Genomic DNA, 230,686 nt, shown 5'->3' with positions numbered 1-230,686 from the left:
AGTTTGATCTCAACCCTTACGACATAGTCTATGTGACGGCTGCACCTGTTAGTCGTTGGAATCGTGTGATTGCTCAGCTCGTTCCAACCATTTCCGGCTTTAATGAACTAACTGAAGGTGTACTACGAGTACGCACTTGGCCGTAAAACAACGTGCCGCAAGAAAATTATCTCTTGCGGCACGTAATCGATAGCTACTCAGCTCAATTGCGCAATATATAGAAGCCAGCAATTCAGTTGAGATCATAAGCATACAACTTAAAGTAGGGTAAGCATTTGTTTTCTAATATTCTTGTCGTCTGTGTCGGTAATATTTGCCGCTCTCCAACAGGAGAGCGGCTTTTGCAGTCTTTACTACCAAACAAACATGTCGCATCAGCAGGAATCGCAGTAGATAAGAGCCATCTAACGGGAAAAGCTGCTGACGAGATGGCAACCACTATCGCGAACGAACATGGCGTAAGCTTAGATGGACACGAAGCACGACAATTAACACCTGAGCTTTGCGCTCAATACGATCTGATATTGGTTATGGAAAAAGGTCATTTAGAAGCCTTAACCAAAATCGCTCCTGAGGCACGAGGTAAAACGATGCTGTTTGGACAGTGGATAAATGAAAAAAACATCCCTGATCCATACAGACAAAGTAGAGAAGCTTTCGAACATGCATATACGCTTATAGAAAAAGCAGCAAAAGCGTGGTCTCAAAAACTATAAGCCGCAAGGCTAAATAAACGCCAATGGCAAGGTATTTAAGAAGTTAAAGTAATGACAACACAAACTATTAAGCAATCACGTCAAGCCGACGATGAGATCGATTTGGGAAAGTTATTTGGGATCATTCTCGATGCCAAATGGCTCATTCTATGTACCGTAGTCCTATTTTCAATTATAGGCGTCGGCGTTGCCATTCTATCAACACCTATCTATAAAGCTGACGCTCTTATCCAAATCGAAAGTAAGAGTTCAGGTGGTATTTCAGCGATGGTTGGTGATATGGGAGAGCTGTTTTCAGCAGAATCATCAGCGACAACAGAAATAGAGATCATCAAATCTCGTATGATCTTGGGCGGTACTGTTGATAAGTTCAACTTAACGACTGTCGTTTCTCCAAACTACATGCCAATTATTGGTAAAGGCCTCGCTCGACTACAAGGTGAGCAAATCAGTCTGAGCGTTTCACGATTTAATGCTCCTTCTTACGCAGTTGGCGTTCCTTTAACTCTTGAAGTTATTGATTCTGAAAAACAGACGTTCAGGCTCTTAGAAGATGACAATAACGTCATTTTAGAAGGTAAAGTTGGTGAACTGCTTGAGAAGAATGGATACCAGTTTTTGGCGACTGAACTTGTGGCTCAAACTGGTGACTCATTCACGGTCAGCAAAATCAGTAAATTAGATGCAATTAATAAACTTCAAGAAAACTTATCGATTAACGAACGTGGTAAGCAAACCGGGATTATATCTTTAAGCTTCTCTGGTGAAGACCGCGCTAAGATTCAAGATATCTTGAACGACATTAGCCAAAACTACTTCTTACAAAACGTTCAACGAAATTCTGCAGAGGCAGAGCAAAGCCTCGAGTTCTTGAAAGGTCACCTCCCAGACATCAAAACAAAACTGACCGCTTCTGAAGACGTTTTAAATCGGTTCCGTCAAGAAAATGAATCTATCGACTTAGGCCTTGAAGCTCAGTCAACGCTGAAAGTAATGGTTGAGTTAGAAGCACAGCTAAATGAGCTTACATTCAAAGAAAGTGAGATCAGCCAACGCTTCACACAGGATCACCCAGCTTATAAGTCGCTACTTGATAAACGTGAAACACTACTAAAAGAGAAAGAACGTCTTAATAAACAAGTTCAAAAGTTACCGAAAACACAGCGTGAAGTTCTACGTATGACACGCGATGTAGAAGTAAACCAACAAATCTACATCCAACTATTGAACAAGGTTCAAGAGCTCAACATTATTAAAGCCGGAACAGTTGGCAACGTTCGAATCTTAGATAACGCTCAATCTTTCTCTAAGCCAATCAAGCCGAAAAAAGCGCTTATCGTTGTGCTAGCAACACTGCTTGGCGGTATGGCAGGCGTGGCTTTCGTATTAATTCGTGCAGCATTCCACCGTGGTGTGGAAACACCAGATCAAATAGAACAGATTGGCATGCCAGTTTACGCAAGCGTTCCAAAATCTATTCAACAACTGGAATTTGCAAACAAGCTTAAGCGCAACAAAGGCAGCAACAATGAGCTAGTCCTTCTAGCGGAAGCTAACCCAGCCGATCTTTCCATTGAGGCTCTACGTAGTCTTCGCACTAGCTTGCACTTTGCAATGATGGAAGCGAAGAATAACGTTCTTATGATTTCAGGTCCTGCACCATCTATCGGCAAAACATTTGTATCGACCAACTTTGCGGCCGTCGCTGCGAAAACCGGTCAGAAAGTGCTGCTTATTGATGCGGATATGCGTAAAGGTTATTTGCAGCAATGCTTCGGTCTACGTTGGGACAACGGTCTTTCTGATTACTTGAGCGGTAAGACATCCCTTAGCAACATCATTAAATCTACATCCATTGATAATTTAGATGTTGTGACTCGCGGCCAAGTACCACCAAATCCGTCAGAACTTCTTATGCACCCTCGCTTCAAGAGCTTTGTTGACGAGATGTCTGCACAATACGATCTAGTCATCATCGATACGCCGCCTGTACTCGCAGTTACCGACCCAAGCATTGTTGGCGCGCTTGCAGGAACAACTCTGATGGTCGCTCGTTTTGATCAAACGACTTTGAAGGAGATTGAAGTCGCGCAAGGTCGCTTCGAGCAATCAGGCGTTGAAGTTAAAGGTGTGATTCTCAATGCAGTTGAGAAAAAAGCATCTAACTCATACGGCTATGGATACGGCTACTATAACTACGCGTACAAAAGCGAATCATAAATTGAATTTAGATCGCTAATTAAATCAAATATTACAAAGCCCTGCTAGAAACAGCAGGGCTTTTTCTATTGCACTCTTAATTGCTTGTACGTAATCAGACTAAGCAAGACAAAGAATATTGGGTCACTCCAACCAAAACCGACAAATACTCCGATAATGCCGGCATAGGTAGTAATCACTGCCCCTAACCCATTAGTAATAAATAGTGCTTTAAACAGCTGTTTCGCAGTCTTACCAGATTCCACATCTCGTAGCATCAAACTCACCGCAGCGATTCCACCTAAAAAGATCGATGTATGTTGCGATAAAAACAGCGCGTATTGGTCGTTAATTTGTACGCCATACATCGGCCACATCATGGTTGGTACAAAAAACAACGCAAAAGCGAATACCGTATATATGACGCCATGAACGGTTAGAAAAGTGCGGTTGGTCATCATCTCCTTATCCTCCAATAGGCCCTTGATTGATCGTCGTTAACGGCAGATTGATATCGAAGATTTGACCTCGTACTTCGACTACGCCCATTTTTCGTAAGCGTGCGGCATGCATTTCGAGATAAGCTTGCGCCGTGGCTTCATCCTCAAAAAGATAGATACCACCACCGAGTTTGTCTTTTTCGTTTTCCGTCCAGATTTTCCAAATCATGCCCGGCTCTTGGTTAATCGACTTAGCTAAGTCGACCAGAGCATTCGACATCTCGTCACCAAACGGACCATGAAATTCAAAATCAACTTGCAATAATTTCGCCATCTTGAGTCTCCTCTTCTTATTGACTCGTTTTCGATGACAAGATTATTACCTTTATAAAACTGACAAAAAAGTTCATAATTTTGCCATTAACTGTCTAAAAAATTGACTCATGAGACTAAAAACGACCTTAGAACAATGGCAAACGCTACAAGCGATTGATCAAGAAGGCAGTATTCAATCCGCAGCTTTACTGCTCAACAAGAGCCATACCACATTGATCTACTCGGTGAGGAAGTTAGAAGACCAACTTGGTATTCAACTTATCGAAGTACGAGGGCGCAAAGCGGGTTTGACAGAGCACGGCAAAACCATACTGCGTCGTGCACAATCCATGCTTGAACAAGCGCGGGAACTAGAAGTCATCAGCGAGCAGTTAAAAAGTGGGGTGGAATCTCAAATCACGGTCGCAATAGATCATCTTTGTGACCCTTGTTGGCTTTATGCACCACTCAGTCAATTTTTGGAGGACAACAACACGACCTCCGTTCAAGTGGTTGAAACGTCACTGAGCAAAACAACCGAAATGGTCGTAAATGAGCTCGCTGACATCGCAATCATCAACTTACCGATAACCAACTACCCTGCCGAAGCATTTGGCGTAACAACCATGCTGCCTGTAATCGCAGCACACCATCCACTCGCTAAAAAGCCGCATGTTTCCATCGACGATTTTGCAACCACCAGCCAAATTGTCATCCGTGACTTAGGTGATTCAGACAAAACGAAAAGAGATGTGGGTTGGTTACGCGCACGTCAGCGTATTACCGTCGATAACTTCGACCACGCTTTTCACGCCGTAGAGCAAGGCGCTGGATTTTGTCGGCTACCAGCGCACTTAGTCGCAGCCCGCAAGAGCGATAAAATTAAAGTATTGGAGATCGAACACTCCCATCAATATCAAGTTGCGCTGCACCTCACTTTACCCAAAGGAGCCAAAAGTGGTCCTGCTACTCAAGCGCTTTATCGTACTTTACTCAAAAGTGTAGAAACTCGAGCCTAGCGACAGTGGTATTGAGTTGAATCGCTAGTGTTATCGCCTATTGATTCTCCCTAAACATAGAGAAACGGCCATTTTGTGACGCTACACTCTCACAAAAGGTTGCACGAAGGATAGCGACCACCTACTATCACTCTGCTCATGCCTAAAGCACCCAACACTCGCGGAAAGAACTCGGTTCACGGCAATATCCTCACCTGCTTGGTTTAGCAGGCACAATCTGTTTTTACCTTCTTTTTAGCTTCTATTTAGGCGAGTGTGGAAGAAATAAGAAAGGTGAAATATGAACTCTACAAATAGCTTCTCGATCAATATCAATCAGCAAAAATCCATTGCTAAAAAAAGGCTCAAAGCTATCCGCCTACACGATGACGCTACGTTGGAGTTAGTTAAGCGATTTCACTCCAAGCCAGAATCTTTGGCTCCCAATACAATTCAATTGGCTGACGTTCAACATGCACTCGCAAGAGAACTGGGCTTATCCAGTTGGAGTAAACTAAAAGCTCATGTCGAAGAGCTAGAAGCGCACAAACTAGCCATCAAACAACAACAACCGCCCCTAGATGCGAAAGTAAAAACGCTACACGTTCGTTGCGGTCACGATATACAACAACAGCTTAAAGCCAGTGGATTTGAAGGGACATTTTTAGCCCTGATCGATCCGCTTTGTATTGGCCCCATACCAACAACACCGCAGAACTTCCTTGCCATTCGTGCCCAATATGTCGTAGAGACTCTGCTGCCCGTGATGAAGCGTGAAGACTCGGTTCAAGATATAGTCACATTGGAACAATCAAACCTCGATTTGTTGCAAAGCGATGTATTTGAACGAATCGTCTTTTGGGTCGAACATGACAGCTATGATCAATTAATGCTAATTCGTGCTCTAACACAGTTAGAGAATGTAGAGAATAAAGTGATAGAGATCATTGAGTTGAACCAGTTCCCGGGCACTGAGCGATTCATCGGCTTTGGGCAGTTGCCTGAAGAAGCTATTCGTTCTTGTTGGCGATACCGTAAACCTGTGACAGCAAAATTATTCAGTCAGGCTAAACGGTGTTGGCACGCTATTACATCACCGACACCTATTTCCATAGTTAATTTGATTCAGCAGCATAACCTGGATTGCTTGCCCAATATATTCAACGTGCTTAAACGCCATTTGCAAGAGTTACCTAATTCACAAACTGGATTGAGCTTGACACAACACCTCGCACTAAAGGTCTTGAGCTCGCAAAATCGTTCAATTCCCATCAAAGATTGGTTTGAGCAATATCAACAACTAGAACCTCTTCCTTACCTAGGAGACGTGATGTTTTACGCGTTACTCCTCCCTCTAGCACAGTGTCAAACACCTTTGATCACGATTGAGTCACGTGAAAGGCACTGGTGGGAACAAAGCGTCCGTATCACTGAGGCTGGCAAGCAGTGTTTGGAAGGCTTAATACGAGCGAAACAATGCTATTGGGTTGGAGGGATTAAAAATACCAGTCAAAGTTATTGGAGCTGGGATCACCTCCAACTAACTACACTTGCCAACCATCATTGAGTTGACAAATATGAAAGCATAAAGGGTTCGTTGGCTCTGATGAACACTCAATACTAAATTATCCCTAAAGAGGCGACCGCTAGCCTGAATATAACTTAAATAGTTATGCAGAAATGCATTCACTCAAAGAGAGTATGCACTCTATCTCTTATTAAAATTTATTGTAAATCCTCTTTGTTATCGGTTGTATATTCGATAAAAGTGTTAAAATACAAACTTTTCATCCGGCCAATTCGTTAATATTTGGTTAAAATCCCATTTTTATTAGTGATAAAGTTCACATCTATTAACCATTTAGAGGATTATTCTTTCGTATTTTCTCACTCCGCTGCTAATCTGCTCGCCGCTTTGAAGTGAACTCAAGGTGCATAACTATAAGGAGTGTTCTCATGAATACCAAGAAACCGATGTCGCTTACCAGCCGCGTAATTTTAGGTATGGTTGCGGGTATCTTGACAGGATTTGCAATTCGCACACTTTTTGCCGACAACGGATTTGTCGACGCATACATTGTTAATGGATTATTCGAAGTTGGTGGACAGATCTTCGTTGCCAGCTTAAAAATGCTTGTTGTACCGCTAGTATTTGTTTCGTTAGTTTGTGGTACTAGCTCTCTCAAAGACCTCTCTACACTGGGTCGCATGGGCGGTAAAACCCTCGCTTTCTACGTTACGACAACGGCTATCGCGATTACGCTTGCTCTAACTATGGGTACTCTATTCCAGCCAGGTGCAGGGGCAGATCTAACGGCAGCAAGTTCATTCAAATCAGCTGAAGCGCCATCTTTAGGTCAGGTTATCATCGATATGTTCCCGACCAACCCAATCAGCGCAATGGCAGAAGGTAAAACTCTGCAAGTTATCGTGTTCGCCGTGCTATTCGGTATCGCGATCAGTGCAGCGGGTAAGCCAGGCGAACGCATCGCAGCATTCTTCTCTGATCTGAATGAAGTGATCATGAAACTGGTCGCGATTTTGATGAACTTGGCGCCTTATGGGGTGTTCTTCTTAATGGCGAAGCTATTTACTGGTCTTGGTCTGGGCGCGATCGTCAATCTGGCAGAGTACTTCTTAGTACTGGCTGGTACGCTTGTCCTACACGGTCTAGTTACTTACAGCTTAATGTTAAAAGGTTTCACAGGTCTAAACCCAATTACGTTCCTACGTAAGATGGAAGACGCGATCATGTTTGCTTTTTCTACAGCATCATCGAACGCGACGATTCCAGTGACAATGGAAACAGCAAAGCACCGCATGGGTGTTGAGAACCGTGTATCATCGTTCACAGTACCACTTGGTGCAACCGTGAACATGGACGGTACGGCGATCATGCAGGGCGTAGCAACTGCGTTTATTGCTCAAGCTTTCAATATTGATTTAACTATGGGCGATTACCTAATGGTTATCATGACGGCAACTCTGGCGTCTATCGGTACCGCAGGTGTTCCTGGTGTGGGTCTTGTCATGCTTGCTATGGTATTGAACCAAGTTGGTCTGCCGCTTGAAGGTATCGCGCTCATCATGGGTGTTGACCGTCTTCTTGATATGATTCGTACCGCGGTAAATATCACTGGTGACAGTGCTGTAACCGTCATCGTTGCAAAATCAGAGGGTGCATTGGATGAGGCTCGCTTCAACGACCCAATGGCAGGCGTAGCCGAAGAAGAAGTGCATCTTAAACGCGCTGACGCCTAAATCGTTCTACGATTAAATTATCCTGTCTAAGCGAAAACCACCTAATTGTAAGGTGGTTTTTTCGTTTCCAATCAAACGTCAAAAGGGTTAAGTTACAATTATAATTGCTCCTAGACTTCTCTTAGTTACGAATCAGCAAGTAGCTAGACTAAGATAATAACTCTTCTGAATAGTTAGGATTCCTCATCCATTATTATCAATTTGAAAGTGATATAACAGACATTTTCATAATAGCGAGATGCAAATTCCATTATTAAATTAAAGCTCAAAACCAAATGGTGATAGATAGTAGTCTGATAATTAAGTTTGCACTAAGATACACATCATAAACTCATGTTTAAAAGTAGTATTTTTTTATTCACTTTCTCATTTTCAATACTTACATTAGGTTTTAACGAAAGTATGTTCGGTTTTTTTAATAAATTTAAATATACATTAAGCCCAGAGATAAAGGGCACTTTAGTTGTTGATAAAACGCCTCTAGAAAATGTCACCGTCTACTTGGAAGCTAGTTTTTTAAAGAATACTTACAAGAGAAGTTCAACCACCAATGAGTTAGGTGAATTTAATTTCAAACCTGTCATACATTCTCAAAGATTCAAAGAATCAGCTTTAAATCAAACATATTCATATATAGGTATATATACCTATATAAATGAAGAAAAGAAATATATTTGGGAGTCCCAGTTAAACTACGTTTCACCACCTATATTTATAGAAGACAACCTAAATAACCTTTACTGTGAAATTGAAAACAAAGAATTCCGGTACTTTTTCAAGAATATCAACCTAGATAATGCTCGAGATCTAATGGTTATTAGCAACTGCAATTTAAATGGATTTTTATATAAAACAGAGTTTACGGAGGATACGTAATGCCGTCTTTAACACCAAAACTTGCATCAGAGATCGCGAACATACCGTATGGAGTATACCAGGGACAAGGGAGACTAGCCTTTATGGGACAAGACGGTTTTGAAAAACACTTTGTATTTTCGCAGCAAGATGTTTTTAGTGGCCGAACTGGAGGTATAACAGGATTAGATCGTATCCCATTGTTTAGAAAAGTGATACCTGGTGTAATGAGAACATCTGAAGCGTTTGCGGTAATTGGAGTTGGAAAAGGAAAATATAAGGGAGATTTAGTAATTTCCATTAGAGGGACACAAAATGCCAATGATTGGGTAACTAACCTAAATGTAGGCCTCAAAGGCGCTCCAAATGGCTCTATTGCTCACTCTGGGTTTATTAATTCATTTTCAAGCATCAAACCTAGTATTAAACAGTATTTACAGCAATGCCAACGTTTACCTAGACGTGTTCACTGTGTTGGGCATAGTTTAGGAGGGGCTCTGGCTTCATTATGTTCTGATTGGCTTAGAGAAGAGTATTCATTAAGAGTGAATTTATATACTTTTGGCGCACCTAGAGTAGGTTTAGAACAATATTCCCGTAAATCTAGTAAAAGTAACGACAAAGTATACCGCTGTACTCATGGCGCAGATCCTGTACCTAAAGTACCTGTCTGGCCATTTATTCATGCACCACACAATGGAGATGAGTACCGCTTAGACGCTAGTACTGGCTTTAATATAAGTGCTCATAGTATGTCTAGCGAAACAAATTTAGGGTATTTAGACAATGCTAACTCCGAAACGTGGGGAGCGATAAAAGTCAGGTCTAACAAATACTTGTATACACCTACTAGATTTAAGTTTGAGCACAGAAACCAAGCATCATTTACAGAGTATTGGTCAGAAAGAATTCAATCAGCCTTAATAACCTTATTAAAAGATACTGGCTTGTTTGCAGCAATAGCAGCCCAAGCCACAGTATCTACTGGAATGACATTTTATGATATACTCGCCAGAAATATAGAAAAAGTAGCTAAAGCTTCTAAAGTAAGAGAATCACAAGTCAAAGGGCTGTTAGGCCATATGCTGGTGTTTATTGGAAAACCAGTAACAGCAATTGAAGATATGTCTGCAAAGTTTATTAGAAACGTTTTTCTTATGGTATTTGGAAAACTTTATCGAGCAGCACAAATGGCTATTAGTGCTGTAAAATAAACTTTCAACTTAATCAGACATCGAATTCAGTTTTTCTCTGGCTTGTGCTTCGTGTTCTTTAGTGATGGCATTACCGACTGAGTTCGCGGCTAAGGTAAGTGCCGCCATATCATCGGTAAAACCGACGCCAGCTAGTACGTCTGGCACCATATCTGTTGGTAGGACGAAGTAAGCCAGCGCGCCACCTAGTATAGCCTTGTGGCGAACGGCGGTGTTGGAATCTGTCATCGCGAGCCATGATTTAATGCCCATTACGGCAATTTCTTCACCCGCTTTCTTAACCGACCCTTTCATTTTTCGCCAGAATGTTTTCTCATCTGGCGCTTGCATCGTTTGATCTTTGGCGTCTTTCGGCGCCGATTTTACAGACATTGTTGTGGTCATCGTTGCCTCCGAAATTTATGACTATGTCCAACATATTAATAAATCGAACCTGAACGCAAGATTAATAACAAGAAATGATAGTAAAGTGAAACACAGATAGAAAAATCCCCAAACCGAAGTCCGGGGATTATTGCCTTGGAAACAAAAAGTCTTGCAAACCAAAAGGTTGAAGCCAAAAGCTTTGGGAACCAAGCTTTAAAAGCAGAATGCCCTATTGAGCAATCTTCTCCAATACACGCATCAGCATTTTGATACGTGGTTCGATAGACTCAAGCAACAAGTACTCTTGGTCACTGTGGAAACCTGCACCGATAGGTCCTAGACCATCCAAAGTTGGAACGCCAAGAATTGCCGTATTGTTTGCATCAGAGCCGCCACCCACTTCTTTCCAGTTGATGTCAATAGACAGTTCACTTGCTGCTTCTTCAACTAATGCCATCAAGCTTTCAGTTTGCGTGCTTGGCACCATAGAGGGTTTGTAAGCTTCACGAACCAACTCGATGCTAACGCCATCAACGAATGGTGTTTCCAGCATGCCGTTTAGCTTGCTATCGACATCATCGTATTCTTCATTACTCCAGAAACGCACATCCACGATCGCTTCAGCGTGCTCAGGGACGATGTTTGCGCCGTTACCGCCAGACACAATACCCACGTTTAATGTGGTGCCAGATTCGAAGTTCGTCATGGCATTGATTGCGAGAATCCAGTTCGCCATCTCGGTAATTGCACTGCGGCCATTTTCTGGCTCGTTGCCAGCGTGGGCTGCAATGCCATTAAACGTGATTTTGTAACGCGCCATGCCTTTGCGCGCTTTGACTAAACCTCCGTCTGCGCGTGCTGCTTCTGCCACCAATACGTTTTTCGCGTTTTTTGCAACAGATTGAATCCAGTCGACCGAATCTAACGATCCAGTTTCTTCGTCTGGGTTCATGCAGATACAAATCGACAGTTTATCCAACACCGCTTGGTCGAGGTTACGCATCGCGTACACAATATTCAGCAAGCCAGATTTCATATCCGAGACACCCGGACCGTACGCTTTGTCAGCGTCTTGAGACATAGGACGTAATCCAGCGGTGCCGACAGGGAACACTGTATCCATGTGACCAATCAGCATCACGTCAACTTGCTCAGCCTCAGGCTTGTTTCGAACTTCAAGACCGATGCCCGCTCTGCCACAGTCGATGCGTTTTACGCTCCAACCTGACATCGCTTGGTACTTCTCTTCAAATTGAGAAGCGATAAACTCAATGCCATCAGTCGTGTACGTGCCACAATCGACATTGATGAGAGGACGAAGTTCTTCGAGATATTCATTGAGAGAAAACTGCATGATTGCCCCCTAAACAAACAAGTTCATGACTAGCATTGCGCCAAATGCGTTCAATACGGAAATCGCAATCATAATTGGGATATAACGACCTTCAGTACCGATAGGTCCCATAATTCGACCCATGTACTGAACCTGAGAGCCCATTAGATAAATTGCAGGCGCAAGAATCGCAATGTGCGTGCCGTTCAGGATACCTTGGTCAAACAGTGTAATCACTACGCCAACCGCGCCGCCCATCGACATCCAAGCCCCGATCAATACCGCTGCTGCTTCACCCGGAAGACCAAACACTGCCATGATTGGAGAAAACACAGTGCCCATCAGATCCAGCGCACCAGTGATTTGCAGCGCTTTGATGATAACGAACGCCATTAATACGTTAGGCACCGTAGAGGTAGTCGCAATTACCCAACCTTTCTTAGCACCTTCAACGAAAATATCCGTCACCATTGGTTTTTTCGCTTTAACGTCACCCATTATGCCGTCTCCTCTTTTAGGTTATCTGATTTGTTTTGGTCTTGCTTGTCTTCTTTACCTTCCGTCATGTTTAGGTAGATACGGAACAGGTTCGCACCAATGATCTTAAACGCGAACATCACCACAACCGCCAAACCAATAGAAGAAGTTACTGCTAGAGAGCCGTCAGCCATCGTCAACGTGAACAATACCGCACCCGATGAGAAGAAGTTCACGATGGTTGCACCCGCAGTGAACTGGAACATGGTAAATACGTCCGTTTCACGCTTAGTTAGGTGACCTTCATCTTTTAGTTGACGCGTCATAGCCGCACCTGCATCGGTACTTTGTAGAGAAGCAATTAAAGCCAGACCAGAGTTACCAGGGATGCCCATTAGAGGACGTAGTAGAGGAGTAAGAAGCTTACGAGCGGCTTCAAGTGCACCGTAGTGCTCAAGTACGTTGATCATACCTAAGGCGAACATAACAGTTGGAATCAAAGTAAGTGCGAAAATGAAACCGTCACGAGCACCGCTACCACCAGTACCGCGAAGCGACGTTGTTGCAACTTGCACACCGTCAGCCGTTTCGGTGACACCATACGCCACCTTGCCGAAAGAGCCATTGAGCGTTGTAAAGTCGAATACACCGTACCATTCGCTAGATTGCATCAGGCCAGAAAAGAACACAACCGCAAACGCCAGAGCAACGTAGCACCCCAGTGTAACTTTACGCTCAGTTTGAACAGGAATTTTCATAACATTACCTACACATGTGGAACTTAACACATATGTTCACCTGAATAATGTGCTAGAGAGATGATCAAAATCAATCCGCCTGCCGAACATTATCGCGACTCAGTTATGAAGTTTTGTTTTATGATTTCAATCACAATTGAAAGATAATAAAAATTTGTGCTAACAATTAGGTATATTAATCTATGTCGATAGCTCACGACTTCTTCATCAACTCAAAAAATGATTCTGACGAATATTGCTTTCTACAACATTCATGACGTACTTCATACTTTGGCATTGAGGCAATATCGATTAACTCGAAAGTAACATTCAGCCACGAAATTTAGGTTAGGATGGTCCGGTCATATGTAAACGGCATAAACCAGAATTAACAGGACTATACGACCCATTGTTACGCTCACAATATAAAATAGCCAAATGGACACTCGCCCTCGTGCTTTGGGTGGTGATGATATGCTTAAGCCAAAATTCTGGTTTCTCGAAAAGCTGCCCAAAGGCTCACCAAATACAGAGTCAGCAAGATGAAAGCGTGAATTTATCACCATCTTGCGACCTTTCAGAAAAGTTGGTTCAAGCGTACCAACATCAGTTTGATCATATTCTTATTCCATTTTTTCTGTTTGCTTTGATTGTGGCGCTGCCGATGACAACCACAGCAATTCGCTATCTGGAATACACAGAACCGATACCGGAAAAGTATCGGGTTCACCTAAAGCTTTGCGTGTTTAGAGAATAAAGCCAGCAAGGCGAGAGACCTTTCTGCCTGACTTTTGTACATATTTTATTCACTTCACATAACAAACAACGAAATTTAAAAGTTTTAGGAAATATTATGACATTCACTCGTACACTTTTGGCGTTAACGATGGCTATCGTATCTGCCGTATCTTTCGCATCAGAAAAGACCGCAGAACAAAAGCTAGAGGAAGTTACTCAGATACTAAAAGAAAACCCTCAAATTCTTGATTCATTGCACCAAAACCTTCAAGAGTACATTGCGTATCAACAGTCATTTGGCGACACCTTGAAGGAGGTTCGTCAATATCTAAGTGATGGCAAACATTCCTCTTTTGGTGCTGAAAACCCTGAGTTAACCATTATTAACGTAACAGACTACAGCTGCCCTTTTTGTAAACGTTTAGAAGGAGAGCTGGTCAAAGTTGGTAAGGAATATCCGCAGGTAAAAGTGCTTAACCTCAATGTCTCTTTTAAAGAACAATACGAGAAAAACGGCTACAACTCGGCAAGTTACGCATTAAATGTTTGGCAAAACCAGCGAGATAAGTACGAACAAGTGCATGAGTTATTGGTGAAAAAACCGGGCGCACATGACGCACGTTCCTTAAATCAAATCGCGAAAAAAACGGGGACAGAAGCGCAGCTTGTCGACGACAAAGAGACCAAGGCGTTGCTTGATAAAAACTATCAGTATTTCACGCAACTTGGTTTACGCGGCACGCCTGCGTTGATCATTAATGATCAAGTCATTCCTGGCTATGTGCCGTTTGACGAGCTAGAAAAAGTCATCGACCAAGAACTGGCGAACTAAAACAACAAAGCCCTTCCCTGATAACTCAAGGAAGGGCTTTTTCTATCTAGGCTTAAAACGAAGTTCTAACTACTTTTCGCGACCCACAAACGCCACAATGACTTTGTCATTGCCAAGCGAGCGAGAGAACACGTACGCGCCTTCTTGTTCAATTACTTGATGCTGACCCGCACCAATCGCTGGGTGCGCTTTACGGAACTGACCAAGAGTTTGCCAGTGTTTGAGCAGCGCTTTCTTCTCATCCGATAGCTTCCACACCATGTCAGAACGTGTGCCTTGGTGGAAATCATCCGCGTAAGGACCAATGTTACGGCCAACTTCATCACCATAATAAACCTGAACAGCACCAGGACTCAGAAGCAGTGCATTCGCGGCGTTACGCTGCATACCGTAATCTTTGAAGCGAGAGAAGAACAGCTCGGTATCGTGAGAAGACATGTAACTGACTGGGTTGAAGTCTTTCTCGTTCGCGATAGTGTCCGCATAGCTTTGGTAAGTGTCTGCCATTTGGCTAAAGCAAGCCGCGCCTTTGTCTAGCTTCTTCTGCATATCGAAGTTGATCAACGCGTCAAAACCATCATCGAAATAAGGGCTGCGATACGCGGTGTGTCCCCAGACTTCGCCCATCATCCAGAACAGCTGACCTGACTTACCGTTCTCTTTACGCCACTGCTCAAGGCTGCTTGATGCCTCTTCTTTCAAGCGTTTCCACACATCGCCTTCAACGTGCTTCACCGTGTCGACACGGTACCCATCAATACCAAAGCGTTTCACCCAATCAGTTTGCCACTCAATTAGGTAGTCCGAGACGGTGTAATTATCACGCGCCTCAACGCGAGTGCCAGGGTTATCCAATAGCCATTGAGCTGGCTTCACGGCTTTGTCTGATTCAGTGATAAAGTCAGGCAAACCCGCCAATGACATGGTGATATCACTGCTGCCCGGAGCTGGGTATCCCGGTAGACCTGTTCTTACCCAGTCACCGCCCCACCATTTCGCCCAGTTTGGACTCTGGTAATCAATATTCTGGTGATAGCTATGCCAATTTTCACCCGCTTTTGGTTGCCAGTCACCCCACTTATTCGGTAAATCAGCGTTTGGTTTTAACACCTCAATACCGTCAAATTGCAAATCGGCTAACGTTGAGTAACCGGTGTGGTTGATTACTGCGTCCATCAAGACTTTAAGGCCACGTTTGTGTGCCTCTTCCACCAGCTTTTTCAGATCAGCTTCGTTACCGAAGTTCTCATCAATCTTGGTAAAGTCACGCGTCCAGTAACCGTGGTAAGCGTAGAATGGGAATGAGCCGCTATCGCCGCCACCCACAAAACCGTGTACTTGCTCAACGATTGGCGATAACCAAATCGCATCGGTACCTAGGCTATTGATGTAATCTAGCTTTTCGATCACGCCTTTTAGGTCACCGCCGTGGAAGGTGCCGATCTCTTCTTTGCCGTCTTTCTTACGCCCATAGCTGTTGTCATTGCTGGTATCGGCGTTGTTGAAACGGTCAACCATCACGAAGTAAATGTTGGCATTGCGGTAATCAAACGGCACTGCTTCTTTGGTTTTCTTCACTGGCTCTAGTAGCACCAAACCGCCGGAATCTTTGCTCGGCGTCAGCGATACTTGCTGATCTTTTACTTCGACCATCTGCCCAGAGTAAGCATCACGCAACTTGGTGCCATCGGGGAAACTGTCACCCAGCGCAATGGTGACTTCGCCGCCTTGATAAACCTCACATTGCACTTGTGGGATTGGGCGTTTGAATTCTGTCTTGGTGGCTTTCTTAGGTTCACGCTTGAAGCGCAATGTTTTCGCTTCCGCATCAAAAGCAAAAGAGTAATCGCCAGTAAAGCGGATTTTTAATGGCAGTTCTGTTGGCTTTCCACAGTTCAGCGCGATAGGTTTGTTGAATTTGACCTTTTGACCGTCAGGCGCGACACAGTCGCCTTCAACACCCGTGATTTTGAGCGTATAGCCATCTTTGGTTAATGGCACAACCAAAGGCTGCTCTGCACTTAACGGAAAGTCACGGCTGTTGGTCGTGGTAGAAATGGTGATGTTTGGCTCGGCGATGGCACTTGCCGATGCAAGCAATAAGGTAGTCGTAATCAGATTCAGTTTCATCGTTCAGTCCATTGGTTGCGCATAGGCGCAGTATTCGTGTTGTATTTTTATTCACACTAATAGTAAATGGATGAAAAACTGAGCACATCATTCTGAAAGGCTACGCCCTAAAGCTTGTGACGCTTCACATTTTATTGATATAGGGGCGTAGTTCTATTTAAGTGCAATAGATTGAGGGAGTTAAAGTTGCACGCTGCCAAGATTGCTCATTTGATTCATCGCCCATCTTGTGCGGCGAGCAGTGTACTCACTTTGTGGGTAGACTTTGATTCGATATGGGTTTGGCAACACCACGGCTAAACGCGCTGCTTGCCACTTCGAGAGTTGCTTTGCACTGACACCAAAGTAATTCTGCGCCGCTGCTTCGGCTCCGTAAATACCGGGACCAAATTCAACCACATTTAGATGCACTTCTAGAATACGCTCTTTACTCCACATCAGCTCCATCAGTAAGGCAAAGTAAAGCTCGTAAGCCTTGCGAACGTATGAGTGAGACGGAAACAAAAACACATTTTTCGCGGCTTGTTGGGTAATGGTGCTCGCGCCTCTCGACGGACCATTATCACCAGCCTCGGAAATCACGTCGAATAGCGACTCGAAATCGACACCATAATGATGAGGGAATTTTTGGTCTTCGGTCGCAATCACCGCTAACTGCATATTTTTTGAGATACGCGACAAGGATACCCATTCGTGTTGGCTGCTGTCTGGATAGTTCTTTGGTGGCGCAACAATGCGGCTTAACTTCCATCCCCATATTGGTGGATCGACATATTTCATCATACCAACCAAAAGAACTGGGGCGATCAGTAATATCAACACCATTTTAAACAGAAATGACTTAAGCCTTTTCAACATGTGTGGTTCCCCAATGCATTAGCGATTGATGATAAACAAACCAGCGAGCTTGCCTGATTCAATCAGGAACAACAAGTTTTCGAGGTAAAAAATAGGTCAAAAAAAGCCCGATTTACATTGTAAAACGGGCTTAGAATTTGATTAGACTGAATTATTTATTCAGCTTGTAGAACACGGTTGAAAGTGGTGGTAAACGAAGCTCAAGTGATTGAGGCAGTGATTCACTTTCGACTTTTTCCGTTTTCACACTGGTTAGCACTTTAAAATCGCTGCCGCCGTATTTGCTGTCGTCCGTGTTCAGCAGTAGTTCGTATTGACCTACATTTGGAACGCCTAAACGAAAACGCTCGTGTGGTACGGGCGTAAAGTTGGTGATGATGAGAATACGCTCACCTTCTTGACTGATACGCTCGTGCGCTAGGATACTCGCATCCGCTTCGTCTTGTAGACGCCACTCAAAACCAGCAGGAACACAATCTTGATCGTGCATCGCCGCTTCATTTCGGTACAAGTGGTTCAAATCTCGCATCAGCTTTTGGACACCTTGATGACGCTCATATTCCAGCAAGAACCATTGCAACTGATCATCGTGGTTCCACTCCGCCGTTTGGCCGATTTCCGCGCCCATGAAGTTCAGCTTTTTGCCCGGTTGACCATACATGTAACCGTAGTATGCACGTAGGTTTGCAGTTTGCTGCCATTCATCACCCGGCATCTTGTTATGGATAGATCCTTTGCCGTACACCACCTCATCGTGAGAGAGAGACAAGACGTAGTTTTCGCTGTGCGCATAAACCAGCGGGAAGGTGATGGTATTGTGGTGGTATTTGCGGTGAACAGGATCTTCTTTGATGTATGAAAGACTGTCGTGCATCCACCCCATATTCCACTTGAAGCCAAAACCTAAACCACCCATAAAGGTTGGCGCAGACACCCCCGGAAACGCCGTTGACTCTTCCGCAATCGTCATCGCATTCGGGAAGTGCTTGTACACTTCTTCGTTCATCCATTTTAAGGTTGCGATTGCGTCGTAGTTTTCGTTGCCACCATCAACGTTCGGGACCCACTGATCGTGGCTACGTGAATAATCGAGATAGAGCATCGATGCGACTGCGTCCACGCGAATGCCATCAATATGGAATTGTTCAAACCAGTACAGCGCATTCGATACAAGGAAGCGACGCACATGTTCACGGCCTAAATCATAGATGTATGAGTTCCAATCTTGGTGCCAACCGCGACGTGGGTCCGGGTCGTGGAACAGCGGTGTGCCGTCAAAGTTTGCTAAACCGTGGTCATCCAATGGGAAATGCGCCGGAACCCAATCCAGCACCACACCGATACCAGCTTGGTGACACGCATCCACGAAGAATTTGAAATCATCCGGAGAGCCGTAACGGCTAGTTGGCGCAAATAAGCCAACGGGTTGATAGCCCCATGAACCATAGAATGGATGCTCAGACACAGGCATCAGCTCAACGTGGGTGTAGCCCATATCCACAAGGTATGGCACCAACTGCTCCGCGAGTTCGCGGTAGTTGAGGAAATCACCGTTCTCGTCGCGCTTCCATGATCCAGCATGCAGCTCATAAAACGATAACGCTTCATCACGCTTTTGTGTCACTGCGCGGTTTTGCCATTTCGCATCTTGCCATTGGTAACGCTTGTGATCGTAGGTAATGGATGCGAACGATGGGTATTGCTCAGAATAGAAACCCCAAGGGTCTTGTTTGTGTGGCAGCCCTTCCCCATTTGGCCCTTTGAGCTCAAATTTGTATTGTACCCCCTCTTCCAAACCAGGAATGAATAGGCCCCAGATACCGTAGTCTAGGCGTTGCATTGGATGACGACGGCCATCCCATTGGTTGAAGCAACCCACAAGGCTAACAGCAGATGCATGTGGTGCATAAACAAGGAAACGCACACCAGAGATGTTTTCACCGCCACGTTCTAGCGTGACAAAGTGTGCGCCCATGTAGTGATACATGTCTTTTGGCGTATGCAGATGCTCGTACTCTTGGTAGATATTGTGGTACTGGTACGGGTCATCAATAATTTGTTCAACACCATTCCAATCGACCGCTAAACGGTAGTGGGTCAGGTGTAAATCGCGTTGCTCTTTTAAGATGAAACCGCTGTCGCCATCACGCTCAAGCGCCACGCGAGGTTCACCATTAACAAGCAGTTCAACCTTGTTTGCGCCCGGCATCCAAACTCTCAGCGAAGCTTCGTCGTCAATGAATGGACCCAGCGCCGCAAATGGATCTGAGTAAGCCGCCTCAGCAAGCAGTTCGTATGCGCGTTCGTGTTGTTTCTTTATTTTCTTGGTTTTGGTGGTTTTCAAATCTTTCTCCCTAGAGCCAACATCCTTTTCAAGACCAGAGATCTGAATCAAACATCGGTTTCTCCACAGCCAACGTTGTGAACTCACAAAAAGACTCCGCTTCTCACATTCGTTGCGTAAACGGCGTCAAAATACAAAAATGCCCGCTATTGTCGCGGGCATAATAACGGTACTTCATCCTAACGGATTGTGTTTTAGGAATGAGTGACCTAGACGGAACTTTCGTACCTCTGAGCTAACAAAATTGGTAATCAGCTCGTCCATCTACGCCACTCTAGGCATCTTACTTACTCGCCTGTGCACGAACTTCAGTAAGGCGTTTAGAAATACGATTCACATCTTCACGGCTGAAGATTTCATCTAGGTTCATCGACAATTTACGACGCCAGTTTGGATACTCATCCACCGTACCAGGAATATTGACCGGTTGATCCATTTCTAGCCAGTCTTCAAGCTGAACGCTAAGCAGTGCAGAGTCACCCGCGGCTACGTGCAGTTGCAGCGCTTCACTTAGGTATGAATCCATTGGCACGTACTGAGCATCATGACCAATGCCTTCTGGCAGATAGCCATGCCAGCGAACGCTGTCTAGAATGCCTTGTTTGCACTTCAAGCGGTCAGCGAATAGGCCTTCCAACTGCTGTTCATCAGGGTACAGACCAATCTCACGCCCCATCTTCAAGTCATCACAGTGCCAGAAACCGCGTAGTGTTGGCATATCGTGCGTACACAATGCCGCCATAGACTGCTCTGCGTAATGCTTCGGAGAAATAAAACCACCGTCGTCTTTTGATGTTTCGAAGAAGAAGACTTTGTACGAATGCACACCCGCATCACGAAGGATATCAACGATTTCATCAGGTACAGTACCCAAGTCTTCACCGATTACAGAACACTGATGACGGTGAGATTCCAACGCTAGGATTGCTAGCATGTCTTCAACTGGGTAGTACAGGTATGCGCCTTCTGTCGCTTTCTCGCCTTTTGGAATCCACCAAAGGCGAAGCAGGCCAAGTACGTGGTCGATACGCAATGCACCACAATGCTTCATGTTAGCACGTAGCAATTTGATGTAAGCGTCGTAGCCAGTCGCTTCTAAAACCTGAGGGTTAAGCGGAGGCAGACCCCAGTTTTGGCCTAGTGGACCAAGTACATCCGGCGGCGCACCGATGCTTGCATCCAATACTAGCGCGCCTTCGTCTGCCCATGTTTCGCTGCCTGAATCTGCAACACCCACCGCAAGGTCGCGGTACAAACCCACAGCCATGCCTTTTTCTTCGGCTAGCGCTTGCGCTTCTTTGATTTGATCGTCTGCGATCCATTGCAGGTACATGTACAAGTGAACACGATCTTGGTTGTCCTTAATGTACTTCTGAGTACCAGCTGCGTCGAATGTGCGGTATTTCTCAGGGAATACAGGCCAACCCCACATGTTTGCATCTTCTGCATGTAAATCAGCATGAAGTGCATCGAATGCAGCTTGGTGTAGCAAGCTGTCTCCGCCTTTTTCAACAAAGTCCAAGAAGGCACGAGCGCGATCAGTGTTCTTGTCTAAATGGCGAGCTTTAAACTCACTGAATAGCAGCGGAAGAACGCTCATTTTTAGTTGCGAAACTTCGGTGTAATTCACCCAATGAGAGTCTCGCGCTTTTTGTAAACGTTGTTGGAACTCTGCACTACCCACTCGCTGTTGTGCTTCTGCACTTAGCGCGAATTCAGGTACAGAGCTTACGTCGATGTACATAATGTTCAACCAACGACGAGAAGACGGGCTGTATGGGCTTGCCCCTTCTGGATTCGCAGGGAACAGCGAGTGAATCGGGTTCAAGCCAATGAAGTCACCGCCACGAGAGGCAATATCACTCACCAGTTGTTTTAGGTCGCCAAAATCACCGATGCCCCAGTTATGCTGAGTACGCAGTGCGTAAAGCTGGATACTAGGACCCCATAGCTTTTTGTGTTGGTTTAGATCGTCTTGTTTGAAACACGCTTTCGGCGTAATGATCAATGACATCTCGTAAGGTGTTTTACGACGCTTACGACTGATGATCAGTTTGTGATAACCCCAAGCCAAGTTCTTTGGCAATGCAAACACTAGAGGGCCACCCTCAGCACGCTCATCACGAACAATTTGGGACTGAAGATAGCCTTCAAGTACCTCTCCTTGTTCTGTTTCTAAACGCCAGCTGAATTCACTCTCACGAGCACTCGTACCTAGGTTTAGTTCCACTTCGACTGGTTCGCCGTCGCGTAAAACAAGAACAGGGGCTAGTACGTCTTTTTTATGTTTCTTTTCAGCAGAAGCCAGTAGTTTTTCATCACTGCTAGTATCGTAGCCAAGCGAAGCGAGCAAGCGGCGTAGCGTCTCCTCAGACACTTTAGCCTCATCTCCCCAAGCACTGACATAGCTATCAGCCAATCTCGCCATTTCCGCGACTTTCTTTAATGCTGTTTGTTCTTTCATCGCTTTCTCCGAAGGTAATACCAACACCTTCCATGTAGGGTTTTATTGTTATCAATAACTTCTTTTGGAAAATGACCAAAGGTAGCACTTGGCTACCTTGGTCTTAACTAGGTTCTATTAGCGTTTCACCGCTTCAAGTTTCCAGATATTGTTCACGTAGTCGCGGATTGAGCGGTCTGACGTGAACTTGCCAACAAGGGCGGTATTAAGAATGGCCTTCTTCGCCCAGCCAGCTTGATCTTTATATTGTTCGCTCATGTCTTCGTGTGCTTTCACATAAGAGGCGAAATCCGCGAGACATAAGTATGGGTCACCACCGTCTAGCAGGCTGTCATACGTTGCACGCAGTAAGCCTGGTTGGCCTGGTGTGAACTCTTCACCCAATAGCAAGTCCATTGACGCTTTGAGTAAGTGATCCGCATTGTAGTAATCAAATGGGTTATAACCTTGAGCTTTCAGCGCTTTCACACCTTCAACATCTAGACCGAAGATATAGATGTTCTCATCGCCTACTTCCTCACGAATCTCAACGTTTGCACCATCCATTGTACCGATAGTTAGCGCACCGTTTAGCGCCATCTTCATGTTACCTGTACCTGATGCTTCTTTACCCGCTAGCGAGATTTGTTGAGAAACGTCAGCCGCAGGGATAATGATTTCAGCCATGCTCACGCGGTAGTCAGGGATGAATACCACTTTCAGCTTGTTACCGATGCGAGGATCGTTGTTCACCTTGTCTGCAATCTTGTTGATTGCGAAGATGATTTCTTTCGCTAGGTGGTAACCCGGTGCTGCTTTTGCTGCGAAGAACACAACGCGTGGCGTACACTCAAAACCTGGTTCATTAAGAATACGGTGGTACAGAGACAGTACGTGTAGCAAGTCTAGATGCTGACGTTTGTACTCGTGCAGACGCTTGATTTGAACATCGAAGATTGCATTAGTATCGAGCTCGATACCCATGTTCTCTTTCACCCAAGTTGCTAGGCGTTCTTTGTTCTCTTTCTTCACTGCCATGAATTCTTTTTGGAATGTCGCGTCAGTAGCGTACTTCGCAATACCTTCAAGTTGCTCTAGTTTCGCTGGCCATTCTGGGCCGACTTTCTCAGTGATAAGCTGAGACAGACCTGGGTTACAGAACTTCAACCAGCGACGTGGCGTAATACCGTTCGTTACGTTGTGTAGACGTGTCGGGTACATTTCGTGGAACTCTGGGAATAGGTCTTTCTTAACCAATTCAGAGTGAAGTGCTGCTACACCGTTTACTGCGTAAGAGCCGATTACACATAGGTTTGCCATGCGAACCATGCGGTGGAAACCTTCTTCGATGATAGAAAGCTTCTGTTGCTTCGCGACATCACCCGGCCACATTGCACGTACGTCTTGTAGGAAGCGGTGGTTGATCTCGTAAATGATCTCCATGTGACGTGGTAGCAGGTGCTGGATTAGCGACTCTGGCCATGTCTCTAGTGCTTCTGGAAGTAGCGTGTGGTTGGTGTACGCAAATGTCTTAGAGCTGATTTCCCAAGCCGCTTCCCAAGCTAAACCTTTTTCATCCATCAGGATGCGCATTAGTTCAGGAATCGCAATCGTTGGGTGCGTATCGTTAAGCTGGATAGTCTCTTGCTTAGGTAGATCCGCTAGCGAGTAGCCCGCAGCTTCGTGGCGACGTAGGATGTCACGTACAGACGCTGCTGAGTGGAAGTACTGCTGCATTAGACGCAGTGTTTTACCTTTCTCGTGGTTGTCGTTCGGGTAAAGCACTTTAGTGATGTTACCTGCGTCGATCAGTGCGTGCTGAGCTTCGAAGTAATCACCATTGTTAAAGCTTGCTAGTGAGAATGGTGCAATCGCCTGACATTCCCAAAGACGTAGCGGGTAAACCGTGTCTGATTCGTAACCCACAATTGGAAGATCCCAAGGCATTGCTCTTACTGTCATGCCTGGTACCCATTTGCGAACTTCTTTACCGTTCTCGTTAATCACTTCAACGTGACCGTAGAAACCGATCTCTTGCGCAAGTTCTGGACGCGCAATTTCCCAAGGGTAGCCTTCTACACCGCGCCAAGCGTCAGGTGCTTCTTGCTGGCGACCATCTTTGAATGACTGTTTAAATAGACCGTATTCGTAATGTAAACCATAGCCGACAGTTGGGAATTCTTGTGCCGCACATGAATCCATGAAACACGCAGCAAGACGACCAAGGCCACCGTTACCCAATGATGGGTCGCGCTCTTCTTCTAGCAGATCAGTTAGGTTGTAACCCAGTTCAGCCATTGCTTCTGTTACTTGTTCGTACAGACCCATGCTGATTAGGTTGTTACCAGTCAAACGACCGATAAGGAATTCTAGCGAAAGGTAGTTAACGCTCTTCGCACTTTTAATGCGTGGGTCTTCTTCTGTCGCAAGCAAATCTAGAGTAGTAAATTCAGCCAGAGCATGCCCCATTGCTAGGTACCATGCGCGGCTGTCTGCGTTTTCAATCGTATGAGCGTAAGTTACAGATAGGTGTTTCTTTACGCTTTCTTGGAACGACTTCTTGTCAAATTGTTTTTGTTGAGTAGGTTTCATTACGAAATTCTCACGTCTTTTGGTAATTCATCTGCCATACATCGTGCATTTACCTCTGTGAATAAACATCCTCCTAATTCTCATCCTTTGAAGGAGGAGGGCTGAGGGCGTAGAGGGGGTACCATTGCTAGGTTAGTGATCCAAATCTCAACAAAGTGAACTTTGCTCCAGTTCTTAGTGATTTTGATCACAATGGAATGTGCGAAAGGTTAAAACCCGTTCATGACGCTTTTTATAGTCCACTCATCTGATGATGTGAAAATTGTAATATCGGTCACATTAACTCGGTCAGCGTAGAAGAAATTTTCGTAATCTATGTGCAACGCGATCTTAACGCCAACGAAACAAATGATATTTAAGTGACGACAATCACAAATAAAGGGCGTAGTTGATGGTAAATCCATCAACCCTTGAGAATTAGGAAGTGGATCAAAGTAACGAACATTTCTGATGTCGTAACATCCCACTCAGCTCACAGGATTGTACGCTTTTTATACAAACTAGAATTAGGCGATGTGAGTTATTTCTAGTTTTCGCTAGCTTTTATATCTAAGTGACCGTATGGAATGGTTTTTCAGACGGACGCAAGCCCCAACAGTAGCGACATTATCCGGCATTCAAACAGTGTTTTTGATGCTGATGACATCATTCAGTAAGACGGCTTTCAAGGGGGCTTTACTAGAATGATCACGTTGCTGTCATTTGGGTATACACAAATAAGGACATAACTACTAATGTGGATTCCATCTAAGCTTACTCGACCAGGACGCCTGCACAATGCCATCGTGCGCCCACGAGTGTTGGACTTACTACAGCAAGCGCCTTACTACAAATTGGTTTTATTCCGATCCCCAGCAGGTTACGGAAAAACAACAATGGCAGCGCAGTGGCTATCCGATAAGCCAAACGTCGGTTGGTACAGCATTGATGACAGCGATAACGACGGCTTTCGCTTTGTAAACTATCTGCTTCAAGCATTAAACAAAGCCACCAACTTCAGTTGCGCTAACGCACAAAAACTGGCGGAAAAACGTCAGATCTCGTCTTTACGCTCCCTATTTAGCGAAGTATTCGCTGAAATGGCTGACTTTCATCAAGAGTGCTACGTGGTGCTTGATGACTACCATTTAATCACGAATGATGAAATCCATGAATCCATGCGTTTCTTCTTAAAGCACATGCCAGACAACCTCACCGTTGTGGTAACCAGTCGTGCAGCGCCGCCTCTGGGCACTGCAAACTTACGTGTTCGTGATTTAATGATCGAAATCGGCAACGAGATGTTGGCGTTTGATACCGAAGAAACCACTCGCTTCTTTAACCAGCGTATCGCCGATGGTATTGATGAAGACATGGCGAACAGCCTAAGAACCTATGTTGAAGGTTGGCCATCGGCGATGCAGTTGATCGCATTACAAGCCCAACATCAAAACCGCACATTGGCACAAACTGTAGAGTCGGTATCGCAGTTCAATCACGCGCACTTGTGGGATTACTTGGTCGAAGAAGTGTTTGACTTACTCGATCACGAAACTCGTCACTTTTTAATGCAAGTATCCGTGCTTGACCACTTCAATGATGAGCTAGTGTTTGCCCTTACCCAACGCGAAGATGCACTGGGAATGATTGAATCGCTTAACCGTTACGGCTTATTCATTTATCCGCTCGAAGGGGAACAGAACTGGTTCCGGTTCCATAACTTATTTGGCGAGTTTTTATCTCATGAGCGCCAAGCTCGTATTCCTCAGCAAGAAAAAGATCTCCACCGCAATGCTGCTATCGCTTGGTTACAACAAAAAGCACCACACCAAGCGATTCATCATGCACAAAAATCGAATGATAAGGACTTAGTGGTAGAGATCCTAAACGAATTCGGCTGGAAGATGTTTAACCAAGGCGAACTCAGCACACTGGAAAGCTCAATTAACAAGTTGGACGATGATCTGTTGTTCAGCCACCCAAAACTTACGATGCTCCGAGCATGGTTGGCTCAAAGTCAGCATCGTTATAACCAAGTGGGCCACCTGCTTGAAGAAGCGGAAGAGGAACACAAAAAGCGTAACATTGCGTTAGATATTCATTATCAAGGTCAAGCAAACGCGTTGCTTGCTCAAGTGGCTATCAACAGTAACCAGCCAGAAAAAGCTCTCGAATTAGCGGAGTTAGCGCTTAGCCAACTTGATAACACAATTTACCGTAGCCGAATTGTGGCGACTTCGGTTGTTGGTGAAGTTAACCACGTGCTAGGTAAACTAGACCGTGCTTTGCCAATGATGCAACAAACTGAAAAGCTAGCTCGTCAGTATCAGGTATACCACCAAGCGTTATGGGCAATATTGCAGCAAAGCGAGATTTTAATTGCACAAGGTTACGTGCAAGCTGCCTTTGAACTACAAGATTCCGCATTTCGTCTGATTGAAGATCAGCAGCTTCAGCATGTTCCTCTTCATGAATTTTTGCTGCGTATTCGCGCGCAAGTACTTTGGTGCTGGAACCGACTTGATGAAGCGGAAGAATGCGCGTACAAAGGTCTGCAAATTCTCGAAAACCATTCACCAAGCAAGCACTTACATAGCTATTCGATGTTGGCGCGTATTGCGATTGGACGCGGTGAATTAGACAAAGCCGGTAAATTCATTGAGCACATCCAACACTTGATGAAACAGTCGACTTATCACGTAGATTGGACTGCAAACGCTTCACTATCGTTGATTCTATTTTGGCAAGCGCGCGGGAATACCGATGCAATGCAAGAATGGCTCAACACTGCGGTTCGTCCTGAATCGGCATGCAACCACTTTTCTCAATTGCAATGGCGTAACATTGCTCGCGCCCACATTAACTTAGGCCAATATACCGACGCTCGTACTGCGTTAGATTTTCTCCAAGGTGAAGCTCGTCGCACTAACCTAATCACAGATACTAATCGCAACTTAGTGGTTGAAGCGGTCCTTTCTGCTCGCCAAAAAGATGAGGAGCAAGCCAAGGCTCTGTTAAAAGAAGCATTAGTAATGACGAACCAAACTGGCATGGTCGGAAACTTCCTGATTGATGGTGCAACCATTGGCGGTCTGCTGGAGAAGTTGAGCCTCCGCCATGAACTGGGCGATCTTGAGCGTCACCGTGCTCAACAGTTAATGAAGGACATTTCATCGAATCAACGTAGCCGGTCGATTCACTTTGATGAAGACTTTATTGAAAAGTTGGTGAATCACCCTAATGTGCCAGAGCTAGTACGTACTAGCCCATTAACACAACGCGAATGGCAGGTTCTGGGGCTGATTTATTCAGGCTTTAGTAACGAGCAAATCGCACAAGAGCTGGATGTGGCAGGTACGACAATTAAAACCCACATTCGCAACCTGTACCAAAAGCTTAATATTGCTAATCGTAAAGAAGCCATTGTGACAGCTGAAAATTTGCTACAGTTAATGGGATACTGAACTGCTAGATAAACGGGTTAAAACGTAAAGTAAAACACAAGGGTTGGCGTAACACGTCAGCCCTTTTTTATGACTGACAGAAAGAGAAGTGCAATTTGCAAAGCACGTAAGTAACGTTGTTCATATAAAAAAATAGCCAACCGCAATAATCGCGATTGGCTTATATTTAGTGTGAACAAATTGTATTCACTAACAACGTCAGTTGGCTAGGTGACCCTCGGCTTAAGAAGGGTCGAGCAGTATTATGCATTAATCATGCCAAAATGCAAAGACTTATTTTTGGGCACAAGATCTCATATAAGCTGGATTTACTCACGCGCAAATTATCAAAATGCAATTTTATAATGCAAATTGCAATTGCATAATGCAACCAAGATTGATAATTGATAGTAGAGTTAATCATCTCAAAAATGTAAACCAAGCATTAAAAGCTCGTTACGGCGGCATTGTCTCTTGGCGGGTAATAAAGATAGGCAACAGATTGGATATAAAACCAAGTAGTTACAGCACTATTTCATACTTTTTTCATCGCAATGTTTGTATACTCTCTGCCATCGAAACGACTTAGCATTAGAGCAATGAACTACTTAATTACTTTCTTCAAGGGAATCGCCATGGGTGCAGCAGATGTTGTACCTGGTGTATCTGGCGGCACCATCGCGTTTATCACTGGTATTTACGATACGCTGCTTGAAAGCATTCGACGCATTAACCCCTCACTTTTCTCTATCTGGCGAAAAGAAGGGGTTAAAGCCGCGTTTAATCACATCAACGGATTCTTCCTTATCGCTCTGTTTGCCGGCATTTTCACCAGTATCGCAACGCTAGCAAAGTTGATTACTTGGCTTCTTGACACACACCCGATCCCACTTTGGTCATTTTTCTTTGGTCTGATTTTGGTCTCTGTGTATCACATTATTCGTCAGGTTGAGCAACGCGATCTTGTCCGCTTTGTCATTCTGCTCGTTGGTGTCGGGTTTGCTTATAGTATTACTGTGCTCAAACCTTTACACATGGAACCAACGGCCATTAACACCTTATTCGCTGGAGCTATCGCGATTTGTGCGATGATCTTGCCGGGTATCTCTGGCAGTTTTATTTTGCTGCTGATTGGCATGTATGCTCCTGTATTAGCCGCAGTGAAAGGTTTTCAAGTCGATACATTAGCGCTATTTTTGTCTGGCTGCGTGATCGGTTTACTGTCCTTCTCTCACTTATTGTCGTGGTTACTACGCAAGTTCCGTGATTTCACCCTGATGTTTTTGACTGGATTAATGATTGGTACGTTGCCAAAGATTTGGCCATGGAAAGAAACCATCACTTGGCGCACCAATTCGAAGGGCGAACAAGTGCCATTGCTACAGCACAACCTATCACCATTTGAATTTGAACACGTGACATCACAACCTTCTCAGTTAGTACTTGCTGTCGTGATGATGCTTGCAGCCATTGCTCTGGTTTTGGGTCTAGAGAAATTCGCAGATTCAGATAAATAAACTTGGTATCAAACACATACTGAACCAAATAAAAACGGAGCCAATTGGCTCCGTTTTTATCTACTGGCTAAGGGCAAAACATCTCAATTGAAAACTCTGCTGTATTTGATGCAATAAAGTCCGTCGCGTTACTAAGAAGCTGGTCACCGAGGTATAACGCACAATTTACCGAGGTCACGAGTTGGCGAGCGGCGCATCTGTGCTACGATGCTCGTAATGTTAAGTGATAAATGCTGAACCTTAATGAAACTGTTACAAATCGCCGCTGTTTCAGCCGCATTAGTTGCGGGATTTTATGCCCCGACTCTAATAAAAAGCTTTTCTTCTTCCACTCAAAGCATGTCAATAGATGAATACTGCTTTCTCTCTACAACCTCTTGCGTCCAAGAAAATGTTACGATGACGCTAAACTCAGAAACTGCTCAACCCTTGGTTCCTACCACTCTAAATGTTGAGTGGCATACAAGCGATGCTAAGCAACTCATCCTAAGTCTTTCAGGAAGAGAAATGGAGATGGGTGAGCCTAAGTTTTTGCTGAAGCAAATCGCTCCTGGCCAATATCAAGGTGACATCATTCTCCCGGTTTGCACGGAGGATGCAATGACTTGGGTTGGTGAACTCAGTGATGGAGAGAATACCGTTTACCCTGCTATAAAAATGCAAAGATAAGGAATCGTTATGAGCCGCAATTGGTCCCTATTTCTCGTAGCTGCTTTCGCACTCGGGTTTGGCGTAAAGAGCTATTTAGATAATCAGAAAACGAAGCCAGAGCAAGTGGATAGTTCCGCCTCTCAACAAACGGTATTGTTTGGGGAAAATAACCAAGCCGTCAATATCTTCGATGTGAATGACCCTCGCATCCGAGTCGTCTATTTTGGCTTTACTCGCTGCCCAGACGTTTGCCCAACTTCTCTTGCAATGCTGGCAGGAGCACTGAATCAAATTGACGACGCGCAAAAAGCGCAACTACGCCCGATGTTCATTTCTTTGGACCCAGAGCGTGATGAGGCCGATGCATCAGCAAAATATGCCCATTACTTCCATCCAATGATTGAAGGCCTATCGGCACCACTTGATGTAACGACACCTTTGGCACACAACTATGGTGTCATTTTCCGCAAGACAGAATTGGAAGGCTCGGAACTAAAGTACACGCTGGATCATAGCTCTTACTTCTACTTCTTGAAGCCGGATGGCACGTTAATCACTAAAGTACCGCATACGCTCTCGCCGGCACCGATTGTTGAAGCCATTTCAAAACTAACGACCGAAGGCTCTTCAAATGACGGTTAAGTCAGCGCTGAAGCAATTTTTCAATTTCCTAACTCATACCAACCCCAATGTCGAACAAGACGTCGATACGATCATTGACGCCATTGGGGGCATAGAGAACCTGCTAGAAACTGGTGCATGTGCGACTCGGCTGCGTCTTACCCTCAGAGCGACGTCCGTCATCGATAAGAACGCACTCAAAAATCATGGCGCGCATGGAGTCGTGATATTGGATGATCGTCATGTCCAAATCATATACGGCTTAAAAGCCAACACGTATTCGCAGATTATGGAAGAGCGTATCACAAAACAAAGTTAATATTTTTGCAGTATAGCTACCCTCTTTAAAAAAGGGCGGCTATACTCTTTTGGCTTAATTAACTCACTTATTTATTAACCAACGAAGAGGACACAAGATGATTGTATTGAATAACACTAACTGGGCATCGCAAGGGTAACCCTAACAGCACCAACTCTGTGGCATAACCACAACTTCCCCTTCTCTGCCCGGTCTTCACCGGGGTCAACTCTATCCGAATTAGACCCTAATGCGATTTGTATTAAGGCGCTTTGTTGCGTCTGGGATAATTCAATAATGAATCAAACACATACTTTTTGTGACACATTAGTTTCAACTTCAAACCCTCTAAAACAATTGGGTTGGAAACCATTTTTTCAGCAACAACTGACATTAGACGATTACGACAACACTATCTTTGCTCGTGTAATTGCGCATCACCGAAGTGGTTATTTATTGGCAACAGAAACTGGGCAAGTTCATCTTAATGCCCACCATTCTTTACCCAATATGACCGTCGGAGACTGGGTAATCTTAAATGAAGATCAGCAATTTGTTCGCTTACTGGATCGCTTGAGCCTCTTTAGCCGCAAAGCCGCTGGCAGCAAAGTGGCAGAGCAACTTATCGCAGCCAATGTGGATACAGTGTTTATCGTCTGTTCCCTTAACGACGACTTCAATTTAAGTCGTATTGAACGCTATCTTGCCTTGGCTCATGAAGCCGAAGTCGAACCCGTCATCGTGCTTTCCAAAGCCGATTTGTGTGACAATACTGATGAACTAAAAAGCCAAGTACAGAAGCTCGACCCTCTATTAGCTATAGAGACAGTCAACGGCTTAGAAATAGAGAGTGCTTCTAAACTCATGACCTGGTGCAAAGAAGGACAAACCCTCGCTTTTATCGGTTCTTCAGGCGTTGGCAAATCAACTCTTGTTAATGCATTACTCGGGCAACAAGAACAGGCAACTGGGCATATTCGTGAAGACGATAGCAAAGGTCGACATACAACTACATCGCGCTCTATCCATCTATTACCTGATGGCGGCATCTTGATTGATACTCCGGGAATGCGCGAGCTTCAACTAGCAGATTGTGAATCGGGGGTCAGTGAGGCGTTTTCTGACATTGAGGCTCTCGCTCAACGTTGTCGCTTTGGTGATTGCCAGCATCAAACTGAGCCGGGTTGCGCAATTCAAACTGCGATTGAAAATGGCAAACTGGAAGTTCGTCGTTTCAATAACTATCAAAAACTATTGCGAGAACAAGCCTTTAACGGTGCGACTTTGGCAGAGCAACGAGCACAAAGTCGACAATTCGGTAAACTTGCTCGCAATGCCATGAATGATAAGCGCAGGCGCCAACAAAGTTATTAATTTGTTGCGTTTGAGTTGTCAATAAAATCAAAGGAGACGAAAGTCTCCTTTTTAACAACTTTATTAAAAACCATTACTCATAACTAATGATAATTTTCAACATAAAAATCTTATTTAAATAACATTGAGCAAACATTTAATCCAAAAACAAACTAAAACTAGACACAAAATATTACCAAGCTAAGATATGTGATATTCAGCAAGAAAATGGCTGAATTTATAACAACAGGATAATTGATAATCATGTGTCTTAGTGACCAGAAGCAATGCTCACCCCTTGCAATACAAGGGCATTATCGCCGTGTAATGATGGACTATTGCCCTGCCACTCTGGCATAAAATTGCAGGAATGATGTATGCAACACAACAGCCTCGTTGCCCGATATGCTCGTGGTAACCTCGTCGTCCAGATCCTTGTCGGTATCGTCTTTGGTATTTTGCTCGCGACAATTTCTCCAAGCCATGCCGAAAGCGCGGGATTAATTGGTAGCCTTTTTGTCGGTGCGCTTAAAGCGATCGCGCCAATTCTTGTGTTTATTTTGGTTGCCGCTTCAATTGCAAACCAAAAGAAAAACCAACACACTTACATGCGCCCAATCGTTGTACTGTACCTGATGGGTACATTCTTCGCGGCGCTATCAGCAGTGGTTCTAAGCTTCCTTTTCCCGACCAATTTAACGCTTGTCACCGGCGCTGAAGGTGCAACGCCTCCTCAAGGTATTGCTGAAATTCTACGCACATTGTTGTTTAAACTGGTCGACAACCCAGTAAATGCACTAGTAGAAGCAAACTACATCGGCATTCTTGCTTGGGGTGTGGGTCTGGGTCTTGCACTACACCACGCATCGGCAACAACGAAGGCCGTATTTGAAGATCTAAGCCACAGCGTGTCTCACATTGTGCGCTTTATCATTCGTCTTGCACCATTTGGTATCTTTGGCTTGGTTGCTTCAACGTTTGCGACAACAGGCTTTAGCGCGCTAGCAAGCTACGCACACCTTCTGGCGGTTCTTCTTGGCGCAATGATGATCATCGCACTCGTTGTAAACCCAGCGATCGTGTTCGTTAAAACCAAACAAAACCCTTACCCACTTGTATTCCGTTGTCTACGTGAAAGTGGTGTAACAGCGTTCTTCACTCGTTCAAGTGCAGCGAATATTCCAGTAAACATGGCACTATGTGAGAAGCTAAAACTGGACGAGGATACATACTCAGTATCTATCCCTCTAGGTGCGACCATCAACATGGCTGGTGCTGCAATCACTATCACAACACTAACGCTTGCAGCTGTGCACACTATGGGTATCGAAGTTGATCTACTGACTGCGCTACTGCTCAGTATTGTGGCTGCGGTTTCTGCATGTGGCGCATCAGGTGTTGCAGGTGGCTCTCTACTACTTATCCCACTTGCGTGTGGCCTGTTTGGTATCTCAAACGACGTAGCAATGCAGGTTGTAGCGGTTGGCTTCATCATCGGTGTGATTCAAGACTCTGCAGAAACTGCACTAAACAGCTCAACAGACGTTGTCTTTACGGCAGCAGTTTGTAAATCAGAGCAGCAAAAAGCTCAGTAAGACTGACAGAACAAATAGAAAGGGGAGCCGATGATGGCTCCCCTTTTTTGTTTAATTGCGCTCAATTATGCGGTGACCAGAGCCACTTCTTCAATCGGGAAGTGTTTGCTTGGCTCAACAAACTCTTGCTGCGCCGCAATAGTTTGCAGCTCCCATTCGCCTGCATGGTACGTTGCACTCAACACCCCGTAACACGCGTCGTGACAATGTTGGAAAGCTTGTTTAGGAGACCAGCCTTTTAAGAGTCCCGCGGTAAAGATAGCTGAAATAAGATCGCCCACGCCAACAGGTTGTTTAGCAAACTCAAATTGAGGACGCTTCGCAAGGTAAATGCCTTCTTGCGTAGCCAATAGCATGTTGAAGCTGCCATTTTCTAGGCAGTAAAGGTGCTTAACTAGCACCACTTTTGGACCTTTCTCTAGCGCACGTTGGCATGCGGTGATCGCATCGTCTAATGAGTGGATTTCCATCTCAGCAAATTGACTTAGCTCGAATTGGTTCGGAACGATCACGTCCGCCATTGGCATCAAACGCGTTAGAAGATTTTCAGCAATGCCCGGAGCCACAATGCAGCCTTTGTCTGGCGCGCCCATCACAGGGTCGCAAACGTAAAGTGCGTTCGGGTTCGCTTGCTTCACTTTCGTCACGGTATCTTCAACAGCAAGGCACTGCTCTGCGCTACCTTGGTAGCCCGTCAATACCGCTTGGCACTTTTCCAGCGCGCCGATGTTACCAAGTCCACGAACTAACTCGCTGATGTCTTCAGCCGCAAACGCTCGCCCAGTCCAGCCTTCTTGATACTGCGTGTGGTTAGAAAATTGAACGGTATGAATCGGCCATACTTCGGAACCCATGCGTTGCATTGGGAAAACAGCACTGCTGTTACCAGCATGACCAAAAGAAACATGAGATTGTATAGAGAGGATACCTTGCATAGTACCTTACCTCTTATTGTAGTTATCGATAGTTCAAAGACAGCGGCAAGCGCCAGTTTTGCGAAACCAGTAGTGTATCCGACAAACCAAGATTCTCTAACTCAATTCTCCTCAATATCTTCAGAGTAAGTTGGAGCGCTGGTTTTCAACACCATCTTCTTAATTTCCATTTTGTCTTTATTCAGTGCGATTTCTAGGGTATCTCCTTCCCTTATCCCGAGCTGAGCCAGGATTACGCTTGGAATGACTACGGCGGTGTCGTCACCGATTTTAACAGGTTGACTTATCATCTTTCGTCCTCCAAATGTCGAAAATGAGTTTTCACGTCATTGGATGTCTAGCCTCAAATACATTAAGCTGACTTGGATTTGGCGTAACATTTTAAAGACAAAAGAAAAGCCTCAATCTTGAGGCTTCTGGATAAGATAGGTTATGGCTGAAGGAAGTTTTGAGTGAAATCGAGCGCCTCTTTAGAGAGTTTTTTTTCGTTAGGCGATGTGCTTGCCTGACCTTCTGCTGTTACCGTTGTCATGTTAGGCTGAAAATCTAGTGTTGATGTCTCCTCCCAAGCTTCGGAGGCGTCTTTATTCTCATCATTCAACACCGCATTGAGCTCCTCTTCCGCAGGAAAATACGCTTCGCGTTTGTACACTTTGTTAAGGGCTCGAATAATAGAGTGCTTTCTCACCATTCCTGAGGCCAGCTTTCTTTGCAACGGCTTCGCTATGGACTGCAATCCAACGACAACATCAACACCAATATTGGTCGCCACTTCATCACGCAACGTACGCGCAGGTTGGTAGCCCATATTGGCAGCAAGAAACAGCCAAACGTAAGCAATTGCATTACCCGTTTTACCTTTATCCTTCCACGCTTCGCCAGCATGATACATCGCTTTAGCACTGCCACCTTCCGCGGCCCGTTCTAGCCAGTAGCAACCTTTAACCATGCTTTTTTCTGTACCAATGCCATTTAGGTAACATAAGCCGACTTGGATCTTGCCATCTGCACTGTCTTTTTCCGCCGCTTTCATAAACCAGTAAAGCGCATCTGCACTGCGTCCTGCACTATTGTCTGGTGAAAGCTGCCATTCCCCCATATAAATCATGGCATCAATGCAGCCTTCTTCGGCGGCAGTTTCAATCAGTTGGTTACCTTTTGGGATATTTTTTTCAGTTCCTCGGCCAAAGACCAAGGCCTTGCCCGTCGAAAATTTCGCTTCGGTATCTCCTTCCATTCCCGCAATTGCGGTACGCCAGAAGTTTGCCTGCTCTTTTAAAATCACATCTTCGCGCATGCGTTCACTTAAGCGAACAATGCCGTACATCCCCGTCACATTGTCCAGTTTAGCGGCTTTATCATACCAATACAGCGCTTGACGAATGTTGTCCTTTTCGGCTTCTTTCGCTAGAAATAAAATGGTGGGGATATGCCCGGTTTCTGCTTTGAACTCTCGCTCTTTACGCTCTTGCTCTCGCGCTTTATGCATCGCCTTTCGATAAGCGGCTTCGCGAGCTTTCCTCTCTGCCTCGAGTCTCTGTTTCCGCATCGACAACGAGATCATCCACACAAATATCAGGACGAGTGAAAGGCCAGTTGCCGCAATGGCAATGCCCATACTACTCATAAATAGCCTCTTTTGGTTTCAGGGCCCAATTCAACTCCCTTTCAGGGAAATCTTATGATTACGCGCCGACGTAACGCCGACTACCTTCATTATATAACGACCACTTAGCGAAAATCTGAAGCTTGCGAAGACTTAATGGCGGTATTTTATTCAACATCACTGCAACTTATTTTTATAAGAAAAATATAGCCCTCATTTTTATAGAACTTAATCACGGTTTTGGGGCTGAGACATTCTCATCCCCTATCATCCCCCCTTACTCATCCCATAAAAATTTACATTTTAATGATGTGCAGAATCTCTCACTATGCGCCTGTTTTATTATTTAATTTGTGAACAAAATCGACTGTGACAGAAAATTTGCACCTGTAAAAAACTTAACAGCCTGCTCTCACATTTTGCTGATGATTCAGTGTATTAGCATCTAATTGAACATTTCCTTTTTTGGCATCTGCCTTTCTAGCGTGTGCAAAACCTTCTTGATGATTGAGTCAGCGAAGGCAGCGCGCAGCTCAATATCAATTCAATAACAATGGATTTGTAAACGTGGACAATAAGACATTTAAATTATCAACAATTGCCAAAACCGTACTGCCTTTGATTTCCGTCGCGGTAATCAGCGGTTGTGGTAGTGATAGCACGAACGAAGATACGACGAACCCTGGCTCAGGCTTGTACCCTGCGGGAGAGAACGAAGTCGTCATTTATTACAAACGCGATGTGGCGTCCGCTTCAACAGCAAGCGACTACGAAGGTTGGGGCTTGCACCTATGGAACGGTGAGGGCTGTACCAGCACAGATTTAGACGCAATGGGCATTCCGGGAACAGGAACGGATTGGTCTGCGCCACACCCATTCGATGGCATCAACGACACCTACGGTGCTTACTACGTACTGAAAATAAACCCTGATGCCTCTGACCCACACGAATGCATGAACTTCATTCTGCACAAAGGTGATGAGAAAGCATTCGGCAGTGCAAACTCAAAAGTGGAGCTGACGAAAATCGGCGAATCGAAAGGTTTGTTTGGCTTCCACGGCAGCAGTGAACTTTACTACGAGCCAATAGAAGAGCGCCCTGTTGATATTGATGGTCAAAAAGCGCATTGGCTAGATGCCAACACCATCGCGTGGGAAGCGGCGGCCAATGCGGATTCCATGAAGCTGTTCTACAGCCTCAGCAACGACATTAAAATGGATGAAGATAAGCAAATCTCTGGCGGTACAGCGGTTGAGCTGACAAAAGCTGGTGAGTTGTCTGATGGTCTGAAATCACGCTTCCGTCACCTTGCTAGCCTTCAAGCTGCGGGTATCGATGTCGATGACGCGACCTTGCGTACGATCCTGAAGTCACAAATCGTTATGGTGGCTTACAACGCAAATGGTGACGTCATTTCTGCAACTGAAGTGCAAAAACCGGGCGTTTTGGATGCGGTGTTTGCCGATTCCAAGGCAGGTAACGCGATCGGTCAAGAACTCGGTGCGATTGTGGAAGGCGGTGCCGCAACCTTCAAACTATGGGCACCAACTGCCCAAGATGTTGATCTGATAATCTACGATGAAAACTTAGCAGAAGAAGCGACCGTTGCCATGACGGAAGACCCAGCAACAGGTATCTGGGTTTCTGAGGCACAAAGCAACGTTGTCAACAAATACTATCGCTACCAAGTTAAGGTATACCACCCAACAACTGGCGTCGTTGAAACGCGTTTGGTAACAGACCCATATTCAATGAGCTTGTCTAAGAACTCACGATACTCGCAAGTGGTTGATTTAGATGATCCAAGCTTAATGCCTCAAGATTGGAAAAACTACGCACGCCCAACAGTTAAAAAAGACGAAGACCACGTCCTTTACGAGTCACACATTCGTGATTTCAGCTTTAACGACAGCAAAGGCACACCAAGTCTTGATGGCAAATATCTGGCGCTTACAGAACCTGAGCGTGAGTCTGTATCTCACTTACAAGCTTTAAAAGATGCTGGCCTAACAACGCTACATATCTTGCCAGCATTTGATATTGCAACCGTGGATGAAGACGCTGACAAGCGAGTCGATATCACCGACACCGTGGGTAAACTTTGTGGCATCAAGCCAGAAGCCTCCATTTGTGAGACCGAAGATGACGGCAAAGTAATTGAAGAGGTATTAAATAGCTACGACCCAACAACGGGCAAAGCACAAGCGTTGATGAACGATCTTCGCATGCTAGACAGCTTCAACTGGGGTTACGACCCTTACCACTACACCGTGCCGGAAGGCAGTTATGCGACCGATCCTAACGGGTCTAAGCGTATTCTTGAGTTCCGCGAAATGGTTCAAGCGACGCATAAAATGGATCTGAAACTGGTCATGGACGTCGTGTACAACCACACAAATGCATCTGGTGTGAACGAAAAATCAGTACTGGATAAGATTGTCCCTGGGTACTACCACCGTCTAAACGTCAACACTGGCGGAGTCGAAAACTCAACCTGTTGTGATAACACCGCAACCGAGAACTTGATGATGGGTAAACTAATGGTTGACTCATTGATGGTATGGGCGGATGACTATAAAGTCGATGGTTTCCGTTTTGACCTTATGGGCCACCAGCCGAAAGATGTGATGGTTTACGCACTTGAAAAAGTCCGTGAAATTGACCCGAATACCTTGTTCTACGGCGAAGGTTGGGACTTTGGTGAAGTCGCGCAAAACGCTCGCTTCGATCAGGCGACACAAGTCAACATGGCGGGGACAGAAATCGGTACTTTCTCTGATCGTCTGCGTGACGCAGTTCGTGGCGGAAGCCCGTTTGATGGCGGTGTAGATTCTGAAGGTAAGCACCCACTTCGCTTTAACCAAGGCTTTGGTAACGCCGCTTATCCTAACGAAGAAACCAAAACTGACGCAGAGTCGGTGAATGGTCGTTTACACAACCAAGATCTGGTTCGTCTAGGTATGGCTGGTAACTTGGCTGATTACATCCTTCTTGATTACAAAGGCGAAACCAAACTGGGTAAGAACGTTGATTACAATGGTGCGCCTGCAGGCTACACAAAAGTGCCATCAGAGAACATCTCTTACGTGTCTAAGCACGACAACCAAACATTGTGGGATAACAACGCCTACAAGATTGCGACAGGCACTTCATCTGCCGAGCGTGCACGTATGCAGTCTGTGTCCCTATCAACGGTGATGCTTGGTCAAGGCATTCCATTCATCCACATGGGTTCTGAGCTATTGCGCTCTAAATCCATGCAGCGCGACTCGTACGATTCTGGTGACTGGTTCAACCGTGTATTCTTCGACGGAAGCGACAATAACTGGAACGTTGGTCTACCACGTGAAGACAAAGACGGTGCAAACTGGGAGCTGATCAAAACCATCGTTGGTGACAGCACGGCGAAACCAGATTCAACCGACATCGAGCTGACTAAGCAACAATTCCTAGAGCTACTAAAAATCCGTAGCACAAGCGAACTGTTCCGCCTAGATACCGCGCAAGAAGTGATGAACCGTGTGGACTTCCGCAACGTAGGGAAAGACCAAGTGGAAGGCTTGATTGTGATGTCTATCGACGATGGTACATCAGCAGGTGCCGATTTAGATTCGAACTACGATGCTGTTGTGGCCGTTGTGAACTCAACATCAACTGAGAAGTCTTTCAAAGTTGCTGGCGCAACTGGTTTCGAGTTACATGAAGTTCAACAAAACTCTGCGGATGACATCGTGAAAGGTGCAAGCTTCACCAATGAAACGTTCACAGTACCAGCACTGACAACAGCGGTATTCGTGCAGCCACAAGACGGCGCACAAGGTGCTGGCCTGCCAGTAAACACGGATAACAAAGACGTATCGAGCATTCCTCCTTACGGCGAAACCGTTGTTTACGTGAAAGGCACGATGAACGAGTGGTCTGATAGCAGTGATTGGGCGATGACCTTTATTGGCAACGGCATGTACTCTGTAACTGGCGTTCTTGAAGCAGGTGAGCACGAGTTCAAATTCGCGGACTCTGGTTGGGCAAATCCAAACATCGGTTGTGATGCTGCGAATATAGCTTCTGGTTCACTAGACTTAGGTTCAGAAGGTAACTGTAAGCTGTCTGTTGCTGAAACAGGTAAGTACAACTTCACTCTGAACGCGCTGCATGTTCAAGATGAAAGCGTAGAAAAACCGGTCGTGTCAGTGACCAAGTCAGCAGATGCACCAACATTCGGTGAAACAGCACTTTACTTACGTGGCACTATCACTACATGGGATGCTCCAGCACAAGACTCAACAGCGAAGTTCAGCTATGTTGCAAATGACGTTTATTCGCTAGACATTGACCTAGCGGCGGGCAACTACGAGATGAAAGTTGCGAGCGCAGACTGGGCAGCAGACACCAACTTCGGTGGCGAAGGCAGTGTTGAGCTTGGTAAAGCGCTAACGATGGAAGTCGGTGGCGGTAGTGCAAACCTGAAAATTGCGATTGCAGAAGCAGGAAATTACAACTTCCACTTCAACGCGGCTGACAAGTCGGCGCCAATCGTGACGGTAACGAAAAACTAGTTTCATTTAAAAACATCCGTAATGAAAAAGGGGAAGCATCACGCTTCCCCTTTGTTTTGTTGGCGTCACTAAATGGTGGATACCAAAATCAAAAAGGTGTTAGTTTCCCCAAATCTGTTCAACAAACTCAGGATGATCAATGAATGGATTACGATTGCCCTGAAAATCAAACACTTGTTGATTGCGGTTTCGTTCTTTTTCACTAACGGGATCATTTTTGTGCCAACGTTTCAGCATGTTTAACATCCAAGGTTCAAAAACCGTTGAACTTGAACCATCAAGGACAGCATCCGCATTGCTTGAATTGCCTTCCCAGTTACCTACAATATTTTCATAGCGGGTTGCCATGTAGAAATAGGCACGAGCAAAATCGCCTTTAAACTCATCAATCGGCTCAAACACCGTACCGGAGTAGCCCAGACTAGTGCTTGCTTGGCCAAGTTTAGAGCCATTACTAGACACGTAGGTCGCGGTGCCCACTTCACCAAATGGCCAATTACTGCGCTTCGCGTTTACATAACCATCAGTTGCAAACAAGTGATGACCGTCTGAGTTCATCGGCTCAACCTTACCGCCAAACCAGCTTTTCGGAAAAGAGTGCTCACGGTTGTAGCAATCCCCTTCCGTTTTGTATTGGCCACATTGGTCTGTGACTTTGGTAAAGCTTACCGTATCGCTAGCAGATGGCTTTTCAGAGTACATATCGAGAATAGAGCCATCATTTTCATAATAACGATCAATATCGGCATCTTTTACCAAGGTCCAGACCGCAGAATAGCCTCGGCTGGAGTGATTATTGATAATGTTAAACAACGCTGTTTTTAGAGCGTATCCCGTCTTACCAGATGCCGCTTGATAGTAACCATCAACCACTGGTGGGGTCGTCGTTGTGTCACCTAAGTTAAAATCGGTGGTTTCACTTTTCGAGAATTCAGCGCCAGAAGCAAGAGTCTTATCTCCCACCTTCAACGCGTAAGACCCCGAACCATTGCCACAGCAAATGCCGTCGCCATAGCTGTCTTGAATCGTAAATTGGTAGTTACCATCGGCCAAACACATGGTCTTATCTACAGAGGTTGACGACTCATACCCCTGACCAGAGAAAAGCACTTGCGCTTGGCTATTTTTCAACTCCCAGCTAGTTTCTGAGCCATAGTTGTCCGTCGTGAGTGTAAGAACCACCTCATGATCACTACAATTTTCTACAGGAGGTTGTGTACTCGTCTCAGTCGGTTGAAAATTATCGACGTAGACAACTTCTGAGCCATCAAAACTGGCTTCATCGTAAAAACGCAAACCGACGTTGATGGTCTTGTTCGAGCTCGCTGTGTAGTTGTGCGCGAGCTCTTGCCACTGGTTTATCTGTTGTGGGTTCGAGTAATTGTGATAACCATCAACCACCAGACGTGCTTTTACATTTCCTTCGGTATGATAAACCGAGACAGAAAACGGATAGGTTTTCCCTTGCTCCACATTAATGGTTTGCAAAAAGTCGGTGTTGCTTTGGGTACCTGTATTCACGACGACCTGGGCAGCCAGACCACCCGATTTGATTTGCTCGCTGCTTGGCGACACTGTAATGCCAGCGTTAATCTCTGACCACTGCGTAGGTACATTGCCATTCCACTGTTCAAAGTCACCGTTGATAATTTGGCTATATGCAAACGGCGAGCTAACAGCAGCAAGGAGACAGAGGGAGTTCGTTATGGATTTCATTATACTTTTCCATTAGTTATATAAATCCCAAACACGATAAACATATTAGTGGGGCATAAGTAATCCTTCAGTCACATTTTTACGTTGCACAAGTGTTAATTTACTTTTTAATGTGCAGCTTATCTCACAAATATCCATCTGCTGAAAACAAACGCCAATACAAAAAGCGAAGCAACTTGTTGGCTACATCGTCGCAAAACCATTAAGGGAAAAGTAAAACAGACAGAAAAAAGCCAAGTGTGCGCCTATGGGGGTCAGCAACAACACTTGGCTTGTTTATAAGAAAGCTTGTGGTCAGCTCAACTGGTGAGCATCAATTCTGAATAATTCCTTAAGGTTTTACCGCAAAGAATCGTCCTTGTAGTGGCGACATCAGAATCTGATATTGACCATTACTCGGAGTAATTTTTTCATTCGTGAGCAAATCCACCAACTCACCAGTACCAACACTCTCCTGAGTAAGAGTGACGCTTCTAGCGCTCTCTAAGGTATTTAGCGCAAACAAGACTTTGTCCGAACCAGATTGTTTCAAATCCACATAACTGCCGTTACTCGCAACTAAATTCGTGCGTGACCCCTGATAAAGTGCAGGATGCGCATCGCGCATTGTCATCAGCGATGTCACATAAGATTTGAGATCGGCTTGGTTTGCATCAAGCGTCGCCGTCACGCCTTCAATTTTCGCACTGCTGCGCGCAACGTGATCATCGCACAAACCTTGAATGGCGCAGGTGCTGTTGTCTTCTTTTACGGCAAAACCATCCACTTGATCCCCGATTTCATCACCGTAGTACAACGTGATTGGCCCTGTGTACGCCGCTTGGAAAGCAAACGCGGCTTTATGGCGTAACCAATATTCTGCATCATTCACATCCGCCAAGTTTCCACGCTGTAACAAGTCACCAAAGCGCACTAAATCATGGTTGCCGATCATCAAATTCGGCTGCGCATGTGTTGGATATTGATTGTGTGTGCTGTAGCCGTTGTCTAACCAATCCGCACCGCGACCACCCACGCCACTCTCATTCACGGCCAAAGTTTCAACGATGCGATAGCGCATAGGAAAATCAAATGCAGAGCACAGTGCTGGATCGCTGTTCGATCCATACGCCTCATTCGCGATCTCAGACTCCCCTTTCCAAATCTCTGCCACCATATAGCCCAACGGATTCACTTGTTCGCCTTTGCTATTGGTGTACGTCACACTTTGTGAGGCTTCATCGACGGCTTTACGAAGTTGTGTCCAAGCGTCTGTCGGAACTTGATAGGCTTGATCTAAACGCCAGCCGTCAATCTTCAGTTCTTTGATCCAATACGTTGCCACTTCTTTGTAGAAATCGAGACTGGCCGGGTAATCAACGGGATTGCTCGATCCCGATGGCAACAAACCGGAGGGAGATGGTTTGATCAAACCATCTTTGTGATGACCAAATACACCATCAAAAAACACGTATAAGCCGCGTTTGTGTGCTTCCTCGACCAAGGTTCTCGCCGTTTCTAAATCACCAAAACGTGGATCAATGGTGAAGTAATCCGTTGCAAAGTAGCCCGTGGCATCCAGACGATCGGCCCAGTGTTCTTGGCCCGCTATCGCTTCCGATTCAAAAACTGGCGTCAACCAAATCGCGTTCATCCCTAAATCTTGGATGTAATCGAGTGAATCAATCACTCCTTGCAAATCGCCGTTATGATGGCTGGTGCCATAACCTGTACCGTGACCAATGCTCGCATCACCATCCACAAAACTCTCTACCATGATTTGATAAGTACGAAGTTGGTTACTTTGCGCCATGACATTGGCTTGGCAAGCATAACTGGTATCCGGTAGCGGAGTGCTGCTATTAGTGTCGCCACCACCAGAAGAATTACACGCAGATAAAGCACCAATCACACTTAACGCAAGCAACGATCGAGACAGGCGATGGTTACGTAGGATATTACGCATTTTATTCTCCCTAACTTACTCAAATAAACTACGGAAATTTGAGTAATAAAATTAACCCCGACATGTGTTTCATGCAGGGGTTAATAAATAAAAATAGATTTTAAATAACTGAATGGAATATTATTGGCACTTATTTACCATGACATGAACAGGTTTGCCTTTTCCTTCAAACTGAAGACTCCATACATATTTACCATCTTCTTTAATATCAACCGAAGTGTCCGTACCGTAACCACCAAATGTTAATGGTGTTAATTCACCAACGTTCATTCTATTACCTTTTGCGGTAAATTGTGGGAACCACAACTCGGTCGCGTACTGCATTTTGTAGGAGCCTACTTTTTCTTGAACCACGGCTTGGTAGAAATTATTCCCTTTGTAGGTGTATTGACGCTGAGGCACGTGTTTCCAATCGGAATCCGCAAAAGTACCCACCACAAATAGTGGTTTAGAAATAGGTCCTTTCGCTGTGCTATCTGGGTTGTCACACGCTTTCATGAAAGCAACCACTTCGTCTTGAGACATATTAACAACAGGCTCTGCGGCCGCTTCTGGTTCTGCAGTCGATTGACAACCCACTAAGGCAACAAGTAGAGCAGCAGCAAGAGAGGTCTTCATCATGTTCATTTCACGTAATTCCTTTTTAGTATATCCAAAGCAAAATAAACTCAACGGTTAAAAGAAATATTAATCGTTATTAAAATGGAAATATCAAACGCCAAATAAATATTTTCGGATTGCGAATTTAAATCACTTCGAGAAGTTTGTTTATTTCCTAAGTACAAAAAATAAATTAGGAACTGCCATTAATTATTGATCCAACCTATATAAAAAACAAAGTAATAAAAATAATTATGTGAATAAGGTAACTCTATGTAGGGGTATTTTTATTGGTTTATTTTCTATGAAAAAGGTCAGCATTTCGCTGACCTTTTTTATCTGATTATTTTCTATTTACGGCTTTCACAAACACTTGTTGTGCACCTTCGATACCCAGCTCTTTTGCTTCATCAAGCAAAGTGAGCGCTTTCGGAATATCATTCGCTGCGACTGCCGCTTCAATGGAGCTGTAGTAGTAGCTAGTAAGGTCCGTACCTTGGGGAATGTTGTCGTTTTTCGCAACAATCTTAGTATTCACAATATCATTCGCGGATACCGAAAAGCGGAACTGACCGAGTGGGCTATGTTTCGCTAGAGGGTCTGCAATATCTGGCGGCTGAGTGTGACGCGCCATGGCGAAGGCTTTTGCAGGGTGTAAAACTTGTGTACTTCCTTTTAGATCGGCGGAAGTCGTGTAAACCAACACATGCAGATCGTTACCTGTCATGTCTGGAATCACATTGAGATCAAGTACGAATTTATCGTTGTCCAACAGTTTTGCTGGTTCATACTTAAACTTTGAAAAATCTGCTTGGTAAATGGTTTCTCCTGCCGAGTTCATCACTGCGACATTAGGAGCATAAAATTGAAGTTCTTTACTTACGAATGTCTCTAATTTGATATCGAGACTGCCACGGTTACCTGGAAGAGCAAACGCTGCAATAGCGCCAGCACTGTTACCATCCAACAACATTTGGCTTTTATCAGTCAAAGCGAATTCAGTAACCACAGGCACGTTAAGCGGTACCCATTGAATATCACCCGATTGCGTGATCACTTGTTGCTGACCTTTTGGACTCATCTCTACTTGTTCTACAGACGCACAACCAGTAGCCAACATGCCCAGCAGTACGGGAGCAAGCCATTTTTTCATTACTGTCTACCTCGACTCTTTATTGTTTTTTAAATAAATACAGCCAGATAAGTTCTGGCTGTATCATTCTAGGACAATTTAGGACTTAGTGGTTAGATGATTACCACCAAGCTTCAGCTTGTACACCGAACTGGAACGTATCGTCTGAACGACCGTTGTCAAATGTGTTTGAGTTGTCTTCTTTGTCAGCCGTTAGGTAAGAAGCGTAAACACGGATTTCAGGACGAGCCCAGAAGCTAGAGCCAGCAGACCATGCTTGAGCAACAGTTAGCTTACCGTATTTGTTTTCTTCGCCGTCGTTATCGTCGATAGCGTAACCAGCTTCGAAAATAGTTTTGTGGTTGTCATCCCATTTGTACATTGGACGAACAACAACAGACATTGTTTCCCACTTGTCTTGGCCAGCCCACATGTCTTCACCAACACCGTACACTAACTGGTGACCCATTTCCCAGCTGTCGCCCATGCCGATTACACCCCAGTTGATTAGGCGGTAACCAGATGCACCGTTGTCAGCTTCTGCGCCGTACCAGCTACCGTCGCCGTAGAATGCCATTGTTTTTGAGTAACCTTCAGTACCGTACTGAAGCACTGTTTTGTTGAAACCAGCGTCTAGACCTTGAGTCAATTCTGCTGTGAACATTACGCCGTTTTTCGCATCTTTAGTGCCGTTTGGCGCAGCGTCAGTTTCGTTAAGAATTGCGTAGTTCAAGCCCATTTCTAGAGAGCCGTTGTCCCATAGAGGAAGACCTGCGTAACGTACGTCTAGAGTGTTTACGTTTGTTGCGCCGCCATCGTTGCCTGGGTCTGCGATATCGCCGCGGTCGTTACGAACCCAAGCGAAAGAAACTTTACCAGGACCAGCTTCGATACCTTCAACACCAGCGCCCGCGCCAGAGATGTTCCAGTAGTAGAAGTCAGAGATATGAATGTCGTGACGTTGGTAGTAGCGTTTACCTGCCCAAAGCGTTGCTTCAGGAGCAAAGTTTAGTAGGCCTTTAGCTTGAACGTTGAACTGACGTAGTGCGAATTGTGCATCGTCTACACATTTCACTTCGCCGTTATCCAAACCACAGTTAGCAGAAGTGCTTTCCCAGTCGTTTGAACCGTTAGAAGTCATTGCAACCATAGAGTCTACGTAGAACGTTTTGCCGTTGTTGTTGTAAACTTCTTTACCTAGTTGAATCTCGCCGTAGATATCGCTTTCATTACCTAGACGACCGATCTTGTTCTTTTCGAATGTTAATTGTTGACCACCGTCAGCGTTCACGCCAACGCCAGCACGCATGTAACCGTGGAAATCCACTGCGAATGCAGAACCAGCAGCTAAAGTTGCAGCTACAGCAGCAGCAATTGCACTTACTTTTTTCATTCTTAACTCCATTAAGGGTATTTATAATTCTGTCTTCCCTGCTCACTCTTTTAGGTGAATATAGGCAGTAAAAACACACCTAAAGAAAGAGAGGTAAGATGGGAACGAATCCCCGTTTGTTTCAACAGTTGTGAGATTACCCGAGGCGTACAAGGATGACTTCCTCCGCCCTAAACTAATTTAAGGGGGATGAGAAGGGAGTAGAAAATTTACCGAATGGTGTTTTTTCGAGTCAGATCACCAATCTAGGGAGGAATTAGTAAGTTTGTTCGGTTTTGAGCCGCTACAAAGTGATAGCCATTTCATATTTTTGACTCTAAGCCGTCACATAAAGTAATTAAATTACACGAATATTTTTATATTTAGGGTGGTTGACCTTAGTAAGACAAAGTTTTTAACTTATAGTTTCCTAAAGGTAGCAATAAATATTAAATAAAGTATCTCCGATGACACGACTTCTCTCTCGCCCCTACCCCCTGGGCGCAACATTGAATAAAGAAGGCTGTAACTTCTCTATTCATGCTCCGGGCGTAAAAGACATTCAACTGGCATTGTTTGCAAACGATGGCAGCTACGAGCTTCACGGTTTACCGAATGAATACGCTGGCATACGTCATACTTTTATTCCAGATATTAAGCCGGGGCAAAAATACGGTTACCTTGTCTCCCACAAGGACGAGCCACTGTTAATTTCTGATCCGTACGCAAAATCAATAGATAAAGCCCTCCACTATCACCCTCCCTACTCTCCAGCCAAAAGTTTCGATATGCCGAAGTGCGTCGTTATCGAAGATGATTTTGACTGGCAAAACACGGATCACCCGCGTATACCCAGAGAAGAGATGGTATTGTTTGAGACGCACGTCAAAGGGCTTACCCAACGCCACCCAGAGGTTGAGGACAAGCTGAAGGGGCGCTATTTAGGTCTTGCATCACCTGAAATGCTGGCCTTTTACAAACAGCAAAACATCAACACGCTGCAATTGCTACCTGTCGCAGCATGCATGCATGAGCCTCATCTACTAGAGATGGAAAAGGTCAATTATTGGGGATACAACCCTTATCTCTTTATGGTGCCCGATCCGCGCTACGCAGAACAAGACGCCGTTACGGAATTAAAAACAACAATTCGCGAATTGCATAAAAACGGCATTGAGGTGATTCTCGACGTGGTTTACAACCACACTGCTGAAGGTGGTGAAGGGCCTACAATTTTCAACCTGAAAGCCCTCGACTCCTGTTTTTACATCAAACATGGCAACCACTTCGCCAATTACACTGGCTGCGGAAATACAGTGGATCTCACCTACCAACCAGCCTTAAACCTTGTGATGGATACATTGCGCTACTGGGTTAGCGAATTTAAAGTCGATGGCTTCCGTTTTGACTTGGCTGCAACGTTAGGTCGACAGGGCGATGATTACAACCCAGAAGCCGCTTTCTTTAAAGCCGTTGCGCAAGACCCAATTTTGCGTGAAACCAAATTGATTGCCGAACCTTGGGATATTGGTCCAAATGGCTACCAAGTGGGTAACTTTCCATTTGGTTGGAACGAATGTAATGACAAACTGCGTGATATTTCCCGCAGTTTTTGGCGCGGTGATCAAGGCTATTTAAAAGAGTTTGCCACTCGATTAATGGGCTCTCGTGACATTTATAGTGCAGCGAACTGGCCATACAAACTCACCGTAAATTACATCACGTATCACGATGGCTTCACACTGCAAGATTTAGTGTCTTACAAGCACAAACATAACGAAGCCAATGGCGAAGAAAATCGCGACGGTCACGGTGACAATCGTTCAGAAAACTACGGTGTTGAAGGCGAGACCGAAAATCTGATGATCATCGCCACGCGTGAGAAGCAAAAACGCAACCTTATTGCTAGCTTGCTGTTTGCCTTCGGTATCCCACACATTCTCACTGCTGATGTTCTGTCTCACACCCAAGGCGGTAACAATAATGCCTATTGCCAAGACAACGAAACCAGTTGGCTGAACTGGGAAGAGACAGAACGTAAGCAACATTTCAAAGCATGGATGTCACAAATGGTCGCCAACCGAAATCAATACATGGTGCCATTTATCCGAGCTTTCAGTGGCGAAAACCGCAATAACAACCGTATTTTCTGGCGCCGTACAGACGGTCGCTTAATGGAGCACGATGATTGGAACCGTTTAAGCTCTGTCGCACTTCACCTTGGTATCGGTAAAGAAGGGCAAGAGCTGGTCTACCTCATCAACCAAACTAACGCCACAGCGCGCTTTAAGCTCCCCAATGAGCGAAAGCAAGAATGGGTGACGATCTGTGATACAAACGTACGTAATCTCAACCCAGGACATGCTGAAGGCGAAGTCTTGCTGTCACCCACCTCGATGGTGATTTTGCACTATCAACCAAACCAAAGCACACCAAAAGGTGAGCAAACGCATAGCTAAGTTATAAACGCTCCAAAAAAGGAAAGCCGATGCATCTCAGTGCTTCGGCTTTTTTGTTGGTTAGATGTACCTAACTCATTATTCGCAAGGCGGCGCTAGGTGAATCAAAGCTAACCCACCCAGTGACGTCTCACGGTATTTCTTGTTCATGTCTTTGCCCGTTTGGTACATGGTTTCAATTACCTTATCCAACGAGATCAAACATTTACTGTTACGCTTTAATGCCATGCGAGATGCATTGATCGCTTTCATTGCGCCCATTGCATTACGCTCAATACACGGTACTTGCACTAAGCCACCTATTGGGTCACAGGTCATGCCTAGTGAGTGCTCCATGGCAATCTCAGCCGCAATACAAATTTGCTCATTGCTGCCACCACGTAGCGCGGTCAAGCCAGCTGCCGCCATAGAGGAAGATACACCGACTTCGCCCTGACAACCCACTTCGGCACCCGAGATAGACGCATTGGTTTTGTACAAGATGCCAATCGCACCGGAGACAGCAAGAAAGTCTTTAAGCTGTTTAGTATCAAGCTCTTTGATGAAGCGATGGTAGTACATCAATACTGCCGGAATCACACCCGCCGCACCATTAGTTGGTGATGTTACCACTTGTCCACCAGCCGCGTTTTCTTCACTCACAGCAAAAGCAAACAGGTTAATCCAATCCATGATTTCCATTGGATCGTTTTCAATCGCTGCATTTGCTTCAAGCTTCTTCAGCAAGTTAGGCGCACGGCGGGTCACGTTCAAGCCGCCATCCAAGATACCTTCTGTCTCGAAACCGCGCTCCATGCAACGCGTCATCACACGCCAGATCTGTTCTGCGCGTTGATTGATGGCTTCCATATCCTGAAACGCTTGTTCGTTTTTCAGAATCATGCCGCCGAGGCTCATGCCGTTCTTCTCTGCTTGTGCCAACATTTCGTCTGCACTGGAGAATGGAAACTCAACTTCTACAGGAGCAGTCGCACTGCCATTTTGCAGTTCATCTGCCGTTGCGATGAAACCACCACCGATAGAGTAGTAAGTTTCAAACCCAACCTGATTGCCGTGCGCATCTAAGGCAGTGATCGTCATACCATTCTCATGCAGAGGAAGGTTCTCTTCATGGAACAACATGTCCGTTTTGTAGTTGAATTCGATTTCATGACGGCCATCGACAGACATCATGCCCTCTTCAATCGCCTTGCGCATCGCTTTGTTCGCAGAAGCGATTTTGATGGTATCTGGTTTATTACCCAACAGACCCAAAATCGTTGCACGGTCAGTATGGTGACCAATCCCCGTTAACGAAAGTGAGCCGTATAAATCGACTTGAATACGAACCACTTTAGCCAAGTTCGATTCAATCAAACGAGTGAAATGGTAACCCGCGATCATTGGACCATTGGTGTGAGAGCTAGAAGGGCCCACACCAATCTTGTAAATATCAAAGATGGATAGCATAAACTTACCTATTACGACAATGCAGCATAAAGCCAATCAGGGAGAACCATACAAGCAGCGATGGTCGCCACAGCGAACACCAACAGCCCGTAATGGCTTGCGGTTGGCTTTGCAAAAAGATGTTTTTGATTATTGATAAAGATTTGTTGCTCGGCGGTCACAGCGCCCCAACGACGGCTCACTAACACACCAAACAACAGGAAGACGAACGTACCAATTGGCGCGAACCACGGCCAAGCCACGTCGAGATATATCGCAGTAAACACCGCAATCACACTCATGATACTGCCAACGATCACGCCTTTCTCATTGGCTTTCACCCAGAATAAACCAAGCACGAATGAACCCAAACGAATACCAACAAAGATAGAAGTCAGACTAGCGATGGTTTTGAGTACCGATTCATTCGATACAGCCAGAAGAGCTGGCACTACCACCATACCCGCCGCAAGCAAACTCATTTTTCTTGCGACTTTTTCGTAGTGCTCATCATCGGCACTTTTGCGAACGAAACGCTTGTAGATATCGAACGTTGCGACGGTCGCCATTGAGTTGTAGGTCGAATCCAAGGTCGACATTGCGGCCGCCGCCAACGCGGAAATGATCAAACCAACGACGATTGGGTTAGTGTGGTTGAAGACGAAATCCAAAATCACTTCGTTGCTGTTTTCAAACGATTGATCTTGATAGAAAACACTTAGAAGAACACCGAGTACCGCGAAGAACAAGTACACGAAAAACGCACCGTAACCACACAACAGCATCGACTTCTGCGCCGTCTTTTCACATCTCGTCGCTAACGTGCGTTGGATAATCAATTGGTTGGTGCCGTACACACTCAAATGCAAAAAGCTCACGGCAACCACGCCAGCCCAGAGTGTGGTATCTACGCCTAAATCAAAGTCTAAGTTGATGATATTCAGGTGATCACGAGAAAGGTAATCTGCCGCATTAATCTCTGTCATTAGAATGGCAAAGATGGCGATGCTGCCCGCCACCAATACTGCAGATTGCAACATATCGGTCCAGATCACCGTGGAAATCCCGCCCGCATAGGTATAGCAAGCGGTGAAAATACTGATGTAGATAATGGCTTCAGAAATACTGATAGGCAGAACTTGCACTAAGATCAGCGCCACGGCATACAAAATCACACCCGCAGAGATACATTGAACCACAATGAACACAATCGAGTTGATGGTTCTTGCATACACCCCAAAGCGGTGCTCAAGGTATTCATAAATCGAAGTCAGACCCAGCTTATAGAAGACAGGCACAAAGAAAATGACAGTGAAAAAAATAACGATGGGATAGTTAAGGTGAATACTCATCGCTTCCATGCCAGAGCTATAAACCCAACCAGGCATCCCTACAAACGTCATCGCACTAATAATGTAAGTCGCAAGTATCGAAACACCCGCCGTAAACCAGCCAAATTGCTTTCCACCCGTAGAAAAGTCGCCACCATTGCTGTAGCGCTTGTTCACTAAATAGCTGATTAATATGGTGATTAACACGTATAACGCAATCACCACAAAACTTGAGTACGTAACCATTTCAGGGTTTCCATAATTCTGGGTGCTAATTATTTGTGCTTGGATATTACTTTAAAAAAGCATATCTAAACGATAATCCCGCCATAACTGTGACTATAGTCACCAATATAGACGGTTATATATTCAAAAATGCCAAAAAGACCGATTTAATGAGACTCCCATCACTAAAAATCACTAATTGGGTACGCATTCATTTTAAAATTGATATTGATCACGGATCTAATGACCTTAAAAAAACTATGATTCACCACGACACGAAATCGAAGATGATCCCAATAAGATCGTGTTCTTTAAGTTTGAATAGCAACAAATCCTAAGTGAAATAGAGGTTTATCGGTCATGAATGCCAAAAGACACATGAGCGAAGTTCCTATGATTCAAAGGGTAGCTGCCTATCTAGCGATACTGGTTGGTTACTTTTTCTATTGTTATAACTTTGTAATTATTGACTACGTACGCCCATACATCGTTGAAGCGTATGATGGTATTAGCCTGTCAGACACTGCCCAGTTCTATACATGGCAGTCGGTTGGTGCACTTATCGGTGCATTGAGCTGTGCTTGGTTCGCAACAAAATTTGGTAAGAAATCCACTCTTATTACCATCACAGCCCTAAACGGTGGCGCAACGATCATCAATATGATGTTCACCGACTACACAACATGGGCAGCAATGCGTTTCATCATTGGTTTGTCACTGGGTGGTTACTTCACCGTGGCAGTAAGCTTGATGATCGGCCTATTTACGCCAACGGTACGTGGTAAGTTGACGGCATTCGCGTTTTCTATGTTCTCTGTAGCACTGATGGTAATGGGTGCGTATGCAGCATTTATTGCAAGTATTGATGCACCATGGGAAAGCCTAATGCTTGTCGGTGGTATCCCACCATTGGCAGCGGCTGTTGTCATGATCTTTGTACTACCTAGCGACAGCAAAGTGATCGCTTACGGTGAAGAAGAGCAAGCAAAAGCAGAAGAATCAGATGCACCAGCGAAAAAAGGCTCTTGGGGCGAAATGCTAAGCAAGCCTTACCGTAAGATCACTCTAACGTGTCTATTACTGGCTGGCCTTAACTTCTACGGTTTCCAATTCTTTGGTGGCTTCGTAACCACATACCTACGTGATGTACGTATGTTCGACGGTGCAACCATCGGTCTCATCTTCTCTATCTCAGCATTTGGTTCACTGTTTGGTGCGTGGTTCTGGGGTTGGGTAGCTGACAAATTCGGTCGTAAGGTGAACGCATTTGGCTTCATCCTAGCGGGCATCATGGTTTCAATCTTCTTTGTTGCACCTGGCGACATGGTGATTGGCGGCCTAAACATGCTGGCTCTACTTGGTTTGATTTACAACTTCGGTCTGTCTTCTTCAGCGGTATGGGGTGGTTACTTCTCAGAACTGTTCCCAGCACACCTACGTAGCTACGGCGCAGCGCTATTCCACGGCGGTCGTATCCTCGGTATGTGGGCACCAATGGTACTTATCTTCATCCAAGAGCGTACCGACCTACAAACCGCAATGTGGGGTTCACCAATCGTATGGATCCTTGCTGGTCTTCTATGGCTATCACTGCCAGAGACACTAAAAGGCGGCGTGTTCGATAAGAGCAAAAAAGCCGAAGCAGCAAAAGCGTAACTGAATTTCAAAAACTCCGGCTGGCTCCCCGGCCGGATGAAAAAACTTAGTTTCGAGTCCTGTTCCCAAAGCCGACTCGACAGCAAATAAGAGAGTTTATTATGTCTAAATATCAAGAAGCAAAACGCGTTGTACGTGAATACTTCAGCGCAATGGAAAACGCAACTCACGAGAACGTGGCAGAAGTACTAAAAGCACATACTTCAAAAGATTACCTATGGCGTGGTGTTTACCCATTCCGTGAGCAACAAGGCGCTCAAGCAGCGGCTGACGTTTTCTGGGCTCCTTTGATGAAATCAATGACTCGCATGCAGCGTCGTCAAGACATCTTCATCGGTGGTGAGAACGAAGTAACATCAGGTGAAATCTGGGTAATGAGCATGGGTCACTTCATGGGTCTATTCGACGCTGAATACCTAGGCATGCGCCCAACTGGCAAAATCATGAACATCCGTTACGCAGAGTTTAACTGTGTTGAAAACGGCAAGATCACTAAGACTGGCCTATTCCTAGACCTTCTAGGTGCGATGGACCAAGCGGGTTGTTACCCACTACCACCATCAACAGGTAAGCACTTCGTATACCCTGGTCCTCGTAACCACGACGGTCTACTGTTCGAAGACGCAGCACCAGAAGAAGGCGTAGCAACACTAGCACTAGTGAACAAGATGGTTGATGACCTATCTGCACTAAACGACAGCGGTGCTATGGGTTGCCCACCAGAAGTTCTTGAGAAGAGCTGGTCTAAAGACATGATCTGGTACGGTCCATGTGGTATCGGTGCGTCTTACACAATCCCTCGTTACCAACAGCAGCACCAATTGCCGTTCCGTAACAACCTGAAAGACAAGAAGTTTAACGGCCACGTATGTCGTTTCGCAGAAGGTAACTTCTCTTGTTTCTTCGGCTGGCCAAACCTATCTAACACGCCAATCGGTGGTTTCCTAGGTATGACAGGCGGTGAAGTACGTGCAGACATGCAAGTGGTTGACGTTTACTACCGTGACGGCGACAAGCTATCTGAGAACTGGGTACTGATCGACCTTCCTTACTGGCTAAAACAGCAAGGTCTAGACGTGTTCGAGCGTACTCAACAGATCCTAAACCCTTCTCTATAAGAAGTCCTAGGGGCGGATTGTCAACCCGCCTTTATGTTGCCTGAATCCCCTCTCGGTTCAGGCGACATGCTCCCAACTCGTGCCTCAAGGATGGGGCACAACCTCAAGATAGAACCCTTATTCAAAACGGGCATGAACGCACGGTGGCTTTCTGCGCCCTGAATAATGAGATTGATGATGAAAAAGTCGACCCTTTCTGCAGTGATTTTAGCAGCGCTTACTTCTAGCTCAGCCTTTGCTGCACACACTTTTGTTAATGACGCTGGCGACAGCCTAACCATCGATGGCCGTTTCGATCTTCGCTACCAAGACCGTGGCGGTGATGACAACGGCGAATGGAACAGCGGCAGCTCACGTTTCGGTTTGAAAGGCCAAATGGGTCTGGATAACGGCTGGACTGGTTTCGGTCACGCGGAATGGGGCTACAACTCTGGCGCGAACGGCGACAACATTTACGACCGCTTGCTATACGCAGGTGTTGATCACGAAAAATACGGCAAGATTGCTGCAGGTACTAAGCAGTGGTCTACCTTCTACGACGTAGCATGGTACACCGATTTAGGTCGTGTATTCGGTACTCGCGGCTCAGGTGTTTACAACCTAGCTGACTGGGGTATCGCATCCGGTGCAGGTCGTGCAGAAAACTCAATCACGTACCGTAATTCAATCAATGAACAAGTGAGCTACGGCTTTACTTACCAAACCACGCGTGAAGATGTTGCTCTAGCAAGCAATGCGACAGCCTCATTGAAAAACGGCATGGGTGCGTCGATCACTTACAAACCGGTTGATGGCGTAACACTGGGTGCGGCTTACCATCAAAATGAAGTTGCGGATCTAGACGCAAGCGTGGTTGGCGTAGAAAACGGCGACAACATGCGCATCATGCTATTGGGCGCAAACTACAGCAACGGTGGCTTCTACGCGGGTGCGACTTTCCACGTTGGCGAAAACTGGGAAGCAGTGAGCCAAGGCGGTACGGACGTAATGTTCGATACCCTAGGTGGCGAAATCTACACTTACTACCACTTCGATAACGGCCTACGCCCAACGTTGAACTACAACTACATGGAAGATCGCGGTGACGAGACACAAGGCTACGAGCGTAACTTGCTGATTCCTGGTCTTGAATACCACTTCCAGAAGAACAAATTCCTAGTTTGGACTGAATACCAGTTCGACCTAGGTAAAGATCAGTACGATGGCAGCAAATTCGAAAACCGTGATGATCAATTCGCGGCAGGTATTCGCTACTACTTCTGATAATACTCATCGCTCACCACCTATACCCAAGTAACCTTAAGGTGGTGAGTGATGAAGTTCTTATCAACACTAAGCAAAGTTATCTTGAAGCCAAGTAGTCATCACTTCACTAATAATTAAAGGCTGCTCAAGCGTAGATAGATGCCCACACTCAGGGATAACATGAAGCGTGACGTTTGGGATGCATCGCTCCATGAGCAGATGATTGTCTAGCGGACAAAGCTTATCTTCTTTACCTGTTATCACCAACGTAGGAGCTTGAATGTCCGCCAATAAAGGTCGAGCATCCGGGCGAGTTGCTAACGCTTTAGCATGTGCTTCAAATGCCTCCAAACCTACATTGACCGCCATGCCTTCTATACGCTCAGTTAACGCTTTGTCTTGCAAACGGCTTGGATGAATCAGCACAGGCATCAGAGTGTCAGGCGTAATGCGTTCAAACTCACCATTTAATGCCTGACTAACCAGTGCATCACGCTTTTGTGTCACCTCTGGCTTTTCATCTGCTGCATTGGTATCCATGAGGATCAAGCCTTTGACTCTGTTTGGCGCTTGACGGTACACCTCAAAGGCAAGAATCCCACCCATTGATAAGCCACCCAAGACAAACTCCTGCGGTGCGTCTTGCAACACTTTCTGCGCCAGCTGTTCCATTGACGGCAATGAGGCCAGCGTCGGGCATGAAGGCTCAACCCAACTTGGCAACACTCGGTTGACTTCCTCAAACAATGTGCCATCACAAAGTAGTCCGGGTAGCCAAACTAACGAGGTGGGTTGCGTCATTTTATTCTCCTGCCAGCGGCTTTGGTTGATCAGACCCAAGAATGCAATACGTCAAACTATTACCACGCAAGTTCGTCAGTGAATAAGACGCACCTTCTGGAACATTCAGCACATCACCGCGCGTTAAAACAACACTCGCTTGTTCGCCTTGATGCGTGAGGACCACTTCAGTATCGCCATCAAAGTTGATAAGCACTTGTTTTTCTTCTCGGCAGTGTTGAGGAATCGAGCCACCTTCAGAAAGCTCATAAGCCATGATGCTCACTTCATCTTCACTCTTTACTTGGAAGTCATAACTCGCCAAAGGATGACCCGTTAAGGCGTATTGTTTCACGTTGCTTCCGCCGAAATCGCCTTTGATTTCACGATAATCTTTTTGCAGAGCGACAAATGGCATCATCTCTTCTGCGGTGTAGGTATCGAAGGTCGCGAGCTCTTCTTCGGTAAGCAGCGGCATCAATTCTGATTCTTGTGGCACCGGGTCGCCATTAATGGTGTCCACGAGTGTGCCATCGGCTTTGAGGTATAAACCATAACCTTGACTGTCTTTAATAACGTTTGGATGCCAAATAACGCCGCCACCTGAATCGTCGCCGCCAAGTACCGAGAACATAAAGCCGTAATCGCGGCCAACCACTTCAAATCCACGGAAGAGATTGGTTGGAATCGAGATGACGTCACCGTGAGACAACACCGCCTCATGCTCTCCATCGTTCCCCCAATAAAAACGGAACTGACCTTTGAACACCAAGAAAAGCTCAGCGGTGCGATGAGAATGTAACGAATTTTTGATGCCCGGCGGTTGGCCTGCGGCACCAATATTAAAGCCCGCCGTATCGCGAATATGAACATGCTGACGACTGCTCTCTGCCACCCCTGCACCGATAATACAAAAGTTATCTTTGAGATCACTGCCTGGCGTGCGCGCATCAATAAACGCACTCGTACCCGGAATCAGTTCCATGTAGCGGACCAGGTTATTATTCATTTTAGATTGTAGAGTCATTGTAAATCCTTGTTGTCCTTGTTTGGACCTAGCCTTTGAATTGTTAGTTACAAACCTAAAGTTAGTTACAGACCGAAAGTGTGTTACAGACCTAAAGGTCGCCCACCATCAACCGCGATGGTATTGCCTGTCGAGAAGGTCAGAAGATCTGCCGCGGCGTACACGGCTTGAGCGACTTCTTCATCATTGGCTAAACGCTTAAGCGGTGTGGATTGTTCTTGTTGATTACGCCATGCGTCATCCAAGCCTTTGACAAACTCAGTGTCGACAAGCCCTGGAGCAACAGCCAGAACTCGAACCTCGGGAGACAGAGCGCGAGCTAAAGAACGGGTCATGTTCTCCGCGGCAGATTTACTTGCACAGTAAGCAATGTTGCTCCCCATCGCAGTCTGTGCCGCGATAGAAGTAATGTTCACCACACAACCATTGGCTTGCTTAAGCCAAGGCTCAAACGCTCGAACCATGGCAAAAGGCGCACGGACGTTCACTTGGAAAATTTGGTCAAACAGCTGGTCATCTAAACTTTGCAAATCAGAGTGCGCGACGAATTTCGTCATCCCCGCACAGTTGACCAACAAATCCAGCTTGTCGCTTATTTCACTGACTTGATGTTTAAGCTGTTCAATCGCACTAGAATCTGCCACGTTCAATTTGAATGCTAGATGCTCGTTACGTGGCAGCGAGGAAAGCACATCCTCGGCCGCTTTCTGATTACTGTTGTAAGTCAGAATTACGCGATATCCCGATTCAGCTAGCTTGCGACAAATGGCGGCACCCAGTCCGCCACTGCCGCCTGTGACTAAGGCAAGTTTCGACATATTACGCCTCTTCCACTTTGCCTTTGTAACGGCGCACACGAATATCCGCTTGCTCTTTGTGGCCAGCAAAACCTTCGAGTGCACACAAGCGAGAGCAGTACTCACCGACTTTTAGCGACGCAGCTTCCGTTACACGCTGGTAAGTACAGGTCTTGATGAACTTACCTACCCACAGGCCACCGGTGTATCGCGCCGCTTTCTTCGTTGGCAGTGTATGGTTGGTACCAATACATTTATCGCCGTAAGAAACGTTGGTTTCACGACCTAGGAACAAGGCACCGTAGTTGGTCATGTTATCTAGGAAGTATTTAGGATCTTCCGTCATCACTTGCACGTGTTCAGAAGCGATATCGTCTGCCACTTCCACCATTTCTTCGTAGCTATCACACACAATCACTTGTCCGTAATCTGCCCACGCTTTACCCGCAACTTCAGCCGTAGGGAGAATGGTTAACTGACGTTCGATCTCTTTAATGGTTTCTTGCGCAAATGTTTCGCTATTGGTCAACAATACAGCGGGAGAGTTGTAACCATGCTCAGCCTGACCAAGCAAGTCTGCCGCTGCCAATTCCGGGTCACAGCCTTTCTCATCAGCAATGACCAAGGTTTCCGTTGGCCCTGCAAACAAATCGATACCAACGCGACCAAACAACTGACGTTTTGCCTCTGCTACAAATGCGTTACCCGGCCCTACAATCATATCGACTGGCGCAATAGTCTCCGTGCCCAATGCCATAGCTCCTACCGCTTGAACACCACCGAAGCAGTAGATTTCATCCGCACCCGCCATTGCCATCGCAGCGACAATCGCGACGTTCGGCTGGCCGTTAAACGGAGGCGCACAAGCAATAACACGTTTTACGCCCGCGACTTTCGCCGTCAGTACACTCATGTGAGCGGATGCAACCAATGGGTATTTTCCACCAGGGATGTAACAACCCACGCTGTTTACTGGAATATTTTTATGCCCCAGTACCACACCAGGCATGGTTTCTACTTCGACGTCTTTCATTGAGTCACGTTGAATTTGAGCAAAGTTTCGAACTTGTTGCTGAGCGAACTCGATATCATGACGAGTCGATTCATCAAGCGCATCCACACAGGCTTGGATTTGCTCTTCTGACAGGCGGAATTGCTCCGGCGACCAGTTATCAAACTTTTCAGACAACTCACGTACAGCGCTATCACCTTTCGATTCAATATCAGCAAGAATGTTTTCAACAATCTGACGCACTTTTGCGTCGTTTGATGCTGATGCTTCTTCAGTGATTCCGTTTTTTAAAATGCGTGCCATTGGGTTTCTCCTTGAACATTGAGGCTGACGAACGGTTATTTTTATGCCTTTGGATACGAATGCAAAATAAGATTAAACACTTAATTAACATTTGACAAGTTAAGTCAACAAACCAAAAAAACCACCCTTAAGCCTTTGTATTGATTAATTTAAACAAATAAAAGTAAGTAATAAGGACCTTGATCGAGTTTAATTTTTAATCAAAAATGAGTTTTAGATCACATCATTTTTACTCATCATTTACATTTCACCGTGTTAGTTTTTGCATACCTTTGCAAAGGAGAGAATTATGAGCAATTTTAAGCAACGTCTGACTAAAGAAACGCTATTAGGTACATTTGTTAAAACCCCTCATCCTCACATTATCGAGGTATTGGCACTGGCAGAGTTGCCTTTTGTGGTACTGGATGCAGAGCACGCACCTTTCGATCGTTCCTCGCTTGATCTGTGCATCATGGCGGCTAGAGCGAATGACCTCGCGTGCGTGGTACGAGTACAAGACAGCGCTCCTTCAACCATTTTGAACGCGCTTGACTGTGGCGCGGCGGGTGTACAAATTCCCCATGTTTGTACTGCTGAGCAAGCGACGCAACTGGCGAAAATCTGCCATTACAGCGAAGGTGGCCGAGGGTATGCTGGTTCCAGTCGAGCAGCGCAATACGCCACTAAACCCATGGTTGAACACTTAAAAGACAGCCGTGCGAATACGATTGTCATTGCACAAATTGAAGACCCTCAAGGGGTTGAAAATGTTGAAGCGATTGCCAATGTTGAAGGAATTGATGCGCTCTTCATTGGCCAAGTTGATCTCACTGTCGCTTATGGTGCTGATAGCGTTCATGATGAGAAAGTCGCACAAGCAAGTATGCGAGTAATCGAAGCGGCCAGAGCCGCCAATAAACCTGTTGGCATGTTTGTCGCGACGGCTCAACAAGCTCGGGAATGGCGTGAACTCGGCGTTAGCTTCTTTTGTGTTGGCTCTGAACACAAAATGATCATTGATGGCTTCAAGCAAGAGAGAAATGTGATGAATTCTTGAGTTTTCTCTGATATTTACGCCTTATCAATGTAATGCTCTAGACACAGAAATCCCCTAGCCCATACACTCAGCACGTATGAGAAGGTTCAATGGCCTTAAATAAGGAGTATCACCATTAAAGCGAAAGTAACTTCGATCGACGTCGCGAAGATGCTCGGCGTCTCTCAATCGACGGTATCTAGAGCATTCAGCCCGACTGCGAGTATTAGCGAGAAGAAACGCAAAATGGTGATGGATGCCGCAGCTAAGCTCGGATACACACCGAATGCCATCGCCCGAGGTCTGATTTCGAATCGTTCAGGCTTAGTGGCGATTGCGTTAGATAGCGAATCAAACCCAATGTACGACATGCAATCTCGTGCTTTGGCTGTCGAAATTCAAAAGCGTGGCGGACAAGTTGTGCTTTGCCCTATCGACAAAGACGACCTCGATCTCGCCATTTCACGCGCCATTGAATACCAAGTGGACGGACTCGTTATCGCCACCAGCCGTTTAACCTCACGCGCGTTTGCCCAATGCGAAAAGTTTGGCGTTCACTTAAGCTTGATCAACCGCTACGCCGAAGGCATTAATGCCAACAGCTCTGGTATTGATAACCGCTTGGCGGGCCAACAAGCAGCCGAGTATTTAACGCAGAAAGGCGCAAAACAGTGTGCTTATATCAGTGGCGATGCTGGCTCCATGACCAGTGAAGAGCGTTGGCTGGGTTTCTCTTCAAAATTGCAAGAACTCGGCTCCCCGTCACCAACCTTTATCCAAGCCAAGTACAGCTTTGAAGCAGGCTTAGAAGCGGCGAAAGCGATCTTGTCGCACACTAGCAAACCCGATGCAATTTTTTGTGCAAACGACATCCTCGCCATGGGTGTGATGGATGGCTTGCGACAAGCCGGAGCAAAGATCCCCCAAGACTTCTCTGTGATGGGTGTAGATAACATTCCGATGTCTGCATGGCCGAGCTATGATTTGACCACCATTGCTCAACCAGTCGACAAAATTGTTAAACGAGCGGTTGAAGATTTGATGAATCGAATCAACGGCAACCTGGATGCAACTGGCGAATACCTTTTCGAGCAAGGCACCTTAATCGAACGTAGTAGCACCATTTAATAAATCCATTTTTATTCATTCTTCATAAACAAAATGCCTTGCTTTCGAGTAAGGCATTTTCTGTGATCACGATTAAATTTTCACCAATCGTTATTTAATTCCTCATCAATTCATCAATCTTGTTATTGACTTGTTACTTTAATGTTTTATTTTGGATTCGTATGCAAAATGGATATGAATTGCTCAACTAATTTATAAAAACATAAAAAGTTGTGTGACTTGCCGACGAATGCCAATGGCAGGTCATACCAGAAACAAGGAAGAACGATGAAGAAAGTAATCCTTATTTCACTTACCGCACTGGGGCTTGCATTTAGCAGTATGAATACGTTTGCAACCAGTGTTATTCGTCTTGCTCATGACAGTCAAGAAACCTCTCCCGTACACAAAGCAATGCTCTATTTCGAACAAGAAGTGGAAGCTCGCTCAAACGGTGAGATAGAAGTTGAAATCTATCCGGCGAGACAACTAGGCGATGTGCGTGAGACGACTGAACTCGTACAGCAAGGCAACTTACAAATGACGTTTGGTGCGTCAGTTTTACTCTCTCCCTACGTCCCAGAGTTTAACGTGCTCGACGTGTTCTACCTTTTTGATAGCGAAGAGCAAGCACACAAAGCGCTCGACAGTGAGAAGATCGGACAACCATTGTTGAATGCTATGGAATCAAAAGGCTTTCATGGACTTGGCTTTATGGAGGTCGGCTTTCGTAGCGTGACCAACAACAAACAGCCAATTGATAGTATTGAGGACCTGAAAGGGCTAAAGATTCGCTCGGCATCTAACCCCACTCAAATAAGCGCGTGGAAATCTATTGGTACTGCGCCAACACCTCTGTCTTGGGGAGAAATTTTCACCTCGTTACAACAAGGCCTGATTAACGCTCAAGAAAGTGCTATCTACTCTATTTATGCCGAACGTTTTTACGAGGCACAAAAGTACCTCTCTTTAACTAACCATATATACACCAACTACGTGTTGTTCATGAACAAATCGTTTTGGGATTCACTGCCGGCCGCACAACAAGCGCTGATCAGTGAAGTAAGCAAAGAAACCATCGCAAAACAGCGTGAGCTCGCCGCTAAGCAAAACCAAGAAGTAATCAAAGAGCTCGAAGCAAAAGGCATGACGGTTAACATCGTCCCAGACGAGGTACGCAGCATCATGAAAGAAAAAATGAATGCAGCCGTGTACCAAGATCTGCGTAGCAAGACAGGTGAAGACTTGTTTGACAACGTGATTGCCGAGATAGAACGCTTATAACTCCCACTCTTTTGCACGATCTGGCAACAGGTCGTGCTTTCTCGTTTTGGAGGTGAACATGAAGTGGTTTCGCTTACTAGACAAATACCTAGAACCTACCCTTATCGTTATCGCGATCTCGACGATGACAACTTTACTGTGCTTGCAAATCACACTACGCCTATTTGACGCAACGATCGCGTGGGCTGAAGAGCTGGCTCGTTATTTATTCGTATGGGCGATGTACCTGAGCATCAGCTACTGTATCCGAGATGATCGACACATCCGCATTCGTGTGTTCATCGATAAACTTCCGGGCAATTGGACGCAATTCAGTTTGATTGTCTCTGATCTTATCTACCTTGCCTTTAGTGCCACTGTCGCCTGGTTTGGATTTAAGGTTATAAACCGCAGCCTGCAACTCGGTCAGATTGCACCCGCAATGGAAATTCCTATTGCGTGTTTGTATGCCTCTGTTTTAGTTTGCGCACTATTAAGCTGCGCGCGCCTAGTGACAAGCATTTATCAACGTGTGAACGCGTGCTCCACCAACAATGAACGAGTTCGCTTTTCTCGCCAACGCTATCGCCATATCAAAGCAAAGTATCGTACTTCTAACCGACTATTGGAGTTTAACGCATGACGTCTGCACTTTTGTTTGGCAGCTTTGGTCTGCTTCTGCTCATTGGCGTTCCGGTCGGTATTGCTCTGGCGGCAGCCAGTATGGTCGCGATATTAAGCCTGCCATTCCTTAACATCGAGTTTTTAGTACAAGGCTTGGTGACAGGGCTCGACTCCTTCCCTCTCCTCGCCGTCGTTCTTTTTACCTTAGCAGGTAACCTTATGAGCCAAGGAGGGATCTCAAAACGATTATTGCATGTGGCGGAGGTCTTCTTTGGCCACTTTACTGGCGGGCTTGGTATCGTGGCCATTGTGGCGTGTATGTTCTTCGCATCCATCTCTGGTACAGGGTCTGCCACTGTTGCCGCTATCGGCCTGACGATGATTCCTTCGATGGTGAAGAAAGGCTACGACCGCAGCTTTGCAGGTGCTTTAATCGCGTCCTCCGGCGGAATTGGCGTCATTATTCCACCCTCTGTGGTGATGATCGTCTACGCGATCACTGCTGAAGTCTCCGTCACTAAGATGTTCATGGCGGGAATCATTCCTGGCTTGGTCGTCGGTATGGTATTGATCGGCTATTGTCTAATTGTGTCAAAAATGCGGGGCTACACAGGTAACGAGCGCAAAGCGACCTGGGCAGAGCGTCTTGATGCGTTAAAAGAAGCCAGTTGGGCAATGCTACTACCCGTGATCATTCTCGGCGGTATCTATTCTGGTATCTTCACACCTACCGAATCAGCCGCCATTGGTGTGCTCTATGGCTTATTCTTTGGCATGTTTGTTTATAAAGAGCTCAAACCAGCGCAAGTGGTGAAAATCATTCTAGAGTCGTCACTGTTAGTTGGCGCTGTGCTCGTCATTGTGGGTGCGTCCGTGACGTTTGGCCGCATATTGACCCTAGAACGTCTGCCGACTGAAATTGCTCAGTTCATTCTATCGATTACCGAAAACAAACTTCTGATACTGCTTTGCATCAATGTCCTGTTGTTGCTCGTCGGTACCTTTATGGAAACGCTGGCAGCGATTGTTATTCTCACACCAATTCTGTTACCCATTACGTCAGCACTCGGCATGGACCCCGTTCATTTTGGGATCGTGATGATCGTGAACTTGGCCATTGGCTTTGTTACGCCTCCTCTGGGTGCCAACCTGTTTATGGCAAGTCAGGTAGGCAAAGTACCGATAGAGTCGCTCTCTAAAGCCATTATGGGCTGGATTGGAGCAATGATAGTGGCCTTGATGTTGATTACCTTTATCCCTGCCATCTCGCTATCGTTGCCTGCGCTTTTATCCTGATCGTTGCACTCATAGAGCGCTTATGACTGTTATAGCCACTAGATAAACACCTTTCTAGTGGCTTATTCGTTATCTACTTCCGATTTAATAAAAAAGCCTTTAAGCATTCGTATGCAAAAGGAAAATTTGAAAGATATAAGGATAATTGACACCAAAATAGCTGAATATTAGCGATAAAGTCTATTTGGGTGCCTTGATCTGCATGATTATCAGTTTTGGCTTAATCATTTGTTTCCATTCAAACAGATCAAAATAAATTAAGCGATTAAAAAACAATAAGATATTAGGAAATTCATACAAAAAACTTTGACCTCCTTTCTTATTAACACGTCTCGATAAGAGATAGCTTCCATCTCACCTGTACTTTTTTAGTTTGTTTTCTGCTCAATTGTTAAAAACCTGATCATCAGCACGCTATTTAAACAATCGAAAAACAATCCATTGACAAAATGGCAACATGATATATTTTGAATACGTAATCAAGACATAATTCAAACATAATTATTCAATTACGGAGGTGATTTATGGCCATGGTTGGCTTCGATGAAAAGTGGCGTGATTTTCCCGACTACATTCTTGGTATCACAAAAGAGATTTGGGAAGACCGAGGTTTAAACACCTTAGAACACTACTACTCTCCCGACATTGTTGTGCGTACTCCACTCTCTATCGTTCAAGGAAACGAAGGGGTGATCAGTGCAACAATGGCGACACTGGCCGAGTTTCCCGATCGCACGCTATATGGCGAAGACGTCATTTGGTCAGGCACCCCGGAACAAGGCATGCTTTCTTCTCATCGAATCATCTCTACTGCAACACACAGTGGCAACGGCTTCTACGGGCAAGCCTCGAACCGCAAACTTCGTTTCCGTATTATCGCAGATTGCCACGCTATCAATAACCAAATCAATGACGAATGGTTGGTTCGCGATCAAGCCGATATCGCGAAGCAACTGGGCATGACGTCAGAAGAGTTTGCACGCCAACAAATCGAATTTGAAGGTGGCGTGGAATCAAGCCCATTTCCGTTCACACCTGAAGTCGACATTCCTGGACCTTATTTGGGCGTAGGCAACGACAACGAATATGGTCAGCGATACGAAGCAATTCTCAGAAGCCTTATGAATGCCGAGTTCTCAATAGTACCGAAAGAGTACGACCGCGCTTGCATCGGCGAATACACTAGCGGTCAAACTGCCTTATCACACTCGGAAGTCGATCATTTTTGGATGGCACTTCGTGCGTCTTTCCCAAATGCTCAATTTACCGTTCACCATCGTATTGGCCGGGATGACGACATGATGTCACCACGCGCTGCAATTCGATGGTCTTTGCACGGTAAGCATGAGGGATATGGGATGTTTGGTAAGCCTTCAGGAAAAGAGGTTTACATCATGGGGATCAGCCACGCTGAGTTTGGCCCTTGGGGTCTTCGTCGCGAATTCACTTTGTTTGACGAGACCGCAATCTGGAAGCAAATCCTGCTACAGCAAGGCTAACGGCTGACTAAACACTATTTATTAAAATCACAGACAGTAAGGAAGCAACATGTCACTCAACATCATCGAACAGTTCTACCAGAACTACTTCAAAGCCGCAGACATCGAGCAAAAACAGGCCGCTCTGCAAACTTTGAACCCTGACGTAAAATGGTGCGTGGCGCACCCTGTGAACGATCTTAATGGCCCAGATGCAACCCACGAATCTTTCCTCTCACCACTTGTTAATGCTTTGCCTGACGCCGAGCGCCGACCAATAATTGTTATGCACGGCGAATACGAAGGCCGCACTTGGTACAACTCTACCGGCTACTTTATCGGTACATTTGAACAACCACTATTTGGCATCCCAGCAACAGGGAAAACACTCTACTTGCGTTACACCGAAATGGTGTGTGTGGAGAACGACCAAATCACCGAATCATACATGATTCCAGACTTCATCGATGCGATGAATCAAGCAGGCTGCAACCCTCTTCGTAAAAGCTTAGGTCACGATGGCTTGGTTCCTTCTCCTGCAACTTCTAACGGTATTCAACAATCTATTGTGTCTTTGGAAGAAAGTGAAAAGAGCGCCCAGCTGGTTGAAGATATGCTGTCTTGCTTGGGTCGTTTTGATGGCAAAGATCTTTTCTCGATGGATTTAGAAAACTACTGGCACAATGACTTCATGTGGTACGGCCCTGCTGGTATTGGTACTACACGCGGTATCAAAGGTTTCCGTAACCACCATCAAGCGCCATTTGTGTTTGCCTTCCCTGACCGAAGTGTCGATATTGAGGTCAATTTTTTGGCCAAAAATGACTACGTATCCACAGGTGGTTGGCCACATATGCATGGTACTCACACTGGTCACAGTGGCTGGCTCGGTCTTGCCCCAACCGGAAAACACATCGAACTTCGCGTTATGGACATTTGGCGACGCGAAGGCGATTTACTGAAAGAAAACTGGGTAGCGATCGACATCGTTCATATCCTGCTACAACTTGGCTATGACGTGTTTGCACAAATGAAAGAACAGTTAGAAGGACCTAATTATGCATGAGTTTGGCGCACTTAACTGGAGCATCCTTGGGGGATACATCGCCCTCACGCTAGTACTGGGTGCAGTAATCGGAAAGCGAGTCACTTCGGCTAGCCAATTCGCCTTGGGTGATAAGAGCATCCCTTGGTGGGCGATCGGTATTTCTGTCGTTTGTACTTACGTGAGTGCGATGTCGTTCCTTGGCGGGCCAGCTTGGTCTTACAAAGAAGGCCTGTCGGTTATCGCGATTCACCTCAATTATCCGCTGGTGATCTTCTTCATCGTGGCTGTGTTTATGCCGTTTTTCTACAACAACGGTTTAACCTCCATCTACGAGTATCAAGAACGACGCTTCGGTAAGGCTTCACGACTGACTTTGTCGTTTATCTTCCTTATCAAACAAGCATTGAGCTCGGCAGCCGTACTCTATGCGACAGCAATGATTTTGGAGTTCATTACTGGTATCGACGTGATGTACTGCATCATGATCGTCACTGCAATTGCCCTTATCTACACCGTAATGGGCGGTATAGCGGCTGTCATTTGGACCGATGTTATTCAAGCAGTAATCTTATTTATTGGCGCATTCATCATCATCGAAGCCGTGTGGAATGGCATGCCTGCCCCGATGACGGAGGTCATGGCAGAACTCAAAGCGAAAGGAATGACAGATGCCCTACAAACAAGTTTTGACCTAAGCCAAGTAACGACGGTATGGGCCGGCGTTATCGCAATGACGATGTTCCACACCACCGTGTATGGTGGTAACCAGATGATGGTACAACGTTGTATGGCCGCGAAAAACATGGGCGATGCGAAAAAGGCAATGTTGATGATGGGCTATGTGGCCTTCTTTATTTACTTTGTCTTTATCCTACTTGGTGTCCTATTCAACGCTTATTACGACGGTAAAGAGTTTGAAAACGGCAACACCATCATTCTTCATTATGCGAGTGAATATGGAATGCCGGGCTTGATGGGCATCATTGCCGCTGCGATTCTGGCGGCAAGTATGTCGAGTCTCGATTCCGCATTTAACTCAATGGCGACCGTTTCTGTGGCTGACTTTTACAAACGCTTCTACAAGCAAAACGAGTCGGAAGAGCATTACTTGAAGGTATCGCGTTTCTTCACGGTGGCGTGGGCGATTTTGGTCATCATTCCAGCGATCATGTTTGCCACCAGCACAGGCTCGGTACTGGAAGTGCTGAGTAAGGCAGGCTCTTACTTTGTCGGTGCAAGCTTCTGTATGTTTGTCCTTGGGTTCTACTCAAAACACATTACGGAAAAAGGCTTGTTGATTGGCGTTGCTGCTAGCTTCTTGGTGATTTGGTATGTAGCCGTTGCGACCGATATTGCGTGGCCTTGGTATTGCGTGATTGGCGTCCTTGTGAATGCCGTTGTCGCTTACATTGCTAGCCTTCTCCTGACGGGTAAACAAGATGAAATGCATCTTTACACAGTGAAAGGCCAGCAAGCGGAATATGCTCGTCTAAATAAACCAATCAAGCAAGATGGGTGGTATGTCGTTCCCGGTAAAATCGACGCCCCGTGTTATGGCCTACTTGTTATGTTTGTGTTCTCTCTCGTGATGCTTTGGGGGATCAACGCGTTTACCGACAACGCTCCTATGCTGATTAACTTTATGCGTGGCTGCTCTATTCTTGTCGCTACCGCTTGCATCGGATACATGGGGTATTCACTCCTCTCCCCGAAACGTAAAGTTGCAGTCAAACAAGCAAATTAATGTTCTTTACGTAGATACTGTACGTCCAACAAACGGACAGTATCTACGCACTAAATCTAGTGCTAGCTCAAAGCAAACCAAATGGGTTAACCCACATTTTGCTTTTTAACACTCCAAAGCCATTATTCTACTTAGGATACCCCGTCAGAACATTTATGAATACGTACCTATTTATGCTAGTCTTATGACCTCAATTACTGGCAACTAAGTTTTATTCATGAAATCAATTAAACACGTAGTCACATCAAAAGATGTGGCAAAGATGGCAGGCGTCTCTCAATCTACTGTATCGCGCGTGTTTGTTCCGGGTAGCTCAGTATCCGAAAAGACCAAGCAAAAAGTCTTTGAAGCGGCTAAAGCCCTTAACTACCGCCCTAACGCCTTTGCACGTAGCCTGACCACAAACGAATCGAAATTGATAGGTTTGGTGTTTCCTGATGCGGATTACCCTATCCATATGAAAACACTGCAATTAATTTCCAGTGAGTTACAGAAAAAAGGTTATTCTGCCGTATTGATTCCATGGCAAGTGGATGAAGAAGAGGGCCACTCAATCCCAAATATCTTCCAGTATCGCGTCGATGGTGTCATTGCTGCTTCCGCAACCTTCAATAAGTCCCTTTATGAAGAATGTGAAGAGTTTAATATCCCAATTGTTCAATACGCACGAGTTGTTGAAGGTACTAGGAGTAGCTACGTTATCAGTGACAACTACGAAGCAGGCCAACAAGCTGCGCAACTTCTGCACAAAAGTGGCGTGAAGAACGCGGTTTATTTGACGGGAGAAGTGCCAACCTTTACGAATGACGAACGTCAAAGCGGCTTCTGCTCTGAATTTGAAGACCTAACCGGCAAGACGCCACGCATCATTGAAGCCAGCTATGACTACGCGAGCTCACTTGATAAAGTCCGTGCCATACTGGCAGACAAAAATCGGCCTGAAGCGGTGTTCTGTGCAACCGATAACCTTGCGATGGCGGTCATGGATATCGCTCGTATAGAATGCGGGTTGAGCATTCCTCAGGACTTACAAGTCATTGGCTTTGATAATATTCCTCAGACAGAATGGTTAAGCTATCAATTAACCACATTCCGCCAGGATTTCCGTCGCCTCGCTCGCGAATGCGTGAAGATCATTGTTGATCAAATTAATACAAAAAACGGAAGCCTAGTAAAAATGATGGTGCCAGTGAAGTTAATCGAGCGACAGACAACAAAAGCTTAAATAGCTATAGCCAGCCATTCGGTTGGCTTTTTTATGTGCCTCTGACTCCCAAACGGCTCATTTAGTGTTGTAAGCATTAATGAACCCATGTATATTTATGAGCTATTACACTATATGAACCAAAAGAAAAGAGGCTCATAATCCTTATGACCACGTATCTTTACACTCGTTATTCGCCAAAAAATCGAGCTTACCAAGAGCACCTTAATACTCTAAAAGCTTTTGCGCCCGAAGCTCAGCATTTTGAGGATAAGGTTCGTGGTTGCATGCCTCCAACCGAGAGAGAGGCATTCTTACACCTGCTCGATTCCGTCAGAGCTGGGGATACGATTGTGCTCTGGTGGCTGACCGCATTTGGTCGCGACTTTAGTCAAGCATTGAACACAATAAAAATGCTACTCGATAAAGGGGTAACATTGAAAACCGTATGTGAATCAATAACTTTTGAGCCAGGTTCTGTTCAAACTCAAACACTACTCACAGTGTTATCTGGATATGGGAAAGTGCAGACTGAACATCGCCTGTTTGCCGCAGAGCAAGGGCGACAGGCCATTAAAGAGCAGCCAGAATTATGGAAACAGAAGTTTCGCGGCCGCCCCGCAAACAAAACCAAACACCAACAGATCGCAACGTTACTGCTAGAAGGCTACACATTGCAAAACGTAGCAGAGCAATGCGAAGTCAGTCTATCCACTGTGAAGCGGGTCAAAGCAAAGCTAAATGGAGTGGATGACGAAGGCGGCTTAAGCTCACGACGCCAAAAAGGTTGTTTGAATGGAGACCAGTCATGAGTCGCCCAATCAACTTTCATACTATAATACTAGCCTGTCTTATTATTAGCGTTGGCCAGTTGAGCATGGGACTAGTCATGCCCTCTTTGCCATGGATAGCAAAAGACTTTTCCATCTCCCTCGACCAAGCTCAACTACTTGTGAGTATTTATTTGCTCGGCTTTGGCCCCTCTCAATTTATCTACGGGCCAGTGTCAGATGCTTTAGGACGAAAAAGAGTATTACTTACCGGTTTACTCATCGCGATGTCTGGTCTGCTGATGATTATTTTCTTCAGTGACACATTTACAGGGATGGTGATGGGGCGCTTTTTACAAGGGTTAGGTACAGGATGCTGCGCGGTACTCGCGAGGGCGTCGACTCGAGATAGATTTAGCGGGGATGAACTCCCAGTGGCAATGTCTTACATCGCTATGGCGGCTTCAATCACGCCACTTATTGCACCTGTGATTGGCGGCTTTATCAACTTCCACTTCGGTTGGAGTATGGTGTTTATTTCTCTGTTAGGCTATGTCTCGCTGGCCTGGGTAATCATCGCCTTTAAGTTCACAGAAACCATCACAAAACGTTCTGTCATTCCGTCACCCCGAAAAATGTTACTCCAATACAAGAGCTTACTTACGTCTCGTTACTTTATGAGTTTCGCCAGTATCAGTTGGTTAAACTTCAGCTTAATGATTACGACAGTCTCTGTGATGCCATTTATCATGCAAGATCAAATTGGCATGACCTCCGCTCAATACGCGATGTGGGCGCTCATTCCCGCTTTGGGTATGTTATGTGGTACCACGATTTGTAACCGAGTAAGGCCAATTATTGGCAATAAAAAAATGCTGCTTTGCACCCCATTTCTTCACCTTACTGCCGCAATATGGCTATTTTTCTGTCCCGTTGAGCCTCTATTTCTGATGCTAGGACAGCTATTAATGATCTTGGGTAATGGTATTGCCCTACCTTGTGCACAAGCGATGGTAATGCAACCTTATAAAAAGCAAGCAGGTGCCGCAGCGGCAATGTCTGGTGGTGGACAAATGGTCGTCTCCTCATTGGTCAGCTTAACTCTGGTACAGCTTGGATTGAGTCAAGCATGGCATCTAGCGATCGTTATCGTAATATTTGCATCGCTTACCTTCACCAACATTCAACGTGGCTTCAGTGCAGAGCAACCTTCAGAACGATAACAAAAAACATACGATTGTCCTTATAGTTACGACAAATCGTATAAACTTAAATTTAGGAAAAGTTGGCGGATACTAACATGATGTTGCATTTAAGAATTGGCGCCTTAACACTCGCCACATTGATATCCGCTGGTACTGATGCGAGCGCCAACGAGAACTGGCAGTTCGAGAGTGACAAGAATGGAATCACAATTTACTCCCGAGAACATAGTGACGGTTTAGTTGAGATCCGTGCCCGGATGTTCACACCCACCAGCTATGGTGCATTTTTAACGCTACTGGAAGACAGTGACAATATCCCGAACTGGATTGACAATGCCAGTCATAGCCGGGTTTTAAATCAAATATCGGCCACCGAGAACATCGTTTACACCCAGTTTAAAGCGCCATGGCCTGCCAAAAATCGGGATATGGTCACCTACTCAAAGTACTGGGTCGATGAGCTGGGATTCACGATAGAAATCAAAAGCGCACCTGACTCATATCTTGCTGAACAAAATGGTTATGTTCGAATTCGCTCGGTTGATGCGACTTGGGAGTTACAAAAACTCACAAACGATACAACACTCGTGGAATACAAGGCGTTTGCTGATCCCGGAGGTCTATTGCCAAACTGGCTGATCAACAAACTTTCAAAAGAAAGTGCATGGGCGACATTTAGTAACTTAAGAAAAGAGTTACCTGAATATCAGCAATACTCTCATCCTCAAATAGATGAGTAAGCGTCGCTCTTCCCACTCGCTTTTTAATGCGGTACATAATAACAAAAGGCGGCATATGCCGCCTTTTTCTACTCAATGTGTTACTGTTGTGCAACCGTTACAGGTTTAGTTGCACCACGGTAATCAAACTCAAAACCAATACCTTGGTCTGTCACGTCCATCGTCATACCACCAACAAGCTCGCCTTGTAAGCTTTTGACAACATCATCCGGAACCGGCTCCCCAGTGATTGACGACGCACTCTCTAACACTTCCAAAATACGCTCTGAATCAAAATCAAAGCTGAACAAGCCATTTGGAGAAAGTGATTGCGCCATCACTTCTTTGCTTGCTTCCGCAGCACTATCACCACTGTAAAGGGTGAAATGGTTTTCGTTTAGACGAGCAAACACGTCCACCTTCATGCCAGTATGCATTTCTAATAGGTCACTGACATTAACAGGTTGGTTATCCGGTTGAATTTGCAATTGAGCAAGTTCAGGAACGAACATTTGCGCAGTTTGAATAAGCATCATTGGATCATTGGCAGAAAGAGACAACATACCATCTAGCTGGCTAAATACTTCACCATGCTGAGCATTAGTATCTACTTTGATATCAAACATTTGTAGGCTTAAGCCTTTGAGGCCGTTAACCATGCCTGACCCCATGCTTACAGCAGCTGCTGGATTCTGGCCGCCCATCTCTTGCTGCATTTGTGTCAATAAAGAGCATTGATATTGAGGCTGGGTCAAGTCAGCCCAAATCTGACCAATCGATGGCGCTAGCGTATTAATGTCTAAACCAAGCGCCATACTAAAGAAACTCTTATCACTTTTAGACTCTGCCAATACACCACGAATCGACTTGAGCGCATCTAGAATCACTTTATTGTTGGACTCAACAACAAAAGAACCTTTAATGAACGCCTGATCGCCTTTCATCTTGTATTCTGCAAACGCGACGGACTGAGGCCAGTTTTCTGCAACTTGAGTAAGCTCAGTATGGCAGGCTGGTGAACGCATTTCCTCAATAGTTGGTTCAGGATCTATTGCATCCAACGTGCTAATTTGACGAGCAAACATATTGCCATCTTTCGTCGTCAAACCTTTAATCACTTCGCGATGATCAAAGTAACCAAAAGAGTTGTTGTTTTCACCGTATTTGGCTTGCAACGCCTCAAGACGTCCACTCTCAGCAATATTTTGACTTGGTGCTTCAAGCCCTAATGCCATTTTAATCGGGTTTTGAACGCCCAGTTGCGGAACATCAACCGTTAACGTAAGCACGTTATCAACCACGGCTACAACCAAGCCAATACCGTCCTGCGGGTCAATTGAATCAGTCATCTCGTAACGACGATACTCGACTTCACCAAGCTTAACCAACTCATGCTTAGCGCCGCTCATCTGCTCTTCATGATCCAGTGTTTTCCATAACGCGGCAGGGTCTTCAATATCCACTTTGTACACCGGTACCATACCAATTGTGTACAACACAGGATTAATGTTTTCCCCGGTGCCCAAATAAGCTTTTAATGTTTCTGGCGACGCAGCACTCTCTAGGTATCCATCGAATAAGTTAACTGCAAACTGCTGTTGTGGAGACAGTGGTTCATCGGCAAAAAGTTCTGCAATCGAGCCTTGGTTCGCCGTACCGAATGCGTTCATGTATTTATAATGGTTAAAAGGTTCTGTCTGATACGTCACCATAAGTGAATCTGCAGGAACTTGCGTTAACAGTGAGCCTGCATCACTTGCGGTAGTATTGTTTTGGTACAGGTAGCCAGCGCCCCCTGCAGCTGCGACCACTGCTGTAGCCAATAGTAGTTTTTTCACGACCAACTCCGTTGTCATAGTTATGTGTTCCTAACCGAAATGTAACGCTTAGGTTTAAAGCCAATGAATAGTGCTTTATATCAACCGCTATCATAAACAAGTTATCGATGTAATGAATGTCGGTTTGATAAATTATCCAACATTTATAAGGCAAACCGTGAAGTAAGTTGAATTGCGTGCGGATGCTATTGGCAATATTCACAATCCAATTTCTCGGATAACCGCCTTAAAAATCATAATATTCAGTTAAATGAAGCGATTTGGAGTAATTACGACCAAAATCAGCAGAATATTAAATCTTTATTGAGTCTTTTATCTAATATCTGAAAACGCCTCACGACCTGACACTTCTTTCCAATTTGCCTCTGGCAGTCCCTACTCGTTTTCCTTACATTCCTACTAACTCAGTGACGAGACGTATACCAAATACGAGCAATAGAAGACGATGAAAGACCAGTTGACGATCTCTATATCAACTATCAATGGCTCAAGACATTGGTACTTCAGTAAAAGGATGCAACGCAACATAAAAACGTTTTTCGTTTTTTTTGTTGTTGCTCTGGCCGCGACCGTAATCTTAATTCATCACTTGTACACTCGCGTTGATAATGCAGCGTTAAAACAAGCTGAATTGACAGAACATTCACGCACCATGGGTGAAGAGCTCAGCACACTGAAAACACTTAAATCAGAGCTAGAAAATGACCTTTCAGAACGGGAAGAACGGGTACAACTTGTTTCGGAACGTTTGGGTGAATTAGAGAAAGTGCTTGGGGTTGGAGAACATACCTCGACAAATAACTTGGATGCTAGGCTCGATGCGGCGGCGATAACCTCAAACGTTCGCATGGTGTTATTAAACCAAATACCAAGTGGCTCTCCAGTCGGCAAGGTACGGCTATCTTCCGGATTCGGTAAGCGTATCCATCCGGTGACAAAAGTTGCCAAGATGCATCGTGGGCTCGATTTTGCCGTAAATATCGGCACCAAAATTTATGCCCCTGCCGATGGGGTAGTGGAAGTCACCCGCCGCAGTAATAAAGGCTCTGGTAACTTCCTCAGGCTGCAACATTCTTTCGGTTTTTCGAGTTCTTATTCGCACTTGAAAGCGTTCAAAGTAAAAAGTGGTCAGTTCGTCAAAAAAGGGCAGCTGATTGCAATTTCCGGCAACAGTGGGCTCTCTTCTGGCCCTCACCTGCATTACGAGGTGCGATTTGTTGGGCGAGCACTGAATCCGAAACCATTTGTCGATTGGAGCCTTAATGATTTCGAAGACATTTTTACTAAGGAGCGAAGAATACGATGGGAATCTTTAATCAAAACAGTGGAACAACGAGTAGCTCAGCAGCTTCAACTCTCATCGCCAAAGGCTGTTCTCTTAGCGGAGAACTCAAAGTAGAAAACGATGTCCAGATTGATGGCATCGTCGATGGTCAAATTAACGTGGAAGGCACTCTCGTTGTCGCAGAAAGTGGGCGAGTAAACGGTGAAATCTATGCTAAACAACTGATCATTAATGGCATGATGGACGGAAACTGCCACGCAGAGCACATTCAAGTACTTGCCAAGGGACGCGTAAGCGGTAGGATCTGGAGCAATAACCTCAGCATTGAACCTGGTGGCAAATTCTTTGGTGAAGCAGCCGAATTACCTGAAAAGGAAGTGGTAACGTTAAAGGGTAAGGCTCAAGACAGTGCGATCACAAAAGAAAACAACACCAACAATGAAAAGCGACTTGCGCGTAAATCAGCATAAAACGCTTTGATTAAAGTGCTTAAAAAAGACGGCTTTCACGCCGTCTTTTTTATTACTATTGCCACGATTTTCGTCAGAAACTACGTGATTATTCGGCCGGATTTAAAACCATCACCGAGCGTTTTGCTTGTGGACCAAAAGCTGATTTTGCATGCGCTTTCACTTCATCTAACGTCACACTTTTAGCCACTTTCTCAACGTCAAGTAACACATCGACGCCGTAATCATGCACCAAATAACGAGTATATGCCCATGATCTCTGTGCTGGGTTGTCATCCAATCCTTGCATCGCGACTGCCAGTTGTTTCGCGGCCGTATCCACTTCTTTTTGGGTAATATTTGACGCTAAATCATCAAACACTTTGCCCAGTTTACTCTCTAAAAGTGCCACGTCTTCGGGCTCAACTTGAGACTCCAAGAGCCAATCAGAGATGGGTTCGCGATCTTGTGTCATGGTGTAAATGCTCGGGCTGTAATCAAGGCTAGACTCTTCTCGCACAATATCCAAAACACGTGCATTACTAATACGTTGCAAAATATCTTCGATAACCGTGTCTCTTGCCGTACGTTGGTAATCGCTCGTATTAGTCAAACGCATTACATACAACGATGAAGGTTCATGCCCATCCGCAACCACAGTTCGCTCCGGCACTTCCGGGTTAAACGCAACGTGATAATCAATCGAACGACTCGGTTTCATTTCGATAGAGGCCACATACTTACGCAAAAGTGGTGTAATTTCTTCCGGCTCTACGTTTGCAACAATAACCATCTTAAAGCCATCATTGGTTTTGAAAAGTTGCTCATGCACCGCTAGTATCTGCTCGGAAGTCACTTGTTCAACATCATCACTGGACACTATACGATGACGACTCCCCGGCAAATAAGAATTGCCGTTTGCTTTTTGAATCAGTTTTCCCATCGGTGATTCAAAAAAAGCGCCGCTCTGCTGTTTAAACTCTTGCTTCGCTGCCGCCATCTGGCGCTCGTCGACTTTAATCTCCGTCGCTAGGTTGTATAGTCCATTCAAAGCATCGGTTAGGTGCGTATTTGGCGCCGTAATTTGCGCTCCGTGACTGGTCGCATCAAGCATCGCGCCAAGCGCAATGTTGTTTTTGCGTAAGTAGCTATCTAGCTCTGAACCAGAAAATGCCCCTAACCCACTGCGTATTGCCGTTGTTGCTGCGATTTCATAAGCGGCATACAACGTCGGATCAACAGCGGCTTTACCACCTTGGCTCGCATAGTAAATATACGCTCGACCACCCGCTTTAGTATCTTTTTGGAACCACACTTCGACACCGTTTGATAGCGTATAGACTTGAAAACCACCCGCTTCCTGACGCATGCTCGTGATGCTGCCTTCCTGGGTAGGCTTTAAGAATCCATCCACTTTGTCATACATCTCTAGCGGTTTTTCGCCAGTTTGAAGATAGGCACTGTTTAGAGCGGCAAATACACCGTTGAACTGCTCTGACGTTTCGCTTTTCCCCAAACCAATAAAAAAGCTTGGCTGCTGAGATAATAAAGCCGTCAATTGTGTGTTAATGCTCTCTAAATTCTCGTTGTTGATGAATTCTGCCAAACTCTGGGCATAATTCTCTTTTGATTGGCTGACACTGTCTTGTCCAATTTGAAAAACACGTGCTTCTGCGTAACTGTTTGGCTTACGCTGACTCCAATCTGAATCAATATTTGCAAGTTCACCTTGCCAATTTGACATAACGCTATCTAACTCGGATTGAGTCGCACCATAATCTCTCAACGACGCTAAGGTACGAATGAAAGTCTGGTGCATTTGTTCGCGGCGATCTGGTGCAAACGAAATCCCTGCCGACATCATACGCTGATAGTTAGAGTAATAGGGCTCAGCATAAGCGTATTGAAAAGGTTCAGCGGCATCACTGAGTACACGGATCAAACGCTGTTGAATGAGTTGTGTTGCGACTTCATCACGCCACACTTCATGTTGTTGCTCAATCGTCGTGCCGCCACTTAGACCACGCTCAATCACTAAATGAAGACTTGGTGATTCCATCGTGTTACTTGGCAAGATTCTGTTTTCGTTGTTCACTCGAATATCACGGCGCTTCTCTATTACCGTATCCGAGGTACTTTCCCAGTTCGAGAACTTGCTTTTGATAATCTTGGACAGTGAATCTACGTCGATATTACCAGTCACAATCAACTCGGCATTTTGTGGCTGGTACCATTTGTCGTAAAACGCCTTTAACTTACTTGAGGAAGCATTTTGAATCGCTTCGCGAGTACCAATTGGGTCATGCTCACCATATATAGTGCCTTCAATCGAGGCTTGGTAAGCATGCATAGAAAAGGACTTATCATCCGGATTAGCACGTCGCCATTCACCGAGAATCACCCCTTTTTCTTTCTCTACTTGCTCAGGAGCAAACTCAAGCCCGTTACCGATATCTCTCATCCACTTCAGGGCATCTTCTAGCTTCGTATTATTCGCAAGGTCAAGTTGGTAAGACGTTTGCTGATAACTGGTAAAAGCGTTGATATCAGCGCCAAAGCTACCACCAGATTGCTCGAAAAGTTTGACAACGTCGTTACCGGTAAAATGCTCACTACCATTAAACGCCATATGCTCAACAAAGTGAGCGTAACCCTTTTGAGAGGATGTTTCTTGGAATGAGCCGATATTCATCACCAAACGGACCGAGACTTCTTGGTCTTCTGTTGGATAAAGATGGTATTTCATACCGTTCGATAACTGGTCCACGTGCCAGTTGGCGTCAGGTTGAATCGGCGTCGACTGTTGTATCAGAGCACACCCTGACACTAATAACGCGGGGACTAACAATATACTGCGCATAACGATTGCCCATAACAATGATTAAGCTAATCAATATATATCCGGTGCTATAACCTTCACATTTTTAATGGATTATCAAATACGCAAATGTGATAAAGATCACCATTTATTGAAATGAATTCTCATTTACAAAAATCGACAAATCCTTACTTTACAAATACATAAATAATATCGTCCCAAATCCTTTTGCTTATTTGATGTAAAACTCAAATTCGCGACATGGAGTCAGTATTTATTTTGAGCAATAAAATATAATTATTGAACAGATTCGAATCTGACTTTCTGCTGCATATTCAACAGCGCAGAGAGCACTGATGAGAATAAAAACACAACAACTATTATTCAAAGATCTATTATTCGCTTTATGTTCAAAAATCTATCATTAAAAAACAAACTGGCAATCTCTGCCAGTGCCGCCATCATTCTAGGGGGAGTGCTGGTAGAGGGGCTGTCTTTTCGAGATTCATTAAATAGGCTCGATGTCGAAGTCGCACAGCGACTAGAAAGCACTAGCGCATCTTACAATCAATACGTAAAGGACTGGCTACTCTCTAAAGAGCGCGCACTGACTTCACTCTCTTCTGATTCAGAGAAACGTTCTCTGGTTACACATTTGAAACAAGTCCGAGACTCTGGCGCGTTCGATAACGTTTTCCTCGCTTACCCGGACGGGTCACAAGACAACGCTAATGGGGTGGTTTTGCCACCAGGTAATAACGATCCTCGCAAGTGGGGCTGGTACACCAACGCCATTGCCAATCCATCGAAAGTCTTTATGGATAATCCGACCGTTGCTGCTGCAACTGGTGCGAATGTGGTGTCGCTCGGTAAAGCCCTGCAATTGCATGGTCAAACCGTCGTTCTGGGTGCTGACGTAGAGATCGGTGATATCCTGAACAGCCTCAACCAAGTGATCCTACCGGGTGAAGGTTATATGTTTATTGCCAATGAACAGGGCAATATTTTCACTCATAACAACGGTAAACTGCTGAATCAACCGGTTAGCAAGCTAGGCCTCAACAACAACGACATTACGTCAGCCGCACGTTCAGGTACAGAACGTCGCGTCTCTATTAACGGCATCGAATATGTGATTTACGCGCGCCACATAGAGGGTACCAAACTCACAACGGTCACAGTGTTAGATCAAAACTCGTTGGTTGCCCCACTTTACGATGCAGTTTGGGATCAAATCATCGCAACCACTATCGTCGTCGTTATCTGTGTGGCTTTGTTTAACCTGCTATGTAACATCTTGTTCCGTCCGCTCTACAATGTTTCGAATGCGCTTGCGCAAATCGCCAACGGTAGCGGCGATCTGACTCAACGCATCAAAGTAGAAAACCGTGACGAAGTTGGTGAACTGGCTGAAAACTTCAACCAGTTTGTTGAAAGTTTACAGCAGCTTATTGGTCATATTCGTCACCAAGCGGAAGAACTAAGCCAGCAATCAGAACTGAGCACGACTCGCGCGAATCAGTCGGTTTCTGATCTGAACCATCAGCAACAAGAAATCACTATGGTGGCGACCGCTGTGACCGAAATGGCATCGGCAACGCAAGAGATTGCCGCACATGCAGAGCAGACGGCTAAAGCCGCTCAAGACTCTTCAGCAAGCACACAAAATGGTCATGAGTTGGTGATCAACTCCAAATCGTCCATCAATAATTTGTCTTCTGAAGTCAACCAAGCGAGCGTTGTCATCGGTGAGCTCAACCAGCACGCGCAAGACATCTCAACCGTGCTATCAACGATTCGAGACATCGCAGAGCAAACCAACTTACTGGCTCTGAATGCGGCGATTGAAGCGGCGCGTGCAGGAGAGCAAGGTCGCGGTTTTGCCGTTGTTGCAGACGAGGTTCGCGTGCTATCACAACGCACACACACCTCAACCGAAGAGATTCGCTCGACGATCGAGACCTTGCAGCAAACCACACAACGCGCAGTGACCATCATGGATACAAGCTCTCAGCTCGCGCAAGGTTCGGTGGAAGATGCAGATCGCGCAGCACTGGCTCTGGATGAAATCAACGCGGCCGTTGCGCTGATCAGCGATATGGCAACGCAAATCGCGACCGCCGCCGAAGAGCAAACGCACGTAACCAATGAAATCACGCAAAATGTCACGTCCATTAAAGATGTGACCGATCACTTGGTAGTTGGTGCCGAAGAATCGATGAATCAATCTGCTGAGCTGAAATCGCAAGCTGAGGATCTCAACTCGAAAGTGGCGACGTTTAAACTGGCTTAAACGCCACATTAAGGACGCTCTTAAAAACAACAAACCCCGCTAGCAACTTTGTTACTAGCGGGGTTTGTTTTTATGGATCGACGTTTTTATTGCAGATAGCTTTCCAAAGACGTAAACCTACACCGCCACACACATCGGCGTGCCTGAGATTGGGTCATTAAATACTCTCGCTTGTAAATCAAACACCGATGACAACATGCCTTCTGTCATTACCTCTTGCGGTGTTCCCTGCGTGACTAACTGACCTTTTTCCAACACCACCAAATGATCGCAGTAACGGCACGCTTGGTTTAGATCGTGCAGCACTACGACCACTGTTTTGCCTTTGTCGTTCATCTGCCTCATGAGTTTCATCAGCTCAACTTGGTGAGAGAGATCCAAGTAAGTGGTTGGCTCATCAAGCATCACTACGTCGGTATCTTGCGCCATTACCATCGCAATCCACGCTCTTTGCCTTTGACCGCCAGACAACGATTCAACTGGCTTGTCAGCAAACTCAATCACGCCAGTATCTTGCATTGCTTGCTCGACCAAGGCTTTGTCTTGTTGACTTAACCTGCCCCAATGAGAGAGATAAGGCGAGCGGCCATATTCGACCAGTTTTCTGACGGTAATACCTTCAGGACTGACAAGAATCTGCGGCAGCAAAGACAACGAACGCGCCAAGCGTTTATCACCGTAGCTGCTTAGTGGTTTGTCGTTATACAACACTTGGCCAGAAGCAGGTTTATTGATGCGTACCAAGGTTTTTAATAGTGTCGATTTACCGCAACCATTTGGACCAACTAGTGCGGTAATTTTACCTTGAGGAATCGACAAAGAGAGATCTGGAATGATGGTCTGTTTGCCGTACGCGACGGATAAGTTCTGCGTTCGTAACATGCTTACCAACCTCTGTAACGATACAAAAGAAAAATGAAATATGGTGCGCCAATAACAGATGTTAGCACTCCCGCTGGTAGCTCAATTGGCGGCTGTAAGCCTCTCGCTAAACCATCGGCGCAAATCACCAACAAAGCGCCAAGGGTTGCAGCGGCTGGAATCAACAACTTGTGGTTGTGGCCAAACAGCAAACGCGCAAGATGCGGCGCAAGCAGGCCAACAAAGCTGATCGTGCCTGCCACAGACACACTGATGCTCGCCAATAGCACGGCAGCAATCAGCGCAAGAATTTGGATCTGTCTTGGTTTCGTGCCAAGTGTAGTGGCGCTTTCTTCTCCCAGCCCCATCACATCTAACCGCCAAGCCAGCCAAAACGCCAATGGCAGTAGCAGCAATAAAGCACTCCAAATAAACGGCACTTGTTGCCAGTTTCGTCCCCACAAACTGCCGGTTAGCCATACCATCGCCGTGTTGATTTCGATAGGGTGCACAATCAGAAGAAAATCGATACCGCTGGCTAAAAATGCGCTGACAGCAACACCAATCAGCGCCAAACGTGCTGGTGTTGGTTTCGACCAGTAAGCCAGCACAGCAATAAAGCCAGCAGCAAGCAAGCCTCCCGCCATGGCGACCATCGGCAACATTGCCACTGGCGCATTCGGATACAGCACCAAACAAGCGGTAGCCGCCAGTCCTGCTCCGGCGCTTATCCCCATTAAATCTGGTGAGGCAAGTGGATTACGGATGACGCCTTGAACTAAAACGCCTGACAGCCCCAACCCAGCGCCCACGCCAATGGCGAGCAACATTCTCGGTAATCGATATTGGTGAATCACAAAGTCCGAGTCAGAGAAAGAAAACAGCAATGCAAAAACCTGTTGAGCCGACATGTTCGCCGCGCCAACAAACAGCGTGAGAGAAGACACAATCAGCAACAATCCAACTAATGCAAACAGTTTGGTTTGATTCATCATGATGATTTCCTCATTGCAATCGCGATAAAGCAAGGTGTGCCCAACAGCGCGGTAATCACGCCCACTGGCGTTTCAGCCGGAAAAGCAATCGCTCGTGATAAAGCATCTGACCACGTCACTAATGCCGCGCCACACAAGGCGGAAACCGGAATGAGAATGTGATAGTTGTGACCAACAATCGGGCGTACCAAGTGCGGCACTAACAACCCGACAAAGCCAATTGGTCCAGCAATCGCTACGCTAGTTCCTGCCAACAGCACAACCGATAAACCACTGATAAATCGCGTAAGGCGAATGTTACCACCTAGCCCAACAGCAACTTCGTCCCCCAACGCGAGTAAATTTAAGTTTCGCGCTAAGCCCATGGCGAGCACCAAACCTAAAGTCGCAAAAGGCCACAGTTGCTGCCACTGCTCAGAATCTACCGCGGAGAGTGAACCCGTTAACCAATGCAACACGCTGTAAGCCATGTCATCCGCCAAAATTACCGACGCACGAGTTAACCCTATCAGCAGTGCACTGATGGCAATGCCCGCTAGCACTAAACGCAATGGGTGAGAACGCGCGGAGAAAAAACCGCCCAACAACATGACCGCACCACCACTTAGTAGCGCGCCGAGTACTGCGTTGATGATTGGGTTCAATTGACTAAAGAATGGTACGCCGATAGACGCCAAGGCCATAAAACAAGCCGCACCAGCATTAATGCCGAGAATGGATGGCGACGCCAAAGGGTTACGAGTTAATCCTTGCATCAGCACTCCAGATACCGCAAGCGAAGCGCCAATTAGTAACCCAGCATAGGTACGAGGCGCACGCAGCGTCTCGAGGATTTGATGCAGCATATTACCCTCATCAAACGCAAACCAATAGCTTGTCAGATCATTAACGCTCAAAGAAAAGTTGGACCAGCCAATCATTGAGGCTGCATAGCCTGAGAGCGTACACAACGCCATAGCACAGACAAACAAGCTCGCTTTCCAATGCGATTTGCTAACCGAAGACGCGCTTTCCGAGCTTATCGCCGCACTCATGAGCGCTCCAATAACGCTTCAAGATTGCGGGCAATTTCTTCCGCAGCCAACATGCCGCGATTTAACGACCACAGTTCAGGAGAGACCTCAACAAGTTGCTGTTTTTTCGCAGCTGTTAGCAGCTTAAATAATGGGTTTTTGCGCCACTCATCCACAATATTTGGTTGAGAGTAAAGTCCAACTAACAACCAATCAGGGTTGGTTTTTAGTAAAAGTTCGAAACTGGTTGGGATATACGCTTTTTGCTCAGATGGAGCCAGCGGGCTTTGGATGCCCAGCGTACTCAAAACGCCCCCAGCGTAAGAAACCGGGCTATGCAGCCACATCCCTTTGTCAGAAACCACACCAAACTGAATGGTTTCTTGTGTTGCAAAATGCTGTTTGAACTCCGCCATTGTCTGTTTGTGCTGCTCAATTCGTTGTGTCATTTTCGCTTGTTTGCCAATTGCCACGCCGATTTTGTGTGCGGATTCGAGATTTTCTTGATATGTCTCACCACGGCTTTTTAACAGCAAAGTTGGCGCAATTCGCTGCAAATCCTGATAAATCGCGCGATGACGTTCTGCATCAGCAATGATCAAATCAGGCTTGAGCACCGCAATCGCCTCTAAACTCGGTTGTGAACGCATGCCGACCGATCGCCAAGGTTCAATCTTAGCGCGAACAGCAGGGATAACTCGTGTGGCATCGTTGTCATCGGCGACGCCTACCGGTGAGACATCGACTGCCGCTAATGCATCGACAAACGAAAACTCTAAAACCACAATACGTTGAGGTATCGCTTCTAGCTCAAACGTGCCTTGCTCATCTTGCACGCTGCGCGCCTGAGAAAATGCGCTAAATGACATCAAAGCTGAGCTCAGTAGCATCAGCAAAACGGTTGAAAAGTGTTTGATCGTAAATTGTTTTTTATTTTTCATCTTGCTTTTTTCCAGTGCTAAGAGTTTTCCATTACCTAAGATCGGCAAAGTCGCCAAGGTAAATTGGCGACTTTTCTTTTCAAACTCGGTGAACGAAACGCTTAAAACTGATAGTTCAGATCCAGTGTGTAAGAGCGTCCCGGAGCTGGGTACCGACCAACTGGGCTTGTATCAATCCCGCGGAAGTAATACTCCTCGTCAAACAAGTTGTTCACCGCAACATTCATGCGTAACTTGCCTTTGTCGTCTTTGTATAAATCCGTCCCCAAGTTGAAATTCCACACCATGTAAGATGGTACTTTACCCGTTGCGCCAGTTGCATCTTCGGCACTGGTGTTGGCGTTATCGGTATACGAATCACTAAAGTAGAAGCCCGATAGCGTGGTGTCCATGCCGTAAAATGCGTAGGTTGCATCCCAACCAAGCTGATGCTTAGAGGTGTAAGGCAGTTGATTACCTTTATTCGTGCCTTCTTCTTCAAGCGTAGCGTCTAGATAGTTGTAGCTTGCGCCTAAACTCAGTGCAGGTAGTGCTTCAGGCACGTAACGAGCAGAAAGCTCTATGCCTTGGTGAAGTGTTTTTCCGATGTTATCGAAGGTCTGCGTTGAGCTTTGCCATTGCAATTGATCTTCAAAGTCGATGCGATAAAGTGCAGCGTTAAAGCTGGTCGCATCTTGGGTGTAACGCGCGCCGACTTCGTAGTTCCAAGCCAGTTCGCTACCTTCTTCACCCAAACCTCGGATGTAGGCAATTTGTGGCGCACGAAGTGATTTTTGCGCGTTCGCATACGTCACCCACTGTTCAGTTAAGTTGTATGCCACCGTCAAACCTGGCAACCATTCCGTCACGGTGTTGTCTGCCGTTTGTTTTTTACCACGATCGGTAAATGTCATTCGAACCGACTCAACACGCAACCCAGGCGTTACCTTCAATGTATCATTGAACAAACCAATTTCGTTGCTAACGTATCCAGCAAACGCGTCCGTATCTAAATGCCAATCACGCGGAACGCTGGTTGCACCACCAGCGATTGGAGTCTGAGTGAGTTTGTAGTCAATGTCTTCGTTAACATAACGGGTACCCACGATCCAGTTTTGAGTAACGGATTTACCTTCGCCAAAGTACATCGCCATTTTTGGCTCTATACCATACACGGTAAATTCACGTGGAGAGGTACGAACGTCCGTCGCTGGCAGAGCCGGATCCGCCCAATGGCCACCCGCGCTGTTAAAGCCCCACTTGAAAAGACGCTCTGACTTATGGCCAAACGTTAGCACTTCTAGCTCAGCACTGTCGGCAAATGGCAAATCGTGGATGTACTTAACACTCCAGCGTGTCGACTTACCTTCATAATCATCGTAAGGACGTTTCGATTGGTGACGATCTTGCTCGTAATCTTGTGGCGAAAGTGCACCAGGCATTTGCGTTTCAGCATCGTAACGTTGCAGGAATGCTTGAATCTCTTGAGTGTCACTCAATAGCCACTGTGCTTTAGCTTGAAAGTTCTTCACGTCCGTATCGGAATGTTCACGGAAGCTTTCACCTTTTAGGAAGTTACCTTCCAACTGCAGTGCAAATGTGTCGCTTAACCAGCCGCCCGTGCGTAGGTAAAAATCATTCAACGGCGCATCACCGCCATCAAACACGGTAAGGCGGTTACTGATTTCAGTTTGCCACGTGTGTGGAATCGGTTTGGTCACTAAGTTGATCACACCACCGACGTTGTTTGGGCCGTACTGTACTGCGGCACCACCGCGTACAATGTCAATACGATCAAGCATCGACAGTGTTGCTGGGAAGATAGACTGACCAGTGTGACCATATGGCGCAAGTGTTAGCGGTACACCATCCATCAAGAACTGAGCATGACCGCTACGGCTTGCTTTCAAACCACGTACGGAAATGTTAGGCAATACGCCCGTTCCGCTTTCATCCTGAACTTTAATACCCGGCACGCGCTGTAGCGCGTTATCAATCGAGCCTGCGGCGGTTTTCTCGATTTGATCGCGGGTAATGACGGTACGAGCACCTGGGTACTCTTTGACGTCTTCAATTTCAGATTTACCAATCACGCTACCAGTGACAACGACGGTTTCCATCGCGGTAGTTTGTTCTTTTTTAGCAGGAGCGGCAACCGCGCTCATGGATGTGGCAGAAGCGATTGCAATCGCAAGCACACTGTAAGTGGTAGACAAACCAGCACGTACACGCACTTTACCATCCAAATTCTGGTAAGACATTAAGATCTCCTTTGCGAGAAATTGAGCCTCGGGCAGAATACATCCCGTAGGCTCTCGGGGCTAAACATCCTCAATATGAGGAAAAAATCGGCTAACAGGCGCTAACTACGCACAAAAAGCCTAGAACTGATATCCGTAGCTGAGCATGAACTCGGCTGGTGCGCCGTAGCCAATCTGGTTTAAGCCAGACGTGCCGTTTGTTGCGCCAAGAATGTATTTCTCATCCAAAATGTTGTAAGCGTTCGCTTGGATTTTGTGACGACCAGTGGTGTACGCCGCCATCAAATCCACCGTTGTGTAATCGCCAAGTGCGACGGCTTCGTCGTTACCTGCGTAACGGTCGCCCACGTACTTCACACCACCGCCTAAACGCCAGTTGTCATCCAATTGGTAAGTGCTCCAAAGAGAGAACAAGTGGTCTGATACATCGTTAGGCTTTTTGCCTGTGGCTTTGTCTTCCGCATCTAAGTAGCTGTAACCCACAGAGATGTCCCACTGTTTGGTGATTTGACCGCGAGCCTCTAATTCAATACCTTGGTGACGCACTTCAATTTTATCGATCACATCGCCGTCCACTTTAGTTTGTGGTTGCTCTTGATCAATCTGGAACAGTGCCGCATTCAACATTAATGCGTTATCCAAAAGGTACGCTTTCGCACCCACCTCTTTTAAGTCGGTGTGGAAGAATTCCGCCAATTTTGGATTGATGTAGATACCAGCGTACGGTAACTGCCAAGAGCGCGCTAAACTGGCGTATACGGATGTGTCGGAATTGATGCGGTATACCAAACCAGCACGGTAGCTGACTTTGTCATCATCCAATTTTTCCTTATCTGAGCCCGCTTTTTGTTGTTCGAGTTCCATCGAGTCGTAACGCACGTTACCGATCAAAGAAAGGTCACCCCACGTATAGACGTCTTGCACATACAAACCTGTCGTGGTGGTGGTATTGTCACGAAATGGCTTAAAGCCCGGATCAGGCGTTGGACCAACGACTGGGTCGTAGATATTTTGCGGAGGAAGCGTTTTGTCACTTGCCAACGTTAGGTCGATATCGATCTGGTTGAAATCAGCACCCACCATCAATTGATTGTCCCTGGTTTCCCAAACCAACTCAGATTGTAAAGTGGTCGTAGTACGTGGATCGTAACCAAAGTTGTTGACGGTTTGAGACACTTCATTACCCGTCACTTTGCCCTGACGCGTGCCTTTTTGCTCAAGTTCGATATGGTTGAACGCCGCTCGGTTGTTCCATACCCATTGATCATTCAGACGCCATTCGTAATCCACCGCAATACGGAGACTGTCTGACTCCTGATAGTCGTTTGTGCCGCCAAAGTAAGTGCTTACTGGCAAATCAACTGGCTTGCCATTTTTTGATGGCACACCACGATACGGCACTAGTTCTTGATGGGCGTATTCCACGTCAATATCAATGGTGTGACCGTCCGCTGGTAACACACGAATGGTCGGTGCAATGAAGAAATCGTTTGAATCAACATGATCAACGTACGAGTCGGCTTGACGGTATTCCAAGTTAATACGCCCGTTGACCTTATCTGTAAACGCCATTGAGCTGTCGACCTGACCAACATACTGGTTGTTGCTGCCTACACTACCGTTTACGTGAGTAAAATTCTCACCGTTAGCGCGTTTCGTCACCAAGTTGATGATGCCCCCAGCCGAACCGCGGCCATACAAAGCACCCGCAGGGCCTTTCACAATTTCAACGCGTTCAACGTTCGCTAAGCTGCGGTAAGACTGCAACGTACCGTCATCTCGCAAGCCATCACGGTACATATCGTTGAGTGAATCAAAACCACGGATCATGAACTGATCGCGGCTGCCTTCGCCCAAGGTGTTATTGACCCCGGCTACCCCATCTAGCGCATCCACTAAACGCACCGCGCCTCGGTCTTGCATTTCTGTTTTCGTTACTACGGATACCGCTTGTGGCACATCAAGCCATTCCACATCGGTTTTGGTGCCTGATTGAGGCATGTGTTCAGCATAACCTTCGTACTGATGACCGAAGACTTGAATCGTTTCAGTTGCTGATGGGGTTGAGTTCGTCTCTTCTGAAGCCACTGCGCTTGGTGCTACTAATGAAGAACCAATCGCGACCGCCAAGGGGGTCAGGGTCAATAATTTATTCATTCCATAATTCCGTTTAGTTGTTATAAAGCCAACGGATGGAAATAAGAACAAATATTATTTCTATTTGCAATATTAATTTTATGCTCTATATTTATTTACCCTAAAAACACAACTAACAACAAAAAAAACCAAATATCATAACAATAAACACTAAAACTTCTGCCCTCCGTCTCGAGAGAGGCACATTGGAAGACGACCGTGAGCGACTTTATCAACGTTAGAAGAAAATGTTAGAAAATTAGGAAAGCTCATGAAATCTACGATGATTATCGTAAGTCATGTCGTTAACGATGCAGTCACTCACGGCTTTGTGCCTGCAGCTAAAGCGATGGACCTTCACGTCGTTCTTATCACCGACCATAAGCTCAGCCATTTAGAGTTGGCGAGTCGTGATAGTCACTTTAATCCGGATACCATTCTAGAATGTGATGTCTTCAACCCATTAGAACTCATCGAAACCATCACGGAGCATGAATTAAAGCCAGACGCTATTTTCAGCAATAGTGATCACTTACAAACTTCCACCGCCATCTGCGCGCAATTTTTTGGCCTCCCATCCAAAGATTGGTCTGTCACGTTAAAGGCCAAAAACAAACACTTAACTCGACAAGTGTTAAATGAAAAATCCTTACCCAACACACAAAGCTGTTTGCTGCATCGCCATTCGAATGTGGCATTAGGCATGGCCTTCCCTGTCGTAGCAAAACCCAAAGAAGGCGTGGCAAGTTTAGATGTACAGCGCTGTGACTCCCAAAGCGAGCTCGATGCTTACTGCGAGGCGTTTTGGCAAAAGCACCCAAACGCCGCCATTCTGGTGGAGCAGTTTCTTCAAGGACCGTTGGTTACGCTCGAAACTTTAGGAGACGGTAACCAACTTATCGCCGTGGGCGGTTTTGATGTGTCGCTCTCTGAGCCGCCTTACTTTATCGAAACCGCCGCAGACTGGAACGGACCAAACGGCATTGCTCACCGAGAAGCTTGCTTGGCTCAACTGAAAGCGTTCGGCGTTGGTTTTGGAGTTTGCCACAGCGAATTTATCATCACGGAAAACGGCCCAGTTCTGGTGGAAATCAACTACCGCAGTATTGGAGATGGCCGCGAATTCTTGCTCAACAATCTCGCTCACTTCGGCTGGTTTAGCACGATTTTGGGTCTGCATCTGGGTCGAAGATTGGACGGCGATTACCAAATTCATGGGTCAGCGCACGTGCACTACGTAGTTGCGGGACACAGTGGTGTGATTGACGGAGGTTCGACGTCGTTCATCCAACACGATGACGATATCATCACCCAGCAACAGGTACTAAAAACCGCTGGAGAACACTTCCAACAGAGTTATTCCAATAAGGATTATCTCGCCCGAATTTCGATTGTCTCACCATCAGGGCGAAACCTCGACCAAGCGCTGCAGAACGCGCTTAGCAATTTCGATCTCGCTCCGACTCGTGAGGTGGCAGCATGAATGACAACGCTTTGTATCTAACGCAACGATTGATCGACACTTGCTTGCGCGAAGACATGTTTGGCATTTTGTCGAAGGCCAAGTTCAGTAGAGACGCGCCAAAAGGGGTAATTGTTCCTCAAGACGAGCAAGTCTGGCTGATATTTGCCAACTCTGATTTCACGTTGTATTTACCTGTTGCGCCAACGTATTACATGCAGCACTGGCGCTACGGTCACGCCAATGACGAAACACCACCAGGTTGGTGGGTGGAGAAAAATGGCCAAATCGAGCATCAACAGCATTACAAAGAGTGGATTGCGCTACTAACGACACTGGCGCACGAGAGCTCTCACGAGTTGCTGGCGGGATACCTTCAAGAACTGGAATGTGCAGAGAAACACAAAGCGCTGTGTGACCAAGCGTTTCATCATCACGCAGACCACATTTCTCAACCAATATCCGAGCTTGGTTCTTGGCATCAAAAACTGCTGCTAGCCGACCAGATCGCTTCTTACCTTGACCATCCGTACTATCCAACTGCGCGGGCGAAGTTTGGTCTGAGCGATAAAGACCTTGCTAAGTACGCGCCCGAGTTTGCACCAAGCTTTGCTCTGCATTGGATTGCGATTGAAAAATCACTGGTGACATTAACCAGCGAACAACCTGATTGCTGGCCAACCATGGAGCAAGTTGGGCTTCCTGCTGATTTTGCACTGAGCCACGTACTGTTCCCTGCGCATCCGCTCACCCTGCGATCTTTAGAAGCCTTACCCGAAGGTATGATAGAAGCGCCTTTAACGTATCTAGACGTGACGCCGACGCTTTCCGTTCGTACTGTGGTCGTCAACGAGGCACCGCACATTCACATCAAGGTTCCGCTGATCATGCGATCGCTAGGCACAAAAAATATTCGCTTAATCAAGCCTTCAACACTGTATGACGGCCACTGGTTTGAACGCCTACTCAGCCACCTTGAACAAACGGACGCCGACTTAAACAGTCGCTTGTTCCATTGCAACGAAAAACACGGTGGACACGTCGGCGAGGATAAAACCTTCGCGTACATCGTACGTGAGTACCCACTTATTCATTGCGAAGACAAAGCGCTAGTTCCGGTTGCCGCACTGGCAAGCCCAATGCCTGACGACCGCTTGTTCTTAGAACATTTGGCAGAACATTACTATCAACAAGATACGCTGGCGTGGTTCCAAGATTACGTCGATCTATTATGCCAAGTGCACCTCACCTTGTGGCTTCGTTATGGCATCGCATTGGAGTCCAACCAGCAAAACGCCATCATTGCATTTGATCAACAGGGCAAAATGACGCTCGCGATGAAAGACAACGACGCGGCGCGAATTTGGCCAGAGCGCTTCCACTTTGCAACAGAGCATGCTGCCCAAAAACACGTCGCAGGAACAACTCCCGTGGATTGTGATGAACTGCTCGACCAACGCATCAAAGTCGACAATGAATTGGCGCTCGGTCAGATGTTTACCACCATCACATTACAACTGGATATCGCAGCGATTGTAGAAGCCATGGCAGCGAAGGGCATTGCCTCTTCTGCATCGCTTTACGCCATCGTGGCCAAAAGCATTGCAGAGCAACTCAACCGACTAGAAAGCGGAGGGTTAGAGATAAAACTGGCACGCGAGTTACTGCAAGAAGCACCTGATTTGTACGCCAAGTACTTGTTGAGCTCTGGCAGTTTGCTTTCGAAAGAAGCCTCCGGCGCGAGCGACATCAATAAGTTCTATGGTTTGTCGGCCCCGAACTTCTTACTGCTTTCTAGCGAAGAAGCGCAACGCGCCTACATAGAAGCCATCAAAAAAAGCGTACGTTAAACGATTATGACCAAACTCATCTACAGTGTGTTGTTGTGCCACTTTATCGCTGCGTTTGCCGCGTTAGGTATGCCGCTATTTCTACCCGTCGTGTTGCCAACGTTAGGCGCAAGCATTGATGCGGACTGGGCAGGGGTATTGTTTATCCTACCTACGTTTTGTACTGCGTTGGCAGCGCGATTTTGGGGCAACTTTGCCGATCGCTACGGTCGCCGCCGCTCACTCTTGCGTGCGCAACTTGGCCTTGCAACAGGGTTTGCGCTGTGCGGCTTGGCAGACAACCTCGCCATGTTTGTGTTTGGTCTTATTGTTCAAGGAACCTTTGGCGGCACCATGGCCGCCTCGAACAGCTACTTATCTAGTCAAATTAAAGAAGCCAAAACACTCGGCAAGTCACTCAATAAAACCCAACTATCTGCTCGCTTGGCGCTGATCGTTGCGCCCATTGGGCTTGGCTGGAGCTTGTCAGAGACCAACCCGCTCAACGCATACCTTTGGTTATGCGTTTTGCCTTTAATTGCTATGGGCATCACGCTAACACTGCCAGCGGATAAACCCGCCGAACAAAACCTCGAAAAGCCAAACTCAGAATCTCAGCAAGAACAACCTGTTGCAAAGAAAAACGCAATGCATGCCATTCGTTGGATCTTCTTTGCTCAGTTCGGGTTTGCGTTTTCTATGGTGGTGACCTTTCCTTATTTCTCGCCGTTTGTGCAGCAATATGGCATCACTCACCACGCATGGATCGGTTTTTTGTACGCACTGCCGCATGGCGTCTATCTGTTGCTGGCAGGCAAAATCCACGTGTTGTCAGATGGGCTGAATCGCCATCAACCGCTGCGCACGTTGTGGCTCGGGTTTGCATTGCTTGCCGTGAGCTCTGCCTTGCATTTGATTGCGTCCGAAATCGCACTCATTGCTGCGAGAATTATCTTCGGCATCGCGATGGTGTGTTGTTATCACGGATTACATCAGCATCTTGCGAGCAATCTGGATCGCAAACTCAGTGGCAAAGTATTTTCTCGCTTTGATGCCATGTCCAAATGGGGTGGCGTGGCGGCGGGATTTTGCGCTTCTTTCATTTCTAGCTTGGGGCTACTTGAGGTTCCTTTCCTACTTTCTGCGATAGTCAGCGTAATCACCTTGATCGCGCTGGTTCTCCATTCAAAATTTGGAAATCAACATGTTACAAACTCAATCCTCTCAGACTAGCGAGTTGCGCGCGCATGATGTGCAGCTCAATCGTGAGAAAGCCCAACTCAACACGATAATGGGTGTTCTTAATTGTTACTTACGGGAATTTGCGTTACCGAATCAACAAGTGGAATGGCACTACCAATCGACAACGCTACCCCAAACGTTAAAACGCAACTATTCCGCCAAGCAGCGGGTAGCCGTTCATCTTTCTCAACAAAATGGCCTGCTGGTTTTGCCGGTTCACTATGCGAGTAAACTGGGAAAAATCAAATTGGCAGAACTGCCTTGGGCGAAAATGCCGGGTTCTGGTTGGGCGAAATTGGATGCCACGCAAACTCTTACGCTTTTGCTTAACTATCTCAAGCAGGTGTTGGCGATCCCATTTAACCATGAGCTGATCGAACAACTGGAAAATAGCGTGCTGGTTACCGAGCAGTTTCTCAACGTCGCGCCCAAATCGCATCACAACGAATTTATCGCTTCGGAACAATCTCTGATTTGGGGGCATACTTTCCATCCGACCCCGAAAAGTCGTTCGGGCGTCACCATGGATGATCTCTTGGCGTTTTCTCCAGAAGTCGGCGCGCAAGTCCCGCTGTACTGGTTTGAAGTGGATACGTCCTTACTTGATGTGCTGAGTTCCGACGGAGAAGCTAACCCTGCGCAGCACATGCTACAACAGCTCGCGCCACAACACACCACCAGCAATGGGAAGACCCTCTACCCTTGCCATCCTTGGGAAAGCTACACCATTTTGAGCAACCCAAGCGTGAAGCGCTCCATTGAACAAGGCAAAATCACGCCACTGGGTTTAGGTGGTGAAAAGATGCAGCCGACCTCTTCAGTTCGTACCCTCTACCACCCAGATATGGACTGGTTTGCGAAATTCTCCATCAACGTACGATTAACCAATTGCGTGCGTAAAAACGCGTGGTACGAACTCGACAGCGCCGTGCAGCTCACGTCGATTCTCAAACCGATTCGAGAAAACGAACAGCTGCACAACCCTGTATTTAAAGTGATGACAGAGCCTTACGCCACCACATTAAATCTAGAAAGTGTCGCTGAGCGTAATTGGGATGACAACACCAAAGCGCGCGAATCGTTTGGGATTTTGTATCGCGAAAATTTCTCGCTGAGCGAAGTCGATATCTTAAAACCAACCCTCGCTGGCGCTCTGTTTGCTTACGACAAAAACGGCAACAGTTGCATTGCTCAACGCCTTAAAAACAAAGCGCGTACTACGCAAAATCGCTATTCCGACATCGCGACACTGTGGTTTGAACGCTATTTGCATTGCCTAATTCCGGGCGTGTTTAATTACTACTTCAAACACGGGGTGGCGTTTGAGCCGCATTTGCAAAACACCTTGATTGGCTTTGAGCAAGAGATGCCGTGTTGTGTTTGGATTCGTGATTTGGAAGGCACTAAATTACTGCCGGAGTTTTGGCCAGCAGAAACATTAACTGATTTGTCTGAACGCGCGCGACAATCGGTTTACTACAGTCGCGAACAAGGCTGGAATCGCATCGGATACTGCACCTTCATCAACAACATCAGCGAAGCGATTTTCTTCATCGCAGAAGGTGATGAGCCACTAGAGCAAACGCTGTGGAATGCGGTGCAAAGTGCCATTGTGCGTTGGCAATCAGTGAATGGAAAACAGCCGGAACTAGAAGCGTTGCTGAATGGCGGTCACTTCCCAAGCAAAAATAATTTCACCACGCGTTTGATGCAAAAAGCCGATAAGGAGTCGGGCTATACCCAAGTCGCCGCGCCTTGGCAGCAACACGAAAAAGGAGCGCAACATGTCTAATTCACTCTCCCTACCGACACGCGTTAGCCAGCAAGTTCACACGCTCGCACAGCAGCAAAATCAACCCTTGTGCGCGTACGTGTATGACCTAAACGCCTTAGAAGAACACATCAAACAACTGCGTCACGTTTTGCCGAAAAATGTCGAGCTATTTTACGCAGCCAAAGCCAATCCATCGGGCCCGATTCTCAAAACGCTCGCGCCGTATGTCGATGGTTTTGAAGCGGCATCTGGCGGGGAGTTGGCACACCTCCACCAGCAGCAACTCGATAAGCCATTGATCTTCGGTGGCCCAGGAAAAATGCCAAGTGAATTGCAACAAGCGATTGAGCTGGATGTTGATGCAATTCATGTCGAAAGCCTCACCGAGCTAAAGCGCATTGGAGCAATAACCGAGCGCCTCAACCGCCCTGCTTCGATCTTTTTGCGTATGAACATTGATATTGGCGACATCACGCTCAGTAAGTTGGCGATGGGTGGCAAGCCGACTCCTTTTGGTTTGGACGAGTCCGAACTGAGCAATGCTTTGATGTTGCTGCGCGATTTCCCGCAAGTGTCACTGAAAGGCTTCCATTTTCACTTGATGTCGCATCAGCTTGATGTTGAACGTCACTTAGCGTTAATGCAGCGCTATTTCCAAGTCGTGAAAGCGTGGCAACAAGAGTTTGAACTCGGTGAGCTGATGATCAACTTAGGCGGAGGCATGGGGATTAACTACCAAAACCCTGAGCAACACTTTCCGTGGATGGAGTTTTGCGACAAGTTGGAATTCCTCATCGCTAAAGAGCAAGTGCAAGATTGGACACTGCGTTTTGAATGCGGACGTTTCATCACGGCGGCATGTGGTTATTACGTGATGGAAGTGCTCGATATTAAGCAAAATCTTGGCGAAAACTTTGTCATCGCACGCGGGGGAACTCACCACTTCCGCACGCCAGCAGCGCAGAGCCATGATCATCCATTCGTCATCCTGAAAAGCGAGCAACACCATGAGATTTCTCACTCAATTCAGCATGCACAAGCGACCTTTGTCGGCCAGCTTTGTACGCCCAAAGATGTGCTGGCACGCAATCAACACGTCGCCCACGTCGATATTGGTGATTATGTTGTGTTTACCTTAGCGGGCGCCTATGCGTGGAACATCTCCCATCAAAACTTCTTGATGCATGAACCGCCGATCTTCCACTATTTCTAAACGGCACACTTCGCTTTACTCAAGCCCCAATCATTGGGGCTTTTTTATTCCACTCGGCACAAATTCATTGCCATTAACCGCTTTGCGAAATAGCAATAATGCGTTTTATCAGCTCGTCGGGTTCCATCTTGGGATTGCGGTAAAAACGGAAGATTTCCGAGTTTATCGCTTGCTGAGCAACCGGATTGACCGCCATTGAATCAATCATACTCGGCACAGCGAGGTTGTGTTTAACGCCGTAGTGAAAGTCTTGATATGACTGGACCTGACACGGATTAAAATCGCTGATGTCGATATCGGTGCGTACCGGAATCGAGCCTTTTACCTTATTGAACTTAGCTTGAAACTCGACGTCTGCCAGCGCGCTTGCGGTTTGCTGAGCAGCCTCGGAAGAAAACGACTTGCTCGACATAAACACCAAGCTGTCCATGTTGTAGAGGAATACACCATCGCTGTCAGGCGTTGGGTAACAGCCGACCTCTTGCGGAACTGAGACTTGATTGGCGAGCAGCTCACCCAAAATCCAATCACCGCCGATTTGAAACAGCGCTTGACCGTCGGCTAGCGCTTGGGTCGCCGTATCCCACTTACTGTCGGGTAATTGGTTGTCGATCAACAAGCTCAGGCGGCGAAATTGCGTCAACGCTTGGCGCAGGGTATCACTGTCGATGCTGTCTCGCTCAAGTTTAACCATTGCATTGGTGTAGAACTCAACGCCGCCAGTGGAGATCACTAAGTTCTCGAAAAGTTGGGCGACTTGCCACGGCTGCTCACCAACCGCGATCGGTACAATGCCATTTTGCTTAGCAAGCTCCATGGCGGCGAACATCTCTTGCCAGTTTTTCGGCGCGGATAGATTCAGTTGTTTAAGCAGCTTGTGGTTGACCCACAGCCAGTTCAAACGGTGCAGCGTAAGTGGCAGGGCGATATAGCCGTTTTGTGTTTTATTGATTTCGATAGACAGCGGGTAGAGCACCTCGTCCCAGCGCTGCTCATCGGCAACCTCGTTGACGTTGTGCAAAATACCGATGGCATCCCACGCCTTAATACTTGGCCCTTCGATTTGCGCGAAGCTCGGTGGATTACCCGCCAGCGCGCGAGCTTGCAGTACCGTCATCGCGCTGTCACCACCACCGCCTAACACCGGGCTTTGCAGCAGCTCAATATCGTGCTGTTTCAGTTGCGCTTTAAGTGTTTGCAGCGCTTGCTGTTCGCCGTCAGAAGTCCACCAATGTAAAAACTCTACCCCTTGTGGCGACTCAGCGTGAGCGACGCAAGGGGCGAGCAACAGTGGGAACAATAATGCCAGTTTGTTCATAGTCAGTCTCTCGGGAAAGTTAGTGTGGCGCAGAGGCCGCCAAACTGAGAATGGCTCAGCAACAAACTGCCGCCATGAGCCTTTGCAATACTCTGTGAAATGGTTAACCCCAGCCCACTGCCTTCTTTATCGTTGCTAGCGCGGAAGTATGGCTGGCAGAGCTTTTCAAGTAATAAATCGTCAACACCGTCACCGTGATCTTCAATTTCAATCTGGATCGACTCTGGGCTTTCACTCAGCGTAATGTCCGCTTGATGGCCGTATTTGAGCGCGTTATCGACCAGGTTCTGAATACAGCGTTTAATCGCTAATGGTTTACCAGCAAAGTGGGTGCGGATTTCGCCGTGGATGCGAATTGTGTCCGGCGCATCGGCGATATTGGCGGAAATGTGCTGAATCAGTTGGGTGAAATTGATCGGCTCGATTTCCTCGTGGATATCGGTCTCTTTAATGCATTGCAATGCGCCTTTGACCATCAAGTCTAGGTCGTTACTCAGGCGGATAAAGCGTTCTCGGTCGGCGTCGTCATCCAGCATTTCCGCCCGCAGTTTTAGGCAGGCTATCGGCGTTTTCAGATCGTGGGAGATGGCGCTGAACAGCATCTCGCGGTCTTTAATGTGGCTGTCGATGCGTCGATTCATCTTGTTAAACGCACGTACCGCCGCTTTCAGTTCGTTACTGCCGCGCTCAGAGACTTCGGGCACGCCTAATCGGCTCGACATCAGGGTTGCGGCTTTTGCCAGCTCTCGAATCGGTTGAATCTCTTTGCGAACGATAAACCAGGTACACAGCAACAGCATTAACGCGGACAGCAATAGCGTCAGCCATTGGCGCAGCTCAAAATAGTTAGTCTCTAGGTTGATGTAAGGCGCGGGTAGCACCGCCGCGAGATAAAACCATTCGTTCTGCGCGACTTCGACCTGCATCACCAGAATGGGTGGGTTGAGGTCACCAAACGAAAGCGAATAATGCGCCCACAATAGTGGCAGTTCGTCGATAGGTAGCTCGTTGTTGAACACTTTGAGTTTGTCGCGCTGGGTAAACTCCACCTCGATATTAGGAATGCCGCTTAGCTCGTTTTCTAATACTTCACGAACTTGGTTGATGACCAACGTTTTGCGCTCGCTCTCTGGCAGTGGGTCGACGTTAATCTGGTGATTGTTGAGTGAGACGAAAAAGCGCGTGCCGCCCATGTTGCGCAGTTGATTGAGCACCAAGTGGCGATATTCAGAAGGGAGGGTTTGAAAGAAAGCGATGGTGGAAGAAGCGCTCAGTGCTAAGCTTTTAACTGTGGTGGTCAGGCCCTCTTTATCGCGTTCGCTGGCGTGTTGATACCAGATAATCCCGGATAATACCTGCGCCAGAATGATCACCAGCAACAAGAACACACTGGTACGAACGACCAGTGATCCCGTCCAGAGTTTAATTCTCATAATGCACGTCCGTGGTCAGCATGTAGCCTTTGTTGCGCACCGTTAGGATCAGCGAGCGGTCTTTATCTTCAAGGTGATGACGCAAGCGGCTGATCTGCACGTCGATGCCGCGTTCAAACGGGTCGGCATCGCGTCCCCAGATCTCGCGCGCAATGTCATCGCGAGACAATATTGATTGCGCGTGGTTGACGAACAAACCGAGCAGCGACAAATCCGCGCCACTAAGTTGCTTGACCTCGCGGCTAGCAACGTGGGTCAGTTGCCGGGTTACGGTATCTAACAACCAATCGTCAAAACGCACTTTACGCGTCAGTTTGCTATTGGCGGTCGATTGGCTGCGTCTCAGAATGGTTTTGATTCGTGCGAGCAGTTCACGCGGGCTGAATGATTTGGTGATGTAGTCGTCAGCGCCCATTTCTAGCCCCGCGACTCGGTCGGCTTCTTCAGTGACGGCGGTCAGCATGATGATCGGGATATCGGAGTTTTTGCGCAGTTTCTGGCACAGGGTAAAGCCGTCTTCACCGGGCATCATAATATCGAGGATGATCAAATCAGGATGGTGATCGTTGAGCAGTTGCCACATCACGCCGCCGTTTTCCGCGCAAAGCACTTCAAACCCTGCGCGGCCAAGGTAATCTGACAAGGCTTCACGAAGGTCGAGGTTGTCATCGACGACCAGTATCTGCTTGTTTTCCATCCTACTTTCCCTGTGTCCGTCCCTGAGTTTGGCGCTGGCCAATATGATGCATTCTTAAACGCCCATGCACAATCGAGCCGATTACAATTTTCACTTCTCGGTGCAAGAGATTTGTAAGCGGCCACTTACAAACTGATTGCCTTTTGTAACCTTAGGCACTGCCTTGCTCGCTATGATCATCCTGACCTTACGTGAAACAACATGACCTGAAGGAATCAGGTCCTACAACACTGGCATTCGTCAGGAGGAAACCATGTTTGCAAGTATATTTGGACAACTACAAAAAATAGGGCGGTCGTTGATGCTGCCTGTGGCGGTGTTACCAGTGGCTGGCTTGATGCTGGGTATTGGTAACGCGGGTTTTGCGTTTATTCCAGACGCGGTCAACAAAGTGATGCTCGCCGCCGGTGAAGGCGTGTTCGGCAACATGCAGTTGATGTTTGCGGTCGGTGTAGCGCTCGGGTTATCAAAAGGCAATGACGGTGCGGCTGCGCTCGCTGGCTTAGTTGGCCTAATTATTATGAACGCATCGCTCGGTATCGTGACTGGTCTGCGTGGCTTAGAAACTGACGCCACCATCATGGGCGTTGAGACGCTGCAAACCGGGGTGTTTGGCGGCATCTTTATCGGTGCGGTCGCGGCAATCATGTACAACCGCTTCTACAATATCAAACTGCCGGAATATTTGGGCTTCTTCGCGGGTAAGCGATTTGTGCCCATTGTCACCGGTCTATCGGCGATCGTCGTTGGTGCGATTCTCGCGTTTGCATGGCCACCTGTCGGACAACTTCTTGATGCATTCTCTCATTGGGCAGCGTACCAAAACCCTGTACTCGCTTGGGCGGTTTACGGCGCGGGTGAACGTTCTTTACTCCCTGTTGGTTTGCACCACATCTGGAATGCGCCGTTCTTCTTTGAAGTGGGCAGCTACGTAGACCCAGAAACAGGCAAAGAGTTTACCGGTGAGCTCACTCGCTTCTTCGCGGGCGATAAAACCGCAGGTTATCTGTCTGGTGGCTTTATGTACTCCATGTGGGCGCTACCAGCAGCGGCACTGGCGATTTACCACTGCGCGTCTCCAGAGCGCAAGAAAATCGTCGGCGGTTTGATGATGTCTGCGGCGTTGACCTCTTGGTTAACCGGTATCACTGAGCCAATCGAATTTACCTTCCTATTCGTCGCGCCAGTGCTGTACGTGATCCATATTTTCCTCACCGGTATTGCGTTTGCGATCACCGCATTTTTGGAAATCAAACACAGTACTGACTTTGCGCACGGTGCGATTCAGTTCTTCCTTTACTACCCAATGTCGACCAACGCGTGGATGTTCATCATCATCGGTCCAATCTGGGCGACGCTGTACTACGGCTTGTTCCGCTTCCTAATTGTGAAGTTGGATCTGAAAACGCCGGGTCGTGAAACCGACATTGCAGAAGTGAAGATTGCCGGACAGCCTGATGAAATTGCGGTGGATGTAGTCGCTGCATTGGGCGGCAAAGCAAACATCAAGTCAGTCGATGCGTGTATCACTCGTCTGCGTGTCTCGGTGAAAGACATTGCCAATGTTGATGTTGCTAAGCTAAAAGCGCTCGGCGCGCGAGATGTGTTAGTAATTGGCGACAGTTTACAAGCGATTTTCGGTACGCAGTCTGACTCAATTAAGTCAGAAGTGCACAGCGTACTCGCCGCCTCCTGATCTTACCTCCCCCAATCTAGGTAAGATTTGCCAACCTCCTTGTGAGGTTGGCTTTTTCGTTTTCGGAGTAAAAAAAGCGAAGCCAATAACCAGCCCTACTTCGCCGCCGCGTTGGTTAAATTGCCCAGCACGCCGCTGATTTTGTTCAATACCTCGTCGCAGCCTTCAATATGATGGCGCTGTTTTAAATACATCGGATCGTTGTAAGCTAACCACGTTTTGCCTTCATCATCTTCATACACCAACACTTTTTGGGGTAAATCGAGCGCCACTTCCTGCGCACAGATCATCAGTGGCGTGCCCACTTTAGGGTTTCCAAACACGATAACTTCGGTTGGTCGCAACGTCATATCGACTTTCGTGGCATTCTCTTGATGGTTAATGCGCGCAAAGACGTTCAACCCTTTTTCTTGCGCGATAGCGACAAATTTATCCGCCGTATCTTTTGCTGAATGCGTGCTCGCAACGGTTACCACACCCTCACCAGCCAACGCACTCAATGACGTCAACGCCACGACCAACCCGATGATTACTTTTTTCATTTGTCGTCCCTTCCTCTCTGAGTCGAAAACTAGATATAGAAAAACCAAGTGTAGGAAAACTATAGAAGTCAAATTCCGCTATCGCGAATTGCACTCTACCCACTCAAGAGTCGACCGTGTAACACGGATAAATTGATTCAGATTAATAAAGCATTAACTAGCCGAGCATCAAAAGCGTGAAATACGTAACATTTGCAGCCTATTTTAGTAAGAAAGAGAAAAGTAGTGACACGCGATCAATTTGAGTTATTAGCACCCGGTGGTGATTTAGATTCCATCAAAGCCGCCATTGCCGCTGGCGCCGATGCAATTTACTGTGGGCTCGACCGCTTCAATGCTCGTAACCGAGCGACCAACCTCACCTTAGATAACTTAAATGGCGTGTTAACGTTGGCCCATCAGCACAGCTGTAAGATTTTCCTAACGTTGAATGTGCTGATTTTAGAAAGTGAAATTCCAGCGATTGTTCGCTTACTCAGCCAACTGAACACCACCAAAATCGATGGCGTGATCGTGCAAGATCTCGGTCTGGCCTACATTCTCAAACATCACTTTCCCGATTTGGATGTGCACGCTTCAACGCAACTGAACACGCATAACGAAGGCCAGATCCTCTTTCTCAACCAGCTCACCGCAAGCCGAGTAAACTTATCTCGCGAACTTAACATCGATGAAATAAAACATCTGGCGCAATTTGGTCGCGAGCACAACGTAATGATGGAAGTGTTTGTCCACGGCTCATACTGCATCGGATTCTCCGGAATTTGCTACATCAGTTCCGCTCGCAATGGCGCATCAGGAAACCGTGGACGCTGCAGTCAACCTTGTCGCGAACAGTACGAAACGACCAAAACGGGCAACAGCTACCCACTCAATATGAAAGACAACTCCGCCTTTGGGGACTTGGAAGCGCTTGCCGATGCTGGCGTGTATTCTTTAAAAGTAGAAGGGCGAATCAAGAAATCGCACTACGTCTATACCGTGGTCGACAATTGGCGTCAGCAAATCGATCGCTTGTGCGAGGGTTTGGAGCTCTCTGAAGACACCACCGAGTTGTACACGGTGTTCAACCGTGATTTCTCCAATGCATTTTTACAAGGTAATTTCGGCAAGGCGATGTACATCGACAACCCACGTGACCACGCTGTAAAGCATTTTTCGAAGGTTTATCAATGCCAGTCTGCTGATGATGTGCAAGCGGTGAAAAAGAAACTCTACGACGACAAAACCGCGATCATTGAGAAAGTGGCAGAGCAAACCAAGTCGTTCGATGTCGCTTCGACACAAGTATCCGGCAGCAGCTTGAAAGGGTCGATTGATGTGCCAACTCTGCCAGCGTTACCTCAACCAGAACCTCGCCAAGGTGCGCCAAAATTATCGGTTCTGATCTCGTCAGCACAAGAAGCCATGCTGTGCGAATACCAAGACATTGATGTTTACTATCAATTGCCAATGGGATTGTCTGGTGAACTGAGCGCGATGATTGAATTGTTCCAAGCCAACCCAATGCTCAAACCTTGGTTCCCTGCCATTTTGATTGGCGAAGACTACCAAGCCGCTCGTGTATTTTTGGAAACCATCCAACCTGAATTGTTGATCACCAACAACTCAGGCGTCGGCATGATCGCAAAAGAGCTCGGCTTAGGCTGGGTGGCAGGCCCACAAATGAACACGGTGAACTCATACGCGTTTAAATGCCTTCAAGACGAGTTCGCGGCAAGTGGCGCGTTTGTTTCTAACGAGCTGAATATGAAGCAGATGCGCCATATCAAGCGTCCGCAAAACATGCGCAGCTTCTACAGCATTTATCATCCAAATACCCTACTCACGAGCCGCCAATGTTTATTCCAACAAACCGAAGGATGCCGTAAGGTGAAGGTCAACAAAGGTTGTTTGAAACGCTGTGATAAACGCACGTCTATCATCAACTTAAAAGACAATCCTTACGTGGTACAAAAACAAAAAGGCAGCCACAATTCAATCTACAGCGAGCACAACATCTTAAACCTGCAAGTGCTGCACGATCTGCCGCAATTGTTTACCGATGTGTTGATCGATCTGCGTGATATCCAGACCGAAACGAAAGTCTCAGCAAGCAAACCTGAGTTGATTGACGCGTTCTTAGCTCTACTTGAAGAACACAGCGAACAAACCGTCCAAACGCTGAATGCCATGATTCAACCAACAGCCAACGCGCAGTATTTAAAGGGGTTATAGGGGAACAAAACTAGGTTCTACAACTTTTGCTAAGGGCCAAACAAATAGGGGGAACTCTCAGGATTGCTTTGCCTGAGCGCCTCAATGCCAAGATGAGAAAAATACCAATGAAGAGTACAAGTACCATCTTGGGACATCAGTGTATACGCTCCGGAGTTGAGCCATATCTTCTCTCCGACAGACACACCAACACCATCAATAAAGCAACGGTTCAAGCGATCACTCTCAAGCACGTACCAACCCGAGCGCAGTAAATCGCCTCGAACACTAGATTGTGTTTTTAACCCAAGAGCCAGAATAAACGGAGCAATAGATACATAGTGTTGCCGAAGAGCATCACGGTCCTCCTCTAATAACCAATCAGGAATTCGATAACTTTCGACGATGAGTATCGGCTTTACTGCACGAATTTCCTGCCAAACGTCATACTGACCCCGATAGTAGTTGTCTATCTTGATGGCAGATGTTCGCCAATGATAAGTCGATGGACGAAAAAGACCTATTCCTTCATAGGCAAAGACCGCATCGTCAACTTGCGTGTGCCTTTCTATGAATGTGTGTAGGGCGATTTGGTGCTGATTATTATGTTGTACCGGATAGTGGATGATACGAGCAATCACAATCAAGAATAGTACGATACAAGTGGTAACCGTTCCTTTCGACCACTCCCGAGTAGATGAAACAACGTACTGGATTGAGAACGCAACAAATACCGCAAGCAAAGGGTAAAGTGTGACCAAGTTATATGCATGATAGTGGGGGTTAGCCAAAACCGACAACACAGATAATATAACCAGAGCTATCAAAAACTGAGCTTGCTTAAACGACAGTACTTTCCGCTTACCGACACATATTCCCACTCCTATGAGAGCAAACAGCCAATAAACAATATCATGTAAAAAGTACTGTATCAGTACATCAACCTTCAGAGAATTTGCGTCACTAACATGCGATGTCGAATACAGAAATAAATCAAACGTCGTGTACAAAAACAGTTCAAGTGAAGAGATTCCAACGGTCGCAACAAACAAAGCCACGCAAGAGATAATGCCTAACAAAAGCGCACTGACATCCAAGACAAAGTCACGTACGGAGCGCTTTTGAATTAGCCGAATAAGCCCGAAGAGCCCAATCACTACGCCAATCAAAATCGCCTTAAATTTGAAGAGTATCGCAAGCCCGAATAATAACCCCACCCAAAACAATTTATGAGCATCACTTCCTGGGCACACATACAACACAATGATTATTTGTAACCAAAGAAAAAGAATAACGAGGTCAGGACGAAGGTCAATGCCACGCATCACCATCGCAGAAGAGGCAAAGAGCAATAACAATGTAGTGAGTGCAATATTGACTGTAAATATTTGGCGAAGAAGCACATAGACTTGCCAACCTATCGCCAACAAAAACAAAACAAAAAACGAACGAAAAACGTAAATAAGCTCGAATCGTTCGCCAAAGAAAAAGTAAACTGGCGTCATCCAATCAAAAAGCAAAGTATAGCTATCAACATTGAAGTCAAGATTCGGCCGTTTCCCAACGCTCATTAACCATGTGGTATAAAGCGCCATGTAATCATCATTAACGAGCGCGAGATTGAATATGATGTAAACATAAAAACCGAATAACAGACTTAAGTTAATCCCAAGTAGCCATCTAACTCTTGCTTCACTCATCGCTTCTTAAGTATCCAAACTTGTTTCGTTTTGAGTAAACTCGGCCAAATTGACTCAAGCCATATCAACGGGCGCATTAAAATGCCTGGAATAAAGTTATAGACAAAGCTAGGAAAGAGCAGGATCACTTGAGAGTCTATAACCTCGAAACCGTGTGCATCTGCCAGCTTGTAAATACTAGATGTGCTATTGGTGTAAACATCTCCTCCTAGCTGTTCAGAAAAAAGTCGAGTCCAAGTTCGCGGAGACCACCTTAGGCTATCAAAAATAAGATATCCTTCTGGTGCAATTACCCGTTCAAACTCCGAAAACAACCGATCTTGATCATCGCAATGAAACAGAAAACGACTAGATAATACTACTGAAAACTGCTGCTCTGGATATGTCGTTGAATAGATGTCTTGTTTAGAAAAATGTGTTTTTTGGAACAAAGGGTTCTCGTAACAAACTGCGAGCATCTCATCAGAGTAATCTGCCGCATAAACTTTTTTAAAGCCAGACGCCTTAATAGTTGGAAGCATTCTTCCCGTGCCACAGGGTATATCTAGAATTGACTCTTGCAAGGAGCAGATATTAAGAAACTGTGAAAACAAAGACACTTCAGACTGATGTACAAATTGTCCACCAACATTTGAAAAACGTAGATCTTCATACTTTTTCACCGTTTCAGAATCACTGTAGAAATCTTGTTTTTCTTGCCGATTCGTTTTCATAAGTCACCTCTTTTCAGCGCTGAAACAAATGAGCTTGATTAAAGATGATGCGTTTCATTAATAGATATACAATTGGGAAACGAATCAACACGACCAAAATCTGCGAAATGAGAACATGAATGCCTACAATACTTTTAAAGATATAAAGCAGCAAAACACTCAAGAACAATGATCCTGCCGTTATGGTGATGAATTTAAAAAAGCTTCTTACATTTGTACAAACAGAAAACGTATATATTGAGTTCATGATGTAACTAAAGGCAGAACCCACTAAAAAAGACAAAACAGAAGATGTCAAATAATAGACATCAAAATAAATAAGAACACAAAAAACGAGGTAACTGACCAGAGTATTCATGATACCCACTGAACCAAACTTAACTATCTTCATCGCTACTCTTTATATTCCTTGTGTAACGAATAATGTAATCGGGTCGGTCTTGACCTTGCTCGAAAATTCGCCCGACGTAAGAGCCGATTAAGGCAATAAAGAACAATAAAATCCCTGAGAAAAAGACTTGGAAAAAGATGATTGATGTCCAACCATCGACAGTTGTGCCAAAAACGAACTTACTTACTAGTGCTTTGGTGAGATATAACAAGCCAAGTGACCACATCAATGTTGAGATAACAAACATCAGTTGAATAGGAAAGCGGGAAAAATTAAGTACCGCGTCTGACGCTAAAGCAAACATCTTAGTAAGTGAATACTTCGTTTCTCCTGCATGTCTACCATCACGTTCATATTGAATAATGGTTTGATTAAATCCGATAATGGCAAAAATACCCCTCAAGTATTTGTGCTTCTCTCGGTAACATGAAATGGCCTCTCTAACTGGCTTAGTAAATGCTCGAAAATCACCGCAATCTTCAATTAAATTAGCGGGAGAAGTAAGGGATAAAAAGCGGTAAAACAATTTTGCACTAATTAGCTTAAAAGCGGTTTCATTTCTTCTCGACAAGCGTTGGGCATGGACGATATCAAAGCCTTTATCGATCTCTTCCAAGAACTGTGTAATAACTTCTGGGGGATCTTGAAGATCGATATCAATGGTAATATTAATATCTCCAGTTGCAGCTTCGATTCCAGCAAACAAAGCGGTTTGCTGCCCAACATTCGCAGCAAGATGCACGATCACTAATCGTTCATCCGCCATAGCCAGCTTGTCTAAAATTACTGCACTTTTATCAACACTAGCATCATTAACTACAACAAACTCAAACAAATACTGATCGTATTGCTTAGCAATTTCGCACAAACGCGAGTAATACTCCTCGATGACAGACTCTTCATTAAAACACGGAGCGATAAAGCTAATTTTATCCATACTCCCTCCTACCCAAGGCCGAGTGTTTGCGCATAGCCAGACACAAAACTTTCTAACGTATAACGAACTTTAAACTGCTCTATTTGATTTCTAGACATCTGGTCAAGTTGACCTAACTTAAAACCGTTCTCTATCGCACTTGCACTCGCTTCTAAATCATCCAGATCAATTTCAATGGCATTAGAACCGAATTGAATGACATCCGATAATTGCTCGAAATCCGGAATCGCAATCGGTAATCCGCAAGATACCGCCTCCACGATTAGGTTAGGTGTTAGGCTCGTTCCGACACATGTCCTTAGTGGTAAAACCAACAAATCTGCACTCGCCATCTCAACTGAAATATCAATGCTCTCTTTAAACTCTATTTGGTGATGTAGCTCATGTTTAGAAACAAGTTTCTCTATATTTGCTTGGTCGCCGAAGCCACTGAGACAGAGCGTTAGATCAAAATCGATACATTCTCGCTTCTTTAGTATTGCAGCCAATTCAATTAAAGCGTCAACGCCTTTTGATGGCTTAGAATGCCCGATATAAAGTAAAGACATTCTTTGTGTCTTCTTTGCAGGAATGGGTCGCGAAAAGTGCTCAGAAAAAACCCCATTTTGAATGAAATAGACTGGCAAATGAGACAGAGAAGATAACTGAAATTTCTGGTAGTTACTGTGCACAATCGCTTGACAAAAATTGTCTAACAAACGCTTGTATAAAGGCGCACTGATAAACGAATTAAATAGCAATAAATGTAAATACTTAAACCAATTCCGAAAAAAATAATGCTTGTTATTACGGACCTCGTCTAAGGTCAAATATGACTGCCAAATGGATAAAGTCGTCTGCTTTTGATATCGAGATTTTAAAAAGAAAAAAACCACCAATAGTTCTATAGGCGTAGCAATATGTAGGTTAACCTTCGCACTGTTGGTTTTCTCGATCAGCCTGTTGAGCTCTCTACATAAGTAAATAAGATTCATCAGCCCCTCAAACAGAGATTCATATCGACTCTCATTACGAAAGGTATGTTGTTCAACCTTAATATGAGAACGAAACTCAGTTGGAGTAACAGTGACAACATGATGTCCATTCTCAGTTAAGCACTGCGCTAAATTGACGAAGTTTTTACTCATTGCTTCTTTTTGATCACTTCGAAATCTAGCGATAGCTAAGATCACAAGTTCCATTTGTTTTCCTAATACTTATCGCACCTAATAACCATAGTATAAACAACGAGAACCTGAGAAACTGTTTACTAGTAAGAGAATCAAAATGATAAAAAGATAATGATTGAATTAGTTTTAAAAGGGCTCACCGAAAGAGCAAAAGGAGATAGATAAAAATCAGGGCTTTATTGCAGTTCGGTCCATTAAAACCAGTCACAGTCCTTGAACACTCGCCTTGCACTGACTACAATGACGCACTTTTTTTAATGACTTCAAGGTCACACAAAATGACAGATACAGCTAAACCAGCTCTACCAGATCGCCTAGCGGGTAACCCACGTAGCCCATTCTTCATCAAAGAATGCTTCGAGCACCAAATCGGTATTCGTATCAACGGCCAAGAGCGTACTGACGTAGAAGAATACTGCATCAGCGAAGGTTGGGTAAAAATTGCTTCTCCTAAAGCAAAAGACCGTTTCGGTAACCCAATGCTAATCAAGCTTAAAGGCGAAGTTGAAGCGTACTACGTGTAAGCTGACCACGCTGAATATATTTGAAAGCTCGAGTTTGACTCGGGCTTTTTTAATGCCTGTCATATCCCTTCCTCATTTAATCTCTTCCCTCTTCTTTTCAGTACAAAGTAGGGTCTGTTTATCTTTCGAGATTAAGTTTTGTTCGAGATAAAATCGTTTTAGGCGAGGCAAGGAGTGTGTAGCCTAGCATTCTAAGTAAATACTCCTTAACAAAGCATAGAACGATTTTAGCCGAACCCTTTGGACAGCGTTTGTTGGTCATTTCTACTGCGTTATCAGCTTTTTTATGTAGGCTAACTACACATCAAAGCTTCTGCCTTGCACAAATACCCAACAATTCGCTGCAAAAATCAGCTCGAAAGGTCAACAGACCCTAAACTCGATGTAAATCGCTGTTTTTATCTGATTGTTGTCTAAAGTTTCTAAAGAACGAACAGCAATAGCGATTGCCAAAAGAAACGACACCTTTTGAATACAGGGAGAGGAAATGGAAAGCCCACTTGTCACACTCAAACACGCCAGCAAAAGCTTTGTCGATGGCAAAGAGACACATCGCGTGTTGGAAGGCGTCGACTTTACGTTGAACACAGGAGCGAGCGTTGCGCTGACGGGTGCAAGTGGTAGCGGCAAAAGTACCTTACTCAATGTCATCGCTGGCTTTGAGCCGCTTTCCGATGGTGAGTTGTGGTTAGATGGCGATAACACGGCGGCTTGGAAAGACCCACAATGGAGCCGATTTCGACATAAAAAACTCGGTGTTATCTTTCAGCAATTTAATCTATTAACGCCACTCAACGTGCAGCAAAACATCGCCTTCCCTCTGCATTTGAATCAACAAAAATGGAACGACTGGTGCAATTATTTGGTCGAGACTCTAGGCATCAGCCAACTGCTCGACAGGCATGTTTCTGCCCTTTCCGGTGGCCAACAACAACGAGTCGCTATTGCGCGCGCATTGGCACACAAACCTAAACTGCTACTTGCTGATGAACCCACAGGAAACCTTGACCAAAAAGCAGGGTTAGAAGTGATGAAACTGCTCAGTGAAATCACCACCCAAGGCAATACCGCCGTGCTCTTGGTGACCCACAGCCATGAATGCGCTGAATTTATGAAAGCACGGCTGCGATTGGATAACAGTCAGCTACAGAACAGCCATCAAGTAAACAAACATGAGCTTCACCATGAAGCAAACTAAGCCATCAAACACCAGATTCACTCATACTCGACTCGCCCTGAATCTGTTTGCAGCGCACTATCGGCAGGCGCCACTGCAAGCCGCCGCAATTCTGATAGGTATCGTGCTGGCCGTGACCTTGTTTGTTGCGGTGCAAGCCATCAACCTCAATGCCAAGCGCAGTTATGCGGAGTCTACCGAGCAGCTTAGCGCACAAGCTCAGAACGTAATTATTCCACCAGCAGGGCAAAACTATCTGCCCGAATCGCTCTACTTCACCCTTAGACAAAACGGGCTCAGTGCAGCGCTACCTGTAATCGAAGGGCGAGTGAGAGACGAACAAGGGCGTCGCTGGTCAGTACAAGGCAGCGAGTTGATTGCCGCCATCTCTTCACGTTCGCGCTATTCTTCAGAAAACCAACAAAACGTATCTTTGTTCGATAGTGCGTTACCTTTACCTGAGCTTTTAGCTGGCAAGCCAATCGTGATGATGAGTCAATCTCAACATCAAAACTTAGGAGAAGTAGAAACCCTAACTCTGGACGACATTCCAACCCAAGTGGTGGTGCTACCCGACGAATGGCAGTTAGGTAGCCGAATGTTGATGGACATTGGTTTTGCCCAGCAACTGCTCAATAAACAAGGACAGCTCAGTTACATTGCGGTTTTCCATTTGGGTGTTAAAGGGAATAAAGACACGCAAGCAAATTGGCAGAAGCTGATTGGCGATCAAGGGCAATGGATTTCCAACAATCAAAGCACAGACCTTGGCTCGCTGACCGACAGCTTTCACCTCAATCTCACAGCAATGAGCTTACTTGCCTTTTTAGTCGGGCTGTTCATTGCCTACAACGGCGTAAAATACAGTTTGCTGAAACGCAATCGTCTGTTAGTACAAATCCAACAGGCAGGTGTTGCGCCGAGCATTGTGTTCTCTGCGCTGTTGGTTGAACTCACTATTCTCGTTACCATCGGTGCTTCACTGGGTTTTGTATTGGGCATGCAGCTCAGCCATTGGTTGCATCCGACCGTAGCACTGACTCTAGAACAACTTTATGGTGCGACACTGCTGCCCGGCACTTGGCAGTGGCAATGGTGGGCGCAAGCCCTGCTGCTCACGTTAGCCGCAACACTATTGGCATGTTGGCAGCACTTTAAACAGCGAGTGCGCCAGCCGCTCTCCTCTCATGGTGGATTTTATCAAGCACCTGAAGCCTCTAACGAAAACCAATTGTTCTTGATAGGTGCTGCGTTAACGATTCTTGCGCTTGCGGGTTTGTGGCTGAGTGAGCACCACCGATTTACCATGGCGTGGCTCGGCGTGCTTGTGGTGTCGATTCCTTTGTATCTACCCAAAACACTCAGCGTATTAGCCAATTGGTGTGAAAAACGCACCAGTTCCGGTTTGATGCAGTATCTGTTTGCTGAGCTGCGCGAGCTGATTTCTCCGCTTTCTCTCGCCATGATGGCACTGCTACTCGCCGTTACAGCCAATATGGGCATGAACACGCTAGTTGGCAGCTTTGAGTCCACCCTAAAGCAGTGGTTAGAACAAAGGTTACACGCTGATATTTACGTCAGCCCTGCCCAAGGGGAAATCGCAGATGTAGAGCGCGCATTAGGACAGTTCGATAAGGTTGAGACCGTCTACAAGCAATACTACGTCGATGATAACCTGCAAGGTTTACCGATTTTGCTTGGCACTAAAGACAAAGACACCTTAGAGCAAACCATGGTGTTCAAATCGCATTTGGAGAACTTCTGGCCGCGCTTTTACCAAGGTGAGTTAGTCGCTATTAGTGAGCCAACCGCGGTCAAACTGGGTTTATCACTGGGTAGCGAGCTCACGCTTGATGCCGTTCCAAATAAGAACCTACTTGTGGGTGCGGTATTCCATGATTACGGCTCACCCAACGGTGAAGTCTTATTAGCACCAAAGTTATGGCAAGAGAGTGGCTTTACCGACCTGCCAACAAGCCTTGGTATTAAAGTCTCGGGTGACACACAAATCGTCTACGAGCAACTGCGCGAGCAACTGAATCTGCATCCAAGTCAGCTCTACGATCAGGCGCAAATCAAATCCATCGCGTTGGATATATTCTCGCAGACCTTCGCCATTACGCGTGCGCTCAACGGCGTGACGTTGATGGTCGCGGTGATTGGCTTGTTCAGTGCTTGTTTCATGTTGCTCGACGCGCGTAAAGCCGCCATTGCAAGGCTGTATGCACTTGGCGTTAATCGTCGTAAATTAATGACCATGGTGGTCGGACAGATCGTCGCTTTGGTCAGTTTTACTCTGGTTATCGCCCTGCCCCTCGGTGCCATGGTGGGTTATGTACTGACAGACATCGTCACCTTGCGCGCTTTTGGTTGGAGCTTAAATTATCTGTGGAATTGGAGTGACGCCCTCAGCATTGCGGCGATCACCATCTTGGTGGCAGTGATTGCGACCTTGATTCCGCTGTGGCGATTGGTCAGCAAGCCTGTCGTATCCAGTTTGCAAAGCGAGGTGTTGTGATGGTTCGATTGGCAAGCAAACTTACTCTACTCATAAGCAGCTTATTCCTATTCGGTTGTGAAGATGCCCAACAAAAAAATATGGGCACGCACAATATGGGCACGTTGCTGGGCAGTGGAGATACACAAAGCGAGAGCAACTTATTCACACCCGTAGAAAAAGGGGTTGAACTCACCTTTCCTACCGATCATCAAGCGCACCCCGACTTTCGTCATGAATGGTGGTACTTAACCGCTAACTTAATTGATGAAGATGGCAACCCACTTGGCGTCCAGTGGACACAATTTCGCTTTGCTGCTGCGCCACCAAAAGGCGAAGATGACGTAAAGAAAACCGAATGGCAAACTCAACAAATCTACATGGCGCACAGCGCGGTCACGACGAAGGACAAACACTACGCCGATGAAAAATGGTCGCGCGACCAAGCCTCTCTCGCTGGCGTCGACACTTCACCATTTCGAGTTTATCTCGATGATTGGCAGTGGATCTCTTCAACCAACGACCTCTTCCCTGCCACATTGAAGGCAAACTCCGAACAGTTTGGCTATTCGCTGACGCTTACCAGCAGCGCACCTTATCAAAAGCAAGGCGAGCAAGGGTACAGCACCAAAAGCGCCGATGGTCAGGTGGCTTCGTATTACTACAGCCAACCGTTTATTGAAGTCTCCGGTGAAGTCACGATCGACGGCAAAACCCATCAAGTATCCGGCAAAGGTTGGATAGACCGAGAGTGGAGCTCGCAATTCTTACTCGACTCACAACAAGGCTGGGACTGGTTTGCCCTAAGATTGAATGACGAGACCAGCTTGGTGGTGTTCCAGTTGCGGGATTCCAAAACCGGAGCAGCCAGTTACTCCAACGCAAGACTGATGCAGCAAGATGGCTCTGGCATCGCCATTTCTCAAAAAGACATTCAGTTAAAGGCAACTAAGCAAACAGAAATCCAAGGTCGAAAGTATCCAACCGAGTGGCAAGTGTCGATTCCTAACCAACAAATCGAGCTCACTGTTTCTGCACTCAACCCGAACGCGAAAATGCCGCTTTCGGTACCTTATTGGGAAGGCCCTGTACGTATTGATGGCTCTCATTCTGGGACTGGTTACATGGAGCTAACAGGGTATTGAAATATTGCGCGGGAGCCCCAATTATTCTGCTAGAACAAATACTGGCAACCAAGTCATACACTGATTGAAAGGAAATATGATGAACCCAATTATCGCCTTGCTGAAAGAGAACAACATCAGCGATGAACAGATCAACGAAATCTTCCAGACTCTGACGCAAAACCCGCTCGCGGCAATGGCAACAATCAGCCAACTAGGTTTGCCACAAGACAAGCTACAAATGCTGATGGCGCAAGTGATGCAAAACCCTGCGCTAATTAAAGAAGCCGTAGACGAGTTGGGATTGGATTTCTCAAAGGTTGAAGAAGCAAAAGAGAAGCTTCAAAGCCAAAACCAAGGCAACTAAGTCTTAGCCATTTAGCGCTGAATATAGAAAAGGCCGTTAACCCGAGCATGTGTGTTAACGGCCTTTTTTGTTCCTACTTTGTTTTTGACTACTTTTCTGTCAGCTAATTATTAGCGATTTAGAGACGCGAATTGTTCTGCGGTTATACCGTAGTACAGCTTGTTGTCAAAGCCTTGCTCTAGTTTGTAGTAGTCTTTCTGACGGCCTTCTTGAGTAAAACCATTTTTCTCTAACGTCTTGTAAGAACCTGCATTAGAAGCGTAGCAATCGGCACTGACTTTATGGGCGTTTAGCTCAGTAAAGCCAATCTCGGTCATCATTTGGCAAGCGCGAGTCGCAACGCCTTTGCCCCATGCGCAAGTAGGTAGCTGATAACCCACTTCGTAGTTGCCATTTAAGAACATCACTGCGGTCACTGCACACATTCCCATGTACTGACCTTGTTGACCACGAATCACGAACGTTGGACTATCTGGCCAAACACCGTCTTTGATCGCTTGTGCCGTATTTTTAATAATAGGGCCAAAGAAACCCTCATATAGGCTGTTGTCAGCAGGTGCGAAGAACAGATATTGATTGACCTTATCATCGTTCAACATCTCGATAATATCTTGTAGATCAGAGCCTTGAATCAGTTGGATAGTCAACGATTCGTTAAATGGGATGGCTTCGCCTTGTTTTAGTTTTTGATATGACATGTGTTACCTCGTTATCTGCTGAAAATAGTAGCTCAGCGGATAAGAGAAAAATTGGATTTTTGCGACAACTTTCGGGCTGATTAGCAATGTATTACGACTCAAAATCGCCATAGATATCGATGGTTAAGTCGCGCTTTTTCAAGTACTTGCTCGGTGTTTTTCTTAGCTGCTGTTTGAGGGTACGAATCAAATGCGATTGGTCACTGAAACCAAATTGCTGTGAGAAGCTCGCCCAATCAATCGCTTCTTGTTGCTTGTAGAGAGTCAAAATCATCTGCTCCAGACGTGCCATTTGTTGATACTGCTTAACGCTCAACCCCACCACTTGCTTGAAACTGCGCTCAAGCGTTCTGCGAGAACAGGCGCACTGTTTGGCTATCTCATCAATATCCATCGCTAACTCAGGTGAGCGTAGTGCTTGAGCGTCCATCACGGATACCGCTTTTTGTGATGCCAAAAACGGTTTGGTACGGCAAGGGTCGGTAGCTAACGCATCTAGATGTTGTTTGATGTAGTTCAGCAAACATTGCGGTGAATCTTGCAACTCTAGCTGCCATAGGCCCTGTTGAAAGCGCTCATCAAACGCCGCGCTGAGCCAATCAAACCATTCGCATTGGTTAATTGCGCTAACTTGGGGGGCATCACGAAACCGTGATTCAATGGCATACAAACCCTCTGGGCGAAAGGTGATACCAATACGCTTGATGGGTGCCGTATCTTCCAACAACAGTAAATGTTCGTTAGCCGTTAATAAGTGGCAGCCTTTGCCAGCAAGCGTTGTGTCTCCCGTGTCGTAGCTGTAGCCTTGCTCTGATGGCGTAAAGAGTAAATGAGCACGCGGGTTTGGAATAAGGTGCGGCTTGGGGTCAATGACTTCACCCTCTGGCACTTCCAAGTACCAAATTTGATGAATAAGCCATTCGTACTCTGGCAGAGACTGTTTCCAAGCTATCATGATTGTCCTAGCGGTTAGTAAAGATAATAAGCGCGACGTTTTTGCTTCAACATCTGTTCGTTGAGTGTGACTGATTGACGCTCATCTCGCCACGCATTTCTCACCTAGTTCCCTTGCAAGCTTGTTGGATTACGGTAGGCTTTGAGCAGAGAATACAAGCTGAAAAGAACAAGGAAATACCTCGATGCGCGTCGACTACCACCAACGACTGATTCCTGTGATTCGCTTTTTAGAACAACACTTTAATGAACCACTCAACCTGCCAGAAGTAGCCGCGCTGGCGAACCTTTCCCCTTATCACTTTCATCGTACCTTCAAAGCCGTGCAAGGCGAAACACTGGCCGACTTCATTCGACGTTTACGTCTAGAAGCCGCCGCCGATGACTTATTCAAATCCAAACAACCGGTATTGAACATTGCCCTAGAGTACGGATTTTCTAGCTCACAGAGCTTAGCCAAAGCCTTCAAACAACATTATGGCGTCACGCCTACGGCCTTTCGTGACTGCGAAAACTACCAGCAGTTTTCTGAATTAGCACGAAACAGCAAGATTGGACACACGTTGCGCAAGAATGGAAACGAAGTAACACCAAGCGATTCATATACTGGCTCTGAACTCACCAAATGGAGCACGACAATGGAAACGCAAAACTTTGAAAAAGCAAAACTGGCTTACATTCGCGTAAACGGCCCTTACGGCCAAGGCTATGAGGAGCCATCAGGTCGCTTGTATCAATGGGCAGGAATGAAAGGTTTGCCGGGCAATACCTGCATCTTCATCTACCATGACAATCCTGAAATCACGCCAGACGAGAAGTGTCGCACTGATATCTGCTTGATGGTGCCAGAAGATACCGAAGTTCCGAAAGGCATTGAGCTGCAAGACTTCCCCGGCGGTCAATATGCGGTGATGCGCCAGCACATTACTGACCCAAGCCAATACTCAAAAGCGTGGGATGATGTCATGAGCAAAGTGATTGAATCCGGTATTGAGAACGACGACCGTCCTTGCTTCGAGCTTTACCACAGCTTCGACCCACAAACGCACCATGCAGACGTTAGCTTCTGCACTGCCATCAAATAAACCAAAAGCCTGCGCACTTGCAGGCTTTCTTGTCTTTGTAACGTGGTAAGAACCGCTTAAATTGCTTCGCCGTTTACCGTTACTGCGACATCAATGTTGCCACGAACTGCGTTTGAGTATGGGCAAACTTGGTGTGCAATGCGCGTTAGCTCTAGCGCTTGTTCTTGTGGCATGTCTAGCTCTACCGCTAGGCTCACTGTCAGTGCAAAGCCGCCGTTGTCGTTCGGACCAATGCCCACTTCCGCTGTTACGGGTGCGCTTTTCAGGTTTACTTTACCTTCACGTGCTACGTGCAAAATCGCGTTAGAAAAACACGCTGAATAGCCCGCTGCAAAAAGCAGTTCTGGGTTAGTTGCTGCGCCTGTGCCGCCCATTTCCTTCGGGTATGACAGCTCTAGATCGAGAAGACCGTCATCTGTTTTTACTTGACCATTACGACCAGCCAAAGCGGTAGCTTGAGTTTTGTATAGAGTAGTCATGCGAGTGTCCTTCTTAATTTAAGTTGTGCGCAATTTAATTGCTTACAATCTTATATCGAAGTAAAGATCGTTTGCAACTATATTGTGCACAATTTATTTTATAACTCTCTTTCTCTGTGAGCAGGTAGGCAACGCCAATGAGCCAGTGTTACACCGACAACACCATGACCGACGACGATAAACTCTTACTCGAAAACCAAGCTTGCTTCCCGCTCTACAGCGCAGCAAATGCCGTGATCCGAGCTTACCGCCCGTTGCTGGACGAGCTTGATCTGACTTATTCGCAGTACTTAGTGATGATGGTGCTGTGGGAAAAAGACGGTGCCAGCGTAAAAGAATTGGGGTCACAACTGCATTTGGACTCAGGCACACTTACGCCGCTACTTAAACGATTAGAAGCAAAAGGCTATGTAGAACGCGGCCGAAGTGAAACCGATGAGCGCGTTCGCGTACTCAACCTCACCGAGCAAGGTCGTGACCTTAAAGAACAAGCCAAGTCGGTGCCAAACGCCATGATGTGCAAAATCACCTTAGAGCTAGATGAAATGATCATGCTGAAGAAGTTGTGTGGCAAAGTGCTCGACAATCTGGGCTAACAAAATAGAAGTATCCGCTTTCCCACTTCCTATTAAAAAGAGCCTGCCGAGATGCAGGCTCTTTCGCTCTTAGCTAGAAGATCTACTCAAAGTCATCATCGGTATTCTCTATTGCTAATCTGCCTTCATCTTCAATAAAACCTATCAAAGCAAACTCACTTACATCGGATTTCCCTATCAAGTGAAATAGGAAATGGCTATCAATAGGATAGTTACAAGCGATTTTCCTTAAACACACTCCGATGAGAATATACTTTCCGAAAGCAACAACAGCTCAGCTTAAAACATTCAAAGGAAAGTAAATTATGATTAATACTCAAATCAAACCATTTGCAGCTACAGCGTACAAAAACGGCGAATTCGTTGAAGTAACAGAACAAGACGTTCTAGGTAAATGGGCAGTATTCTTCTTCTACCCAGCAGACTTTACGTTTGTATGTCCAACAGAACTGGGCGACCTAGCAGACCATTACGAAGAGCTACAAAAACGTGGCGTAGAAGTTTACTCAGTATCAACTGACACACACTTCACTCACAAAGCATGGCACGACAGCTCAGACACAATCGGTAAGATTCAGTACTACATGCTTGGCGACCAAACAGGCAACATCACAAACAACTTCGGTGTGATGCGTGAAGGTCAAGGTCTTGCAGACCGCGCTACGTTCCTAATCGACCCAGAAGGTACTATCCAAGCAATGGAAATCACTGCTGAAGGTATCGGTCGTGACGCAGAAGACCTACTACGCAAAGTGAAAGCAGCTCAATACGTAGCAGCGCACCCAGGCGAAGTTTGCCCAGCTAAATGGAAAGAAGGTGAAGAGACACTAGCTCCATCACTAGACCTAGTTGGCAAAATCTAAGCCACTGAAATTTAAGTTCTAATCGGTTCCCGATTTCCTTTTTCTGATTAGAACTGAATTAGAGAGCACTTCAGGTTAGATACCTTGACGACCTTCTGCCTGATTTGCTCTCTCCCCCTCAGGTTTTATCTACAGTAACCACTTTTTATTACCTATCTGAATAAGTAGGTGTGCAGTAATTGCGTAGAAAAAAATCGTTTAGAACCAGGCATAGATTTTCGATAGCTAGTTACTCTAACTACAAAATCTATAACGCAGTTATCAACGATTTTAGCTAGCAAGAATGAACAAATACTTGTTTTGATTGGTAACTATTTAATTAAGGTAGTAACAACTATGTTAGACCAAGCGATCCAACAACAACTCAAACAATATCTGGCTAATGTAAAAGAAGAAGTTCGTTTAGTGGTTAGTCTAGATGAAAGCAAAGCATCGAATGACATTTTGTCTCTAGCGAACCAAATCGCAGAGATGAGCGACCTAATCACCGTTGAACGTGACGACAACGCAAGCGCACGTAAACCTGTGATGGCGGTAACTAACCCAGCAAAAGACACAGCACTGCGCTTTGCAGGCTTGCCAATGGGTCACGAATTTACCTCTCTAGTATTGGCACTGCTTCACTCTGGCGGTCACCCAATCAAACTAGAACCAGAAGTGATTGAGCAAATCGCAGCACTAGACAAAGATCTAGACGTAGAAATCTTCATTTCACTGTCGTGCCAAAACTGTCCGGACGTGGTTCAAGCGTTCAACATGATGGCGGCGATCAACCCGAAAGTAAAAGCAACCATGATCGACGGTGGTTTGTTCCAAGATGAAGTAAAACAACGCGACATCATGGCCGTACCAAGCGTATTCGTGAACGGTGAGCTATTCGGTCAAGGCCGTATGTCTCTGACTGAAATCCTAAACAAAGTCGATGACGGCGCGAGCGAGAAAGCCGCGAAAGCACTGAGCGAAAAAGACCCATACGATGTACTTGTTGTCGGCGGTGGTCCTGGTGGTAGCGCAGCTGCTCTATACGCTGCTCGTAAAGGTATTCGCACTGGCGTTGTTGCTAAACGCTTTGGTGGTCAGGTCATGGACACCATGGCAATTGAGAACTTCATTTCGGTAAAACGCACTGAAGGTCCAAAACTGGCAACTGACCTAGCAGAACACCTAAAAGAATACGATGTAGACGTCGTGACTGAGCAACAAGCTGAGAAGCTAATGGGCGCAGCACATACAGAAGATGGTTTGATTCACATCCAACTTGAAAGCGGCGCAACGCTGAAGAGTAAGAGTGTCATCTTAAGCCCAGGTGCACGCTGGCGTGAAATGAACGTTCCGGGTGAGCAAGAGTACCGCAACAAAGGTGTCGCGTACTGTCCACACTGTGACGGTCCACTGTTCAAAGGTAAGAAAACTGCAGTTATCGGTGGTGGTAACTCAGGTATCGAAGCAGCTATCGACCTTGCTGGTATCGTAGAACACGTAACGGTTCTTGAATTCGCAGACGTACTTCGCGCAGACCAAGTGCTTATCGACAAAGCGAACTCACTACCAAACGTAGACATCATCACGATGGCGCAAACAACAGAAGTAGTGGGTGACGGTACTCGCGTAACAAGCTTGAAGTACAAAGACCGCAACACAGATGAAATCAAAGAGATTGAATTGTCAGGTATCTTTGTTCAAATCGGTCTAGTACCAAACACAGAATGGCTAAAAGATTCAGAAGTAGCCCTATCTGAGCGCGGCGAGATTGAAGTCGGTAGCCGTGGCGATACTAGCTTAGAAGGTGTGTTCGCAGCGGGTGACGCAACAACCGTTCCTTACAAGCAGATCATCATTGCGATGGGTGAAGGTGCAAAAGCAAGCTTAGGCGCATTTGACTACCTAATCCGTAAGCAAGGCTAATCTCCAAATTTCTTGGACACAAAGCGCACGGTGCTGTGTTTTCTTCCCCGGAAAACCAATCGGGGCACCGTGACAGCGATGAGTAACAAGAAATAAAATCAAAAAACCTAGAAGCCCAAAGACTTTGCCAGCAGGTACTAACTGCTGGCTTTTTTGGTTTGGGGAGAGGTGTAAGCAAATCTCTCAGCGCTCCGAGTTCAAACTGGAGGGAATGGCTCTACAATCACGGATAATTCAGTTCACTCCACCAGCATCACAACGCGCTGCGAATAGATTCTGAATACTCGCTTAGGCTCTTGCAGAATGACGCTGTTCGTTTAGCGTTCTCTCCCCGTCATTCCCGCGAACCTAGGTGAGACTCGGAATCTACTCACCGTAAACTCGATCGAAAATGAGTAGCACGAACAAACAAAAGTTGAAACAAGGTTGCAAGCACCTTACCCAACATTCAACCTCAAACCAGCAACCCCACCTAACCTCCCCTTGTATCAAACTCCGAAGCTCTCAACACGCAGAGCTCAAAAGGGAGGAACTGGTTCTGTGCTCGCGGATAATTCAATTCACAACGCAACATAACAACACACTGAAAGTAGATTCTGAATACTCGCTTAGGCTCCTTCAGAATGACGCTGCTCGTTTAGCTCTCTTTCCGTCATTCCCGCGAACCTAGGTGAGGCTGGGAATCTACTCACCACAAACTCGATCGAAAATGATTAGCAAGAACACGAACAAACAAAAGGTGAAACAAGGTTGCAAGCCCCTAACCCAGCTCTCAGATTCAAAGCACCAAACCCACCGAATCTCTCAATGTATCCAGATCCAAAGATATCAACCCTAAAAAATTTTAAAAAAGCCCTTTACCTCAACTTAACTTGAGGTTTTAGCATATTCATCGTTGGCTAGAAAATGACAAAAAGGAGCACATCATGATCCAACTAGAACATATTAACTTAGTCGTGAAAGATATCCCTGAAATGCTGAAGTTTTACCAAACTGCATTTCCACATTGGTACGTGCGTGATGAAGGTAAAGGCGAATGGAGTGGCAAACCAAGAAACTGGCTACATTTTGGCGACGAGTATCAATACATAGCCATGAGTGACCACGGCGAAGGAGAAAACCGCGAGTTGAGCGGGCACCAAGTTGGGCTAGCGCATTTTGCTTATGTGACCAACAACGTCGATGCAATCATCAAAAGACTAACCGATGCAGGTTATCCGATTGCCCAACCTGGCGCTGATGAACCATACCGCAAAAATGTGTATTTTATTGACCCTGCAGGTTTTGAGATTGAATTTGTTGAATACCTGGTGGATGACCCAAAACTTCGTAACCTGACAAGCTAAAAGAGATGTAAATAATAAAACGCCAGCAGATAGTGACTGCTGGCGTTTTATTTTATCTATCAGGCTTCTTTATCGCATTAGCGCTGTTTGGCGAAAACCTGAGTCCAGTAATACCCGTAACGTGCAGAGTGATTTTCGACAAGCGACGCGCCCATCTGATCAAAATCCGCACTCATGATATTAAGGCAGTGACCTTCACTCGATAACCACGCGTTAACGACGGCGTTAATGGTACTTTGCCCTACGGCGACATTCTCACCAATGGCGCTCCAAGCATAACCCGTTGCGTTAACTCGATCTGACATTTTGCTGCCATCAGAGCCTGTGTGGCTCATGAAATCGCTGTTCGCCATATCGCTTGAATGTCGATAAGCGGCGCTTTCCAAATCGTAGCTCCAAGTCAGGGCCCCAACAGGTGGCATGGTGGTTGCGCCACACTGTTGTGTAGTAGAGCGGGCGCTGTTGACCGCTGCAAGCATCTGCTCGGCAAATGTGCCTTGTGACGATGTGGAACCTGTGTTTTGTGAGCCGCTTTCTGTTGGGGCTGACGACTCCCCATCGCCGCCACATGCGCTGAGAAGTAGGGCCAAAGCAGGCACTAAGATCTTAGTTGGCATTGTCTTTCCTTTATGAGTGACGAAGAGCAAACTGCGCTTTTCGATAATAACGCCCAATAAACTAACAAAAACCAATAAAAGCGCCATATAGCTTAGGGGGTTTTAACCAAAGACTCACATGAAGTTTTCAATCGCCTTGGTTCGGTCGATAAATCGGCAACGTTTCAGCCCAAGTATGGAATGGCGTTTCATCCATATCCTGTATTGCTTGAGTGATAAAATCGATGAACACCCTCACTCGGGCAGGCACATATTCCCGGTTGGCATAGAGAAGATACACGCCATTTCCTGCTTGGCGCATGCTCGGAAATATCGGCACTAAACGCCCCGCTTTAAGCCAGTCTCTCGCGATAAAATGAGGGATCTGAGTCAATCCTAAGCCTTCTGCGCAAAGCTCTGCCATGGATTCACCGTCATTTACAATATAGTTTCTTTCGGGGTCATATTCACTCGCACCGTCTGGTTCTGGCATCCGAATCGGCAACAGTTTCCCCGTTTGTTTAAAACGAAAACGAACCCAAGAATGGTCATTGAATACACCCGGGCCACTCGGAACACCATGGCGCGCTAAGTACTCCTGACTGGCACAAATGATAAAATCGATAGGGCTGAGCTGACGCACAATCAATTGACTATCGTGAACGACACCAGAGCGAATCGACACATCAATACCTTGCTCAATAATATCAACGTAGGCGTCATCGTAATGAATATCGATAGTGATGTTAGGGTAGCGGCGGCAAAACTCTTTTAATAAAGGACGAATATAGAGGCGACCGTACGAGACTGGCACATTAATCTTAAGCTGCCCTGAAAGCGCATCATTGTGACTTTTTAATGAATCCTCACATGCCGCCAGCTCTTCCAGTACAAACCTAGCAGTATTTGCGTACCGACGACCAGCTTCTGTCAGGCGGCTCTGTCGCGTAGAACGTTGAAAAAGCTGTATACCCAAATCGCTTTCAAGACGATGTATGGCTTTACTCACGGTCGAAGGGTCAGTGCCATACACTTTGGCAGCCGCAGCAAAACTACCGCCATCTAAAGTGGCAATAAAAAATCGTAGGGACCGTATCTTATCCATATAACCAATGAACTCTATTCATGAATTTTATTCACTTTAGTAAAGACAAAGTGGCTCTTCAATCACTAATTAGCCTAAATATAATGAACCTCAATAACTTGATGCTCTGTTAACGAGGAAAAAACCATGGGTAAAAACGGATTGAAGAATGCACTACAACTATTGATAGCAACACTAGTCCTATTCTTTGGGATGCTTCAAACAGCACATGCCGCAGATAAACGAATTGGTATTCTGGTTTACGATGGCGTACTGACCTCTGATGTTACTGCGCCTTTAGAGGTCTTTGGCGTCGCAAGTCGTCTCACTTGGTTTAGTGATTATGACGTGCTCACCATTTCCGTCTCAGATCAGAAAACCATCACCACTGAAGAAGGATTAAAAATTGGTGTGGATGCTTGGATTGGTGATCTGCCGGAACTCGACGTATTGGTTTTAACATCCAGCTATGACATGGATGCACTAATCGAAAATAAAGATCTCATTCACTTTATTAGAACTACCTCAAAGGCGGCAGATTGGATGGCAAGTAATTGCTCTGGCGCGTATTTGTTAGCCGAAGCTGGCCTTTTAAACGGTAAAAAAGCAACAACTTGGGCCGGAGGTGAAAACGGCTTTCAAAGAGATTACCCAGCAGTCAAAGTACAAGTCGACCAGAATTTTGTCATTGATGATGGCGTTATCACTTCGAACGGTAGCCTAGTTAGCTATCAAGCTGCTCTTAAGCTACTTCACCTTATGACTTCAGAGTCTAAAGCTCAGGAAGTCGCAGATGCCATCCAGTACTCACGCTTTTCCAACCAACCATTTTAAGCGTGTAAGAAAGAAATCAGAGTCACCCTTCGATATTTGGAAGGTTAACTCTTCGAATTTGTCTTCCTAATCGAACAACCCTTTTTATCACTGTAAAAGCGATAAAAAGGGTTGTCGTTCATCTGGCAGACACAACGTGCTCTCCAAACTTTTTATCTTAATGCTATGGAAAAACATAAACGTTACGAAGCACTGACGAAAGATCGATACCAAGAGATCTACCGTCTCGCGTATTGGTTATGCAAAGATCACCACCTTGCTCAAGATTTAGCGCAAGAAACCTTTCTGAAAGCGTGGCGATTCTTTGATAAATTAAATGACCCCAACGCCGCGAAGTCTTGGCTCATTACTATTTTGCGTCGTGAGAATGCTCGGCGCTTTGATAGAAAACAGTACGATTTTGTCGACATTGATGAGTGTGCAATACAGACAAAAACCTACCCTGGCAGTGACTACGACATGGCCCAAGATTGGCTTCAAAAACAAATGATGATTCTCGAACCCAAATACCGAGAACCGTTGCTCTTGAGCTTAGTGGCTGGGTTGAATCATGATGAAATTGCCCAAGCCTTGAGGCTCAACCACAACACAGTGGCGACTCGATTATTCAGAGCGCGTAATCAGATCATCGCACAGAAGGAGAGTCATTAAGACACAAAAAGTAGTCAACCATGTAAACTAACTGGCTATGCTCCGGTCTATTTCATAAGTCGTTACACAACTCGACGCTTTAACGCTTTACATCAAGCGCGACTAGATGAACACTTCTTGTCAAAGTACAATAACAGCCGACATAGAGTAGAGTCAGTAAAACATTATGAGTAACACGACGGCGAAAAAGCCGAATCCCTTATTTGAAATCCTTTTCAACGTATTTATCCCTTCCTTCATTTTGATGAAGTTTAGTGGCGATGAGCATCTAGGGACAGCAATGGCGCTGGTTGTCGCTTTGCTATTTCCTATCATTTATGGCGGTATGGACCTTGTCCGTAACAAGAAATTTAACTTTATTTCTGCTCTGGGCTTTATCAGTGTTCTACTAACTGGTGGCATCGGCTTGTTAGAGCTTGATACACGCTGGTTAGCACTAAAAGAAGCCCTGATTCCTGGCCTGATCGGTTTAGCGGTTTTGGGGTCAACGTTTACCCGCTACCCACTGATGCAGAAGTTAGTACTGAATGACACAGTGTTGAATCTCGCGTTGATTAACCAACGTTTAAAAGAAAATGGTAAAACCGATGCGTTCGAACGTTGCCTTATGTCTTCTAACTACCTGTTTGCAAGTACTTTTGCGTTCTCATCTGCAATGAACTACTTCCTTGCGACTTGGATTGTGACTAGCCCTTCTGGTACTGCTGCCTTTAACGAAGAGTTAGGAAAAATGACGCTGTACAGTTATCCAATGATTGCCATCCCAAGTATGTTGATGATGTTCGGTATTTTTTATTACATTTGGCGTCAAGTACGTGCGATGACATCGCTCGAAACAGAGCAAATCTTCCATCTAAAATAGCCCTATCATTACAAATAAACTCATAAAAAAGGGAGGATTTTATCCTCCCTTTTCTCAACAGGCCCACTGTAATTCACAGCGTCAAAATGATTTTTCCTGACACTGCTGACGAGCGTCGCTCAACCATTTCAATCGCTGTTTGAAAGTCCTCTAACGACAGATCATATGCAACGTTTAACTTTATGTCGCTGCTAATAAAGTGTTCTAACATTTCAGCGAACACCGTCTTTCTCCCGCCTTTACCTACCGATTCTTCCCAATACCGCAAAAAGAATGTACTAAAGTCGATGTTGTTGGCCTTCATCGATTCAAAAAACTCAGGCGTATAAGGCGTTAACGACAATGTTCCGTAGTTGATGTATTGGCCGTTTTCTTTCAAGGTACGAATGAGATCCGTGCCAGCCTCACCGCCTATCGCATCCAAAGCGACCGTTGGTTGTGGCAGTTGGCGCGTTTGCAGCTGCGCGTGTAAGTCTTGTTTTGCGTCCAACACTGGAATCGTATCGTACGGATACTTTTCTGGCTTTGAAGTCACAGCAATCAGTGTAAAACCCAGTGAGTGAGCAAGCTGGGCGAATATCTTACCGATCGCTGACCCTGCCGCATTGATGATCACCACATCGCCTTTGTTCAACTTCGCCACTTTAGTGGTGATAACCCACGCGGTTAGCGCGTTGATGTACAATTGGCAGGCATAGCCGTTCTCCAAACTCTCAGGTAGCGGAAAAAGATTCTCAGGCGAGGCATCTATGTAGTATTGCCAAGTACCACTCATCGCCACCAACACCTTTTGCCCAACTTGAAGGCCAGTTTGACCAACTGCACTGACTTCCACCACACGCCCAACCGCTTCAAATCCCGGCACGCGAGGTGGTACGTGAACGCGGCGGTATTGCCCAACACCATGAATGGAAAGCAAGTCACTTGGGTTAATATTGGTGGCTTCCAGTCGCACCCGAACCTTGCCCTGAGCAAGCGGTTTGAGGGGCTCTTTTTCCAACGACAGCGACGTTTTGGGTTGACCAAAACAGAATTGATTCACTCGAGTATTTATCGTTGGTGCCATTGTTATTCATACCATGTAATTGAAATTCAAAAAGGAAGTTTCGCGACTTCTACTCAAAAGCATTAAGTGAAGTCGAAGCTCTGTATTTCTACCTGCGCGATGCGCCGTTCACTCTAAACTGTTGTGGCGTCATATCAAAATAGGCTTTAAATGCTTTGATGTAGGATGAGTCATTTTGATAACCCACTAGGTCTGCAATGGCTTGGATTGGCAACGATTCATCTAACAAAGAAAGCGAGTAAATTAGCCGAATTTGTTGCCGCCAAAGTAGAAATGAAGTGTTGAATTCCTTGGCGAACAGCCGTGATAAAGTACGCTCAGACGCCCCAATTTTCTCCCCCCACTCTTTTAGCGAACAGCTCAACGCTGGCTCGTCAGTCAGTCGCTCGAAAATCAGTTTTAGTCGTCTGTCTTGTGGCAGCAATAACTGAAATGTCTGCACGTTGCGTTTCAAAATTTGATCATGCAGCACCGCCAGTAAATGCAACACTTCTTCGTGGCTTGTCTCACCTTCACACAGTCTGCGGATCTCTTGTAAAAGCTCATTTAAAAACGACGTTAAAGCAATGGTTCTCACTTGTGGCTCGTACGTCGCACCAAACTCAGGGTTGAGGTAAATGCCAACAAATATCGTATTGCTTAAAGCAATCGACTCGTGTTGAACACCCGCAGGAACAAATAACGCAGAGGTGTGTGGAACCAAGTGCTGATAATGCTCCGTTTGTGTTTGCAATAACCCTTTGATAGGAAAGATGATTTGATGCCAAGTGTGTTGATGCAGCGCATCAATGTAACCTTTTGGCATGTCGATGGTTTTCACTAAAACAGGAGAATGGGGATTCGCGGCCATCATCTCATTGGAGGTGACGACGCCTGACTTCGAATCAATTTGGCGAGTTAGCATTGTTAGTTGTCTTTTCATCCCTACACCGACACAAGTTTACTAGGCTATCATGCTCCGCATCGCGAATGAAGGTAAACACTTTATCTCTCATTCAAATAATAAGGAGGTTATATGAAGAAAATCGGCGTCGTAAAAGCTGTGCTAGCAGGGAAAACCGTCCCTTATGCTCATGGAGTGCAAAGCGCAATCAACAAACAAGTGCTACCTGAGCGCCAGCACGCAACAGAGCTTGGCTTTACCAGTGATGAGCAAGGTGATCCGCGCTTTCATGGTGGCATTCAAAAAGCGCTTCATATTTACCCAAGCGAGCACTACCCAATCTGGCAACAAGAATTAGGCAAAAGACCAATTTTCCAATCCGCCGGCGGCTTTGGCGAAAACATCAGCTCCGAAGGCGTCACCGAATCCACGATTTGCTTGAAAGATAAAATTCGCATCGGCTCAACACTACTGGAAGTGTCGCAAGGTCGCATGCCTTGTTGGAAACTTAACGTACGTTTTGACCAACACGACATGGCGAGAAGACTGCAAGATACGCTTCGAACAGGCTGGTATTTCCGAGTGTTGGAAGAAGGCGATATCGGTGCAGGTGACGAGATTATTCTGTGCGAAAGACCTTATCCAGAATGGCCACTGGCTCGCATCATGGGCGCGGTTTTCACTGGCTGTTTAGATAGAAAAGAACTCACTAAGCTGTCTGAGCTGCCGTTAGTCGAGTCTTGGGGCAAGTTGGTCGAGCGCCGCCTAGAAACTGGCGAAGTTGAAGATTGGGAAATGCGCTTGGTTGGCCCAACTGTGGGTTAACACCCCAAAGTAAAATTTAAGCCACGCTCTGAACCGACTATGCCGTCAGAGCGTGTTTTTTTTGGTTTACTTCGCACTCGGGGCTGGGCGTTTCGACTTACCTTGGAACTGCTTAATGCTCTTCTTAGCATTAGTTCGGCGGTTGGCTTTTTTATCGCGTGGCGCGCGTTTGCTCTCGCCAGTTGATGGCTTATCCGTTACTGGAAAACCTGCCAGATCTTGCACTGGTAATGCACGTTGAGTCAGGTGACGAATCGCGCTTAGTGCGTCCATTTCACCATGACAAACCAATGACATCGCGACACCTTGTTCGCCTGCGCGAGCGGTACGTCCTACTCGGTGAACATAGGTTTCTGCATACATTGGCAGTTCAAAGTTGATCACTACAGGTAATTGCTCAATGTGAATGCCACGCGCTAGTAGATCGGTGGCAATCAACACCTGAATTTGCCCAGATTTAAACTGCGCCAGTGCTTCTTCTCGCTCATCTTGACTCTTATTGCCATGCAACGCATTGGTTGAGATGCCCGCTTTATTCAGCTTCTTCGCTAAGCCATCGGCGTTCTCTTTCGCACCAATAAAGACTAATGCCTTAGTCCACGCGTTTTTTTGAATCAGTTCAATCAATGCCTTGGTTTTACTGCCTTTGTTGACGAGGTACAGCGTTTCAGCAATATCTTGGTTGGTGCTGTTTTCTTGATGCGCTGCAACTTGCTTTGGTGCCTGCATAAGCAGCTTCGCTTTACCCTTCAACTCATCTGAAAACGTTGCCGAGAACATTGCGGTTTGACGCTGGTTTGAAATCAGCCCCGCAATATTTTGCACGTCAGGCCAAAAGCCCATATCCAACAGACGATCCGCCTCATCCAACACTAGGTAATGGATATTGCTTAAGTCTAAACCGTTGTTTGCCAGATCAACCAAACGACCTGTCGTCGCGACAAGGATATGAGGATTTGTCGCTAGCGCCTGCTGTTGTTGCTCTTTATCAACGCCGCCACACAAACACACTGCGTTGAGTTCAAGAACTTGACCAACTTGGTTAATTGCTTCACTCACTTGCATTGCCAGCTCACGAGTTGGCACAAGAATCAGCGCTTTTTGCTCTGGATTGACACTCAGCTTTTCCAACAAAGGCAAACCATAAGCAAGGGTTTTGCCGCTGCCTGTATTTGCCAAAGCCAATAGATCTTGACCAGCCAACAGCTCAGGAATGGCCAACGCTTGAATATCGGTCGGTTTCTTGAAGTCTTTTGGCAGTGCGTGAATCAGCTCAGAACTCAATGAGAGAGTAGAAAATGGCATTAGCGAAACCTTGTACTTTGGGTTGAAGAAGCAATAAAAATAATGAAGATGCGGTAAAACGCAGGCGCGGACTTTACCACAATCTGCTAGGTGAACCATCCTATTTTAGGCGCTTAAACCAAGCGTCGCCGACGCAAATCGTCAGAAAACTAAAAAGCGCAAAAAAGCCGTTAGTCTGTACTGCCACAGAGCTAACGGCTAAAAACCCTTGAAGAGAACGCTTCATCAGCCTTTCACTGCGGCTGAAAAGAAATGTGCAGTTTATTAAAGCACAGCTTTACGATTCGGTAAGAACACTTCACCCAACATGCAACGAGCCGAACCACCACCAATAGATTCTATGGTAGAAACGTCGAATGGCAGCAATTTACCGTGCGTTGCCAATTGGTTTCTTTGTGCTGGTGAAAATGCATCGTACGCCGATTGCGACATCGCAATCACCTTGTCGCCGTTGATCGTTTCTAGTTGCAGAATGTTACCGCAGAACTGGTTCATCTGATCAAGCGAAATTGAGATGACTTGCTTGTCTTTGGCGAGTGACTTCATTACAAAACGACGCTCAAATTCTGGGATCACTTCGTCACAAATCACGCAAAACTGTTCGCCAACCGCCATCATCACATTGGTGTGATAAATCGGCGCACCAGACGGCAAACGAGTTTGGAAAGAAATCACTCGTTCATAGCCAATACGATCGGCGTAATCTTCTAAAACCAGACGATCACAACGTTGTGAGAGTGCGGCATAGACCGTTTTATTTAGGTGGTCAAACACCATCACACCCGTGCTTTCTAAATACGCTTGCTCGTCAAGATATTCAGTTAGACTGCTGCGTCGATGAACTTCTCGCCCTGCTTGCGCTAGTGCTGCCACAAGCGCATCGGGACGTACTTCTTTTTGACGGTTTTCACAGGCCATTGGAAAAGTGTACAACGTGCCATCTGGCGTAGTGCTAAACCAATTGTTTGGAAATACCGCGTCTGGCGTCGCAACATCTGAAGTTGGATAATCAAACTCAACAACTTGAACGCCCTCTTGACGCAGCGTTGCAACCATACTCGCGAACTCGGCCATTACTCGACGTGAGACTTCTTCTTGGCTGAGTGACACTTTATGTTGGAACTCATTATCTTGTGCGGTTTCTTCATTAAAACGAAACTCTTTCGGTGGCACCATCACTACGCAGTTTGCGGTTTGGCGCTGAGCACTTTGCGTGCTTTCTTCTTTCCCATTAGCAAATTGGGTCACTGATTCGTGTAATAGCATCCAATATATTCCTTATCACTAGAATGAGGAGATTGTAAATTTATTGTTAACTTCAGTTTTGCTGTTTTGACAATTAATTTAATTGCCCAAAAGTAATTTTTGCTGCATTAATTTTATTTTTCCCTAAATTTTATTGTCACTTTGCAGGTTTAAGCTTTTATGGCACCGTGATGAACATGATAAGAATTCATCATAAGAATCAGAACCATAGACAATCACACTCATAACCAACTAGTTACATTTAAGACACAATCGGTTAGACTATTTTTTCGCCCCTCTCGTCAATCGGTCTGCTTTATCGAGGAGCAGGCAAGAAACTCTCATACACGCGGTTTCGTCCAAAGCAGCGTGAATCGATGGATTTAGCCACCCCATATGGCATTGTTTTAACTTTAGGATGAGTTATGTTTAAACGATTTGAAGGCTTTACAGAGCCGTTCCCCAAATCTACACCGGATCAGCCTCCTTCAGGGATGTTCGCTTTTCTGCGTTATTACACTCGTGGTTATGAAAAGCCTTTGATCATCATGTCTTTGATGGCCACAATTGTGGCTGTTGTTGAGGTAATGTTGTTTGGCGCCATGGGACAATTGGTTGATTGGTTGTCTACCAGCAATCCAGAAACGTTCTTACAAGACAACAAATCGGATTTGATTTTCTACGGAGCCTTATTGCTGGTTGTCATGCCTATATTGGTGATCTTGTACTCGTTGCTCGTTCATCAAACGTTATTGGGCAACTACCCAATGTCTATCCGCTGGCTTGCACACCGGTATTTGCTCAATCAAAGCTTGAACTTCTATCAAGATGATTTTGCAGGTCGAGTCGCAACGAAAGTCATGCAAACCTCATTAGCTGTGCGCGAAACCGTAATGAAAGCTATGGATGTGTTTGTTTACGTTACGGTTTACTTCACCAGCATGATCATTATGTTAGCGACGGCAGACTGGCGTTTGATGATCCCAATGATCGTCTGGCTACTCGCTTACATCGCTATCCAAATCTATTTTGTCCCTAAGCTCAAAGACGTCGCTTCAGCGCAGGCCGATGCACGTTCGACAATGACAGGGCGCATCGTCGACAGTTATACCAATATTCAAACCGTCAAACTGTTTTCTCATAGCCAGCGCGAAACCCAATATGCCGAGCAAGGCATGAAAGGATTTTTAAATACGGTCTATCGTCAAATGCGCCTAGTGACCGGCTTCGACGTCGCTGTAGAGATCTCAAACTATATTTTGGTCTTTTCCGTTGCTGCTTTATCGATTTACCTGTGGTTGGATAGTGCCATTAGCGTTGGCGCGATTGCGATTGCTGTTAGTCTTGCATTGCGCGTAAACGGTATGTCGATGTGGATTATGTGGGAAGTTGGCGCCCTCTTTGAAAACATGGGAACCGTTGTCGATGGAATGAAAACGCTTTCTAAGCCTATTGATATTAAAGATAAACCAGGCGCAAAAGACTTGGTTGTCACTGAAGGAGGCATTCACTTTGATAACGTCAGCTTCCATTACGGTGAGAACAAAGGCGTAATTAGCCATCTCGATCTCAACATCAAACCAGGAGAGAAAGTAGGCTTGGTTGGGCGCTCCGGCGCCGGGAAATCGACTTTGGTGAACTTGTTACTTCGTTTCCACGATGTCGAAGACGGCAGCATTAAGATCGATGGACAGAACATATCAGAAGTCACACAAGACTCTTTGCGCTCAAAGATCGGTATGGTGACCCAAGATACTTCTCTGTTACACCGTTCAATTCGAGACAATATTTTGTATGGCAATCCAGATGCGACAGAAGAAGATTTGCTGAAAGCCACTAAGCAAGCGCATGCCCATGAGTTTATCGAAACTCTGACCGACCCATTTGGTAATGTCGGATACGATGCGCAAGTTGGTGAACGTGGTGTAAAACTGTCTGGAGGCCAACGTCAGCGAATCGCAATATCTCGTGTGCTACTCAAAGACGCACCATTGCTGGTACTGGATGAAGCCACATCGGCTCTGGATTCAGAAGTCGAAGCAGCGATTCAGGAAAGCTTGAATGAATTAATGCAAGGGAAAACGGTTATTGCTATCGCTCACCGATTATCGACCATCGCACAAATGGATCGCCTCATCGTGCTAGATAAAGGCAGCATCGTTGAACAAGGTTCTCATCAAGAACTCATTGCGAATAACGGCATTTACGCCCAGCTTTGGGCGCATCAAACTGGCGGATTTATCGCTGAAGAACTAGACAATCAACACGCTTCTTAACGAGTGATAAGCTCAATAAAAACGGCGCTTTAAGCGCCGTTTTTTATTTAAATCCATGGCTAGATGCTCATATAGCCATTGTGGTTTCTCATATATGAAACACTCTCCATGATAAAGCTCACACTTTTTCTGCTAATATACCGCCTCGTTGCGTATCCATTGCAATGAACACAATACAGAGTATTGAGCCGTCTTCATTTGTCATTTCACTTTTTGAGAAACAGCTATACTCAATAGATGGCTTAGTTATTATATTAACAATAAGGTAATTAGCTTATGTGTAAATGTGGTTCAATGCAGATCGTACAACTCAAACCAAGTTGGGCTGACAAGCTATTCGGCTACTCAGAAAGATGGAAATGCCAACTTTGTTGTAAGATCTACCGCATCTAAAATTAAAAATAGAATCTTAGTTTTTCTAAGAAAAAGCAGTGGCCCGACAATGATTGTCGGGTTTTGTTTTTCTGTACATCCATTTTTATCCCTTCGCAACACGGTCACTCATCACGGCAAAACCTAGCATCTTAATGTGACTTAGGTATAGAATCAGGCCCACTTATTCTTTCCGATATTCATATATAACTGGTCACTATGAACAAAAGTTTGCTAACGAATGTCCTCGCTATCGCTTTGATGGCTGGAGGTCATCAATTACAAAACGACTATCTTTGGTATGCAGGGCTGTTTGCGTTCTCAGGCGCCATCACCAACTGGCTTGCCATCCATATGCTGTTTGAGAAAGTGCCTGGATTATACGGTTCTGGCGTGATCCCCGCGCGCTTTGAAGAGTTTAAACTGGCTATCAAAAACTTAATGATGGAACAGTTTTTTACTGAAGCGAACATTGACCGATTCTTGAATAAAGAAATGGCGGGCGGTGTGAACATCGATCTTCAACCAGTAATTGAGAAAGTAGATTTAAATCCAGCATTTGATTCCCTAGTGGAAGTAATTGAAGGCTCTCAGTTTGGTGGCATGCTAGCGATGTTTGGCGGCTCGGAAGCGCTACAACCCATGCGCCAACCTTTCGTCGAAAAGATGCAAGAATCCATCATTGAGTTGAGCAAGAGCGATAACATCAAAGAAGCACTGAAAGAGCAATTCGAATCTCCTGCAATGATGGATGAGATAAAGCAGAACATTGAAGGTATCATCGATCAACGTTTAAGCGAATTAACACCGGCATTAGTTAAAGAAATGGTGCAAAAAATGATTAAACAACACCTTGGATGGCTAGTCGTTTGGGGCGGTGTTTTTGGTGGTTTAATTGGCGTTATCAGCACCTTTATCGGGGCATAATCGCTCACCGATTTATTAAAAAGGAGCTTCGGCTCCTTTTTTAATCGTGAAAAAGTAATATACCAAGCCACGCTAAATAAGGAGGCTCAACACATGCCTCGCCTAACCAAGGAGCTCGGGATTAACACCAAATCCCGTTTTATGTTCTTCTATGACCACTTCACTACGAGTTTGAATCACGCCCGGAAGCGTGCCTAACTTGCTCGACATAAACTCCTGATACGCTTTCATGCTCTTAACACGAACTTTTATCATGGTATCGAAATCTCCAGAGAGCGAGTAGCACTCTTCAATTTCAGGCATCAATTCCACCGCTTTCGCAAACTTTTCAAAAATAGAAAAACTGGTTTGGTCTAAACGAATATGGATGAATACTTGCACATCCAGCCCCAACTTTTCCGCATTCAACTCCGCATGATAACCATTGATATACCCTTCTTTTTCTAGCCGCTTTACACGATCAGAACATGGAGAAGTCGTTAAGTTAATCAGCTTTGCTAGTTCTACAACTGGAATTCTGCCTCTCGAATGAAGCACTCTCAAAATATGTAAATCAATCCGGTCCAATTGATAACTCATTAACCCACTTCCTTGTAACCACTTAGAAAGCATCACATTAATCGTTGCTCAAAAAATTGCAAACCATCAAATGCACAGCATGTGAAATTCAGCAGAGAATAACCAGAAAACAACGAAGGAGGGAAAGAGCTATGATTATTGCCGCTCACTTAGTAACCGTGATATGAAGAGAAAAAGCAACCTAGCGGCTCCCGCGGAGTCGCAAATTTGAAAGCGCATGACACGCCTGTATAGATATGTCGTTCGGGCAACGCCGCCCTATTTAGCCATTAATCATGGCTATCACTCAGAGTTAGAGTGCGGCCGATGTATGCCGTGTAGGATGTGGAACAACCTCTCCAATTGCACGATGATTACAACAACGGCAGTAGTATTGAGGCTCCATCTCGTAATAATGTTCACCTGATACAAATTTCGCCATCAGCTGTGTAAAACTCACCATTTTGCCTGTTAACGAGTCAACAGACTGAGGCTCGCAACGCTTCATAATCACTTTATGTTGCGTTGATTTTCTACAAGCTGCGCAATATATATCCGGCATTTCTCTTCTCCCTACTTTTTCGTCCTACTGACAATTGACATATTTTGTTCAAAATAATTCCACAATTAAAAAGCTCCTTTAATTTTTTGTGCCCTATCTTCAAAAAATTGAACGAAAGTATCAAAAAACTGAGACATTGGTCAGACCTCAACTTTTGTACCATCAATATGAGCAAACGTGCTTATGTGTGTAATAATACGACACATTACACATAAGCAATTGTTCGGGCTTATTATTTAGTAAGGCGCATGACAACTTTACAGCTGGCTAGATCGAGCTTTCGAGACGCCTTGTTATCTTGATTTACCCCGCAAACCAGTTGCTAGCAGCTATAGCCGTCTCATCAAGGAAGAAATGCATGACGATACAACCGATTCTCACTACCGAAAGACTCGTCCTCCGGCCATTCAATATCGATGACTGCCAACAAGTGGCTTTACTCGCTGGAGATAAGCGAATTGCCGACATGACAGCAAACATCCCTCATCCTTATGAGCGACCGATGGCGCAAGCATGGATAGATAGGCACTATCCGATGTATCAGCAGCATCAAGGCGTGGCGTACGCTATTACCTTGCGAAACACTGGGGAGTTACTTGGTGCGGTGAGTTTACCGCGTATCGAAGAGGGGTACGGAACATTAGGCTACTGGGTTGGCGTGCCACATTGGGGGAAAGGCTATGCATTCGAGGCCTCCAAAGCCTTACTCGAATTTGCTCGAATGCACTTTGAGTTAAACGGAATAACCGTGATGCATTTGGTGGACAATCTGCGTTCTAAATCGGTGATCCAAAAACTAAAGATCCCTTACGTCGGTGACAAAACATTGCGCATGCAAGGCAAAGAACGAAAGGTTTGTGTCTACCAACTCACGTTCGTCGCTTCTGAATAAAGTCGAGGGATATGTCGGATGATCATACATGAAACTTCACAAAATCTGCCCAAGAACAACCCTTTATTGCTGGGAACGGTATCGTTGTCGCTGTTCTATTTTTCCGACCTAGCAGACAAGCTCGTCGAGTTTGGACTCTTAGCACTCACGATAATAGGATTGAAACTTCTCTCAACGTACTTCACGCGCCGCGTGTTCAATCCTAAAACGCTAGATATCGATGCAAGCACCAACACCTTGAAGTACCGCCAGGGCTCAACGGTTTACTTCCGTCTACCTCTTGATGACATTGTCAAAGTCCAAATACAGAAAGAGTTCTTCTCTAGCAAAAGTTTGATGCTCTACACAGTCAACGACGCTTACCAAGTGCCGAATTCAAACAATTTCGATTCTCTACAGTTAAAGGATTTAATGAAACAACTTGAAGAGAGAATTGATGATCAATCTCGCTAAAACGAAAAGAGAAGACATTCTAGAATGTTGCCAATTTGGTCTCTAAATAGAAAGACAAAAAAGCCAGCAATAACGCTGGCTTTTCTCTGTGTTAGTCTTGTGCGACTTTCACGCGAATTTTGCTTTTTTCTACGTTCGTCAAATTCAGTGCTTCAAGAGCAGAAATGGCTTCTGCTTCGTCCGGCATGATGACAAAACCGAAGCCTTTCGACAAACCCGTGTCTTGATCAAGCACTAGCGAACACAGTTCTACTTTGCCGTACGCTGAGAATAATTTGCGGATATCTTGCTCGGTCATGTGACGAGCCAAGTTTCTTACTAAAAGTTTCATAATGAACCTAGTTGGTTTGATAACGGTTCGATTCTCTCAGTTTCTCTCTGGCAAACCAAGTGAATAATATGACGGCGTTGACTAGATCATTCTAAGTACATCTGTTTAAATGATTTTCCGTTCATTTTTCACCCATAGGAGAGTCGGCATGGAAACGAAACGTCTCAAACTCATCCCTGCTTGTTTAGAACGAGCCGAAGAGGCGCATCAAGCTGTCGTTCGCAGCCAAAAGACTCTCGAAGTCTATCTGCCGTGGGTGCCTCATGTGCTGACATTAGAAGCGATGATAGAAGGGACAGAGAAAGCCATCGCAAACTTTGAAAACTTCGAAGAAGAGCTGCGTTACTACATCATTGAAAAGGAAAGCGATCGCTTACTGGGTGCGGTCGGCTTGATGATTCGAGATCCCGACGTACCATCCTTTGAGATAGGTTATTGGTTAGATAATGCTGCCGTTGGCAATGGTTATGTTGCCGAGGCTGTGCTCGAAGTTGAGCGCTATGCGTTTGATGACTTGGGCGCCAAGAGAATCGCAATTCATGCTGATAGCACCAACCAAAAGAGCCGGGCTGTAGCCGAGCGCTGTGGTTATGAGTTCGAAGGAGAGCTCAGAAACGAACGTCTTACCACATCGGGAGAGCTGAGTAACACCGTTATTTACGCCAAAATTCGTCGCGACTAACACTCCAATCTAACCGAGCAATGCTAAGCTCTGATCTCAAGCTACCACCATTAACGTTAATTAAGTTTCAGATAAAACAAAGCCCGCTAAAATAGCGGGCTTTGTGTTCATATACGGGAAGTTACTAGTCTAGTTCAACCAGTTTTTTCTCGAACGACTGGTGTTGGTCTAACACGTCTTGCGCAGCACCACCCGTTGCTTTACTTACCACAATGATGGCAAGCGTAGAGAAGATGATGCCCGGTACGATTTCGTACACATCAAACCAACCGCCAGTTAGCTGCTTCCAAACTACGATAGTGATACCACCAACAAGAATACCTGCTAACGCGCCGTTACGGTTCATACCGCTCCAGTAAAGGCTAAGTACAACCGCAGGACCAAATGCCGCACCAAAACCAGCCCAAGCGTAAGATACAAGACCGAGTACTGAGCTATCAGGCGTCATCGCTAGGAATAGCGCAACAAGCGAAATAACGATAACACCGATACGACCAATCATTACGATTTCTTCAGAAGACGCTTCTGGCTTGAATACTTGCTTGTAGAAATCTTCTGCAAGCGCTGAAGATGAAACAAGGAGCTGTGAGTCAGCGGTACTCATTACCGCCGCTAGGATTGCTGCTAACAACATACCCGCAACGACAGGGTGGAATACTGCGTTAACCAATAGCATGAAGATCTTCTCGCCGTCTTCTAGTTGAGTACCCGGATGACCCGTAACCCAAACCAGACCAACAAGACCAACAAGCATTGCACCAACCATAGATAGTGCCGTCCAAATCACTGCGATACGACGTGCAGTCGTTAGATCTTTGTTTGAACGAGACGCTTTAAAACGCGCTAGGATGTGTGGCTGACCAAAGTAACCAAGGCCCCACGCCGCTAGAGAGATAATGGCAATCGCAGACAATGGTTCGCCTTTCGCGTCATTCCATAGCGTTGCAAGTTCTGGGTTGATGTCATGTAGATCAGAACTTAGCTGACCTAAACCACCGTCCATTACCGCTATAGGAACAATCATTAGCGCAGCCGCCATTAGCAGACCTTGCACTAAGTCAGTCCAAGATACCGCTAGGAAACCACCGAATAGTGTGTAAGAAACGACACACACCGTACCGATGATAACAGCGTAGGTGTAATCTAGACCGAATACCGTCTCAAACAGTTTGCCCCCTGCGACCAAACCTGAGCTGGTGTAGAAAAGGAAAAATAGAAGAATGAAAAACGCAGAGATTGTCTGAATCAGTTTCGACTTATCGTTGAAGCGACGTGACAGGAACTCTGGCAACGTTAGCGCGTCAGTTTGGATACTGTAGGTACGGAGGCGTTTTGCACTGATGAGCCAGTTTGCCCATGTACCAAGAAGTAGACCGCCGGCTAACCAGAAGGCCTCGATACCCGCAGCGTACGCATAGCCAGGCAAGCCTAGCAGCAACCAACCACTCATGTCTGAAGCACCTGCAGATAATGCAGCAGGCCACGGACCTAGGCTACGGCCACCTAGGAAGTAGTCAGATGAATTGGAAGTCCTCTTATACGCGTAAACGCCAATAGCAACCATAATCAGTAAATACGCCACAAAAGTGGACGTGATAGCAAAGCTATTTTCTATCATTAGATAGTCCTCGTTATAATTATTTCCTTCCTTGCCTGCCCTGATATTTTACCGTCTCAGCAATACATCAGAGTATAAAAAACCAATCTGGACCGGCTCTCAGTCCAGTTACTCCAGATTGGCATTACAAGTCAGGTTAGTGAGTTTCGTTCCCCAACTCGAGTAGAGTTGCGTTACCACCCACCGCGGTAATATTTATCGTTCGAGTGCGCTCAGTAATGAAGCGCAACGAGAGATGAGGATCATGAGCCAATTTCGGTGACTCTAAATCCGTTTCAGAAACTAAGCCGACGATTGCACCGTCACGCTTAGCTAGTTGAAGATTGAGCGCATGCTCAACCTGTGAACGCCCAACATAACCCACACTACGTACATCGCTCTCAAGCAACGGGGCAGACGCATCGTACGCAACAACCTGGACTAAGTTAGATGGGAAGTTTGCCAACGCTACAGCTTGCTTAACCAATTGGTTTAGCTCTGCATTGTCACTGCAAACGACCACACTGTTGCCTGCAATTAAGGCACAGGTGATCATCGCAAAAGCACTGTATAACGCATTATCAGCAGGCTCGATGTTGTTTTCACAAATCACCAAAGCCACACCGCGTCCTGCGGCATACAGTTCGTTAGTTTCCCCTGTAGGGCCAACTAACTGGTGAGTTTCTGCAAGAAGAGCTGATGCTTGTTGCAAGTGGTAAGAAACCACTTTGGCAACAGTAGACTGCTGCCCTTCTAGTGCAGATTTAAATGCCAGAACATGCTCGCATTTGTAATCAAAATCAGTCAGATTCCACTGCTCCCACGCAGAGAATGCATCTTTAAAATAGGTGATCTGATGAACCATAATGCGACTCCTTATGCGTTTTCTGCTTGAGCAAGAAGATGTTGAGTAAATCGGAATAGGTAGTGTGGACCACCAGCTTTCGGGCCAGTACCCGACAAGCCTTGACCACCAAACGGCTGTACACCAACCACAGCGCCAACTTGGTCTCGGTTGATGTAGCAGTTACCTACTCGTGCATGTTTCTCAATCCAACGGTACGTGGTTTCGTTACGGCTATGGATACCCATCGTCAAGCCAAAACCCGTTCTGTTGATCTGCGCAACCACGTTCGGTAATTCAGACGCTTTAAAGCGAACAATGTGCAAGATTGGACCAAATTTTTCTTCTTTCAGCACATCGATGCCCGAGATTTCAAACGCACTTGGTGAGACAAAGTCACCATGCTGGCACGATTCATCCAGCTGTAGCTGAGCGACTTTAGTCTGTGTTTTGCTCATTTGCTCAAGGTGAGCGAGGAGTTTTTGTTTTGCATTGCTGTCGATAACCGGACCAACATCTGTTTTGTGTAGGTAAGGTAAACCAACATGCAGTTCATTCATCGCACCCTGAATCAGGTTGATCATACGGTCTGCTACATCTTCTTGTACAAATAGAACACGAAGGGCAGAACAACGCTGACCAGCAGATGCAAACGCCGAACGAATCACATCACGCACCACCTGCTCTGGCAATGCAGTACTGTCCACAATCATTGCGTTTTGGCCACCTGTTTCCGCAATAAACGGAACTGGTTTCGCGCTGCGCTCCGCGAGCGTAACGTTAATGCGTTGCGCCGTTGCCGTTGAGCCAGTGAATGCCACACCAGCAATAGCATCATGAGAAGTCAGTGCATGACCAATCTCAGCGCCGCGACCAGTAAGTAACTGAATCACACCTGCAGGGAAGCCAGCATCAAGCATTAGTTCAATAGCGCGAGCGGCAATTAAGCTTGTTTGCTCAGCAGGTTTTGCAACCACTGTGTTACCCGCAATCAGTGCTGCCGTCACCTGACCAAGGAAGATAGCCAACGGGAAGTTCCAAGGGCTAATACACACAAACACACCAAGACCTTCACGGCTAGAAATGCGTTTCACACCGTCAAAACCTTCTAGCTCAAATGGCTGTAGGTTTTGCGCTTGTTTCGCGTAATAACGACAGAAATCCACCGCTTCACGAACTTCATCAATGCTATCGTGAATCGTTTTACCCGCTTCTTTGTGACAAATCGCCACCAGCTCAGCCAGATTTTCTTCCATTAAGTCAGCAAGCTTTTCTAAACAAGCCGCTTTTTGCTCAACAGGAACGGCTTTCCAATCAGAGAAAGCAGTTTGCGCCGCATCAATTGCAGCGGAAACGTGATCAAGAGTTGCAAATGCCACTTTGCCGACTTCAATTCGGCGATCGTATGGTGCGGTGATGATCTCAGCCGAATTTTCCTTGATCATGCTTTCGGCAAAGCGTTCACCATTGATCATCGGGCCTGCAACCCACTGATTGTCCATGAAGCTTTCGACCTGAGCTTCAAATGGCTTCGCTTCACTGTCGATGTCGATGTTGACGCCATATGAGTTCTTACGCTCAGGGAAAATGTCGGCAGGTAATGGGATCTTGTCGTTGTGTAGCGTGTCAAAACCCGTCAACACATCCACAGGGTGATGAGTCAACTCGTAAATTGGACAACGCGCATCAACTAGACGGTGTACAAACGAGCTGTTCGCACCATTTTCAAGCAGACGACGAACCAAGTACGGAAGAAGATCAGCATGGCTACCGACAGGAGCATAAATACGTACTGGCTGACCGTACATTTTCATAACATGGTTATACAGTGAATCACCCATACCATGCAGGCGCTGGAACTCGTATTCTTTGTGCTCCGCCATGACAGCAATTGCCGTAACCGTGTGAGCATTGTGGCTTGCAAATTGTGGGTAGATATTACCGCGAACACCTTCGCTAAGTAGGAAACGAGCACAAGCTAGGTATGCAACGTCCGTCGCTTCTTTGCGAGTGTATACTGGGTAATTTGCATAGCCCGCTTGTTGAGACCACTTGATTTCGCTGTCCCAGTACGCGCCTTTAACCAAACGCAGAGGAATAACGTCACCTTGCTCTTTTGCGAGTGCATTTAGCCACACTAAGACTGGTAGCGCACGTTTTGAGTAGGCTTGAATAACCAAACCAAACTTGCCCCAACCTTTCACAAGATCGCTACGGTACACTTTCTCAAATAGCTTCAGAGAAAGCTCAAGGCGATCCGCTTCTTCTGCATCGATTGTGATTGCAACGTCGACTTCAATTGCACGTTTCAATAGCTGCATTAGTGAGTCATACAACTCTGTCATTACACGTTCTTCATTTGCGACTTCGTAGCGCGGGTGTAATGCAGAAAGCTTGATGGAAATCGAAGGCGCAGGGCTGGTGTCGTTACCGTAAGTCTCGCGACCCACCGCTTCGATCGCCATTAGGTAATCTTTGAAGTACTTGTTCGCGTCCGCTGTAGTTAACGCCGCCTCACCTAACATATCAAATGAGTAGGTGAAACCTTTGTCGCGCATTGGACGACCGTTCTTTTGCGCTTCTTCGATCGTACGACCACGAACAAACTGGTGACCCATGATCTTCATTGCCTGATACATGGCTTTACGAATCACAGGCTCAGAGAATTTATTTACCAGACGGTTTACAGCCTGACCTGGGCTCTGGGTGCCTTGCTCACCAAGACCAACCACTTTACCTGTTAGCATGAGGCCCCATGTTGATGCGTTAACAAACACAGAGTCAGAGTTTTTCAGGTGAGATTTCCAGTCTGCGACACTCAACTTATCTTTAATCAAAGAATCTGCTGTCGCGGCATCTGGGATGCGCATTAATGCTTCTGCAAGACACATCAGCAAGATACCTTCTTGAGTATCTAAGCTGTATTCCAGCAATAAAGCATCAATCATCTGGATTGACTTCTTATCGGCACGAATGGCTTCGATAAGGTGGGTCGTTTGGGTAGTGATCGCCGATTTTTCATCCTCTGTAGGCGTCGCTAGTGGCAATAGTTGCTCTAGCCATTGAGACTCGTCCACCATATATAATGGCGAGATCAGTGACCACAACTTATCAAGCGGCTGCCCGATAAATTCCGGTGTCAACACGTTCGTAGCTGTAAACATGTGTGTTCCTCAATCTCACTCCTCGAAAACCGCTTCGAGGATTATCAATGGCTGGCAGTGTATTTTGAGGCCGATAAGAATACTTGTCAAAAACTACGACATTTTTGCCAAAAACTCGCTTTTATAACAAAACATCCACATAGTCACATTCAAATAGGTAATATTTTGTGTTGTAAATTTTAATTTTTTCATTGCATTCACAACAAAATATCAAGAATATCAATAAGATTTTTGTGAAGAGCTCGTTCTAAGAGAAAATGTAGGATCAAGTGGCATATCAGCCACTGCAAAGAACAGAGAATTTAAAAAAACGAGAGATAGGTCACGTGAATAAAACATAAAAAAACCATGCATAGTGCATGGCTTTATTCTAATTGATGATTATTTGACCTAAAAAACGCGTTGTTATCCAACTTGTTTTTTATAACGGGAAGGTGATATTCCCTGTAAGCGAGTAAAAGTATGAGTAAAAGTACTCTGGCTTGAGAAGCCAGTAAACTCGGCAATTTGCCCTAAAGAGAGGTGCCCTTGCTCGATTAATTCACGAGCCATGTCGATTCGCTTTCCGAGAACATATTGATGAGGTGTAATCCCCATCTGCTCTTTAAACAAGCAATGGAACTGACTTTCCCCAAGAAACACTCGCCCGGCCAATTGAGCCACACTAATCTTATGACTCAGGTGCTGCTCAATGTAACGATCTATCGCCTCCAAATCAAAGCGCGACTCTTTTCGACTGGTCTCAAATGCCGAGATATGGCGCTGCATTAACGCAATCACAGTGTCGTTACACGCACGACTTAACAGCAGGTCATCCGGATGGTTTCGCATTTCCTGAACCAACATCTGTATCAGCTTCTGAATTTGACTATCTAACTGGAAGTAGACATGGTCTCTCTCCAGGTTATTGATTTTTTGAAGCATTTCAGGATCATCATTTGTCGGTTTGGGCATATTCAGCACCAAAATATCCGATTGATTGATGACGCCACCGAAAGCATGATCAGAGCATGCGGTAACCACACAACCTTGACCAGGGCCGACAAGATTACCTCGCCCGCGCACTTCAAATTCGGCTTGCCCTTTTAAACCAATCACGATCTGCGTATAAGAATGATCGTGGCAATCCATATAAGACGGAAGTGTGATCAGCTCCGCCGGCTTTGGCAGCATAATCTCTTGATATGAAAGGATTTTTTGGTTATCTGAGTCACTCATTTTAAACAGTCGTCTTTACACGGTCAGCTTACGTCTTCGCATCATATACCTTCTTTGTTGGGTTGCAACTTTTACCCAACTCAATCGACAAGATCAAATCAGCATGATCAAGTTCATTTACATGATCATAGTTCCGGAACGATGATCATGCGAGGTTAATTTACGGTCAGTGAGCAACCAATTTTATTAACAAAAACGGATAGATAGGCAACACCTTACGTATACATAATCAATCAATGTAAAGATCCTTATTACCGAACAATCTGTTATTTTGTAAAACACCGTGCTCCATATTAGATAACTCGTCCCTGAAACGGATCGAAACCCACTCTTAAACTCAACATAGAGGGATTTCCCCCCTTACTAATATGCTTCTGATTCAATACATTAGTTATCGAGCTTTAAGATGCATACGATCTAAAGCTCTCGGTATCTCATTGATACCTCTAACTTACTTAGCAGACCCTCGCTAAGTAATTTAGAACCTCTTCTACACGTCGACAAGATTATATCTTGTGTTGCCAGCCCGTCTTCAGGCTGGCTTTTTTTTTCGCTTCTCAACAATGAAAACAATGGCATAAGCTGATATCATAGCGTTTGTCTCACTGTCCCTCTCATATGCTTAGGTGCTGCTCTTTCGCTCACAAGTGATATGAACGTCAACCACATTACAACTGAGTTGTAGGAAGCATGATCAAGGACGATACGAGTTGTAAGCCGAACATTGGCGGACATCCGTGAGCGCACATATCTGTAATGAAACAGACCATTTTCCCAATTAAACTCTTCGTTCCATTTCGTCGTTGTCTATGACTACCTGACGAAAACATCGAACACCATGAATTTAATTGGATTGAGCGCCAATCAACGAACGTGTTCTAGCAACGTAACTGCCTACTTGGCAACATCAATACGAGCCATGTAACACGGACGTCTCTGTATTGGTAAAAGCAGTATGTAGTGAGTCCTTTTGTGAATATTTCAGTCGATACCATAGAACAATCCCTCCTTAAACAGCTACCAGGTTGTTGGGGATGCAAAGATAAAGATTCGGTATTCCTATACGTAAACCAGGAATACGCAGAACTGTTAGGGCACACATCGCCCGAGGAATGCTTGGGTAAAACTGATTTTGATATGGCCAGCCCAACCACTGAATGCGCGCAAGAATTTCAACGCCAAGATAAACACGTTCTCGAAACTGGCGAGTCACTAAAAATTCTGGATATCCACCCTTATCCAGATGGCCGCTGGCGAGCACATATATTTACTAAAACACCGTGGCGAGATGACAATGGCGACATTATAGGCACCATTTTCTACGGAAGAGAACTCACCGACACCGCCGTGATTGAAGTCGGGTATTGGGTTTGTCGTGCTATCAGTACCAACCCAAATCAACAATCCATCTTTCGTTTCTCTGACTTACAACCAAAACCAGAGAAGCTCACATGTCGCGAGCAAGAAACGCTTTTCCTCCTGCTCTACGGCAAGAAGCCACAATTCATCTCTCAGGTCATGGGCATATCAACAAAAACCGTTGAAGGTCACGTCGCACGCTTACGTAATAAGTTTGCAGCGAACAGCAAGAACGAACTAATAGATAAAGCAATGGAAGCAGGCTACGGCTCTGTTGTACCCAAAACGCTGCTTAAGCATCAATTATCGGTTGTGTTGAATGGAGAGCGATAATTCGCATCGCTTCCACCTACAAAAACACCGCCCCAATTCGGCGGTGTTTGTTTATTCATGAGGGACCATAAGCCTATGGCGCTAAACGATCAATGTCCCAACTTCCATCATGCTGGGAGAAAAGAAAACGATCGTGAAGGCGATGTTCGCCACCTTGCCAAAATTCGATGCTCTTTGGTTTTACGCGAAAGCCACCCCAAAAGGTTGGTACTGGTATTTCACCCTTAGCAAACTTCTGTTTTAGCTCTAAAAACTTACCTTCCAACACACCTCTGGCAGAAATACGGCTACTTTGTTTGCTCGCGATTGCGGCCAACTGGCTCTCTTTAGGACGAGAAGTAAAGTATTTCATATTCTCTACGGCGGTAAGCTTTTCAGCCACACCAGTAATATGAACTTGGCGCTCTAACGGGTGCCAAGGGAAGTGCAAACTAATATTGCTGTTATGCTCTAGCTGCTGGGCCTTGCGACTGCCTAGGTTGGTGTAAAACACAAAACCATCTTTGTCGACGTTTTTCAATAGAACAATGCGTTGAAACGGCATGCCATTTTCATCAACCGTTGCAACTGTCATCGCAGTCGGGTCCGTTAAACCCGCTTCAACTGCTTGCTCTAGCCACAGATTAAATTGATCAATAGGATCAGCTTTCAAATCTTTACGACGCAGCCCACCTTTGGTGTACTCACGACGAATATCAGCAAGTTCCATCTTTACTCCTTCACTCGTTTTTGTCGATTGTGCTCCCGATACTGAGGAAATACAAGGACATCATTGTGCTTGTTATCGTTGCCGCTCACAGCATCACAGTGCTTCATTTGATACCATGACACAAAAAACCAGTGAGCCGATCGTGAACTTACTCAACCCCAAAGCCCTACGTCATTTTTTACTGCTACTGTGTGCCGTTGGCATTTCAGGGCTTGCGCTTACTCATCATTACGCAACTCAATACCAACATGATCAATGGCAACAAAAGCTAGAGAGACAAGCCGCGCAAGTATCACAAGAAGTGGACTACGAGCTGGCAAAGTTTGAACAGATACCAAACCTATTAAGTCACGATCCGAGATTACTCCAAGCAGTAGAGCGCGGAACGCCCTCTCACGAGCTCAACCTATTGTTAGCAGATTGGTTGAAGCAAAGCTTGGCCGATACGATTTACGTTCATGACCGTACCGGGTTAGTCATAGCCTCAAGTAACTTTCAGCAAGAAGATACGTTTGTTGGCTCTAGCTTTAGCTATCGCCCCTATTTTAAAAATGCGCGACGCGGTGAGCCCGCTCAATACGTTGGATTAGGCGTACGCTCGAATAAACGTGGGTACTTCTTCTCATCTCCGCTGTGGGTAAATGAGGAAGTCGTTGGCGTGATCACAGTAAAAGTGAATTTGGAGCAATTAGAACAGCGCCTTTCGCAAACCACGACTGACGTACTCATTACAGATAAACACAATGTCGTGTTTATGAGCAATTTACCAGACTGGCGCTATCGTGCACTTTTCCCACTGTCATCGAGTGCAATAAATGAACTTACCGAAACGCGTCAATATGGCGATACCTTACCCGAATATTTTGGTGAGTTAACGGCACACAGTGGTGTCACAGAGTTTGATGACAATCAATTGCTTCTATCACCGAATTACCTCGCATACGCAACACACTTATTGGATAAAGGGTTTCGCGTCGTTGCCTTAATTAACCACAACAGCGTTCTTGCCGCCGTTTTACAGGCCGATATCGTCTTCCTGATCTTATATGCGCTAATTGCTCTAATTGCGTTAGCGTGGTTCCAAACCCTAGTTAACAAAGCACGCCTTGCCCATCTCAATGTGAGCCTAGAAGAAAAAGTAGTGCAACGGACACTAGTTCTGAGTGAAGCCAACCAAAAGCTACAACAGACCATCCGCCAATATGAACAAAGCCAACAAGAGCTTAAACAAACACAACAAGAGCTGACGCAAGCCGCGAAATTGGCACTGTTGGGCGAGCTATCAGCCAGTATTAATCATGAGATAAATCAGCCACTTTCCGCACTAAGAACCTATACCGAAAACTCGCAGCGTTTGTTGGCAATGGAAAAATACCCAATGGTCGCTGACAATTTGGGCAAAATGCTGACACTCAATGACACCATTTCGGAAGTCATTGCCCGCTTAAAAGTCTTTACTCGGAAAGCCACACACGATTCACACAATGAAATCTCAGTACTGCACGACGCGGTACATACTGCCACCAGCATTTTGAGCAACAAGCTTATTAAGCAAGGAGTAACACTAAAAGTTCCGGCCATCGACTATGATGTGAAGCTGGCCATTCACAGCGTTGAATTAGAACAAGTGCTGATCAATCTCTTCCACAACGCGGCACAAGCGATGGAAAACCACTGTATCGATCCGCAAATATCCATTGCTGTTCAGTGTCATGATGACAGTTGCGACATTCTTGTTTCCGATAACGGACCAGGGATGTCAGACGAAGCCCTAGCAAAAGTGTTCGACCCATTTTTTACGACTAAGCCGGAGGGTCTTGGATTAGGTTTAACAATCTCCAAGCGGATTATAGAGAGCTATCACGGCTCCCTCTGTGCCTATAAACATCAGAACACAGAACAACAAGCAGGAGGGATGACCTTTATCGTGACGCTACCAATAGTCAATCAGAATAAACGTACCCCAGAAGTGGAAAACGACCATGAATAACCCAGTTTTCTTTGTTGATGACGAACCACACATTCGTGATGCCGTGTCTCAAGCCCTGCTGATTGAAGGGATAGACGTCACCTGCTTACCAAACGCAGTAGAAGCCTTACGCGTAATCGACTCAAATACACCTGCGATTATCATTACCGATATCCATATGCCCGTGATGGATGGCTTGGAGTTTATGCGAACTTTGCGAAGCAAAAACGATCACTTTCAATTCATCGTACTTACTGGACATGGAGATGTGAAAACCGCGGTAGATGCGATGAAAAGCGGCGCGTACGACTTTCTAGAAAAACCGTTTTCAACGGAACAGCTCATGAAATCGCTCAACAATGCCAGCGATAAACTGAACTTGTTGCAAGAAAACATCTGGCTTAAGAAAGAGCTCGACATGCAAACTCATGTTGGTCCGAAAATGATTGGTCACAGTAAGGCCATGGTTAGTATTCGTCGCGCCTTGATCAGTGCGCCTACAAGCCAGCCGCTCATTTTTGTAGGTCAAGATGGTACGGGTCGGCGACTCGCTGCACAATTCGCCCACGACATACATGCAACACCGGATAGTGAGTTAATCGCCGCTTCTGGTGAAGACCTTTATGAGTTTTCATTAGAAGCTCTCGACAAAGCCATACACCGCTTAAGTGAAGGAAAACGCCACTGCAGTTTGTACTTACATAGCGCAGAGCATGTATCATTTGAACAATGGGAATACTTGTTCAAGCACCCGAAACTTGAACGTGTTTTTGGCGCGACCACCCAAGCCGAGCCACCTCTAAAATCCCTGGCGACTCTAATTCACTTACCGACGCTCGATGAAAGAAAGGAAGATATAGGGCCTTTATACAAGCACTTTGTGCGCCACACAGCGAGTCGATATCAGTTACAGCCGCCACATATCAGCCTAGAAGAGGTCAAACACCTCACCAGTCTCGAGTGGCCAGAAAACGTTAAGCAGCTACGCCAATTTGCTGAACTTCGTGCCCTCAAGCCAGATACTTTTAGAATGGAAGATTGGAACAGTGAGAAAAGTCTTGAAATTCAGAGTATGACTCAGCGCACAGAATACTTTGAATATTGCTTGTTATTCGATGCATTGCAAAGACATCGCGGCAGACTCAAAGAGGTTCAACTAGAATTACAGGTATCACGCAAAACCTTGTACGACAAACTAAAAAAACATCAGTTGGATAAAGCCAAGTTCAAGGCGTAATAGCTATACTCCGGCGCTAATTATGCTTTTGTTTGATTTAGAAAGTGTAAGAAAGCTCATTTGAAGAGAGAATAACCCTCTTCTCATATTTTATTAGCCGAGCATGCTGACATGATCGGTTAATAATAATAAGATCAAAAAGATAATCCGTAATTATATAAGCAGGGACTGTGATGAGCCGAGATAACTACAACAAACTCAACGATGAAGAGTTGGATTTTGTTGATGACAAAACTGCAGCATTGCTCCTCAATACCCCCAACAGCGCGCGTTTTATGCTCTGGGTTATGGTGCTATTTTTCATTGCAGCAATAGGTTGGGCATCTTGGGCTGAAATCGACAAAGTCACGGTTGGTCAAGGCAAAGTGATTCCCTCCTCACAGATACAAGTAGTCCAAAACTTAGAAGGTGGCTTAGTCAAAGAAATCTTGGTCAAAGAAGGTCAGTTGGTTGAAAAAGGCCAACAGTTACTGCTTATCGATGACACCCGCTTTCGCTCAGATTTTCGTGAACGTGAGCAACAAGTTGCCAACCTTACCGCATCTGTGCTGCAACTATCCGCTTCTATTAACAGTGTTGCCGTTAACCGTGATTTTGAAACGGAAAACTGGCGTCAAAGTGTACTACTTGATTACGGTAAACTGACCTTCCCACCAACCTTGGAAGAGACTCGACCTCAACTCACACAGCGTCAAAAAGCAGAATATCGCGAAGATCTAGATAATTTGCGCAACCAACTTTCTGTTATTGACCAACAAGTGCAGCAAAAGCAGCAGGACTTGGTAGAGATCCAAGCGCGAGTAAGGAACTTGCGTCAAAGCTACCAATACGCGAAAAAAGAACTCGATATCACCAAACCTTTGGCAGACGAGGGCGTTGTTCCTCGTATTGAACTGCTCAAATTACAGCGCCAAGTCAACGATACCCGTCGTGAAATGACGTCCAGTGAGCTCAAGATTCCCGTATTGCAATCAGCGATTCGAGAATCCATGCTCAACCGTATTGATGTTGCACTCAAATTCCGCTCTGAACAGCAAGAGAAACTCAATAGCGCCCAAGACCAGTTATCTGCTTTGGTTGAATCAGCGGTGGGCTTGGAAGATAGAGTAAACCGAACGGTTGTGAATTCGCCAGTAACAGGCAAAATCAAAACACTGAACATCAATACTGTCGGTGGTGTTATCCAACCTGGTATGGATATCGTCGAGATCGTACCAACAGAAGACACACTATTGGTAGAGGCGAAAATTGCGCCAAAAGACATCGCATTTTTACGCCCAGATCTTCATGCTATCGTGAAATTTACAGCTTACGACTTCACAAAGTACGGCGGTTTAGAGGGAGAGTTGGAACATATCAGCGCGGATACCACTCAAGATGAAGAAGGCAACAGCTTCTACATTGTTCGTGTACGCACCGAAAAAACAAACTTTGGTCAAGATGCAGATTTACCAATCATTCCAGGAATGACAGCATCGGTCGATATCATCACAGGGAAGCGAACCGTTTTGGAATATCTACTTAAACCGATTTTAAGTGCCAAAACGAACGCCTTGAAGGAGTAAACCACATTAAGGTACTCGCGATAGGGAGTATTGAGCGATAAGTGATTAAATAAAAAGCACTTATTTCTCACTGACGAACTCTCTAGAAGAGTATACTTGTGATACGAGTCGAATATGCGATCCAATTTGCAGCGTAAAGTTACATTATTAATCAGCTTAAGTTGTTTGTCGTTCCAACTTGGTGCGCTGAACAGTAAAGAACAACGATGGGTCAATACGGTCACAGCGGTGTACGGCGAACGTGCGGGATTGCGCGTAAATACATGGCGAAAGAACCTCGACTTATTTAAACAATTAGAGACTCATGAACAGCTCGCTGGCGTTAACGACTTTTTTAATCAGCTGTATTTCGTTGACGACATAAAACTGTGGGGAAAGACAGATTATTGGGCTACGCCACTCGAATTTTTAGGGAGTAACGCAGGAGACTGTGAAGATTTCACTATTGCTAAGTACTTCTCTTTACTCGAGCTAGGAATACCAGATTCAAAGATGCGGTTAATATACGTAAAAGCCATCGAACTGAATCAGTTTCACATGGTATTAGCTTACTACCCTACCCCAAGTTCTGAGCCGCTCATTCTCGATAATATCAATCCTGACATTGTCCGAGCCTCTAAGCGTAGCGACTTGCTACCGATATACAGTTTTAATGGTACAAACCTGTGGTTGATGAAGTCATCTGCTAGCACTGGAGAGCTGGCAGGGAAAGCATCACGGTTGAGCCTTTGGAATGACTTACGCTCGCGCGAACGTAAGTTGCAGTTAAATAAACCTAAAATTAACTATGACGAGTGAGAAACATGACCCTATATAAGAAGCTTGTGGTGGGGATGGTTACGGTCTTTATACTCTTGTTGGCATCAGTATTCGTAATCCAATTCAACACGACTCGAGACAGCTTGGAGCAACAGCAACGTTCAGAGGTCAACAACACTATTAACACCGTAGGTTTGGCATTGGCTCCTTACCTAAAGGACAAAGATAAAGTCGCGGTTGAGTCCGTGATTAATGCTCTGTTTGACGGCAGCACCTACTCCGTTGTTCGTCTTACAGCATTAGATTCTGACTACCAGATCGTGCGTACCTACCCAGTTAAACCAAGTACGGTGCCACAATGGTTTATCGACATGAATCTATTTAAAGCGATTCACGATAAGCGTGTTGTGACCAGTGGTTGGATGCAGCTCGCCGAAGTAGAAATCATTAGCCACCCAGGCGCAGCTTACGAGCAGCTCTGGCAAGGTTTTATTGGGTTGCTGTCTGTATTCAGTGTCATTTTTCTAGCTGGTTTAGTGGCAATTTCATATATCCTACGTCGCTCGCTAAAGCCGTTAACGGCCATCGTGAATAAAATGCATGAAATCGCGAATAACCAATTTGGTGAACCGCTTGCTCGTCCAAGAACCAAAGATCTTATCGCGGTGGTAGATGGCATTAACATGATGTCTGCTCAAATCGAGCTATCATTCAAAGAGCAAGCCAAAGAGGCGCAACGTCTGCGTGCTCAGGCTTACCTCGATCCTATATCTAAATTGGGTAACCGCTCATTCTACATCAACCAAATCGACCAATGGCTTGCAGAGCAAACGCAAGGGGGTATCGCGCTACTCCATGCTGAATACATTGGGGACATTTACGAGACCAAAGATTACCAACGCGCAGATGCCCACGTTAAAGAACTGTCTCAACGTTTGAAAAACACCATTGATGTACCGGGTGCCACTATTGCTCGCTTATCTAGTGATGAGTTCGGTTTGCTTTTCCCTCATATGGATGAGAGCGAGTTACGCATTTTATCGGACAGCATCGTCAATTGTGTGAACGGCCTAAATACTGACCCAACAGGCTTAGCAAAACCTAAAGCGTCACTAGGGGTTGCACACAGCAAAGATCAGAAAACGCGCTCTGAAATCCTCTCGATGGTGGACAACGCACTATCGAAAGCCAAAGCGCAACCAGACAAGCCATACGGCTTCATTGGCAGTGATACACCTTCTAGTTTGATGGGTAAACAGCAATGGAAAGCGTTGGTTGAAGAAGCCATTCATAGTGATTGGGTTAAATTCCGTTTCCAAGCTGCGAAAAACACATGGGGTAAAGTATTCCACAACGAAGTATTTTCAAGCATCGAAAAAGATGGTGAAACGTATCGTGCGAATCAATACCTATTCGCACTAGAACAGTTAGACGCCACCAACATCTTTGACCAGTATGTCATTGAATCAATGATTAAGATGCTAGAAAGTGGTGAACTTAATGACCCAGTCGCGATTAACATCGCGCAAAGCAGCTTGTCTCAACCATCGTTTATTCGCTGGACAACTAGCATGCTGGAAAAACACGCCAAAGTCGCCTCTAAGCTACACTTTGAAATTCCAGAGGAATGCTTTATCGATCAGCCTCACCACGCAGCACTGTTATGTAATGCCATTCGCCAATCAGGTGCTGAGTTCGGCGTAGATAACTACGGACGTAACTTCCAATCTTTGGAATACATCCAAGAGTTCCGCCCGAACTATGTGAAGCTCGATTACCTATTCACACACAACTTGCACGACGAAAAACAGAAATTCACGCTAACGTCGATCTCTCGTACTGCCCACAACCTTGGTATTACGACTATCGCATCGCGTATCGAAACTCAAATCCAGTTGGATTTCCTCACTGAACACTTTGTTGAGGTATTCCAAGGATTCATCGTCGACAAGGAATAAAAAGGTTTATCAACGATGAAAGACCCTTTACTGAATTCGCTCATCTACGTTAGCCGTTACTATGGGTTAGCTAACTCGCCAGAAGCGCTAGTCAACGGACTACCGCTATCTGACGGTAAACTGACCCCATTTTTGCTACCAAGAGCAGCGGAAAGGGCCGGATTGGTTGCCAAGGAAAACCGCGCAGAGCTGGAGAGCATCTCCAGCCTAATTCTGCCGGCAATCTTAGTTCTTAAAGGCGGTGACTCTTGCGTTCTCAACAGCATCAATATGGAGAAACGCGAGGCCGAAGTCACCACCCTAGAAAGTGGAATGGTGCCGATCTCTATTCCATTAGAAGACCTACTTGAGCAATACACTGGTCGGTACTTTTTAGTTAAAAAGCAATTCCGTTTCGATGAGCGCTCTCCCGAAGTGCTCAAAACCAACGAAGGCCACTGGTTCTGGTCCACCTTGTGGCAGTCAAAACGCATCTACCGTGATGTTTTAATCGCATCACTTCTCATCAACCTCTTTGCGGTTGCCGCTCCGCTATTCACTCGCTTGGTGTACGACAAAGTGGTTCCGAATCTTGCGTTTGAAACCCTATGGGTACTAGCAAGTGGCATCTTTGTCGTGTTCCTGTTCGACTTCATTCTCAAGTCGCTGAGAAATTACTTCATTGATGTGGCGGGCAAGAAGTCTGACATTCTGATTTCATCCAAACTGTTCAGCAAAGTGATGGGGATTAGAATGGAATCGAAGCCGCCTTCGGTCGGTGCCTTCGCTCGCCATTTACAAGAATTCGAATCTATTCGAGAGTTTTTTACTTCAGCGACCGTCAGTGCTCTCATTGATTTGCCTTTTGCCATTTTGTTCTTAGTGATTATATGGCTAATGGCTGGCGATCTTGTGTATGTACCGATGGTGGGCGTGGTCATTTTGATTATTCACTCGCTACTGATACAAGGGCCGCTGCGCCGCTCCATTGAGGAGGGTTCACGCCTAGCATCGCAAAAATATGCCAATTTGATAGAGAGCTTGGCTGGGTTAGAAACCGTAAAAATGCTCAGTGCGCAAAGCCAATTCCAATACCGCTGGGAAGAGGCAGTTGCGCACATGGCGAACTGGAATATAAAAAGCCGCCGAATTACGGATAGCATTCAAAACGCAGCAGGTTTTGTGCAGCAAAGTAGTAACGTAGGGATGATCATCCTAGGCGTTTACTTGATTGCAGAGGGCGACTTAACCATGGGTGGTTTGATTGCCGCAACCATGCTTAGCGGCCGCGCGATAGGTCCTTTGGTTCAGTTATCCTTACTCTCTACGCGCTACAACCAAGCGAAGTCTTCTATGACAATTATCAATCAAGTCATGGAAATGCCGGATGAACAAGAAGAAGGTAAACGTTACATTCACCGTCCAATAGTACAAGGCAAAATTGAACTTGAACGCGTGACCTTCCACTACCCAGATTCACCGGTGGCGTCGATTCGAGATTTGAGCTTGACCATTAACCCAGGCGAAAAAGTAGCGATCATAGGCCGTATCGGTTCGGGTAAAACCACGTTAGAGCGTCTCATCATGGGCTTGTATCAGCCGACGGAAGGTCATGTTCGCATTGATGATACCGACATCGCACAACTGCATCATGTCGACATTCGCCGTAATATTGGTTGTGTGCCGCAAGATTCGAATCTGTTCTTTGGTTCTATCCGCGACAACATTACGCTAGGTCGCCCATTAACCGATGACCGTGACGTACTAGACGCAGCGAATCGTGCCGGTGTTACTGCGTTTACGCAATCTGACCCAGCGGGCTTAGAACGCCAAGTTGGTGAAGGTGGTGCAATGCTTTCGGGTGGTCAACGTCAAGCAGTCACGATCGCTCGTGCATTTTTGGGTCGTCCTCCTGTTCTACTCATGGATGAACCAACCAGTGCGATGGATAACCGCTCAGAGATGCACATTAAGCATCAATTAGCACAGTTGAAACCTAGTGAAACGCTGATTCTGATTACGCATAAAACGTCTATGCTCGACATCGTTGATCGCGTAATTGTGATGGAAAAAGGCAGCATCATTGCAGATGGTCCTAAAGCGCAAGTGCTGAACGATTTGAAACAAGGCAAAGTGCGTGCGGTTAGCTAGCCTGAATTCACATTGATAAAAGACAAGGGCCCCGTTTAACTTGTGTTTAACGGGGCTTATTTTATTGTGAGCCCGAGATAATTAAGTTCTTCAAGCGCGACCCAAACGAGTACAAGGCCAACAATCACGAATAAAATCATAATCGCCTTTTCATCTTCTTCCATTTTTCAACGCCCTAAAAGCTATTTCAATTAATACACCTTAGGTTATCAGGACAAAAGTCATATTCAGCTCGTTTATAAGGAACTAGCGTCATAGAATGTCGGATATGGGATACAGCTCAAAGATTGCTCTTTTCAAAATCACGTCAGCTTTGGTTGAATATAAGTAATGAAGCCAAAGAGTTCGCAATGCTCACTAAGTCTTTGATTAACCAATATAGTACTCTGTGGTACCTCAACACAGAGACAAATGGTGTAAAGAAAAATTGTGATTACTTACAGCAAAAAATCAGCTATAAAAGCCGCTTTCTAGATATCGTCGAGATGAAGAAATGAATGATTGGATCCAATTAGAGCAAGTGAGCCAGTATTTCACTACGGGCTCCCTCGGTTACAAACTATTGATGGGCATTTTTGTCCTGATCGCGTATCGCATCCTGAAGAGGATTGTAAATAGAGCCATCCTAAATTTGGCAACAACGAAAGGTGTAAAAAAGGCTCGTTTGAGTTTTATTCAGCGCTGTTTCAATGTCGCGCTGCTATTTTTGACCGCCTCTATTTTTGCCATTATCACAGGTATTGGCTATGGCGATGTGTCTTTGTTCCTATCGTCCATTTTTGCCGTATTAGGTGTGGCGTTTATTGCGCAGTGGTCAATTCTGAGCAACATCACTGCCAGCTTTTTGATCTTTTTTGTCTTCCCATACCGAGTGGGTGACCGAATTAAAGTCGTAGACAAAGATGAAGACATCTGCGGTGAGATTCAAGAAATCAGCATGTTTCACGTGTTAATTAAGCACGACAACGGTAACTTGATCACTTACCCAAACAACCAGATTTTGCAAAAAGCAGTGCTAAAACTGGCGAAAAACAAGCCAGAGCCAAGTAAAGTAAAATCTCGGATTTATACTCGCAGAAAGAAATAACCCACTAAAAAGCCGATGTATCTACATCGGCTTTTTAGTATCACTTGGTGGTCACAAATAACCCAAAGTTAATGGCGAAAAACAGTGAAGAGACAAAACGTATAAGCTGAAGGTCACCACTGTATTCTTTCATGATAAAAACATGACACATCGCCGAAACCAAAAGCGCCACTTTAACCAAAGGAAGCTTCTTATTTACGAACCTTAAATAAATACAAAAAATAGAGATGGTGCAAGCAAAGAAAAAATCGCCACTAGTTCCATCTTCCTTAAAATACAAGGACATGGTTTTAGTTAAGCTTATATTTTTAGCTTCATTATGAGCCACCCACTAATATTTAGCGAGATAAGGGCATAAAAGAGGTAAAAACAAGACTGACCGAAACAAAAAGTAGTGCATGCACTTTTTCTTCTAAGCTCTCTGGATGAACATTCATATCCACATCAAACACACCCGCTATAAAGTGTGCAAATACCGTGGAAGAGGCTGTAGAAAGGCCTCCTACCATAATGATAATAATCCCTCGCCTTAAGAAACGATGAAATGTACTTTTCCCGCCTTGGATCAGGTCTGAGTTTACATATTTTAATCTATTTTTCCGCCTATTAATCATCACTAGCATCGGTACCTTTATCATTGTTTCCAAGAGAGTTTTCTACATCTTTAAGATCTTCCTTTAACGCTTTTATACACGACATTCATCGTCGTTGCATTCACTGTAGTTATGCCGTCGACTTACCCTATAAGAAAGCTTTTTAGATACCAATTCGTACTTTATCTATCTCAAATCTCTTCTTGACCTCAACTTAGCTTGAGGTTTTAGCCTTAGTCGCACGATTAAAAATCAACAATGAAAAAAGGAACCATTGTGTCCAAAATTGCGATTATTTATTTCTCTAAAACCGACGTTACTGGTCAGCTTGCTCGCGCGATTGCCGCAGGCGTTGAACAACAAGGCATTAAGCAGCAAGATGACTGTGAAATCCTCTCTCACCGAATTGAAGGCAATGAGATTATTGAGGGACGTTTTGTGAACCCTAAACTAATGGATGAACTTGCTGAGTGTGATGCGATTATCTTTGGCTCACCGACCTATATGGGCGGTGTAGCAGCGCAGTTTAAAGCATTTGCAGATGCAAGCAGTGAATCTTGGTATTACCAAAAATGGGCGAGCAAAATCGCGGCTGGCTTTACCAGTGGTGGGGCAATGAATGGCGACCAATCTTGCACATTACAATATCTACAAACGCTCGCTAACCAACACGGCATGATGTGGGTCGGGTTGGATAAGATCAGCAATTCTGGGGAGCAAAACCTGAATCGTTATGGTGTACAAGGTGGTATTGTTGCACAAGGTGGTGAAGATGGTCAGTTGCATGCTTCTGATGTTGCAACAGCAGAGTATCTTGGCAAACGAGTCGCTATGCTCGTGAACAAGCTCTCCACTCGCTAACAATAAAAAGAAGCCCCGTAAGATACATCTTCGGGGCTTCATATTTATCGCTTGTTTTGAGCGCTACTTCTTGATGTAGAGGTCTTTCGAGTAGATACGACCTTCTACGTTGCTCTTGGCAAAACCGCCAACCGTAGGACGAACCAAACGCGCTTGCATGTAGTAGTAAATCGGTGCGATTGGCATATCCGCCGCCAACAATTGCTCGGCTTGATCATAGAAACCTTGGCGCGCTTTCTCATCGGTTGCGGCCAATGCACTGTTCATCGCGTTGTCGTACGCTTCATTGCTGTAACGTGCAAAGTTACCCGAAGAACCTGAGCGAAGTAAGCTCAGGAAAGTAGACGCTTCATTGTAATCACCACACCAGGAAGCGCGCATCACATCGAAATTGCCTTGTTTACGCGCCACTAAGTATGACTTCCACTCTTGGTTTTCTAACTCCACGTGTGCACCGAGATTTTTTTGTAGCATCGACGCTATCGCAACCGCGATCGATTTGTTTGCCTCACTGGTGTTGTACAGCAATTTAAAATCGAGCGGCTTGTCTTGGCTGTAACCCGCTTCTTTTAACAACTGACGCGCTTTCTCGTCACGTTGTTGCTGACTCCATTTACTATACTCAGGGGGCGTCGCATCAAAACCGGCAGTGTACTGATGCGCAAAGGTGTACGCAGGAAGGTTGCCCACTTGCGTGACACCATTCGTAATCACATCACGCATGATGGAGTACGACACCGCTTGACGCACTCGCGCATCATCAAATGGCGGACGAGTGGTATTGAACGCGTAGTAATACGTGCACAGTAATGGCACCACCGTGTAAGCCTGCTTGTAATCTTGTTTAAGCTTCTGCGCCATATGAGTCGGCACATCTGACGTGATATCCAGCTCTCCTGCCGCATAACGATTGATTGACGCGTTTTGGTTTTCAAACGGAATGTAAGTCACTTTGTTTAAATGCGTATCTGCGCTGTCCCAGTAACTTGGACTCTTAACCAGTTCAATGCGCTCATTCACGACCCACTTATCCAATGTGAATGCACCGTTGCTAACAAATTGGTCTGGATCACTCCACGGCTTGTCGCGGTTTTCCACTGTCGCTTGATGCACTGGCATCATGGACGTGTGCCCAGTCATAGCAACAAAGTACGGCACTTGACTGTCCAACTCAAAACGTAGGGTGTATTTATCCACTGCCTTGATACCGAGATCGTCCAAAGGCTTTTTGCCCTCTGCTACATCGGTGATGTTTTTGATCTTGGTGAGTTTGAGATACCAAACATTTGGAGAAGCGGTTTTCGGATCTACCGCTCGGCGCAGTGAATAGACAAAATCATCCGCTGTCACAGGCTCGCCATTCGACCATTTCGCGTCTTTGCGCAAGTGAAAAGTAAACGTTTGGTTGTCGTTGGTTTCCCATGATTCTGCCACACCGGGAATAATGTTTCCGTCACGATCTTGAATCACAAGCCCTTCAAATAAGTCACGAATCACATGCATCTCTGGCAGACCTTCGGCTTTCGCTGGGTCAAGCGTCGCCGCCTCTGCGTCATTCGCACGTACTACATGCTGTTCTGCGGCAAGTTGAATGCCTTTAGGTAAGGTCTCCGCAGCAACTGATGTAGCAAGAAAAGGGGTGAATAAAGAGGAAATCAGCAACGCCGTTGAATGTTTTTTAAAATCCATATCGTTTTTCGTTCTCCTAACGCGTCTTGTGAAGCAAGTGCCACAATTAACATTTCAACCGTTGACGAGTTTAAACGGTTCAGTTTAGCTAGGTGTAATTAGCTTAGATATTGATACTACTTCATCAATCAGGAGATTACGGTGAGTCTAATTCCAAGAACGGAAAGAGCGGCATTTTTAATTCGGCCAACATCATACGGTCAATCCGTGCTTGGTGCGCCATTACTGTATTTTCCGGCTCAAGTCGAAAGTGCTTCGCGAGGTTTGATTTTGGCAGGCACTCACGGGGACGAGACGGCCTCGATTGCAGGTTTGTCCTGCGCGCTAAGAAGCTTGCCTGCTGAAAACTTACGACATGATGTGATTCTGTCAATGAATCCTGACGGCAACCAACTAGGCACACGCGCAAATGCAAACCAAGTGGATCTCAATCGCGCGTTTCCAACCCAAAATTGGACTGAGCATGGCACAGTGTATCGATGGAGCTCTCACACACCCGTTCGAGACGTACAGGTGAAAACTGGCACTAAAAACCAACTAGAGCCTGAAGTTAGCGCATTAATTAACTTGATTGAACTGCGCAAGCCAAAGTTTGTGGTGTCGTTTCATGAACCGCTTGCTTTTGTGGATGATCCCAAACATTCCGACCTTGCCAAATGGCTCGGCGAGCAGTTCCAACTGCCAATCGTTGACGATATCGACTACGAAACACCCGGCTCATTCGGCACTTGGTGTAGTGAACGTGATTTACCTTGCATCACGTTGGAGTTACCAGCGATTTCTGCCGATCTCACCATTGAAAAACATCTCTCTGCTTTTATTGCTTTGCTGAGGCACGATCCGGATCTCTAGTCCGCTGTTAAACAAGCGATCATGTGAGGATCTGTTTGATGTCGGTACTGATATCGCTGATCAACTGACGGGCACTGTCGTCTCTTTGCTGAACCAAGATGATAAACAGCAAATCGGTGATCACGTTTTGCGCGGTACGCGAAGCAATGGATGAGCTGCGATGTTCCGTTTCATTGGCAATCGTATCAAACGTAATATCGGCAATACCGCGCAAGCGACTTCTTCCTGGCGCAGATAACGCAATCACCTTCGCGCCCTGCTCTTTTGCCGCTTCTGCCGCGACGAGAATTTCTTTGCGCTCACCCGAAAACGAGATTGCGATCTGAACATCTTCTGGAGAGAGCGTGCGGGCAACAGCAATCTGCACGTGGCTGTCTTGTTCAGAAAGCGCCGTAATACCAAGTTTAAGCAGTTTAAAGCTTAAATCCTTCGCGGTCAGTGCAGAGCCCCCAATCCCGACCACTTGCACTCGACGCGCTTCACTCAACCATTTCACCGCTTGGTGACACGCTTCGTAAGACAGCGTATTGGTAGTTTGAAACATAGCGTCGGTTTTCGCTTTCACCAGTTTCTGTGAAATTACCGCAATGGGGTCGTCAGCCAAAATATCACTGTGCAGCGGTGTCGACTGCATCGCATGCTTACGGCCAATCTCTTCATTCAGAGCTAATTTAAACTCGCTGTAACCTTTAAAGCCGATACGCTGAGTAAATTTCACAATGCTCGATTGACTCACTTTTACTTGCGCCGCAAGTTCTTGGCTAGTGAGCAGCGCCGCCTTTTCTGCGTTTTCAACAATCCAATCGCCGACCAAACGACCACTTTGCGAAAGCTGAGTACGCCTCGCGACTATCTTATTGATAACTGACACAACAAAAACCTCAAAAAATTTAAATAAATTATTCCAAAACAAAAATAATTGGAGTTTGATTTAACTCCATGATTATTCTAACCAAGCCAGTTTATATCGGATGTAATGGACGTATATTTTCTCTCATTATTCCAAATTTCTCCTGCACAAAGAATAACCTCAAGTGTGATTCTTATCACCAAAACAGAATATTTTATTCCATAGAATCGCCCTCAGATTGAACATTACGAAGAGTGTAAAACATGAAAATTGATTTAAGCCGATTGGTGACAGAAAGCCGTAATCCAGCCAGTGCAGAGATTGATACGCTTTCGACCATCGAGATGCTGCAAGTCATTAATGAAGAGGATCAAAAAGTCGCGCTCGCGGTCAAAGCAGTGCTACCACAAATTGCAAAGACGGTTGATGCAATTACTGCAGCGTTCGCCAATGGTGGCCGTTTGGTTTACATGGGAGCTGGCACATCAGGCCGCTTAGGAATTCTTGATGCGAGCGAGTGTCCTCCTACCTACGGCACGCATCCAGATATGGTGATTGGCTTAATTGCTGGTGGACACCAAGCGATTTTAAAAGCGGTAGAAAACGCAGAAGACAACGCGAAAATGGGTCAAGACGACTTAAAAGCGCTTCACCTCACCAAACATGACGTGGTTGTAGGCATTGCAGCGAGTGGCCGTACACCTTATGTACTAGGTGGTTTGGACTACGCTAAATCCATCGGATCTACGACCGCATCTATCGCCTGTAATCCGGAATGTGCCATGGCAAAAGCGGCCGACATCGCGATTCTGCCGATAGTTGGCGCAGAGGTTGTCACTGGCTCTTCTCGCATGAAAGCCGGCACCGCACAAAAACTGGTGTTAAACATGCTCACGACAGGTGCAATGATTCGTAGCGGTAAGGTATTTGGCAACTTAATGGTGGATGTAGAGGCCACCAACGCCAAGCTCATCCAACGCCAAACCAACATTGTTGTAGAAGCAACTGGCGCATCAAAAGAAGAATCAGAGCGAGCATTAAATGCCTGCGATCGCCACTGCAAAACTGCCATCTTAATGATTTTGGCCGATTTGGATGCCGAACAAGCCAAATCACGCCTCGCCGCGCACAACGGTTTTATTCGCGCAGCACTAAATAATAACTAAATAATCCGAGTTCTGAAGGATAGACCCTATGGCAAAAATAACTTCAAACACAGTATCGCAGTTGCTGTCCGCAGTGGGTGGCAGCAGCAACGTAAGCAAATGTGGTAACTGTATGACGCGTTTGCGTTTATCGCTCGCCAACAATGGTTTGGCTGATCAGTCAGTTATCAAGCAAATTCCCGGCGTAATGGGTGTGGTGGAAAGCGATGAGCAGTTTCAGATCATTCTCGGTCCCGGAAAAGCTCAACAAGCGGCTGAGATGATGAATCAATTGATCGACAGCTTAACCTCTGGTGACAGTGAAGAAGCAGATATGCCGCAACAAGATCTTTCTGCCGTCGCAGCCGAGCAGAAAAAACAGATGAAGAGTAAGCAAACCAGTGCGGTTCAGCGTTTTTTAAGCAAGTTTGCCACCATCTTTACGCCGTTGATCCCAGGCTTTATTGCCGCTGGTTTGTTGCTAGGTTTTGCGACGTTATTGGAACAGATGTTTGTTCTCGACCAGACACCAAGCCAGTTTATGTTGGATTTGATCGCCTACATGAAAGTCTTTGGTAAGGGTCTGTTTGCTTTCCTAAGTATTCTGATTGGTTACAACGCGCAGCAAGCATTTGGCGGCTCTGGTGTTAATGGTGCCATTCTCGCCTCTTTGTTTGTGCTGGGTTACAACCCAGAGGCGACATCCGGCATTTACTCTGGCATGAACGAGTTTTTCGGCTTTGCGATTGATCCGCGCGGCAACATTATCGGCGTACTTTTAGCAGCGATCATCGGTGCACAAGTCGAGCGTAAGGTTCGTCAATACATGCCAGATGATCTGGACATGATCTTAACGTCCGTTATCACTCTGTTGATCATGGGTGCGGTAACCTTCTTGATCATCATGCCAATCGGCGGCGAGCTGTTTAAAGGGATGTCTTGGTTGTTCCTCAACTTAAACGATAACCCATTAGGCGCTGCAATCTTGGCAGGTTTGTTCTTAATTTCTGTGGTATTTGGCATCCACCAGGGTTTTGTTCCAGTGTACTTCGCATTGATGGAAGCACAGGGCTTTAACTCGCTGTTTCCTATCCTAGCGATGGCTGGTGGCGGTCAGGTTGGCGCGTCAATGGCGCTGTATTTCAAAGCCAAAAAAGACGCTCTACTGCGTACTCAAGTTAAAGGCGCTATTATTCCTGGTCTTCTAGGTATTGGCGAACCATTGATTTACGGCGTGACATTACCACGCGTAAAACCATTCGTTACCGCTTGTATTGGTGGCGCTGCGGGCGGCTTCTTTATCGGCTTAGTTTCTTACCTTGGCTTACCAGTTGGTCTTAATACGGTGTTTGGCCCATCCGGTATCGTGGCGATTCCTCTCATGACATCAGAAAATGGCATCTTCCCAGGCATGATGGTGTTTGTTGCTGGCCTGCTTATCTCTTACATCGTCGGCTTCCTCACGACTTACTTCTTTGGCTGCAAAGACGTCGATTTAAGCTAAATCATTCTTCCCCTATAGGAATGGACTAGCTCGCGCCCTTGGCAAACAAGGGCGCACCCTCTCTCTACTTCACGACAATTTTTCTTATTCCGTTACTCGGAAGGGGCTTTGTCGTACCTAAAACAATAGAAATGAAAGGTCGTTAATCATGAAAAAGCACATTTTGACTCTACTTCTCCCTACATTGATGGCATCAAACGCAATGGCAGCGCAGCTGTATCAAGCGGAAGATGGGTCAGTTTTAAATATTTACTCTCGTCTTGGTTTCAATGTCACCAGTAAAAATGACGAGCACGGCGATGCAAATGGCGAGTTTGATGGTCGTATTGGTTTAAACGGTTCACAAACCATCAACGAGTACGCGTCGATCATCGGCCAAGCGCAATACCAAGTGGGTGCAGCTGAATACGCAAACCAAGTAAACGACAAACCGTCTCTGACCGCGCGTTATGTATGGGCGGGGATTGATGCGAAAGATTATGGTCGCATTACAGGTGGTCGCGTGGCATCTGGATTGATTATGTTTACCGACATTGGTGATGTATTCGCCTCTTCCGATGTTTCTATGGCGCGCCAAGCGAATAAAGTCGACAAAACCGCGACGCAAGTTTTCCGTCAAGATGGCACGCTACAATACCAAAACAGCCTAGGTAATTTCGATTTTTCTGTCGCGTACATTTTAGGAAACAACACTTCTGAGCTCGACTACGGTTACAACACTGCACTGCGTTATACGCTAGATATGGGAAGTTTGGGTACCTTGGCACCAGTGGTGGCGATGCAGAAGAATAAAGGTGATGCACGTGAAAGCAACGACACCGATTACACATTCTGGGGCGCAGGTACGCGTTACTACCTAGGTGATTTGATGTTGGGTGCGTTGTACTCGGAAGATGAACTAGAGGGCTATTACTCGCAAACCAGTACCGACAAAGTGATGGAATTGACGGCGGTTTACAGTGTAAATGACAAATGGGCACTGCGTGCTGGTTATCGTTCTTTAGAAAACAGTGAGGGTGACGAGCTAGAGCTGAAAGATACAACGCTAGAAGTGCAATACAAACTGACGCCTCGTTCTTCTATCTACACAAACTACGTTGATCGTAACGGTTCGCGTGGCTACAGCAATGGACAAGAAGTCTCGTTTGGCGGTGCGCACGCAGACGAAAGCTACTACCACTTAGGTTTGCGTTACGAGCTGTAAGCACGATACTTAATGTAAGTTAGCTGAATCCATGAGCTTCTTCTGTGTCCGGTCAGTAGTTATTGCCTTTAATGCTGATTTGAAGAAGCTCACCCTCGTAATATGTTTTCTTCGTTACCTGTTTTGACCAACACGCCTGCATCAGGAAAGCTGGTGACAGTCGCTAACAATTTTCCATCGACAAAGTGCAATGCCGCATAATCGTGAATACCATAACAAGTGATGCTCGGTTGAGAACGAGCAAAGGCTTGGAAAACCTCAAACTTCTCATCAACATGGGAAAAATGCGCCGCAGCCAAACCGTCAATTAATCCAAGACAACGCATAACTTGGTATGCTTCGGGATCACTGTCTGTCACCGCAAACTCAAACCAACAAATTGCACCAGCGCTCATGCCACAAATGATGATGCCTTGTTCATAACACTGCTTGAGTATTCTATCGATTCCCCATTCGCGCCAAATGGCCAACATCGAACGCGTATTACCGCCACCGACGTAAATGATGTCTTGTTCAAATAGCGTTTCTTTCCAACCAGCATCAAACTTAAACAACGGAAAATGGGTTACGTTTTCACTAAGCTTCGCATTGTAAAAACGTTCAATAACTTCATCGGCGTCTCCCGTGGCTGTCGGTAGAAAACAAATGTTTGGATTCTCCTTACCAGACAAAGACAAAATGTATTGATCGAGCGGGCTCGGATTCTCTCCCATCATCCAGCCACCACCACCAATCGCAATACAGTGTTTTCGCATTCCTTTGCTTCCTCTATTGTCACTAAGTTTGCTGTTGCTACTCGCCGACAGAATATATGTTCCTAAAGTGTTCGATGAACGCTCGCGTTCTTCTTGGTAAGTGCTCACGTTTTGGGTAAAGCAGATAAAGCGGCAAAATCGCATCCGTTTGCCATTCTGGTAGTAAGATCACGAGTTGTTCTTTTTGTACAGGTTCGAGTTTAGCCAGTGCAAATTCATCTAGCATGGCTACACCACAGCCCGCCAAAGTAGCATCCAACATGGACTGGACAAGATTAAAACTCAGCGTACTTTCTAACTCAATGCTGCACTGCTGTTGAGTTTGCTTATGCGTAAACGCCCATTTATCTAACACCAAGTCGCGACTTTTATAAAGGATGTGCTCTAAGTCACCAAGCTCCTCTGGCGTACTTACATTTGGTTTATCAGCTAAATACGAGCGATGAGCGATCGGTTTACAGTGTAAAGTGCGTAGCTGATGGCCGACGTATCCCTCTGGGGGAGTATCGGTAAAGTAGAATGCGATATCAAACCCAGCCTCAATCAAGTCGAGAGGTGTCTCTGTGAAGATCACTTCGACGCTCACTTGTGGATGTTGCAATCGAAACTCGATCAATGTTTGGCTGAGTAACGCAGCTCCGAAAGAAGCGGACGCCGCTATTCTCAATTTTCCCGATACGATCTCGTTTGCCATGACTTGCTCATTGATCTGCTCAGCGCCTTCGAGCAGTTTCTTTACCTGCTGATAAAACCGCAAACCATCGTAGGTCAAATTAAACTGGCGCGTAGTTCGCTGAATAAGCTGCACCGACAATATGTCTTCAAGCTGTTTAAGTTGCCGACTTACATGCGCATTCGAACAATTCAGGCGCTTTGCTGCGCCAGCAATACTTCGCTCCTCGCACAAAGCGACGTAAAGTGGTACGTAGCTGAGCCATTTTATTTCCATACAGTAATTCTGAATCTCTAAAATCAAACTACTGGAAATAATAGAAAGCCTCTAAACTCTGTACAACCTAAATTTGAAAGGATGAGTTATGAGTGTTTTCGACACGTGGTTAAAAGGTCAAGTCATTAAAGATCACATCACTAATCCCAATATCATCGTTGGCGATTACAGCTATTACTCGGGCTTCTATCATCAAAAAAGCTTCGAAGAGCAAGCAGTGCGCTACTTGTTGGGTGACCCCGTCACACTTCAAGAATGGCAAAGTAGAGAACCCAATAGCATCGACAAATTAATCATTGGCAAGTTTTGTTCCATCGCTTCTGGAGCCACCTTCATGATGGCAGGAAACCAAGGTCATCGCATTGACTGGATTTCGACCTTCCCCTTCTCTCCTGAAGAATTTGGAGAAGGCGTACAAGACGGTTTCGAGCGTGCCGGAGACACGGTGGTGGGGAACGATGTTTGGATTGGCAGCGAGGCGATGATCATGCCCGGAGTAAACATCGGCGATGGAGCCGTCATCGGAACACGCACCGTAGTGACGAAAGACGTGCAACCTTATTCGGTAGTGGTTGGAAACAACCAAGTCGTACGTCAACGATTCAGCGATAAAGAGATTGAAACTCTACTCAATATCCAATGGTGGAACTGGCCAATAGAACACATTAAACAAGCAATGAAAGTAATGTGTAGCAGCCAAGTCGGTGCGCTTGCGGACTACTATCAAGAGCACATTGTCGATTTGTAGATAAACAAAAGCCCACACATCTTGTTGCGACGTGTGGGCTCAGTGAGTAAGAAAGCTTAAACCGCAGCGACATCCTCTTCTTCCAAGTTCGCCGAGACTTTAATTTCGTATTGATTGAAACGGAACGAACAACCGCCATGAGTACGCTTTGTCGTTACTTGCTCGTCGCCAAACAGCACCGTCACGCGAGTGAAGACACGCTCTTTGGCTTCGACAATATTTTCTTCTAACGCGACTTCAAAGTCATGTTCCGTTTGTTCTAGCTTTTGCTTTATCGCTTCAAGCTGCTCGTTGTTTTGTGTTTTCATCACATCAATCTGAGCTTGTTCTTCGTCGGTACGTTCGGCTTTAGGACGTTTCTTAAATTCGAGCTCTTTACGAATCACATCCATCGTTCCTTCTTGAGCGCGTTTGTATTGATCTTTGAGCTCTGCTAATCGCTCCTTAAATGCAGAATAGCGCGCGAACGCTTCTACCTTAGTGGCGGTGTCGCCTTCTACGCCCAATTGTAAGCACACCACTTTGTCACCGACTTTTGCATCTCCGCCGCTGAGCGTACCGTTCCTACCGTTCGCATCTAGCACCGTCAGATTGCGCCCACAAACAATATCGTTATTCATGCTGTGCACCGCCAACTCAATATCTTCGCCGGCTTGCAAATCACAATATTGGGCGTAGCTGGCACGAATCGAACCTTTGGCTTTGACGTGACAACTCTTTGGCTGGCCATCACTCACGGTGTGGCCAATGATCCCTTTACCAACTTGAATGTCGTCATGCGCTTGTACGTCAGCCGATTCAATGAAGCCGCCTACAGTAATAGAACCCGTCGCTTTAACAATCATGCCGGATTCAATGTTGCCACCGATAATCACATTCCCTTTGAATTTCACGTGACCTGTATTCACGCCAACGCTATTGAGACAGAGTGCGTTATCAACTTCAATGGTTTTGTCTTTAATTAGAGGCGTACCGGATACCGATGCAATCAATAGGTTTGGGTCGTGCTTGCTTATCTCGGTGCCCTTGCCTGGCTTCATTGGGCTGTCTTTTCCAGCTTGTGGAGGAATCACTCGCCCTTGAACAGTAAAACCTGGCGTACCTTTGGTCGCAGGCGTGCGGCGCATCACCTCATCGCCTACGTCAACCGCGATAGTTTCACCGAGGTTACGTAAATCAATTTTGTCGCTAGCAGATTGGCCGTCTTTGGGTTTGAGGATGCGTTTGGTGATGTCTTTAACGAGAGGAGTAAAAAGAGCGTCTTTGCCTTTGATAGGTTGCTTACCAACCGCTACAGGTTGAGAAAAAGTTTCGCCGGGTTTGAGCTGAGTGCTGACAACCAACACTTTCTTCAAAGCCAGTTTGTTGATGCCTTTCGAAACTCGCGCTTGAGCAAGGGCTTGAACAATCTCGGGGCCACGTAAACCTCGGCCTCCGTACGCACCGACAACGTTCATACTGGCGAGCATGTCATTATTCGATAATTCGACCTCAACTTGCGCGTTGCGTTTTTCCGCAATGACGATGCCTTCGTAAGCTTCGGCTTTACGTTCTTTGGCGCAGTTAATGAATCTCACGACTTCCCCCTCAACAACAAACATCCTTTCAGCGTTCATTGCGACGAGCTGCCCGTTTAATTCATTTTGATTTAGCTCACCACCGAGGTCCACTTCTCCCGGAAGACGGGCTATCACCTTGGTCTTATCTTCAGATAACTCAAGACACAGCTTCCACATACCCTTACCACTTTGCTTCCCATCAACACTTTCAGTCTAACCAAATCCGTTTTCTGAACAAACCTCGCATTTCTTATTATAGGGCTCACGTCACTAAAGAAAGTAATCCATCAATAACGGTTAAACAACATATTAAGAGAAAACTCGATTTAACCTAAAGCTCAATCAAAATACACGCTGAAACAAAAAGGAGCTGGATTTACAGTGTAAAATCAGCTCCCAATAATTTCATTTACAGTGTAAATTTCCCTTTATTGTTTACAGTGTAAATCGCTCCAAATGTGTCTTACTTCGTCCCTTAACTGCTGCTCAACTTGCCTTCTTCCAGGTAAACCAAATTGCTGAGCACATTCAGTCCAACTACGGTTAAGAAAAAGCTTACTAATCATCAAGTCGGAAGCAGAGTTCAAACCTAAATTAAGTAACCACTGTTGAAGCCACACAGACACAGACTCATAACTGTTACCACCATCAGCATAACATTCAATTAGTAATAACTTAGCGGGATGAAGTGGACTCATTCCCAAAGGTTGCGGCAATAGAGCTCGAAAAATAGGGGCTTCTAATTTTGGATAGACGTCAGCCACATTGTTAGACAACATTTCTTCAAATAGCGCCTGAGATTGGTCGACCCAAGCCGTCTGTTGGGAATCACAAGGTTTGACCATCAAGACTGAATAACAACCGCTAGCAGCATCGCGCATTGACCCTAAGCGAATTGTACGGAAGTTCGATTGTCGCCAGAAATAGAGCAACTCTTCCGTCGCACCAAAACTCGTGGATAAGTAGGCAATGTGTTTAGCAGCCATTTGCTCAAGTTGCTGCAGAATTTTTTGACCAATGCCTTTGCCTTGCAATGCTGGATGAACCGCAATTCTCATGACTCGCAGCGTCGATAGATTCGCGACATTCGGGAATCCTAGGTGGTTTGCAATCGTAATTGGGGCTAAGTGTCCTTTAGGACGACGCTTACCAAGCTGGATTTCTTCAATCAATTCATCGTCAAGGCCCCCCTCTTCGACCGCTAATATCACCCCCACAACCGCATTATCTTGCTTAGCAAAATAGAGCTGACTGTTGTCGTCTTGCAAAAGGTGAATCAAATCATTCGGCGAGGTCTGATAATGAGCATTCACCAAAAGAGCGAAGCACTCACGCAGCAAACTAGGCTGCGATATCAAATTGTTCTTATCGGCTTTAGAAAGGGAAATTGAGTCGACCTGTTTAAGTTGATGGTGCGTTAACTCCGCATCCAACAAAAACGCGTCATAGAGCCATGATTCAAGCGCATCATTCATGCTCCAGCGGATGGGCTGTGTCATGTGCCATGTTTTCATTCCCGAACGCTGTTTCTGAAGCCAATCAACAAATTTAATCGTAAAGCCCCGGCCACAACCTTCATAACCATGAACAGTCGTAGAAAAAACGAGTCGATGATAATGTTCGGTAATGCTTTTGAGCATAGGAACTGGAATTGCAGCCGCTTCATCGACAAGTAACAAATCACATTCAGGTCTGCTCGATAGAAGTTCGTCAGGAGCAATGAATTGAATGGCTCCCTGCCCTGATTCTAATCTGTCCTTCCTAATACGCTGCGCATTAGGAAGTAGCCGCAAAGCATGTTGGTAAACAGGCTCAACGGCTTTTATAGATGGTGCCGTAATTAAGATTCTAAGTGGCTTCTGCTGTAATAAGCTCGCACACGCAATGCCGAGGGCACTTGTTTTTCCGCGCCCACGATCAGCGGTCAAAACTAACGGTCGCTTTCGATGTCCAGTTACCACCTTTTCAATTAGAGAAATGGCATGTTCTTGTTCCGTGTAGTGGCTTTCTTTTTCTGCCTGCTTGATGTCTGGAGCCGTTGGCAATGGTTTGTCTTGCTCAATAACAACGAGCTTCTCCCATTGTTTATGCATCCATTGCTGAGCAAAATTCGCATTTTGTCGCAGCTCAGTAATGACAATAAGAAAACCGCCGCCAACCAATGAGCCAAGCGCGGCGGTAAAACTATTTGCGTCAAAGCCATTTCGAGCATCAAACAATAGAACGTCACACTCTCTGCCTAGCAACATGTGCCCTTGTTTAGACGAAACGCTGGATACGTTTTTCAAACCAAAATCACCAACAGAAAACCAACGTTGATGGCGCTGCGTTTTATGGAACTCTGACATCAACTCATTTTGCCAAGAAGCCTCGCCTTGAATGACAACACCAATCCTTTGGAAAGATTGGTGAGCTTGATGTTGAAGTGATGAAAGGAAATCAGATTGTGTCTGCATTTTGTCTATCCAACGTTGAACTGACGTAATGGTATCACATCTTTAATTTGACGCTTCTCAGATATAAAAAAACCGCCCGGAGGCGGTTGATTCAATCATCATTTGTTATTGCAGTTTGGTTTGTACAAACGCAAGAATCTCTTCCATTAAGCTGTCGTCAACTTTCTTCAAGTTCAAAGCCAGGCTGCTACCTTTTCGGCTATAGCTTGCTCGACCTTTTACTAAGTCGACTTTTTCCGTCTTCTTGCCAGGTTTTGCTGGTGCAAGTTCAGTAATCCAATTTTCGATGCTTTCCGTGACTTCTTTTGTCAGACGAGCAACGCCTTGAGCTGTGCTTCGCTGCCATAAAAACCCTTCGCTAGAGCGACATTTATCTAACAGCTCTTGCTGCTGCTCTGGCGTCAGCGTTGAAAACTGTTTGTGCAGTTTCACGATAGTTGGACGACCGAGATCGCCAACATTCGGATACGCTTGAAGCAGTTCTAACGGTAATGCTGCGGCTTTTAAAGCACCACTTACCAACGCTTCACTGCACTGGAACATTTTTGCCAATGCTTTCTGATCCTCAGCTTCACCACTATCAAGCTTAGCCTGCATCTCTTTCCCTTTTTCATATAAAGAGAGCGGCTTGTGAGCATTTGCCACATCAGACAAAAACTTAGCATGGTCAGTATTAATGTTGTCAGCAACATAAACCAAAAAGTCTTGTTCGGCGAGGATACAAGACATGCGACGACGGCTACCATCTAAAACTTCGATCTTGCCATCTTCAGTTCTACGACCCACTGCTGGATATTGTTGGCCACGCTCTTTGAGTGTGACTAAAACATCAGATAAAGCATGTTCGTTTAAGAACGATTGCTCACGAGCGTTATCAACAAATACTGTTGTTTCTGTCGCAACTTTATTTGCAGGAATACGCACAAGTTCAAACTGAACAATATTTTCACCTGCAACTGCTAGTTCAATCGTTTGAGCTTTCTCTTTTGCCGCAGTTTGCGCCTCTTGCGGAGTCACAACACGACGCTTATTCGTTTTGCCAAATAATTTCGCGTTTAATTCAGACGTTTTCAAAGCCATTTACTTATTACCCCTGATTCAATGACGGCCAATTAGAGTGCAGCACACGCTCTAATTCCAGTGCGCTTTTATGAACAGCGTCTTGCGCGGTGGCTAGTGTCTTCTTACCGCCTTCAAAATCGCTTACTGTCAGATCAAATACTGTGCTGTAGGTATCGGCACAGGTTTCAAACGCACGGCTACGAGGAATAGTAGCCATCATAACTTGGTCACCTAGAAGATAGTTCATTTCAGTTAAAACAGAAACTTGCTTCTTATTGTCGTCCTCAAACATGGTTGGCATCAAGCGAACAAACTCAAGACCATTCCAGTCCTCCGGGAACATTTCATATACCGTAGGCAAATGCTGGAAGAAGTTTACTGTTGAAGCCCAGTCCAGACGCTTAGCCGCACAAGGAATGAGCAAGGCATTTGATGCATACATCGCATTCCATACTAATGGGTCAACGTGTGGACCGGTATCAATCATAATGATATCGAAGTCATCAGCAATTTTATCAATCAGTTGCTCTTTCAGCAGACGGACGATATCGAGTGATGGGTCTTCAGATAGCGTTTGCCATGCTTCCGCATTAAACATCGCGTCTTCTGGAAACGCTGAAATCGACTTTAAGTTCGGATATTGCGTTGGCAGCAATACGTTTTTACGTAAAAATTCACTGTCAATTTCCACACCATCAGGCACGTTACCCAACATAATGTCTACCGCAGAATAGATATTATCATGCTCTGCCATGCTGATTTGCGGGTTGAGGAATAAACGTAGCGAGCCTTGTGGGTCTAAGTCGATTAAACAAATACGGTATCGTTTATCCAAATTTAGCGCTAAACATGCCGCTAAATGAACCGCGGTCATTGATTTACCTGTACCGCCCTTTTGGTTCTGCACATTAATAATCCAAGGTTTGTTACCTGAATTCTTTTTACGCTCATGAAATTTAGGCACTTCAGCCGCATCCATGAGCATGTGTGCTTCTTCTAACGTAATTGAATAATGATTCGCGTTGTTTTTGGTAAATTGATGCCCAGCGGCTTCCATTTTACCAATCGCGTCGTCGAGCTTACGGCGAGTTAGACCAGAACGGGTTTCCATCATCGCTTTCGACATTGGTGGGAAGTAGTTATCGCTTCGCTCTTCTAAAACAATTTCAATACGGTCAGCTTGAACCTGCTGAGTCAGCTCCGCTAACTCAAGAAGGTTTTCAATCGTTTTTTCTCTTTTCATGCCAAATTCCGTTGGAAGGATTTATAATTGCAATTGTACAGCAGTAAAGACCAAAAACAACAAAAAGGTGCACGAACATTTTGAATTACCATCACATAAAAAAACACCCAAATCGACGCTTTTATGATTTATGGTCAAAAAGATAACTATTTTTAATCAAATAATCTTCTCATAAGTGGACACCTAAACTTAAAAATAAAAAGTGTTACAGTGTCACTCATTTACAATGTAAATCAATTTTCTACCGGAACGATTATAATCTTAAGCTAAATTACGGGTTATGTTAGACCAACCTAATTTAAACGATAAATAGTAAGTAATATCGGAACAATAAAGACCTGAACACCTTGATCATGTCTCCGAGCAAAATAGGGCAGTTCCAGCGAAACATCTATGGAAGTATGATCAAGGTATGCTTATGATCATGCTTCCGTGTTAATAAGCAAATCCGAAAGCATGATCATGGAAAAATAGAGCAGAGTACGGTGTAAACACGCAAATAAAATAAGATCCATTAATCGGAAATATGATCAAGCCTTAGAATCTCTCGGAAGCATGAGTTTTCTTCTCTGATTTACGGTTGAGTGCAGACAGAATGGGGGATTGAGCAGAAATTGACGTTATAGAAGCCGGAACAATGAAATTGCTCAAGTTGCTATGATAAATCACGCTCTCATGATCATGCTTCCTGTAAATAAGCAGAGACTAGGATTTACTTCTAAATATGAGCGACTTGAATGTATTTTAATCAGATGAGTGATATCTCATCAATATGGGCGCCAGAACGATAGATATATTGGCTCTTGATCATCGATCCGAGTATAAATAACATCACCAATGCACAATATAATCATCGTGAAGATCATTATTAAATACTGCATCTGTGGATAACCTGTAAAAACATCATGATCATCGTTTCAAGACTCTTTTGATCATCTTTTCATAACCTTAATGATCATGCTTACGAATAAATATGATCATGCTTTCAGGTTATTGTTGATCATACTTTCAGACTTCTTATGATCATAGTTCCGAAATACATGGAAATAATAGTCTTATAGAACAAAAGCTTAGCTAGAAATCTCAAGCCAGATCATTAGATCATATAATCAATTAAGATCAGATTAATCAAAAAGATCAGTTATTTAAAAAACAATCTTTTTTCTTTATTTATGATCTGTTTTTCTTTATTCTTCGGAACCATAGCACAACTACGGCTAGTGTGATCTGGATCTAAAATGACGGCTGATGAAAAAATTCTGATTAAAGCACCGAGAAGCCACAAAGATGGCCATCTTTTTGAGGTACATGAATCCTCTGCGGATTGGGTAGAGCAGTACCAACATTTCAAAGGGGTGACCAAAAGCATCTTAGAGTTGCTTAATCTGATCTCATTACGAGGCTTCAGCAGCAAGGATGGTCTGGTTTCAACCACAGAGATTGTGGAAGCAACAGATGGGCAACTCACACGTGCAGCTCTGCAACAACGTTTGCGCGCGGCAGTAAATATTGGTTTATTTACTCAAACTCCAGTGCGTTTTGAAGAGGGACTTGCTGGTAAAACGATGCTACATAAATTTGTGAATCCCAATAAGCTTATATCTGTGTTGGGAGCAACAAGTCTTGTTACCGACAAAGTTCGCCAGAACGAGAAACAAAAACGTTCGAAAGCATTGGCTCAGACTCAAGTAAACAAACGTTTGTTGAATGAGCACGGGTTAAACACACCTCCCACGATGAAAGATGAAGCCGATCAATTTGTTGTATCTCCAACAAATTGGGCTGGGATCATTGACCAAGCACTTGCGCCACCAAGAACTCGAAAAAGTTATCAGAAATCCATGGTGTCGATCTCTGGCACAAAAGCCGTTATTGAGACGCGATCATCCAAAAATATCATGACTGTGGATGATCTCATGACCCTGTTCGCTCTCTTCACGTTAACGGTTCAGTATCATGATCATCACAAAGATCAGTATCAGCTTGATGCTGCTCACGTACCAAACAAAACGCCGCTATACATCACTGATATTTTGTCGCTCAGAGGCAAAAAAGACAGTGGCCCAGCTCGTGATTCCATTCGCGATAGCATTGATCGCATTGAATTCACTGATTTTCAGCTCCATGAACTTACTGGACGTTGGCTAAGTGAAAACATGCCAGAGGGCTTCAAAAGTGATCGTTTTCGTTTTCTTGCACGAACCATCACAGCCTCTGAAGAGGCACCTGTGGAGGGAAGCGATGGTGAAATTCGTATCAAGCCAAACTTATATATTTTAGTTTGGGAACCTTCGTTTTATGAAGAGCTGTTAACACGCGATTATTTCTTCTTGTTTCCGCCAGAGATCTTGAAACAACATACGTTGGTGTTTCAACTGTACTCTTTCTTCCGTAGTCGCATGGTTCGTCGTCACACGGATTGCATGCTACTGAGTGAGTTAAATCAGAAGCTTGCACGTAACATTGAATGGCGTCGGTTCTCCATGGATCTGATCCGTGAGCTGAAACGCTTGTCAGACGGCAAAGGGACAGACGATCTTTTTGTGGTGAACTTATGGGGCTATCACTTAACGATCGAAACTATGATCGAGAATGATAAAGTGATGGATTACCAGATCGACATCAAATGTGACGTCGAAGAGGTGCTGCGTTACTCACGTGCTCGTACAACCAACGCAGGCAAGCGCAACATGGCGCCTACGCTGCCAAACCCGCTTCGTAATGAGATGGTAACCCGACAGCAGCTTGAGGAGCTCTCAGGCATCATAGACGGCGAATTTGAGCCCATTCAACGCAAAGCACCGTCTCCAAGAGGAAATTTAGGGCGACGCGTGAAGCAAAGAAAACATTTGGTAGAGATCAATGCTGATGAGATCACCATTACTCTATCTAAATATACCTCACCAGAGGCTCTAGAACGCAGTATAACGGCTTTGTCTGCGATGACAGGGCACTCCTATGCCTCAATCAAAGAAGAGTGCTCAGATTACATAGAGAAGCTCGATTGGCTAAGGGTAGGGGATGAGCCGATTCCTTATGAGACATTAAGTAAAACCGTCGAGCTGTTTAACACCCAGAACGATGTTAAGCATCTTACCATCGAGCGCTTGATTGCGGGGTTAGCGGTGCGTCGGAAAGTTTGTCGTCAAATCTTCGATGGTCACATGGATGAAATGGTATTTCGTGCCTTGGATGAAATGGCGATTTAAAAGTGTCGCTTGATGTGTATCAAGCTATAGGTGTGATGTATCGGTTTGAAATGTAACAATGTCTTTCGATGATAAAAAACAGACTTAACTCTTACAAACCACTGACATTAGAAGCCAAGCCTAATACTACTATTTATCCCGAATAGACAACCTTTTGTCCTTTCTGATGATTAATAGATTGGCTCATATTGTTACATTCATTCTGAATAGACTTCGCGAGTTTCTCCTCAGGAAACTCGCTTTTTTTTGCCTAAAATTCCGCTAATTAAGCCTTGATCATTTTTCCGGACTAATGAGGTAAACCTTGATCATGCTTCTTGGATTCATTCCAGTGTAATGAACGCATCAACGCAACATGTGATTCGATTAAGCTATGGGCTTGTTCCTGCCACTTGTTTTGATCACACTGCTGATTACAAAACTCTAACGCCACAACGGTGAGATGCTGAAGTCGTCTCAAACACCAATCTTTGATCAGAATATCAGTCGAGACTTGGCATGCTGCTTGTTCAAGCTTTGCACTCGTATAAAGCAAGGTTTGATATGCTTTCTGAGGGTCTTGGTACCTTGCATGTTGAAACACGCGTAAACATCCATCCAACCAGCAAGCAATCGCTTTACTTTGAAGATCACTCAATTCGGGTCCAAACACGTCATCAGGCACCTGATATAAGATCGTTTCCAATTTTTCTACTTGATCATGTTTCCGCTGTTCGTACCACATGGCGATTTGATCTTGCCAAGTACTCAAATCCATTACGCTGCCTCAGTCCATTGTTTTACATAGTGATTTGGCCCTATTTGATCAAATTCGTCGACAATTATGCTGCTACGTTGACGAATTTCATCGGCATCTATCGAATAGTTTGGCTCATTTTTCACTAAGTTACCAAAAGGTAAGTCAGGATCAGGAACGGCAGAAATCAACAGCTTAGTATAAGGATGCTGCGGATTCTTAAGTATTGAATGAGTGTCGCCCCATTCAACGATTTGCCCTTTGTACATTACTGCGGTTTCTTCCGCGATGTAGTGCGCAGTCGCCAGATCATGAGTGATGTATAAAAAACCAATTCCCAGCTCTTGCTTCATTCGTTGCATTAAATTCAACACTCCCAAGCGAATAGAAACATCCAGCATAGACGTAGGCTCATCCGCAAGAATGATTTGCGAACCTACCGCTAAAGCCCTTGCTAAGTTTACTCGCTGACGTTGCCCACCACTGAGTTCGTGAGGGAACTTATTCAATGTCTCTTCAGGTAGTTCCACCAGCTTTAGGAGCTCTTCCAAGCGGGCTGGGATGTCGCGCGCGTTTTTGACTTGTTTATGAATTTTTAAAGGACGTGTTAGGTGATGGCGAATGGTATGAGTTGGATTGAGAGAGCCAAACGGATCTTGAAACACCATTTGTACTTTACTGCGATATTCTTGTAGAGCCGATCGTGACGTGATCTCATTTATGTCAGTGCCATTGAAAAGGATCTCGCCTTGCGTTGCTGGATAGACTTTGGTTATTAAACGAGCGCAAGTACTCTTACCGCAGCCTGACTCTCCAACCAAAGCCAAGGTTTTTCCTGCGTACAGATCAAAAGTCACTCCTTGAAGCGCACGAAAGGTTTCCTCTTTCGCTAAACCACCGCCCACTTTGAATTCTTTAATCACATTTTTCATTTGGATGATAGGCTGGCTCATGGTTACGCTCCTTGTAACTCTGGTTGTTTGTGGACGTCATGGATGTTTGGGAAAGAAGCCCATAGCTTTTGCGTGTAGGGGTGTTGAGGATGATTGCGTATATCGTATGCTCGATTGACTTCGACGATTTCTCCGTGACGCATGATTGCAATTCGATCACATAGTTGGCTCATGAGTGCCAGGTCATGAGTGATAAAGAGGACTGAAAAACCGAACTCATCTCTAAGCTGATAAATTTGCTGTAAAATTTCTCTCTGTACCACTACATCTAATGCTGTTGTGGGTTCATCCATAATGATCAGTTTTGGATTTAGAGACAAAGCAATGGCTATCACCAAGCGCTGACGCATTCCTCCTGAAAATTGATGAGGATATTCTGCTAAGCGTTCTCGAGGAATATTGACCAAGTCCAACAACTTTTCTGCTCTATCTTTTGCTTGAGCGTTAGTGAGGCCTTGATGATGTCGTAACACATCTGCAAATTGCTCTTGTATCGTTAAGACAGGGTTGAGTGAGTTCATCGCGCTCTGGAACACCATGGCGATTTCACTCCACCTTAGAGCGGTCAGTTCAGAGTCTGAGATACTAAGGATATCTTTGCCATCAAACCATATTTTACCGCCAGAAATGAACGCTGGCGGCTTATGAAGACGATTTATTGAGAATGCGATTGTGCTTTTACCACATCCAGATTCACCGGCAAGACCAAATACTTCGCCTTTGCCGATATCAAAGCTGACGGACTTTACCGCATTAAAATCACCATTATCAGTGATGTAATCGACGCACAAATCTCGGATCTGGATGACCGGGTCATTGTGGTATGCATGACTTAAGTTAATACCATCCATATAAACACCTTACCAATCTAAAAGATAATTATTATCATTATCAGGTGTGGCGGTTTTTAGAAAGTATCAAACTATGAATCAGTGAAGTGACTCGAAAGTTAGGTGAAACAGGAAGTGGTGTAATGCGTCGTTGATAAAACTAAAGAAGAGCAGAATTGAGAGCTAGATCAGCACACTTTTCGTAGGGGGAATTACTCAAATTTAATCGTAAATTTGTCCCTTGGCAAAACTTAAATGATGAATCTATTAAGGAGTTAGCGAAAGGGCGGGAGGGGTCACATTTCCCTACAGTTTTTCTTACCACCTTGTTCCGGTTTTGCTATAGATTACGCATCGAAAACATGGTGTGTTCGGAGGAAATATGTCCATTAATTCTATCGACCATGACGAGATGACCAACATCGCTCACAAATGGGAATTACCTGATGAGGAAACCGTTGTGAAGCCGGAGAAAACAGTGAAATCAGCAGAAGCCAGAAGACGCATTGAAGCGTTACGTGAGATCCGTGAAAGTGGGTTGACCATTGAAGAAGCAAGGGAGCTTGGCTTGATACACTGATCGCCTCAGGTTGGTTTAGCAACCCATAGGGTAGTCGACGGACTGCCCTTTTTATTTTTTCACTCTATTACTCTCTTATTCAAACTCTCCATTTATCTGTCTTGCGCCTCAAAAGCACGAGTTTCACACTCACGTCCCGTCCCGAAGAAGTTTGACAATCTGACCTTGTGTTACTAGATATATCAGTAGCGATATGCTTTTTGTTGATTATCGCAACCACAAAGCAAGGAGCGCAAGTATGGTTGATCAAATCCTTTTTTATGAGCCCGATGAGCCCCACGGTTTTCTCTCAAATTTTTGCCATGCCCCAGTCAATATCTCCTCCCAAACTTGGCCCACCAGCGAACATTATTACCAAGCCCAAAAGTTTCTCGATGCTCAGTTGCAAAGTAAAATTCAGCACGCAAGCACCCCTGACGAAGCGTTTGCTTTAAGCCGCAAATACGAACACTTTGTCAGAAGCGATTGGGACGATATAAAGTTGGCTGTTATGGCTTTCATCGTTAGGGAAAAGTTTCTACAAAATCCACCATTAGCGCAGCAATTAATGAGAACGGGTAACGCTTGCCTAACAGAGCATTCTCATAAAGATGCCTTTTGGGGAGACGGGGGAGATGGTAAAGGAGAAAATCATCTAGGAGAGATTCTGATGAATGTGCGGGCAGAGCTGAGACATGTTGAGCCTTACAATCTCGTGAAGTTTATCGATAAAGCCAAATTGCCCACCCAGTGGGGCACATTTATGATGTACGGCTTTATTGAAGCCGCGACAAATAAAGAGCATCTTGCTCTGGTCTATGGTGAGCCAACAAAAAGTGCTGCTCCACTTATTCGGTTGCATTCGGAGTGTCTTACAGGAGATGCTCTATTTAGCACGCGTTGTGACTGTGGTTTTCAGCTTAATAGAGCGCTACAAAACATCGTCAAAGAGGGATGTGGCGTGCTGCTTTATTTACGTCAAGAAGGGCGTGGAATCGGCTTGATTAATAAAATTCGTGCCTATCACTTACAAGATGATGGCGCAGATACCGTGGAAGCAAATGAGCGTTTAGGTTTTGCCGCTGATATGCGTGATTACGCGTTCTGTAAAGGAATGCTAGAGCATTTGGGGATTGACGCTGTGCGTCTAATGACGAATAACCCACGCAAGCTCGCCGCCTTAAAAGCGGTTGATATTAACGTCATTGAACGAGTGCCATTACAAGAAGGGAATAACCCAAGTAATCAACATTACCTGCAAACCAAGGCGAGTAAATTGGGGCACATGTTTGATCCTAAGTTTGTTAACCACACTAAGTAAGTGCTACAGATCTCCCAGAAACAAAAACGCCAACGTATCATCGTTGGCGTTTTTGTTAATGATTTGATTCATTGATACTTTTGAATGATTTCATCAATTTCCCCTGAGGTTTTTAATTCAACGAGTCGTGTATTGATGTAATTTTGAGTTTCTGGTTGCATTTGAGGTGAAAAAGCTAGGTAGATTGAGTAGTCAGGAATAACCGAGCTGAAAGGCTGTATCTGAAAATTCTCCAACGGCAAATTGAGTCGCTTTAAGTTGTAAAGGACTCGGGATTCCATCTCGACAAAAGCTGTATCTCCAGGGGTTCGGCTTATCACTCGGTATGCGGCGTTGTAGTCTTTCACGCGCATTTCATTGACACTGCCATTTTCAAAGAACGGTGTTAAATTTGGATAATCAAACCCCAGCAGTAATACAATAGAACGACCATGCATGGTATCCATATTTTTGAATTCTAAAGGCTTCTCGCTACTCGACACCAGTACATGTTTTACAGTGTAAATGGGCTCCTCAGATAAATTTTCCGACTGCACCTTGCCCCAGTTCGGGCTGCCATAAGTTAACCAGTTTGGCTCAGCGCCTTCTTCCAATATGGAAATCATACGTTTAAATGGATAAGTATGATAATTCACTTGGTAATCCGACTCCGCGAAGATAGCGCTGACGATATCGGTCACAATTCCGGAGTGCATTTGTCCCTGTTGTTCAATTTGAAATGGTCGAGCTTGTTCAGCAATGACGTAATAGTTCACTTGATTTGCGGTCACATGAGAACTTACAACAATTAAGCTAAAAGCCAATCTAAGTAGAAGTCTTTTCATCGTATCCTCGATTATTATTTGTGCGTAGCTATATTTAGAGTAGCGCAAGTTTATCGGAGCGGTTTCATATGGATGAAAAAGAGCGATCTCAACGTCGTTTTAGTATCGGCAACCAACTTATGTTGGCGGTATTAACGTTGAGTTTAATCTTTACGGTCATCATTTCTACAGTGAGCTTATATCGAGTTTTTCACGAAGATTTAGCCCATTTAGATGTTGAATTAAAGCAGGTTGAGTCTAGCTATTTATCGAGTTTTTCTGCGAGTTTGTGGGTAGAGGATAGGGAGCTGTTGCTGACACAAGCTCAAGGTGCAATGCGTATGCCCTCGGTGGACTACTTACGTATTGCTAGTGAAGACGAAGTTATCATTGAATTAGGTTCGGCGCTTTCTGAGGATGTTGTCGAGAGAAGCTGGTCGATGCAGTATCGGGTCGGCGATAAAACGTATGATCTCGCGATATTAACGGTTCAATCGGATCTTAGCGCGATATATGAAGATCTTTGGCAGCAGTTCTTTTTTCTACTTACGACAGAAGCGATCAAAATTCTTGTCCTCATCATTGGTGTTCTTTGGGTGGCGTTTCGCTTGTTGGTCAATCCGTTACAATTGCTGTCTGGTGCGGTGAGCGATTTTCGTGGCGGTACAGTGCCGAGTAAAGTGACTCTCCCTAAACGATGGTGCTTTGATGAAGTGAGTGTTTTGGCAGAGAAATACAACCGAAGTGTTGAGAAAGTGAAAGAGCACCAGACTGAGTTAGAGGCTGAACGCGATAGGGCAGAAGTCGCTAATCGTAAGAAAAGTGAGTTTCTTGCCACTATGAGTCATGAGATCCGCACACCGATGAATGGCATTATTGGTGTGTCGTCGTTGCTCAATGACACCGACCTCGATCCCCAGCAAAAAGAGTTTGTAGAGATCATTGACAGTTCTTCTCACTCACTAATGACGATCATCGACGACATTTTGGACTTCTCTAAAGTTGAAGCTGGCAAAGTAGAGCTAGAATACACGAGCTATGATCTTCGCGAGCTACTTGACGATGTCATCAGTTTACATAGTGTCAAAGCCAAGCAGAAAAACTTACAGCTGCTCAGCGATATTGATCCTCACTTGCCAACGGAAGTGCAAGGTGATGCCACACGATTGAAACAAGTTCTGAACAATTTGTTGAGCAACGCGATTAAATTTACCGAGCGCGGCCATGTGAAGCTTCTTGTAGCGTTATCTCGACTTGATGGAGAGACCGCTCATATCCGGTTTCGAGTTGTGGATTCTGGTATTGGTATTGCGAAAGAGCACCAACAAGCAATCTTCGAACGCTTCCAACAAGCTGATGGTAGTACCACCAGAAAGTATGGTGGGACAGGGCTTGGTTTGGCGATAGCTGCACAGTTGGTTAACTTGATGGGAGGGGAAATACAACTAACAAGTGAGCTTGGGCTGGGAAGCTGTTTTGAATTTTCGATTCCTGTTGCTGTAATAAATGCGCAATCGACCTATACCGACCAACTTAATGTATTAGATTTCCGGAAAGCGGAAGACAACGAAATCAGCCCTCAAGATAACGATAAACCTTGGGTATTGGTTGTTGAAGATACCATCGTCAATCAGAAGGTAGTTCGCATCATGTTAGAAAAACTGGGTGTGCGAGTGAGTGTCGCCAACCATGGCGAAGAAGCATTGCAGCTGTGTGATCAGCAGCCTTTCGATTTGATTTTTATGGACTGCCAAATGCCTGTGATGGATGGGTTTATTGCTACGGAGCGAATTCGAAAAATGGGAGAGTGGGGGAAACACGTTCCAATTATTGCGCTAAGTGCCAATGTCATTAAAGAGGATCAGCAACATTGCTTCGATGTTGGGATGAACGAGTTCGTGGCTAAACCCGTTACCAAGACTCGATTACAACAAATATTCGAACAGCATTTACCAAAAGCACTGAAAATCAGCGCTGTGCCTAAATAGTTAACTTGAAATCGATCAAGTTAAGTGCGTTTCTATTCTGTAATTGTAACTCTGTGTGATATAGTGCCCGGCTAGTATTTAAAGTACCTTGAGGCTGTGAATGTCGTTTAATCTATCCCTATTGCCGCCTGACGAAAAAAACAAAATCGAACTGGATAAGCAGGCGTCGTTTTTGGTTTGGAAGCTCAGAGAGGCCAAATCTGGTCCTGAAGCAATAGAAGAACAGTTGTCCAAGATTAACGATGCTGATGAAAAGGCGTTTTTCCAGCAATCGGTCGAAAAGTACAAACGAGTAATGGGTGTCGCTTAACGCGAACCGTGGCAATGGTTCAATCCAATGCGACGAATGAGGTAACCTCCCTATTCCTTTGCTAAGCGAAATTGAAAAGGTTTCGCTTTTTGCTAAAATCCTTCGCATTAAATTTGAATTTAGAGAGACATCCCGATGGGAAGAAGTTTTGAAGTGCGCAAAGCCTCTATGGCGAAAACTGCAGGCGCGAAAATTAAAGTTTATTCCAAATACGGTAAAGAAATTTACATGTGCGCGAAAAACGGTGGTGGTGATCCAGACATGAACTTGTCTTTGAAACACCTGATCGCAAAAGCGAAAAAAGACCAAGTTCCTGCGCACGTTATCGATAAAGCGATCGACAAAGCGAACGGTGGCGGTGGTGAAGACTACACTCCTGCACGTTACGAAGGCTTCGGCCCTGGCGGTACTAGCGTTATCGTTGACTGTCTAACAGACAACGGCAACCGTACTTTCCAAGATGTACGCCAATGCTTTGTGAAAGTCGGTGCGAAAATTGGTGTTGAGGGCTCGGTTTCTCACATGTTCGACCACCAAGCTGTATTCCAGTTCAAAGGCGACGATGATGAAATCATCCTAGAAACGCTAATGATGGAAGACGTAGACGTTACTGACGTTGAGCTAGAAGACGGTGTTATCACTGTATTCGCACCTCACACAGAATTCTTCAAAACAAAAACTGCGCTTAACGGTGCATTCCCAGATCTAACGATCGATGTTGAAGAAATCACATTCGTTCCGCAAACTCATACGCCTGTATCGGGTGAAGATGCTGAGAAGTTCCAGAAATTCCTAGATCTTCTAGATGACTGTGATGATGTTCAGCAGGTTTACCACAACGCAGAGCTGTAATTAATTCGCTCATATCGTTGTAAAAAGGCTTCCTCCGGGAAGCCTTTTTTGATCGCTTTTTCTCAAGCAGAGCTATACGTTACGATATTTGGAATAACACAGCGACATGATTACACCAAAACAGATACCTTGAGTTAGCATCGCCGTGCCGCCATAGCTAAAGAAGGGAAGTGGGCTACCCATTACTGGCAACAAGCCACTCACCATGCCCGTATTGATAAAAGCATACAGAAAAAAGCTCATCGCTAATGCGCCACTTACCAGCCGACTAAAAAAGTGGTCAGACTGACATGCAAGCAACATAACGCGTGCAGTGATAAACAAGTACAATGCGAGTAAGACTAAACTGCCAACAAAGCCCCATTCTTCTGCATAGGTCGAAAAAATAAAGTCCGTATGACTTTCTGGAATAAACCCAAGTGTTCCCTGCGTTGCATTCATCCAACCTTTGCCTTTCATACCGCCTGAGCCAATCGCAATCAAAGATTGTATGATTTGGTAGCCCGAACCCAGTGGATCGGACTCAGGGTGCAAGAACTGTGTTACACGGCTCTTTTGATAGGTTTCCATAACGAAGAACCATAAAATAGGTGCTAACGTTAAAATGCTCGCAATAAACCCGCAGATTATTTTCCAGCTCATGCCAGCCAAAAACAAAACGAACAATGCATAAATGATGGTAAAAACTGCACCGTCTAAATCCGGTTGTAGCGCGATTAACCCGGCAGGAATCATTGTAATAAGTAAGCAAAACGCAATTTTCCGACTGTCTGGTCGACCTCCTTCAATATGCAGCATCCAGGCGATCATGATTGGAATGGAAAGCTTGATTAGCTCAGACGGTTGAAAGCGGAAGAAGCCGATATCGAGCCAACGTTGAGAGCCATTGGTGCTATCACCAAATAAAGCGACAGCAAGTAGTAGCGCAACCGCAATAATGTAGAGATATGGAGCTGAGCGCTGATAGCTGGACGCTGGAATCGAGGACATGACCAAGATACAAACTAATGTCAGTCCGCAGCGCGCCAAATGTTTGAAGAGCATCGCCTCATTAAAGCTACTGGCACTCCAGAGAGTGAGCGAACTTAACAGCATGATCGGAATGATCGCCATGAGCAGTGGCAAATCAACTCTTGGGAAATAACGCTTATTCATTTTCAACGACCTAATAACGCACCTATTTTGAGTGCGAAAACAACTAAAACTCGAAGAGTTCAAACTATTCCGATGCTAAGAATCTCGATTTGGAAACAACAGACACCATGCAAAGGTGTGTAAGAAAGGAGAGTGCGCACTGTCTGTTATGGGTAGTTGTGGGATGGATAAATACACTAGCCTCAGATTTTAAGCCAGTGTTTTTATTGTGACTGCCGTAAAAATGTAGCGTTACGAATGAACGGAATTGTATTTTCTGTTTAAGTGAATGTCATTCATCCTCTCTCAATACCATTCACTCTGCATAACTGCCATTGGTCGCATGCAAAAGCAGCGTGCGATCTTCTCCCTTAATCTGAAACCATCAAATCACGTTCAACTAAGGACAGTACATGATGGTTTCTCAATTTCGCTCAATCAAAGCTCTTAAACTGGCAAGTACCTTTATCGCCGCATTTGCACTCAGCAGCAATCTGACTCTGGCTAACCCAAGCGAGCGCACACTCAGTCAATTCAACCAAGCGGCGCAGGGTGACTCTGGTTTAGTTGATACCGTTTACGGCGAATTATCCAAACAACTTGAAGAGCAGGGCGCTACGCCGGTGACTTTGGTGTATTTAGGCAGTGCAGAGACGTTGCAAGGTCGTGAGGCGTTTATGCCTTGGAACAAGATGAAGTTCACCGAGCGCGGTCTTGCCACAATCCAAAAAGGTTTGGACCTAATGGCGAATCAGCCAGTACCACTGCAAGAGCAACAACGCTTACAAGGTTTGCCGGAATATCAACTAGCCACCGCTATGGCAGCTACTACGTTTACCTCTCTGCCAGACATGTTCAATCACTTTGAGCGTGGCTACGAGCTGTACCTTTCTCTGCTCGATGAACCGAGTTTTAGTCAGCAACCTTTCGCGGCTACTTCGTGGATTTACCGTTATGCCATTGAAGCGGCACTGCGCGCTGAAGATGTTCAACAAGCCAAAATATGGTTAGCGCAAATGGAGCAATTGGGCGACAGCAATCTAGAAACGCAAACCGCGAAAGCGTTGCTAGCCAAGTATTAGGGAGGCGTCATGATCGTTTTTAATCAACTCAGTCGCGATTACGCCCTTGGCAACCAAACGGTGCGTGCATTGCGAGACGTGTCTGGTGAAGTGTTTGCCGGCGAAATGGTGGCATTGTGCGGGCCGTCTGGTTCAGGCAAAAGCACCTTACTTAATGTGCTTGGCATGCTGGATACTCAATACCAAGGTCAGGTGACATTTGCAGGCAGCCCATACCCAACCGGACAAATGCAGGCTGCAAAAATGCGCCGTGAAAAGCTTGGTTTTGTGTTCCAAAAATTCAATCTTGTCCCCGTGATGACGGCGCTAGAGAACGTGGCTTATCCGCTACACCTCAACGGCTTTTCAAAAGCAGAACAAACCGAGCTCGCCACACAAATACTAGAACACGTTGGCTTGGGTGAGTTTATTCATCACATGCCCGATAACTTGTCGGGCGGTCAGCAGCAGCGTGTGGCAATTGCTCGTGCGTTAGTACACAAACCGGCGTTGGTGATTGCCGATGAGCCAACTGCAAGTCTTGATAGTCAAACTGCTAACAAGGTCATCGACATTATGAAAGGGCTCGGACACGAGCTTGGCACCACTTTTATTGTCGCTACACACGACCCTCGTATGGCATCCCGCTGTGATCGCACCATTGAATTGGTGGATGGCAAGATTACCCAAACGCACGCAAGTGTGGAGGAGGTTTCATGGGCAAGCTAATTCCTGTTTCGGTTCGCCTTGCTTGGTTGAACCTGCAACGTAATCGTCGTCGCAGTTTGTTGTCGATGCTGATCATCGCTATTACCGTGTTTGCGTTAACCAGTGCGGGCGGTTTTGGTCTGTACACCTATGACAGTTTGAAAGAATCGACAGCGCGTGACACGGGGCATCTGACGTTAACCACTCCGGGTTACTTCGCTAAAGAAGAAGAGATGCCACTGAGTAACGGTTTAACTCATGCAGACGACATTACCAAGCAATTGATTGGCTTAAACGAAGTGCGAGGCGTGCAGCCACGAGTTGAGTTCAGCGGTTTGATTTCCAACGGCAACAAGTCCTCGATCTTTATCGGCATTGGCGTGAACGAACGCGAATTCGATATGAAAGGACCGTTTTTGGACGTGCGCGAAGGGCAGACGCTGTCCAACATTCATGCATCGCGTTATGACCCTACAGAGCCAGAAGTGATGCTTGGCGTTGATTTAGCGAACAACCTAAGCGTGCACGTTGGTGATTGGATTACCTTGCTGGCGACCACAACCGACGGCGCATTGAACGCGTATGACTTCAAAGTGCGTGGCATCTACTCAACAGGCGTACCTGAGCTTGATAAACGCCAGCTTTACGTACACATCAACAGCGCGCAATCGCTGCTCGGTTCAGACAAAGTCAGTGCGTTATCGGTCTTCCTGTTCGATACCAGTTTAACGAGCCAAGTCGAGCAACAAGTGGCTTCGGTTCTGAGTAAGCAAAAGCAGAACTTTGGTGATCAAGATATTGAGATTACGCCTTGGCAAGAACGTGCGTTCTTCTATCTCAAAGTGAAAGATTTGTACGACCGTATCTTCGGCATCATGGGTGCAGTGATGGCGCTGGTAGTCTTTGTCGCGCTGTTCAACACCATGACCATGTCGGTAACGGAACGCACACGTGAAATTGGCACCTTGTCAGCACTTGGTAGCTACCCTCGCGAAATTATTGCTGGGTTCTTGCGCGAAGCAGGGTTACTTGCCGTGATTGGCAGCTTAATCGGTGCTTTGTTTACGGCGCTAGTCACCGTCTTACTGATGGTCGTGGATGTGCAAATGCCGCCACCGCCAGGACGAACAGAAGGTTACCCATTAACGATTTACTTCTCTTGGGAGCTGGTGGCTATAGCTGGACTCGCAGTATTGATGATTTGTTTGGTTGCGGCGTTTTTCTCGGCACGCAAAGGGGTGAACAAGCCAATTACGGAGGCACTGATTTATGTTTAATTTCAAATCACTATTACCAATTGCATTGCTAACGGTAAATGGCGTTGCAAGCATGAATGTCAGTGCGAATGAAACAGCACTAGATGCACAGCAAGTTGCGCAATTGATTGAAAAAGCTGACAGCTACCGCTTGCAAGATGATTCCTCCAAAGTGGTGTCTCTGGTGCGCTTATATCAAGACCAAGAGTTAGATAAAACTCGCCTTTACCACGTGTACACGCGTCCAAATCGTGAATCGCTGGTGGTATTCAAATCGGCGGTTGAAGCAGGGCAAAAGATGTTGATGATGGGCGATAACTACTGGCTGCAAATGCCAAAGAGCCGCCGCCCGATTCGCATTACGCCAATGCAGAAGTTGCTTGGGGAAGCGTCTATCGGCGACATCTCAACCCTGACGTGGAGCCAAGATTATCAAGGTGAATGGAAAGCGACAGAAACCGTTTCGGTGAACGGGGAAAGTGTCGCGGCTTATCACCTTGCGTTAACCGCGAAAACCAAAGGGGCGAGCTATCAGAAGATCGACTTGTGGTTGTCTGAGCAAGATGCGTTTCCAATCAAAGCCGATCTTTACTTGCGCTCGGGCAAACTCGCCAAGCAAGCGCAATACGGACGTGCAAGCGACAACGGTGAAGACTACGTCAGTGAGATGACCTTGCTTGATAGCATTCAGCCGAGCAAAAAGACCGTTATCGAGTACCAAGAAATCGTGCCTTGGCAGCTGGATAACAAGTTCTACAACCCAAGTTATTTGCCAAAAGCCAACACGACTCAGCTTTAGTCTGAGCTTCGTAAATAGAACCATAAAAACGAGCAAGGAAGTCACATGAAACCGCACCAGCCTAACCTTAACAAAAGCACCAGTTTGTTGATTGCTGCGTCGTTGTGTGTGGGCACAGCAGCCCCAGTTTTTGCCAATGATGAGCTGAGTTTTGAGTGGGATTGGGCTGTCAGTTACGAAACGGCCAAGCAACGGGATAGCGCATTTATGCTGGCGCAGAGCAGTTCTCGTGATTCACTTAATGCACTGTTGGATGTGCAGGTGAATTATCACAACTTCAGTGGTTTGTTCGCTCTGTATAGCCAAGGTTTGTACCTCAATCAACAAGGAGAGAGTGATTGGTGGAGTGAAGCTGATAACCAACTGTTGATTAGAGAGCTGGCTTGGCTAGGGGAGTGGCAAGTCGGTGATACCACTCTTGATGTGAGTTTGGGTAAGTTACGCGTGGATTGGGGCGTGGGTTATGGCTACCGACCTTTGGATCTGTTTAAGCCTTATCGACAAAATCCTGTTGGCTTAGTAGCAGAAGAAGGTGCGGGTGTGTTTTCACTCTCACACTACGATATGGCCGGCGAGTGGACGGTGATTGCAACTGATTCAAGTTGGGGGCAACAAGACCAAAGTGCACTGGATCAAGCCGCAGAGCAGCAAGGTGTTGGTATTCGTCGTTATGCGCTGGTGGGTGACACAGAATATCAGCTGATTGGTTTTTACGATGATGTGCGCCGAGGTTTGCTTGGCGCCAGTGCCATTGCGGTGTGGGATGAATCCATCGCCATGCACGGAGCAATGCTGTGGCAAAAGCAAAGTGTCGGCTATCAGTTTCAGCAGGATGATCTCTACCAACCTGTTTCGGTTGAGGCGCAGGGCAGTGCATTCCAAGCCTTGATTGGATTGAACTGGGCAAACCAAGCCGGACACAACGTGATTGCTGAATATTGGTACGACAGCCGAGCATGGTCGAAAAACGAATGGCAACAAGCAATAGAGCGTGGTGAATTACTCTCTCGGATCCCTGATCCTAACAACTCTCTGTTGGCTAGCAGCGCTCTACTTGCGACAAGCTACGCCCAAGGGTTTCAGCATGCCAATATCGTTCAGCATAACCTAATGCTGCACTGGAGTTGGGATTTGGAAGCGTGGGCTGCATGGAACGGCAAAGCGGATATGGGCTGGTTAAGTGATGTAACCCCTACGTTGGATGTGATGCTGTCGCCACAAGATGGTGGTGTGATTGTCACGCAGTGGCTTAACTACCAATGGATTGATACCGGCGATCAAAGTGTAGAAGTGGAAGTTGCCGCACGCTTTTTAACCGGAGACGACCAATCTGCTTACGCACAAATCAATGATAAGCATATGATTGTATTTAACATCAAAGGGAAATTCTAAATGTGTTCAGCAAAATCAGTGGTGAAAAGTGGATGGCCGCGTAGCTTATTAGTGACCACGGCATTTTGTCTCTTTATCGCAGCAATGACTCTCTCGGTTTGGGGCGGTCCATTTTACATTCATGTAGCGGTTAGCTTCGGATTTGGCTATTCGGCTATCTTCTTCTCATGGTTGATTGACCGTTTGTTTCCAACCCTCCCACGTATGATAGAAGTGGTGTGTTCGCTTGTTGCCTGTTTATTGTTTGGGGTGATTAATGCGCAATTTTGGCTCGGAGAGTATTTTGGTATCTCCGATATGATCCCTGTTGGCTTAATGGGATTACTGTTTAGCGGTATGTGTTATTTCTATTTTTACTCGCGTGAGAAAGAGGCGGTTGCTCAACGAGAGTTGGAAGCCATCAAGCGCGAGAAAGCAGAGCAAGACCGTGCGCTGTTGCTGAGTCAGCTTAAGCAGATGCAAAGCCAGATTGAACCGCATTTCTTATTCAATACTTTGGCAAATATCAGCGCGCTCATGTCGCAAGATGTCGATAAAGCCAAGCTGATGCTAGAACAGTTAACCGCGCTACTGCGTGCAACGCTAAAAAGCTCACGCGAAGAACATACCACCATAGACAATGAAACGGCGTTAATTGAGGCGTACTTAGGTATTCAGCAAACCCGTTTGGGTGAGCGACTCAGTTACAAGATTGAGGTGGAAGAGGGATTAGGCAGAACCGAGCTACCGCCGATGATGCTTCAACCCTTAATCGAAAACGCCATTATCCATGGTATTGAGCCAAAGCGAGAAGGTGGTGAAGTCAGCTTGCTGATTAAGCGCGAACAGCAGAACTTGAAGATTGAAGTCAGAGACACAGGTGTTGGCTTGAATCACGTGAGTGGTCACATGGGCTCTGGCGTGGGTCTAAGTAATCTCAAGCAGCGAGTTGAAGCTTTGTTCGCAGGGCAAGGAGAGGTCTCTATCAGTGAGTCTGCTCAGGGTGGCGTTTGTGTTCGCCTTAGCTGGCCAATGGGATCGTAATCAAGGAAGAAAGGAATGAATACAGGGTTTACTGCCATTATTGCTGATGATGAACCGTTATTGAGGCGTCATCTTGATAAAAGCCTAGCTGAAGTGTGGCCAGAGCTAGAGGTGATAGCCAAAGTCGCCGATGGTGAACAAGCGTTGCAAGCCATTGAGCAAAGCCAACCTGACATTGCGTTTCTTGATATTCGTATGCCAGTTTTGGATGGTATGACATTAGCGCAAAAACTCAATCAACTCGCCAACCCACCTTTGATTGTGTTTGTCACCGCGTACGATGATTACGCTATAAAAGCTTTTGAGCAAAATGCCACCGATTATTTGCTCAAGCCTATTTCAGATGAGCGCCTCCTGACGACGTGTGAAAGAGTGAAAGCACGCCTTGCTAAGCGAGAGCAAGAAAGCAGTAATGTGCAGATGAGCAGCCTGTTAGAACAGTTACAACAATTATCCGCTCCACAAACTCCGCAATATCTTCAGTGGATCAAAGCGACGCAAGGGGAAGACATTCATCTGATCGCCACGTCTGATGTGTTGTATTTCAAAGCGGAAGAAAAATACGTTTCTGTGTATGCCCAACAAGGACAAGGCAAAGTGCAGGAGTATTTGATTCGTACATCGTTGAAAGAGTTGATAGGGCAGCTTAACCCAGAGCAGTTCTGGCAAGTGCACCGTTCAAGCGTGGTGCAAGTGTGCAAAATTAACAAAGTAAACAAAGACTTTGCTGGCAGAATGTTTGTTCACGTTGGAGAAAACAAGCTCCCTGTGAGCCGTGCATCTCAAAGTTTATTCAAAGGAATGTAATCGCTAGAACTGCTCACTCTTTACACTGTAAACTCGCTGCTCTTAACCCACATTATCAAGGAAGATAAATGAGTTATCGCGTAACCCTCTTAAATGCAACGGGAGAGTTGTCTCCACTCGCTGAGTATTTACATCAGAAACTTGATGACCTGAGCTCACAACTTTCTAGTTACTTTGATTTGAGTAACATTGACCTCACCATTAGCCCGTTTGATCGCAATGACGTACCGCAGACGGGGATTGGTGGCTATTGCTTAAGTGCCTATCGTGTAGAGATTCTACTTGATACTCAACGTACTGATATTAAAAACGTTATTGAGAAAGAACTAGCTGCAGTGTTAGCGCATGAGTTGCATCACCTGTTCCGTATGCGAGCGGGAGAAAGTGGCGTTGCACTTGGTGATGTACTAATTATGGAAGGGTTAGCTTGTCACTTCGAACGTAAGGTGAATGGCGGCGTCACTCCGAGCTTGTTTGAGCAAATCAAAGATCAAGATTGGCGCCCTTTCTACGCTGAGATGAAAGGCAAGTTGACCAGCTTAGATTACAACTTCGACGCTTACTTTCTTGGCAGCGATGAAAGCCGCTGGCCGAAATACATGGGGTATTGGGTTGGGTACAACCTTGTTGCTGAATATCTGGCTGATTTTCAAGGCTCTGAACTGGATTTGGTTGGAGCCAAAGCTGAGCTTTTCTATCAATAACTTCGTTATAAGCCCAACTAATCGGCTGAGTCATAAAAACAAAAAGCGCCTAAGTCATCAGACGTTAGGCGCTTTCTTCGTTTTATAGCGACGATTTCTCTGCAGAGGCGAATGGGTTTATTCGCTGATCGTCACTTTCTCGATAATGATTGGATCGCATGGCACATCATCGTGACCAAGCTTAGAGGTCGTTTTTACTTTCGCGATGCGATTTACGACATCCATACCCGCGGTCACTTTACCAAACACGGCATAGCCCCAGCCTAGGTTGGTGGTTGCGGTGTGGTCTAGGAAATCATTGTCTTCCAAGTTAATGAAGAACTGTGCCGTTGCAGAGTGCGGAGCATCGGTTCGTGCCATTGCGATAGTGCCAACAAGGTTCTTTAGACCACGGTTTGCTTCGTTCGCGATTGGTCCGCGTGTTGGCTTTTCTGCCATGTCTTCGGTATGACCGCCACCTTGAATCATAAAGCCGTCGATAACGCGGTGGAAAATGGTGCCGTTGTAGAAGCCATCTTCACAGTATTTTTTGAAGTTCTTTGAGCTAACTGGCGCTCGTTCTAGGTTCAGTTCAATCTCGATGTCACCGAAATTGGTGGTCATAATAATCATCTTGTTTGCCCTTGTGGGTGCTAAGTTGGCGGCATTATAGCTAAGTCGCATTATGATAGCAGAAATAAAAACAGCGACGTTTTGGCGTCGCTGTTTGCATGTTGAGTGTTTGAGGAAAGCTCTAGACCGTAAAGCGACCGACCAAGTCGTACAGCTCGTTAGCTTTGTGGTTAAGGTTGCCACTGCCTGCGCGGTTTTGATTCGCAAGGTGCGCCGATTGGCTGCTTTGTTGAGAGATGACTTCGATGCGTTGTGAAATCTCTTGCCCAACTTGGCTTTGTTCTTCGGTTGCCGTTGCGATCAGCGTGTTCATGTCCATGATGTTAGCAATCGCGGCTTGGATTTCTTGCAGTGCGGCAGAGGCTGCCCGTGCTTCTTCCACTGTTGCTTCACCACGAGCTTGGCTTGAACCCATGGCTTTCACTGCCGCATCCGAGCCAGACTTCAACTGCTCGATCATTTGGTGAATTTCGCCTGTGCTGTCTTGAGTGCGACTCGCCAGTTTACGGACCTCATCGGCAACGACTGCGAAGCCGCGACCTTGTTCACCAGCACGGGCTGCTTCAATGGCTGCGTTCAGTGCCAATAGGTTGGTTTGCTCGGCGATATCCTGAATCACTTCTAGAGAAGAAGAAATGTTTTTTACGTCGCTCTCTAAACGAGAAATCACCGTGCTGGCTTCTGACACTTCTAGCGCGAGCGCTTCGACAGAGTTCGCTGCTGAATCAACAATGTGTTTTGCTTGTTGTGAGTTTTCATCGGCGTCTCTGGCTGATTGCGCTGCTTGGTTAGCGTTGTTTGAAATCTCGTGCGCCGTTGCTGTCATCTCGGTCATTGCCGCTGCGACTTGTTCGGTCTCTTCACGTTGACCTGAAGCCAATTCGTCCACTTGCGATGCTCGCTGTGACATGTCGTTGGTTTCAGAAACCACTTCTTGCCCTACGTGGCTAACACTCTTGATGATGCCTTGCAGGCTTTCAACGAAGATATTGAAGTTACGGCTAAGCTGGGTGAACTCCGGCACGCTCGATTCTTCCATGCGTGCGGTTAAGTCTGCATCGCCTTGCGCGAAAGAGTGAATCGAGGCATCAAACTGCTCAATAGGCTTCATGATACTGCGGTTAACAAACACCGCGAAGACTGCAACGATGGCTGCAATCGAGACACAGAATAGAGCAATTGCTGTCAGTGTGGTGTTGAGGGCCTGATGCGCGGCTTCTTCCATGTTTGCCACAATGGCGTCGATATCGTCAGTGTAGAAGCCCGTACCCAACATCAAATCCCATTCAGGAATAAAGACTGAGTAGCTGAGTTTCGGTAGTGCTTCACTCTGACCGAGTTTCGGGAAGTAATAAGTCGTGAACTCACCAGTTTTGGAATTTTTGATCAAATCCTGAATCAGGTAATTGCCCTTCTTGTCCTGCAAGTTATAGAAGTTCTCTCCGATGCCTTTGGTGTTTTTACCCACCACGACACGCACGCCTTTTGAATCGTAACCGAAGATGTAGCCGGATTGACCGAACTCCAACTGTTTCAAGATAGGCAGTGCTTCTTCAAGTGGGGCATTTTGAGCGAGTAGTGGCTCGACGGCGGAGCGCGCCATTTGGACGTAGTTTTTGAGCTCGGCTTTTTTCATCTCCATCATTTGACTTCGAGTTTGCTCAATCTCGTGCTCGTTGTAGGCCGTGGTTTGTACGTAGGTGAACCACATCATGCCTATTGCCATAGTTAGAATTGGAATTATTGAAAGGATATATAGTCGTTTTCTGATCGTCAGATTCATAGAGACGTCCTTCTCTCGGCGCAGCGTTACAAGTGACAAGCTGAATAAGCTTGCCTGATAAAAGTGTTAATACTTATTGTTGTAATGCTTAGAGATTAACCGAGTTAATCAATCAGAAGTACTGGAAATTTGTAAATCTAGACGAAGGTCGTAGCATTTTTAAGCGGGATCACAATTAACGTGAACACGACCCACTATTGCAACGAGAAGTCCCTGTTAACCAATATGAGACGCGATACCTATTCTTTGCGAATTTGAGGTAAAGCCAGTCAGCAACAGGTTTAACGAGGCGCCAACGCAGTGGAGCGTAGAGCCAACCGCGACCAACTAATTGCCACGCACGATGAGTCACGTCCAACCCAAGCAGAAGTTCCCCCTTTTCGTTGAGGGCGTGCAAAATGGTGTTGGCTTGTTCAGGATCGATCTGCGGATAATCTGCGAATGCATCACTATAGATATCGACGGTTTTGATGTGCTGCTTGGAATCGCGTTGTTTTAGCGCCTTCATCTCTTTGGCACAAAGCGGGCAGGTTCCGTCATAAAATATGGTGAGTTTTGTCATTGCGGTTTTCTTGTTTGAGATTTTCTAATCGCTTTTACGTGGCGAATTTTCTTTTGGTTCATTGTTTTGCAAGTAATGCAGCCAATTGTCGCGAATGTTGCCGTAATTGAATTGGCAGAACTCTTTGCGATCACGCAGGTAGTCTTTTTCTACTTCATCGAGTAAGGCTTTGTATTGCTCCGGATCACTACCGTACACCAAACATAACGTTGAAAAGTAACGCTGCAAATCAAAGCTGTGTTCGTCAATGTACTCGCCAAAATCGTAGTAGTCCGGTCTGTCGTCGGATTCGAATGCGAACATGTCGGCGGCGCTAATGGCCATATCTGCGCCATCTTCTAGGAAGTCAATCATTAAAATAGTGGCAAAATTATCGACCGCATCTTCTTCTTTTCCGAGAACAGGGATGCTTTGATCTTCGATGTAAGCATGTCCAGCTTCATGAAGTAAAGTGTGCAATAACGTATCTAGCGCCCCTGTTTTTGGGGATTTTCCGAAGCGTTCTTCATACTGATTATTGGAGAAGTAATTGAGCGACTCCAAATAAAAAGTGTAAGGAACGTATATTGTGTGTGTATCAGGATCATACATTGGACCATCTTCTCCGCCGTAAACCAGCGTGAGAGCTTTATCAAATGGAAAGTAGGCCTGAGACAGCTCAACAAAGATGGTGTTTACATCGCTGCTTTGAATCGATTGTTGGGCGATTTTTTCATGAGTTGTCTCTATGGGAGAATATTGAATACGAATGTTTTCAGCTGCTGTAGCTGATGAGACGATGCTGAGTAATAGCGCAGCGCAAAGCGAATGAATGTTCATGTGGGACTCTTGTTATTGAATAACTTGTATAAAAAATTATACATGTTTTTGTCTGATGCATAGTTGGGGTTGTACTCATTAGCCAAAGTCGGGACGTCGGTCTCGAAAAGCAATCATGATAACATCGCATATTTCGGCTGCTTGGTTCTCTAGGGCGTTTATCAAGACCTCTTGGATAAGAACGGCGGTGAAGTTATTAGCTATGCATCGTTTTCTAAGAAACTTACTGAGTAACTGTGCTTCGATCTTTATCTGTGAAAATGATAATAGGCAGTTAATCATTGCAAGGTTTAACCATGGGGTTGGTGAATGTCACTGAATTGAAGAAAATTATCAGCGATATGTTATAATCCTGCTCCGTTGTGACGAAAACGTTTGTTGCAGCCTGAGAGTTTCCTTGGATTCGGCTCGTTTATACACCATGAGCCAGAGTTGAAAAGCTACGACAGGAACAGGCAAACCCAATTGTTTTGAACGCGCTCTCGGCGTTTAGCGGTTACAACGGGAAGGAACTTTGTTTGATAGTAATTGACACATTCTGTTTAAGTAAGGGAGCCCGAAGTGGTTCAGAAAGTGTCACCCAGAATTTACTCACAACACAACACCCCAAGCGATAACGCACAGGTATTGCGAGGGGCCATTTGAAGGAGCTGTATCAGCTCCTTTCACATTTAAGGGCTTGCTAACAGCGTAAAAACTGACACATCGCTTAAGGAGCGCCCCTTAAACTAGCCTAAGGCGCATCTACACCAACTTTTTGAGTATTTTCGAAACAATAAAGCGAGAAAATTTGCTATTGAACGAAGGTTAAACTAACACTCATTCATTACGGAGAATGAAGAGAACAATAATAAGAGGCGATATGAATCATTTAATATCTGTAGGTGCACTGGAGTCCTTCTTGGTCGCAATCAGTGTGCTTTTCCTGGGGCATTTTATTAATGCTAAGCTACCGATTTTAAAGAAATTCAACATACCTGAGCCGATTGTAGGTGGTCTTATTGTGGCCTGCATGATTACTGCTCTTCATTTCAACGGCATCGACTTAGAGTTCGACTTGCCATTACAAAATACGTTTATGTTAATGTTTTTTGCGACAGTTGGTTTGGCCGCAAATTACACTCAGTTGATGAAAGGAGGTGCGAAGGTTTTTATCTTCTTAGCTGTCGCATCGTTTTACATCATCATACAAAACGGCGTTGGCGTTTCACTTGCGGCGGCGCTCGGTTTAGATCCTTTGATGGGGTTAATTGCTGGCTCGATTACTCTGTCAGGTGGTCATGGTACAGGTGCTGCGTGGTCACAAACCTTTCAAGACGTGTATGGATTGGATAACGTCTTAGAAATTGCAATGGCATCAGCGACTTTTGGTTTGATCATCGGCGGTATCATTGGTAGCCCTGTAGCGCAGCGTCTGGTGGAAAAGAACAGCATAGAGTCTGAGTATGGTCGTGGTGGTCGAGATGCCAAAACTCACGAGAAATTCCCGGAGTTGGTGACTTACAATGAATACGAAGAAGATAAAGTAACGGCGAAAAAAGTGGTGGAGAAACTCTTCTTCCTACTGATCTGTGTTACTGGGGCCAAGTATGTCGAGCAATGGGTAAGCACGTATGAAATCTCATGGCTGATGATTCCAGACTTCGTATATGCGCTATTCATTGGTGTGATCATTACGAATTTCTTGGAAGTGACCAAGATTCGTAAGTTAGATGCCGAAACGGTCGATATGTTAGGTACGGTATCGCTATCTCTGTTCTTAGCGATGGCTCTGATGAGCTTGAAGTTATGGAATATCTTCGATCTAGCGATTCCATTCTTGGTTATTTTAGCTGTGCAGTCTGTCGTCTTAGCAATCTTTACGTACTATGTTACGTTCAAAGTGATGGGAAGCAACTACGATGCTGCTGTTATTGCAGGGGGGCACTGCGGTTTTGGCTTGGGTGCAACCCCAACAGCCGTAATGAACATGGGTTCGATCGTTAACCGATTTGGCCCGTCGCCGCAGGCATTTATGGTGGTGCCAATTGTGGGGGCTTTCTTTATCGACATCGTTAACTTAATCATTTTACAAGGTTACATTTCATTCCTTGGTTAAATTTAAGTTCATGATCTCCTAAGGTCGAAATAAAAACGGTCACAACACAGGTTGTGACCGTTTTTTTATGGCTCGATTTTGGCCGTTTATCGGACGACGGATTATTGAATGGTTCGGCTGAACTTGAGGCTAGCTGTCCAACCAAGAACGCCGATGAAAGCGTAAATGCCAACGTTTAACCAGCCCGCCTGAGGAATGGCATTAAATGGGCTTGGTGCAGCAATGGCGTGCAGTGGAAGGTAAAGCACTTCGGAGAAGAACTGATCTAGGCCGTAATAGCCAAATAGGGCGATTGGCATCCAACGCAGCGCATAAATGACGATAAACAAAATGACCAGTGGTGAGTTCACTTTTTGTGAAATAGCCATCGCAGTTAATGCCAGCGGTAACAGCAGAATACCGGCGAAAAACATTCTGATTAAAAACTCTCCCCAATGCAGCAGCACGTAACCTAACGAGGCTTGGCGGTACAATAAAGCCAATTGGTGATCAGTAGAGATGTTCAGCAACCACAACATTAAATTTGCAGCGAGTACGAGCACCGAGCAGACGAGCGGAATCACCAATAAGCCAAATCCTAGCTTCACTAAATGGGTTTTTATGTCACTGACAGGCATACTGCGCCAAAACATAATGCTGCCTTCCGCCCGTTCTTTGCGTAGCGTTCTTGGGAAGTACTGAACGGCTAACAAGATAGACAGCAGCCCTGCTCCTCCGGTAATCAACGTATTGACATCATCACCAAGCTCTTTGTGAATGTCACTGACATCGCCACCAAAGCTCATTTGGAAAAACATATTGTGTTGTAGAGTGTCGTTACTCATTAAACTCACAAAGAGAATAACTCCACACGCCAACACAAACAGTGGAATACGTAAAACAAGAGGGTTTTCTAACCACTCTTTTTGCAACATCGCGACAACTGAACGCATTACGCTGCCTCCTTCTGCAATGCTAAAAATAAATCCGCTAACTTCACCCCATGGATGGAGCCCATTGTTTCTGCTTGTTGGGCATACTGGGCTTTGAGTAACCATTTCGTTGAACCGAGGCCTTTTTGTGACGAGAGTGGGTTCATCGCTTCAATTTGTGTGCGGTGCTCGTCGTTGGCTTCAAGAATGAAATAGTCTTCACTGATACTGTCCATCGAGGTTTGCAGAACGGGGCGACCATGCTTAAGAATCAGAACATCTGTCAGCAAGTGCTCAATCTCTGATACTTCATGACTGGCGATGATCAACACGCGCTCGCCGTCGTGAAACCATTCCAATAAGTGACGATAAAACGTCTCGCGATACACGAGATCTAACCCGAGTGTCGGTTCATCCAATATGAGGATTTGGGTGTTGGTCGCGATCACAATCGCGAGGTGTAATTGCACCTTCATCCCTTTGGATAAAGATTTGATACGCGCACGAGGTTTGATGTCCGTTTGACGAAGTAGCGTATCTGCTTGGGCGCGATTGAACCCTGGGTGCACGCCCTCGGTATAGTTAAGCAGTTGAGCAACGGTCATCCAATCTGGCAGAACGTTGACATCCGAGATGTAGGATAAGCTCTGCATTATCTTGTCGCGTTGCATAATGGGTTCAAATCCGTTGATACGAATAGTGCCCTGATATTCATGTGCACCGAGTAGGGCATTAATAAGCGTTGATTTACCTGCGCCATTATGGCCGAGTAAGCCAAGTACTTGTCCTGCATGTAGGTCGAAACTCACTTCATGCAGTGCTTCTCCTTGTTGCTGATATTGCTTGGAGACGTTGTTTACACTGACTAATGCGCTCATTGGTCACCTTTCAAGTGTGGTTTTAGTTGTTGAATGAATTCGTCGAGTGACATATCCAGACGCTGTATTGTGTCGGCTATCTGCGGAATTTGTTGCTGAAGAAAACGTGCCTTCTCGTCTGCGAGTAATTTGAGCTTTGCTCCTGAAGCGACAAACATACCTTGACCGCGTTTTTTCTCCACTAGCCCGTCATCAACAAGCAATTGATAGCCTTTCATAACGGTGAGGTGGTTAATTTTCATATCTGCAGAGATGCTACGGACGGAGGGCAGAGCATCGCCTTCTTGCCAGACACCTTGCAGTATTTGCTGCGTGATCTGGTCTGCCAACTGTCGAAATATCGGTTGGCGATCATGCCAATTAGTCATGAGTGAATCTCTTGGTTGAGATGGTGTTATATATATGTATAACACCTAGTGCGTTAGAGAGAAAGTAATAATTTAAAACCTAGTGTATCCGCCTGTCTTATTCGCTCTAAATATCCACCTATGTGGTCGTTGTTTTGAGGTTTTGTTTTATATGGAAATTAATTGCTTCTCATAAGTTGAGAAGTGTTGTTTTTCTCTTCCCATCAATACACTTATCGCCTGTTCTAAATGAATATTCTCACTGAATGATAATTAGCATAATTTTAGGTCTGCCTATTTCTTACTTGATGAGAATCAATGGTCAAAGAGGCCTAGAAAACAAAAGTTTCGAGAGGCAATCTGACTGGCTTAGGCACCTATCTCACGTTGAGCGCGTGCTCAATGAATGAGAAAGAGTAGAGTAAAGAGGTCTCATGAATCAGGTAATATCTATCGGCCCACAGGAGTCGTTCCTCGTCGCAATTTGCGTGTTGTTTTTAGGGCAGTTCATCAATACCAAGTTACCAACCTTAAAAAAATTTAATATTCCAGAGCCAATTGTTGGTGGTCTAGTGGTCGCTTGCGTCATCACGACGATGCACTTAAACGGTGTGGATGTTTCCTTTGATTTACCACTGCAAAACGTCTTTATGCTGATGTTTTTTGCAACCGTTGGCTTAGCGGCAAATTACACCCAACTGATTAAAGGCGGTGCGAAGGTTTTCATCTTCCTAGTTGTGGCATCGGTCTACATTCTTATCCAAAATGCGGTCGGCGTGTCCTTAGCAACAGCGTTGGGGTTAGATCCACTCATGGGGTTGATCGCCGGATCCATTACGCTTTCTGGCGGACATGGAACTGGAGCTGCGTGGTCGCAAACTTTTCAAGAAATGTATGGTTTGCATAATGTTCTAGAGGTGGCAATGGCTTCTGCTACATTTGGCTTGGTGATGGGCGGGATTATTGGCAGCCCTGTTGCACAAAAGCTACTAAACAAACACAACTTGGAATCGGAATACGGACGCACCAATCAAAGTCATCAGAGTTTCCCTGAACTGGTGACGTACAACGAACATGAGGAAGATCGTGTCACAGCGAAAAGAGTCGTTGAAAGCTTGTCCATCATTCTACTTTGCGTGACAGGCGCGAAGTATCTGGAGAGTTGGGTAAGCAGTTTTGACATCAAGTGGTTAATGATTCCCGATTTTGTTTATGCGCTGTTTATTGGTGTTGTTATCACTAACATCATGGAAGTGACGAAGGCGCGCAAGGTTGATTTAGAAACCGTTGATATTCTTGGCACGGTTGCACTATCTCTATTTCTTGCCATGGCCTTGATGAGTTTGAAATTGTGGAATATTTTCGATCTTGCGATCCCATTCCTTATTATTCTTGCTATTCAGTCGGTAGTGTTGGCGATGTTCACTTACTACGTAACATTCCGCATGATGGGAGGCAACTACGATGCGGCGGTGATCGCTAGCGGACACTGCGGTTTTGGGTTAGGTGCTACACCGACTGCGGTCATGAATATGGGCTCCATCGTGAGTCGATATGGTCCATCACCACAAGCATTTATGGTGGTTCCAATTGTCGGTGCATTCTTCATCGACATTGTGAATTTAGTGATTTTGCAAGGATGCATCGCTTTTATTAAATAACATTCGCTTTTTTACCGAAATAACAAAGCCAGCACCTATACGCTGGCTTTGCTATTTGTAACACGAAATCTTGTTTGCCTGACTTCAAGCCGTGAAATCAATGCGTTACTATGACGACATAGTGTTCAATTTTGCAGCAGCATGAGGTACCCACATGTCTGAAAAAATATCGACGTCGGCATTAGCGAAAATGCGCAAGGTAGAAGCTAAGCTGCTGTTTGCCGATCTCAAACGTGCAGGCTACATCGTTCGCCAAGATGAAAAGTGGATTTTGACCGAAGAGGGGGCAAAGTTTGGCGGTGAGTATGTGGATCACCCTAAATTTGGCCAGTTCATCGTCTGGCCGACCAACTTACATATTGAGCTGACTCCCAGCTCAGGGAAAACATTGAGCGCGACACAACTGGGTGAAAAGCTGAAATTGAATGCGAAGCGCATGAATCAGCTTTTGAGTGAACTGGGTTGGTTGACCAAATCCGAAGAGGGATGGAGTGTCACTGAAGCTGGTGTGCGCGCTGGTGGACAGCAAAGAACCGATAAAGAAACACAAAATACCTTTGTCGTATGGCACGATGTGGTGCTGCGTAACAAGCGTCTTAAGCAGTCTGTCATTGAGTTTTTAGGGCAAGACGCGGAGTCACATTCTACGGATAAATCGTACTCAAGCTTTCGCCAAAAATTTGAAGCCAAGCACCGAACATTAGATGGGCATTACGTGCGCTCTAAGGGGGAGTTGCTCATCGACAACTGGCTGTACTTGGCTGGTGTTGTGCACGCTTATGAGCGTCAGTTGCCGATTGACCAAGATGTCACTAGCGATTTTTACTTGCCAGGTGGCAAAGTCTATTTGCAATTTTGGGGAAGTGACGATGGGGAGATGGCTCAGGCCGACCGTGAGACCATTCGTACTGTTTATGAGCAGCATCATTTCAATCTTATCGAAGTCGAACCGAGTGAACTAGACAAGTTGGATGAAGTGCTTCCTAAGCGTCTTCGTCAGTTTGGTATTAAAGCTTATTGACGACTTAAGCCCGCTGTTCAGATAAGAAAAAACCCGTGTTCAACACGGGTTTTGTATTTTTAGTGTGTTTCTAGGCTGCCATCCTATGGGTTAAAAGCCTTTGATGTTTTCTGCTTCTAGCTCAGAGAAGTACTTCACTGTCTTCACTTTCAGTTCTTGTTGAGCTGGTTCGTCGCATACGATCACCGCTTTAGGGTGAAGTTGAAGAGCAGAAACTGTCCATAGGTGGTTTACACAACCTTCCACGGCTGCTTCAAGTGCCTGAGCTTTGTTATGGCCAGTGACCAAGATCATCACTTCTTCTGAGTCTAGAAGCGTACCAACACCGATAGTCAGCGCGTATTTAGGCACTTGGTTGATATCGCCGTCAAAGAAGCGAGAGTTCGCAATGCGAGTGTCTTCAGTGAGGGTCTTGATGCGAGTACGAGAAGAAAGAGATGACGCTGGCTCGTTGAACGCGATGTGACCGTCGTTACCCACGCCGCCCATGAACAGGTTGATCTTGCCGTAAGACTTAATTTTGTCTTCGTAACGCTTACATTCTGCGTCGTGATCGTCTGTGTTACCGTTCAGTAGGTTGATATTTTCTTCTTGAATATCAATGTGATTAAAGAAGTTGTTGTACATGAACGAGCGGTAAGATTCTGGGTGATCCGCAGGGATGCCAATGTACTCATCCATGTTAAAAGTCACGACGTTTTTGAAGCTCACTTCGCCGGCTTGGTAAAGCTCGATTAAGGCTTTGTAGGTTGCTAGAGGAGTGCCACCAGTTGGTAGACCCAGAACGAATGGACGCTCAGCAGTAGGTTTAAAGTCGTTGATACGCTTAGCGATATGCGCAGCTGCCCACTTACCTACTTGTGCTGCTCGAGTTAACGGGATAAGTCTCATTTTGTGCCCCTAGTTATTGGAATTGACGATGTACTGAAACATTAATTCGCATTATAAAATAAGTAATGGCGAACTGCTATTGTTTTAGGTCAAAATTTTGCTTTTTCTTTAACCAATGTTGGTTTTGTCGACGATTTTTATATCTAAATGCTTTTATAAGACGATTTTTTACAAAGAAATTGCATTATGAAACTGACGAATCAATAGATAAAATTTATGATCTAAATTAAGTTCTGCCTTCGCACTTAACCTTGTTTTTTAACAACCTACAGAGTGCGAAATCGCACACGAACTTCAAATATTATGGGTTAGATATGGCATGGCGCTCATTCTTTAACCATAATTGAAATGTGTAAACCAGTGAGGAATTCGGTATGAAAAATGAGTTAGATCCGAGCAAAGTACTACAGGCTTACGAATGTGTGATGAACAACGGTACGCCAACCGAATTTGGTAAAATGTATGAAGGTGTAGAAGCGTTTTCTGACTACGATGGGTACAACGTTTTCTTGAGAGGAAATGGTGTTGAGCTAAAAATTGGCTTCCACAACACCTATCACTTGGAATATGACCAAGAGCATTTGAAAGAGAGCTTTCTGAAAAAGATTGCGACGCTCGCCAAGTAAACGGTCATCACCCAAATATTAAAAAAGCCCTTGGGAGAATGCCCCCTTGGGCTTTAGGAGAAGAAATGAGCTTGTCTTGCTCGCTCAGTAAAGTCAAACGAGCTTTCGCCTACTGCTAGAAAAAGGCTAGAACTAGGTTATTGGTTATTAATCGTCTTCAACCAAACTCTCTTCAATGTATTCTTCTGTGGCGTCAGGCTTGTTACGACCATTTAGCGTATGGAAGCGCTTGCGACCACGAGCAAGTTGGGTGTACTTTAGCCACGTACGCTCAAGTTTTGTTTTTGCTTTGCCCGGGTTTTCTAACACCTTGATGAAGTGTTTCTCTTCGCTGTTTTCAGGTGTTAATTCGCCTGACTCTAAGCCAAGCATTGTATCCCCATAAATTGTTAGGATTTCCTCTTCTGAAAGAGTAAAATCGCCAGACTTTGCAAAGCCGCGTGGGAATTTTACGTTATCGTAAAAACGTTTTTTGCCATGACGGAATTCAGTGTCAGACATGTCAACAGCCTCTGTAACCGTTATTGATGAATGTAGTGAACTTACGGCGAAAATTAGGCTTAAATCTAACAAAAGAAAAACAAAACTTTTTTGTCGTCATGATTTTAATTAGTTGTTAATCTGGTTTTATATTAACCAGGAGATGGTTTATGGATGTAAAAGTCTTTCGAACATTTTTAGAGCTGGCAAGAGTTCGTCACTTTGGACGTGCTGCTGAGAACCTTTATATTACCCAAGCCGCTGTGAGCGCACGTATCAAACAATTGGAAAGTTACTTCGATACGCAATTGTTTATTCGTGATCGAAATAACATAAAGTTGACCTCTGCAGGTGAGCGCTTAATCAGCTATGCCGAGGTAATGGTCACTACATTGCAACAAGCGAAGCTAGAATTATCGCTTGAAGATGGCAAAGCGCTGCAACTAACGTTAGGTGGCACGCCAAACATTTGGGACGCTTATTTACAGAATTGTTTAAGTGTCGTCACAGATTCGTTTGGTGGTTATGGCTTCATGGCAGAAGTGATGGGACGTGAGATGCTCAGTCGTAGCTTGCTAGAGCGCACGTTAGATATGGCATTTGCGTTCGATCAGATCAAAGCTGATGAGCTTAACTGTAAAAAAGTGGCAGATGTTGTTCTCGTTCTGGTATCAACTGAGAAAGATTCTTTAGACACCGTTTTCGAAAACAAATATGTGTACGTTGACTGGGGGACGCGTTTCTCCTCAGAGCATTCTGAGCGTCACCCTAAGATTCCGGCTCCATATTTACGCACTTCAACAGCGCGTATCGCATTGGACTTTATTTTAGAGAAGGGTGGAGCCGCGTACTTACCAATCTCTCTCGTGGAGCCATTTATCGCTAATGGGCAGCTTCACAAGGTGTCTGGAGTAGAAGATTGGTGTCGCCCTATCTATTTGAGCTATCGTAAAGCTAGCTCGTCTGTAGACGCGATTAAGCAAGTGGAAGAAATTGTCAAAGAGATCGATCCACTGACCGCTTACAGTTTTCAGCAAATTGGTTCTGGCACTTCCGACGAATAGCGTTGAATGAAAAGTCAGAAAAACGAAAAAGCCGCCTTGAGAAATCAAGGCGGCTTTGTTTTTATCTCGATGAATCGATAGTTATGGTAAGTCAAACAACAGGGCTGTTGTGCTTTCGTTTGATGTATTGCGCAAAACAACCTTACTCTGGTGTTCAACCTTCGCGCCGTCGCCAGCCGTCAAAGTGGTATTGTCGACACTAAGGCTGCCTGTCACTTGATGGATGAATAGCTTTCGGCCCGACTCAATCTCAAAGTTTAGTTCGCTACTTGGCTCAAGAATTAACTGATGCAAAGTCGCATCTTGCTTAATAAGTAGCGTGCCGTTTTCTCCAGTTGGAGTTGCGATAGTCGTTAACCCAGGATTGCGCCCAAAATCTTTTTGCTGATAACCTGGTTTGGTTCCAAATGTGTTCGGTTGAATCCAAATCTGTAGAAACCGCAGCGTATCTTGGTTCGATGCATTGTACTCACTGTGGTAAATCCCTTTCCCTGCCGACATGAGTTGGAATTCACCTGCAGGTAGTGTTTTGACGTTACCTTCACTGTCTTTGTGTGCGATAACACCTTCCAACACATAGCTGATGATCTCCATATCACGGTGGCCATGTGTATCAAAACCCGCGCCAGGCTTGACTACATCGTCATTAATGACTCTCAGCTCAGAAAAGCCCATATGTTGAGGATCGTAGTAGCTACCAAAAGAAAACGTATGTTTGCTATCAAGCCAGCCAAAGTTTGCTCGACCTCGGTCTGCTGCATGTCTTACCGTAATCATAAGGCCTCCTTAAGAGAGCTTTTTGTTTAAAAAGTTATCTAACGCTGCTTTACCTGCGCCAGAGAACGCCAGAGAAATGCTCGCTGCCAGTAATGCCAAGCCAAACTCGTAACCGTTGTTTGCCATGAACAGGCCATTCTCAAAGTGGACAGAGAATATCGCTACCACCATCGTGAACGCCAAAGCAACCGCTGCTGGTCGAGTTAGCAGACCAAGTAAAATGAACAAGCCGCCAAAGAACTCTGCGCTGCCCGCAAGTAACGCCATGAGTACGCCAGGACCTAAACCGATAGATGCCATCCACTGACCTGTGCCTTCTAGGCCGTAGCCACCAAACCAGCCAAACAGTTTTTGTGCGCCGTGCGCCATAAAGATAATGCCGATTGGAACGCGAAGTGATAGTGCGCTGTAACCTGCGTTTGATGTGGTAATTTTCTGTAATAGTGCTTTCATGATTCTGTCCTCTGACTCTTTTCAATGAGTGGGAAGCGTGTGCTTCCGTGCTGTTGAGAACAGTTTAGGTAGAGGCGAGCATAAAAATAACGGGAGGATTTTGATAAACTCATTCTAAAAAATTGAATAAGTGGTTTTTATTATTTAAGATCAATATCTTGCAGTGTATTTTTGGGTTTATTTTTGCCTGTTATTTTCTGTTTAAAATCAAGGTCTGTCATTATTTTCGATAAACATTTTTGCTGTTAAACAAAAAAAGAGCACATGTACTGTGCTCTATTGCTTTCGCTTTTAACAAGGGAGAAAGGTGTGTTAAAGAAAACCGTCAGAGGTTCATTAAGCTCTCTAATGACTCCTCTACATTGTTGTAGTGATAAGTCCGAATATTACGTCCATCCGTCGCATTAATCTGAATTTCTGAGATCTCGTTATCTGAGTCTCGTTCGATAATTCCAATAGAATGATCTACGGATTTACTGGTAATAACCTTTTGGTTTCTTAATACAATTACGCAAGTATGTAAGTCCATGCCAATTCCCTTTAGCCGACGTTGTTGTGATGTTCTGGATCTAACTTTAGTGTACAAAAGCGCTAATGCCAATAAATCTCAATATTGAGTTCCGAAAATGGCTAATTGTGGGCACTTAAGCAAGCTACAATAACACTATATTGAACGATGCCTATGAACAATAAATGACAAAAGGCATGAGCAAGGAAAGCACTATGTTTATTCACCCTCATACCTCACTGACCTTCGAGCAGTGTCACAAGGCGCGAGTCGCGCGAGACAGCCGTTTTGATGGGCGATTTTATGTGGCGGTAAAAACAACGGGAATCTTTTGTCGTCCGATTTGCCCGGCAAATTTGCCTAAAGAAGAAAATGTTGAGTATTTCGCTGATAAGACGCAAGCCCTTCAAGCAGGGTACCGTCCGTGTTTACGTTGTCGACCTGACAGCGCGCCTGGATCTTGGGCATGGAAAGGTGTCGAGACGACCTTTCAACGAGCGATTTCGTTAATTGATAGAGGGGAGTTGCATCACCATTCGGTGTCTGAGTTGGCTGAGCGTGTTGGGATTTCTGACCGTTACTTACGTATGTTGTTTGAGCAGTATCTAGGTATGTCACCCAAGCAGTATGCGCAATATCAGCAACTAATGTTCGCCAAACAGTTGCTTCACTCCAGCTCTATGTCGGTCACCGACGTGGGGTTTGCATCAGGTTTTAACAGTACGCGCCGCTTTAACGATGCTTTTCAAAAGTTTCTCAAACTAACGCCTTCTCAAGTACGCCGTAAAGAGTTTGATGGTGCGGGTTGCAATCGAATTGCCTTACCTTATCGAGGTGAGTTGAATTGGTCGCACATGTTGGACTTCTATCGTTTGCGAGCGGTTGAGGGGGTTGAGCTGGTGAGTGATGAGAGTTATCAGCGCAACGTTTTTTTGGATAACAGCAAAGCCTGGTTTAAAGCGACAAAAGGTGAAGGATACTTAGAACTGGCGTTTGAAATTGAAGACGTAACGAAGCTGCAAAACTTGGTGTCTGACATTCGTCGTATGTTCGATCTTGACGCTGATATTTGTACTGTTGAGCAGCATTTGGAGTATGTCGCGCCTGGGCTCGTGTCGAGTAAAGGTATTCGTATTCCTGGTGTATGGAATGCATGGGAAGCAGGGGTTAGAGCGATTTTAGGCCAGCAGGTGTCGGTTAAAGCGGCGATTGGTCAACTTAACTTATTGGTGGCCACACTTAGTGGAGAGTCAGAAAAACGTTTTTTCCCGACTCCCAGTGATATTGCGAACGCCGACGTGAGCTTTTTGCGCATGCCGCAAAGCCGTAAAGAAACGCTAGTGCGCTTCGCCCAGTTTATGCAGGACAACTCAGAAGCTGACCCCCAGCACTGGCTAGCTTTGAAAGGCATTGGACCTTGGACCGTCAGTTATGCTCAACTGCGAGGGCAATCTCAACCCGATTGCTTTCTAGATAAAGACTTAGTGGTGAAAAAGGCGATGCAGCGTTACCCATCACTGAATACGCACACTGCGGCCCCTTGGGGAAGCTACGCGACGTTTCACTTATGGAATCAATCATGAAAACATTTTATACCGAAATGCCGAGTCCACTAGGAACGGTGACGATCCAATCGAACGCTGAGGGCTTACTTGGCATTTGGTTTGAAACATGCACCACTAAGCCGAGTGAGCTGGGGGTGCGAGACGAGCAGCATCCGGTTTTGCGCCAAGCTGTCACCCAACTGGATGAATACTTTGCTGGTCTGCGCAACGAATTCGACTTGCCCCTTGCAGCGACAGGCACTGATTTTCAAAATCAAGTTTGGCAGGCACTAACGACCATTCCATATGGGGAAACGTGGAGCTATCAAGATCTCGCGAATGCGATAGGTAACCCTAAAGCTGTGCGTGCTGTTGGGTTAGCAAATGGGAAGAATCCGATTTCTATCGTGGTGCCTTGTCATCGCGTTATTGGCAAAAGCGGAAAACTGACTGGGTATGCAGGTGGAGTGGAGCGCAAGCAACGTTTGCTCGCGTTGGAGCAAGGTACACCGCTTTAAGTGAGGCGATTCTCGTATTGGGATTAAGCGTGCTACACAGGGGTAACGATAGTGTAGAGTTTCATAATCGTTATACGAATAGAAGAAGGACAATAAGGACATGCCTTTCAAAACGGATTTTGATGCCTTCATGAGTGAGTGTTGGCAGCATCACGAGGAAAATCCCGAACAAGTTTATGCTAAGCTAGAAACGGCTCTGAGCGAGGTGGAAGACGTTACCCAAATCGAGCGAATATTCGCATTGATGCTGCATACCGCTATTGGGCATCTCCAGTGCCCAGAACAGTTTCTTACTTGTTTAGAGCACTTTGATGAACGCAAGGTTGCCGAGAGTTTGGCATTTCAACGCAGTATTGCCGTTGTGCGCTATTTCGTAGATGGCACTGACAATATGGAATTATTGGAAGAGCAAGAACAACGCCGAGTTTACGCTTTGATTTCGAATGAACTTTCTGCACTTGTTCAGCTTGAACTGGCGAGTCAATGGTTGGTGAAGGCAGCGTTAGGAATGACGCCGAACGATGCAGAAGGGCCATTAGCGCGCGCTATCGCGATCACTGCAAACAACTTAGCATGTCAGTACGAAGCGCTGGCTGAGCGCACGTGCATGGAAAAATCGAAGATGTTAGAAGCAGCGACACTCGCGCTAGACTATTGTAAAGTGGCAGGGGGTTGGATGCAAGAAGAGCGCGCAGAGTATCGCTTAGCGATGAGCTTGCTTAAAGCGGATAAACCGCAAGAAGCCAAAGTGCATGCTGAGCGCTGTGAGGCTATTTGTCAGCAAAATGGTAGCGACGCGTTTGAGCTGTTCCACGCACATAACTTGTTGATGCAAGTACACTTCCATCTTAGCCAGAAATATAAAGCTAAATTGGATGAAGAGATGCAGCAGCACTGCAAAACGAGCTCGTTGACGTGATCTTAGCGTTGAATGAAAAAGCCCCGAGCGACTGGCTGGGGGCTTTAGGGTTGTTGACTATGCAGCGATGATTATGCTGCTTGCGCTTTTGCTTGGTATCGTCCTGGTTTATGGTTCATCGCCAAAATCAAGTTCGTTGCGATGGCACCTAGAACAGATAGAGCGATAAGGTGCACATCTACAATGAACAGTGACATCACCACGATGGCACAATCTAACGCCATTTGAACTTTACCCGCTCGAACTCCAAAACGTTCCTGAAGGTACAACGCTAGAATGTTAAAGCCACCCAAACTAATTTTGTGACGGAAAATTACCAACATACCGATTCCAATCAGCCCACCACCCAAAAGTGCCGCATAGAAAGGTTCGATTCGTGAAATCTCAATCACATGATGCAGATGATCGACCGCAAAAGAGACAATCGAAACCGCAATAAAGGTATTGATAGTGAAGCGCCAACCCATGCGCATCACAGATAAAATATAAAAAGGGAGGTTAAGAGCGAAAAATATCTGACCAAAACTGAAGTCACTCACTTTGGTTAGGAAGATCGCCAAACCAGCCGTACCGCCAGTGAGCAATCCTACTTTGCTAAAAAATATCACCCCAAGTGACACCAACGCACTGCCGAGCGTCAGAGCCAAGAGGTTCTCTCTTAGGCTATGATCTTTGTCCATAAATTAATTTCCTTGGTTTAAAAACCGCGCCGGAGATAATACGTCTCACGGACGCGATAGACAGTCGCCAAAATAGCAACTAACAAATCGGCCAATAAAATGTCGCGAAAAGTGATGGATGTCGAGTTTTTGGACGAGATTATGATGAGATTAACCTGTTTAACATAATGTACACAGATAGAAAAACAACAAGGAAAAGTTATGATTAAGAAAGTTGGCAATACCCAAATCAACACATTACATCGACTGAGTTGCCACTGTGGAAAAGTTGAGTTGGAACTGGCGTTACCCAATGGTATTGAGAAACCGAGACGGTGTGACTGTTCTATGTGTCGACGTCGTGGCGCGATTGTCGCATCTGTACCTTTGAACGGTATTCGTATTATGCAAGGCGAAGACGTCTTGAAGCAGTATCAATTTAATACACACACTGCGAAGCACTTTTTCTGTGGCGAGTGCGGTATTTATACGCACCATCAGCGTCGTTCTGACCCGAGTGAGTATGGCTATAATGTCGGCTGCTTAGAGGGCGTCAACCCATATGAGTTGGGAGCGATTGAAGTGATGGATGGCGTTAACCATCCATCCGACCGCTAGGTTGTGTTGCAAGTTAAGCACCTGATTGTCGGTGCTTTTAAGTAAATAAACCGCTATTCATCCACAAGTGTACCGCAATACTGGCGGCATAACCCAAGGCGATGACGGGAGCCCACTTTAGGTGGCCAAAGAAGGTGTATTGTCCACGCGCGGCTCCCATTAAAGCGACGCCTGCCGCGGATCCGATGGAAAGCAAACTGCCCCCGACACCTGCGGTTAATGTGACCAGTAGCCAGTTGCCCATCGACATGCTTGGTTCCATGGTCAGTACAGCAAACATAACCGGAATGTTATCGACGATTGCAGATAGGACACCAACCATTACGTTTGCCCAGACTGGGTTCCATTGCGTGTACATGACGTTTGAAACCAGTTCGAGGTAGCCAAGTAAACTTAAACCGCCAACACACATTACAACACCGTAGAAGAACAACAAGGTGTCCCATTCGGCTCGAGACACACGATGAAACACATCAAACGGAACCACTGAGCCTAAGCGCTTCAATGCCTGATCATCGCCATTGGCAATTGCCATAGCTGCTTTTTTTGCGAGTGAGTGTTTGAGAGTTTGGCGCAAAAAATATCCGAAAAACTGTAAGTACGCCAAGCCCATCATCATGCCCATAACGGGTGGGAAGTGCAGCACAGCATGGAAAGAGACTGCGGTGGCAATCGTCAAAATGAACAACGCGACAATACGCCTTGCCCCGCGTTTTAGCTCAACGTGTTGGTGAATCGTATTCGGTTTTGTGTTTGGAACAAAAAGTGACATCAAAAATGCGGGAACCAAGTAGTTCACCAATGACGGTACAAACAACGGAATGAACTCAGCAAAGCTGACATGACCGGCCTGCCACACCATCAGGGTTGTAATATCACCAAATGGGCTGAATGCACCGCCAGCGTTGGCTGCGATAACAATGTTGATACAAGCAAGATTGACGAACTTAGGATTATCACCAGAGACTTTCATCACTACAGCGCACATCAAAAGGGCCGTAGTTAAGTTATCGGCAATCGGTGAAATGACAAAAGCGAGAAACCCCGTCAGCCAGAACAACTTTTTGAATCCAAAACCTCTACCAACCATCCACGCCTGTAAGGCATCGAAGAGTTTGCGTTCTTCCATTGCGTTGATGTAAGTCATCGCCACGAGCAAAAACAGCAGCAACTCGGCATATTCCAACAAGTTGTGTTCTAGTGCGGATTTGGCGATTTCAGGCTGGTTGTGCTGAGCAAAGGTGTAGCCAATCAGAATCCAAATTAACCCTGCAGCGAGCAGCACTGGCTTGGATTTTCTCATTTTCAGATACTCTTCCAACATAACCAGTATGTAAGCGATCGAAAAGATAATCAGAGCCGCGTAACCGACACCAGAATTAACAAGATTCAGTTCATTGGTTGATGCAGCAAAGGTGGCGCTAGAGAACAACAAACAGCAGAAAGCCACAATTGGATAGATTGGCATAGACATTTCTCCTTTGTCTGGTTGGAGAAATATTAGCCACAAATGAATGAGTTAGTTGTGAGAGAGCTCGAATTAACAGTAGGAGTTAGGAAATGATAGTGTGCGCCACTATTTTCTGAGTGACGCAATGCTTGCTGCGCCGAATAAAACCGCAGCGGCATATAAACCGTAAGTTAACCAGTGACTAATCTCTAAAAAAGGAACGAGTCCTTGACCTGCCCACATACAGCCTCCGTTTAATGAGCAATGTTGTAATAGTCGAGCCAATTTAAAGGAAATGAACAATGTTTTTTGTGAGTGAAAGCAAATTCTGAAGGATTAGAAAGTCAAAAATTGGTCAGTGAGAGAGAAATCTCATTTTTAACTGGCTAGCTCTAACCCTTTTGAGTTAAAGCTAGCTATATCTAGAGCTGAATGCATTTAGCGTAGGAGCCATTTTTTCAACGGTGAAGCGTCGATTGCTTTCACAAGCAGTATGGTTGCAACAATCGTTGCAGGATAAATAAACACATCTTTCGCGAGGTGTTGCAGCCCGATAAATCCAGCGACATTCATCATGACAATTATGATAAGCAGATGGCTAACATATATCCCTAACACGCTAGGAGATAGTTTGAAGACCCAAGGCATGTCGCCAAAATGAGGGTGAGCCAAAAGCCACATAAAGACACCTACAGCCCAGATAACGGTACCGAATAGGAAGTCGTGCGAGTTGAAAGCGATGTCATGTTGCATCAGCCAGTAAGCTTCACCAAAATGCAGTGCCATGCCAAGAATAATGCATCGAACCGTATTGTTTCTCGACCACCGCCACTGCGCTTCTCGTGCGAAATAACCTAGAGCAACTAGCAACGTGCTGAAAAAAGGCCCGTTACGAGTAAAGAAAGGCGCTGGCAGGTCGGTAATGGTCGCGTAACTGCCAGCAAAGACCCCGTATATGTATAGCAATACTGCGGTTGGCAGTATCAGTTGCGCCATATTGATATGCACGAGAAAGGCAATTAACGCTACGGCAATGACCAGAGCCGGAATAAACCACAGATGAACGAGTCCGCCTTCGATGAGTGAATTGATCGGGGTTGACATTAAGTACCCCCAATAACCTTGCCTTTCGGCGAGATATCCTGCCTCAGCGACCGTCTGCCATTGGAATGGCATCAGTAAACAGATCATGCTCCAAATGAGCCAAACCTTCATTAACGGTTTGGCGTAGTTCTTAAGAGTATCGATAGGTGAGTGACTCAACTTCGGCTGGATTAGATAACCCGAGATGAGAAAGAACAGCGGAACAGCAAAACGAGCCAGTTGGTTGAGCATATAGCCAACCCATGGTATCCCATTCCACTGCCAGTACGTCAGTGCCATCTGGCAATGCAAACCCACAATCGCAAGCATCGCAATGATACGTGCAAACTCTAAGCTGGCTATTTTTTGTTTCTTTGCCATTACATTGTTTACCTAAATAAAAAACTTAGGTGAAAATAGCAGGTTGTTACTGAAGTAATACGTGAAAAAGTCGACAGACTTGCGCTTACATTGAAGCTGTTTTGAAAATTAAGACTTACTTCAAACTTCTTAATTATTAACCTATTAACGCAATCAATACCTGATTCGTGAGTCGAAAATAGCACTGAATAATGGTTAGACCAGTTAACTCGAGATTGCAAAAAAGAACGATCGTGCTAAAAATAAGATTATGCAAAAAGGAAAAGTGACAAAAGAGTTTATTCTGCAGCGGGCTTTTGAGAACGCCAGCGAAGACGGATTAGAAAGTCTTACGATTGGAGAGTTAGCCAAGCAATGCGGTATGTCGAAAAGTGGTCTGTTTGCCCACTTTAATTCGAAGTTGAATTTACAGCTATCGGTGCTTGATCACGCCAATAAAGTGTTCGCTGATCGGGTTATTGAGCCTGCTCGAGAACTCGGGGATGGCAATATCGAGCGTAAAATTCGAGGGTTGCTCGACTCTTGGATGACTTGGAATCACGCATTCCAAGGAAGTTGTATGTTTCTTGACGCTTGGAATGATACGGCAGATAAAGATTGCCCGCTTCAGGCCGGACTGCGTAAATCCATAGACACTTGGCTGAGTTATTTGGAGATCCAAATAGCGAAAGGCAAAGAGAAGCAAGAATTTGCAGCAGACTTAGATACACGCCAAGCAACGTTTGATTTGTACGGTCTCTATTTGAGTGCGCATGTTTTTTACTCAATTAAAGGTGAGCAAGAAAGCTTGCGTCTGTTTTGGCAAGGGATCGACAACTTATTTTCTCGCTGGAAAGACTAATATCGGTTAATCGCTTCCCAGATTCGTAGACATAAAATCACAAGAGCGGCTGAGTTCGCTCTTTCTTATCAGCATAAAAAGCACGACCGTTCTATTTTGTGCAAAGCTGATAGTTAAGGACATGATTATGAGTGAAAAAATTTACTTTAATACATCGCAACGTTTCAGTATTAAGCGCAGTTTGGTGAACATTAGTACTCGGTTACACCATACACTGGCCCCGTCACATGCAAAGAAGACCGCACGTAAACTTCTTCTGACACCTGCTCGTACGCAACCTAAAAATATTGAACCTCAAGGGCTTATCAAAGGTGAAATTAAAGGGCATGCAGGCATCATCAAAACCTATACTTTGGGCTCTGGACCTATTTGGGTGCTAACTCATGGTTGGTCTGGAACGGCAAGTCAGTTTTATCCACTGATGGAACATATTGCGTCGAAAGGGTTTACTGCTTTGGCGTACGATCATCCGGCACATGGTGAGAGTGAGGGGCAGTATGGGCACATTCCGGGGTTTGTCAGAGGATTAGAAGATGTGTTGGATACGGTCGAGGATATTGTTGGCCTAGTTGGGCACAGCATGGGCACCGCTTCTGCTCTTGAGTGTAGGCACAGTAAATTAGAAAACAAGCCTTTGCTGCTTATTGCTCCGGTATTAAATTACGTAGAGAACTTATTCGGTAGCATTGCACGTTCCGGTTACTCGATGAAGCTTTTTAATGCTGTGGTTTCAGAAGTTGAAGACCAATTTGGTTATCCGTTACAGTCCATTGATCCGATGAAGCGTTTGTCTGAGCGTCCGTCTCACACCATTATTATTCATGATGAGCAAGACAAGTTCACCAAATACAGTGTCTCGGCAAAAGCGGCTGAAGAGATTAAAAACGTTGAGTTAGTGACAACACAAGGTCAGGGGCATGGTCGAGTGATGAAGTGTGAGCAAGTCTTCAGTAGTTTTGACCGTTTGCTCGATAGTGCTTGGTAACCCTTACTTTTACTGATTGACTCGCTCCGTTTTGCGCTAATTCGATTTGAAAGTAACACCTCAGATTTTTTCGTCTCTGGTGTTGCTCTCCTCGTTAAGAGGTTAAATCCAAAAAGGACAGCCGAAGCTGTCCTTTGTTTATTTAGCAGAACGTCTGCAAGGCTGAAATTAGTTACAGTTAGCTACGCCAACTTCTTTCCAAACGCCCCATTCGCCAGATTGGCTAGGATCGTCACCCTGAGTCCACCATTTCGCTTCCCACGTTTTACCTGCGTGAGTCACTTGGTTACCACCTGTGTACACTGCGCTCGCATCCCATGCGTTGTCACAAGTACCAGGGTTCGGATCGGTTGTGTGCTGTGCAACAACCACTGTCGCGCTTGCCGATGAAGACGCTTTACCGTCGCTCACACTTACAGTGAAGCTTAAGCTTGTGTCTTGCGGGTATTCCGCAGCAGTGAACGTGACTTTAGAGCCTTCAACCGTTGCATTCAGACCTTGAGGTAGAGTCCAGTTGAATGTCAGGGTATCGTTGTCAGCATCGCTAGACGCAGCTGCATCTACAACCACAACGTCACCAGTGTTTGCTGTTGCTGGAGCAACAACTTGCGCTATTGGTGCGCTGTTCACTGGGTCAACAACACCTGCTGGTTTCACTGTTACTACAACGAGGTCAGATGCCGTTGCACCTTCGTTATCAGACACCGTCAGCTTGAAAGTTAATTGCTCTTCAACAGTAACTTCTGCTGCATCAAAGCTTGCTTTCGCTGAGTTTGCACCTGTTAGTGCCACTGCTGTGCCAGATACTTGTTCCCAAGCGTAGCTTGCGATGGTGCCGTCAGAGTCTTTTGACAGGCTGCCATCTAGAACCACATTTGCAGGACCTGTTACCGATTGATCTGCGCCAGCGGCTGCGGTTGGTTTACGGTTTGGTTGAGGAACCACACCACCAGCCATACCTTCGTGCATCGCGTTTAGAATGTCACCGTTATCCGCGTCAATTTCCCAAGAGAATAGACCAGCAAGACCAAGAGACTTCGCGTAGCTACCTTTTGCTAGCACTGAACGGTGGTCATCAAATGTGATCAACTCGCCCGTAGTACGGTTCCATACCCATGGTGCTTCTGCTTGTGCATCGTAGCCGTACTCGAAGCCGTTAATACCAGTGTTGTTTGCACCTAGCATGAATGACTTAATGCCTTTGTAGTCAATTACGCCATCTTCCCAAACACCTTGCGCTGTGCTGCCCTTCAGTTTACCTGTAGCAGTACCTGTCATTGGGTCGTTTGGAGCTGTGAGTGTATCTGGAGTTACGCCTTCCCAGCCACGACCGTACATTGCTGTACCAAGTACTAGCTTGTTCGCAGGAACGCCTTGAGCAAGAAGAAGTTGGATGCCGTTATCTGCTGTGTAAGCAGGACCTTTGTACGGTTCGCCGTTCTCATCAACGCCACTACCGTCACACTGACCAGGACGCATGAATGAACCACAGTAAAGCGCAGTTTGGTGACCAGGAACGTTATTCCAACCACCGTAGAAGTCGTAAGTCATTGCGAAGATGTAATCCATGTACTGAACTGCATCTGCGTAGTCTACGTCTTCAATCTTGTCGTAACCGACACCGATAGCGGACGTTAGCTCGTAAGTACGGCCTGTCTCAGCTTCTAATTCATCAAGCATTACGCGCAGTTCACGCATCAGTGCGATGTATGCTGGGCCATCGTTTACAGGGTCGCCCTTATCGGCTGCTGCACCGCCGCCGCCAGGGAATTCCCAGTCGATGTCAACACCGTCGTAGAATTTCCAAGTTTTCAGGAACTTCTTAACTGATGCGACGAATGTGTCACGGTTTTTCTTGTCCACGAAATCGAAGAATGGGTCAGACAGTGTCCAACCACCGATCGATGGGATGATTTTTAGATCAGGGTTACGTTGTTTCAATGCCATTAGCATTGCGTAGTTACCCTTGATAGGCGTGCTGTATTCATGGCCAGCTTGTGGGAAGCTCTTCTGATAAGCAGCCCAAGGGTCATGGATAACGACTTCATAATCAGGCACACCTGTACAAGCAGTTTGTAGCGCGTTGAAACTGTTGCCGCCAACAGACTTCACAGACTCATTTGGGCCACAAATTGGGATAAAACCGTAAAGGATGTGAGTCAAGTTGTCGACCGGCATATTATCGACGGTGTAGTCACGGCCATAGATGCCCCATTCAACAAAATACGTACCCATCACGACGCTTGGATCGGTATTGTAGGTTTTGTTGTTTGGATCAACATTCATCGTTAGTGGCTTCAGGTGAGAACCATCGGTATCTGCAATTGTGATTTCAGCTGGTGCGCTTTTCGCACAACCTGTCGCATCACATGCTTCGATTTCCATTTGGTATAAGCCACCTTGGCCGTATTCAAACGAAGCTGTCGTTTGGCTACCAGTGATAGGGCCGCTTGCTACTTTTACACCATCAAAATAGACGTTGTAAGTGTCACCAGGTGTGCCACTCCACTGGTTAAATTTAACAGTGATCTTCGCTTGCTCATGGTATTTCACCATGTCGTAGTAGCCTGACGTGGTTTCCATCGCGAGTTCAATTTTAGAAAACTGAAGGTTGTTGGAACCGTACATATCGATACTTGGTGCGGTTGGAGCCGCAACTGCAGCACCTGATAGCGCTAAAGCAACTCCAGCTGCACATAGGTTAAATCGAATCATAACTTCTCTCTCAATCCTTGGATTCATGTTCTACCTAGAACATAGGCTGCTCTTGCACCAGATAAGATGATTGGATTTACTCCACGTGCAAAAGCATCACACTCAGCATTTCAGAGAGTTTTTTTTCGTCAAAAAAAATTAAGACGGTTTTCGAGGCACTTGAGAGAACTTAACTAAAACTCGCACTCTGTTACACAGAAAGTGTCAGACTGAGTCAATAATTTATAAAATCTCAGCAGAAACTAAAATTATTGTTTACTCAGTAACGAGTTAGTTAAATGCGATGAAGGCCTTATTTTGTTGTTTATTAAGGTTTTGTTTCATTGATATAGAAAGAGAATTGAAAGGAAAAATAGCCGTGAAGACGTACTAGTCACGGCTGAAGTGTTCACTCAACGCGGCACGACGTTTAGAGGCTGCGCCGGTTTCTGAGCCCTGAACGGTATGCTCAAATCCTTTACGAATGAATCGCTGATCTGGAATAAGAGGCTCAATACGGCGTATTTGAGGTGAAAGATGAGAGCCCGAGATCTGATACGCGGTCTTTCCTAATCCGGTATTCAACGTGATGACCTTGCCATCGAATTCAAATTCCGTCGTAATAAGTCGATGGTTTCGGTATACCCCATCTTCAGTGAAAACGAGACGTTCTGTTTGGTAGGGTGGCGCGCCAATCTCAATCCATTCGCCGTACACCTTTTCCGGATCAATGTGGTCTTGATAGGAGAGGTGGATTTGATAGCCAAAAAACGTCAACAGACCCATCCCGAAGCAGACAAATGTACTCTTGAGGATTTTGGATTGGTGGCGAGCCAAAAATGAAAGTTTTGGTTCTTGTCGTGCTTTTCGCCTTCGGCGAGTCGAGTCCGTCATAGATCTAATTTTCTCCACTTTTTTAACATGGTGGAAACCTTCCTTTTTAAAAACAAACAATCCCGCCATTGAGACGACGAAACTATGATCTAATGTCCACTTTTACATTCAGATACACATCTTATTGATGGTTTTGTTGTTTGCTCACATTCATTACTTCGCAGGTTTTCTTGCTCGGTTTAGGTCGCCTGATTAATCCTCGCGAAAAGAGGTTCTCGCTCAGTAGCAAAGGATGTGCGTTACTACGTTGAGTTTAATGGCTTTCAAAGCTTGAGTAACGGAAAGAAACAAGGTAAAAAAGAGCGGACTTTTGATAAGGAAACCAATAATGAATATTAAGGAAAATAGCTATTTTGCTGGTAGTGTAAAATCACTAGGCTTTAACCAGAAAGAGCAGGATGTTAGCGTTGGTGTGATGCTTCCTGGTGAGTACACGTTTGGTACTCAAGCACCAGAGCGTATGACGGTTGTAAAAGGTGCGCTTTTGGTCAAGCGTGTTGGCGAGAGCGATTGGACGACTTATCAAAGTGGTGAGTTTTTTGAAGTGGAAGGTAATTCTTCATTTGAGCTTCAAGTGAAAGAAGCGACTGCGTATTTATGTGAGTACTTCTAGCGTTCATTTGTTGCTCGTCATAAAACCACCTTCGGGTGGTTTTTTCGTCTATGTGCTTCACTTATAACGCATCTTTTTGGTTATTTGGGTATATACTTAATAAAAATGTACCCATCGACCAGGGAGGAAGTGATGGCAGTACAACGCAAGCATTCTGATCTCCCTCCTCGTTACGAGGACAAAGATCTCACCAATGAGCAAAGACAGCGCTTTACCGAAGTTGCCAATGCCGCTCATAAGAGACGTGAATTTTATCGACGTGCTCTAGGAAAGAGCTTAATGGGCAAAATGAAGGGCCGTGCGTTTAAAGATCAACCCACTCGTCAGCAAGACAAGCCGAACAGAACGTTGCAAGTAGTGTGGTTAATCGTATTCCTCGTTGTGGGGCTTTGGGTGATGCATGTGTTCGCTTAGTCATTAGCAAGCTTCTGGTACCGCTGGTGCATCAGATGTTGACTGTTCTTCCGTATTGCAGTGCTCATAAAAGGCGTACTGGTTTTTACCAGTATGTTTAGCTGCGTACATTGCTTTGTCTGCACATCGAGTCAATTCAGACAAATCCTTTGCATCTTGCTTATAGATAGCAGCACCTACACTCATCGTTAACTCGTTAATCATATCGTAGCTTCGGTAACCTGTCGGAAACAGATTCACGATCCGTTTTAGGATGCTGTCGAGGTCATCTTTACTTTTTACATCGTAAAGCATGATTACAAACTCATCGCCCGCAAATCGAGCGATGGAGTAGTCGTGTTTATCGGTTTTTCTGTCTTTGTTGCGAATGTTATTTTTTAATCGAGTTGCGAAGGCTTGAAGTACTTGGTCACCAATATCGTGCCCGTAGGTGTCGTTGATGTGCTTGAAGTTATCGATATCGAGAAAAACCAATGCGGTGATGCTGTCATCAGATGAGTGCTTGATTTCATCGAGCTTTGCGCGCGCCCAAGTCTCAAAGCTCCAGCGATTGGCAAGCCCAGTGAGCTGGTCAAAATATGCTAACTCCTCAATCCCCTCACGATACAGTGTTTGAATGTAATTGAGGACTTTCGTGTAGTAATACGAGAACGTGTGACACACAAACGCGGTCGCTATCAGGGTCAGCATCAATCTCCGCTCTATGATTTCTGTGGCTGCTGGCAGTCGATCTAAAAAAGCGACCCCAAAAAAGATCAGTAAAATGTAGGTGCCACTGAACAACAGACCGACCTTAAACTCATTAATTAATACCAGAGTGGCGACAATAGGATATAGCCATAACATTTTGCCTGACGGAGCGTCGTTATACAGAAGTAACAATAACCCTTCGAACATTAAGACAGCACTTAGCCATAAGTCGGCGTATTGATGGTGCCGCTGGACTTTTATTACATAACTGATTGCTAAGCATGCCAAGGCACACAAAGCATGGAAAAAGCTTAAACCCCAGTTATTCTCAAGTGATTGAGCAATGGAACCATAAGTTAAACAGGCAGCGGCGATACTGGAGCATAAAAAGACAATTTTCTTTTTTCTTGTTGAGCGGATGTCCGCCATTTCTTCTAAGCGCGCCCCAGCCAATGTCGACATTACGTATCCTTGCTTAATTAACGTGTACGCTTATTCTAGGCGGTATTTTCGCGATAAATAGAACAACAAAGTTTCCAAATGTGATATCAGTCATTTTTAGTGCAAAGCCATCAGTGTGATTTGGTGCGAGTGTTCAAAGAGGAATGGTGGCGCATGCAGGTTTTCATGACGGTTCTTCATGGCTCTATATGGTTGGACTGATAATTCAAAGTAATGTATCTAGTTAGACATATTTCTATTGATTATCCTGATTCTGTTCGGTGCTCGTTGATTGAGAGTATTGTTCACCAATCTCTGCTCTACGTATCGTCAAGGCATATGTCGTTTCGAAAATGCATTAGAAATATTTTTCCGAAACAGG

At 45.6% G+C, this 230,686-nt stretch carries 195 protein-coding genes (1 of these 195 cut by a window edge); 104 read left to right on the top strand and 91 right to left on the bottom strand.

Annotated features, from left to right (window positions below; translation table 11 throughout):
- The 3 genes from R7Q47_RS01270 to R7Q47_RS01260 all read left to right on the top strand — a co-directional run.
- Window positions 1-146 carry the final stretch of a polysaccharide export protein gene (locus R7Q47_RS01270; RefSeq protein WP_017820139.1) on the top strand. The gene continues 973 nt to the left of window position 1, outside the view, so only the last 146 of its 1,119 coding nucleotides appear in the window; its start codon lies beyond the left edge, outside the window; it ends in the stop codon at window positions 144-146.
- Between the two features lie 129 nt (window positions 147-275).
- Complete coding sequence (locus tag R7Q47_RS01265; protein ID WP_085569411.1) at window positions 276-716, top strand: phosphotyrosine protein phosphatase; 441 nt, start codon at window positions 276-278, stop codon at window positions 714-716.
- A 51-nt stretch (window positions 717-767) separates the two neighbouring features.
- The gene (locus tag R7Q47_RS01260) at window positions 768-2,936 is read left to right on the top strand and encodes a polysaccharide biosynthesis tyrosine autokinase (protein ID WP_318088561.1); all 2,169 of its coding nucleotides are present in this window, start codon (window positions 768-770) and stop codon (window positions 2,934-2,936) included.
- Between the two features lie 65 nt (window positions 2,937-3,001).
- On the opposite strand, the gene R7Q47_RS01255 is transcribed toward R7Q47_RS01260, so the two are convergent.
- Both R7Q47_RS01255 and R7Q47_RS01250 read right to left on the bottom strand, forming a co-directional pair.
- Window positions 3,002-3,373: a hypothetical protein gene (locus R7Q47_RS01255; RefSeq protein ID WP_213962501.1), complete on the bottom strand. Its 372-nt coding sequence runs from the start codon at window positions 3,371-3,373 to the stop codon at window positions 3,002-3,004.
- Window positions 3,374-3,380: 7 nt separating this feature from the next.
- Window positions 3,381-3,689: a monooxygenase gene (locus tag R7Q47_RS01250; protein WP_213962309.1), complete on the bottom strand. Its 309-nt coding sequence runs from the start codon at window positions 3,687-3,689 to the stop codon at window positions 3,381-3,383.
- A 109-nt stretch (window positions 3,690-3,798) separates the two neighbouring features.
- Between R7Q47_RS01250 and R7Q47_RS01245 the strand changes: the two genes are divergently transcribed.
- From R7Q47_RS01245 to R7Q47_RS01225, 5 genes are all read left to right on the top strand, one after another.
- Entirely contained in the window at window positions 3,799-4,689 is an 891-nt protein-coding gene (locus R7Q47_RS01245) for a LysR family transcriptional regulator (RefSeq protein ID WP_140058189.1), read from the top strand.
- 280 nt (window positions 4,690-4,969) lie between these two features.
- A complete protein-coding gene (locus R7Q47_RS01240; protein ID WP_154204042.1) occupies window positions 4,970-6,235 on the top strand; it encodes a DUF1835 domain-containing protein in 1,266 nt (421 codons plus the stop codon).
- Window positions 6,236-6,624: 389 nt separating this feature from the next.
- Complete coding sequence (locus R7Q47_RS01235) at window positions 6,625-7,929, top strand: dicarboxylate/amino acid:cation symporter (RefSeq protein WP_017820133.1); 1,305 nt, start codon at window positions 6,625-6,627, stop codon at window positions 7,927-7,929.
- Window positions 7,930-8,262: 333 nt separating this feature from the next.
- Entirely contained in the window at window positions 8,263-8,805 is a 543-nt protein-coding gene (locus R7Q47_RS01230; RefSeq protein ID WP_025505354.1) for a DUF6795 domain-containing protein, read from the top strand.
- An 83-nt stretch (window positions 8,806-8,888) separates the two neighbouring features.
- A complete protein-coding gene (locus tag R7Q47_RS01225) occupies window positions 8,889-9,998 on the top strand; it encodes a lipase family protein (RefSeq protein ID WP_239945520.1) in 1,110 nt (369 codons plus the stop codon).
- Window positions 9,999-10,007: 9 nt separating this feature from the next.
- Here R7Q47_RS01225 and R7Q47_RS01220 read toward each other — a convergent pair whose 3' ends face one another.
- The 4 genes from R7Q47_RS01220 to R7Q47_RS01205 form a co-directional block, all read right to left on the bottom strand.
- Complete coding sequence (locus R7Q47_RS01220; protein WP_064354966.1) at window positions 10,008-10,382, bottom strand: YkvA family protein; 375 nt, start codon at window positions 10,380-10,382, stop codon at window positions 10,008-10,010.
- Between the two features lie 211 nt (window positions 10,383-10,593).
- Window positions 10,594-11,718, bottom strand: coding sequence for a M20 family metallopeptidase (locus R7Q47_RS01215; protein ID WP_024702187.1), 1,125 nt, complete (start codon window positions 11,716-11,718; stop codon window positions 10,594-10,596).
- A gap of 9 nt (window positions 11,719-11,727) precedes the next feature.
- Window positions 11,728-12,195: a YjiG family protein gene (locus tag R7Q47_RS01210; RefSeq protein WP_053303905.1), complete on the bottom strand. Its 468-nt coding sequence runs from the start codon at window positions 12,193-12,195 to the stop codon at window positions 11,728-11,730.
- The gene (locus R7Q47_RS01205; RefSeq protein ID WP_213962306.1) at window positions 12,195-12,932 is read right to left on the bottom strand and encodes a nucleoside recognition domain-containing protein; all 738 of its coding nucleotides are present in this window, start codon (window positions 12,930-12,932) and stop codon (window positions 12,195-12,197) included. The genes R7Q47_RS01210 and R7Q47_RS01205 overlap by 1 nt, the downstream gene beginning before the upstream one ends.
- Before the next feature lie 448 nt (window positions 12,933-13,380).
- Between R7Q47_RS01205 and R7Q47_RS01200 the strand changes: the two genes are divergently transcribed.
- Together R7Q47_RS01200 and R7Q47_RS01195 are read left to right on the top strand one after the other, a co-directional pair.
- On the top strand, window positions 13,381-13,668 hold the full coding sequence (locus R7Q47_RS01200; RefSeq protein ID WP_049872671.1) for a hypothetical protein: 288 nt from the start codon (window positions 13,381-13,383) through the stop codon (window positions 13,666-13,668).
- Between the two features lie 96 nt (window positions 13,669-13,764).
- Window positions 13,765-14,481, top strand: coding sequence for a DsbA family protein (locus tag R7Q47_RS01195; protein WP_025768635.1), 717 nt, complete (start codon window positions 13,765-13,767; stop codon window positions 14,479-14,481).
- Between the two features lie 69 nt (window positions 14,482-14,550).
- Here the strand turns inward: R7Q47_RS01195 and R7Q47_RS01190 are convergent, their stop codons facing one another.
- From R7Q47_RS01190 to R7Q47_RS01170, 5 genes are all read right to left on the bottom strand, one after another.
- On the bottom strand, window positions 14,551-16,611 hold the full coding sequence (locus tag R7Q47_RS01190) for an alpha-amylase (RefSeq protein ID WP_213962305.1): 2,061 nt from the start codon (window positions 16,609-16,611) through the stop codon (window positions 14,551-14,553).
- A gap of 180 nt (window positions 16,612-16,791) precedes the next feature.
- Entirely contained in the window at window positions 16,792-17,469 is a 678-nt protein-coding gene (mtgA, locus tag R7Q47_RS01185; protein ID WP_318088560.1) for a monofunctional biosynthetic peptidoglycan transglycosylase, read from the bottom strand.
- Between the two features lie 151 nt (window positions 17,470-17,620).
- Entirely contained in the window at window positions 17,621-19,813 is a 2,193-nt protein-coding gene (gene glgB / locus R7Q47_RS01180; RefSeq protein WP_411912861.1) for a 1,4-alpha-glucan branching protein GlgB, read from the bottom strand.
- Between the two features lie 283 nt (window positions 19,814-20,096).
- Window positions 20,097-22,277, bottom strand: coding sequence for a 4-alpha-glucanotransferase (gene malQ, locus R7Q47_RS01175; RefSeq protein ID WP_318088559.1), 2,181 nt, complete (start codon window positions 22,275-22,277; stop codon window positions 20,097-20,099).
- Window positions 22,278-22,394: 117 nt separating this feature from the next.
- On the bottom strand, window positions 22,395-24,848 hold the full coding sequence (locus R7Q47_RS01170) for a glycogen/starch/alpha-glucan phosphorylase (protein ID WP_005374836.1): 2,454 nt from the start codon (window positions 24,846-24,848) through the stop codon (window positions 22,395-22,397).
- Window positions 24,849-25,582: 734 nt separating this feature from the next.
- Here R7Q47_RS01170 and malT point away from each other — a divergent pair.
- From malT to sstT, 7 genes are all read left to right on the top strand, one after another.
- Entirely contained in the window at window positions 25,583-28,291 is a 2,709-nt protein-coding gene (gene malT / locus R7Q47_RS01165) for an HTH-type transcriptional regulator MalT (RefSeq protein ID WP_154204050.1), read from the top strand.
- Window positions 28,292-28,869: 578 nt separating this feature from the next.
- Window positions 28,870-29,787 carry a DUF368 domain-containing protein gene (locus R7Q47_RS01160; RefSeq protein WP_031778872.1) on the top strand — a complete coding sequence of 306 codons (918 nt, stop codon included), beginning with the start codon at window positions 28,870-28,872 and terminating at the stop codon, window positions 29,785-29,787.
- Between the two features lie 243 nt (window positions 29,788-30,030).
- Entirely contained in the window at window positions 30,031-30,456 is a 426-nt protein-coding gene (locus R7Q47_RS01155) for a hypothetical protein (RefSeq protein ID WP_154204051.1), read from the top strand.
- A 9-nt stretch (window positions 30,457-30,465) separates the two neighbouring features.
- Window positions 30,466-31,080, top strand: a complete 615-nt coding sequence (locus R7Q47_RS01150; protein ID WP_154204052.1) for an SCO family protein — start codon at window positions 30,466-30,468, stop codon at window positions 31,078-31,080.
- On the top strand, window positions 31,070-31,378 hold the full coding sequence (locus R7Q47_RS01145) for a PTS transporter subunit EIIB (RefSeq protein ID WP_017634466.1): 309 nt from the start codon (window positions 31,070-31,072) through the stop codon (window positions 31,376-31,378). Before R7Q47_RS01150 ends, R7Q47_RS01145 begins: the two co-directional genes overlap by 11 nt.
- Before the next feature lie 276 nt (window positions 31,379-31,654).
- Window positions 31,655-32,731 carry a ribosome small subunit-dependent GTPase A gene (gene rsgA, locus R7Q47_RS01140; RefSeq protein ID WP_053307966.1) on the top strand — a complete coding sequence of 359 codons (1,077 nt, stop codon included), beginning with the start codon at window positions 31,655-31,657 and terminating at the stop codon, window positions 32,729-32,731.
- A 356-nt stretch (window positions 32,732-33,087) separates the two neighbouring features.
- Window positions 33,088-34,305, top strand: coding sequence for a serine/threonine transporter SstT (sstT, locus tag R7Q47_RS01135; RefSeq protein ID WP_005374821.1), 1,218 nt, complete (start codon window positions 33,088-33,090; stop codon window positions 34,303-34,305).
- Between the two features lie 65 nt (window positions 34,306-34,370).
- Here the strand turns inward: sstT and pdxY are convergent, their stop codons facing one another.
- The 3 genes from pdxY to R7Q47_RS01120 form a co-directional block, all read right to left on the bottom strand.
- Window positions 34,371-35,240, bottom strand: a complete 870-nt coding sequence (gene pdxY, locus R7Q47_RS01130; RefSeq protein ID WP_154204054.1) for a pyridoxal kinase PdxY — start codon at window positions 35,238-35,240, stop codon at window positions 34,371-34,373.
- Between the two features lie 101 nt (window positions 35,241-35,341).
- On the bottom strand, window positions 35,342-35,530 hold the full coding sequence (locus tag R7Q47_RS01125; RefSeq protein ID WP_017634469.1) for an AbrB/MazE/SpoVT family DNA-binding domain-containing protein: 189 nt from the start codon (window positions 35,528-35,530) through the stop codon (window positions 35,342-35,344).
- Between the two features lie 140 nt (window positions 35,531-35,670).
- Complete coding sequence (locus R7Q47_RS01120; RefSeq protein WP_239938919.1) at window positions 35,671-36,867, bottom strand: tetratricopeptide repeat protein; 1,197 nt, start codon at window positions 36,865-36,867, stop codon at window positions 35,671-35,673.
- Between the two features lie 546 nt (window positions 36,868-37,413).
- Here R7Q47_RS01120 and pulA point away from each other — a divergent pair.
- A complete protein-coding gene (gene pulA / locus R7Q47_RS01115) occupies window positions 37,414-41,403 on the top strand; it encodes a pullulanase-type alpha-1,6-glucosidase (protein ID WP_248486115.1) in 3,990 nt (1,329 codons plus the stop codon).
- Window positions 41,404-41,502: 99 nt separating this feature from the next.
- Here pulA and R7Q47_RS01110 read toward each other — a convergent pair whose 3' ends face one another.
- The 5 genes from R7Q47_RS01110 to R7Q47_RS01090 all read right to left on the bottom strand — a co-directional run bounded on the left by R7Q47_RS01110 (window position 41,503) and on the right by R7Q47_RS01090 (window position 48,189).
- Complete coding sequence (locus R7Q47_RS01110) at window positions 41,503-43,119, bottom strand: endonuclease (protein WP_248486113.1); 1,617 nt, start codon at window positions 43,117-43,119, stop codon at window positions 41,503-41,505.
- Window positions 43,120-43,450: 331 nt separating this feature from the next.
- The gene (locus R7Q47_RS01105; RefSeq protein ID WP_248486111.1) at window positions 43,451-45,064 is read right to left on the bottom strand and encodes an alpha-amylase family glycosyl hydrolase; all 1,614 of its coding nucleotides are present in this window, start codon (window positions 45,062-45,064) and stop codon (window positions 43,451-43,453) included.
- A gap of 120 nt (window positions 45,065-45,184) precedes the next feature.
- Window positions 45,185-45,691 carry a hypothetical protein gene (locus R7Q47_RS01100; protein ID WP_005374788.1) on the bottom strand — a complete coding sequence of 169 codons (507 nt, stop codon included), beginning with the start codon at window positions 45,689-45,691 and terminating at the stop codon, window positions 45,185-45,187.
- A 316-nt stretch (window positions 45,692-46,007) separates the two neighbouring features.
- Complete coding sequence (locus R7Q47_RS01095; protein WP_005374786.1) at window positions 46,008-46,817, bottom strand: MalM family protein; 810 nt, start codon at window positions 46,815-46,817, stop codon at window positions 46,008-46,010.
- A gap of 100 nt (window positions 46,818-46,917) precedes the next feature.
- Complete coding sequence (locus R7Q47_RS01090; RefSeq protein WP_005374784.1) at window positions 46,918-48,189, bottom strand: maltoporin; 1,272 nt, start codon at window positions 48,187-48,189, stop codon at window positions 46,918-46,920.
- 446 nt (window positions 48,190-48,635) lie between these two features.
- On the opposite strand from R7Q47_RS01090, the gene glgX reads away from it, so the two are divergent.
- Entirely contained in the window at window positions 48,636-50,627 is a 1,992-nt protein-coding gene (gene glgX / locus R7Q47_RS01085; protein WP_248486109.1) for a glycogen debranching protein GlgX, read from the top strand.
- A 78-nt stretch (window positions 50,628-50,705) separates the two neighbouring features.
- Here glgX and R7Q47_RS01080 read toward each other — a convergent pair whose 3' ends face one another.
- Window positions 50,706-52,076, bottom strand: a complete 1,371-nt coding sequence (locus R7Q47_RS01080; RefSeq protein WP_005383410.1) for an L-serine ammonia-lyase — start codon at window positions 52,074-52,076, stop codon at window positions 50,706-50,708.
- Between the two features lie 11 nt (window positions 52,077-52,087).
- Window positions 52,088-53,632 carry a sodium:solute symporter gene (locus R7Q47_RS01075; RefSeq protein WP_318088548.1) on the bottom strand — a complete coding sequence of 515 codons (1,545 nt, stop codon included), beginning with the start codon at window positions 53,630-53,632 and terminating at the stop codon, window positions 52,088-52,090.
- Between the two features lie 339 nt (window positions 53,633-53,971).
- Here R7Q47_RS01075 and R7Q47_RS01070 point away from each other — a divergent pair, with 339 nt between their 5' ends.
- From R7Q47_RS01070 to R7Q47_RS01060, 3 genes are all read left to right on the top strand, one after another.
- Window positions 53,972-55,267 (top strand): MFS transporter, encoded by a 1,296-nt coding sequence (locus R7Q47_RS01070; protein ID WP_318088545.1) that lies wholly within the window; start codon window positions 53,972-53,974, stop codon window positions 55,265-55,267.
- Window positions 55,268-55,368: 101 nt separating this feature from the next.
- Entirely contained in the window at window positions 55,369-56,385 is a 1,017-nt protein-coding gene (locus R7Q47_RS01065) for a nuclear transport factor 2 family protein (RefSeq protein ID WP_053350178.1), read from the top strand.
- A gap of 177 nt (window positions 56,386-56,562) precedes the next feature.
- Complete coding sequence (locus R7Q47_RS01060; RefSeq protein WP_318088608.1) at window positions 56,563-57,648, top strand: porin; 1,086 nt, start codon at window positions 56,563-56,565, stop codon at window positions 57,646-57,648.
- Window positions 57,649-57,717: 69 nt separating this feature from the next.
- Here R7Q47_RS01060 and R7Q47_RS01055 read toward each other — a convergent pair whose 3' ends face one another.
- The 4 genes from R7Q47_RS01055 to hisD all read right to left on the bottom strand — a co-directional run bounded on the left by R7Q47_RS01055 (window position 57,718) and on the right by hisD (window position 61,549).
- Window positions 57,718-58,431 carry an alpha/beta fold hydrolase gene (locus tag R7Q47_RS01055; RefSeq protein WP_206953120.1) on the bottom strand — a complete coding sequence of 238 codons (714 nt, stop codon included), beginning with the start codon at window positions 58,429-58,431 and terminating at the stop codon, window positions 57,718-57,720.
- Between the two features lies 1 nt (window position 58,432).
- A complete protein-coding gene (locus R7Q47_RS01050; RefSeq protein ID WP_005374765.1) occupies window positions 58,433-59,437 on the bottom strand; it encodes a cupin in 1,005 nt (334 codons plus the stop codon).
- Between the two features lie 83 nt (window positions 59,438-59,520).
- A complete protein-coding gene (locus R7Q47_RS01045) occupies window positions 59,521-60,255 on the bottom strand; it encodes an SDR family NAD(P)-dependent oxidoreductase (RefSeq protein ID WP_025768659.1) in 735 nt (244 codons plus the stop codon).
- Window position 60,256: 1 nt separating this feature from the next.
- Window positions 60,257-61,549 carry a histidinol dehydrogenase gene (hisD, locus tag R7Q47_RS01040; RefSeq protein WP_005374756.1) on the bottom strand — a complete coding sequence of 431 codons (1,293 nt, stop codon included), beginning with the start codon at window positions 61,547-61,549 and terminating at the stop codon, window positions 60,257-60,259.
- 289 nt (window positions 61,550-61,838) lie between these two features.
- Here hisD and R7Q47_RS01035 point away from each other — a divergent pair, with 289 nt between their 5' ends.
- The 12 genes from R7Q47_RS01035 to R7Q47_RS00980 all read left to right on the top strand — a co-directional run bounded on the left by R7Q47_RS01035 (window position 61,839) and on the right by R7Q47_RS00980 (window position 75,046).
- Entirely contained in the window at window positions 61,839-62,588 is a 750-nt protein-coding gene (locus R7Q47_RS01035) for an HpcH/HpaI aldolase family protein (RefSeq protein WP_318088543.1), read from the top strand.
- Between the two features lie 150 nt (window positions 62,589-62,738).
- Window positions 62,739-63,695, top strand: coding sequence for a LacI family DNA-binding transcriptional regulator (locus R7Q47_RS01030; protein WP_025768661.1), 957 nt, complete (start codon window positions 62,739-62,741; stop codon window positions 63,693-63,695).
- A gap of 267 nt (window positions 63,696-63,962) precedes the next feature.
- Window positions 63,963-64,958: a TRAP transporter substrate-binding protein gene (locus R7Q47_RS01025; RefSeq protein WP_318088541.1), complete on the top strand. Its 996-nt coding sequence runs from the start codon at window positions 63,963-63,965 to the stop codon at window positions 64,956-64,958.
- Window positions 64,959-65,016: 58 nt separating this feature from the next.
- The gene (locus R7Q47_RS01020; RefSeq protein ID WP_017820105.1) at window positions 65,017-65,580 is read left to right on the top strand and encodes a TRAP transporter small permease; all 564 of its coding nucleotides are present in this window, start codon (window positions 65,017-65,019) and stop codon (window positions 65,578-65,580) included.
- A complete protein-coding gene (locus R7Q47_RS01015; RefSeq protein ID WP_041059739.1) occupies window positions 65,577-66,857 on the top strand; it encodes a TRAP transporter large permease in 1,281 nt (426 codons plus the stop codon). The genes R7Q47_RS01020 and R7Q47_RS01015 overlap by 4 nt, the downstream gene beginning before the upstream one ends.
- Before the next feature lie 524 nt (window positions 66,858-67,381).
- Window positions 67,382-68,356: an ester cyclase gene (locus R7Q47_RS01010; RefSeq protein WP_132936236.1), complete on the top strand. Its 975-nt coding sequence runs from the start codon at window positions 67,382-67,384 to the stop codon at window positions 68,354-68,356.
- 49 nt (window positions 68,357-68,405) lie between these two features.
- Window positions 68,406-69,401, top strand: a complete 996-nt coding sequence (locus R7Q47_RS01005; protein WP_054578611.1) for an ester cyclase — start codon at window positions 68,406-68,408, stop codon at window positions 69,399-69,401.
- Window positions 69,394-71,127 (top strand): sodium:solute symporter family transporter, encoded by a 1,734-nt coding sequence (locus R7Q47_RS01000; protein ID WP_137282974.1) that lies wholly within the window; start codon window positions 69,394-69,396, stop codon window positions 71,125-71,127. Before R7Q47_RS01005 ends, R7Q47_RS01000 begins: the two co-directional genes overlap by 8 nt.
- Before the next feature lie 217 nt (window positions 71,128-71,344).
- Window positions 71,345-72,352 (top strand): LacI family DNA-binding transcriptional regulator, encoded by a 1,008-nt coding sequence (locus tag R7Q47_RS00995; RefSeq protein ID WP_005374731.1) that lies wholly within the window; start codon window positions 71,345-71,347, stop codon window positions 72,350-72,352.
- 146 nt (window positions 72,353-72,498) lie between these two features.
- Complete coding sequence (locus tag R7Q47_RS00990; RefSeq protein WP_137282973.1) at window positions 72,499-73,143, top strand: recombinase family protein; 645 nt, start codon at window positions 72,499-72,501, stop codon at window positions 73,141-73,143.
- The gene (locus R7Q47_RS00985) at window positions 73,140-74,324 is read left to right on the top strand and encodes a multidrug effflux MFS transporter (protein WP_137282972.1); all 1,185 of its coding nucleotides are present in this window, start codon (window positions 73,140-73,142) and stop codon (window positions 74,322-74,324) included. The genes R7Q47_RS00990 and R7Q47_RS00985 overlap by 4 nt, the downstream gene beginning before the upstream one ends.
- A gap of 77 nt (window positions 74,325-74,401) precedes the next feature.
- Window positions 74,402-75,046 (top strand): START domain-containing protein, encoded by a 645-nt coding sequence (locus tag R7Q47_RS00980; protein ID WP_137282971.1) that lies wholly within the window; start codon window positions 74,402-74,404, stop codon window positions 75,044-75,046.
- 80 nt (window positions 75,047-75,126) lie between these two features.
- Here R7Q47_RS00980 and R7Q47_RS00975 read toward each other — a convergent pair whose 3' ends face one another.
- Window positions 75,127-76,881 (bottom strand): hypothetical protein, encoded by a 1,755-nt coding sequence (locus R7Q47_RS00975; protein ID WP_196297851.1) that lies wholly within the window; start codon window positions 76,879-76,881, stop codon window positions 75,127-75,129.
- A 427-nt stretch (window positions 76,882-77,308) separates the two neighbouring features.
- Here R7Q47_RS00975 and R7Q47_RS00970 point away from each other — a divergent pair, with 427 nt between their 5' ends.
- Both R7Q47_RS00970 and R7Q47_RS00965 read left to right on the top strand, forming a co-directional pair.
- Window positions 77,309-78,262 (top strand): M23 family metallopeptidase, encoded by a 954-nt coding sequence (locus R7Q47_RS00970; RefSeq protein ID WP_053307982.1) that lies wholly within the window; start codon window positions 77,309-77,311, stop codon window positions 78,260-78,262.
- Window positions 78,166-78,618 (top strand): polymer-forming cytoskeletal protein, encoded by a 453-nt coding sequence (locus tag R7Q47_RS00965; protein ID WP_080773744.1) that lies wholly within the window; start codon window positions 78,166-78,168, stop codon window positions 78,616-78,618. Before R7Q47_RS00970 ends, R7Q47_RS00965 begins: the two co-directional genes overlap by 97 nt.
- Window positions 78,619-78,706: 88 nt before the next feature.
- Here the strand turns inward: R7Q47_RS00965 and R7Q47_RS00960 are convergent, their stop codons facing one another.
- On the bottom strand, window positions 78,707-81,457 hold the full coding sequence (locus R7Q47_RS00960) for a M16 family metallopeptidase (RefSeq protein WP_248486100.1): 2,751 nt from the start codon (window positions 81,455-81,457) through the stop codon (window positions 78,707-78,709).
- A 364-nt stretch (window positions 81,458-81,821) separates the two neighbouring features.
- Here R7Q47_RS00960 and R7Q47_RS00955 point away from each other — a divergent pair, with 364 nt between their 5' ends.
- Window positions 81,822-83,708, top strand: coding sequence for a methyl-accepting chemotaxis protein (locus tag R7Q47_RS00955; protein ID WP_005383451.1), 1,887 nt, complete (start codon window positions 81,822-81,824; stop codon window positions 83,706-83,708).
- 117 nt (window positions 83,709-83,825) lie between these two features.
- On the opposite strand, the gene fecE is transcribed toward R7Q47_RS00955, so the two are convergent.
- The 6 genes from fecE to R7Q47_RS00925 all read right to left on the bottom strand — a co-directional run bounded on the left by fecE (window position 83,826) and on the right by R7Q47_RS00925 (window position 91,915).
- On the bottom strand, window positions 83,826-84,590 hold the full coding sequence (gene fecE / locus R7Q47_RS00950; protein WP_064354988.1) for a Fe(3+) dicitrate ABC transporter ATP-binding protein FecE: 765 nt from the start codon (window positions 84,588-84,590) through the stop codon (window positions 83,826-83,828).
- A gap of 2 nt (window positions 84,591-84,592) precedes the next feature.
- On the bottom strand, window positions 84,593-85,564 hold the full coding sequence (locus R7Q47_RS00945) for a FecCD family ABC transporter permease (RefSeq protein WP_213867930.1): 972 nt from the start codon (window positions 85,562-85,564) through the stop codon (window positions 84,593-84,595).
- Entirely contained in the window at window positions 85,561-86,520 is a 960-nt protein-coding gene (locus R7Q47_RS00940) for a FecCD family ABC transporter permease (RefSeq protein WP_318103839.1), read from the bottom strand. Before R7Q47_RS00940 ends, R7Q47_RS00945 begins: the two co-directional genes overlap by 4 nt.
- Window positions 86,521-86,594: 74 nt before the next feature.
- On the bottom strand, window positions 86,595-87,518 hold the full coding sequence (locus R7Q47_RS00935; RefSeq protein ID WP_169628466.1) for a Fe(3+) dicitrate ABC transporter substrate-binding protein FecB: 924 nt from the start codon (window positions 87,516-87,518) through the stop codon (window positions 86,595-86,597).
- Window positions 87,519-87,619: 101 nt separating this feature from the next.
- Complete coding sequence (pvuA, locus tag R7Q47_RS00930; protein WP_206953106.1) at window positions 87,620-89,758, bottom strand: TonB-dependent receptor family protein; 2,139 nt, start codon at window positions 89,756-89,758, stop codon at window positions 87,620-87,622.
- Window positions 89,759-89,878: 120 nt separating this feature from the next.
- Window positions 89,879-91,915 carry a TonB-dependent siderophore receptor gene (locus tag R7Q47_RS00925; RefSeq protein WP_318088529.1) on the bottom strand — a complete coding sequence of 679 codons (2,037 nt, stop codon included), beginning with the start codon at window positions 91,913-91,915 and terminating at the stop codon, window positions 89,879-89,881.
- A gap of 250 nt (window positions 91,916-92,165) precedes the next feature.
- On the opposite strand from R7Q47_RS00925, the gene R7Q47_RS00920 reads away from it, so the two are divergent.
- Genes R7Q47_RS00920 through R7Q47_RS00900 form a run of 5 tightly spaced genes read left to right on the top strand, consistent with a single transcriptional unit; the run spans window position 92,166 to window position 99,414 of the window.
- A complete protein-coding gene (locus R7Q47_RS00920; RefSeq protein ID WP_137282966.1) occupies window positions 92,166-93,377 on the top strand; it encodes an acetyl-CoA carboxylase biotin carboxylase subunit family protein in 1,212 nt (403 codons plus the stop codon).
- Window positions 93,374-95,206 carry an IucA/IucC family protein gene (locus R7Q47_RS00915; RefSeq protein WP_248486096.1) on the top strand — a complete coding sequence of 611 codons (1,833 nt, stop codon included), beginning with the start codon at window positions 93,374-93,376 and terminating at the stop codon, window positions 95,204-95,206. The genes R7Q47_RS00920 and R7Q47_RS00915 overlap by 4 nt, the downstream gene beginning before the upstream one ends.
- A gap of 6 nt (window positions 95,207-95,212) precedes the next feature.
- Window positions 95,213-96,418 (top strand): MFS transporter, encoded by a 1,206-nt coding sequence (locus R7Q47_RS00910; protein ID WP_248486094.1) that lies wholly within the window; start codon window positions 95,213-95,215, stop codon window positions 96,416-96,418.
- Entirely contained in the window at window positions 96,390-98,219 is a 1,830-nt protein-coding gene (locus tag R7Q47_RS00905; RefSeq protein WP_213962292.1) for an IucA/IucC family protein, read from the top strand. The genes R7Q47_RS00910 and R7Q47_RS00905 overlap by 29 nt, the downstream gene beginning before the upstream one ends.
- A complete protein-coding gene (locus R7Q47_RS00900) occupies window positions 98,212-99,414 on the top strand; it encodes a type III PLP-dependent enzyme (protein WP_213962291.1) in 1,203 nt (400 codons plus the stop codon). The genes R7Q47_RS00905 and R7Q47_RS00900 overlap by 8 nt, the downstream gene beginning before the upstream one ends.
- A 73-nt stretch (window positions 99,415-99,487) precedes the next feature.
- Here R7Q47_RS00900 and R7Q47_RS00895 read toward each other — a convergent pair whose 3' ends face one another.
- From R7Q47_RS00895 to R7Q47_RS00885, 3 genes are read right to left on the bottom strand one after another with little or no spacing between them, the layout of a single operon-like run.
- Window positions 99,488-100,732, bottom strand: coding sequence for an ABC transporter substrate-binding protein (locus R7Q47_RS00895; RefSeq protein WP_318088522.1), 1,245 nt, complete (start codon window positions 100,730-100,732; stop codon window positions 99,488-99,490).
- A gap of 2 nt (window positions 100,733-100,734) precedes the next feature.
- Window positions 100,735-102,165 (bottom strand): HAMP domain-containing sensor histidine kinase, encoded by a 1,431-nt coding sequence (locus R7Q47_RS00890; RefSeq protein WP_318088520.1) that lies wholly within the window; start codon window positions 102,163-102,165, stop codon window positions 100,735-100,737.
- The gene (locus tag R7Q47_RS00885; RefSeq protein WP_005383484.1) at window positions 102,155-102,862 is read right to left on the bottom strand and encodes a response regulator; all 708 of its coding nucleotides are present in this window, start codon (window positions 102,860-102,862) and stop codon (window positions 102,155-102,157) included. Before R7Q47_RS00885 ends, R7Q47_RS00890 begins: the two co-directional genes overlap by 11 nt.
- A 253-nt stretch (window positions 102,863-103,115) precedes the next feature.
- Between R7Q47_RS00885 and ptsG the strand changes: the two genes are divergently transcribed.
- Window positions 103,116-104,558: a glucose-specific PTS transporter subunit IIBC gene (ptsG, locus tag R7Q47_RS00880; protein WP_012842409.1), complete on the top strand. Its 1,443-nt coding sequence runs from the start codon at window positions 103,116-103,118 to the stop codon at window positions 104,556-104,558.
- Between the two features lie 95 nt (window positions 104,559-104,653).
- Here ptsG and R7Q47_RS00875 read toward each other — a convergent pair whose 3' ends face one another.
- Complete coding sequence (locus tag R7Q47_RS00875) at window positions 104,654-105,100, bottom strand: DUF302 domain-containing protein (RefSeq protein WP_053808215.1); 447 nt, start codon at window positions 105,098-105,100, stop codon at window positions 104,654-104,656.
- Window positions 105,101-105,325: 225 nt separating this feature from the next.
- Between R7Q47_RS00875 and R7Q47_RS00870 the strand changes: the two genes are divergently transcribed.
- A complete protein-coding gene (locus tag R7Q47_RS00870; RefSeq protein WP_213962289.1) occupies window positions 105,326-107,317 on the top strand; it encodes a U32 family peptidase in 1,992 nt (663 codons plus the stop codon).
- 29 nt (window positions 107,318-107,346) lie between these two features.
- On the opposite strand, the gene R7Q47_RS00865 is transcribed toward R7Q47_RS00870, so the two are convergent.
- From R7Q47_RS00865 to R7Q47_RS00845, 5 genes are read right to left on the bottom strand one after another with little or no spacing between them, the layout of a single operon-like run.
- Complete coding sequence (locus R7Q47_RS00865; RefSeq protein ID WP_213962288.1) at window positions 107,347-108,996, bottom strand: glycosyltransferase family 39 protein; 1,650 nt, start codon at window positions 108,994-108,996, stop codon at window positions 107,347-107,349.
- On the bottom strand, window positions 108,993-109,709 hold the full coding sequence (locus tag R7Q47_RS00860) for a class I SAM-dependent methyltransferase (RefSeq protein ID WP_154204080.1): 717 nt from the start codon (window positions 109,707-109,709) through the stop codon (window positions 108,993-108,995). The genes R7Q47_RS00865 and R7Q47_RS00860 overlap by 4 nt, the downstream gene beginning before the upstream one ends.
- Window positions 109,710-109,722: 13 nt before the next feature.
- A complete protein-coding gene (locus R7Q47_RS00855) occupies window positions 109,723-110,100 on the bottom strand; it encodes a GtrA family protein (protein WP_167415812.1) in 378 nt (125 codons plus the stop codon).
- A complete protein-coding gene (locus R7Q47_RS00850; protein WP_130545676.1) occupies window positions 110,087-111,037 on the bottom strand; it encodes a glycosyltransferase family 2 protein in 951 nt (316 codons plus the stop codon). Before R7Q47_RS00850 ends, R7Q47_RS00855 begins: the two co-directional genes overlap by 14 nt.
- Window positions 111,038-111,045: 8 nt before the next feature.
- Complete coding sequence (locus R7Q47_RS00845) at window positions 111,046-112,218, bottom strand: glycosyltransferase (RefSeq protein ID WP_239945510.1); 1,173 nt, start codon at window positions 112,216-112,218, stop codon at window positions 111,046-111,048.
- A 266-nt stretch (window positions 112,219-112,484) separates the two neighbouring features.
- On the opposite strand from R7Q47_RS00845, the gene R7Q47_RS00840 reads away from it, so the two are divergent.
- The 5 genes from R7Q47_RS00840 to R7Q47_RS00820 all read left to right on the top strand — a co-directional run bounded on the left by R7Q47_RS00840 (window position 112,485) and on the right by R7Q47_RS00820 (window position 117,895).
- Window positions 112,485-112,730 (top strand): DUF3297 family protein, encoded by a 246-nt coding sequence (locus R7Q47_RS00840; protein ID WP_005374689.1) that lies wholly within the window; start codon window positions 112,485-112,487, stop codon window positions 112,728-112,730.
- Between the two features lie 487 nt (window positions 112,731-113,217).
- Window positions 113,218-113,928 (top strand): ABC transporter ATP-binding protein, encoded by a 711-nt coding sequence (locus R7Q47_RS00835; RefSeq protein WP_213901547.1) that lies wholly within the window; start codon window positions 113,218-113,220, stop codon window positions 113,926-113,928.
- Window positions 113,915-116,425, top strand: coding sequence for an ABC transporter permease (locus tag R7Q47_RS00830; protein WP_248486090.1), 2,511 nt, complete (start codon window positions 113,915-113,917; stop codon window positions 116,423-116,425). Before R7Q47_RS00835 ends, R7Q47_RS00830 begins: the two co-directional genes overlap by 14 nt.
- On the top strand, window positions 116,425-117,549 hold the full coding sequence (locus R7Q47_RS00825; RefSeq protein ID WP_154204084.1) for a lipocalin-like domain-containing protein: 1,125 nt from the start codon (window positions 116,425-116,427) through the stop codon (window positions 117,547-117,549). The genes R7Q47_RS00830 and R7Q47_RS00825 overlap by 1 nt, the downstream gene beginning before the upstream one ends.
- A gap of 79 nt (window positions 117,550-117,628) precedes the next feature.
- Window positions 117,629-117,895, top strand: a complete 267-nt coding sequence (locus tag R7Q47_RS00820) for a DUF2999 family protein (protein WP_004746427.1) — start codon at window positions 117,629-117,631, stop codon at window positions 117,893-117,895.
- 110 nt (window positions 117,896-118,005) lie between these two features.
- On the opposite strand, the gene R7Q47_RS00815 is transcribed toward R7Q47_RS00820, so the two are convergent.
- Both R7Q47_RS00815 and R7Q47_RS00810 read right to left on the bottom strand, forming a co-directional pair.
- The gene (locus R7Q47_RS00815) at window positions 118,006-118,593 is read right to left on the bottom strand and encodes a GNAT family N-acetyltransferase (protein ID WP_154204085.1); all 588 of its coding nucleotides are present in this window, start codon (window positions 118,591-118,593) and stop codon (window positions 118,006-118,008) included.
- A 91-nt stretch (window positions 118,594-118,684) separates the two neighbouring features.
- Complete coding sequence (locus R7Q47_RS00810; RefSeq protein WP_154204086.1) at window positions 118,685-119,548, bottom strand: helix-turn-helix domain-containing protein; 864 nt, start codon at window positions 119,546-119,548, stop codon at window positions 118,685-118,687.
- 184 nt (window positions 119,549-119,732) lie between these two features.
- Between R7Q47_RS00810 and R7Q47_RS00805 the strand changes: the two genes are divergently transcribed.
- Window positions 119,733-120,632: an AraC family transcriptional regulator gene (locus tag R7Q47_RS00805; protein WP_318088512.1), complete on the top strand. Its 900-nt coding sequence runs from the start codon at window positions 119,733-119,735 to the stop codon at window positions 120,630-120,632.
- A gap of 56 nt (window positions 120,633-120,688) precedes the next feature.
- On the opposite strand, the gene R7Q47_RS00800 is transcribed toward R7Q47_RS00805, so the two are convergent.
- Window positions 120,689-121,111, bottom strand: a complete 423-nt coding sequence (locus R7Q47_RS00800; protein ID WP_318088510.1) for an organic hydroperoxide resistance protein — start codon at window positions 121,109-121,111, stop codon at window positions 120,689-120,691.
- Between the two features lie 137 nt (window positions 121,112-121,248).
- On the opposite strand from R7Q47_RS00800, the gene R7Q47_RS00795 reads away from it, so the two are divergent.
- The 4 genes from R7Q47_RS00795 to R7Q47_RS00780 all read left to right on the top strand — a co-directional run bounded on the left by R7Q47_RS00795 (window position 121,249) and on the right by R7Q47_RS00780 (window position 125,821).
- Window positions 121,249-121,707 (top strand): MarR family winged helix-turn-helix transcriptional regulator, encoded by a 459-nt coding sequence (locus tag R7Q47_RS00795; RefSeq protein ID WP_213962286.1) that lies wholly within the window; start codon window positions 121,249-121,251, stop codon window positions 121,705-121,707.
- Window positions 121,708-122,012: 305 nt separating this feature from the next.
- The gene (ahpC, locus tag R7Q47_RS00790) at window positions 122,013-122,570 is read left to right on the top strand and encodes an alkyl hydroperoxide reductase subunit C (RefSeq protein ID WP_005374632.1); all 558 of its coding nucleotides are present in this window, start codon (window positions 122,013-122,015) and stop codon (window positions 122,568-122,570) included.
- Between the two features lie 336 nt (window positions 122,571-122,906).
- Window positions 122,907-124,475, top strand: a complete 1,569-nt coding sequence (gene ahpF, locus R7Q47_RS00785; RefSeq protein WP_318088508.1) for an alkyl hydroperoxide reductase subunit F — start codon at window positions 122,907-122,909, stop codon at window positions 124,473-124,475.
- A 926-nt stretch (window positions 124,476-125,401) separates the two neighbouring features.
- The gene (locus tag R7Q47_RS00780) at window positions 125,402-125,821 is read left to right on the top strand and encodes a VOC family protein (protein WP_186585576.1); all 420 of its coding nucleotides are present in this window, start codon (window positions 125,402-125,404) and stop codon (window positions 125,819-125,821) included.
- 77 nt (window positions 125,822-125,898) lie between these two features.
- Here R7Q47_RS00780 and R7Q47_RS00775 read toward each other — a convergent pair whose 3' ends face one another.
- Both R7Q47_RS00775 and R7Q47_RS00770 read right to left on the bottom strand, forming a co-directional pair.
- On the bottom strand, window positions 125,899-126,438 hold the full coding sequence (locus tag R7Q47_RS00775) for a CAP domain-containing protein (protein ID WP_213962284.1): 540 nt from the start codon (window positions 126,436-126,438) through the stop codon (window positions 125,899-125,901).
- A 127-nt stretch (window positions 126,439-126,565) separates the two neighbouring features.
- The gene (locus R7Q47_RS00770) at window positions 126,566-127,522 is read right to left on the bottom strand and encodes a LysR family transcriptional regulator (RefSeq protein ID WP_213897466.1); all 957 of its coding nucleotides are present in this window, start codon (window positions 127,520-127,522) and stop codon (window positions 126,566-126,568) included.
- Window positions 127,523-127,648: 126 nt separating this feature from the next.
- Between R7Q47_RS00770 and R7Q47_RS00765 the strand changes: the two genes are divergently transcribed.
- The 3 genes from R7Q47_RS00765 (at window position 127,649) to R7Q47_RS00755 (ending at window position 129,848) form a co-directional block, all read left to right on the top strand.
- Window positions 127,649-128,335, top strand: a complete 687-nt coding sequence (locus R7Q47_RS00765) for a DJ-1/PfpI family protein (protein WP_225473594.1) — start codon at window positions 127,649-127,651, stop codon at window positions 128,333-128,335.
- Between the two features lie 120 nt (window positions 128,336-128,455).
- On the top strand, window positions 128,456-128,986 hold the full coding sequence (locus R7Q47_RS00760) for a sigma-70 family RNA polymerase sigma factor (protein WP_255209459.1): 531 nt from the start codon (window positions 128,456-128,458) through the stop codon (window positions 128,984-128,986).
- Between the two features lie 166 nt (window positions 128,987-129,152).
- Entirely contained in the window at window positions 129,153-129,848 is a 696-nt protein-coding gene (locus tag R7Q47_RS00755; RefSeq protein ID WP_005383527.1) for a VC0807 family protein, read from the top strand.
- A 73-nt stretch (window positions 129,849-129,921) separates the two neighbouring features.
- Here the strand turns inward: R7Q47_RS00755 and R7Q47_RS00750 are convergent, their stop codons facing one another.
- Together R7Q47_RS00750 and R7Q47_RS00745 are read right to left on the bottom strand one after the other, a co-directional pair.
- The gene (locus R7Q47_RS00750) at window positions 129,922-130,914 is read right to left on the bottom strand and encodes a zinc-dependent alcohol dehydrogenase family protein (RefSeq protein WP_154204091.1); all 993 of its coding nucleotides are present in this window, start codon (window positions 130,912-130,914) and stop codon (window positions 129,922-129,924) included.
- Window positions 130,915-131,002: 88 nt separating this feature from the next.
- Window positions 131,003-131,818 (bottom strand): AraC family transcriptional regulator, encoded by an 816-nt coding sequence (locus tag R7Q47_RS00745; protein ID WP_025768697.1) that lies wholly within the window; start codon window positions 131,816-131,818, stop codon window positions 131,003-131,005.
- A 111-nt stretch (window positions 131,819-131,929) separates the two neighbouring features.
- On the opposite strand from R7Q47_RS00745, the gene R7Q47_RS00740 reads away from it, so the two are divergent.
- Window positions 131,930-132,622 carry an MOSC domain-containing protein gene (locus R7Q47_RS00740; protein WP_005383543.1) on the top strand — a complete coding sequence of 231 codons (693 nt, stop codon included), beginning with the start codon at window positions 131,930-131,932 and terminating at the stop codon, window positions 132,620-132,622.
- Window positions 132,623-132,688: 66 nt separating this feature from the next.
- On the opposite strand, the gene R7Q47_RS00735 is transcribed toward R7Q47_RS00740, so the two are convergent.
- Window positions 132,689-133,927, bottom strand: coding sequence for a DEAD/DEAH box helicase (locus R7Q47_RS00735; protein ID WP_318088504.1), 1,239 nt, complete (start codon window positions 133,925-133,927; stop codon window positions 132,689-132,691).
- 264 nt (window positions 133,928-134,191) lie between these two features.
- Window positions 134,192-135,193, bottom strand: coding sequence for an arginine deiminase-related protein (locus R7Q47_RS00730; RefSeq protein WP_318088503.1), 1,002 nt, complete (start codon window positions 135,191-135,193; stop codon window positions 134,192-134,194).
- A gap of 404 nt (window positions 135,194-135,597) precedes the next feature.
- Here R7Q47_RS00730 and R7Q47_RS00725 point away from each other — a divergent pair, with 404 nt between their 5' ends.
- On the top strand, window positions 135,598-137,448 hold the full coding sequence (locus tag R7Q47_RS00725; protein WP_005374597.1) for an ABC transporter ATP-binding protein: 1,851 nt from the start codon (window positions 135,598-135,600) through the stop codon (window positions 137,446-137,448).
- Between the two features lie 591 nt (window positions 137,449-138,039).
- Complete coding sequence (locus R7Q47_RS00720) at window positions 138,040-138,747, top strand: DUF445 domain-containing protein (RefSeq protein WP_005383549.1); 708 nt, start codon at window positions 138,040-138,042, stop codon at window positions 138,745-138,747.
- A 102-nt stretch (window positions 138,748-138,849) separates the two neighbouring features.
- Here the strand turns inward: R7Q47_RS00720 and R7Q47_RS00715 are convergent, their stop codons facing one another.
- Both R7Q47_RS00715 and R7Q47_RS00710 read right to left on the bottom strand, forming a co-directional pair.
- Entirely contained in the window at window positions 138,850-139,326 is a 477-nt protein-coding gene (locus R7Q47_RS00715; protein WP_005374595.1) for an Lrp/AsnC family transcriptional regulator, read from the bottom strand.
- Window positions 139,327-139,618: 292 nt separating this feature from the next.
- Window positions 139,619-139,867 carry a hypothetical protein gene (locus R7Q47_RS00710; RefSeq protein WP_005374593.1) on the bottom strand — a complete coding sequence of 83 codons (249 nt, stop codon included), beginning with the start codon at window positions 139,865-139,867 and terminating at the stop codon, window positions 139,619-139,621.
- A 358-nt stretch (window positions 139,868-140,225) separates the two neighbouring features.
- Between R7Q47_RS00710 and R7Q47_RS00705 the strand changes: the two genes are divergently transcribed.
- Entirely contained in the window at window positions 140,226-140,759 is a 534-nt protein-coding gene (locus R7Q47_RS00705; protein ID WP_248486084.1) for a GNAT family N-acetyltransferase, read from the top strand.
- Between the two features lie 18 nt (window positions 140,760-140,777).
- Window positions 140,778-141,212, top strand: coding sequence for a hypothetical protein (locus tag R7Q47_RS00700; RefSeq protein ID WP_176311372.1), 435 nt, complete (start codon window positions 140,778-140,780; stop codon window positions 141,210-141,212).
- Between the two features lie 91 nt (window positions 141,213-141,303).
- Here the strand turns inward: R7Q47_RS00700 and R7Q47_RS00695 are convergent, their stop codons facing one another.
- Window positions 141,304-141,543, bottom strand: a complete 240-nt coding sequence (locus R7Q47_RS00695) for an RNA recognition motif domain-containing protein (protein ID WP_005374587.1) — start codon at window positions 141,541-141,543, stop codon at window positions 141,304-141,306.
- A 148-nt stretch (window positions 141,544-141,691) separates the two neighbouring features.
- Between R7Q47_RS00695 and R7Q47_RS00690 the strand changes: the two genes are divergently transcribed.
- Window positions 141,692-142,225, top strand: a complete 534-nt coding sequence (locus tag R7Q47_RS00690; RefSeq protein ID WP_017820066.1) for a GNAT family N-acetyltransferase — start codon at window positions 141,692-141,694, stop codon at window positions 142,223-142,225.
- Window positions 142,226-142,349: 124 nt separating this feature from the next.
- On the opposite strand, the gene putP is transcribed toward R7Q47_RS00690, so the two are convergent.
- The 4 genes from putP to R7Q47_RS00670 all read right to left on the bottom strand — a co-directional run bounded on the left by putP (window position 142,350) and on the right by R7Q47_RS00670 (window position 149,048).
- On the bottom strand, window positions 142,350-143,843 hold the full coding sequence (gene putP / locus R7Q47_RS00685) for a sodium/proline symporter PutP (RefSeq protein WP_005374582.1): 1,494 nt from the start codon (window positions 143,841-143,843) through the stop codon (window positions 142,350-142,352).
- A 136-nt stretch (window positions 143,844-143,979) separates the two neighbouring features.
- Window positions 143,980-144,687: a 1-pyrroline-5-carboxylate dehydrogenase gene (locus R7Q47_RS00680; RefSeq protein ID WP_005383557.1), complete on the bottom strand. Its 708-nt coding sequence runs from the start codon at window positions 144,685-144,687 to the stop codon at window positions 143,980-143,982.
- An 11-nt stretch (window positions 144,688-144,698) separates the two neighbouring features.
- On the bottom strand, window positions 144,699-147,830 hold the full coding sequence (gene putA / locus R7Q47_RS00675; RefSeq protein ID WP_318088500.1) for a bifunctional proline dehydrogenase/L-glutamate gamma-semialdehyde dehydrogenase PutA: 3,132 nt from the start codon (window positions 147,828-147,830) through the stop codon (window positions 144,699-144,701).
- Window positions 147,831-148,235: 405 nt separating this feature from the next.
- Complete coding sequence (locus R7Q47_RS00670; RefSeq protein ID WP_025768702.1) at window positions 148,236-149,048, bottom strand: AraC family transcriptional regulator; 813 nt, start codon at window positions 149,046-149,048, stop codon at window positions 148,236-148,238.
- A gap of 972 nt (window positions 149,049-150,020) precedes the next feature.
- Between R7Q47_RS00670 and R7Q47_RS00665 the strand changes: the two genes are divergently transcribed.
- Window positions 150,021-150,740 (top strand): PAS domain-containing protein, encoded by a 720-nt coding sequence (locus R7Q47_RS00665; RefSeq protein ID WP_248486081.1) that lies wholly within the window; start codon window positions 150,021-150,023, stop codon window positions 150,738-150,740.
- Window positions 150,741-150,813: 73 nt separating this feature from the next.
- On the opposite strand, the gene pdxH is transcribed toward R7Q47_RS00665, so the two are convergent.
- Window positions 150,814-151,449 carry a pyridoxamine 5'-phosphate oxidase gene (gene pdxH / locus R7Q47_RS00660; RefSeq protein WP_005374570.1) on the bottom strand — a complete coding sequence of 212 codons (636 nt, stop codon included), beginning with the start codon at window positions 151,447-151,449 and terminating at the stop codon, window positions 150,814-150,816.
- Between the two features lie 115 nt (window positions 151,450-151,564).
- Between pdxH and R7Q47_RS00655 the strand changes: the two genes are divergently transcribed.
- The 7 genes from R7Q47_RS00655 (at window position 151,565) to R7Q47_RS00625 (ending at window position 162,154) form a co-directional block, all read left to right on the top strand.
- Window positions 151,565-153,439 carry an ATP-binding protein gene (locus R7Q47_RS00655; RefSeq protein WP_258630018.1) on the top strand — a complete coding sequence of 625 codons (1,875 nt, stop codon included), beginning with the start codon at window positions 151,565-151,567 and terminating at the stop codon, window positions 153,437-153,439.
- Window positions 153,432-154,655 (top strand): sigma-54-dependent transcriptional regulator, encoded by a 1,224-nt coding sequence (locus R7Q47_RS00650; protein ID WP_064376340.1) that lies wholly within the window; start codon window positions 153,432-153,434, stop codon window positions 154,653-154,655. The genes R7Q47_RS00655 and R7Q47_RS00650 overlap by 8 nt, the downstream gene beginning before the upstream one ends.
- Before the next feature lie 173 nt (window positions 154,656-154,828).
- The gene (locus R7Q47_RS00645) at window positions 154,829-156,220 is read left to right on the top strand and encodes an HlyD family type I secretion periplasmic adaptor subunit (protein ID WP_005374562.1); all 1,392 of its coding nucleotides are present in this window, start codon (window positions 154,829-154,831) and stop codon (window positions 156,218-156,220) included.
- Window positions 156,221-156,334: 114 nt separating this feature from the next.
- Window positions 156,335-157,018 (top strand): transglutaminase-like cysteine peptidase, encoded by a 684-nt coding sequence (locus R7Q47_RS00640; protein ID WP_005374561.1) that lies wholly within the window; start codon window positions 156,335-156,337, stop codon window positions 157,016-157,018.
- A gap of 5 nt (window positions 157,019-157,023) precedes the next feature.
- Complete coding sequence (locus R7Q47_RS00635) at window positions 157,024-158,937, top strand: EAL domain-containing protein (protein WP_182016056.1); 1,914 nt, start codon at window positions 157,024-157,026, stop codon at window positions 158,935-158,937.
- A gap of 15 nt (window positions 158,938-158,952) precedes the next feature.
- Complete coding sequence (locus R7Q47_RS00630) at window positions 158,953-161,067, top strand: type I secretion system permease/ATPase (protein ID WP_005374556.1); 2,115 nt, start codon at window positions 158,953-158,955, stop codon at window positions 161,065-161,067.
- A gap of 493 nt (window positions 161,068-161,560) precedes the next feature.
- Window positions 161,561-162,154, top strand: coding sequence for a mechanosensitive ion channel family protein (locus R7Q47_RS00625; RefSeq protein ID WP_042522270.1), 594 nt, complete (start codon window positions 161,561-161,563; stop codon window positions 162,152-162,154).
- Window positions 162,155-162,492: 338 nt separating this feature from the next.
- Here R7Q47_RS00625 and R7Q47_RS00620 read toward each other — a convergent pair whose 3' ends face one another.
- Window positions 162,493-162,801 carry a hypothetical protein gene (locus R7Q47_RS00620; protein WP_239945509.1) on the bottom strand — a complete coding sequence of 103 codons (309 nt, stop codon included), beginning with the start codon at window positions 162,799-162,801 and terminating at the stop codon, window positions 162,493-162,495.
- A 222-nt stretch (window positions 162,802-163,023) separates the two neighbouring features.
- On the opposite strand from R7Q47_RS00620, the gene R7Q47_RS00615 reads away from it, so the two are divergent.
- Complete coding sequence (locus R7Q47_RS00615) at window positions 163,024-163,608, top strand: flavodoxin family protein (protein ID WP_017635653.1); 585 nt, start codon at window positions 163,024-163,026, stop codon at window positions 163,606-163,608.
- Window positions 163,609-163,671: 63 nt separating this feature from the next.
- On the opposite strand, the gene R7Q47_RS00610 is transcribed toward R7Q47_RS00615, so the two are convergent.
- On the bottom strand, window positions 163,672-165,297 hold the full coding sequence (locus R7Q47_RS00610; RefSeq protein ID WP_167415798.1) for an ABC transporter substrate-binding protein: 1,626 nt from the start codon (window positions 165,295-165,297) through the stop codon (window positions 163,672-163,674).
- 141 nt (window positions 165,298-165,438) lie between these two features.
- Here R7Q47_RS00610 and mpaA point away from each other — a divergent pair, with 141 nt between their 5' ends.
- Entirely contained in the window at window positions 165,439-166,149 is a 711-nt protein-coding gene (mpaA, locus tag R7Q47_RS00605) for a murein tripeptide amidase MpaA (RefSeq protein WP_033907251.1), read from the top strand.
- Between the two features lie 19 nt (window positions 166,150-166,168).
- Here the strand turns inward: mpaA and R7Q47_RS00600 are convergent, their stop codons facing one another.
- Window positions 166,169-167,020, bottom strand: coding sequence for a MurR/RpiR family transcriptional regulator (locus tag R7Q47_RS00600; protein WP_033907250.1), 852 nt, complete (start codon window positions 167,018-167,020; stop codon window positions 166,169-166,171).
- 242 nt (window positions 167,021-167,262) lie between these two features.
- On the opposite strand from R7Q47_RS00600, the gene murQ reads away from it, so the two are divergent.
- The 3 genes from murQ (at window position 167,263) to R7Q47_RS00585 (ending at window position 170,852) form a co-directional block, all read left to right on the top strand.
- Window positions 167,263-168,165, top strand: coding sequence for an N-acetylmuramic acid 6-phosphate etherase (murQ, locus tag R7Q47_RS00595; protein WP_154204098.1), 903 nt, complete (start codon window positions 167,263-167,265; stop codon window positions 168,163-168,165).
- 28 nt (window positions 168,166-168,193) lie between these two features.
- Complete coding sequence (gene murP / locus R7Q47_RS00590; protein WP_154204099.1) at window positions 168,194-169,648, top strand: PTS N-acetylmuramic acid transporter subunit IIBC; 1,455 nt, start codon at window positions 168,194-168,196, stop codon at window positions 169,646-169,648.
- 148 nt (window positions 169,649-169,796) lie between these two features.
- Window positions 169,797-170,852 carry a porin gene (locus R7Q47_RS00585; protein WP_154204100.1) on the top strand — a complete coding sequence of 352 codons (1,056 nt, stop codon included), beginning with the start codon at window positions 169,797-169,799 and terminating at the stop codon, window positions 170,850-170,852.
- Window positions 170,853-170,941: 89 nt separating this feature from the next.
- On the opposite strand, the gene R7Q47_RS00580 is transcribed toward R7Q47_RS00585, so the two are convergent.
- Both R7Q47_RS00580 and R7Q47_RS00575 read right to left on the bottom strand, forming a co-directional pair.
- On the bottom strand, window positions 170,942-171,607 hold the full coding sequence (locus tag R7Q47_RS00580; protein ID WP_248486079.1) for a peptidase E: 666 nt from the start codon (window positions 171,605-171,607) through the stop codon (window positions 170,942-170,944).
- Window positions 171,608-171,644: 37 nt separating this feature from the next.
- Complete coding sequence (locus R7Q47_RS00575; RefSeq protein ID WP_154204101.1) at window positions 171,645-172,556, bottom strand: LysR family transcriptional regulator; 912 nt, start codon at window positions 172,554-172,556, stop codon at window positions 171,645-171,647.
- Window positions 172,557-172,644: 88 nt separating this feature from the next.
- On the opposite strand from R7Q47_RS00575, the gene catC reads away from it, so the two are divergent.
- On the top strand, window positions 172,645-173,304 hold the full coding sequence (gene catC / locus R7Q47_RS00570; RefSeq protein ID WP_154204102.1) for a type C chloramphenicol O-acetyltransferase: 660 nt from the start codon (window positions 172,645-172,647) through the stop codon (window positions 173,302-173,304).
- Between the two features lie 56 nt (window positions 173,305-173,360).
- On the opposite strand, the gene R7Q47_RS00565 is transcribed toward catC, so the two are convergent.
- From R7Q47_RS00565 to R7Q47_RS00550, 4 genes are all read right to left on the bottom strand, one after another.
- Window positions 173,361-175,040 carry a DUF342 domain-containing protein gene (locus R7Q47_RS00565; RefSeq protein WP_248486077.1) on the bottom strand — a complete coding sequence of 560 codons (1,680 nt, stop codon included), beginning with the start codon at window positions 175,038-175,040 and terminating at the stop codon, window positions 173,361-173,363.
- Between the two features lie 251 nt (window positions 175,041-175,291).
- Window positions 175,292-177,319, bottom strand: coding sequence for a tRNA(Met) cytidine acetyltransferase TmcA (locus tag R7Q47_RS00560; protein WP_154204104.1), 2,028 nt, complete (start codon window positions 177,317-177,319; stop codon window positions 175,292-175,294).
- Window positions 177,320-177,424: 105 nt separating this feature from the next.
- The gene (locus R7Q47_RS00555; protein WP_005374504.1) at window positions 177,425-178,399 is read right to left on the bottom strand and encodes a ParB/RepB/Spo0J family partition protein; all 975 of its coding nucleotides are present in this window, start codon (window positions 178,397-178,399) and stop codon (window positions 177,425-177,427) included.
- Between the two features lie 7 nt (window positions 178,400-178,406).
- The gene (locus R7Q47_RS00550; protein ID WP_005374503.1) at window positions 178,407-179,624 is read right to left on the bottom strand and encodes an AAA family ATPase; all 1,218 of its coding nucleotides are present in this window, start codon (window positions 179,622-179,624) and stop codon (window positions 178,407-178,409) included.
- Between the two features lie 1,238 nt (window positions 179,625-180,862).
- Between R7Q47_RS00550 and R7Q47_RS00545 the strand changes: the two genes are divergently transcribed.
- Complete coding sequence (locus tag R7Q47_RS00545; protein WP_104980284.1) at window positions 180,863-182,833, top strand: replication initiator protein RctB domain-containing protein; 1,971 nt, start codon at window positions 180,863-180,865, stop codon at window positions 182,831-182,833.
- Window positions 182,834-183,122: 289 nt separating this feature from the next.
- On the opposite strand, the gene R7Q47_RS00540 is transcribed toward R7Q47_RS00545, so the two are convergent.
- Genes R7Q47_RS00540 through R7Q47_RS00530 form a run of 3 tightly spaced genes read right to left on the bottom strand, consistent with a single transcriptional unit; the run spans window position 183,123 to window position 185,373 of the window.
- Window positions 183,123-183,590, bottom strand: a complete 468-nt coding sequence (locus R7Q47_RS00540; RefSeq protein WP_065275567.1) for a transcriptional regulator — start codon at window positions 183,588-183,590, stop codon at window positions 183,123-183,125.
- On the bottom strand, window positions 183,590-184,522 hold the full coding sequence (locus tag R7Q47_RS00535; protein WP_104980285.1) for an ATP-binding cassette domain-containing protein: 933 nt from the start codon (window positions 184,520-184,522) through the stop codon (window positions 183,590-183,592). The genes R7Q47_RS00540 and R7Q47_RS00535 overlap by 1 nt, the downstream gene beginning before the upstream one ends.
- Window positions 184,523-184,524: 2 nt before the next feature.
- Window positions 184,525-185,373, bottom strand: a complete 849-nt coding sequence (locus R7Q47_RS00530) for an ABC transporter ATP-binding protein (protein ID WP_005374497.1) — start codon at window positions 185,371-185,373, stop codon at window positions 184,525-184,527.
- Window positions 185,374-185,734: 361 nt separating this feature from the next.
- Between R7Q47_RS00530 and R7Q47_RS00525 the strand changes: the two genes are divergently transcribed.
- On the top strand, window positions 185,735-185,932 hold the full coding sequence (locus R7Q47_RS00525; RefSeq protein ID WP_005374493.1) for a PA3496 family putative envelope integrity protein: 198 nt from the start codon (window positions 185,735-185,737) through the stop codon (window positions 185,930-185,932).
- Window positions 185,933-186,170: 238 nt separating this feature from the next.
- Window positions 186,171-187,232: a GTP cyclohydrolase II gene (gene ribA, locus R7Q47_RS00520; RefSeq protein WP_017635221.1), complete on the top strand. Its 1,062-nt coding sequence runs from the start codon at window positions 186,171-186,173 to the stop codon at window positions 187,230-187,232.
- Between the two features lie 68 nt (window positions 187,233-187,300).
- Here ribA and R7Q47_RS00515 read toward each other — a convergent pair whose 3' ends face one another.
- Entirely contained in the window at window positions 187,301-188,056 is a 756-nt protein-coding gene (locus tag R7Q47_RS00515) for a substrate-binding periplasmic protein (protein ID WP_005383196.1), read from the bottom strand.
- 68 nt (window positions 188,057-188,124) lie between these two features.
- Between R7Q47_RS00515 and R7Q47_RS00510 the strand changes: the two genes are divergently transcribed.
- The 3 genes from R7Q47_RS00510 to R7Q47_RS00500 all read left to right on the top strand — a co-directional run bounded on the left by R7Q47_RS00510 (window position 188,125) and on the right by R7Q47_RS00500 (window position 191,185).
- Window positions 188,125-190,023, top strand: a complete 1,899-nt coding sequence (locus R7Q47_RS00510) for an ATP-binding protein (protein WP_104980287.1) — start codon at window positions 188,125-188,127, stop codon at window positions 190,021-190,023.
- Window positions 190,024-190,123: 100 nt separating this feature from the next.
- Window positions 190,124-190,333, top strand: a complete 210-nt coding sequence (locus tag R7Q47_RS00505; RefSeq protein ID WP_005374484.1) for a DUF3283 family protein — start codon at window positions 190,124-190,126, stop codon at window positions 190,331-190,333.
- Window positions 190,334-190,468: 135 nt separating this feature from the next.
- Complete coding sequence (locus R7Q47_RS00500; RefSeq protein ID WP_005374482.1) at window positions 190,469-191,185, top strand: YebC/PmpR family DNA-binding transcriptional regulator; 717 nt, start codon at window positions 190,469-190,471, stop codon at window positions 191,183-191,185.
- Between the two features lie 72 nt (window positions 191,186-191,257).
- Here the strand turns inward: R7Q47_RS00500 and rodA are convergent, their stop codons facing one another.
- The gene (rodA, locus tag R7Q47_RS00495; protein ID WP_104980289.1) at window positions 191,258-192,340 is read right to left on the bottom strand and encodes a rod shape-determining protein RodA; all 1,083 of its coding nucleotides are present in this window, start codon (window positions 192,338-192,340) and stop codon (window positions 191,258-191,260) included.
- A 392-nt stretch (window positions 192,341-192,732) separates the two neighbouring features.
- Here rodA and R7Q47_RS00490 point away from each other — a divergent pair, with 392 nt between their 5' ends.
- The 8 genes from R7Q47_RS00490 (at window position 192,733) to R7Q47_RS00455 (ending at window position 200,069) form a co-directional block, all read left to right on the top strand.
- Entirely contained in the window at window positions 192,733-193,401 is a 669-nt protein-coding gene (locus tag R7Q47_RS00490; protein WP_104980291.1) for a hypothetical protein, read from the top strand.
- A gap of 9 nt (window positions 193,402-193,410) precedes the next feature.
- Entirely contained in the window at window positions 193,411-194,109 is a 699-nt protein-coding gene (locus tag R7Q47_RS00485) for an ABC transporter ATP-binding protein (protein WP_248486075.1), read from the top strand.
- Window positions 194,097-195,365: an ABC transporter permease gene (locus R7Q47_RS00480; RefSeq protein ID WP_248486073.1), complete on the top strand. Its 1,269-nt coding sequence runs from the start codon at window positions 194,097-194,099 to the stop codon at window positions 195,363-195,365. The genes R7Q47_RS00485 and R7Q47_RS00480 overlap by 13 nt, the downstream gene beginning before the upstream one ends.
- Window positions 195,358-196,143, top strand: a complete 786-nt coding sequence (locus tag R7Q47_RS00475) for an outer membrane lipoprotein-sorting protein (RefSeq protein ID WP_054575276.1) — start codon at window positions 195,358-195,360, stop codon at window positions 196,141-196,143. Before R7Q47_RS00480 ends, R7Q47_RS00475 begins: the two co-directional genes overlap by 8 nt.
- A gap of 45 nt (window positions 196,144-196,188) precedes the next feature.
- Window positions 196,189-197,535 (top strand): hypothetical protein, encoded by a 1,347-nt coding sequence (locus tag R7Q47_RS00470; protein ID WP_154204105.1) that lies wholly within the window; start codon window positions 196,189-196,191, stop codon window positions 197,533-197,535.
- Window positions 197,536-198,558: a sensor histidine kinase gene (locus R7Q47_RS00465; protein ID WP_182016059.1), complete on the top strand. Its 1,023-nt coding sequence runs from the start codon at window positions 197,536-197,538 to the stop codon at window positions 198,556-198,558. It begins immediately after the preceding gene.
- 15 nt (window positions 198,559-198,573) lie between these two features.
- Window positions 198,574-199,365 carry a LytR/AlgR family response regulator transcription factor gene (locus R7Q47_RS00460; RefSeq protein ID WP_005383208.1) on the top strand — a complete coding sequence of 264 codons (792 nt, stop codon included), beginning with the start codon at window positions 198,574-198,576 and terminating at the stop codon, window positions 199,363-199,365.
- 68 nt (window positions 199,366-199,433) lie between these two features.
- Window positions 199,434-200,069: a DUF2268 domain-containing putative Zn-dependent protease gene (locus R7Q47_RS00455; RefSeq protein WP_054729145.1), complete on the top strand. Its 636-nt coding sequence runs from the start codon at window positions 199,434-199,436 to the stop codon at window positions 200,067-200,069.
- A 117-nt stretch (window positions 200,070-200,186) separates the two neighbouring features.
- On the opposite strand, the gene R7Q47_RS00450 is transcribed toward R7Q47_RS00455, so the two are convergent.
- The 4 genes from R7Q47_RS00450 to R7Q47_RS00435 all read right to left on the bottom strand — a co-directional run bounded on the left by R7Q47_RS00450 (window position 200,187) and on the right by R7Q47_RS00435 (window position 203,845).
- Window positions 200,187-200,681, bottom strand: a complete 495-nt coding sequence (locus tag R7Q47_RS00450) for a peptidylprolyl isomerase (RefSeq protein WP_041059372.1) — start codon at window positions 200,679-200,681, stop codon at window positions 200,187-200,189.
- A gap of 121 nt (window positions 200,682-200,802) precedes the next feature.
- The gene (locus R7Q47_RS00445; RefSeq protein WP_154204107.1) at window positions 200,803-202,464 is read right to left on the bottom strand and encodes a methyl-accepting chemotaxis protein; all 1,662 of its coding nucleotides are present in this window, start codon (window positions 202,462-202,464) and stop codon (window positions 200,803-200,805) included.
- Between the two features lie 175 nt (window positions 202,465-202,639).
- Complete coding sequence (locus R7Q47_RS00440) at window positions 202,640-203,026, bottom strand: thiol-disulfide oxidoreductase DCC family protein (RefSeq protein WP_054576513.1); 387 nt, start codon at window positions 203,024-203,026, stop codon at window positions 202,640-202,642.
- Window positions 203,027-203,050: 24 nt separating this feature from the next.
- Window positions 203,051-203,845 carry a DUF4344 domain-containing metallopeptidase gene (locus R7Q47_RS00435; protein WP_053308028.1) on the bottom strand — a complete coding sequence of 265 codons (795 nt, stop codon included), beginning with the start codon at window positions 203,843-203,845 and terminating at the stop codon, window positions 203,051-203,053.
- An 862-nt stretch (window positions 203,846-204,707) separates the two neighbouring features.
- Between R7Q47_RS00435 and gltS (R7Q47_RS00430) the strand changes: the two genes are divergently transcribed.
- A complete protein-coding gene (gene gltS / locus R7Q47_RS00430; RefSeq protein ID WP_005374448.1) occupies window positions 204,708-205,943 on the top strand; it encodes a sodium/glutamate symporter in 1,236 nt (411 codons plus the stop codon).
- Between the two features lie 101 nt (window positions 205,944-206,044).
- On the opposite strand, the gene R7Q47_RS00425 is transcribed toward gltS (R7Q47_RS00430), so the two are convergent.
- The 3 genes from R7Q47_RS00425 to R7Q47_RS00415 are packed head-to-tail and all read right to left on the bottom strand — an operon-like array spanning window position 206,045 to window position 208,100.
- Complete coding sequence (locus R7Q47_RS00425) at window positions 206,045-206,875, bottom strand: hypothetical protein (protein WP_182016060.1); 831 nt, start codon at window positions 206,873-206,875, stop codon at window positions 206,045-206,047.
- Window positions 206,875-207,732, bottom strand: coding sequence for an ABC transporter ATP-binding protein (locus tag R7Q47_RS00420; protein WP_005383221.1), 858 nt, complete (start codon window positions 207,730-207,732; stop codon window positions 206,875-206,877). The genes R7Q47_RS00425 and R7Q47_RS00420 overlap by 1 nt, the downstream gene beginning before the upstream one ends.
- On the bottom strand, window positions 207,729-208,100 hold the full coding sequence (locus R7Q47_RS00415) for a GntR family transcriptional regulator (protein ID WP_005374444.1): 372 nt from the start codon (window positions 208,098-208,100) through the stop codon (window positions 207,729-207,731). Before R7Q47_RS00415 ends, R7Q47_RS00420 begins: the two co-directional genes overlap by 4 nt.
- Before the next feature lie 413 nt (window positions 208,101-208,513).
- Between R7Q47_RS00415 and gltS (R7Q47_RS00410) the strand changes: the two genes are divergently transcribed.
- The gene (gene gltS, locus R7Q47_RS00410) at window positions 208,514-209,740 is read left to right on the top strand and encodes a sodium/glutamate symporter (protein ID WP_248486055.1); all 1,227 of its coding nucleotides are present in this window, start codon (window positions 208,514-208,516) and stop codon (window positions 209,738-209,740) included.
- Window positions 209,741-209,894: 154 nt separating this feature from the next.
- Window positions 209,895-210,761 (top strand): hypothetical protein, encoded by an 867-nt coding sequence (locus tag R7Q47_RS00405; RefSeq protein WP_005374442.1) that lies wholly within the window; start codon window positions 209,895-209,897, stop codon window positions 210,759-210,761.
- A 90-nt stretch (window positions 210,762-210,851) separates the two neighbouring features.
- Here the strand turns inward: R7Q47_RS00405 and nagB are convergent, their stop codons facing one another.
- Window positions 210,852-211,652: a glucosamine-6-phosphate deaminase gene (nagB, locus tag R7Q47_RS00400; RefSeq protein ID WP_005374441.1), complete on the bottom strand. Its 801-nt coding sequence runs from the start codon at window positions 211,650-211,652 to the stop codon at window positions 210,852-210,854.
- A gap of 374 nt (window positions 211,653-212,026) precedes the next feature.
- Here nagB and R7Q47_RS00395 point away from each other — a divergent pair, with 374 nt between their 5' ends.
- Complete coding sequence (locus tag R7Q47_RS00395; RefSeq protein ID WP_005374440.1) at window positions 212,027-212,278, top strand: DUF3081 domain-containing protein; 252 nt, start codon at window positions 212,027-212,029, stop codon at window positions 212,276-212,278.
- Window positions 212,279-212,425: 147 nt separating this feature from the next.
- Here R7Q47_RS00395 and R7Q47_RS00390 read toward each other — a convergent pair whose 3' ends face one another.
- Complete coding sequence (locus tag R7Q47_RS00390) at window positions 212,426-212,779, bottom strand: DUF413 domain-containing protein (protein WP_005374439.1); 354 nt, start codon at window positions 212,777-212,779, stop codon at window positions 212,426-212,428.
- 149 nt (window positions 212,780-212,928) lie between these two features.
- On the opposite strand from R7Q47_RS00390, the gene R7Q47_RS00385 reads away from it, so the two are divergent.
- Window positions 212,929-213,822, top strand: coding sequence for a LysR family transcriptional regulator (locus tag R7Q47_RS00385; RefSeq protein WP_005374436.1), 894 nt, complete (start codon window positions 212,929-212,931; stop codon window positions 213,820-213,822).
- Window positions 213,823-213,903: 81 nt separating this feature from the next.
- Here the strand turns inward: R7Q47_RS00385 and R7Q47_RS00380 are convergent, their stop codons facing one another.
- The 3 genes from R7Q47_RS00380 to R7Q47_RS00370 all read right to left on the bottom strand — a co-directional run bounded on the left by R7Q47_RS00380 (window position 213,904) and on the right by R7Q47_RS00370 (window position 215,581).
- Window positions 213,904-214,599, bottom strand: a complete 696-nt coding sequence (locus tag R7Q47_RS00380) for a pirin family protein (RefSeq protein ID WP_206946709.1) — start codon at window positions 214,597-214,599, stop codon at window positions 213,904-213,906.
- A 9-nt stretch (window positions 214,600-214,608) separates the two neighbouring features.
- Window positions 214,609-215,052, bottom strand: coding sequence for a DoxX family protein (locus R7Q47_RS00375; protein ID WP_182016061.1), 444 nt, complete (start codon window positions 215,050-215,052; stop codon window positions 214,609-214,611).
- 325 nt (window positions 215,053-215,377) lie between these two features.
- Entirely contained in the window at window positions 215,378-215,581 is a 204-nt protein-coding gene (locus R7Q47_RS00370) for a hypothetical protein (protein WP_017633816.1), read from the bottom strand.
- A 194-nt stretch (window positions 215,582-215,775) separates the two neighbouring features.
- Between R7Q47_RS00370 and R7Q47_RS00365 the strand changes: the two genes are divergently transcribed.
- From R7Q47_RS00365 to R7Q47_RS00355, 3 genes are all read left to right on the top strand, one after another.
- Complete coding sequence (locus R7Q47_RS00365; RefSeq protein ID WP_085569478.1) at window positions 215,776-217,143, top strand: AlkA N-terminal domain-containing protein; 1,368 nt, start codon at window positions 215,776-215,778, stop codon at window positions 217,141-217,143.
- Complete coding sequence (locus R7Q47_RS00360; RefSeq protein WP_005374431.1) at window positions 217,140-217,622, top strand: methylated-DNA--[protein]-cysteine S-methyltransferase; 483 nt, start codon at window positions 217,140-217,142, stop codon at window positions 217,620-217,622. Before R7Q47_RS00365 ends, R7Q47_RS00360 begins: the two co-directional genes overlap by 4 nt.
- A 100-nt stretch (window positions 217,623-217,722) precedes the next feature.
- The gene (locus R7Q47_RS00355) at window positions 217,723-218,541 is read left to right on the top strand and encodes a hypothetical protein (RefSeq protein WP_154204110.1); all 819 of its coding nucleotides are present in this window, start codon (window positions 217,723-217,725) and stop codon (window positions 218,539-218,541) included.
- Between the two features lie 71 nt (window positions 218,542-218,612).
- Here R7Q47_RS00355 and R7Q47_RS00350 read toward each other — a convergent pair whose 3' ends face one another.
- The gene (locus R7Q47_RS00350; RefSeq protein WP_154204111.1) at window positions 218,613-219,221 is read right to left on the bottom strand and encodes a YitT family protein; all 609 of its coding nucleotides are present in this window, start codon (window positions 219,219-219,221) and stop codon (window positions 218,613-218,615) included.
- Window positions 219,222-219,422: 201 nt separating this feature from the next.
- Between R7Q47_RS00350 and R7Q47_RS00345 the strand changes: the two genes are divergently transcribed.
- On the top strand, window positions 219,423-219,818 hold the full coding sequence (locus R7Q47_RS00345; RefSeq protein ID WP_053308033.1) for a GFA family protein: 396 nt from the start codon (window positions 219,423-219,425) through the stop codon (window positions 219,816-219,818).
- 37 nt (window positions 219,819-219,855) lie between these two features.
- Here the strand turns inward: R7Q47_RS00345 and nhaD are convergent, their stop codons facing one another.
- Window positions 219,856-221,286, bottom strand: coding sequence for a sodium:proton antiporter NhaD (nhaD, locus tag R7Q47_RS00340; protein ID WP_154204112.1), 1,431 nt, complete (start codon window positions 221,284-221,286; stop codon window positions 219,856-219,858).
- 420 nt (window positions 221,287-221,706) lie between these two features.
- Window positions 221,707-222,732, bottom strand: coding sequence for an acyltransferase (locus R7Q47_RS00335; protein ID WP_154204113.1), 1,026 nt, complete (start codon window positions 222,730-222,732; stop codon window positions 221,707-221,709).
- Between the two features lie 250 nt (window positions 222,733-222,982).
- Here R7Q47_RS00335 and R7Q47_RS00330 point away from each other — a divergent pair, with 250 nt between their 5' ends.
- The gene (locus R7Q47_RS00330; RefSeq protein ID WP_154204114.1) at window positions 222,983-223,573 is read left to right on the top strand and encodes a TetR/AcrR family transcriptional regulator; all 591 of its coding nucleotides are present in this window, start codon (window positions 222,983-222,985) and stop codon (window positions 223,571-223,573) included.
- Between the two features lie 127 nt (window positions 223,574-223,700).
- Window positions 223,701-224,558: an alpha/beta hydrolase gene (locus R7Q47_RS00325; protein WP_017633823.1), complete on the top strand. Its 858-nt coding sequence runs from the start codon at window positions 223,701-223,703 to the stop codon at window positions 224,556-224,558.
- A 168-nt stretch (window positions 224,559-224,726) separates the two neighbouring features.
- Here R7Q47_RS00325 and R7Q47_RS00320 read toward each other — a convergent pair whose 3' ends face one another.
- On the bottom strand, window positions 224,727-227,273 hold the full coding sequence (locus R7Q47_RS00320) for a glycosyl hydrolase family 18 protein (RefSeq protein ID WP_318088470.1): 2,547 nt from the start codon (window positions 227,271-227,273) through the stop codon (window positions 224,727-224,729).
- 369 nt (window positions 227,274-227,642) lie between these two features.
- On the bottom strand, window positions 227,643-228,146 hold the full coding sequence (locus R7Q47_RS00315; RefSeq protein ID WP_005374408.1) for a DUF2850 domain-containing protein: 504 nt from the start codon (window positions 228,144-228,146) through the stop codon (window positions 227,643-227,645).
- Window positions 228,147-228,474: 328 nt separating this feature from the next.
- Between R7Q47_RS00315 and R7Q47_RS00310 the strand changes: the two genes are divergently transcribed.
- Window positions 228,475-228,759, top strand: coding sequence for a pyrimidine/purine nucleoside phosphorylase (locus R7Q47_RS00310; protein ID WP_248486051.1), 285 nt, complete (start codon window positions 228,475-228,477; stop codon window positions 228,757-228,759).
- A gap of 132 nt (window positions 228,760-228,891) precedes the next feature.
- Window positions 228,892-229,173, top strand: coding sequence for a hypothetical protein (locus R7Q47_RS00305; RefSeq protein ID WP_154204117.1), 282 nt, complete (start codon window positions 228,892-228,894; stop codon window positions 229,171-229,173).
- A 3-nt stretch (window positions 229,174-229,176) separates the two neighbouring features.
- On the opposite strand, the gene R7Q47_RS00300 is transcribed toward R7Q47_RS00305, so the two are convergent.
- A complete protein-coding gene (locus R7Q47_RS00300) occupies window positions 229,177-230,325 on the bottom strand; it encodes a GGDEF domain-containing protein (RefSeq protein WP_053308037.1) in 1,149 nt (382 codons plus the stop codon).
- Window positions 230,326-230,686 lie beyond the last annotated feature (361 nt).

Source organism: Vibrio sp. Vb0349, assembly GCF_033338975.1.
This window is presented reverse-complemented; position numbering and strand designations above follow the sequence as displayed.

Bases quoted from the DNA above. Each gene is read 5' to 3' on its own strand.
- R7Q47_RS00425 (WP_182016060.1), bottom strand. From the start codon at position 206,875: ATGCGTTCAGTTGTCGCGATGTTGCAAAAAGAGTGGTTAGAAAACCCT.
- R7Q47_RS01000 (WP_137282974.1), top strand. From the start codon at position 69,394: ATGCATGAGTTTGGCGCACTTAACTGGAGCATCCTTGGGGGATACATC.
- R7Q47_RS01010 (WP_132936236.1), top strand. From the start codon at position 67,382: ATGGCCATGGTTGGCTTCGATGAAAAGTGGCGTGATTTTCCCGACTAC.
- R7Q47_RS00390 (WP_005374439.1), bottom strand. From the start codon at position 212,779: ATGTCTGACACTGAATTCCGTCATGGCAAAAAACGTTTTTACGATAAC.
- R7Q47_RS00655 (WP_258630018.1), top strand. From the start codon at position 151,565: ATGACACAAAAAACCAGTGAGCCGATCGTGAACTTACTCAACCCCAAA.
- R7Q47_RS00395 (WP_005374440.1), top strand. From the start codon at position 212,027: ATGAAAAATGAGTTAGATCCGAGCAAAGTACTACAGGCTTACGAATGT.
- R7Q47_RS00830 (WP_248486090.1), top strand. From the start codon at position 113,915: ATGAAGCAAACTAAGCCATCAAACACCAGATTCACTCATACTCGACTC.
- R7Q47_RS00740 (WP_005383543.1), top strand. From the start codon at position 131,930: ATGAAGAAAATCGGCGTCGTAAAAGCTGTGCTAGCAGGGAAAACCGTC.
- pvuA (WP_206953106.1), bottom strand. From the start codon at position 89,758: ATGTCTTACCAGAATTTGGATGGTAAAGTGCGTGTACGTGCTGGTTTG.
- R7Q47_RS00925 (WP_318088529.1), bottom strand. From the start codon at position 91,915: ATGAATAAATTATTGACCCTGACCCCCTTGGCGGTCGCGATTGGTTCT.
- R7Q47_RS00580 (WP_248486079.1), bottom strand. From the start codon at position 171,607: ATGCGAAAACACTGTATTGCGATTGGTGGTGGTGGCTGGATGATGGGA.
- R7Q47_RS00550 (WP_005374503.1), bottom strand. From the start codon at position 179,624: ATGAAAAGAGAAAAAACGATTGAAAACCTTCTTGAGTTAGCGGAGCTG.
- rodA (WP_104980289.1), bottom strand. From the start codon at position 192,340: ATGAATAAGCGTTATTTCCCAAGAGTTGATTTGCCACTGCTCATGGCG.
- R7Q47_RS01045 (WP_025768659.1), bottom strand. From the start codon at position 60,255: ATGTCGAAACTTGCCTTAGTCACAGGCGGCAGTGGCGGACTGGGTGCC.
- R7Q47_RS00705 (WP_248486084.1), top strand. From the start codon at position 140,226: ATGACGATACAACCGATTCTCACTACCGAAAGACTCGTCCTCCGGCCA.
- hisD (WP_005374756.1), bottom strand. From the start codon at position 61,549: ATGGCACGCATTTTAAAAAACGGAATCACTGAAGAAGCATCAGCATCA.
- R7Q47_RS00875 (WP_053808215.1), bottom strand. From the start codon at position 105,100: ATGAAAAAAGTAATCATCGGGTTGGTCGTGGCGTTGACGTCATTGAGT.
- R7Q47_RS00795 (WP_213962286.1), top strand. From the start codon at position 121,249: ATGAGCCAGTGTTACACCGACAACACCATGACCGACGACGATAAACTC.
- R7Q47_RS01030 (WP_025768661.1), top strand. From the start codon at position 62,739: ATGCTCGGCGTCTCTCAATCGACGGTATCTAGAGCATTCAGCCCGACT.
- R7Q47_RS00540 (WP_065275567.1), bottom strand. From the start codon at position 183,590: ATGGATTTGAGTACTTGGCAAGATCAAATCGCCATGTGGTACGAACAG.
- R7Q47_RS00420 (WP_005383221.1), bottom strand. From the start codon at position 207,732: ATGAGCGCATTAGTCAGTGTAAACAACGTCTCCAAGCAATATCAGCAA.
- R7Q47_RS00505 (WP_005374484.1), top strand. From the start codon at position 190,124: ATGTCGTTTAATCTATCCCTATTGCCGCCTGACGAAAAAAACAAAATC.
- murP (WP_154204099.1), top strand. From the start codon at position 168,194: ATGGCAAAAATAACTTCAAACACAGTATCGCAGTTGCTGTCCGCAGTG.
- R7Q47_RS00380 (WP_206946709.1), bottom strand. From the start codon at position 214,599: ATGATTACGGTAAGACATGCAGCAGACCGAGGTCGAGCAAACTTTGGC.
- R7Q47_RS00735 (WP_318088504.1), bottom strand. From the start codon at position 133,927: ATGCCATTTTCTACTCTCTCATTGAGTTCTGAGCTGATTCACGCACTG.
- R7Q47_RS01250 (WP_213962309.1), bottom strand. From the start codon at position 3,689: ATGGCGAAATTATTGCAAGTTGATTTTGAATTTCATGGTCCGTTTGGT.
- R7Q47_RS00985 (WP_137282972.1), top strand. From the start codon at position 73,140: ATGAGTCGCCCAATCAACTTTCATACTATAATACTAGCCTGTCTTATT.
- R7Q47_RS00385 (WP_005374436.1), top strand. From the start codon at position 212,929: ATGGATGTAAAAGTCTTTCGAACATTTTTAGAGCTGGCAAGAGTTCGT.
- R7Q47_RS01150 (WP_154204052.1), top strand. From the start codon at position 30,466: ATGAGCCGCAATTGGTCCCTATTTCTCGTAGCTGCTTTCGCACTCGGG.
- R7Q47_RS00300 (WP_053308037.1), bottom strand. From the start codon at position 230,325: ATGTCGACATTGGCTGGGGCGCGCTTAGAAGAAATGGCGGACATCCGC.
- R7Q47_RS00750 (WP_154204091.1), bottom strand. From the start codon at position 130,914: ATGGCACCAACGATAAATACTCGAGTGAATCAATTCTGTTTTGGTCAA.
- R7Q47_RS01155 (WP_154204051.1), top strand. From the start codon at position 30,031: ATGAAACTGTTACAAATCGCCGCTGTTTCAGCCGCATTAGTTGCGGGA.
- R7Q47_RS00780 (WP_186585576.1), top strand. From the start codon at position 125,402: ATGATCCAACTAGAACATATTAACTTAGTCGTGAAAGATATCCCTGAA.
- R7Q47_RS00860 (WP_154204080.1), bottom strand. From the start codon at position 109,709: ATGAAAACGAATCGGCAAGAAAAACAAGATTTCTACAGTGATTCTGAA.
- R7Q47_RS00375 (WP_182016061.1), bottom strand. From the start codon at position 215,052: ATGAAAGCACTATTACAGAAAATTACCACATCAAACGCAGGTTACAGC.
- R7Q47_RS00730 (WP_318088503.1), bottom strand. From the start codon at position 135,193: ATGCTATTACACGAATCAGTGACCCAATTTGCTAATGGGAAAGAAGAA.
- R7Q47_RS00975 (WP_196297851.1), bottom strand. From the start codon at position 76,881: ATGACAACGGAGTTGGTCGTGAAAAAACTACTATTGGCTACAGCAGTG.
- R7Q47_RS01070 (WP_318088545.1), top strand. From the start codon at position 53,972: ATGAATGCCAAAAGACACATGAGCGAAGTTCCTATGATTCAAAGGGTA.
- R7Q47_RS00895 (WP_318088522.1), bottom strand. From the start codon at position 100,732: ATGAACAAACTGGCATTATTGTTCCCACTGTTGCTCGCCCCTTGCGTC.
- R7Q47_RS00820 (WP_004746427.1), top strand. From the start codon at position 117,629: ATGAACCCAATTATCGCCTTGCTGAAAGAGAACAACATCAGCGATGAA.
- R7Q47_RS00845 (WP_239945510.1), bottom strand. From the start codon at position 112,218: ATGGAACTTGTGATCTTAGCTATCGCTAGATTTCGAAGTGATCAAAAA.
- R7Q47_RS00920 (WP_137282966.1), top strand. From the start codon at position 92,166: ATGAAATCTACGATGATTATCGTAAGTCATGTCGTTAACGATGCAGTC.
- R7Q47_RS00365 (WP_085569478.1), top strand. From the start codon at position 215,776: ATGTTTATTCACCCTCATACCTCACTGACCTTCGAGCAGTGTCACAAG.
- R7Q47_RS01145 (WP_017634466.1), top strand. From the start codon at position 31,070: ATGACGGTTAAGTCAGCGCTGAAGCAATTTTTCAATTTCCTAACTCAT.
- nagB (WP_005374441.1), bottom strand. From the start codon at position 211,652: ATGAGACTTATCCCGTTAACTCGAGCAGCACAAGTAGGTAAGTGGGCA.
- R7Q47_RS00585 (WP_154204100.1), top strand. From the start codon at position 169,797: ATGAAAAAGCACATTTTGACTCTACTTCTCCCTACATTGATGGCATCA.
- R7Q47_RS00680 (WP_005383557.1), bottom strand. From the start codon at position 144,687: ATGGTTCATCAGATCACCTATTTTAAAGATGCATTCTCTGCGTGGGAG.
- R7Q47_RS00475 (WP_054575276.1), top strand. From the start codon at position 195,358: ATGTTTAATTTCAAATCACTATTACCAATTGCATTGCTAACGGTAAAT.
- R7Q47_RS01210 (WP_053303905.1), bottom strand. From the start codon at position 12,195: ATGGGTGACGTTAAAGCGAAAAAACCAATGGTGACGGATATTTTCGTT.
- R7Q47_RS01100 (WP_005374788.1), bottom strand. From the start codon at position 45,691: ATGAACATGATGAAGACCTCTCTTGCTGCTGCTCTACTTGTTGCCTTA.
- R7Q47_RS00610 (WP_167415798.1), bottom strand. From the start codon at position 165,297: ATGGATTTTAAAAAACATTCAACGGCGTTGCTGATTTCCTCTTTATTC.
- R7Q47_RS00960 (WP_248486100.1), bottom strand. From the start codon at position 81,457: ATGCGCAGTATATTGTTAGTCCCCGCGTTATTAGTGTCAGGGTGTGCT.
- ahpC (WP_005374632.1), top strand. From the start codon at position 122,013: ATGATTAATACTCAAATCAAACCATTTGCAGCTACAGCGTACAAAAAC.
- R7Q47_RS00955 (WP_005383451.1), top strand. From the start codon at position 81,822: ATGTTCAAAAATCTATCATTAAAAAACAAACTGGCAATCTCTGCCAGT.
- R7Q47_RS00560 (WP_154204104.1), bottom strand. From the start codon at position 177,319: ATGCAGACACAATCTGATTTCCTTTCATCACTTCAACATCAAGCTCAC.
- R7Q47_RS00525 (WP_005374493.1), top strand. From the start codon at position 185,735: ATGTCCATTAATTCTATCGACCATGACGAGATGACCAACATCGCTCAC.
- R7Q47_RS00940 (WP_318103839.1), bottom strand. From the start codon at position 86,520: ATGGCGTTGTGTACGCTCTCAGGCTATGCAGCCTCAATGATTGGCTGG.
- putP (WP_005374582.1), bottom strand. From the start codon at position 143,843: ATGATAGAAAATAGCTTTGCTATCACGTCCACTTTTGTGGCGTATTTA.
- R7Q47_RS00700 (WP_176311372.1), top strand. From the start codon at position 140,778: ATGATCATACATGAAACTTCACAAAATCTGCCCAAGAACAACCCTTTA.
- R7Q47_RS00910 (WP_248486094.1), top strand. From the start codon at position 95,213: ATGACCAAACTCATCTACAGTGTGTTGTTGTGCCACTTTATCGCTGCG.
- R7Q47_RS01215 (WP_024702187.1), bottom strand. From the start codon at position 11,718: ATGCAGTTTTCTCTCAATGAATATCTCGAAGAACTTCGTCCTCTCATC.
- R7Q47_RS01230 (WP_025505354.1), top strand. From the start codon at position 8,263: ATGTTTAAAAGTAGTATTTTTTTATTCACTTTCTCATTTTCAATACTT.
- R7Q47_RS00775 (WP_213962284.1), bottom strand. From the start codon at position 126,438: ATGCCAACTAAGATCTTAGTGCCTGCTTTGGCCCTACTTCTCAGCGCA.
- R7Q47_RS01160 (WP_031778872.1), top strand. From the start codon at position 28,870: ATGAACTACTTAATTACTTTCTTCAAGGGAATCGCCATGGGTGCAGCA.
- R7Q47_RS00460 (WP_005383208.1), top strand. From the start codon at position 198,574: ATGAATACAGGGTTTACTGCCATTATTGCTGATGATGAACCGTTATTG.
- R7Q47_RS00765 (WP_225473594.1), top strand. From the start codon at position 127,649: ATGGGTAAAAACGGATTGAAGAATGCACTACAACTATTGATAGCAACA.
- malQ (WP_318088559.1), bottom strand. From the start codon at position 22,277: ATGAAAGAACAAACAGCATTAAAGAAAGTCGCGGAAATGGCGAGATTG.
- R7Q47_RS01075 (WP_318088548.1), bottom strand. From the start codon at position 53,632: ATGGTTACGTACTCAAGTTTTGTGGTGATTGCGTTATACGTGTTAATC.
- R7Q47_RS01080 (WP_005383410.1), bottom strand. From the start codon at position 52,076: ATGCTATCCATCTTTGATATTTACAAGATTGGTGTGGGCCCTTCTAGC.
- R7Q47_RS00815 (WP_154204085.1), bottom strand. From the start codon at position 118,593: ATGTCATATCAAAAACTAAAACAAGGCGAAGCCATCCCATTTAACGAA.
- R7Q47_RS00770 (WP_213897466.1), bottom strand. From the start codon at position 127,522: ATGGATAAGATACGGTCCCTACGATTTTTTATTGCCACTTTAGATGGC.
- R7Q47_RS00575 (WP_154204101.1), bottom strand. From the start codon at position 172,556: ATGGAAATAAAATGGCTCAGCTACGTACCACTTTACGTCGCTTTGTGC.
- R7Q47_RS00305 (WP_154204117.1), top strand. From the start codon at position 228,892: ATGGCAGTACAACGCAAGCATTCTGATCTCCCTCCTCGTTACGAGGAC.
- R7Q47_RS00445 (WP_154204107.1), bottom strand. From the start codon at position 202,464: ATGAATCTGACGATCAGAAAACGACTATATATCCTTTCAATAATTCCA.
- rsgA (WP_053307966.1), top strand. From the start codon at position 31,655: ATGAATCAAACACATACTTTTTGTGACACATTAGTTTCAACTTCAAAC.
- R7Q47_RS01260 (WP_318088561.1), top strand. From the start codon at position 768: ATGACAACACAAACTATTAAGCAATCACGTCAAGCCGACGATGAGATC.
- R7Q47_RS00470 (WP_154204105.1), top strand. From the start codon at position 196,189: ATGAAACCGCACCAGCCTAACCTTAACAAAAGCACCAGTTTGTTGATT.
- putA (WP_318088500.1), bottom strand. From the start codon at position 147,830: ATGTTTACAGCTACGAACGTGTTGACACCGGAATTTATCGGGCAGCCG.
- R7Q47_RS00555 (WP_005374504.1), bottom strand. From the start codon at position 178,399: ATGGCTTTGAAAACGTCTGAATTAAACGCGAAATTATTTGGCAAAACG.
- mtgA (WP_318088560.1), bottom strand. From the start codon at position 17,469: ATGTTGAAAAGGCTTAAGTCATTTCTGTTTAAAATGGTGTTGATATTA.
- R7Q47_RS01055 (WP_206953120.1), bottom strand. From the start codon at position 58,431: ATGACGCAACCCACCTCGTTAGTTTGGCTACCCGGACTACTTTGTGAT.
- R7Q47_RS01225 (WP_239945520.1), top strand. From the start codon at position 8,889: ATGGGACAAGACGGTTTTGAAAAACACTTTGTATTTTCGCAGCAAGAT.
- gltS (WP_248486055.1), top strand. From the start codon at position 208,514: ATGAATCAGGTAATATCTATCGGCCCACAGGAGTCGTTCCTCGTCGCA.
- R7Q47_RS00625 (WP_042522270.1), top strand. From the start codon at position 161,561: ATGAATGATTGGATCCAATTAGAGCAAGTGAGCCAGTATTTCACTACG.
- R7Q47_RS00810 (WP_154204086.1), bottom strand. From the start codon at position 119,548: ATGATAGCTTGGAAACAGTCTCTGCCAGAGTACGAATGGCTTATTCAT.
- R7Q47_RS00440 (WP_054576513.1), bottom strand. From the start codon at position 203,026: ATGACAAAACTCACCATATTTTATGACGGAACCTGCCCGCTTTGTGCC.
- R7Q47_RS00865 (WP_213962288.1), bottom strand. From the start codon at position 108,996: ATGAGTGAAGCAAGAGTTAGATGGCTACTTGGGATTAACTTAAGTCTG.
- nhaD (WP_154204112.1), bottom strand. From the start codon at position 221,286: ATGCCAATCTATCCAATTGTGGCTTTCTGCTGTTTGTTGTTCTCTAGC.
- R7Q47_RS00405 (WP_005374442.1), top strand. From the start codon at position 209,895: ATGTCTGAAAAAATATCGACGTCGGCATTAGCGAAAATGCGCAAGGTA.
- R7Q47_RS01025 (WP_318088541.1), top strand. From the start codon at position 63,963: ATGAAGAAAGTAATCCTTATTTCACTTACCGCACTGGGGCTTGCATTT.
- R7Q47_RS00435 (WP_053308028.1), bottom strand. From the start codon at position 203,845: ATGAACATTCATTCGCTTTGCGCTGCGCTATTACTCAGCATCGTCTCA.
- R7Q47_RS00465 (WP_182016059.1), top strand. From the start codon at position 197,536: ATGTGTTCAGCAAAATCAGTGGTGAAAAGTGGATGGCCGCGTAGCTTA.
- R7Q47_RS00755 (WP_005383527.1), top strand. From the start codon at position 129,153: ATGAGTAACACGACGGCGAAAAAGCCGAATCCCTTATTTGAAATCCTT.
- R7Q47_RS01020 (WP_017820105.1), top strand. From the start codon at position 65,017: ATGAAGTGGTTTCGCTTACTAGACAAATACCTAGAACCTACCCTTATC.
- sstT (WP_005374821.1), top strand. From the start codon at position 33,088: ATGCAACACAACAGCCTCGTTGCCCGATATGCTCGTGGTAACCTCGTC.
- R7Q47_RS01245 (WP_140058189.1), top strand. From the start codon at position 3,799: ATGAGACTAAAAACGACCTTAGAACAATGGCAAACGCTACAAGCGATT.
- R7Q47_RS01200 (WP_049872671.1), top strand. From the start codon at position 13,381: ATGATATGCTTAAGCCAAAATTCTGGTTTCTCGAAAAGCTGCCCAAAG.
- R7Q47_RS00970 (WP_053307982.1), top strand. From the start codon at position 77,309: ATGAAAGACCAGTTGACGATCTCTATATCAACTATCAATGGCTCAAGA.
- R7Q47_RS00995 (WP_005374731.1), top strand. From the start codon at position 71,345: ATGAAATCAATTAAACACGTAGTCACATCAAAAGATGTGGCAAAGATG.
- R7Q47_RS00490 (WP_104980291.1), top strand. From the start codon at position 192,733: ATGATGGTTTCTCAATTTCGCTCAATCAAAGCTCTTAAACTGGCAAGT.
- R7Q47_RS01120 (WP_239938919.1), bottom strand. From the start codon at position 36,867: ATGAGTAGTATGGGCATTGCCATTGCGGCAACTGGCCTTTCACTCGTC.
- R7Q47_RS00650 (WP_064376340.1), top strand. From the start codon at position 153,432: ATGAATAACCCAGTTTTCTTTGTTGATGACGAACCACACATTCGTGAT.
- R7Q47_RS00825 (WP_154204084.1), top strand. From the start codon at position 116,425: ATGGTTCGATTGGCAAGCAAACTTACTCTACTCATAAGCAGCTTATTC.
- R7Q47_RS00310 (WP_248486051.1), top strand. From the start codon at position 228,475: ATGAATATTAAGGAAAATAGCTATTTTGCTGGTAGTGTAAAATCACTA.
- murQ (WP_154204098.1), top strand. From the start codon at position 167,263: ATGAAAATTGATTTAAGCCGATTGGTGACAGAAAGCCGTAATCCAGCC.
- R7Q47_RS00695 (WP_005374587.1), bottom strand. From the start codon at position 141,543: ATGAAACTTTTAGTAAGAAACTTGGCTCGTCACATGACCGAGCAAGAT.
- R7Q47_RS01065 (WP_053350178.1), top strand. From the start codon at position 55,369: ATGTCTAAATATCAAGAAGCAAAACGCGTTGTACGTGAATACTTCAGC.
- glgX (WP_248486109.1), top strand. From the start codon at position 48,636: ATGACACGACTTCTCTCTCGCCCCTACCCCCTGGGCGCAACATTGAAT.
- R7Q47_RS01125 (WP_017634469.1), bottom strand. From the start codon at position 35,530: ATGATAAGTCAACCTGTTAAAATCGGTGACGACACCGCCGTAGTCATT.
- R7Q47_RS00510 (WP_104980287.1), top strand. From the start codon at position 188,125: ATGGATGAAAAAGAGCGATCTCAACGTCGTTTTAGTATCGGCAACCAA.
- R7Q47_RS00415 (WP_005374444.1), bottom strand. From the start codon at position 208,100: ATGACTAATTGGCATGATCGCCAACCGATATTTCGACAGTTGGCAGAC.
- R7Q47_RS01235 (WP_017820133.1), top strand. From the start codon at position 6,625: ATGAATACCAAGAAACCGATGTCGCTTACCAGCCGCGTAATTTTAGGT.
- R7Q47_RS00335 (WP_154204113.1), bottom strand. From the start codon at position 222,732: ATGGCAAAGAAACAAAAAATAGCCAGCTTAGAGTTTGCACGTATCATT.
- R7Q47_RS00455 (WP_054729145.1), top strand. From the start codon at position 199,434: ATGAGTTATCGCGTAACCCTCTTAAATGCAACGGGAGAGTTGTCTCCA.
- R7Q47_RS01035 (WP_318088543.1), top strand. From the start codon at position 61,839: ATGAGCAATTTTAAGCAACGTCTGACTAAAGAAACGCTATTAGGTACA.
- R7Q47_RS01095 (WP_005374786.1), bottom strand. From the start codon at position 46,817: ATGAAAAAATGGCTTGCTCCCGTACTGCTGGGCATGTTGGCTACTGGT.
- R7Q47_RS00530 (WP_005374497.1), bottom strand. From the start codon at position 185,373: ATGGATGGTATTAACTTAAGTCATGCATACCACAATGACCCGGTCATC.
- R7Q47_RS01240 (WP_154204042.1), top strand. From the start codon at position 4,970: ATGAACTCTACAAATAGCTTCTCGATCAATATCAATCAGCAAAAATCC.
- R7Q47_RS00690 (WP_017820066.1), top strand. From the start codon at position 141,692: ATGGAAACGAAACGTCTCAAACTCATCCCTGCTTGTTTAGAACGAGCC.
- R7Q47_RS00500 (WP_005374482.1), top strand. From the start codon at position 190,469: ATGGGAAGAAGTTTTGAAGTGCGCAAAGCCTCTATGGCGAAAACTGCA.
- R7Q47_RS00980 (WP_137282971.1), top strand. From the start codon at position 74,402: ATGATGTTGCATTTAAGAATTGGCGCCTTAACACTCGCCACATTGATA.
- R7Q47_RS00545 (WP_104980284.1), top strand. From the start codon at position 180,863: ATGACGGCTGATGAAAAAATTCTGATTAAAGCACCGAGAAGCCACAAA.
- R7Q47_RS00915 (WP_248486096.1), top strand. From the start codon at position 93,374: ATGAATGACAACGCTTTGTATCTAACGCAACGATTGATCGACACTTGC.
- R7Q47_RS00480 (WP_248486073.1), top strand. From the start codon at position 194,097: ATGGGCAAGCTAATTCCTGTTTCGGTTCGCCTTGCTTGGTTGAACCTG.
- R7Q47_RS01105 (WP_248486111.1), bottom strand. From the start codon at position 45,064: ATGCGTAATATCCTACGTAACCATCGCCTGTCTCGATCGTTGCTTGCG.
- gltS (WP_005374448.1), top strand. From the start codon at position 204,708: ATGAATCATTTAATATCTGTAGGTGCACTGGAGTCCTTCTTGGTCGCA.
- R7Q47_RS00325 (WP_017633823.1), top strand. From the start codon at position 223,701: ATGAGTGAAAAAATTTACTTTAATACATCGCAACGTTTCAGTATTAAG.
- R7Q47_RS01015 (WP_041059739.1), top strand. From the start codon at position 65,577: ATGACGTCTGCACTTTTGTTTGGCAGCTTTGGTCTGCTTCTGCTCATT.
- R7Q47_RS01005 (WP_054578611.1), top strand. From the start codon at position 68,406: ATGTCACTCAACATCATCGAACAGTTCTACCAGAACTACTTCAAAGCC.
- R7Q47_RS01060 (WP_318088608.1), top strand. From the start codon at position 56,563: ATGAAAAAGTCGACCCTTTCTGCAGTGATTTTAGCAGCGCTTACTTCT.
- R7Q47_RS00990 (WP_137282973.1), top strand. From the start codon at position 72,499: ATGACCACGTATCTTTACACTCGTTATTCGCCAAAAAATCGAGCTTAC.
- R7Q47_RS00905 (WP_213962292.1), top strand. From the start codon at position 96,390: ATGTTACAAACTCAATCCTCTCAGACTAGCGAGTTGCGCGCGCATGAT.
- R7Q47_RS00315 (WP_005374408.1), bottom strand. From the start codon at position 228,146: ATGACGGACTCGACTCGCCGAAGGCGAAAAGCACGACAAGAACCAAAA.
- ahpF (WP_318088508.1), top strand. From the start codon at position 122,907: ATGTTAGACCAAGCGATCCAACAACAACTCAAACAATATCTGGCTAAT.
- R7Q47_RS01050 (WP_005374765.1), bottom strand. From the start codon at position 59,437: ATGACTCTACAATCTAAAATGAATAATAACCTGGTCCGCTACATGGAA.
- R7Q47_RS00565 (WP_248486077.1), bottom strand. From the start codon at position 175,040: ATGTGGAAGCTGTGTCTTGAGTTATCTGAAGATAAGACCAAGGTGATA.
- ribA (WP_017635221.1), top strand. From the start codon at position 186,171: ATGGTTGATCAAATCCTTTTTTATGAGCCCGATGAGCCCCACGGTTTT.
- R7Q47_RS00945 (WP_213867930.1), bottom strand. From the start codon at position 85,564: ATGATGAATCAAACCAAACTGTTTGCATTAGTTGGATTGTTGCTGATT.
- R7Q47_RS00710 (WP_005374593.1), bottom strand. From the start codon at position 139,867: ATGCCGGATATATATTGCGCAGCTTGTAGAAAATCAACGCAACATAAA.
- R7Q47_RS00900 (WP_213962291.1), top strand. From the start codon at position 98,212: ATGTCTAATTCACTCTCCCTACCGACACGCGTTAGCCAGCAAGTTCAC.
- R7Q47_RS00965 (WP_080773744.1), top strand. From the start codon at position 78,166: ATGGGAATCTTTAATCAAAACAGTGGAACAACGAGTAGCTCAGCAGCT.
- R7Q47_RS00885 (WP_005383484.1), bottom strand. From the start codon at position 102,862: ATGGAAAACAAGCAGATACTGGTCGTCGATGACAACCTCGACCTTCGT.
- R7Q47_RS01190 (WP_213962305.1), bottom strand. From the start codon at position 16,611: ATGAAACTGAATCTGATTACGACTACCTTATTGCTTGCATCGGCAAGT.
- R7Q47_RS00890 (WP_318088520.1), bottom strand. From the start codon at position 102,165: ATGAGAATTAAACTCTGGACGGGATCACTGGTCGTTCGTACCAGTGTG.
- R7Q47_RS01220 (WP_064354966.1), bottom strand. From the start codon at position 10,382: ATGACCACAACAATGTCTGTAAAATCGGCGCCGAAAGACGCCAAAGAT.
- R7Q47_RS01205 (WP_213962306.1), bottom strand. From the start codon at position 12,932: ATGAAAATTCCTGTTCAAACTGAGCGTAAAGTTACACTGGGGTGCTAC.
- R7Q47_RS00715 (WP_005374595.1), bottom strand. From the start codon at position 139,326: ATGAGTTATCAATTGGACCGGATTGATTTACATATTTTGAGAGTGCTT.
- R7Q47_RS00320 (WP_318088470.1), bottom strand. From the start codon at position 227,273: ATGATTCGATTTAACCTATGTGCAGCTGGAGTTGCTTTAGCGCTATCA.
- R7Q47_RS01090 (WP_005374784.1), bottom strand. From the start codon at position 48,189: ATGAAAAAAGTAAGTGCAATTGCTGCTGCTGTAGCTGCAACTTTAGCT.
- R7Q47_RS01195 (WP_025768635.1), top strand. From the start codon at position 13,765: ATGACATTCACTCGTACACTTTTGGCGTTAACGATGGCTATCGTATCT.
- R7Q47_RS00345 (WP_053308033.1), top strand. From the start codon at position 219,423: ATGATTAAGAAAGTTGGCAATACCCAAATCAACACATTACATCGACTG.
- fecE (WP_064354988.1), bottom strand. From the start codon at position 84,590: ATGTTACGAACGCAGAACTTATCCGTCGCGTACGGCAAACAGACCATC.
- R7Q47_RS00360 (WP_005374431.1), top strand. From the start codon at position 217,140: ATGAAAACATTTTATACCGAAATGCCGAGTCCACTAGGAACGGTGACG.
- R7Q47_RS00450 (WP_041059372.1), bottom strand. From the start codon at position 200,681: ATGATTATTATGACCACCAATTTCGGTGACATCGAGATTGAACTGAAC.
- malT (WP_154204050.1), top strand. From the start codon at position 25,583: ATGTGGATTCCATCTAAGCTTACTCGACCAGGACGCCTGCACAATGCC.
- R7Q47_RS00800 (WP_318088510.1), bottom strand. From the start codon at position 121,111: ATGACTACTCTATACAAAACTCAAGCTACCGCTTTGGCTGGTCGTAAT.
- R7Q47_RS00630 (WP_005374556.1), top strand. From the start codon at position 158,953: ATGAAAGACCCTTTACTGAATTCGCTCATCTACGTTAGCCGTTACTAT.
- ptsG (WP_012842409.1), top strand. From the start codon at position 103,116: ATGTTTGCAAGTATATTTGGACAACTACAAAAAATAGGGCGGTCGTTG.
- R7Q47_RS00355 (WP_154204110.1), top strand. From the start codon at position 217,723: ATGCCTTTCAAAACGGATTTTGATGCCTTCATGAGTGAGTGTTGGCAG.
- R7Q47_RS00840 (WP_005374689.1), top strand. From the start codon at position 112,485: ATGACAGATACAGCTAAACCAGCTCTACCAGATCGCCTAGCGGGTAAC.
- R7Q47_RS00835 (WP_213901547.1), top strand. From the start codon at position 113,218: ATGGAAAGCCCACTTGTCACACTCAAACACGCCAGCAAAAGCTTTGTC.
- R7Q47_RS01110 (WP_248486113.1), bottom strand. From the start codon at position 43,119: ATGAAATCCATAACGAACTCCCTCTGTCTCCTTGCTGCTGTTAGCTCG.
- R7Q47_RS00850 (WP_130545676.1), bottom strand. From the start codon at position 111,037: ATGGATAAAATTAGCTTTATCGCTCCGTGTTTTAATGAAGAGTCTGTC.
- R7Q47_RS00515 (WP_005383196.1), bottom strand. From the start codon at position 188,056: ATGAAAAGACTTCTACTTAGATTGGCTTTTAGCTTAATTGTTGTAAGT.
- catC (WP_154204102.1), top strand. From the start codon at position 172,645: ATGAGTGTTTTCGACACGTGGTTAAAAGGTCAAGTCATTAAAGATCAC.
- R7Q47_RS00670 (WP_025768702.1), bottom strand. From the start codon at position 149,048: ATGAGTGACTCAGATAACCAAAAAATCCTTTCATATCAAGAGATTATG.
- R7Q47_RS00745 (WP_025768697.1), bottom strand. From the start codon at position 131,818: ATGCTAACTCGCCAAATTGATTCGAAGTCAGGCGTCGTCACCTCCAAT.
- pdxH (WP_005374570.1), bottom strand. From the start codon at position 151,449: ATGGAACTTGCTGATATTCGTCGTGAGTACACCAAAGGTGGGCTGCGT.
- R7Q47_RS00640 (WP_005374561.1), top strand. From the start codon at position 156,335: ATGCGATCCAATTTGCAGCGTAAAGTTACATTATTAATCAGCTTAAGT.
- R7Q47_RS00720 (WP_005383549.1), top strand. From the start codon at position 138,040: ATGAACAAAAGTTTGCTAACGAATGTCCTCGCTATCGCTTTGATGGCT.
- R7Q47_RS01255 (WP_213962501.1), bottom strand. From the start codon at position 3,373: ATGACCAACCGCACTTTTCTAACCGTTCATGGCGTCATATATACGGTA.
- R7Q47_RS00935 (WP_169628466.1), bottom strand. From the start codon at position 87,518: ATGAAAAATAAAAAACAATTTACGATCAAACACTTTTCAACCGTTTTG.
- R7Q47_RS00635 (WP_182016056.1), top strand. From the start codon at position 157,024: ATGACCCTATATAAGAAGCTTGTGGTGGGGATGGTTACGGTCTTTATA.
- R7Q47_RS00725 (WP_005374597.1), top strand. From the start codon at position 135,598: ATGTTTAAACGATTTGAAGGCTTTACAGAGCCGTTCCCCAAATCTACA.
- R7Q47_RS00645 (WP_005374562.1), top strand. From the start codon at position 154,829: ATGAGCCGAGATAACTACAACAAACTCAACGATGAAGAGTTGGATTTT.
- R7Q47_RS01170 (WP_005374836.1), bottom strand. From the start codon at position 24,848: ATGAAACCTACTCAACAAAAACAATTTGACAAGAAGTCGTTCCAAGAA.
- R7Q47_RS00350 (WP_154204111.1), bottom strand. From the start codon at position 219,221: ATGGACAAAGATCATAGCCTAAGAGAGAACCTCTTGGCTCTGACGCTC.
- R7Q47_RS00855 (WP_167415812.1), bottom strand. From the start codon at position 110,100: ATGAAGATAGTTAAGTTTGGTTCAGTGGGTATCATGAATACTCTGGTC.
- R7Q47_RS00535 (WP_104980285.1), bottom strand. From the start codon at position 184,522: ATGAGCCAGCCTATCATCCAAATGAAAAATGTGATTAAAGAATTCAAA.
- R7Q47_RS00485 (WP_248486075.1), top strand. From the start codon at position 193,411: ATGATCGTTTTTAATCAACTCAGTCGCGATTACGCCCTTGGCAACCAA.
- pdxY (WP_154204054.1), bottom strand. From the start codon at position 35,240: ATGCAAGGTATCCTCTCTATACAATCTCATGTTTCTTTTGGTCATGCT.
- R7Q47_RS00805 (WP_318088512.1), top strand. From the start codon at position 119,733: ATGCGCGTCGACTACCACCAACGACTGATTCCTGTGATTCGCTTTTTA.
- R7Q47_RS00330 (WP_154204114.1), top strand. From the start codon at position 222,983: ATGCAAAAAGGAAAAGTGACAAAAGAGTTTATTCTGCAGCGGGCTTTT.
- R7Q47_RS00370 (WP_017633816.1), bottom strand. From the start codon at position 215,581: ATGGACTTACATACTTGCGTAATTGTATTAAGAAACCAAAAGGTTATT.